At 44.9% G+C, this 230,686-nt stretch carries 205 protein-coding genes, 7 tRNA genes, 5 pseudogenes, 2 riboswitches and 1 other annotated feature (2 of these 220 running past the window's edge); of the genes and pseudogenes, 91 read left to right on the forward strand and 126 right to left on the reverse strand.

The annotated features are described in order from the left end of the window. The 5 genes in view from ACRRSY_RS12045 to ACRRSY_RS12065 are tightly spaced (at most 37 nt apart) and all read left to right on the forward strand, a layout consistent with a single transcriptional unit that may run on beyond the window. Positions 1–636, forward strand: the 3' portion of a protein-coding gene (locus ACRRSY_RS12045) for a YciK family oxidoreductase (protein WP_432453257.1). Its footprint begins 126 nt before the window's first position; 636 of the gene's 762 nt are visible here — the last part of the coding sequence; the start codon falls outside the window, past its left edge; its stop codon occupies positions 634–636. Between the two features lie 20 nt (positions 637–656). Beyond that, on the forward strand, positions 657–1,556 hold the full coding sequence (locus ACRRSY_RS12050; RefSeq protein ID WP_432453258.1) for a LysR family transcriptional regulator: 900 nt from the start codon (positions 657–659) through the stop codon (positions 1,554–1,556). A gap of 37 nt (positions 1,557–1,593) precedes the next feature. Further along, on the forward strand, positions 1,594–2,340 hold the full coding sequence (locus tag ACRRSY_RS12055; protein WP_432453259.1) for a 5-oxoprolinase subunit PxpA: 747 nt from the start codon (positions 1,594–1,596) through the stop codon (positions 2,338–2,340). Between the two features lie 3 nt (positions 2,341–2,343). Continuing rightward, positions 2,344–3,009 carry a 5-oxoprolinase subunit B family protein gene (locus ACRRSY_RS12060; RefSeq protein WP_432453260.1) on the forward strand — a complete coding sequence of 222 codons (666 nt, stop codon included), beginning with the start codon at positions 2,344–2,346 and terminating at the stop codon, positions 3,007–3,009. After that, positions 2,997–3,950 carry a biotin-dependent carboxyltransferase family protein gene (locus tag ACRRSY_RS12065; RefSeq protein WP_432453261.1) on the forward strand — a complete coding sequence of 318 codons (954 nt, stop codon included), beginning with the start codon at positions 2,997–2,999 and terminating at the stop codon, positions 3,948–3,950. Before ACRRSY_RS12060 ends, ACRRSY_RS12065 begins: the two co-directional genes overlap by 13 nt. Here the strand turns inward: ACRRSY_RS12065 and ACRRSY_RS12070 are convergent. Together ACRRSY_RS12070 and ACRRSY_RS12075 are read right to left on the reverse strand one after the other, a co-directional pair. Beyond that, positions 3,939–5,783, reverse strand: coding sequence for a glycerophosphodiester phosphodiesterase family protein (locus tag ACRRSY_RS12070; protein WP_432453262.1), 1,845 nt, complete (start codon positions 5,781–5,783; stop codon positions 3,939–3,941). The genes ACRRSY_RS12065 and ACRRSY_RS12070 overlap by 12 nt on opposite strands. 4 nt (positions 5,784–5,787) lie before the next feature. After that, positions 5,788–6,555 carry a copper homeostasis protein CutC gene (locus ACRRSY_RS12075; protein WP_432463273.1) on the reverse strand — a complete coding sequence of 256 codons (768 nt, stop codon included), beginning with the start codon at positions 6,553–6,555 and terminating at the stop codon, positions 5,788–5,790. Positions 6,556–7,006: 451 nt separating this feature from the next. On the opposite strand from ACRRSY_RS12075, the gene ACRRSY_RS12080 reads away from it, so the two are divergent. Further along, positions 7,007–7,969 (forward strand): TAXI family TRAP transporter solute-binding subunit, encoded by a 963-nt coding sequence (locus tag ACRRSY_RS12080; protein WP_432459325.1) that lies wholly within the window; start codon positions 7,007–7,009, stop codon positions 7,967–7,969. Between the two features lie 22 nt (positions 7,970–7,991). Here the strand turns inward: ACRRSY_RS12080 and ACRRSY_RS12085 are convergent, their stop codons facing one another. From ACRRSY_RS12085 to ACRRSY_RS12095, 3 genes are all read right to left on the reverse strand, one after another. Beyond that, positions 7,992–8,822, reverse strand: a complete 831-nt coding sequence (locus ACRRSY_RS12085) for a hypothetical protein (RefSeq protein WP_432459324.1) — start codon at positions 8,820–8,822, stop codon at positions 7,992–7,994. Between the two features lie 78 nt (positions 8,823–8,900). Next, on the reverse strand, positions 8,901–9,059 hold the full coding sequence (locus tag ACRRSY_RS12090; protein WP_432459323.1) for a hypothetical protein: 159 nt from the start codon (positions 9,057–9,059) through the stop codon (positions 8,901–8,903). Between the two features lie 357 nt (positions 9,060–9,416). After that, the gene (locus ACRRSY_RS12095) at positions 9,417–9,836 is read right to left on the reverse strand and encodes a CBS domain-containing protein (protein WP_432459322.1); all 420 of its coding nucleotides are present in this window, start codon (positions 9,834–9,836) and stop codon (positions 9,417–9,419) included. Positions 9,837–9,974: 138 nt separating this feature from the next. Here ACRRSY_RS12095 and ACRRSY_RS12100 point away from each other — a divergent pair, with 138 nt between their 5' ends. After that, positions 9,975–10,604, forward strand: a complete 630-nt coding sequence (locus ACRRSY_RS12100; RefSeq protein WP_432456183.1) for an MBL fold metallo-hydrolase — start codon at positions 9,975–9,977, stop codon at positions 10,602–10,604. 36 nt (positions 10,605–10,640) lie between these two features. Here the strand turns inward: ACRRSY_RS12100 and ACRRSY_RS12105 are convergent, their stop codons facing one another. Then, entirely contained in the window at positions 10,641–11,117 is a 477-nt protein-coding gene (locus ACRRSY_RS12105; protein WP_432453269.1) for a hypothetical protein, read from the reverse strand. Between the two features lie 247 nt (positions 11,118–11,364). Here ACRRSY_RS12105 and ACRRSY_RS12110 point away from each other — a divergent pair, with 247 nt between their 5' ends. Together ACRRSY_RS12110 and ACRRSY_RS12115 are read left to right on the forward strand one after the other, a co-directional pair. Continuing rightward, positions 11,365–12,243 carry a LysR substrate-binding domain-containing protein gene (locus ACRRSY_RS12110; protein WP_432464717.1) on the forward strand — a complete coding sequence of 293 codons (879 nt, stop codon included), beginning with the start codon at positions 11,365–11,367 and terminating at the stop codon, positions 12,241–12,243. 121 nt (positions 12,244–12,364) lie between these two features. Then, positions 12,365–13,465 (forward strand): alkene reductase, encoded by a 1,101-nt coding sequence (locus ACRRSY_RS12115; protein WP_432463275.1) that lies wholly within the window; start codon positions 12,365–12,367, stop codon positions 13,463–13,465. 254 nt (positions 13,466–13,719) lie between these two features. Here the strand turns inward: ACRRSY_RS12115 and ACRRSY_RS12120 are convergent, their stop codons facing one another. Further along, the gene (locus tag ACRRSY_RS12120) at positions 13,720–15,195 is read right to left on the reverse strand and encodes an ankyrin repeat domain-containing protein (protein WP_432463276.1); all 1,476 of its coding nucleotides are present in this window, start codon (positions 15,193–15,195) and stop codon (positions 13,720–13,722) included. An 11-nt stretch (positions 15,196–15,206) separates the two neighbouring features. Between ACRRSY_RS12120 and ACRRSY_RS12125 the strand changes: the two genes are divergently transcribed. After that, positions 15,207–15,416 carry a hypothetical protein gene (locus ACRRSY_RS12125; RefSeq protein WP_432463277.1) on the forward strand — a complete coding sequence of 70 codons (210 nt, stop codon included), beginning with the start codon at positions 15,207–15,209 and terminating at the stop codon, positions 15,414–15,416. A gap of 170 nt (positions 15,417–15,586) precedes the next feature. Here the strand turns inward: ACRRSY_RS12125 and preA are convergent, their stop codons facing one another. Together preA and ACRRSY_RS12135 are read right to left on the reverse strand one after the other, a co-directional pair. Further along, positions 15,587–16,861 carry an NAD-dependent dihydropyrimidine dehydrogenase subunit PreA gene (gene preA / locus ACRRSY_RS12130; protein ID WP_432463278.1) on the reverse strand — a complete coding sequence of 425 codons (1,275 nt, stop codon included), beginning with the start codon at positions 16,859–16,861 and terminating at the stop codon, positions 15,587–15,589. Between the two features lie 4 nt (positions 16,862–16,865). Continuing rightward, entirely contained in the window at positions 16,866–18,209 is a 1,344-nt protein-coding gene (locus ACRRSY_RS12135) for an NAD(P)-dependent oxidoreductase (protein WP_432453273.1), read from the reverse strand. Between the two features lie 304 nt (positions 18,210–18,513). On the opposite strand from ACRRSY_RS12135, the gene ACRRSY_RS12140 reads away from it, so the two are divergent. Then, the gene (locus ACRRSY_RS12140) at positions 18,514–19,164 is read left to right on the forward strand and encodes a TetR family transcriptional regulator C-terminal domain-containing protein (protein ID WP_432453274.1); all 651 of its coding nucleotides are present in this window, start codon (positions 18,514–18,516) and stop codon (positions 19,162–19,164) included. A gap of 176 nt (positions 19,165–19,340) precedes the next feature. Here ACRRSY_RS12140 and ACRRSY_RS12145 read toward each other — a convergent pair whose 3' ends face one another. Continuing rightward, positions 19,341–20,612, reverse strand: coding sequence for a Zn-dependent hydrolase (locus ACRRSY_RS12145; protein WP_432453275.1), 1,272 nt, complete (start codon positions 20,610–20,612; stop codon positions 19,341–19,343). A 437-nt stretch (positions 20,613–21,049) separates the two neighbouring features. Here ACRRSY_RS12145 and hydA point away from each other — a divergent pair, with 437 nt between their 5' ends. The 6 genes from hydA to ACRRSY_RS12175 all read left to right on the forward strand — a co-directional run bounded on the left by hydA (position 21,050) and on the right by ACRRSY_RS12175 (position 28,418). Then, positions 21,050–22,489 carry a dihydropyrimidinase gene (gene hydA, locus ACRRSY_RS12150; RefSeq protein ID WP_432453276.1) on the forward strand — a complete coding sequence of 480 codons (1,440 nt, stop codon included), beginning with the start codon at positions 21,050–21,052 and terminating at the stop codon, positions 22,487–22,489. A 54-nt stretch (positions 22,490–22,543) separates the two neighbouring features. Continuing rightward, positions 22,544–23,377 (forward strand): ABC transporter ATP-binding protein, encoded by an 834-nt coding sequence (locus tag ACRRSY_RS12155; protein WP_432453277.1) that lies wholly within the window; start codon positions 22,544–22,546, stop codon positions 23,375–23,377. A 19-nt stretch (positions 23,378–23,396) separates the two neighbouring features. Next, complete coding sequence (locus ACRRSY_RS12160) at positions 23,397–24,284, forward strand: ABC transporter permease (protein WP_432463279.1); 888 nt, start codon at positions 23,397–23,399, stop codon at positions 24,282–24,284. Further along, complete coding sequence (locus ACRRSY_RS12165; RefSeq protein ID WP_432459314.1) at positions 24,277–25,239, forward strand: ABC transporter permease; 963 nt, start codon at positions 24,277–24,279, stop codon at positions 25,237–25,239. Before ACRRSY_RS12160 ends, ACRRSY_RS12165 begins: the two co-directional genes overlap by 8 nt. A gap of 58 nt (positions 25,240–25,297) precedes the next feature. Further along, entirely contained in the window at positions 25,298–26,302 is a 1,005-nt protein-coding gene (locus ACRRSY_RS12170; RefSeq protein WP_432459313.1) for an ABC transporter substrate-binding protein, read from the forward strand. A gap of 148 nt (positions 26,303–26,450) precedes the next feature. Next, a complete protein-coding gene (locus ACRRSY_RS12175) occupies positions 26,451–28,418 on the forward strand; it encodes a methyl-accepting chemotaxis protein (RefSeq protein ID WP_432463280.1) in 1,968 nt (655 codons plus the stop codon). A 207-nt stretch (positions 28,419–28,625) separates the two neighbouring features. On the opposite strand, the gene ACRRSY_RS12180 is transcribed toward ACRRSY_RS12175, so the two are convergent. After that, positions 28,626–29,435 (reverse strand): transporter substrate-binding domain-containing protein, encoded by an 810-nt coding sequence (locus ACRRSY_RS12180; protein WP_432463281.1) that lies wholly within the window; start codon positions 29,433–29,435, stop codon positions 28,626–28,628. A gap of 40 nt (positions 29,436–29,475) precedes the next feature. Beyond that, a complete protein-coding gene (locus ACRRSY_RS12185; protein WP_432463282.1) occupies positions 29,476–30,699 on the reverse strand; it encodes a cystathionine gamma-synthase family protein in 1,224 nt (407 codons plus the stop codon). A gap of 453 nt (positions 30,700–31,152) precedes the next feature. Here ACRRSY_RS12185 and ushA point away from each other — a divergent pair, with 453 nt between their 5' ends. Beyond that, positions 31,153–32,868, forward strand: coding sequence for a bifunctional UDP-sugar hydrolase/5'-nucleotidase UshA (gene ushA / locus ACRRSY_RS12190; RefSeq protein WP_432453284.1), 1,716 nt, complete (start codon positions 31,153–31,155; stop codon positions 32,866–32,868). Positions 32,869–33,697: 829 nt separating this feature from the next. On the opposite strand, the gene ACRRSY_RS12195 is transcribed toward ushA, so the two are convergent. Further along, positions 33,698–34,285 carry a phospholipid scramblase-related protein gene (locus ACRRSY_RS12195; protein WP_432453285.1) on the reverse strand — a complete coding sequence of 196 codons (588 nt, stop codon included), beginning with the start codon at positions 34,283–34,285 and terminating at the stop codon, positions 33,698–33,700. 526 nt (positions 34,286–34,811) lie between these two features. Here ACRRSY_RS12195 and ACRRSY_RS12200 point away from each other — a divergent pair. After that, on the forward strand, positions 34,812–35,642 hold the full coding sequence (locus ACRRSY_RS12200) for an AraC family transcriptional regulator (RefSeq protein WP_432459310.1): 831 nt from the start codon (positions 34,812–34,814) through the stop codon (positions 35,640–35,642). Positions 35,643–35,661: 19 nt separating this feature from the next. Beyond that, positions 35,662–36,267, forward strand: coding sequence for a LysE family translocator (locus ACRRSY_RS12205; protein ID WP_432463283.1), 606 nt, complete (start codon positions 35,662–35,664; stop codon positions 36,265–36,267). A gap of 158 nt (positions 36,268–36,425) precedes the next feature. Here ACRRSY_RS12205 and proX read toward each other — a convergent pair whose 3' ends face one another. The 3 genes from proX to proV are packed head-to-tail and all read right to left on the reverse strand — an operon-like array spanning position 36,426 to position 39,763. Continuing rightward, a complete protein-coding gene (gene proX / locus ACRRSY_RS12210; RefSeq protein ID WP_432459308.1) occupies positions 36,426–37,436 on the reverse strand; it encodes a glycine betaine/L-proline ABC transporter substrate-binding protein ProX in 1,011 nt (336 codons plus the stop codon). A gap of 27 nt (positions 37,437–37,463) precedes the next feature. Then, the gene (gene proW, locus ACRRSY_RS12215) at positions 37,464–38,573 is read right to left on the reverse strand and encodes a glycine betaine/L-proline ABC transporter permease ProW (protein WP_432459307.1); all 1,110 of its coding nucleotides are present in this window, start codon (positions 38,571–38,573) and stop codon (positions 37,464–37,466) included. 2 nt (positions 38,574–38,575) lie between these two features. Continuing rightward, positions 38,576–39,763: a glycine betaine/L-proline ABC transporter ATP-binding protein ProV gene (gene proV, locus ACRRSY_RS12220; RefSeq protein ID WP_432453291.1), complete on the reverse strand. Its 1,188-nt coding sequence runs from the start codon at positions 39,761–39,763 to the stop codon at positions 38,576–38,578. A 674-nt stretch (positions 39,764–40,437) separates the two neighbouring features. Between proV and ACRRSY_RS12225 the strand changes: the two genes are divergently transcribed. Further along, the gene (locus ACRRSY_RS12225; protein ID WP_432463284.1) at positions 40,438–41,082 is read left to right on the forward strand and encodes a hypothetical protein; all 645 of its coding nucleotides are present in this window, start codon (positions 40,438–40,440) and stop codon (positions 41,080–41,082) included. A 260-nt stretch (positions 41,083–41,342) separates the two neighbouring features. On the opposite strand, the gene ACRRSY_RS12230 is transcribed toward ACRRSY_RS12225, so the two are convergent. From ACRRSY_RS12230 to ACRRSY_RS12275, 10 genes are all read right to left on the reverse strand, one after another. Next, complete coding sequence (locus ACRRSY_RS12230) at positions 41,343–41,774, reverse strand: hypothetical protein (RefSeq protein WP_432463285.1); 432 nt, start codon at positions 41,772–41,774, stop codon at positions 41,343–41,345. Next, complete coding sequence (locus ACRRSY_RS12235) at positions 41,762–42,451, reverse strand: NifB/NifX family molybdenum-iron cluster-binding protein (RefSeq protein WP_432459304.1); 690 nt, start codon at positions 42,449–42,451, stop codon at positions 41,762–41,764. Before ACRRSY_RS12235 ends, ACRRSY_RS12230 begins: the two co-directional genes overlap by 13 nt. 28 nt (positions 42,452–42,479) lie before the next feature. Continuing rightward, a complete protein-coding gene (gene nifT / locus ACRRSY_RS12240) occupies positions 42,480–42,692 on the reverse strand; it encodes a putative nitrogen fixation protein NifT (RefSeq protein WP_432453301.1) in 213 nt (70 codons plus the stop codon). Between the two features lie 63 nt (positions 42,693–42,755). Beyond that, on the reverse strand, positions 42,756–44,327 hold the full coding sequence (gene nifK, locus ACRRSY_RS12245; RefSeq protein ID WP_432463286.1) for a nitrogenase molybdenum-iron protein subunit beta: 1,572 nt from the start codon (positions 44,325–44,327) through the stop codon (positions 42,756–42,758). A gap of 104 nt (positions 44,328–44,431) precedes the next feature. After that, complete coding sequence (gene nifD, locus ACRRSY_RS12250) at positions 44,432–45,889, reverse strand: nitrogenase molybdenum-iron protein alpha chain (RefSeq protein WP_432453303.1); 1,458 nt, start codon at positions 45,887–45,889, stop codon at positions 44,432–44,434. A gap of 45 nt (positions 45,890–45,934) precedes the next feature. Beyond that, positions 45,935–46,813: a nitrogenase iron protein gene (gene nifH / locus ACRRSY_RS12255; RefSeq protein ID WP_432463287.1), complete on the reverse strand. Its 879-nt coding sequence runs from the start codon at positions 46,811–46,813 to the stop codon at positions 45,935–45,937. A gap of 1,172 nt (positions 46,814–47,985) precedes the next feature. After that, positions 47,986–49,071, reverse strand: coding sequence for an ABC transporter substrate-binding protein (locus ACRRSY_RS12260; RefSeq protein ID WP_432453305.1), 1,086 nt, complete (start codon positions 49,069–49,071; stop codon positions 47,986–47,988). Between the two features lie 798 nt (positions 49,072–49,869). Then, a complete protein-coding gene (locus tag ACRRSY_RS12265; RefSeq protein WP_432463289.1) occupies positions 49,870–50,382 on the reverse strand; it encodes a hypothetical protein in 513 nt (170 codons plus the stop codon). Next, on the reverse strand, positions 50,372–50,821 hold the full coding sequence (locus tag ACRRSY_RS12270; protein ID WP_432463290.1) for a hypothetical protein: 450 nt from the start codon (positions 50,819–50,821) through the stop codon (positions 50,372–50,374). Before ACRRSY_RS12270 ends, ACRRSY_RS12265 begins: the two co-directional genes overlap by 11 nt. 404 nt (positions 50,822–51,225) lie before the next feature. Next, positions 51,226–51,426 carry a hypothetical protein gene (locus tag ACRRSY_RS12275; protein ID WP_432463291.1) on the reverse strand — a complete coding sequence of 67 codons (201 nt, stop codon included), beginning with the start codon at positions 51,424–51,426 and terminating at the stop codon, positions 51,226–51,228. Positions 51,427–51,498: 72 nt separating this feature from the next. Here ACRRSY_RS12275 and ACRRSY_RS12280 point away from each other — a divergent pair. Then, positions 51,499–51,724 (forward strand): annotated as a pseudogene (locus ACRRSY_RS12280) (transposase); the annotation flags it as partial. A 158-nt stretch (positions 51,725–51,882) separates the two neighbouring features. On the opposite strand, the pseudogene ACRRSY_RS12285 reads toward ACRRSY_RS12280, so the two are convergent. Together ACRRSY_RS12285 and ACRRSY_RS12290 are read right to left on the reverse strand one after the other, a co-directional pair. Beyond that, positions 51,883–52,454, reverse strand: a pseudogene (locus tag ACRRSY_RS12285) (IS5 family transposase); the annotation flags it as partial. A 76-nt stretch (positions 52,455–52,530) separates the two neighbouring features. Further along, complete coding sequence (locus ACRRSY_RS12290; protein ID WP_432463293.1) at positions 52,531–52,857, reverse strand: winged helix-turn-helix transcriptional regulator; 327 nt, start codon at positions 52,855–52,857, stop codon at positions 52,531–52,533. Between the two features lie 154 nt (positions 52,858–53,011). Here ACRRSY_RS12290 and ACRRSY_RS12295 point away from each other — a divergent pair, with 154 nt between their 5' ends. Both ACRRSY_RS12295 and ACRRSY_RS12300 read left to right on the forward strand, forming a co-directional pair. Further along, complete coding sequence (locus ACRRSY_RS12295; protein ID WP_432463294.1) at positions 53,012–53,581, forward strand: NAD(P)H-dependent oxidoreductase; 570 nt, start codon at positions 53,012–53,014, stop codon at positions 53,579–53,581. A gap of 814 nt (positions 53,582–54,395) precedes the next feature. Further along, complete coding sequence (locus tag ACRRSY_RS12300) at positions 54,396–55,013, forward strand: GyrI-like domain-containing protein (RefSeq protein WP_432459300.1); 618 nt, start codon at positions 54,396–54,398, stop codon at positions 55,011–55,013. A 439-nt stretch (positions 55,014–55,452) separates the two neighbouring features. Here the strand turns inward: ACRRSY_RS12300 and ACRRSY_RS12305 are convergent, their stop codons facing one another. Continuing rightward, positions 55,453–56,295: an SDR family NAD(P)-dependent oxidoreductase gene (locus ACRRSY_RS12305; protein ID WP_432463295.1), complete on the reverse strand. Its 843-nt coding sequence runs from the start codon at positions 56,293–56,295 to the stop codon at positions 55,453–55,455. Positions 56,296–56,463: 168 nt separating this feature from the next. Between ACRRSY_RS12305 and ACRRSY_RS12310 the strand changes: the two genes are divergently transcribed. Then, a complete protein-coding gene (locus ACRRSY_RS12310) occupies positions 56,464–57,360 on the forward strand; it encodes an AraC family transcriptional regulator N-terminal domain-containing protein (RefSeq protein WP_432463296.1) in 897 nt (298 codons plus the stop codon). A gap of 241 nt (positions 57,361–57,601) precedes the next feature. Here the strand turns inward: ACRRSY_RS12310 and ACRRSY_RS12315 are convergent, their stop codons facing one another. Then, positions 57,602–58,294 (reverse strand): DUF4336 domain-containing protein, encoded by a 693-nt coding sequence (locus ACRRSY_RS12315; RefSeq protein WP_432463297.1) that lies wholly within the window; start codon positions 58,292–58,294, stop codon positions 57,602–57,604. A gap of 81 nt (positions 58,295–58,375) precedes the next feature. Further along, the gene (locus ACRRSY_RS12320; protein ID WP_432463298.1) at positions 58,376–58,687 is read right to left on the reverse strand and encodes a TfoX/Sxy family protein; all 312 of its coding nucleotides are present in this window, start codon (positions 58,685–58,687) and stop codon (positions 58,376–58,378) included. Positions 58,688–58,855: 168 nt separating this feature from the next. Here ACRRSY_RS12320 and katG point away from each other — a divergent pair, with 168 nt between their 5' ends. Next, positions 58,856–61,066 (forward strand): catalase/peroxidase HPI, encoded by a 2,211-nt coding sequence (gene katG / locus ACRRSY_RS12325; protein WP_432459295.1) that lies wholly within the window; start codon positions 58,856–58,858, stop codon positions 61,064–61,066. A 60-nt stretch (positions 61,067–61,126) separates the two neighbouring features. Here the strand turns inward: katG and ACRRSY_RS12330 are convergent, their stop codons facing one another. Then, positions 61,127–61,570: an Lrp/AsnC family transcriptional regulator gene (locus ACRRSY_RS12330; RefSeq protein WP_432453316.1), complete on the reverse strand. Its 444-nt coding sequence runs from the start codon at positions 61,568–61,570 to the stop codon at positions 61,127–61,129. A 110-nt stretch (positions 61,571–61,680) separates the two neighbouring features. On the opposite strand from ACRRSY_RS12330, the gene ACRRSY_RS12335 reads away from it, so the two are divergent. After that, on the forward strand, positions 61,681–62,268 hold the full coding sequence (locus ACRRSY_RS12335) for a LysE family translocator (protein ID WP_432453317.1): 588 nt from the start codon (positions 61,681–61,683) through the stop codon (positions 62,266–62,268). 96 nt (positions 62,269–62,364) lie between these two features. On the opposite strand, the gene ACRRSY_RS12340 is transcribed toward ACRRSY_RS12335, so the two are convergent. Then, positions 62,365–62,748, reverse strand: coding sequence for a VOC family protein (locus ACRRSY_RS12340; protein ID WP_432453318.1), 384 nt, complete (start codon positions 62,746–62,748; stop codon positions 62,365–62,367). A 313-nt stretch (positions 62,749–63,061) separates the two neighbouring features. Here ACRRSY_RS12340 and ACRRSY_RS12345 point away from each other — a divergent pair, with 313 nt between their 5' ends. Beyond that, positions 63,062–63,652: an AAA family ATPase gene (locus ACRRSY_RS12345; protein ID WP_432453319.1), complete on the forward strand. Its 591-nt coding sequence runs from the start codon at positions 63,062–63,064 to the stop codon at positions 63,650–63,652. A gap of 179 nt (positions 63,653–63,831) precedes the next feature. Here ACRRSY_RS12345 and ACRRSY_RS12350 read toward each other — a convergent pair whose 3' ends face one another. Further along, a complete protein-coding gene (locus ACRRSY_RS12350) occupies positions 63,832–65,145 on the reverse strand; it encodes a 6-phospho-beta-glucosidase (protein ID WP_432453320.1) in 1,314 nt (437 codons plus the stop codon). A gap of 116 nt (positions 65,146–65,261) precedes the next feature. Here ACRRSY_RS12350 and ACRRSY_RS12355 point away from each other — a divergent pair, with 116 nt between their 5' ends. Continuing rightward, positions 65,262–66,206: a LysR substrate-binding domain-containing protein gene (locus tag ACRRSY_RS12355; protein WP_432453321.1), complete on the forward strand. Its 945-nt coding sequence runs from the start codon at positions 65,262–65,264 to the stop codon at positions 66,204–66,206. A gap of 888 nt (positions 66,207–67,094) precedes the next feature. Here ACRRSY_RS12355 and ACRRSY_RS12360 read toward each other — a convergent pair. The 5 genes from ACRRSY_RS12360 to ACRRSY_RS12380 all read right to left on the reverse strand — a co-directional run bounded on the left by ACRRSY_RS12360 (position 67,095) and on the right by ACRRSY_RS12380 (position 69,453). Next, on the reverse strand, positions 67,095–67,388 hold the full coding sequence (locus ACRRSY_RS12360; RefSeq protein ID WP_432464718.1) for a transposase family protein: 294 nt from the start codon (positions 67,386–67,388) through the stop codon (positions 67,095–67,097). Between the two features lie 99 nt (positions 67,389–67,487). Next, the gene (locus tag ACRRSY_RS12365; RefSeq protein WP_432463299.1) at positions 67,488–67,958 is read right to left on the reverse strand and encodes an NUDIX domain-containing protein; all 471 of its coding nucleotides are present in this window, start codon (positions 67,956–67,958) and stop codon (positions 67,488–67,490) included. A 69-nt stretch (positions 67,959–68,027) separates the two neighbouring features. Beyond that, a complete protein-coding gene (locus ACRRSY_RS12370; protein WP_432453323.1) occupies positions 68,028–68,660 on the reverse strand; it encodes a LysE family translocator in 633 nt (210 codons plus the stop codon). Positions 68,661–68,849: 189 nt separating this feature from the next. Further along, positions 68,850–69,065: a helix-turn-helix domain-containing protein gene (locus ACRRSY_RS12375; protein ID WP_432453324.1), complete on the reverse strand. Its 216-nt coding sequence runs from the start codon at positions 69,063–69,065 to the stop codon at positions 68,850–68,852. Position 69,066: 1 nt separating this feature from the next. Next, positions 69,067–69,453: a DUF2975 domain-containing protein gene (locus tag ACRRSY_RS12380; RefSeq protein WP_432463300.1), complete on the reverse strand. Its 387-nt coding sequence runs from the start codon at positions 69,451–69,453 to the stop codon at positions 69,067–69,069. 75 nt (positions 69,454–69,528) lie between these two features. Between ACRRSY_RS12380 and ACRRSY_RS12385 the strand changes: the two genes are divergently transcribed. After that, a complete protein-coding gene (locus ACRRSY_RS12385; protein ID WP_432463301.1) occupies positions 69,529–70,521 on the forward strand; it encodes a transposase in 993 nt (330 codons plus the stop codon). A gap of 211 nt (positions 70,522–70,732) precedes the next feature. Here ACRRSY_RS12385 and ACRRSY_RS12390 read toward each other — a convergent pair. The 3 genes and pseudogenes from ACRRSY_RS12390 to ACRRSY_RS12400 all read right to left on the reverse strand — a co-directional run. Next, a pseudogene (locus ACRRSY_RS12390) lies at positions 70,733–71,061 on the reverse strand (transposase); the annotation flags it as partial. Between the two features lie 526 nt (positions 71,062–71,587). Next, on the reverse strand, positions 71,588–72,520 hold the full coding sequence (locus ACRRSY_RS12395) for a hypothetical protein (RefSeq protein WP_432463302.1): 933 nt from the start codon (positions 72,518–72,520) through the stop codon (positions 71,588–71,590). A gap of 198 nt (positions 72,521–72,718) precedes the next feature. After that, positions 72,719–73,937 (reverse strand): annotated as a pseudogene (locus tag ACRRSY_RS12400) (ISL3 family transposase). Between the two features lie 149 nt (positions 73,938–74,086). On the opposite strand from ACRRSY_RS12400, the gene ACRRSY_RS12405 reads away from it, so the two are divergent. Further along, positions 74,087–74,263 (forward strand): phage integrase N-terminal SAM-like domain-containing protein, encoded by a 177-nt coding sequence (locus ACRRSY_RS12405; protein ID WP_432464719.1) that lies wholly within the window; start codon positions 74,087–74,089, stop codon positions 74,261–74,263. Continuing rightward, positions 74,214–74,363 (forward strand): hypothetical protein, encoded by a 150-nt coding sequence (locus ACRRSY_RS12410; RefSeq protein ID WP_432464734.1) that lies wholly within the window; start codon positions 74,214–74,216, stop codon positions 74,361–74,363. The genes ACRRSY_RS12405 and ACRRSY_RS12410 overlap by 50 nt, the downstream gene beginning before the upstream one ends. Before the next feature lie 43 nt (positions 74,364–74,406). On the opposite strand, the gene ACRRSY_RS12415 is transcribed toward ACRRSY_RS12410, so the two are convergent. The 11 genes from ACRRSY_RS12415 to nifE form a co-directional block, all read right to left on the reverse strand. After that, positions 74,407–75,279 carry a peptidylprolyl isomerase gene (locus ACRRSY_RS12415; protein WP_432463303.1) on the reverse strand — a complete coding sequence of 291 codons (873 nt, stop codon included), beginning with the start codon at positions 75,277–75,279 and terminating at the stop codon, positions 74,407–74,409. Further along, a complete protein-coding gene (locus tag ACRRSY_RS12420; protein ID WP_432452905.1) occupies positions 75,269–75,727 on the reverse strand; it encodes a nitrogen fixation protein NifZ in 459 nt (152 codons plus the stop codon). Before ACRRSY_RS12420 ends, ACRRSY_RS12415 begins: the two co-directional genes overlap by 11 nt. A 19-nt stretch (positions 75,728–75,746) precedes the next feature. Further along, on the reverse strand, positions 75,747–76,037 hold the full coding sequence (locus tag ACRRSY_RS12425) for a nitrogenase-stabilizing/protective protein NifW (protein WP_432452904.1): 291 nt from the start codon (positions 76,035–76,037) through the stop codon (positions 75,747–75,749). Between the two features lie 17 nt (positions 76,038–76,054). Further along, positions 76,055–77,212, reverse strand: coding sequence for a homocitrate synthase (gene nifV, locus ACRRSY_RS12430; protein WP_432463304.1), 1,158 nt, complete (start codon positions 77,210–77,212; stop codon positions 76,055–76,057). 32 nt (positions 77,213–77,244) lie between these two features. Continuing rightward, positions 77,245–78,462 (reverse strand): cysteine desulfurase NifS, encoded by a 1,218-nt coding sequence (gene nifS, locus ACRRSY_RS12435; protein ID WP_432463305.1) that lies wholly within the window; start codon positions 78,460–78,462, stop codon positions 77,245–77,247. 12 nt (positions 78,463–78,474) lie between these two features. Beyond that, positions 78,475–79,335 carry a Fe-S cluster assembly protein NifU gene (gene nifU / locus ACRRSY_RS12440; RefSeq protein ID WP_432463306.1) on the reverse strand — a complete coding sequence of 287 codons (861 nt, stop codon included), beginning with the start codon at positions 79,333–79,335 and terminating at the stop codon, positions 78,475–78,477. Between the two features lie 278 nt (positions 79,336–79,613). Beyond that, positions 79,614–80,090, reverse strand: a complete 477-nt coding sequence (locus ACRRSY_RS12445; RefSeq protein ID WP_432463307.1) for a SoxR reducing system RseC family protein — start codon at positions 80,088–80,090, stop codon at positions 79,614–79,616. 16 nt (positions 80,091–80,106) lie between these two features. Continuing rightward, positions 80,107–80,412 (reverse strand): ferredoxin III, nif-specific, encoded by a 306-nt coding sequence (gene fdxB / locus ACRRSY_RS12450; protein ID WP_432452899.1) that lies wholly within the window; start codon positions 80,410–80,412, stop codon positions 80,107–80,109. A 38-nt stretch (positions 80,413–80,450) separates the two neighbouring features. Beyond that, positions 80,451–80,921, reverse strand: a complete 471-nt coding sequence (locus ACRRSY_RS12455) for a NifB/NifX family molybdenum-iron cluster-binding protein (protein ID WP_432463308.1) — start codon at positions 80,919–80,921, stop codon at positions 80,451–80,453. A gap of 7 nt (positions 80,922–80,928) precedes the next feature. Beyond that, positions 80,929–82,308, reverse strand: a complete 1,380-nt coding sequence (gene nifN, locus ACRRSY_RS12460) for a nitrogenase iron-molybdenum cofactor biosynthesis protein NifN (protein ID WP_432463309.1) — start codon at positions 82,306–82,308, stop codon at positions 80,929–80,931. Positions 82,309–82,318: 10 nt separating this feature from the next. Beyond that, positions 82,319–83,716 carry a nitrogenase iron-molybdenum cofactor biosynthesis protein NifE gene (gene nifE, locus ACRRSY_RS12465; protein ID WP_432463310.1) on the reverse strand — a complete coding sequence of 466 codons (1,398 nt, stop codon included), beginning with the start codon at positions 83,714–83,716 and terminating at the stop codon, positions 82,319–82,321. Between the two features lie 385 nt (positions 83,717–84,101). Between nifE and ACRRSY_RS12470 the strand changes: the two genes are divergently transcribed. Both ACRRSY_RS12470 and rarD read left to right on the forward strand, forming a co-directional pair. After that, positions 84,102–85,037: a LysR family transcriptional regulator gene (locus ACRRSY_RS12470; RefSeq protein WP_432459503.1), complete on the forward strand. Its 936-nt coding sequence runs from the start codon at positions 84,102–84,104 to the stop codon at positions 85,035–85,037. 47 nt (positions 85,038–85,084) lie between these two features. After that, positions 85,085–85,975, forward strand: coding sequence for an EamA family transporter RarD (gene rarD, locus ACRRSY_RS12475; protein WP_432463311.1), 891 nt, complete (start codon positions 85,085–85,087; stop codon positions 85,973–85,975). A 181-nt stretch (positions 85,976–86,156) separates the two neighbouring features. Here the strand turns inward: rarD and ACRRSY_RS12480 are convergent, their stop codons facing one another. Then, entirely contained in the window at positions 86,157–87,482 is a 1,326-nt protein-coding gene (locus ACRRSY_RS12480) for a D-serine ammonia-lyase (protein WP_432463312.1), read from the reverse strand. Positions 87,483–87,997: 515 nt separating this feature from the next. Here ACRRSY_RS12480 and ACRRSY_RS12485 point away from each other — a divergent pair. Together ACRRSY_RS12485 and ACRRSY_RS12490 are read left to right on the forward strand one after the other, a co-directional pair. After that, positions 87,998–88,960 carry a 2-hydroxyacid dehydrogenase gene (locus ACRRSY_RS12485; protein WP_432463313.1) on the forward strand — a complete coding sequence of 321 codons (963 nt, stop codon included), beginning with the start codon at positions 87,998–88,000 and terminating at the stop codon, positions 88,958–88,960. 486 nt (positions 88,961–89,446) lie between these two features. Further along, the gene (locus tag ACRRSY_RS12490) at positions 89,447–92,353 is read left to right on the forward strand and encodes a two-component regulator propeller domain-containing protein (RefSeq protein ID WP_432463315.1); all 2,907 of its coding nucleotides are present in this window, start codon (positions 89,447–89,449) and stop codon (positions 92,351–92,353) included. Between the two features lie 298 nt (positions 92,354–92,651). Here ACRRSY_RS12490 and amrA read toward each other — a convergent pair whose 3' ends face one another. Both amrA and amrB read right to left on the reverse strand, forming a co-directional pair. Then, positions 92,652–93,233, reverse strand: a complete 582-nt coding sequence (gene amrA / locus ACRRSY_RS12495; protein WP_432463316.1) for an AmmeMemoRadiSam system protein A — start codon at positions 93,231–93,233, stop codon at positions 92,652–92,654. Next, positions 93,205–93,990 carry an AmmeMemoRadiSam system protein B gene (gene amrB / locus ACRRSY_RS12500; protein ID WP_432463317.1) on the reverse strand — a complete coding sequence of 262 codons (786 nt, stop codon included), beginning with the start codon at positions 93,988–93,990 and terminating at the stop codon, positions 93,205–93,207. Before amrB ends, amrA begins: the two co-directional genes overlap by 29 nt. A gap of 63 nt (positions 93,991–94,053) precedes the next feature. On the opposite strand from amrB, the gene amrS reads away from it, so the two are divergent. After that, positions 94,054–95,145 (forward strand): AmmeMemoRadiSam system radical SAM enzyme, encoded by a 1,092-nt coding sequence (gene amrS / locus ACRRSY_RS12505; protein ID WP_432459509.1) that lies wholly within the window; start codon positions 94,054–94,056, stop codon positions 95,143–95,145. Between the two features lie 170 nt (positions 95,146–95,315). Here the strand turns inward: amrS and ACRRSY_RS12510 are convergent, their stop codons facing one another. The 3 genes from ACRRSY_RS12510 to nosP form a co-directional block, all read right to left on the reverse strand. Then, positions 95,316–96,965, reverse strand: a complete 1,650-nt coding sequence (locus ACRRSY_RS12510; protein WP_432463318.1) for a glycoside hydrolase family 32 protein — start codon at positions 96,963–96,965, stop codon at positions 95,316–95,318. A gap of 345 nt (positions 96,966–97,310) precedes the next feature. Next, a complete protein-coding gene (locus tag ACRRSY_RS12515; protein ID WP_432463319.1) occupies positions 97,311–98,471 on the reverse strand; it encodes a diguanylate cyclase in 1,161 nt (386 codons plus the stop codon). After that, positions 98,465–99,631: a nitric oxide-sensing protein NosP gene (gene nosP / locus ACRRSY_RS12520; protein ID WP_432459513.1), complete on the reverse strand. Its 1,167-nt coding sequence runs from the start codon at positions 99,629–99,631 to the stop codon at positions 98,465–98,467. The genes ACRRSY_RS12515 and nosP overlap by 7 nt, the downstream gene beginning before the upstream one ends. A gap of 357 nt (positions 99,632–99,988) precedes the next feature. On the opposite strand from nosP, the gene ACRRSY_RS12525 reads away from it, so the two are divergent. Beyond that, positions 99,989–100,609 (forward strand): LysE family translocator, encoded by a 621-nt coding sequence (locus tag ACRRSY_RS12525; protein ID WP_432459514.1) that lies wholly within the window; start codon positions 99,989–99,991, stop codon positions 100,607–100,609. A gap of 84 nt (positions 100,610–100,693) precedes the next feature. Here the strand turns inward: ACRRSY_RS12525 and atzF are convergent. The 21 genes and pseudogenes from atzF to ACRRSY_RS12630 form a co-directional block, all read right to left on the reverse strand. Beyond that, positions 100,694–102,505 (reverse strand): annotated as a pseudogene (gene atzF, locus ACRRSY_RS12530) (allophanate hydrolase). Further along, on the reverse strand, positions 102,505–106,149 hold the full coding sequence (gene uca, locus ACRRSY_RS12535) for an urea carboxylase (RefSeq protein ID WP_432463320.1): 3,645 nt from the start codon (positions 106,147–106,149) through the stop codon (positions 102,505–102,507). The pseudogene atzF and the gene uca overlap by 1 nt, the downstream one beginning before the upstream one ends. 116 nt (positions 106,150–106,265) lie before the next feature. Next, positions 106,266–106,910: an urea amidolyase associated protein UAAP2 gene (locus tag ACRRSY_RS12540; RefSeq protein ID WP_432463321.1), complete on the reverse strand. Its 645-nt coding sequence runs from the start codon at positions 106,908–106,910 to the stop codon at positions 106,266–106,268. A gap of 27 nt (positions 106,911–106,937) precedes the next feature. Next, positions 106,938–107,684 (reverse strand): urea amidolyase associated protein UAAP1, encoded by a 747-nt coding sequence (locus tag ACRRSY_RS12545; protein WP_432463322.1) that lies wholly within the window; start codon positions 107,682–107,684, stop codon positions 106,938–106,940. 9 nt (positions 107,685–107,693) lie between these two features. After that, a complete protein-coding gene (locus tag ACRRSY_RS12550; RefSeq protein ID WP_432463323.1) occupies positions 107,694–108,482 on the reverse strand; it encodes an ABC transporter ATP-binding protein in 789 nt (262 codons plus the stop codon). Then, entirely contained in the window at positions 108,479–109,306 is an 828-nt protein-coding gene (locus ACRRSY_RS12555) for an ABC transporter permease (RefSeq protein WP_432463325.1), read from the reverse strand. The genes ACRRSY_RS12550 and ACRRSY_RS12555 overlap by 4 nt, the downstream gene beginning before the upstream one ends. Before the next feature lie 9 nt (positions 109,307–109,315). Continuing rightward, positions 109,316–110,401, reverse strand: coding sequence for a putative urea ABC transporter substrate-binding protein (locus ACRRSY_RS12560; RefSeq protein WP_432463326.1), 1,086 nt, complete (start codon positions 110,399–110,401; stop codon positions 109,316–109,318). Between the two features lie 58 nt (positions 110,402–110,459). Beyond that, positions 110,460–110,555: riboswitch (guanidine-I (ykkC/yxkD leader) on the reverse strand. Between the two features lie 230 nt (positions 110,556–110,785). Then, a complete protein-coding gene (locus ACRRSY_RS12565) occupies positions 110,786–111,766 on the reverse strand; it encodes an alpha/beta hydrolase (RefSeq protein WP_432463327.1) in 981 nt (326 codons plus the stop codon). Positions 111,767–112,075: 309 nt separating this feature from the next. Continuing rightward, positions 112,076–112,162: transfer RNA gene (locus ACRRSY_RS12570), tRNA-Leu, on the reverse strand. A gap of 1,193 nt (positions 112,163–113,355) precedes the next feature. Then, positions 113,356–113,429 (reverse strand) — tRNA-Cys (locus ACRRSY_RS12575). A gap of 17 nt (positions 113,430–113,446) precedes the next feature. Then, a tRNA-Gly gene (locus tag ACRRSY_RS12580) sits at positions 113,447–113,522 on the reverse strand. Positions 113,523–113,878: 356 nt separating this feature from the next. Next, a tRNA-Leu gene (locus ACRRSY_RS12585) sits at positions 113,879–113,965 on the reverse strand. Between the two features lie 18 nt (positions 113,966–113,983). Further along, a tRNA-Cys gene (locus tag ACRRSY_RS12590) sits at positions 113,984–114,057 on the reverse strand. A 29-nt stretch (positions 114,058–114,086) separates the two neighbouring features. Beyond that, positions 114,087–114,162 (reverse strand) — tRNA-Gly (locus ACRRSY_RS12595). 462 nt (positions 114,163–114,624) lie between these two features. Beyond that, complete coding sequence (pgsA, locus tag ACRRSY_RS12600; protein WP_432456176.1) at positions 114,625–115,179, reverse strand: CDP-diacylglycerol--glycerol-3-phosphate 3-phosphatidyltransferase; 555 nt, start codon at positions 115,177–115,179, stop codon at positions 114,625–114,627. Between the two features lie 43 nt (positions 115,180–115,222). After that, positions 115,223–116,983, reverse strand: coding sequence for an excinuclease ABC subunit UvrC (uvrC, locus tag ACRRSY_RS12605; protein WP_439033357.1), 1,761 nt, complete (start codon positions 116,981–116,983; stop codon positions 115,223–115,225). Positions 116,984–117,055: 72 nt separating this feature from the next. Next, positions 117,056–117,700: a UvrY/SirA/GacA family response regulator transcription factor gene (uvrY, locus tag ACRRSY_RS12610; protein WP_432452874.1), complete on the reverse strand. Its 645-nt coding sequence runs from the start codon at positions 117,698–117,700 to the stop codon at positions 117,056–117,058. A gap of 614 nt (positions 117,701–118,314) precedes the next feature. Next, positions 118,315–118,405: transfer RNA gene (locus tag ACRRSY_RS12615), tRNA-Ser, on the reverse strand. Positions 118,406–118,562: 157 nt separating this feature from the next. Beyond that, complete coding sequence (locus tag ACRRSY_RS12620) at positions 118,563–120,053, reverse strand: glutamate synthase subunit beta (RefSeq protein WP_432463329.1); 1,491 nt, start codon at positions 120,051–120,053, stop codon at positions 118,563–118,565. A gap of 9 nt (positions 120,054–120,062) precedes the next feature. After that, entirely contained in the window at positions 120,063–124,712 is a 4,650-nt protein-coding gene (gene gltB, locus ACRRSY_RS12625; RefSeq protein WP_432463330.1) for a glutamate synthase large subunit, read from the reverse strand. 902 nt (positions 124,713–125,614) lie between these two features. Next, positions 125,615–126,532: a manganese-dependent inorganic pyrophosphatase gene (locus ACRRSY_RS12630; protein WP_432452871.1), complete on the reverse strand. Its 918-nt coding sequence runs from the start codon at positions 126,530–126,532 to the stop codon at positions 125,615–125,617. 290 nt (positions 126,533–126,822) lie between these two features. Between ACRRSY_RS12630 and ACRRSY_RS12635 the strand changes: the two genes are divergently transcribed. The 3 genes from ACRRSY_RS12635 to ACRRSY_RS12645 are packed head-to-tail and all read left to right on the forward strand — an operon-like array spanning position 126,823 to position 129,988. Beyond that, the gene (locus tag ACRRSY_RS12635) at positions 126,823–127,488 is read left to right on the forward strand and encodes a Bax inhibitor-1/YccA family protein (RefSeq protein ID WP_432452870.1); all 666 of its coding nucleotides are present in this window, start codon (positions 126,823–126,825) and stop codon (positions 127,486–127,488) included. Between the two features lie 52 nt (positions 127,489–127,540). Continuing rightward, positions 127,541–129,613 (forward strand): FUSC family membrane protein, encoded by a 2,073-nt coding sequence (locus tag ACRRSY_RS12640; protein WP_432452869.1) that lies wholly within the window; start codon positions 127,541–127,543, stop codon positions 129,611–129,613. A 45-nt stretch (positions 129,614–129,658) separates the two neighbouring features. Further along, complete coding sequence (locus tag ACRRSY_RS12645; RefSeq protein WP_432452868.1) at positions 129,659–129,988, forward strand: TusE/DsrC/DsvC family sulfur relay protein; 330 nt, start codon at positions 129,659–129,661, stop codon at positions 129,986–129,988. Between the two features lie 39 nt (positions 129,989–130,027). Here the strand turns inward: ACRRSY_RS12645 and serS are convergent, their stop codons facing one another. The 5 genes from serS to lrp form a co-directional block, all read right to left on the reverse strand. Beyond that, positions 130,028–131,317 carry a serine--tRNA ligase gene (serS, locus tag ACRRSY_RS12650; RefSeq protein WP_432452867.1) on the reverse strand — a complete coding sequence of 430 codons (1,290 nt, stop codon included), beginning with the start codon at positions 131,315–131,317 and terminating at the stop codon, positions 130,028–130,030. Positions 131,318–131,609: 292 nt separating this feature from the next. Beyond that, positions 131,610–132,926 carry a replication-associated recombination protein A gene (locus ACRRSY_RS12655; protein WP_432463331.1) on the reverse strand — a complete coding sequence of 439 codons (1,317 nt, stop codon included), beginning with the start codon at positions 132,924–132,926 and terminating at the stop codon, positions 131,610–131,612. Beyond that, positions 132,926–133,531: an outer membrane lipoprotein chaperone LolA gene (gene lolA / locus ACRRSY_RS12660; RefSeq protein WP_432452863.1), complete on the reverse strand. Its 606-nt coding sequence runs from the start codon at positions 133,529–133,531 to the stop codon at positions 132,926–132,928. Before lolA ends, ACRRSY_RS12655 begins: the two co-directional genes overlap by 1 nt. A gap of 12 nt (positions 133,532–133,543) precedes the next feature. Continuing rightward, complete coding sequence (locus ACRRSY_RS12665; RefSeq protein WP_432463332.1) at positions 133,544–136,045, reverse strand: DNA translocase FtsK; 2,502 nt, start codon at positions 136,043–136,045, stop codon at positions 133,544–133,546. 291 nt (positions 136,046–136,336) lie between these two features. After that, a complete protein-coding gene (gene lrp / locus ACRRSY_RS12670; protein ID WP_432452861.1) occupies positions 136,337–136,825 on the reverse strand; it encodes a leucine-responsive transcriptional regulator Lrp in 489 nt (162 codons plus the stop codon). Positions 136,826–137,243: 418 nt separating this feature from the next. Here lrp and trxB point away from each other — a divergent pair, with 418 nt between their 5' ends. The 4 genes from trxB to infA all read left to right on the forward strand — a co-directional run bounded on the left by trxB (position 137,244) and on the right by infA (position 139,999). Further along, complete coding sequence (trxB, locus tag ACRRSY_RS12675; protein ID WP_432459519.1) at positions 137,244–138,200, forward strand: thioredoxin-disulfide reductase; 957 nt, start codon at positions 137,244–137,246, stop codon at positions 138,198–138,200. Positions 138,201–138,324: 124 nt separating this feature from the next. Continuing rightward, positions 138,325–139,029 (forward strand): leucyl/phenylalanyl-tRNA--protein transferase, encoded by a 705-nt coding sequence (gene aat, locus ACRRSY_RS12680; protein WP_432463333.1) that lies wholly within the window; start codon positions 138,325–138,327, stop codon positions 139,027–139,029. Next, positions 139,014–139,697: an arginyltransferase gene (locus tag ACRRSY_RS12685; protein ID WP_432452858.1), complete on the forward strand. Its 684-nt coding sequence runs from the start codon at positions 139,014–139,016 to the stop codon at positions 139,695–139,697. Before aat ends, ACRRSY_RS12685 begins: the two co-directional genes overlap by 16 nt. 83 nt (positions 139,698–139,780) lie before the next feature. Beyond that, on the forward strand, positions 139,781–139,999 hold the full coding sequence (gene infA / locus ACRRSY_RS12690) for a translation initiation factor IF-1 (RefSeq protein ID WP_016401030.1): 219 nt from the start codon (positions 139,781–139,783) through the stop codon (positions 139,997–139,999). A 77-nt stretch (positions 140,000–140,076) separates the two neighbouring features. Here infA and clpA read toward each other — a convergent pair whose 3' ends face one another. Further along, entirely contained in the window at positions 140,077–142,326 is a 2,250-nt protein-coding gene (clpA, locus tag ACRRSY_RS12695) for an ATP-dependent Clp protease ATP-binding subunit ClpA (protein WP_432459521.1), read from the reverse strand. A 35-nt stretch (positions 142,327–142,361) separates the two neighbouring features. Beyond that, a complete protein-coding gene (gene clpS / locus ACRRSY_RS12700; RefSeq protein WP_432452856.1) occupies positions 142,362–142,679 on the reverse strand; it encodes an ATP-dependent Clp protease adapter ClpS in 318 nt (105 codons plus the stop codon). Between the two features lie 194 nt (positions 142,680–142,873). On the opposite strand from clpS, the gene cspD reads away from it, so the two are divergent. After that, positions 142,874–143,089: a cold shock domain-containing protein CspD gene (gene cspD / locus ACRRSY_RS12705; protein WP_432452855.1), complete on the forward strand. Its 216-nt coding sequence runs from the start codon at positions 142,874–142,876 to the stop codon at positions 143,087–143,089. A 145-nt stretch (positions 143,090–143,234) separates the two neighbouring features. Here cspD and ACRRSY_RS12710 read toward each other — a convergent pair whose 3' ends face one another. Then, positions 143,235–145,457, reverse strand: coding sequence for an NADP-dependent isocitrate dehydrogenase (locus ACRRSY_RS12710; RefSeq protein WP_432463334.1), 2,223 nt, complete (start codon positions 145,455–145,457; stop codon positions 143,235–143,237). A gap of 209 nt (positions 145,458–145,666) precedes the next feature. Here ACRRSY_RS12710 and ACRRSY_RS12715 point away from each other — a divergent pair, with 209 nt between their 5' ends. From ACRRSY_RS12715 to purB, 4 genes are all read left to right on the forward strand, one after another. After that, on the forward strand, positions 145,667–146,299 hold the full coding sequence (locus ACRRSY_RS12715; protein ID WP_432463335.1) for a pseudouridine synthase: 633 nt from the start codon (positions 145,667–145,669) through the stop codon (positions 146,297–146,299). Positions 146,300–146,374: 75 nt separating this feature from the next. Beyond that, positions 146,375–147,478, forward strand: a complete 1,104-nt coding sequence (gene mnmA, locus ACRRSY_RS12720) for a tRNA 2-thiouridine(34) synthase MnmA (protein WP_432463336.1) — start codon at positions 146,375–146,377, stop codon at positions 147,476–147,478. Positions 147,479–147,483: 5 nt separating this feature from the next. Beyond that, the gene (hflD, locus tag ACRRSY_RS12725) at positions 147,484–148,110 is read left to right on the forward strand and encodes a high frequency lysogenization protein HflD (RefSeq protein WP_432452848.1); all 627 of its coding nucleotides are present in this window, start codon (positions 147,484–147,486) and stop codon (positions 148,108–148,110) included. A gap of 18 nt (positions 148,111–148,128) precedes the next feature. Then, a complete protein-coding gene (gene purB / locus ACRRSY_RS12730; protein WP_432452846.1) occupies positions 148,129–149,496 on the forward strand; it encodes an adenylosuccinate lyase in 1,368 nt (455 codons plus the stop codon). Between the two features lie 111 nt (positions 149,497–149,607). Here the strand turns inward: purB and ACRRSY_RS12735 are convergent, their stop codons facing one another. Next, a complete protein-coding gene (locus tag ACRRSY_RS12735; protein WP_432452844.1) occupies positions 149,608–151,197 on the reverse strand; it encodes an ABC-F family ATPase in 1,590 nt (529 codons plus the stop codon). A gap of 257 nt (positions 151,198–151,454) precedes the next feature. Here ACRRSY_RS12735 and ACRRSY_RS12740 point away from each other — a divergent pair, with 257 nt between their 5' ends. After that, positions 151,455–151,835: a DUF2750 domain-containing protein gene (locus ACRRSY_RS12740; protein ID WP_432452843.1), complete on the forward strand. Its 381-nt coding sequence runs from the start codon at positions 151,455–151,457 to the stop codon at positions 151,833–151,835. A 26-nt stretch (positions 151,836–151,861) separates the two neighbouring features. Here the strand turns inward: ACRRSY_RS12740 and hemH are convergent, their stop codons facing one another. From hemH to ACRRSY_RS12760, 4 genes are all read right to left on the reverse strand, one after another. Then, positions 151,862–152,851: a ferrochelatase gene (gene hemH / locus ACRRSY_RS12745; RefSeq protein WP_432452842.1), complete on the reverse strand. Its 990-nt coding sequence runs from the start codon at positions 152,849–152,851 to the stop codon at positions 151,862–151,864. A 94-nt stretch (positions 152,852–152,945) separates the two neighbouring features. Further along, the gene (gene adk / locus ACRRSY_RS12750) at positions 152,946–153,590 is read right to left on the reverse strand and encodes an adenylate kinase (RefSeq protein WP_432452841.1); all 645 of its coding nucleotides are present in this window, start codon (positions 153,588–153,590) and stop codon (positions 152,946–152,948) included. Positions 153,591–153,681: 91 nt separating this feature from the next. Then, complete coding sequence (locus ACRRSY_RS12755) at positions 153,682–155,799, reverse strand: GGDEF domain-containing protein (RefSeq protein WP_432463337.1); 2,118 nt, start codon at positions 155,797–155,799, stop codon at positions 153,682–153,684. A 170-nt stretch (positions 155,800–155,969) separates the two neighbouring features. Then, positions 155,970–156,188, reverse strand: a complete 219-nt coding sequence (locus ACRRSY_RS12760) for a hypothetical protein (RefSeq protein WP_432463338.1) — start codon at positions 156,186–156,188, stop codon at positions 155,970–155,972. 116 nt (positions 156,189–156,304) lie between these two features. Between ACRRSY_RS12760 and ACRRSY_RS12765 the strand changes: the two genes are divergently transcribed. Further along, positions 156,305–157,389 (forward strand): IS3 family transposase gene (locus ACRRSY_RS12765; RefSeq protein WP_432463339.1). Its coding sequence is split into 2 segments (ribosomal slippage): positions 156,305–156,554 and positions 156,554–157,389, totalling 1,086 coding nucleotides; the frame shifts between segments, so codons are not numbered across the junction. A 118-nt stretch (positions 157,390–157,507) separates the two neighbouring features. Here ACRRSY_RS12765 and htpG read toward each other — a convergent pair. From htpG to eat, 4 genes are all read right to left on the reverse strand, one after another. Beyond that, positions 157,508–159,418, reverse strand: a complete 1,911-nt coding sequence (gene htpG, locus ACRRSY_RS12770) for a molecular chaperone HtpG (protein WP_432463340.1) — start codon at positions 159,416–159,418, stop codon at positions 157,508–157,510. 282 nt (positions 159,419–159,700) lie between these two features. Then, on the reverse strand, positions 159,701–160,543 hold the full coding sequence (gene eutC / locus ACRRSY_RS12775) for an ethanolamine ammonia-lyase subunit EutC (protein WP_432463341.1): 843 nt from the start codon (positions 160,541–160,543) through the stop codon (positions 159,701–159,703). Then, entirely contained in the window at positions 160,540–161,934 is a 1,395-nt protein-coding gene (locus ACRRSY_RS12780; protein WP_432463342.1) for an ethanolamine ammonia-lyase subunit EutB, read from the reverse strand. The genes eutC and ACRRSY_RS12780 overlap by 4 nt, the downstream gene beginning before the upstream one ends. Before the next feature lie 71 nt (positions 161,935–162,005). Next, positions 162,006–163,337: an ethanolamine permease gene (gene eat, locus ACRRSY_RS12785; RefSeq protein ID WP_432452836.1), complete on the reverse strand. Its 1,332-nt coding sequence runs from the start codon at positions 163,335–163,337 to the stop codon at positions 162,006–162,008. A gap of 536 nt (positions 163,338–163,873) precedes the next feature. Here eat and ACRRSY_RS12790 point away from each other — a divergent pair. After that, complete coding sequence (locus tag ACRRSY_RS12790; RefSeq protein ID WP_432452835.1) at positions 163,874–164,344, forward strand: CreA family protein; 471 nt, start codon at positions 163,874–163,876, stop codon at positions 164,342–164,344. Between the two features lie 64 nt (positions 164,345–164,408). On the opposite strand, the gene nagE is transcribed toward ACRRSY_RS12790, so the two are convergent. Beyond that, positions 164,409–165,851 (reverse strand): N-acetylglucosamine-specific PTS transporter subunit IIBC, encoded by a 1,443-nt coding sequence (gene nagE, locus ACRRSY_RS12795; RefSeq protein ID WP_432452834.1) that lies wholly within the window; start codon positions 165,849–165,851, stop codon positions 164,409–164,411. 284 nt (positions 165,852–166,135) lie between these two features. Between nagE and nagB the strand changes: the two genes are divergently transcribed. The 4 genes from nagB to ACRRSY_RS12815 all read left to right on the forward strand — a co-directional run bounded on the left by nagB (position 166,136) and on the right by ACRRSY_RS12815 (position 171,029). Continuing rightward, a complete protein-coding gene (gene nagB / locus ACRRSY_RS12800; protein WP_432452833.1) occupies positions 166,136–166,933 on the forward strand; it encodes a glucosamine-6-phosphate deaminase in 798 nt (265 codons plus the stop codon). 10 nt (positions 166,934–166,943) lie between these two features. Continuing rightward, positions 166,944–168,080, forward strand: a complete 1,137-nt coding sequence (nagA, locus tag ACRRSY_RS12805) for an N-acetylglucosamine-6-phosphate deacetylase (RefSeq protein WP_432463343.1) — start codon at positions 166,944–166,946, stop codon at positions 168,078–168,080. A 12-nt stretch (positions 168,081–168,092) separates the two neighbouring features. Then, complete coding sequence (locus ACRRSY_RS12810) at positions 168,093–169,316, forward strand: ROK family protein (RefSeq protein ID WP_432452829.1); 1,224 nt, start codon at positions 168,093–168,095, stop codon at positions 169,314–169,316. A 171-nt stretch (positions 169,317–169,487) separates the two neighbouring features. Further along, a complete protein-coding gene (locus ACRRSY_RS12815) occupies positions 169,488–171,029 on the forward strand; it encodes an EAL domain-containing protein (RefSeq protein WP_432463344.1) in 1,542 nt (513 codons plus the stop codon). A gap of 100 nt (positions 171,030–171,129) precedes the next feature. Here the strand turns inward: ACRRSY_RS12815 and ACRRSY_RS12820 are convergent, their stop codons facing one another. The 3 genes from ACRRSY_RS12820 to ACRRSY_RS12830 are packed head-to-tail and all read right to left on the reverse strand — an operon-like array spanning position 171,130 to position 173,835. Then, complete coding sequence (locus ACRRSY_RS12820; RefSeq protein ID WP_432452827.1) at positions 171,130–171,372, reverse strand: FeoC-like transcriptional regulator; 243 nt, start codon at positions 171,370–171,372, stop codon at positions 171,130–171,132. Beyond that, entirely contained in the window at positions 171,353–173,611 is a 2,259-nt protein-coding gene (gene feoB, locus ACRRSY_RS12825; RefSeq protein WP_432452826.1) for a Fe(2+) transporter permease subunit FeoB, read from the reverse strand. Before feoB ends, ACRRSY_RS12820 begins: the two co-directional genes overlap by 20 nt. After that, the gene (locus ACRRSY_RS12830; RefSeq protein ID WP_432452825.1) at positions 173,608–173,835 is read right to left on the reverse strand and encodes a FeoA family protein; all 228 of its coding nucleotides are present in this window, start codon (positions 173,833–173,835) and stop codon (positions 173,608–173,610) included. Before ACRRSY_RS12830 ends, feoB begins: the two co-directional genes overlap by 4 nt. 188 nt (positions 173,836–174,023) lie before the next feature. Between ACRRSY_RS12830 and ACRRSY_RS12835 the strand changes: the two genes are divergently transcribed. From ACRRSY_RS12835 to ACRRSY_RS12845, 3 genes are all read left to right on the forward strand, one after another. Next, positions 174,024–174,356, forward strand: a complete 333-nt coding sequence (locus ACRRSY_RS12835) for a translation initiation factor (protein ID WP_432459526.1) — start codon at positions 174,024–174,026, stop codon at positions 174,354–174,356. Between the two features lie 43 nt (positions 174,357–174,399). Then, positions 174,400–174,568: riboswitch (yybP-ykoY riboswitch) on the forward strand. A 14-nt stretch (positions 174,569–174,582) separates the two neighbouring features. Beyond that, on the forward strand, positions 174,583–175,140 hold the full coding sequence (locus ACRRSY_RS12840) for a TMEM165/GDT1 family protein (RefSeq protein ID WP_432452823.1): 558 nt from the start codon (positions 174,583–174,585) through the stop codon (positions 175,138–175,140). A gap of 64 nt (positions 175,141–175,204) precedes the next feature. Next, positions 175,205–175,564, forward strand: a complete 360-nt coding sequence (locus ACRRSY_RS12845; RefSeq protein ID WP_432452822.1) for a glutaredoxin family protein — start codon at positions 175,205–175,207, stop codon at positions 175,562–175,564. Positions 175,565–175,619: 55 nt separating this feature from the next. Here the strand turns inward: ACRRSY_RS12845 and fadR are convergent, their stop codons facing one another. Continuing rightward, positions 175,620–176,336, reverse strand: a complete 717-nt coding sequence (gene fadR, locus ACRRSY_RS12850) for a fatty acid metabolism transcriptional regulator FadR (protein WP_432459527.1) — start codon at positions 176,334–176,336, stop codon at positions 175,620–175,622. Between the two features lie 243 nt (positions 176,337–176,579). Here fadR and nhaB point away from each other — a divergent pair, with 243 nt between their 5' ends. Together nhaB and dsbB are read left to right on the forward strand one after the other, a co-directional pair. Further along, on the forward strand, positions 176,580–178,151 hold the full coding sequence (gene nhaB / locus ACRRSY_RS12855) for a sodium/proton antiporter NhaB (RefSeq protein ID WP_432452819.1): 1,572 nt from the start codon (positions 176,580–176,582) through the stop codon (positions 178,149–178,151). 53 nt (positions 178,152–178,204) lie between these two features. Further along, positions 178,205–178,714, forward strand: coding sequence for a disulfide bond formation protein DsbB (gene dsbB / locus ACRRSY_RS12860; RefSeq protein WP_432463345.1), 510 nt, complete (start codon positions 178,205–178,207; stop codon positions 178,712–178,714). A gap of 116 nt (positions 178,715–178,830) precedes the next feature. Here dsbB and ACRRSY_RS12865 read toward each other — a convergent pair whose 3' ends face one another. From ACRRSY_RS12865 to ACRRSY_RS12880, 4 genes are read right to left on the reverse strand one after another with little or no spacing between them, the layout of a single operon-like run. Next, positions 178,831–179,244 (reverse strand): YcgN family cysteine cluster protein, encoded by a 414-nt coding sequence (locus ACRRSY_RS12865; RefSeq protein WP_432469379.1) that lies wholly within the window; start codon positions 179,242–179,244, stop codon positions 178,831–178,833. A gap of 34 nt (positions 179,245–179,278) precedes the next feature. After that, positions 179,279–179,944, reverse strand: coding sequence for a fumarylacetoacetate hydrolase family protein (locus tag ACRRSY_RS12870; protein ID WP_432452816.1), 666 nt, complete (start codon positions 179,942–179,944; stop codon positions 179,279–179,281). Position 179,945: 1 nt separating this feature from the next. Then, positions 179,946–180,911: a lytic murein transglycosylase gene (locus tag ACRRSY_RS12875; protein ID WP_432452815.1), complete on the reverse strand. Its 966-nt coding sequence runs from the start codon at positions 180,909–180,911 to the stop codon at positions 179,946–179,948. After that, on the reverse strand, positions 180,908–181,207 hold the full coding sequence (locus tag ACRRSY_RS12880; protein WP_432459529.1) for a YcgL domain-containing protein: 300 nt from the start codon (positions 181,205–181,207) through the stop codon (positions 180,908–180,910). The genes ACRRSY_RS12875 and ACRRSY_RS12880 overlap by 4 nt, the downstream gene beginning before the upstream one ends. Positions 181,208–181,320: 113 nt before the next feature. Here ACRRSY_RS12880 and minC point away from each other — a divergent pair, with 113 nt between their 5' ends. Genes minC through minE form a run of 3 tightly spaced genes read left to right on the forward strand, consistent with a single transcriptional unit; the run spans position 181,321 to position 183,131 of the window. Beyond that, positions 181,321–182,022, forward strand: coding sequence for a septum site-determining protein MinC (minC, locus tag ACRRSY_RS12885; protein ID WP_432459530.1), 702 nt, complete (start codon positions 181,321–181,323; stop codon positions 182,020–182,022). Between the two features lie 30 nt (positions 182,023–182,052). Beyond that, entirely contained in the window at positions 182,053–182,865 is an 813-nt protein-coding gene (minD, locus tag ACRRSY_RS12890; RefSeq protein ID WP_432452810.1) for a septum site-determining protein MinD, read from the forward strand. 2 nt (positions 182,866–182,867) lie between these two features. Then, the gene (minE, locus tag ACRRSY_RS12895; protein ID WP_432452809.1) at positions 182,868–183,131 is read left to right on the forward strand and encodes a cell division topological specificity factor MinE; all 264 of its coding nucleotides are present in this window, start codon (positions 182,868–182,870) and stop codon (positions 183,129–183,131) included. Here minE and rnd read toward each other — a convergent pair. The 7 genes from rnd to ACRRSY_RS12930 form a co-directional block, all read right to left on the reverse strand. After that, on the reverse strand, positions 183,106–184,227 hold the full coding sequence (gene rnd, locus ACRRSY_RS12900; RefSeq protein ID WP_432459531.1) for a ribonuclease D: 1,122 nt from the start codon (positions 184,225–184,227) through the stop codon (positions 183,106–183,108). The genes minE and rnd overlap by 26 nt on opposite strands. Before the next feature lie 49 nt (positions 184,228–184,276). Further along, entirely contained in the window at positions 184,277–185,938 is a 1,662-nt protein-coding gene (gene fadD, locus ACRRSY_RS12905) for a long-chain-fatty-acid--CoA ligase FadD (RefSeq protein ID WP_432459532.1), read from the reverse strand. A 195-nt stretch (positions 185,939–186,133) separates the two neighbouring features. After that, the gene (locus ACRRSY_RS12910) at positions 186,134–186,967 is read right to left on the reverse strand and encodes an alpha/beta fold hydrolase (protein WP_432459533.1); all 834 of its coding nucleotides are present in this window, start codon (positions 186,965–186,967) and stop codon (positions 186,134–186,136) included. A 20-nt stretch (positions 186,968–186,987) separates the two neighbouring features. Beyond that, positions 186,988–187,251 (reverse strand): hypothetical protein, encoded by a 264-nt coding sequence (locus tag ACRRSY_RS12915; protein ID WP_432452805.1) that lies wholly within the window; start codon positions 187,249–187,251, stop codon positions 186,988–186,990. Positions 187,252–187,268: 17 nt separating this feature from the next. Then, complete coding sequence (tsaB, locus tag ACRRSY_RS12920) at positions 187,269–187,958, reverse strand: tRNA (adenosine(37)-N6)-threonylcarbamoyltransferase complex dimerization subunit type 1 TsaB (protein WP_432459534.1); 690 nt, start codon at positions 187,956–187,958, stop codon at positions 187,269–187,271. Further along, positions 187,955–189,871, reverse strand: coding sequence for an ATP-dependent DNA helicase (locus ACRRSY_RS12925; RefSeq protein ID WP_432459535.1), 1,917 nt, complete (start codon positions 189,869–189,871; stop codon positions 187,955–187,957). Before ACRRSY_RS12925 ends, tsaB begins: the two co-directional genes overlap by 4 nt. 242 nt (positions 189,872–190,113) lie before the next feature. Beyond that, positions 190,114–190,326 carry a hypothetical protein gene (locus tag ACRRSY_RS12930; protein ID WP_432452802.1) on the reverse strand — a complete coding sequence of 71 codons (213 nt, stop codon included), beginning with the start codon at positions 190,324–190,326 and terminating at the stop codon, positions 190,114–190,116. Between the two features lie 188 nt (positions 190,327–190,514). Then, positions 190,515–190,641, forward strand: a sequence feature (His leader region). Positions 190,642–190,662: 21 nt separating this feature from the next. On the opposite strand from ACRRSY_RS12930, the gene hisG reads away from it, so the two are divergent. The 8 genes from hisG to hisIE are packed head-to-tail and all read left to right on the forward strand — an operon-like array spanning position 190,663 to position 197,745. Beyond that, positions 190,663–191,562 carry an ATP phosphoribosyltransferase gene (gene hisG / locus ACRRSY_RS12935; RefSeq protein ID WP_432452801.1) on the forward strand — a complete coding sequence of 300 codons (900 nt, stop codon included), beginning with the start codon at positions 190,663–190,665 and terminating at the stop codon, positions 191,560–191,562. 5 nt (positions 191,563–191,567) lie between these two features. Next, on the forward strand, positions 191,568–192,854 hold the full coding sequence (gene hisD / locus ACRRSY_RS12940; RefSeq protein WP_432463346.1) for a histidinol dehydrogenase: 1,287 nt from the start codon (positions 191,568–191,570) through the stop codon (positions 192,852–192,854). Position 192,855: 1 nt separating this feature from the next. Continuing rightward, positions 192,856–193,914 carry a histidinol-phosphate transaminase gene (hisC, locus tag ACRRSY_RS12945; protein WP_432463347.1) on the forward strand — a complete coding sequence of 353 codons (1,059 nt, stop codon included), beginning with the start codon at positions 192,856–192,858 and terminating at the stop codon, positions 193,912–193,914. Positions 193,915–193,962: 48 nt separating this feature from the next. Continuing rightward, entirely contained in the window at positions 193,963–194,991 is a 1,029-nt protein-coding gene (gene hisB, locus ACRRSY_RS12950) for a bifunctional histidinol-phosphatase/imidazoleglycerol-phosphate dehydratase HisB (protein ID WP_432464720.1), read from the forward strand. A gap of 14 nt (positions 194,992–195,005) precedes the next feature. Continuing rightward, complete coding sequence (gene hisH / locus ACRRSY_RS12955; RefSeq protein ID WP_432459539.1) at positions 195,006–195,614, forward strand: imidazole glycerol phosphate synthase subunit HisH; 609 nt, start codon at positions 195,006–195,008, stop codon at positions 195,612–195,614. A gap of 1 nt (position 195,615) precedes the next feature. Further along, positions 195,616–196,368, forward strand: coding sequence for a 1-(5-phosphoribosyl)-5-[(5-phosphoribosylamino)methylideneamino]imidazole-4-carboxamide isomerase (gene hisA / locus ACRRSY_RS12960; protein WP_432452797.1), 753 nt, complete (start codon positions 195,616–195,618; stop codon positions 196,366–196,368). Next, positions 196,358–197,131 (forward strand): imidazole glycerol phosphate synthase subunit HisF, encoded by a 774-nt coding sequence (gene hisF / locus ACRRSY_RS12965; RefSeq protein WP_432452796.1) that lies wholly within the window; start codon positions 196,358–196,360, stop codon positions 197,129–197,131. The genes hisA and hisF overlap by 11 nt, the downstream gene beginning before the upstream one ends. Continuing rightward, positions 197,128–197,745, forward strand: coding sequence for a bifunctional phosphoribosyl-AMP cyclohydrolase/phosphoribosyl-ATP diphosphatase HisIE (hisIE, locus tag ACRRSY_RS12970; protein ID WP_432463348.1), 618 nt, complete (start codon positions 197,128–197,130; stop codon positions 197,743–197,745). The genes hisF and hisIE overlap by 4 nt, the downstream gene beginning before the upstream one ends. A gap of 517 nt (positions 197,746–198,262) precedes the next feature. Here the strand turns inward: hisIE and ACRRSY_RS12975 are convergent. Next, positions 198,263–198,487, reverse strand: a complete 225-nt coding sequence (locus ACRRSY_RS12975) for a hypothetical protein (protein ID WP_432463349.1) — start codon at positions 198,485–198,487, stop codon at positions 198,263–198,265. 201 nt (positions 198,488–198,688) lie between these two features. Between ACRRSY_RS12975 and ACRRSY_RS12980 the strand changes: the two genes are divergently transcribed. From ACRRSY_RS12980 to ACRRSY_RS12995, 4 genes are all read left to right on the forward strand, one after another. Further along, on the forward strand, positions 198,689–199,030 hold the full coding sequence (locus ACRRSY_RS12980) for a zinc ribbon domain-containing protein YjdM (RefSeq protein ID WP_432463350.1): 342 nt from the start codon (positions 198,689–198,691) through the stop codon (positions 199,028–199,030). 222 nt (positions 199,031–199,252) lie between these two features. Next, the gene (locus ACRRSY_RS12985) at positions 199,253–199,873 is read left to right on the forward strand and encodes a GDSL-type esterase/lipase family protein (protein WP_432463351.1); all 621 of its coding nucleotides are present in this window, start codon (positions 199,253–199,255) and stop codon (positions 199,871–199,873) included. 155 nt (positions 199,874–200,028) lie between these two features. Beyond that, positions 200,029–200,574: a phosphodiesterase gene (yfcE, locus tag ACRRSY_RS12990; protein ID WP_432463352.1), complete on the forward strand. Its 546-nt coding sequence runs from the start codon at positions 200,029–200,031 to the stop codon at positions 200,572–200,574. Positions 200,575–200,684: 110 nt separating this feature from the next. Continuing rightward, the gene (locus ACRRSY_RS12995) at positions 200,685–201,269 is read left to right on the forward strand and encodes a TetR/AcrR family transcriptional regulator (protein ID WP_432452791.1); all 585 of its coding nucleotides are present in this window, start codon (positions 200,685–200,687) and stop codon (positions 201,267–201,269) included. 62 nt (positions 201,270–201,331) lie between these two features. On the opposite strand, the gene ACRRSY_RS13000 is transcribed toward ACRRSY_RS12995, so the two are convergent. Together ACRRSY_RS13000 and ACRRSY_RS13005 are read right to left on the reverse strand one after the other, a co-directional pair. Continuing rightward, a complete protein-coding gene (locus ACRRSY_RS13000) occupies positions 201,332–203,332 on the reverse strand; it encodes an oxidoreductase (protein ID WP_432463353.1) in 2,001 nt (666 codons plus the stop codon). A 380-nt stretch (positions 203,333–203,712) separates the two neighbouring features. Continuing rightward, the gene (locus ACRRSY_RS13005; protein ID WP_432463354.1) at positions 203,713–204,192 is read right to left on the reverse strand and encodes a TonB-dependent receptor; all 480 of its coding nucleotides are present in this window, start codon (positions 204,190–204,192) and stop codon (positions 203,713–203,715) included. Between the two features lie 361 nt (positions 204,193–204,553). Here ACRRSY_RS13005 and ACRRSY_RS13010 point away from each other — a divergent pair, with 361 nt between their 5' ends. The 3 genes from ACRRSY_RS13010 to ACRRSY_RS13020 all read left to right on the forward strand — a co-directional run bounded on the left by ACRRSY_RS13010 (position 204,554) and on the right by ACRRSY_RS13020 (position 206,705). Beyond that, positions 204,554–205,543, forward strand: coding sequence for a DUF2333 family protein (locus ACRRSY_RS13010; RefSeq protein WP_432452788.1), 990 nt, complete (start codon positions 204,554–204,556; stop codon positions 205,541–205,543). A gap of 81 nt (positions 205,544–205,624) precedes the next feature. Then, positions 205,625–205,918 carry a DUF1244 domain-containing protein gene (locus ACRRSY_RS13015; RefSeq protein ID WP_432452787.1) on the forward strand — a complete coding sequence of 98 codons (294 nt, stop codon included), beginning with the start codon at positions 205,625–205,627 and terminating at the stop codon, positions 205,916–205,918. A gap of 97 nt (positions 205,919–206,015) precedes the next feature. After that, a complete protein-coding gene (locus ACRRSY_RS13020) occupies positions 206,016–206,705 on the forward strand; it encodes a DUF2982 domain-containing protein (protein ID WP_432452786.1) in 690 nt (229 codons plus the stop codon). Here ACRRSY_RS13020 and lpxM read toward each other — a convergent pair. The 3 genes from lpxM to ACRRSY_RS13035 form a co-directional block, all read right to left on the reverse strand. Further along, positions 206,702–207,649, reverse strand: coding sequence for a lauroyl-Kdo(2)-lipid IV(A) myristoyltransferase (gene lpxM / locus ACRRSY_RS13025; protein ID WP_432459548.1), 948 nt, complete (start codon positions 207,647–207,649; stop codon positions 206,702–206,704). The genes ACRRSY_RS13020 and lpxM overlap by 4 nt on opposite strands. A 90-nt stretch (positions 207,650–207,739) precedes the next feature. Continuing rightward, positions 207,740–208,069: an antibiotic biosynthesis monooxygenase family protein gene (locus ACRRSY_RS13030; RefSeq protein ID WP_432452784.1), complete on the reverse strand. Its 330-nt coding sequence runs from the start codon at positions 208,067–208,069 to the stop codon at positions 207,740–207,742. A gap of 81 nt (positions 208,070–208,150) precedes the next feature. Further along, positions 208,151–209,167, reverse strand: coding sequence for an adenosine deaminase (locus ACRRSY_RS13035; RefSeq protein WP_432452783.1), 1,017 nt, complete (start codon positions 209,165–209,167; stop codon positions 208,151–208,153). Positions 209,168–209,916: 749 nt separating this feature from the next. Here ACRRSY_RS13035 and ACRRSY_RS13040 point away from each other — a divergent pair. The 3 genes from ACRRSY_RS13040 to asnB all read left to right on the forward strand — a co-directional run bounded on the left by ACRRSY_RS13040 (position 209,917) and on the right by asnB (position 214,137). Then, complete coding sequence (locus ACRRSY_RS13040; RefSeq protein WP_432456174.1) at positions 209,917–210,666, forward strand: HAD-IIA family hydrolase; 750 nt, start codon at positions 209,917–209,919, stop codon at positions 210,664–210,666. 19 nt (positions 210,667–210,685) lie between these two features. Continuing rightward, entirely contained in the window at positions 210,686–212,296 is a 1,611-nt protein-coding gene (locus tag ACRRSY_RS13045; protein ID WP_432463355.1) for a cation:proton antiporter domain-containing protein, read from the forward strand. A gap of 176 nt (positions 212,297–212,472) precedes the next feature. After that, a complete protein-coding gene (gene asnB, locus ACRRSY_RS13050) occupies positions 212,473–214,137 on the forward strand; it encodes an asparagine synthase B (protein WP_432452781.1) in 1,665 nt (554 codons plus the stop codon). A gap of 84 nt (positions 214,138–214,221) precedes the next feature. Here the strand turns inward: asnB and ACRRSY_RS13055 are convergent, their stop codons facing one another. The 4 genes from ACRRSY_RS13055 to apt form a co-directional block, all read right to left on the reverse strand. Then, on the reverse strand, positions 214,222–214,647 hold the full coding sequence (locus ACRRSY_RS13055; protein ID WP_432463356.1) for a DUF3010 family protein: 426 nt from the start codon (positions 214,645–214,647) through the stop codon (positions 214,222–214,224). Between the two features lie 88 nt (positions 214,648–214,735). Continuing rightward, positions 214,736–215,062 (reverse strand): YbaB/EbfC family nucleoid-associated protein, encoded by a 327-nt coding sequence (locus ACRRSY_RS13060; RefSeq protein WP_432452779.1) that lies wholly within the window; start codon positions 215,060–215,062, stop codon positions 214,736–214,738. Positions 215,063–215,133: 71 nt separating this feature from the next. Further along, the gene (gene dnaX / locus ACRRSY_RS13065) at positions 215,134–217,419 is read right to left on the reverse strand and encodes a DNA polymerase III subunit gamma/tau (protein ID WP_432463357.1); all 2,286 of its coding nucleotides are present in this window, start codon (positions 217,417–217,419) and stop codon (positions 215,134–215,136) included. Between the two features lie 13 nt (positions 217,420–217,432). Continuing rightward, complete coding sequence (gene apt, locus ACRRSY_RS13070; protein WP_432452777.1) at positions 217,433–217,978, reverse strand: adenine phosphoribosyltransferase; 546 nt, start codon at positions 217,976–217,978, stop codon at positions 217,433–217,435. 421 nt (positions 217,979–218,399) lie between these two features. Here apt and ACRRSY_RS13075 point away from each other — a divergent pair, with 421 nt between their 5' ends. Both ACRRSY_RS13075 and ACRRSY_RS13080 read left to right on the forward strand, forming a co-directional pair. Beyond that, positions 218,400–219,341 carry a tRNA-dihydrouridine synthase gene (locus ACRRSY_RS13075; RefSeq protein ID WP_432463358.1) on the forward strand — a complete coding sequence of 314 codons (942 nt, stop codon included), beginning with the start codon at positions 218,400–218,402 and terminating at the stop codon, positions 219,339–219,341. Between the two features lie 172 nt (positions 219,342–219,513). After that, positions 219,514–219,888 carry a TraR/DksA family transcriptional regulator gene (locus tag ACRRSY_RS13080; RefSeq protein WP_432452775.1) on the forward strand — a complete coding sequence of 125 codons (375 nt, stop codon included), beginning with the start codon at positions 219,514–219,516 and terminating at the stop codon, positions 219,886–219,888. Positions 219,889–220,127: 239 nt separating this feature from the next. On the opposite strand, the gene ACRRSY_RS13085 is transcribed toward ACRRSY_RS13080, so the two are convergent. Together ACRRSY_RS13085 and ACRRSY_RS13090 are read right to left on the reverse strand one after the other, a co-directional pair. Continuing rightward, positions 220,128–221,153 (reverse strand): porin, encoded by a 1,026-nt coding sequence (locus ACRRSY_RS13085; protein WP_432463359.1) that lies wholly within the window; start codon positions 221,151–221,153, stop codon positions 220,128–220,130. Between the two features lie 796 nt (positions 221,154–221,949). Next, positions 221,950–222,960, reverse strand: a complete 1,011-nt coding sequence (locus ACRRSY_RS13090; RefSeq protein WP_432463360.1) for a porin — start codon at positions 222,958–222,960, stop codon at positions 221,950–221,952. Positions 222,961–223,310: 350 nt separating this feature from the next. On the opposite strand from ACRRSY_RS13090, the gene dinG reads away from it, so the two are divergent. The 6 genes from dinG to ACRRSY_RS13120 all read left to right on the forward strand — a co-directional run bounded on the left by dinG (position 223,311) and on the right by ACRRSY_RS13120 (position 228,907). After that, entirely contained in the window at positions 223,311–225,335 is a 2,025-nt protein-coding gene (gene dinG / locus ACRRSY_RS13095) for an ATP-dependent DNA helicase DinG (RefSeq protein ID WP_432463361.1), read from the forward strand. Next, the gene (locus tag ACRRSY_RS13100) at positions 225,335–226,114 is read left to right on the forward strand and encodes a TSUP family transporter (RefSeq protein WP_432452771.1); all 780 of its coding nucleotides are present in this window, start codon (positions 225,335–225,337) and stop codon (positions 226,112–226,114) included. The genes dinG and ACRRSY_RS13100 overlap by 1 nt, the downstream gene beginning before the upstream one ends. After that, positions 226,093–226,695, forward strand: coding sequence for a primosomal replication protein PriC (priC, locus tag ACRRSY_RS13105; protein ID WP_432463362.1), 603 nt, complete (start codon positions 226,093–226,095; stop codon positions 226,693–226,695). The genes ACRRSY_RS13100 and priC overlap by 22 nt, the downstream gene beginning before the upstream one ends. A 66-nt stretch (positions 226,696–226,761) precedes the next feature. Further along, a complete protein-coding gene (locus ACRRSY_RS13110) occupies positions 226,762–227,508 on the forward strand; it encodes a YccT family protein (RefSeq protein ID WP_432463363.1) in 747 nt (248 codons plus the stop codon). A gap of 77 nt (positions 227,509–227,585) precedes the next feature. Continuing rightward, positions 227,586–227,768, forward strand: coding sequence for a pleiotropic regulatory protein RsmS (gene rsmS / locus ACRRSY_RS13115; RefSeq protein ID WP_432452768.1), 183 nt, complete (start codon positions 227,586–227,588; stop codon positions 227,766–227,768). Positions 227,769–228,076: 308 nt separating this feature from the next. Continuing rightward, entirely contained in the window at positions 228,077–228,907 is an 831-nt protein-coding gene (locus ACRRSY_RS13120) for an outer membrane protein OmpK (RefSeq protein ID WP_432459557.1), read from the forward strand. A 79-nt stretch (positions 228,908–228,986) separates the two neighbouring features. Here the strand turns inward: ACRRSY_RS13120 and ACRRSY_RS13125 are convergent, their stop codons facing one another. Continuing rightward, on the reverse strand, positions 228,987–230,686 hold the 3' portion of the coding sequence (locus tag ACRRSY_RS13125; RefSeq protein WP_432463364.1) for an SbcC/MukB-like Walker B domain-containing protein. Its footprint extends 1,357 nt past the window's final position; only the last 1,700 of its 3,057 coding nucleotides appear in the window; the start codon falls outside the window, past its right edge; the stop codon is at positions 228,987–228,989.

Genomic DNA, 230,686 nt, shown 5'->3' on the forward strand with positions numbered 1-230,686 from the left:
GGCGCGACCGTAATTTTGCTCGGGCGAACAGTAAAAAAACTAGAAGCGGTTTATGACGAAATCGAAGCTTTAGGCGGTCCGCAGCCAGCGATTATTCCTTTAGATCTGAAAGGTGCAAGCCAACAGAATTACCTCGATATGGTTGCCACCATAGAATCACAATTTGGCCGTTTAGACGGTGCATTGCTTAACGCCGCCAATCTTGGGGTATTAAGCCAATATCTACAAATTGATGAAGATCTTTGGGATCAACTAATGCAAGTCAATCTAAAATCGCAATTTTTACTGAGTCAAGCGTTGATCCCATTGATGCTGAAAAGTCAAAATGCGTCCTTGGTATTTACATCATCCGGTGTTGGTAAAAAAGGCCGTGCTTACTGGGGGGCTTATAGTATCTCAAAGTTCGCCATTGAAGGGATGTCGCAAGTCATTGCCGATGAGTTCGAACAAAGCGCTTTGCGCTGCAACTGCATCAATCCAGGAGCCACTCGCACCCTGATGCGGGCCAGCGCTTATCCCGGAGAAGATCCAAAAAGCTTAAAAACGCCACTCGATATCATGCCGAGTTATTTATACTTATTAAGTGACGCCAGCATCGGTGTTACTGGCAAAAGTATCGATGCCCAAGCCAAGTAATTGATAGCAACGGATTGCCTATGACTCCTCCTTTTCGCGCAAAAAGCACCTTGGAACAATGGCGGATCTTCCAAGCTGTTGTTGACTATGGCGGTTATGCCCAAGCTGCGAGTCAATTGAATAAAAGTCAATCTTCGCTCAATCATGCGGTGAGTAAACTGCAAGGTTTATTAGGCGTACAGTTACTCGAAGTAAAAGGTCGCAAAGCCTACTTAACCCCTATTGGTGAAGTCATGCTGCGACGTAGTAAGTTGCTCAGCCAAAACATTCAAGAGCTGGAAGTTCTGGCGGCAAGCCTAGAGCAAGGCTGGGAACCTAAACTAAGTGTAAGCTGCGACGCCGTGCAATCTAAAGCACCAGTGATCAAAGCCCTGAAGGCATTTCTGCCTGACAGTCGAGGCACTCGTATCGAATTGCTGGATAACGTATTAGGTGGTTCGGACGAAGCCATTTATGATCATTCTGTCGACATGGTGATTACGCCGATCCTCCCGCAAGGAGTACTTGGCGAGAAATTTGGTACTGTCACGATGCTGCCAGTGGTACAACGTAATCATCCACTGGCAAAAATAGCGGCATCGGTATCCATTAACGAAGTAGTACAGCACCTGCAATTGGTGGTTAGAGATACAGGAAGTCATCCTCACCTCGATCGTGGTTGGTTACGCGCCGAACAACGCTGGACCTTTAGCGGATTTAGCCAAGTACTGGAAGTTCTCAACCAAGGCTTAGGTTTCGCTTGGTTACCCGATCATATCGTCGCGCCTTACTTGGAAGATGAAAGTTTAGTAGAACTTAATATCCTAGGAGGCGCTGCCAAAACCTTAGTGACCTATTTAGTGATATGTCGACCAGAGCAATTGGGCCCAGCTGGACAACACTTTGCGAAGATACTACTACAATGCAGCAAACAGCGTTAGAGATGAACCAGCTCTTAAACCTCAATATGGAGTCAAGATGCGATTAAACTGCGATATGGGTGAAAGCTATGGTGTATGGAAAATGGGCGCCGATGAGCTAGCCATGCCCTTTATCGACATGGCAAACATTGCTTGTGGCGGACATGCTTCAGACCCTCATGTCATGAGTCAAACCATTGCTTTAGCTAAACAGCATCAAGTACAAATTGGTGCGCATCCGAGTTATGCCGATATCGCTGGGTTTGGTCGTCGAACCATCGCCTACCAACCCGAGCAATTAAGCCAAATCATTCTCGCTCAAATAGGAGGTTTACAAGCGCTATGCCGTTACCAAGCAACTCAGATCCACTATGTGAAACCTCACGGCGCGCTGTATAACGACATGCATTGTTCAGCCCAGATATTTGAGGCGGTGCTCAAGGCTGTCGCTAGTTTAGAAGGCGAAATTAAACTCATGGTATCGGCCAGTTTAAGCACTGGTTTTGTCAGCCGTTTAGCGGAGCAATATCAAGTTGGCTTAATCAAAGAGGCTTTTTGTGACCGCCGCTATTTGGCCAATGGTCAGCTGCAGTCTCGAGAACTAGACGGTGCGGTGCTCAGCCAGCCCAATGACTTATTGGCTCAAGTGAACTTACTGCAGCAGCAACAACAAGTCATCTGTAGTGATGGCAGTCGCCTAAATATTAGCGCAGACACCCTCTGCGTACATGGCGACAACGCAGCGGCAGTTGCGCAAATAAAATTGATTAAACAAATCCTAGATCCACAAACAAAGAGCCTCTAAAACATGTTTTGTATCGATTGGGTGAATGAAGACAGTCTCTTACTCAGCTGTAAGTCCCCCCAATTTCAGGCCGCGTTACCGAGCCTCGCGGAGCAACTTAAGCAAAATATCAAGGGCGTAAACGATGTTATCGTTGCGTCTGACAGCCTACTCTGCATTTTCGATTATCAAACTGAGTTAAATGATCTGGAGTCGCTGTTAAGCCGTTTTCAGTTGACTCGTCACTCAAAACCCGTGAAAACGATACACGTTCCAGCTTGTTATGATCCGCGTTTAGGCCCCGACCAAGAGGCAACCGCCGCACATTTACAGCTCAATGTAAAACAATTAATCGAGTTGCATTTGGCTGGTCACTATCAAGTCAAGGCGATCGGCTTTATGCCCGGTTTCGCTTACTTATCAGGTTTAACTAAATCCCTACAACTCCCCAGAAAATCCACCCCTGCAAGCCATGTAGCAGCGGGCAGCATCGCGATTGCTGAAGACATGAGTGCTGTGTACCCGGCAGCGAGTCCCGGCGGTTGGCATGTCATCGGTCAAAGCCCAATGCGTTTTTTTGACCCCTCAAGTCAAGATATGTGTCCGGTAAAAGTCGGCGATCAGATCCGCTTTTACCAAATCAATTTTCAGCAATTTCAACAATTACAGGCGAAAGCATGTCTCCGGTAGGTCAATTAAGCGTATTAAGAAGTGGCCCACAAACCAGCGTAGTTGACCAGGGCCGTAGCGGTTATCAAGACATCGGGATCAGTCCAGGTGGCGCTGCGGATTTACATGCCTTTCTCTGGGCTAATCGACTACTCGGTAATGCACCAGGAGCTGCAGCCCTAGAAATTGCCATTGGAGGCGCAACTTTCCAATTTAACCAAACATGCCAAGTCGCGGTTTGCGGTGCAGATATGCCACTCAAGGTGAGCGGCGCAAGTCGCAATCCCCAACCCGCCCCTTGGCAGAGCTTTACGGTTTTGGCTGGCCAAAGCTTGAATCTTGGCACTGCACGCTCTGGATTACGATCATACCTCGCCATTAAAGGTGGTTTACAAGTGAAAAAACAGTTAGGGAGTGCTAGTAGCTCAATGCGACAAGGTTTAGGTCTTTTTATGGGCCGCTGGTTAAGTCAAGGGGATCAACTCAACTATCTAAGTTCTGCAATCGAGCCCAGAAAACAAACACCGAACCGTTTCATACCAGACTATAACCAAGCCTTATGTTTAAATTTGATCCCCGGCTATCAATTTCATCAGTTTTCAAGGCATGCTATCCAAACCCTATGTCACCAAACCTACCGAGTGAGTGCTCTGAGTGACCGAATGGGCATTCGTTTAGATGGAGTATCCCTCGATAGCGTCCCCGCCAGTGGCGAATCAGAACCTATCGCACTTGGCGCCGTGCAAGTGCCTCCCAGCGGACTCCCCATTGTATTATCGATCGACAAACAAACCATCGGTGGATATCCAAAGTTAGGTTGTATTTCTCGCTTAAGTCTTTATGCGCTCAACCAACGTCGAGCCAAACAAACCCTCAAGTTTCAGCTCAGCTCTTGGCAACAACAGCGTCAATACTGGTTGCAATTTCAGCATTTTTTTAATAATGAACAACTAAAAGTTTAGCCAATATCGAAAACCATTCAGCAAGTGCTCCACTTCGCTCAATTGCTCAAGCCGCTGAATAGTCTGCAGTGCCATGATCGGCTCATCGGTAATTACGCCATCAACCCCTAGATAGTACATTCGTTCAACCTCACTGACTCGGTTCACCGTCCAAACGTAGATTTTCTGCTCGCGCTGCTGAGCACTGAGTAAGCGCCAAGGACTAACCCACTGTTGATTCACCATTAACATATCTGCGTTCTGAAGCAAACTCGATTCACCAAAGCTGGCAGCCGCAATAAATGCAGTTTTGACTCTCGCCGCCAACGGGGTACCTTTAATCAATTGCTTAAGATAATTGAGTAACTCCGCATCTAAGCTACTGACGACCACCGGATATGGGTAACGCTTGAGTTGAGTCAGGAGTGCAGGTACTAAATCTAGAGAGTCGTCATAACGTTTTAATTCTAGGTTCAGCGTGATCTGAGCAGCACTTTTAGCTAACCATACAGATAAAGGCTGAGGAGACGGGAGCCCGGCAGCAACAAAAGCCTGCTGAACCTGAGCAAAATTACTCAGATGCACCACACTCGGATCGCCAGTTAAACGTCCTAGATCACGGTCATGAACGACCACTATTTGTCCATCGGCAGTGAGTTGAATATCAATTTCGGTCATGCTTAAACCCAGTTCAATAGACTTTTGCAAACCCGCTAAGCTATTTTCTTCAGCCAAATAACCACCAGCGCGATGGCCCATAACCGAGAATTGACTACTCTGAGCAAAACGTTGGGTAAAACTGTCCACTTCATCAGCGAACTCATTCGCCGCAAGTAATAGACTCGCCAGCAATAGCAATCTAAAACCTAAATGTAAGCGATGATTTTCTTTTAATACCGCTTGATGTTCATTGGCTAATTTTCCCCTTGTCTGCTTAACCAACACTTTAAACATATAAAACTGAATACAGGCATAGAGCCAAGTATCCAAGAAGCTTAAAACTGATCCCCCCGCCAACAATGCAAAACTAAATAGCACTAAAGCTAAGTTGGATAACTGCTGTGGATCCCACCAATCAATAGTCACATGCAACAACCAAATAAATGCAGCAACCAGCACCACAAATACCAAGGTTCTTAGCGCTAACCAAATTACTGTAATAAGTACAATCCACTTACGCTGGCCCTGAGCTAAATCGGTAGAATCTCGCAACTGGCCAAGCAGAGTTCGCCTTTGTAACATGCAAAATGGCAAAGTAAACCACCACTTCAGCCATTGATTCGCCAGCCAAAAAGTGACCGGCAAACCGCCTAAACATAATACACTGAGAAAGAACCACAGCTGACTTCGCTGCATGGTGAGATAGTAATTAATGTCCCAATCGGCCAGCATCAGTCCAAACAGCCAACGACCAACAAATAACAAGCTACAACAAATGCTAATCAGTAATACTGATTGCAAAAAAGCTAAACCCGCAATCGACCAAGCGCGACGTAGCAATAGATGAATCGCTTGAGAAATTGAACGCCGATTAACTTCATGCTGAGCCAACAATAAGGTGAGTACCCCCTGTTGCAAAAAGAAGTTAAACAAAGCCATCGCAACCAGCCAAATCGCAAACAAATAACCACTGGGGGAGAGGAAAAAACCGAGTAACTGCTGATTTGCAACGCCCTGTAGGCCATACAACGACATCAGTGATTCACTGACCACAATGGTGAGTGGTGCAAAGGCCGCGAGCCAACATGCTTGCACCAACAAATAGGCTGCAAACATTGCCAAACCGCGGTGTTTAAGAGTATTCGCTAGGTAGAAAAAAAAATGCTGACAGCGATGCCATAGAGCGAGCAACATTAACTTAGCGCCCTCGCTCCATCTGTTTCACCATCAACTGAACCAAAGACTGCGATACTGTTTGGCGGGTCAGTTCACTTGATACATCCTTCGCCGACGCCATTGCCTTGGCATATTGGGTGGCAAAAACGCTCGGTAGGTCTTCTGCCGCGGCACTATGTAGCTGCTGAATACCACGCTCAAGTAACTCACCAATATTATGAGCTCTCACGCCTCCCGCCGCTAGCCATTCTAGCTGGGGAAATTGTTGCTGTAATGCTAACACTAGCTCCACGCCCTGTTCTATCTTATCTTGCTGGCCAGAGCTCAATATTCGAGTTACGCCGATATCGGCTAAACATTTCGCCGAAAAACTCGGCTCGGCCACACAATCGAAGGCGCGATGAAACACAAAATCGATGCCTTGCGCTGCCTTAGCAAGCCGCTGACAGGCACTCACATCAACACTCGCGTCGGGATTGAGGGCGCCACTAACCACGCCATGAAAACCGAGTTCTTTAATCAGTAAAATATCGGATTCCATCTGCATCAGTTCCTGAGGCTGATAACAAAAATCCCCGCCTCTAGGTCTCACCATAACCACGATAGGGATCTGAGTGAGATAGTGCTGAACCTGCAGCAATGCGCCATAACTTGGCGTAGTCCCCCCATCACTTTGGCCGGCACAGAATTCAATACGATGGGCCCCGCCCGCAATTGCTTTTTCGATATCTGCAACGCTATAACAGCAAACTTCTAACAAAGGAAATGATACAACTGAGTTATTTAACAAAATACAATCAATATAGGGCTTTATTTACGCCTAGTATAAACCATTATCCTGCGAGGTCATCGTGGTTTAGTGATTCAGATTAAGACAAAGTAAGCGCATGAGATAAGCTGAACAGCTGCCAAACACTTCCAATCCTTGCACCGCTAAACAAGCTCACTTCTTAAAAATTCATATCTTTGGAGCATCAGGTAAGGATACTAAATGCATGGAAACCCCTATTGGCATAAGACATAAATACAAGTTAAGTCCCTTCATTGGCCACATATCGCAATTCGACTTTCAATTAAACTGGCATTAGGCACCTTCGCGGGATCCATCAATAAACACTTCATGACTAAAAAAGCTGTTGTTTTCCCTAACCAAACTTAGTCTCTCAAACAAGCGTTTTTTAGCATAAGAGTGTATATTAACCAACTTGCACTATGGATAAAGAGCAAACTTAGGTGAAAAAATGAAACGATTTTCCAATTTTTTATTGCTGATTATATTGAGTTTAAGCAGCAACTTCACCGGGGCGAACGAGTACTTATTTTTGGGTACTGGTAACGTAAGCGGGGTCTATTACCCGACTGGCAACGCCTTGTGTCGACAACTAGAACAAAATAGTGACCATAGAAAACTCAGTTGCACCGCAGAAAGTTCCGGGGGCTCCAGTGACAATATCCAAGCACTACGAAGTGGCGATATCGATTTAGCGATCGTTCAGTCGGATGTGCATTGGCAAGCCTACAAAGGCAGCGGTGAGTTTGCCAAACAAGGAGCCTATAAGGAGATGCGCTCTCTGTTAGCCCTTTATCCAGAGGCCTTTACTGTATTAGCGAAGGCCCAGCTAAAGATTAACCAAGTTGAACAATTGAAAGGACATTCGGTCAATGTTGGGCCACTTGGTTCTGGCCAATATTCGACGATGAAACTCATCATGCAACAGCTGCATTGGCAAGATGGCGATTTTACCCAGCTAGGTCATCTAAAACCAGACGAACAAAGCCGCGCGCTATGTGGCAATAAAACCGAGGCTATCGTTTATGTGGTTGGCCACCCCAATACCTCGATTACCCGCGCGACCACAATGTGTGAATCCAATTTGCTGAGTCTGTCAACCACGACAATCGCCGCCTTAGCCCAAAAATACCCATATTTTTCTCCGGTAAGCATTAAAGGGGGAACCTATCATGGTAACCCGAAAGATGTGCAATCGATTGGCGTCAGCGCAACCTTAGTTGCAGACAAACAACTATCGGAGCAAACGGCACATGATTTTGTCGCGGCAATTTTTGAAAACCTCGACACTTTACGCGCCTTACATCCGGCATTAGCCGATTTAAAAGTGCAGCAAATGATCCATACAAATCTCACGGCGCCACTGCACCCAGGTGCCCTACGATATTATCAAGAACAAGGGTGGATGAAATAATGCCGCAACAATCAACTTAAACTCAGGATAAGCCAGCATGCTGGCTTATTTGACTTAGGGGTAAATCCAAGTGCTCACATAAAGGATCCAACTCCCGACCAATCACCTGCTGCCAATCTTCACATTTTCCCTGCCAAGCTAAACTTTCGAGCCAGTGTTGACGAAAACTACGATTGATAAATAAATCATGTAAATAACTCCCCTGCACCACACCTAATTGCCAGCCGGTAACTTGTTCAACAAAGGGCTTTAGCGCTTCAACGCAAGGGCTTGCAGCGTGATGAATTTCGTAACAAGCTAAGTGCTGCTCTTGCCACTCAACGTCGCGTTGCGTGGTCACCTTAGCATCGGCATATTCGGTGATGATTGGTAGTAAAACCAAACCCTCAAAACCTTGCCCTTCAAGCCCCAAAGGATCTAGAGTTTGCTCGCCTAGTATTTGCAAGCCACCACAAATCCCAGTCACTCTCACCCCTTGTTTCGCCGCGTGAATAATCGCCTGATCTAAACCACTCTGCGCCAAATGCATTCGGCTAGCTGAAACATTTTTCGAACCGGATAAAATAATCGCATCGTAATAACTTGAATCTTGAGCATCGCGTAGTGGCACCAGATTAACACCTGCTTGATAAATTAATCGGTCAAATTCATCCAGATTGCTGGCAAAGGGATAAACCATTAAGGCAATGTTGGTGGTGCCCAGCTGCCATTGATTTCGATGAAAGAAATTATCTTCTTCCGACAGTTGGTGGGCTGTCCAAGGGAGCACCGCTACGATAGGAATTCCTGTTTGTTGCAAAACCCACTGATTAGCATCCGCGAATAGCGTCTGTTCACCGCGAAACTTGTTCAAGACAAAACCTTTAACACGAGCTTGCTCTACTTGGCTAAGGCACATCCATGTCCCAAGCAAATGGGCGTAAGCACCAGCTCAGTCGATATCCACAATCAAATAAACCGAAGCCTGCAACGCTAAGGCGAGTTCCATGTTAACGATAGCGCTTTTAGGTAGATTAACTTCCGCAGGACTGCCTGCTCCTTCAATCACGAGACATTGATGTTGCAGTGGTAAACGCTGAACACTTGCCAAAACCGCAAGCCAAAGAACGGCTTTACGCTGATGCCAGTCGATGGCATAGCTGATGGCTCACCTCACCATGAATCACTAGCGGTGCGCCGAGTTCGCTATGCGGTTTCAATCATACCGGATTCATATCAATACAAGGCCGTTGCCGAGCGGCTAAAGCCTGCAGGTATTAAGCACGACCAATTTCACCTCCCTGGTCGGTGACGGCCGCATTGTGACTCATGTTTTGTACCTTAAAAGGAACCACATCAAGCCCTTAAGTACTCAAGTAACGGCAAATCAGGGCGCACACAAAAGATTTACCCGCATCATTGGGGCAAGCCATAAACATGATTGGGGTCTTAATGCTCAATGAAGAACTCATGAATTATTATTACTAACCAACAAAAAGGCTAAGATGTCCTTCCAGGTCACAATACCCTGCAGATGCTGATGTTCATCAATCACTGGCAAGCAACTCAAACCTTGTTCAATCATTAAACGCCCCGCATCCGTCACACTGGTGATGGCAAAGCAGCACTGTGGATCGCGCGTCATCAATTGGTGAACCCGTTGGGTTAAGGTTTTAATATCTCGCTGATTCTCCGCAGCCTTACCAAGAAAAGGACTTAAAGCCGCCAGCACATCCGCTTCAGTTAATACGCCAACCACTTGATCATCGTCATCGAGTACCACCAAGTGATGAAAGCTCACGTTGTCAAAAATGTCTTTAATATCGAATAGCCGCTGATCCATATCAACACTGACTACTCTAGTCTGCATAATATCTTTGATTATCAAGGGAATCTCCTTCGATTGGGTGGGATATTAGTATTATAAACATAAGCACCCACAAGTCGCGTTTTAGTTGCACACAACTGTAGAAATATTCAGCCGCATCCGTACACTAAGTGGGAGACAATTCAGAGTATGAGTAAAATGGCCTATCAAATTATCCCTGTGACCCCTTTTCAACAAAACTGTAGCCTCATTTGGTGTGAGCAAACCTTAGAAGCGGCAATTGTCGATCCCGGAGGCGACCCGCAGCTCATTCAAGCCGCCGTCGACAAAGCGGGTGTGAAAGTGACTAAAATATTGTTAACCCACGGTCATCTTGACCACGTAGGAGCCAGCAGCTTAATCAAACAGCGCTATCAAGTTCCCATTGTAGGGCCTCATCAAGACGACGATTTTTGGCTTAGTAAAATGGCAATGCAGTGCCAAATGTTTGGTTTTCCAGAAGTTGCAAGTTTCAGCCCAGATCAATGGTTAGAGCATGGCGACATCATCGCTCTAGGAGAAATAGAACTTGAGGTCAGACATTGTCCCGGCCACACTCCAGGCCATGTGGTGTTTATCGATCACGCTGCCAAACTCGCTATCGTAGGTGATGTTTTATTTAATGGTTCGATTGGCCGAACCGATTTTCCTCAGGGCGATCACCCCACGCTGATCAATGCCATTAAAACTCAGCTCTATAGCCTAGATGATGATTACCAGTTCTTACCTGGACATGGGCCAATGTCGAGTATTGGTCACGAGAAGAAATTTAACGGCTATACTCGGTAAATCTAAAAAACAACAAAGGGCTCGCTCGGCGAGTCCTTATCGTTTATCAGCGCCGAGTCGATCTCTCTTCACTTTTGCGTAAAGTAAATAAACACTACTCAACCAAACACCCACGGCCATAAAAAACAGCGGATATTCACGTGGACAACCGTCGCTTAAACAGCTCAGATCAGTAAACGGAAATAAGCCCAAAGGCGTGAAAAGATGGAAAAATATCGCCCCAGACATCACCACGAACGCAAGCGCTGCCCCATAAAACCGAGTCGCTTTACGTAAAATGAGAATGCTGGCAACCAATTCCACCAAACCAATTAGCGTTTCACCATACTGAGCAAACAGCGAGCCAACCGACTCCAGCCCTAAACCACTGCTGAGCCAAGTTCCCACGGTTTGAAAAATATAAACTGTAATGTCAGCGGGATGGCCAAACCAACCTGCAAATTTAAAAAACAGCGATTGTAAGAATACAAAAGCGACGTAAATCGCCAAAATAAGCGGAATGTATTTATTCAAGGTACAGATCCCATATGCCAAAAAAATGAATCGTTCTAAGTAAGTTCCAAACAAGACCTTAGCAAGCGAACTTATATTTCACCGGAAACTGATATCGCTGATGAACCGACCCCAACAAAGGCCAGATACTGGGATAAAATAGTTAATAATATTTGTCAAAATAAGATAAGTTACACAAGAAATATTGTGAATGTAACAACCAATAGCATCATCAAATCATTCTCGCTCTGGAGCCCATATGTTAAATTTGAGAAACCGTTCAGACGATCTTGAAATATTAATTGCTGTCGTTGATTGCGGTGGCTTTTCTGCTGCTGCCGAGCAGCTCAATATTCAAGTCGCGCGAGTCTCGCGGGCAGTCTCGAAGATTGAACAACAGATCGGTGTGACACTGCTCAATCGAACCACTCGGCGGATCCACCAGACCGATGAGGGGCGTCGATTTATCGAAGCCGTTCGACTCGGCCTACTCCAACTACAACATGCAGAAGAAGAGCTGTTAGCAAACGATGCATTTCCCAAAGGCAAGCTACGCGTCGATGCCGCCAGTCCATTTGTGTTGCATCAACTGGTGCCGTTAATACATGACTTTAAGCAAGCCTATCCCAACATTGACTTAGAACTGAGTTCCAACGAAGGCTATGTTGATTTACTCGAGAAACGAGTTGATGTTGCGATCCGTATCGGTCGCCTAAGTGATTCAACTCTGCACGCTCGCCCTTTAGGTAAAAGCCCACTTTACGTGGTCGCCTCTCCCGACTATCTGGCACGCCGTGGTGTGCCGCTGCATATTACCGACTTGCAACAGCATGATTTATTAGGTTTCACCAGCAAAAACCTCAATTTATGGCCACTTAAGGGTTTTAGTTTAGAGGCTCCCTCACTGATTGCTAGTAACGGCGAAACCGTTCGCCAATTGGTATTAAGCGGTAACGGCATTGCCTGTTTGTCCGGTTATATGGTTAAACAAGATATCGCTCATGGAACGATGATCCGCTTATTTGGCTCAGAAGCCGTTTACGATACGGGCCGTGAACAAATACACGCGGTGTATTACAAGTCTTCCTCATTAGCACGGCGGATCTCTTCTTTTATCGACTTTATCCAACCACGACTCAGCCTATAAAATAAAGCTTCACTTAAAACTAATTATTGTGAAATTCACAAAAATAATTTGTCATCTACGGACTGATTGCAAGCGCACTCAACTGCTACACTGATGCTCTAATTTTTCGAGGATCTCACACATGACAGCCACACTCTTTCAAGCCATTCAACTAGGTAAACTAAGATTAAAACACCGCATCGTCATGCCGCCGATGACACGCTCGCGTGCTACTCAGCCTGGAGACACCGCCAATCAAATGATGGCCGAGTACTATATGCAGCGCTGTGAAGCAGGACTCATCATTGGTGAAGGGACTCAAATATCAGAACGGGCTAAAGGTTACGCTTGGACTCCCGGGATCTATTCTCAAGCACAAATTGACGGCTGGCGTTTAGTGACCGATGCGGTTCACCAGCAGGCAGGTGTGATATTTGCGCAACTATGGCATGTAGGACGAGTCACTCACCCGGATAATATTAACGGTGCTCAGCCTTGGTCCGCTTCGCCACTTAAAGCCGAAAACGTGAAAGTATTTGTGGATAACGGTAGTCAGCAACCGGGGTTTATAGATGTGGTCACGCCCAAACAAATGAGCCAAAAAGAAATTAATCTAGTGATTGAGCAGTTTCGCCAAGCGGCCCTCAATGCACAACAAGCTGGTTTTGATGGGGTAGAGTTACACGCCGCCAATGGGTACTTAATCAATCAATTTATCGACTCTGAATCTAATCAGCGAACCGATGCCTACGGCGGTAGCCTTAGCAATCGTTTACGTTTTCTTGATGAAGTACTTACAGCCTTAGTGGGTGCTATTGGTGCAGACAAAGTCGCCGTGCGACTAGCTCCGCTCACCACCTTAAATGGCACCGTAGACGCCTACCCCGAGCAAACCTACACTGCGGTGGCCGAGTTGCTCAATCAACATCAAGTAGTCTATATGCACATTGCCGAAGCCGATTGGGACGATGCCCCGCCAATGCCGCTTCATTTTAAACAGGCACTACGCAAAACCTACGCAGGGACCATTATCTACGCCGGAAAATACACGGCAGCAAGCGCCAACCAAGCCATAGAAGACGGCCTCGCCGATATGATAGCTTTTGGCCGCCCATTTATTGCGAATCCCGATTTACCCTCTCGAATTAAACACCATCAAGCCTGGGCGAGTCATGATCCCAACACCCTATTCGGAGGTAACCATCATGGTCTAACTGATTACCCTCGTTTTGAACACCAGTAAAATATAAGTTTAATCGACTAGCGGTAAAGTCTTGAACAACTTTACCGCCATCAAAGAATGGCAAAGCTTACCCATCAAACAACGAACCAGCTTGGCGCTCAAAAATCGTGATAGCTGATGAAGCAAATACATACCACACAATAAAGTTGCACGGTAAGTAAAAACCTACATAAAACGGACTTGTGCTTATCTGGCGACTTGTTGTGAATCAAGCGCGAACACCCTGTTGCAGCCGTGAGATTTGGCGCATATGATTAACGCTCTAACAAAGAAAACATAATCTCCTGAACACCTTGACCGCCCACACTACTCACTTGTTTAGTCATCTCGATGGCGCTTAAACCCTGATTATTGCGAAAGGTCAAATCGGGATCATGGCGAAGCAACTGCCTAAGCATCGAGAGTCGCCCAAATTTCACCGCGTACATCACCGGTGTCAATCCTTGATTATCAGCAAAATCGACATCTGCAGCATGGTCCAATAAGATCCGCGCAGTCCTAGGTTTATTAAACTTCACCGCGAGACATAAAGCAGTTTGTCCCTTTTGGTTCATGGCGTTTGGATCCATCCCTAAACGCAAAAGCGTATCAGTGATCAGCGAAGGACCGTAGTCTCCTCGACTCTCTAACCCTGCGACGCGACTGAGGATATCCGCTTTAAACAAAGCGAATGACAACGACAATTGAGTCGGCTGAAAAAACACATTAAAAACACGCTCTTCTCCGCTCAAGGCTGCGACATCAAGCGCAGTAAGTCCACGATGATCAATCAGCGACAGATCTGGATTAAATTTTAGCAAGCTGCGCATGCTTTCAATTTGCAAATTGGTGGAAGCAATATGCAAAGCGGTCTGCCCACGGGAATTCCGCAGATTAATATCCATATAAGGACCAATTAATTGCAACATTTTTGCTTGTTTAGTATCTAATTGTTCACCGTCGTAGCGATTCATCTGTACCTGTAACGGTAGCCACCCCGCTAACGCAGAACTTAAACGCTGCTGACCATCATTTGTCTCCGTTAAGCTCGCGATAAATGGCAGCTCTAAATGCTCAATCGCTCGCTTTATTTGCTCCTCACGACTGCCCTGAGCAGGTGACGTTCGGATGACAAAGGCTAATTTATTGAGTTGATTTTCAATCGCCCATTGATAGGCTGAGCGACCATCACTTGCAGTGCCAGCGCTATCTATACCCGCTGTTTTCAAAATCCGGACAATTTTTTCTGAATCGGCATATTGACGAGGCAAATACCTAGTCGCCAAGTAATGCAGTGTATTTCTGCCTTGCTGATCTTGGGCGTTGATATTAGCCCCGGCACCAAGCAGCGCATCAACCACTGCGATTTGTCCATAATAAGCAGCTAACATCAAGGGGCTTATCGCCTTTTCATCGGCCAGATTGACATTTGCCCCACGCTTTATCAGCTCTATCGCAATCTTTGAGTTATGCTGTCGAATCGCAGCCATTAAGGGGCTGACCCCTAGCCGATTTTGTTGATCAATATTGATACCATTTTCAATCAACAACACCGCTATTTTTTTCAGGTAAGGCTCGCCCCCAGCAATGGAATAGGATGAAACATGGTGCAAAGCATTTTGACCATTGTTATCTAGTTGATTGACATCAACTTTCTCAACTTCTAGCAGCTGCTTTACGGAGAAAACACTAGCAGTATTAGCGGCCTTCACCAACGCGCTGATATCGTCGCTTAAGCCCCCGTAAGTCATAAAACGATTATATGGAACGTTTACCTGACAGCAAACAACAGTCTGCTGAGATGCTGTCGGAGCCGACTATCGCTGACTACATGAAATTAATAGACCAGCCAACGCCACCCCAAGTACTACTCGTTGCAAATTCATTTAATCGCTTATCCTTGCTAGAACAGATCGCCATTGCAGCGCAGAGCCAACAAAAAGTCAAAAATACACAACAGAGTCATAATTAACTTTTGTGATTACATATAATTTGGGTTGAAGCATGAAATAAAGTGGACCCAGTAGTTTGGGACTTATTTGTTCTAGCTTTAAAAACAAATAAATAGAATGAAAACGGTGATCTTGTTGATGCAACGCTTGCTCCGCCAATGCAGCAGAGCAAGCACCTAAGATAAAGAGCCTAAGAAACGTCCCGGTAAGGGTTGCGCGGATCCTGAGTCCAGTTCATATAGGGTTTGTCAGCCTCTTTTTGCTCCATCTTGATACAGCTATCCACCGGACAGGTGATCTGGCACAGATTACAGCCAACACACTTATCTTCGATCACTTCGAAAGCGACGCTGCCATCGGGACGAGCGGTCTTGCTAATTGCCTGATGCGAGGTATCTTCGCAGGCGATGTAACAACGGCCACAGCCGATACATTTATCTTCATCAATATCGGCCACCACCTTATAGTTCATATTGAGGTATTTCCAATCGGTGGTATTAGGTACTGCGAGCCCCTGGAAATCGGAGATTTTCTCGTAGCCTTTACTGTCCATCCAATTCGACAGGCCTTGCTGCATTTCGCTGACAATTCTGAATCCGTAGATCATCGCAGCGGTACACACCTGCACGCAACCTGAGCCCAAGGAGATAAACTCCGCCGCATCGCGCCAGTTACCAATGCCACCGATCCCTGAAATAGGTAGGCCTGCAGTTTGCGGATCACGCGCGATTTCACTGACCATGTTTAGGGCAATCGGTTTCACCGCGGGGCCACAATAACCACCGTGGGTACTCTTGCCATCCACCAAGGGCCGCGCAGCCATCTGATCCAAATCGATCCCAGTAATTGAGTTAATGGTATTGATTAATGAAACCGCGTCAGCACCGCCATTTTGGGCAGCGCGCGCCGAGAAACGAATATCAGTGATGTTCGGGGTGAGTTTCACGATCACTGGCAACTTGCTATAGGTTTTACACCAACGAGTCACCATCTCCACATATTCTGGAACCTGGCCTACCGCCGCCCCCATCCCGCGCTCTGGCATCCCGTGCGGGCAGCCAAAGTTAAGTTCGAGGCCATCAGCGCCGGTTTGTTCCACTTGTTTCACGATAATTTTCCATGATTCTTCCTCACAAGGCACCATTAAGGAAACCACTAAGGCTCGGTCGGGCCAGCTTTTTTTCACCGCCTCGATTTCACGCAGGTTGATTTCCAAACTGCGATCGGTGATCAATTCGATATTGTTAAAGCCCGAAACTTCACCATTATGATCATAGATTGCTGAATAGCGAGAGGACACATTCACCGCCGCTGGATCTTCGCCCAAGGTTTTCCAAACCACTCCACCCCAGCCCGCTTCAAAAGCGCGTTCGACGTTATAGGCTTTATCCGTCGGTGGCGCAGAGGCCAACCAAAATGGATTGGGAGATTTGATCCCTGCAAATTCAATTGATAAATCGGCCATGGTATTAAGCCTCCACTGAGTTAAGTTGTTGATGAATGGCGATAGCTGCCAACTTGCCCTGTTGCACCGCTTCTACGGTGAGGTCTTGTCCTTCACTGGTACAGTCCCCACCGGCAAACACGCCGTCAATACTGGTGATTTGCTTACCAAAGGTGGCAATTTTTCCATTGCTTACGGTGGGGATCAGCTGCTCGGCGTTGGGGTAAGCAAACTTCTGGCCGACCGCTTTAAATATTGCCGAACAAGCAACATCAAAGGTTTGCTCAGTATCTTTAAGCTGGCCATCTTCACTATAGGTTTTACGGAAGGTCATACTGCGTAATACCCCATCTTGGTCCAGATTAATTTGCTCTGGTTTGGCCCAGGTTTTTATTCTGACCTGATGGTTTTTGGCAATTTGCTGTTCGTGCTCGGTGGCGCTCATTTGCGCTTCGCCGCGACGATAAACCAGCGTCACCTCTTCTGTACCCAAACGTTTGAGTTGGCAGGCCATGTCGATGGCGGTATTACCGGCACCAATCACCACCGCGCTGTCCAGCGGGACCGCCAAGTCCTCGAGATCTTTAGCCTGGCGTAGCTCTTTAATGTAATCCACGGCATTCAGTACTTGCGGATGGCTTTCGTTGAGCAACATCAAGGACTGAACGTCCTGTAAGCCAATGGCTAAAAACACCGCATCAAAGCGCTGCTTCAACTCGCTCAAGCTGACATCTTGGCCTAAGGCGGTATCGGTATGCAGGGTGATGCCACCGATCCCTAAGATGAAATCAACTTCTTTCTGAGCAAAATTGTCGGTAAGTTTGTACTTGGCAATGCCGTATTCATTCAAGCCACCCGCTTTTGCTGCCGCTTCGAAGATCTCCACCTCATTGCCCAGCATCGCCAAGCGGTGTGCACAACTTAAGCCAGCGGGGCCTGCGCCCACTACCGCGATAGTTTTACCGGTCGGCGCGGCTCGCTCGAAAGGATGTCCCTCAAACACCGCATTGTCGGTGGCATGCCGTTGTAATAAACCAATTTTAACCGGTGACTGTTCCTGCTCTTTATTGCGCACACAGGCTTGTTCACACAAAATTTCGGTTGGACACACCCGGGCGCAACTGCCACCCATGATGTTTTCCTGATAGATGGTTTTAGCCGCTCCAGTTAAATCGTCAGTATGAATACTGGCAATAAAACTCGGAATATTAATTTTTGAAGGACAGGCTGTAATACAAGGCGCGTCGTAACAATAGTAACAACGCGAACTTTCGATGCCAGCTTGGCGGGCACTTAAGGCTGGATTGATATCCTTGAACATCTGATCAAGGGCTAGCTGCTGTTGTGAATAGCCCTCAGGCTTTTCCATACTCATCACCATGGGATCTCCCTATTTTTTTTATAATGCCGAGATAAAACTCTCTGCTTGTACAAAAACAAAGCAAAGCCTATACCATGTTCTGACCAAACGGTCAGGAGATGTGATTTTTGGTTCGGGGCTAGTAATATAACCATCTGTTTAATAAGGCTAAAAATAAATAGTCATTGAATGAAAAAAACAGATAGTTAACAATAAGTCTTGATTAGAGTTATGCTGTCAGTCAGTGGGTAGAACTAAGCATGCCCAGTATCAAGGCAAATAGCTTCATATTAGTGCAGAGAGCAATCAGCCCATGAGCAAAACCACCACCACGAATACCAAACGCCGTAAGCTAGCAGATATTCGTAAAGACAATCTCGCGCAAATTCTATTAGTTGCCGAGCAGTTATTTGCCGAAAACGGTTACTCGGGAACCACCATTGCAGCCATTGCGGCAAAAGCTGAATTACCCAAAGCCAATGTCCTTTATTATTTCAAAACTAAAGAGGCTTTATATAAGGGGGTACTCAGCCAGCAACTCGTCATATGGATGAGCCACATGGATCAAATGACGCCCGAGCAACATCCCAGTGTGGCGCTACGCCATTACATTTTGCAGAAGATGCAGCAATCCAAACAACACCCCAACGCTTCACGGATTTTCGCTGCCGAGATCTTACACGGAGCCCCCTACCTGCGAGAACAGTTAGCCACCGAGTTAAAACAGCAATTTGATAAAACCTGCCAGGTATTTCGAGATTGGATCGCCAAGCAGTGGATGGAACCGATTAATCCAGAACATTTAATGTTCATGATTTGGGCCTCAACCCAAGCCTATGCCGACTACGCCATTCAAAGTAGCCTGATGTTAAACAAAGAAGCCCTGGATGATAGTGATTTTGAAGAAGGTATGGAATTAATTGCTCGCTTGGTGCTTAAAGGTTGCGGCATCAAGTTACTTTAGCGAAATAATGCTCGCAACGACCACGAATCGATGCTTCATTAAAATTGAGCAAATTGGTTTGAGCCAACAATGAACAGGGAATAGAGACGCATACTAGGCATAAAAACAAAGGATTAGAATAATTTCTAATCCTTCTTTGTTGCGGTGAAAGCTAGATTTCACCGCAGAATAAGCAGCTATTTACTCAGCGCAAGATCTTCAACCGTTGTAGCTTCTGTGACTTGTTCAGCCATACTAAGCATGGCATTTAACAGCACCGAGCAACCCGCTTCACATTCTTCCTGAGTGGTGCTTTCTATCTCGTTATGACTAATACCATTTAAGCAAGGCGTGAAAATCATGCTGGTTGGCGCAAAATCAGAGACATAACAGGCATCGTGACCTGCTCCAGCAATAATATCCATGTGACTATAACCTAAACTGACCGTAGCATTTCGCACTGCATCAACACAGGCCGAATCAAAATGGATAGGTTCGTAATACCAGAATGGATCGAGCGCAACTTCAACACCAGTTTGTTGCTCAAGCTCAGCCACAGCGGCTTTGAGTTCTTGATCCATGGCGCTGAGTTCTTCATCGATGGGGTGGCGTAAATCGATACTCATTTCAATTTTACCGGGGATGGTATTGCGCGAATTTGGCAACACCTGCACAAAACCCACCGTGCCACACCCCGGTGGATGTGCTTTAGCGATTTGCTCCACTTGTTGCATCAATTGCGCACTGGCCAGCAACGCATCTTTTCGCAGGTGCATCGGGGTCGTCCCAGCATGAGACTCTCGACCGGTAATCGTGGCATTAAACCAACGTTGCCCCTGCCCACCAGTAACCACGCCTATCTGTTTCTCTTCAGCTTCTAAATAAGGGCCCTGCTCGATATGAGTTTCGAAGAAAGCATGAAATTTTCGACCCGTCACTGGCGTTTCGCCAGCAAAGCCGATCCGCTCTAACTCATCGCCCAAACGCAAACCGTCTACATCCAAACTGTCTAAAATTTCTTGTAAACTAAAACGCCCAGAGACTACGCCAGAGCCCATCATCGCGGGGGCGAAGCGCGAGCCTTCTTCATTGGTCCAGACCGAAATCTCAATGGGATGTTTGGTTTTAATGCCACGATCATTGAGCGAACGGACCACTTCTAAACCCGATAATACGCCAAATACACCATCAAATTTCCCTCCCGAAGGCTGGGTATCTAAATGACTGCCCGTACCCACAGGCGGCAGGCTCATATCTTCACCGGGGCGAGTACACATAATGTTACCAATAGCATCAATTTTTACACTACAACCCGCCTCTTCAGCCCATTTAATGTAAAGCTCTCGACCTTGTTTATCTAAATCAGTTAATGCTAATCGTCGGCAACCGCCTTTTTCGGTGGCTCCGATTTTTGCCATTTGCATCAAACTGTCCCACAAACGATCACTATTAATTTTGTAGCTACTCATACTGGCCTCCACTCAACCAAACTGTTTCATTTTTGTGTTAAATCCGCCCTCGGCGTTGCACTCAACCATGCAAAGTATTGACCAAACGGACAAGAAGTTAGACGGTAAAATCTAAGTTATTGATAATTAAGGATTAAATAATGCATTATTTGTTCGGTTCTAATTTTCAGTAGCACGACCCGGTATTTTCGTTCAAATTTTATGCACTAAAAGTGGGATTATACGCCCTGCAATGGCGCGTAAGCGAGTCTATCCGACTCACTATGCAAACCAGTGGCTATCCGAATAAAACCAGTGTTCATGCGGCTTAGCATTAACAATAACCAACAAACTGTCCAATTGGTCAATCTATTGCATAACACCTAATTAAGGTAAGGGTTTTGCATCACAATAGACAACTTGATGCCCCTTTGAATCAATTAACGAGGTAGTTAGCAATGAGTGTACTAATTAAGGGTGGCAAAGTGGTCAACGCTGACCAAAGCATCTTTGCCGACGTTTACTGTGAAGGCGGTTTAATCAAAGCCATCGGCCAAGATCTAGATGTTCCCAGTGACGCTGAAGTGATTGATGCCAGCGGTAAGCTGGTAATGCCCGGCGGTATTGACCCCCATACCCACATGCAATTACCTTTTATGGGAACCGTCGCCAGCGAAGATTTCTATAGTGGCACCGCCGCAGGACTGGCCGGTGGTACCACCATGATTATCGATTTTGTGATCCCCAACCCCCAGCAACCACTGATGGAAGCCTACCAAACCTGGAAGGACTGGGCGGCTCGCTCAGTTTGCGATTATTCCTTTCATGTCGCCATCACCTGGTGGGACGACAGCGTTTATCAAGATATGGGCACACTCGTGAACCAAGAAGGGGTAAACAGTTTCAAGCATTTCATGGCCTATAAAAATGCCATCATGGCCGAAGATGAAACACTGGTAAATAGCTTCAATCGCTGTTTAGAATTAGGCGCAATGCCAACGGTACACGCCGAAAATGGCGAGTTGGTCGATCACCTACAAAAGAAATTACTCAAAGCCGGCTTAACCGGCCCCGAAGCGCATCCCCTATCGCGCCCAACCGAGGTGGAAGGCGAAGCCGCCAACCGCGCAATTCGGATTGCGCAATCGCTCGGTGTGCCACTCTATTTAGTGCATGTGTCTTGTAAAGAAGCTGTGGATGAAATCGCTCGGGCGCGCCATGAAGGCCAACGAGTTTACGGTGAATGTTTAGCTGGTCATCTTGAGTTGGACGACAGTGTCTATCGACAAAGCGACTGGGCCAGTGCCGCTGCGCATGTAATGAGCCCACCGTTCAGACCGAAAGGACATCAGGAAGTTCTATGGAAGGCGCTACAAGGCGGCACCCTGCAAACCACCGCCACTGATCACTGCTGCTTCTGCGCTGACCAAAAAGCGAATGGGAAAGACGATTTCACTAAAATCCCCAATGGCACTGCTGGCGTCGAAGATCGAATGATGGTGCTGTGGGATTCTGGAGTGAATAAAGGTCGTTTAAGCGAGAGCGAGTTTGTGGCAGTGACGTCCACCAACAGTGCCAAAATATTCAATCTTTACCCTCAGAAAGGCTGTATTGCTGTGGGTTCTGATGCCGATATCGTGATTTGGGATCCAACAAAAACACATACCCTTTCGGCCAAAACCCATCATCAAAAAATAGATTTTAATATTTTCGAAGGCCGAACAGTACAAGGTGCTCCGCACATCACCATCAGCCAAGGCAATGTCGTCTTTAAAAACGGGCAGTTAAACGTGGTTGAAGGTGCCGGACGTTACATTAAACGTCCAGCCTTTCCATCGATTTTCGAAGCGGTTCAAAAATATAACCAAAGCCATGCACCTGTTGGAATAGAACGATAACGCTGCCGCCTCAAATGAGCCGCCCAAAAACAATAAAAATATGAGAGAGAGACTATGTTAGCAGTAGCACAACAGACCACTGAACAAACCACTGCCGATAAAGCGCCGAGTCATCGTTCGATGATTGCCATTGAAGACTTGTCTTTGGTGTTTAATACCAACGATGGACCGGTCAATGCCTTGTCGAATATCCAGCTCAATATTAACGAAGGGGATTTTGTTTCATTTATCGGCCCCTCAGGTTGCGGTAAAACCACCTTGTTACGAGTGATCGCCGATTTAGAGCAGGCCACAGCAGGGAAAATAAAGGTTGATGGAACCTCACCCAGAGACGCTCGCTTAAATCGACTTTATGGCTATGTGTTTCAGGCCCCAGGTTTATTACCCTGGCGTACTATTCAACAAAACTGCGCACTGCCGATGGAAATCTCCGGACAAACTGGCACCCATCAACAAAAGCAAATCGATAAGTATTTGAAGATGGTAGGCCTGCAAGACTTCCATAATAAATTTCCCTGGCAGTTATCTGGCGGTATGCAACAGCGCGCCTCCATTGCTCGGGCGCTGTGCCTCAATCCCGACCTGTTGTTGATGGACGAGCCCTTTGGCGCTTTGGATGAAATTACCCGTGACCATATGAACATAGAACTATTGAGAATTTGGCAAGAGACTCAAAAAACCGTGGTCTTTGTGACGCACTCCATTGCCGAAGCAGTACTGTTGTCGACCCATATTGTGGTGATGTCACCGCGCCCTGGACGGATCGTGAAAGTCATCGAAAGCCCCTTACCTCGTTTGAAAACCTTAGCACTGCGAGATGAAGCGGCTTTTCATGAACTGGCCGCGGAAATTCGTACCGCACTGGCCACCGATCATGCCATTGACTAAGCACAGCAGAGAGTAAACTATGCAAAGCACTACGAAGGACCGTCAGTGGCTGTCTTTAGCCAGCTTAATCATCGCGCTACTCGCCATTTGGTATTTAGCCGCATTGATCATGAATGGCAACCAACTGATCCATAACCTTGAACGTAAGAAACAAGACTGGAGCTATAGCCAGGTCATCAGCCAAGCGTATCAAGTTAAAAGGCCGATGTTACCAGCCCCCCATCAGGTGGCTCTAGAACTTAAAAAATCGGTCTTTGATACCTCGGTAACTTCTAAGCGTTCCTTGGTATTTCACAGCATCATTACCCTTAACTCAACCCTTTTAGGCTTCGTTTTTGGCTCCTTATTAGGCATGCTAATTGCCATCGGTATTGTGCATAACAAAACCTTAGAAGCGAGCTTAATGCCCTGGGTGATCGCCTCACAAACCATTCCCATTTTGGCCATCGCGCCAATCATTGTGGTGGTACTCGGCGCACTCAATATTACGGGCGTGGTCCCCAAGGCGGTGATCTCGATGTATTTGTCGTTCTTCCCGGTGACCATCGGTATGGTTAAAGGTTTACGCGCCTCCGACACCATTCACGAAGAATTAATGTATACCTATAGTGCCAGCACCCTGCAAGTATTCTGGAAACTACGCTGGTACTCTGCCCAACCCTACCTGTTTGCCAGTTTAAAAGTTGCGATTGCCGCAGCCTTAGTTGGCGCCATTGTTGCCGAGCTGCCAACCGGGGCTCAAGGTGGCTTAGGTTCTCGCTTACTCAGTGGCTCCTATTATGGACAAACCCAGCAAATTTGGGCTGCATTAATCATGGCTGCACTGCTTGGCTCACTCTTAGTATGGCTTGTCGGTTTGGCTGAAAAGTCGCTATTAAAACGACGCGGGGGATTGAGCAATGCTTAACTATTTTTCTAATGCCTTATATCTTGGCTTGCTGCTACTGCAACTGGCTTTGACGATGAAAGTGGAAGCAGGCTTTTACCAACGAGCACCAAGCTTGATTATCCTTTTATTGTTAGCGACTTACGCCACTGCGGCGCTGTTAAGTCAGCTCACTCATTTGAGTACTTCACGCCCGGCATTTGCTCGCTATATTAAACCACTGATCCCTAGCTTATTTGCCTTTATGCTGATCCTTGCTTGGCAAAGCATCGTCACTGGTTACGCTATCTCTGCAGTGTTATTACCCGCCCCTTCTAAAATTTTCACAGCCTTAATCAATAATCTGCCGATGTTATGGGGAGACTTTAAGCAGACTTACTTAAAAGCAGTTCTCGCGGGTTATTTGCTAGGTTGCGCCTCGGGTTTTGTGGTCGCGCAATGGGCGGTAAAAAGTGCGTTTTTACGTAATGGTTTGGTGCCATTGGGTAATTTTATGTCGGCCATTCCGATTGTGGGGATCGCGCCGATTATGGTGATGTGGTTTGGCTTCGATTGGCAATCCAAGGCCGCAGTGATCGTGGTCATGACTTTCTTCCCCATGTTTATTAATACTCTAACCGGCCTACAGGCAACAGATGCGATCCACAGAGATTTGATGCATACCTATGCCGCCAGTAAAACCCAAATCTTCATCAAAAGTCAGCTGCCGCAAGCACTGCCTTTTATATTTAACGCCTTAAAACTCAACTCAACGTTGGCCTTAATTGGCGCTATTGTGGCCGAGTTTTTTGGTACCCCGATTGTTGGCATGGGATTTCGAATTTCAACCGAGGTTGGCCGAATGAACATGGACATGGTATGGGCCACGATTGTGGTAGCAGCAATTGCCGGCTCTTTAAGTTACGGGGCTTTAGCCTTGTTAGAAAAATCACTGCTATTTTGGCACCCCTCGTTTCGAGGTGGGAATAAACACTAGGGACATCAGACCCCTAGGCAATTACTTCAAACACTTGTAGCAATAAAGGGAATTAACTATGAATCGATCTCTGATTTCACTAGCATCTGGCGTCGCTTTAATGGCCGCTAGCCTCAGCGCAAGCGCAGCTGAAAAACTAACCTTACAACTAAAATGGGTCACTCAAGCCCAATTTGCCGGTTACTACGTCGCGCTCAATAAAGGTTTTTACAAAGACCAAGGGATCGATTTAACCATTAAGCCTGGTGGACCCGATATTGCGCCAGCCCAAGTACTGGCAGGCGGCGGTGCCGATGTAATTGTAGACTGGATGCCTTCTGCACTTGCTACCCGAGAAAAAGGCCTGCCACTGGTCAATATTGGTCAAATCTACGGTAAGTCAGGCATGATGCTCACTTGCCTTAAGTCGAGTGGCATTAGCAGCCCGGCAGATTTTAAAGGTAAAACCTTAGGGGTTTGGTTCTTCGGCAACGAATACCCTTTCCTAAGTTGGATGTCTAAACTCGGTTACGCCACCACCGGCGGCAAAGATGGCGTGACAGTATTGAAACAAGGCTTTAATGTTGATCCGATCTTCCAAGGTCAAGCTGATTGTGTCTCCACCATGACCTACAACGAATACGGTCAAGTGCTTGATGGCGGTTTAAGCAACGACGAACTAGTGCTATTCAAGTATGAAGATGAAGGCGTTGCAACGCTAGAGGATGGCCTGTACGTTCTAGAAGACAGTCTAAAAGACAGTAAAAAAGTCACTACCTATGCCAAATTCCTCAAAGCATCGATTGAAGGCTGGGAATGGGCAGCAGCACATCCCAAAGAAGCGGCTCTCATTGTATTAGACTACGATGATACTGGCGCGCAAACTGAAGCACATCAAATTCGCATGGCCACTGAGGTTGCAAAATTGTTAAGTAATAGCGATAAAGGCATTGGTTACCTCGAACCCGCAGCCTTTGACCGTACCGTTAAAATCTTACTCGATAGTGATTCAACACCGGTTATCACCAAAATGCCCGAAGGTGCCTACACCCATAAAGTATTTGACGAAGCCGCTAAACTGTAATTATTTAGTTATGATCATTTGATATAAAAAAGAGCTGCCAATGGTAGCTCTTTTTATTTGAACTGCGGTCAGCACCTCCCGATAAGTTCAACCAACAGAAAGCTCAACCAAATACAAGAATATTCTATTTTTCACAAGGGTATCCGCCATGTCCATTAAACATAAGTTTTATATCAGTAGCGCTATTTTGCTGATTGCATCATTACTTTTGTTATTTACTATCGTGCAAACCGTCGTTATACCAGTCATTAAGAACCAAGCCGTAACCACGGCGACATTCCAAGCCAAGGTCATCGGCAAAGCGATTGCCGAAGATCTCAGCGAAAACGCCGTTCTTACCCGAAACTTAGCCGCTCTAGCTGGGGGCCTTCCACTAGAGAAAGCGACATTTATTACCCACATTGAACCACTCATTAAGAGCGGTGAAGGCGTTGTGGGCGGTGGCATTTGGCCTGAACCCAATAAATTTAACCCAGATAGCCAAAAGGCTTCGTTATTTTGGGCCAAAACAGGGCCAAACCAGCTCTCCCTCCTAGATGACTATAATAAGCCAAATAGCAGTCCATACCAGCAGGAATCATGGTACACCAATGCCAAACAAGCCACACAAGGGCAATGTGTTTGGTCTGAAGTGTATGTTGATCCAGTATCCAATGAGTCAATGGTCACCTGTTCGGTCAAGATTCAACGTGATGGCCAATTTTGGGGGGTGGCTACCATCGATGTGGAATTAGCTAATATTGAACAAAGCTTAATCACTGAAAACAATGAAACCGGAACCTACAGTCTAATTGTCGATCAAACTGGGCAAATTGTTTCACTGCCCTTATTACGTAAACAAAATATTACGATGCTCAGCTTAAATGATTTAAGCCAGCAAGACGCTTCTCTAGCCCCTTTAGCGGCGGCTCTGCAAGCGAACAATAAGGATATGGTTGAGTTTAAACAAGGCGTGGTTCGTAATGACGCATCGATGCTAGTGCGCTTTACCCTACCCGATCAAGGCTGGACTGCGGCGGTAATCTTACCCGCTCAAGTGGCACTAAAAGATATGCGCTCATTAACCACCACCCTCTATCTTGCCTTTGCAGGCTTGATCCTTGTGTTTATTATTGCCTTACTGGTGTCAGCTAAGCGCTTAATTACCAACATTAATTTAACCACCAACCAAGTTCGCTCATTAATTCAAGGTCGGCTCGATACAAAACTCAAGATCAACGGCAAAGATGAGATGAGTGAGTTAGCGCAAGCGATTAATGACTACGGCGATCATTTACTCGGCATCCTCAAACGTGTGAAGCAAGAAGCCGAAAACGTAAAGAATAATGCAAGCTCAATGGATGGCCTGAGCGAGGCAAGCCAACAGCGAGCGCAACAACTAATGGATGAAAATAATACTCTTGCTACCGCGATTAATGAGATGTCTGCAACGGCCTCATCGGTATCACAGGATGTAGCGTCAGTGGCGGAGATCACCACCGACTCTTCCGACCGAGTGAATCAAGGCTTTACCGTAATCGAGCAAAACTCAGAATCCATTTCCTTACTATTTGATAAATTGGCGGAATCGGTCACTGTTATAGAGAAACTTTCACAAGACTCGCAGTCGGTCAGTAAGGTATTGGATGTCATCATGAGTATTTCTGAGCAAACCAATTTGCTAGCACTGAATGCCGCGATTGAGGCGGCTCGCGCTGGTGATTCTGGACGTGGTTTTGCCGTGGTTGCCGATGAAGTACGAACTCTCGCCCAAAAAACCCAGCAATCAGCAGGCGAAATAGAAACCATGATCAATCAACTGCAACAAGCCTCACAACAAGGCGTTACGGTGATAGAAGAATGTCGCGGGTACTCTGAAACGGTGAATCAACGCTCTACCACCACCCGTAGCCAATACGAGCAAATTGTCAGCGCCTTTAATGATATTAAAGAGCGCGCCAACAACATTGCCGTGGCCACCAACGAGCAATCGAAGGTCACTGATAACGTAGAGATGCTTGCAGAACGGATCCGCGAAATCTCAAATCAAAATGTTAGTGATGCCGACGAATTTAGACAGGTGAGTAGCGAAGCGACACGACAAGCACAACGTCTTTATGAACTGAGTCGCCAATAGCAAGACTCTGACCATTGCCTATGAGGTACCAGAGATAATGCTTGTGCGAACGAGAGTGACCGCGAGAATCAAACTCGCAGATACAAGCTAGTAGCCTTGAGTTGCGGTACCAATCAATACCGCGACACCAAGCTCGAGAGTCGTTACCTAAAAAAAGCCAGCGAAAACTGGCTCTTTTTTATCAAGAAGCATTCCCCCTAACGAAGGCTACTGAATGCTGCTAAGCCAAGCGTCCGACTTAAACCACTTGTCATAAATCCGCTGGTAAGAACCATCTTTTTTAATTTGAACAAGATAATTATTTAAGAAATTCAGAAAATGGTAGTCATGTTTACGAATTGCCCAACCCAAGGGTTCATAGGTGAAGGAACTATCTAAGTGATAAACCTTATCTTGGTGTTGCGAAGCGTATAGAGCGTTGTAAGGTAAGTCGTATACAAACGCATCCGCTTTGCCATTACTCACCTGCAACACGGCATCCGCCGAAGTTTCAAACAAATCAATATTGGCTTTTGGTAGGTACTTCTTCGCCGCAATCGCACCGGTAGTGCCGACTTGTGAAACCACTGTGTATTTCGAATCATTTAAATCACGGTAACTTTTCACGCTATCTTTCAACTTTGGTGATAACAAGACTGTTTGACCAATTTCAATGTAGGTATTGGAAAACATCACCTTGAGATTACGTTCAGGAGTGATAGCAATGCCGCCAATAATGATGTCACACTTGCCCGTTTGCAGCGCTGGAATAATACCATCCCATGCGGTATTTACGGGGACAAAATTTACTTTCATAGCACGCGCCATGAGCTTGGCAATATCAATATCAAAACCGATATAACGGCCATCTTTACTCTTCATCTCGAAGGGAATATAGCCAGCTTCAAAGCAGACCTTTAACTCGCCGTTGGACAGAATAGTTTCAATGGTAGGCTCCGCAGCAGAGGCTGTGGTATGCATCAGTGACAAACTTGCAAAGGCAATGCCCGCAAATGTGTTTTTAACAAAGGGATTCATGTATATCCTTGAACTAAATGGTGTTGTTTGCATTGATAAATTATTTATTTTCTAATTCGGTTGCTGTCGCAGCCAGTGCTTGTTTTAGATCAGCCAGCAGATCGTCGGTATCTTCAATCCCGACAGAAATGCGGACTAATCCTTCAGAAATACCCAGCGCTTGACGCTCCTCTAAAGTATTTTCTACATGACTTGTGGTACGTGCCGGCCCATAAATTGTCTCTACAGCGCCCAAATTTCCAGCGCAGTGGGCATACTTCAACTTTGGTAATAGTAGCTTCACGGCATCCATTCCACCTTTCAGCACAAAACTCACTATTGCCCCAAAACCCCGCATCTGTTGCTTGGCGATTAGGTGGTTTGGATGTTGCTCAAGACCAGGATAATTGACCGATTCAACCAAGGTTTGTGTCAGCAAAAAATCTGCCATGGCTTTAGCACTCGCCTGTTGCTGGCGAAAACGTAAGGCTAGTGTTTTGATCCCACGAATAATCAAATACGCAGCAAAGGGATCGAGCGCAGCACCATTAATCTCACGATAATGTCGCACTTGCTCCATCAAGACCTTAGAACCACAGGCAATTCCGCCCATCACATCACCATGACCACTCAAATATTTGGTCGCACTATGTACCACCACATCAACCCCCAGAGAGAGCGGATTTTGGTTGATGGGCGTCGCGAAGGTATTATCGGCCACCACTAAGGCACCAACTTTTTTAGCTGCGGCAACTAAACGTTTAATATCCAATATTTTTAAGCTTGGATTGGTGGGTGTTTCTAAATACAAGAGATCACAACCTTGAGCAATCTGAGCTTCAATTTGCTGATGATCCACAGTGTCACACAGGCACACATCAACGCCCATACGCGGCAAAAATTCTTCAAAAATTTTATTAGTCCCGCCATAACTGTCTTTAGTCGATACAACCCGCTTTCCATGACTCAAAAACGTATACAGCACACTGCTGATCACCCCCATGCCACTGCTAAATGCCACCGCCGCTTCGGCCTGCTCTAAAACACTAAGCTTCGCTTCCAAAACCGCAACCGTTGGATTACTCATACGACTGTAGATAAAACCCGGTTGTTGACCTAGCGCCACCTCATACCATTGATCAATATCAGAATAGGCATGCGCCGCACTGGCCACGATAGGCGTTTGCGTCGCGCCATAGGGGTGACCCGATTGCTCACCAGCCCATACACTTAGGGTTGCAGAGCCCACACCGATTAAGCTCTTATCTACTTTAGCTTGTTCCATTTATTCGCCTTCAATTAAACAATGACAATAGCGCATCGTCGGGATTATGACGCCAATTCAGGCAAAAGCGAAGTTGCATATACGCCGACAGCCGAGGAAAAGCGCCCTTTATTATTCAGGCAAGCCTAAATGAGCCTAGAGAGAAAGTCATCCCCTTCATTTGACAAATATTTTACAAAAATCACAATCACTCTAATAACATCATTGAAAGCACGGTTTAAGCCATCAAAACACATGCTTCGAGAGATAAAAAAGCACCCTGAACACCAGCAAAAAGCCCCGCATCAGTTTTGCGGCAGAAACCAAGGCCAGTATAAAGTTATGGACTGACATGTATTTGTAAACTAAGTGGATTAAGGTGTTTAAAACCGTTCGTAACTGCAGCGGTCGTGAGCTTTTGTCTAAAAATACAAGCACACCTAACAAACAACAATAGAGTAAGGATCCAACTTGATGTCAAACGCATTAACTAAAGGACTAGTGGCTAGCGCAATTTTAGCTTCACTAGCAGGATGTAATAATAGTGATAATGACGCCGCTATCGCAAAGGCAAACAGCTGCGCTGAAGCAGGCGATGCTTGTACCCGATTTACCATTTTGCATACCAATGACCATCACGGCCGTTTTTGGAAAAACAGTAAAAATGAATACGGAATGGCAGCACGTAAAACCTTGGTGGATCAGATCCGTGCCGAAGTAGAAGCAAATGGCGGAGAGACACTGTTGCTATCTGGAGGAGACATTAACACTGGCGTCCCCGAATCAGATTTACAAGATGCTGTACCTGATTTCATCGGGATGAATCAAATTGGCTATGACGCGATGGCAGTCGGTAACCACGAGTTCGATAATCCTTTGGAGATCCTCGATTCACAACGCTCCATCGCCAACTTTCCAATGCTCGCCGCTAACATCTATAAAGCCGATGGGACTCGTTATTTTGACCCCTACAAGATTTTCGATGTAAACGGTCTTAAAGTCGCAGTGATTGGATTAACCACTGAAGACACAGTAAAAATTGGCAATCCTGAGTTTATTTCAGAACTCACATTTACCGATCCTAAAGTAGAAGCTGCCAAGGTCATTAAAGAAATTCAAGCGGCAAAAACCGCTGATGTCATTTTGGCATCAACTCATATGGGCCACTACGCAAGAAGCCTTCACGGCAGCAACGCCCCGGGAGATGTAACGCTTGCTAACTATCTAGAAACCGGTGCGTTACAAGCCATTATTGGTGGTCACTCACAAAATCCGGTGTGTATGGAAGGCAGTGCTTACGCCGACTTCAAGCCCGGAGACGACTGTGTGCCCGATAAACAAAACGGCACCTACATCATGCAAGCCTATGAATGGGGCAAGTACGTCGGTCGCGCCGACTTTGAATACTTTAATCATGAACTGCATTTATCTAGCTACAAATTAATCCCAGTGAACCTATTGAAAAAAGAAACTGATGCACAAGGTAACGAAACCGGAGCCGAAGTACTTGCTGGAGAAAAAATCGAGCCCGATGCGGCCTTAGAGCAACTTCTGTCTTACTACCAAGAGCAAGGACAAGAAAAACTTGGGGAAGTGATAGCCACAAGTGATGGCTTACTCGATGGCGAACGCAGCAACGTGCGTTATAAACAAACTAACTTAGGCCGCCTAGTTGCCGAAGCTCAACGTAGTAAAGTTGTCGCAGATATTGGCGTAATGAATTCTGGTGGTGTTCGAGCCTCCATTGCGGCAGGTGAAATAAGTTATCGCGACGTGCTTACCGTGCAACCCTTCGGTAATACCGTAACGCTCAGTACCATGACCGGTCAACAAATCACTGACTACTTAGGCCCAGTCGCTAGCATCCAAATCGGCTCTGGTGGTTATGCTCAAATCACAGGCGTTAAAATGAGTGTTGATTGCACGGCTCAAACCGTAAACATTAATGAGATTAACGGTAAAACATTCAGTGCAAGCAATAACTACACCTTAACCGTGCCGAGTTTCAGCGCCGCTGGCGGTGATGGTTACCCAGTGATAGAACCACAGCAAACCGGTTATGTTGACGCCGATGTGTTATACGATTTCTTCAAAAAACAGGGCAGTATTGTCGCCTCAGACTACAATCCGGTGGGTGATATTGTTTATACCAATTCAGACAGTAGCGATGGTTGTTTAATTACCCCTTAGCTAAAACAAAGTCTGATTTTAAAAGGTAGCTATTCAAGCTACCTTTTTATTTGAATTTAAATCCTTTGACCACTGCAGCCTAAATAATCTTTAAAAGATACCCACCGGTAAATTTTTTAATTTCAATATATCTTGCATCTTTTATACGTCTACATGGAATGCCGACCTCTAAATCACCTATATTCTGATTAAAGCCACACTCGTTCTGTGGTTTTTTATGACATGTACAACATCCCCTGGACTAACCACATACAAAAACCAATATGAAAGAGAAAAGATAATAAAAAATGATAATGAAAAAAATGAAAATGAACTAAATACAACATTTACAAACGCATATATACTCGTTTCTTTTTGATAAAAATGATAAAAGGTTTTAAAATCAAAGAGCATATATGACCTAAACATAAAAGTTAGAAATATAAAAGCCCCTCCTGCTAAATATAAAGGTATGATTGAGTACACAAAAGAAAAAACCATATACAACGAAAAAAGCTAAATTTACTCATATCGATCTTCCTTTCCTCATATCAAACTACTAGCAATAATCGCATTATTATCAAAAATTTTGCTGACAGTTTTATATTTATAACCTAGCAATGTTGTCATAAGGCATAGAGCGCCAGACGCCGTATTAGTTCAGTTCAGATCCAAACCATTATTATTAAGATCACCTGCAATACGAACACTCACGCTCTCACCCTACCGCTAACCATTTATTGTGAAAACCTATCTCAAAAAAATAACGATCAGCGCACCAAGTACCGGAAGAAACATAGCGCTAGTGCGCAGGCAATCATCGCCCTTCTATCAGTTGATGGACGGTCGTCTACTCCTTCAAAACCATATCAATACACATCACCGCGGCTAAAATGAGTTTTCGAACATCATCGTTCTCTGGTACATCATTTGATATTTCAAGAATATAGTTATCCGCACTGGTAAATAGTTCTTTACCTAATCCGGCCCATTTCTTAGAGACGTGAGCAAACTCTTTCCCATCTTTTTTAAAGTAGAAATCCCACCCCGTCCATTTTCCTTCCAATTGACAGATCATTTGATCATGCTTATCAAGCACATCAAACTTCCCACCAATTGAAAAAAACTTCTGCGCAAAACCACCAATCGTTTGGTTATTTTGATCACTCACGGTAACTTTTGATAAAAACAGTGAAATCCCCCGCTGAAGGCGAACGATGCGCTGCCCATCAGGTGTGGTTATTTGAATGTCGAACGGTGTCATTCGTTTATAGTCAGTAAACCGCAGCATCTTGGTAAAAAAACCTAAAGAAGGTTCTCTGCACTGCATGATTACGTCCCCGGTAGAAGGGTCATAAATATCGAAGTTATTGGCAGCTTTGAATAAGCCGACATGCTCTTTTACTAAAAACAAATTACTATTGATGACATCGCTCATTCTCATTTTTTCTCCATTGGGGTAACAAGCAGTACACGCTTTATTAAAGATAAATTAGACTCTTTATCCTTCTCTTAAGCAACTGATAAATATTAATATTTAAAGGAGTAAAGATAAATCAGAACGGAATTATCATTCAACATGTCCCGCCATATGACCCCTTCACACATTTAAAGCTGATCATCACTCGTCTGATTCTATAAGCTCAACTTATCGCAATTCGAACCATCACCATTTGGTTATTTTCAGGCAAAACCAATCTTGCAAACTAATGGCGCCGAATAAATCTGCCGATAACCAAGCATAAAATGCGTTAACTAAAGGCTCAATGATAAGATTCACGACACAGTCAGCGCTGATTTAGGCCAACAAGAATGAGCAGATAATGAGTGACATTGGTATAAATACAAAGCTAATGCCGTAAATATTCAGCACTTAGTTTCGCAATTTTGTTCAATCTTTTCGCCGCAAATCTCCCTATACTGATATTCAAGATCAACGGAGAGTAATCGAGAAGGGCAAGCCAATGGCGCAAGAGAATCAATTCCAGTTCATCAATAGCAGCAGCTGGAAAAATATCACCGCGCTAAATGCCACCATGAGTGATTTTTCCTATTCTAAACATGCCCATGAAGAATATTCTTTGGGTGTGACTTTACAGGGCCGCCAAGATTTTTTCTGCCAAAATGCTTATCACAAGAGTCCTCAGGGTGGAGTGTTGCTGTTCAACCCTGAACAAGTTCATGACGGACATTCCGGAGGAGAGCAACATCTTAAGTATGTAATGCTTTATATTCATCCAAAGGAACTTCATCCCTTATTCCGAGCCCTCGGTTACCCACAACATTCGATCCCAAGGTTTGAGCAACCCTTGATCGAAAACCGGATGCTTCGCCACCAGATCCTCCAATTTTCATCCATCATCGACCAAGCCCACTATTCAAAAATCGAGTTTGAATCTTGCTTATTTCGAATTGCACAATCACTGGTATCAATGTCTGGGGTTTTAAGCATTGAGAAACCAAATAATAAACCAAGCGATAAATTGCTGCTTAGGGCAAAGGATTATATTTTGGCCAGCCTCGCGCAAGATTTATCAATTGACGATATAGCCATGGCCGCCAACATGTCTAAATTTCACTTTATTCGGCTATTTCGTCAGCAATTTGGGATTACACCTCACCAGTACGTATTGAGCTGCCGAGTCAATGTTGCGCGAAAAATTATCGAGTCAGGACAATCACTAAATGAAGCGGCTTTCATGGCTGGATTTGCCGATAGCAGTCATCTGATCCGCCATTTTAAACGTGTATATGGAATGACGCCAAAAACCTTCCAACGCCAACTTTCTGCATAAATTTATTCGAGGTTTCAATATGTTAAGCATTCTAATCTATGCTTTTAGTATTATGTACTCGCCTGGGCCAGTCAATCTACTAGGCATGCATAGCGGTATCAATAGAAACACTCGTGGTCACATCGGCTTCTTTGCTGGTGTGGCGTTCGCGATGTTACTACTTTTTATTAGCCTTGGCTTGCTTGGTGCGACCTTGGTAAACCCTGTCTTACTACCTTACCTCAGTTTATTGGGGTGCTGCTACATTTTATATGTCGCATGGAAGATCATGAAAACGAGTGTGGATATTAAGCCCTCGTCCAATGATAAAAAAACCTTGTCATTTTGGGATGGTTTTCTTATACAACTATTAAACCCCAAAGGATTAGTTGCAACGCTGCCTATCGCAACCATTCAGTTCCCGGCAGAAGATATTTATGGAATGAGTATGATTCTTTGGTCTGTGGGTTTATCGATGCTTGCTTTTGGCGCGCCGACTAGCTACTCGATCATCGGCATGCAACTTGGAAAAAAGCTAAATAATCCGGTTTACTTCAAAATATTTAATCGATCCATGTCAGGACTACTGGTATTAGTGGCGTTCAGCATCGCTCATGAATACGCATATCTAGAAATTATAAAATAGTAAACTCAGCAATAATTAACTTAGCTCGATATGGTACAAGTCACCTTTCTGTCCAATGCGAGTTTAGTTTCCAATAAAAAAGTTCTGAGTCTGTGACCTTTTTAAGCGTCAAATTCTCAGAACTTTTAGAGTTCATCTATAACTAAAACCAGCGTTGCTTATTTCACGAGAGCGGCTTTCGCTTCCGCTATCCAAGCATCAAATTGTTTTTGATGGGCTTTAATCCATCCATTTGCGTGGGCTTCAATATCCTTACTTTTGTTTTTCCCTTGACTCATCATCATGTTTTGAGCACTAACATCGTTAATGTTCAGTTTTATGATAGAAAATAGCTTCTCTGCGGCTGGGTTTTCTGCGGCAAACTTTTTATTCGCAACAATATTCATTGAGTTCATTTGGAAACCATAATTCTTACCGTTCGGTAAAGTGGTATCAACATCTGTTCGTTCGCCAGGGAGCGACGAGAACGGGACTTCCAACCAAACGACATCTTTACCTGGGACCAATACACCGCTCACCCAATAAGGGGTCCAGGTGTAATACAAGATCGAACCGCCATTTTTATAACGAGAAATAGTATCGGCGATGATCGCTGAGTAATTACCTTGGTTATGCGTAACTGTATTTTCTAAACCGAAAGCAGAAAGTTGATGTTCAATCACACCTTCACATCCCCAACCAGGGTTACAGCCCGTTAGGTCAGCTTTACCATCACCATTAGCATCAAATAACTTAGCGATTTTTGGATCCTTTAATTGAGCAATATTGGTAATACCGTATTTAGTCGCGGTCTTTTTGTCGATTAAGTAACCTTGAGCGGCACCAGAAATATATTCTCCCGAGCGAAAGAACTTTTCATCAGCGCCCGCTTTTGCATATTTATCGGCATGCAATGGAAACCAGCCAACGGTTAAATACGTTGCATCACCTTCAGCAATTGAAGTATAAGCAACATTATAGTCCACTTCTTTAGTTGGACTCACGGTGTAACCTAAAGCTTCCATCGCCTTATTTACAATCAGTGTCTGAAATGTCTCTTCTGCCACAGTTGACTGAACGGGTTGAACCGTAATACCTTCACCTGGAAGTTTTTCGGCTAAGACCGTAGTTGAAAGCGTCGCCGTAAGCATGGTCGTTGCAGTAAGCAAGCTTTTCCATGTTGTATTCATATTTCTCTCCTTGAGTTTCAAGTCTAATTAGGATTTAACTTTACGATAGATAGAGTGAATAAAAGCTGCTGGGCCACTGTGATACCAGCGTGATTTCTGATCACGTGATTCAACACCAATGGTTTGAGTCAGCCGATCGAGTAAAATAGCTAAAATAACGATACCGAGGCCGCCAACCGAGGCCATCCCCATATCTAAACGGCCGATACCGCGCAGTACCATTTGACCAAGGCCACCCACCGCGATCATCGACGCAATAACCACCATCGATAAAGACAGCATTAAGGTTTGATTGACTCCGGCCATAATCGTGGGCATTGCTAAAGGAAGTTGAATCCGATAAAGCATTTGCTTCGAACTTGCGCCAAAGGCATGTCCCGCTTCAATAAGCTCCTCTGGAACCTGCTGGATCCCTAAAATAGTGAGCCGAACAATTGGTGGTAAGGCAAAAATAATCGTCACCACCACACCGGGCACATTACCAATACCAAATAACATCACAATGGGGACTAAATAAACAAAAGCGGGGGTTGTTTGCATGGCATCTAGCATGGGTCGAATAATGCGTGCAGCCCGCTGACTTCGCGCCAGCCAAATCCCCATGGGGAGCCCAATTAATAAGCAGAAAAATACTGAGGTCAGCACCAATGCCAAGGTCACCATGGCTTCAGACCATGCGCCGATTAAACCAATAATGGTCAGTGACAGCAAAGATGCAATGCCCATTTTGCGCCCAGCTAACTGCCAAGAAATCAAAAATAAGATGAACAGCATTATCGGTGCTGGTGTAGACACTAGGGTCGTTTCAAAAGATTGTAGAATAATGTCAATTGGGACCCGAATGGCTTGAAATAACGGCCGACCATGAGCGACTAGCCAGTTTAAAGCGGTTTCGATCCAGTGATCGAAAGGAATGACAGCCTCCTTAAAAGGATGAAGCCAATCAAATGACTCCGGTGCAGCATTGGTCGTTAGCCAATCATTGGCTGCACTGGCGGTGTCTGCTGCACCACTAGACCAAGGATCAGCAGCAGATGTTGCTGGGGTGGCAGTTGCCCAAGGATCGGCAACCGGCGCTGAGGTTGCGGTCGCCCAAGGGTCTACTATCTCTGTCGCAGGCGTTGTTTCCGTTGTCATGTCTATTCTCTATCTAATACTTTTAACAGTCGTGATTTAGTAATCACGCCAAAATACTTACCATGTTGGTCGACAACTGGCACCGAATAAGGAACTTGAGCAACTGGGCCAATCAGCTCGCTAACGGATAGTTCTGGGTCAATAGTGATGGTGTCAGGAAGTAAAGCGCTGCTTAAAGATGCATTATCTTTCTTGGCAGCCTTTAGTGAATCTAAAGAGACAATACCCGAGAATTTGTTGGCCCGGTCAACGACGATGCCAAACTCTCGATCATTATCTACCAGCAATTGAATTGCGGTCGCCGGACCGTCATTATCATGCTTCTTAAATACTGCCGCAGGATTTTTAAGCGCGATATCTTTGGCTGTGAAAATAGTCGCCGTATTTACCCCACGGAAAAATGACCGCACATAATCGTTAGCTGGCTTTTGTAAGATCTCATCAGGAGTTCCCACTTGAACGACGATCCCATCTTGCATAATAGCAATTCGATCACCAATACGCATGGCTTCATCGAGGTCATGAGAGATAAATACAATCGTTCGTTTATCATCATTTTGTAAGCGGATTAACTCATCTTGCATTTCGGTGCGGATCAGCGGGTCGAGAGCGGAAAAAGCCTCGTCCATCAACAAAATATCTGGGTCGTTCGCCAGAGCCCTTGCAAGACCAACACGCTGCTTCATGCCACCAGAAAGTTCATCTGGATATGAGTCACAGTAGGCATCTAAGCCAACCCTATCCAAGGCTGCTTTCGCACTGGCATTGCGTTGATTGAGTTCAATACCTGCCAATTCCAAACCAAAGGCCGCGTTCTCAATCACTGACATATGTGGCATCAGCGCAAAATTTTGGAACACCATAGATACGTTTTGTCGACGAACTTCCCTTAATTCTGCTTCGGATATTTTAGCAATATCTCTTCCATTCAGTAATACGCTACCTCGGGTAGGCTCAATCAATCGATTTAGCAGACGCACAAGGGTGGACTTTCCGGAACCAGATAGGCCCATGATGACGAAAATTTCACCTTCTTGAATACTTAGTGAAACATCTTTCACACCGACGGTGAGTCCTGTTTTCTCGAATATTTGATCTTTATCGAGACCTTTGTCTATTAGAGGAAAAGCGAGTTCGGGTGTTTCACCGAACACTTTATACAAGCTTTTCACTTCTAGTATGCTTCGCATTAATTACATCCTTGATTTTGTATGAAACTAAATCATTCATATTTATTATGTACTCTAAACATTTTTGTGACGAACTTCAAGTATTCAGTTTGATAACGGCGTAATTGAAACCGAATAAAACACAATATTATCATAGCGTTATGCCCACATTCTTGTTTCTGTATAAAGTGTTCCCAAGCGGCACAATACTTCGTACTGAATGTATTTTCACCGATGATTACAAACAGATAAATAGATCTTATTCGCCATGACTGGTTTTAGGTCGGTGTTTGTGCCACGGAAAAACCTATTAATTTTGCCAAAAAACGGACGTAAACCAATTCAATACCGTTCAAAATGACTTCCTGCGAAAAGTTGAAACATCTTGAGCCAAATGTTTTATCACTCTCATACTGAGTGACTCGTATTGGCTTTTGCATGGCAACTGTAAAAACTATTTACTGTATCAGTCACAAAAACGTAACGATAAATACCGATTTAAGTTAAACCACAATTTGCCAAGTCATTCGAGACTCATATGCCTCTTTAAATTGGATATTTATTCTTGATTTTGAATAGCGACAGACGTTTAATGAGCAAACTATTATTTATTACTAAAATCGTGATCAGCTGGTGACTTTGTCGTCATAAGTAAACACAGAGTAATAACAGCTGAAGCAAAAACGGAGAAAGAAATGATATTTTTTGGCTCAAAGGGTAAATCCATATCAGGGCACGTCATAGAAGGACTCCAGTGCCCAAATTGTGAAAATGAACAATTTATTACTTTCGGTTTACTTCGATACTTTCACCTGTATTGGATCCCCACATTTATTACCTCCAAAAAGGTTGGTATCGAATGCACTCATTGTAAAAAAACACTCATCGGCAAAGAATTACCAAACGACTTAGCGAAGCAAATCAAGAACACGGTTTATAATCCAAAAAATACCCTACCGATGTTTTCCGGGCTGATTATCATTGCCTGTTTGGCCTTAACGCTAAGTTATTCTTTACAGCAAAATGGCCTTCAAGAAGTGGCTTATATCGAGCAACCCGTGATTAACGATTTATATATTGTTAATTTCACAAAAATATTTACCGAAGCAGATCCAAAATACAAATACGGGCTGATCCGAATAAAACAAATTTCAGTAAACAGAGTGACGTTTCAAGTGAGCCAGGTTGCCTACAATAAGGCCTCTGGTGTGCGTAAAGACATCGAAGAGAATAAGGCTTTAGCTGATTCTTACTATGATGATGAACCTTTATCCTTCGACATCAAACAACTCAAATTAATGAAAGATTCCGGCGCAATTTATTCCATAGAACGTCTCTAAGCGATGAAGTAGGAAACGGTTAGAATCCAAGCCACCTATTTGGTGGCTTGATGTCAATAAGCTAATATTTTTATAGTAAACAATAACTTCCGCTACATAGGTATAATTAAGTAAAAACAAGCGCACCACTTACTCAAGGCGGCTGTGAATCATTGTTGAATATCAACCACTGAGAATCGCGAATCGACAAATTTTCTCGAAATGCCGCATTGCTCAAATAGAAGCCACACCTTCGCAATAAAATTATCACATACTTGGGTCTACTCTTCGTGCATAGCAATAATTACACCGATGGCCAGTTCAATACTATCGGTAATACGGGCGCACCCCATACCGTTAGCCATTAAAAATATGTCAAAGTGTTCGCAGGCCATAAACGGTTCACGTTCTGCCATGTCGTCCTCACTACACACGATCACCCGAACGCCAGGATGATGCTTGGTAAAACAACTCAACTTTTGCTCAAAAGTGGCTGGGTCCGCGAGGCGCTGAACTAAATTACCGAGCATCGCCATATCCAGCGCTTCAAATTGGGTTTCGCCTTGACCTGAAGTACAACCACATTGATGTTCGGCTGTATGCTCTCCCCCTTCTTGCTGGCACTGACACTCATGCTGATGTTCGGGTTGATGGTCGTGCGCTTCACCCTTACAGCCGCATTGTTTCATGTCTTTGTTTGTTACAGTGTGCATAAACAGTCCTCTGTAGGTATTGCTTGTTGTTTATCGAGCAAGCGTTGTAACCATCGTGGAGGGGCCTGCATCACCTCTTGCAAACGCTCTAAAATAATCTGGCTGGGCTGCGGGGTTAATTGTTTCAGCGGCAAAATGTCGGCACGACTAACTCGTGCCGCCGCTGGCCCACCAATCGATAGGGTCGCGAGCAATTGGCAATCACCAATTAGTTCGATCAAATAGCTGGTCCGTTCGTCCCCAGTTTTATTTTCCACCACCGGGCGCACATCGACTAATTGATAGCCCTGTGAGTTCACCTGATAAATCAGAAATCGCAAGCACGAGCCAAAATGGCCGTCTATATCTTCCAAATTGTTCGAGCTCACGGCTAATTGCAGCACCGATCCAGATAGTTCGCGACTCACAGGCACTTCTGGTGGTTGCATAGCACTGATCTGAGTCGAACTAAAAATGGCATGTACTTGATTCACTTGACCGCGTTCAAGATGAGCGCTTGAAGACTGAAGTACTTCGCGTAAAGCCTTGGGACTTAAAGCACGAAGCTTTTTCTCGGTCAGCGGCTCACCACAGTGTTTCACCAAGATATCGACAAATTGTTTTAATTCGATATCAGGCATCGCTTTCGACGCCATGGCTAACCTTAAGGCTAACTGGTCACTCATTGAAACGCTCATAACTATCTCCTGATGATAAAACTAAACATTAGGCTCGACGGGCACGAAAGGTTTTAGGCAAGGTAGGCTCAGGATTAACGGGTTCAATGTAATATTTACTCCCATCACTGAGTTCGATTTCTCCGCCCCACTGGTCGCTTTGCTCAAACTGTAAATTTTGAATGGGCAGTTCCAGGTCTTTCTTGGCGATATAAGCCTGCAGCGCGCCGGAAGCTTCACGACTAATAATAAGATTTGGCATACTTAGATTCCTTAAGATGGCCGGAGCAGTGCACCGGCCATTGCTTCATACAGATAACGAGGTTTAACGAACCAGATCGAAACCGTAGTCTGTTTTACCCATCTCTGAAGTGTCTTCATCGAGTTTTGCCAACACTTCGTTAACCAGCGTGGTCAGCATATACATGCCGCCTTCGTAGCCTAAAGTGGTGTTACGATGCAAATGGTGGCGATCGAAAATGGGGAAACCCAGTCGAATCAGGGGTACTTCAAACTCTTCACCCTTGGCTTTGGTATCGCGTTGGATGAATTTGGCGTATGAGTTACCAATCATAAAGTCAGGTTTATTAGTGAACACCAATGAACGGAAATGCCATAGATCTTTACCGACGTGAATTTCAGCATTGGCCGTAGTTGGCGATTGCGCAATCAAGGCTTCCATCTTCTTACGCCAGCGTTTTGCGGCGTTATTACATAAGATGTGTTTAATTTCACAGCCCAATTCCATCAGGAATTTAGTTAAACCCATTAAGTAATCTGGGTCGCCATAGATAGAGAAGCTGACTCCATGTAGCCAAGTATGCGAGTCAGTCATCATGTCCACTAAACGGCCACGCTGGGTCGCCAGTGATTCAGGGATCGCTTTGCCAGTGAGTTCAGAAATCTTCATTAAGAATTCATCGGTCCAATCTAAGCCCATTGGAATATTGAGTGTAGGTACTTCATGCTTCCAAACGCCTTCCACAAACTTCTTGGTTTTCACCAATTGATCGGGTTGCAGCAAAATGGTGGTAATCGCGTTTGGTGCATCTTCTAGCTCAGCCAGCGGTGTACCGCCTGCGTACATACGATATTCGCCATCAGCTGGCGTATCGAGTACTTCCGAAGGATCACTCAATAGACTGTAATTAACATCCATCTGCTGCAGCATGCTATGGATGACACGGTAGTTTCCTAAGTAGGTTTCAAAGCCGGGAATAAGGTTGATTTTGCCATTACTAGCGACCACCTTATCGTCCATGTTTTTGCCCGTGAAATACTTGGCAAAGCCCTCAAACATGCCATCCCAACCGGTGACATGACTGCCCACAAAACTCGGTGTATGGGCAAATGGGGTTGGCAAGTCTTCTGGGATGTAACCCTCTTTCTTGGCATTACCAATGAAGGCATTCAAGTCATCACCAATAACTTCCGCCATACAGGTAGTAGAAACAGCAATCACCTCTGGCTTGTACAATGCCAAGGAGTTTTGAAGGCCATCGTACATATTTTTTTGACCGCCAAATACCGCTGCATCTTCGGTCATCGAATCTGACACACAAGCCACTGGCTCTTTAAAGTGACGGTTAAAGTAAGTGCGGAAATAAGCCACACATCCTTGCGAACCATGTACATAAGGGAGGGTTTTTTCGAAACCCAAGGCACATAATACCGAACCAAGTGGTTGGCAGGCCTTTGCGGGATCGATAGTTAAGGTTTTGCGTGAAAAGTTAAGCTCTTGGTACGCTTCAGTGGTGGTCCACTCAAAGACTTCTTTGATCTTCTCGTCACTCACGCCTTCTTCATGATCGGCACGTTTGCGCGCCATCATGTCTTGATATTCTGGCTGCTGAAACAGCGGGTAGCCAGCTTTGATATCGTCTACTGATTGACTCATTTTATATCTCCTTCCGCGCCACTCATCTGTGAACTAACGGATTGAGTTAAACACTCAAGTGCGGTTGCACTCATCCTGACCTTGCTAAGCAAACTAGACTGCGCTTAAGCAGCTGCTTGATTTTCTGTCTTATCCGCCTTCCATGGTGGCGTTAACTTATTCCAACAAGGGTTGTTCAGCGTCATGTCCATGTCGCGGGCGAAAATAGCAAACCCATCGAAGCCATGATAAGGACCGGAGTAATCCCAGCTGTGCATTTGACGGAACGGGATCCCCATTTTTTGGAAGATGTATTTTTCTTTCACACCAGCACCAATCAGATCGGGTTTCAGTTTGTCGGCAAATGCTTCTAACTCGTAACCTGTTACGTCATCGTAAATTAAGGTGGCATCTTTCACTTCAGGAACGGTTTTGCTGTAATCATCGTTATGACCAAATTCATAACCTGCACCAACAATTTCCATACCTAAATCTTCATAGGCACCAATCACGTGACGCGGACGTAATCCCCCCACATACAACATGACTTTTTTGCCTTCTAAGCGAGGACGGTACTTGTCGACAACGGCTTGCCATTGCGCTTTGTAACCAGCAATCACTTCTTCAGCCTTGGCCTGAATTTTCTCATCGAACTTGGCCGCAATAGCGCGTAAGGACTCTTCACACTTAGTGGGACCAAATAGGTTGTATTCCATCCATGGCACACCGTATTTTTCTTCCATGTGGCGACAGATGTAGTTCATCGAACGATAACAGTGAACTAGGTTAAGCTTCACCGAAGGGGTATTTTCAAGCTCTGGTAAGGTACCGTCACCCGACCACTGCGCCACGACCCGTAAACCAATTTCTTCCAATAAGATCCGTGAAGACCAGGCATCACCACCAATGTTGTAATCACCAATGATGGCCACATCGTAATCGGTGGTCGCGACTTCTTTACCTTCCGACTTATCCAAGACGTAATCTCGTAAAGTATCGTTGGCGATGTGGTGACCCAGCGACTGACTCACCCCACGGAAACCTTCACAACGCACTGGCACGATGGTTTTACCGATTTCTGCACCTTTGGTTTTAGCAACCGCTTCGATATCATCACCGATCAGCCCGACAGGACATTCTGATTGAATAGAAATCCCGCTCGCTAATGGAAACAACATTTCCACTTCGTCGATCATGGTGGCAAGTTTTTTATCGCCCCCAAACACAATGTCGCGCTCTTGGAAATCAGAGGTAAAGTTCATGGTGCCGAAGCTGTTTACCCCGGTATAACCGGTATAATAGTTACGACGGCCAGCGCGTGAGTATTGGCCACAACCCACAGGACCATGAGAGATATGCACCATATCTTTAATTGGTCCCCACACAACCCCTTTCGAACCCGCGTAAGCACAGCCCCGCGCAGTCATCACCCCTGGCAACGACTTACGGTTAGCGGTAATACAACTACCCGTTCCACTGTCGTTGGCATCGAGGTGCTTTTTACGATCCGCTTTGGCTTTTTCTGGATAAACTTCTAGCACTTCATCAATCAGCGCTTGAGTTTCTGCTTTATTGTTAGACATTGCTGCCTCCTATAGCATCAATAAGATCACTTGGTTGGTGAATGATTAGGCGGTCACTTCTTCAGCAACTTGACCAATGATCGACTCGTCTTCTGCGTCCATGATGCCGAATTCCATAAGCAACTCTTCTAACTCATCCATAGTCACAGGAGTCGGAACGACAAATAACTCGTTGTTGATAATTTTATTGGCGAGGGCGCGATATTCATCGGCTTGATTACATTTAGGGTTGTACTCAATCACGGTCATACGACGAATTTCAGCTTGTTGTACAACGTTGTCACGCGGTACGAAGTGGATCATTTGAGTACCAATTTTGGCCGCAAGCGCTTCAATCAGTTCATCTTCACGGTCACATTTACGTGAGTTACAAATCAGACCCGCTAAACGAACACTACCGGTGGCAGCATATTTACAAATCCCTTTAGAGATGTTGTTTGCGGCATACATCGCCATCATCTCACCCGATACCACGATGTAGATTTCTTGCGCTTTGTTTTCGCGAATAGGCATAGCGAAACCACCACAAACCACGTCACCCAATACGTCGTAGAATACGAAATCGAGATCTTCTTCATAGGCGCCTTCTTCTTCTAAGAAGTTAATCGCAGTAATCACACCACGACCCGCACAACCTACACCTGGCTCAGGACCGCCAGACTCAACACAACGAACACCGCCGTAACCGACTTTAAGTACATCTTCTAATTCGATATCTTCTACAGAACCCGCATCAGCAGCCATTTCCATAATGGTATTTTGCGCTTTTGCATGTAAAATAAGGCGGGTTGAATCCGCTTTAGGATCACAGCCGATAATCATTACTTTCTTGCCAGCTTCTGCTAAAGCACCTACTAAGTTTTGGGTAGTAGTTGATTTACCAATACCACCTTTTCCGTAAATTGCACATTGACGAATAGCCATAATATTTTCTTCCTTTAGCTTGATAAACGGTTCCCGCAGTAACTATTGCGAATACCGAGCCAACTGGAATAAAAACCATAAGTCATTGAATAAAAACAAGAATAAATCATCACTAAGAAGTTTTTGTCGCAAGTGCGTGCCACAAAGCCCTCATCAATGTCGCTTACACAACAATCATTGTAAGAATGATTGTGCTTGCAGAGCGCCCCCCAACAAATGAATAAATGACTTAGATACAATTAAATCACTCAATATTGAGAAAATGTTCAGGACAAGTAATATAAAATGCAGCTCGATCATGCCACTGGGCTAAATGTCATTATCGAACCTAACCAGCAGCTTCAGCTGCTTAAGTAAACACCACAACAGATTGTGCAATGCTTGCAGCAGTAAACTTAGAGCTGTGGTTCTCGGTTTATCGTGGTTATGGCTTAACTCAATGATATGCGCAGGCACATCCCACTAACGATAGGCGACAGCATTAACAGCAATATAAACCGCTAGCGCCTAATATAAGGGGTGGTATCCTCAACCAATAACGGATAGGCGCTCATACTCGATTTTGCCCACGTTCTGACAAATCACGACTAAATCCTATAAATGGCTTGCTGCATCATTGCTCACAATAGCGCAAGCATGTGTTTGGAGAGTTAGGATGACAGTCTAGTTATTTGTTACCATGATCAACCTTTTCTCATCACTAGCCAGTAAGCAATTCCATCTTTATCAATGAAGATAATACGGCTAAATTTGATATTAGATTGATTGTATGTGTATCAGTTTTTATAAAAGTAATGTGTCTGTAGAGCACTTACTTAAATAAGCGTTAGAGGGGAATACACTCTCTTAATTTGGCCTATAACATGGTGGCTGGTCAAGCATTGCTTGTCCTAGAATATGCGTCTCTCCCAACTTTTTGTTTAAGCATATTGAGTTATAGTTTTCATCGCGTTGCAATGTTGAATCGCCCCTCGATTCCTCAAAAACGTCTTCACACTCTGGGACTTGCAACCAAGAGTGTTCTTTGTGGTGCTGCGCTCACCAAGCTAGATCGTTTTCTCAATACAAGCTCTACGCTGGAAAAATAAGAAGACATTTTAAAACAGGAATCGCTGTCTAGCTATCTTGTTAGGGAGTCACTGACTCCCGTATTGTTACTTGTAAGTAATCAACTATAAATGAGTCATAAACGTGCCTTTCGGACGAACAGGTAGGTATTTTTTATAGAAATTTTGGTAATACTCAACTGGGTCTAAATCTTTAAAAACTTCCGGATACATTATCTTGGCGTAATATTGGATCATAGCACCATCCAAAATCGTCCGAACCGCACCGTGATATGCACCATAGATTCGATTGTTTTTCACAGCTGCTAACGTTGTCCAGTCATCGCGATTTTTATAGCCGAGAAGACGTTGCTTCGCTAACTCTTCATCAACTCCTTGTCCCATAACCATCGCTGTTTTATTTGCTCGACCAGATTCATAACCAGTGATAACCACAATGTCTGGGTTAGCGGCAATAATTTGTTCAGGATTGAGTTTTCCCCACCATTCGACATAAGGAGCTGCGATATTATCTGCGCCAGCCATTGTGGAAATAGCACCCCACATGTTTTTACCAAACGTATAACCAATTTCTTCCACACCGGCACCTCCGTATTCAGTATAAACCTTCGGTTTAGGCAGGTTGGCTTCTTTTAACCTAGCGTTGATCATCTCTACACTTTGCTGGTACTCACTCGAAATTTTGGCTGCGCGCTCTTCCTGGCCAGTAATAACACCTATTAGCTCAGTACTCTTAACATGACGCTCTACGGTTTGGGCATTGTAATCAACAACGATAATCGGGATCCCTACAGACTCGAAGCGTGATACTTCACTCCCCAGCGCTTTATATTGCCACTCGGCTAGCATCAATAGATCAGGGTTTAGTGCTATGACCTTTTCAACAGAGAAAGAGTTGGTATCCACTCGACCCATATCAGGAATATTTTTTAAAGAAGGACGGTGTTTTACATATAACTCCCAGTTTTCAGTGCGAGTTTCCCACATGTATTTTGCCATCCCAACAACATTATCAAATGCCGCTTCAGTACCTATTGCCATATAGTCTTCTGGATAAAAGCCAACAACTACACGTTGCGCTGGGGCATTAAAAGTGACTTCACGATCAATAACATCCGTGACAGTGGTGAGTTTTGCAAACGAAACCTGACTAAAAATAACTGCGATTAAGCCAAGTAATATTTTGTACATTTTATATGAGTCCTTATCTATTTTGCTAACCGATTAATACTGAACTGCCTTGAAGACTGCGTCACACTATCCATTTGCTAACGATAATGCAAATAAACATCATTTGCATTTGAAACAAAATAGGCAATACATTGACAAGAAATTAACATTAAGCAATTGAATATTAAGAAAAAATAAAAAGTACTGCTTCTGGACACTCTATACTTGATGCAACAAGGGGGCTGAAAGCGATCTTTAACTTTATTTGGCTTTCCATTTCTGGTGAAGATTCAGTTCAAATCATGCTTATTCACTTACGTTTACCGATGGCGATATTAACTGCAGTTATAGGTGGCGCGTTAGGAGCTAAGAGTTGGGAGTTGGGAGTTGGGAGTTGGGAGTTGGGAGTTGGTATAGCAGAGATGCGGACATGACTTCACAACAATATGGCGAGCCCTTATATATTCTAGCTAGGCATGGCAAGAAATAACAAGATTGTCATTCTAAAGCAGCTCGTTGGGATGACTGTCTGGTTAATTGCATCAAACTGAGTCACCTATTGTGAATTTAGCCGTTAATCGGCATGACAATAACCTGAGGACTAAATGATTTCAGTGGTGTTCACTTCACTAACGTTGTTACTGTCCCTGTAGTTTTTAACATGGATGTCTATGCTCTTCTTTTTGCTCAAATTGAGCACGGCGTAAAGGATAGAGAGTAAAAGCGCAGGCAATTTAATTGTGGCTTAGTAAGATGCTATTCAACCTATAACCACTTTATGCTTAAAAAATACTCATGCGCTCGCCCTGTTATGGTGCATTAATGAGGGAGGCCCCAAGCACCTTCAATAACGACAAACATATCAAAAGGATACTTTAAAAAATCAATTTTATTTAACTTAGACTGTAATCCTGGTGATAATTGTGAGTACTCTATATTTGGTTGAATAGAAGTTTTAGAAAAAACAAGCTTCCTAATTAAATGTACCTGCTCCTTAATAACAGAAGATTTTTCTAAAGTATTTTGTTCCTCAAGAATAAGTAATGAATTAGCTAAATTAAATATTTCAGGCTGAGTACATTGTAGAAGCGCGTCATCAAGTAACTTTGTTAAACCTTTTGAGGCCTCTTTAGGTAATTTTTTTAGGCGGGCTCTGTCAGTTGATGACAACGTAAAAGATCTCATTTTATTACGACATCGCTCACTTTTCTCACTATATTTAGTTAAGTTAACCTGGACCAAAAAAGAAGCATATTTAGCTTCCTCTGAAATTTCAGCCATAGAATAGAATGGAAGTGTCAGTAACAATGTGAAAATAATTTTATTTAGCATTATATTTACAACCTAAATATATAGCCTTCCAAAATTTATATTCTTTAGGCTTAGAGATATGAGCTTGACCTTGATTAAATGCAATAAATTCAATTCTTTCTTGTGCTATTTTATCAAAAGCATCAAAGGATTGGTAAAAATACTCCCAATTAGCCATATAAATATTATAGCTTGTTTGATTCGCCTCAGAAATAACAACTTTACCTGCACCATTTAGTACTTCCTTGGCTGTGCCATTAGGAATAGCATTCATAACAGTGGAAACACCTGAACTAGACGCTCCCCTTTTTACACTACCTCCAAAAATAGAATAAATATGGCCCATGAATAGAGCGTATCTACCAATCTTTTTCAAGTTGTATATTTGTTTTATTTCCTCAATAGCTTTTAGGCTTTTTTCATCTAATTTTAAATCAATAATGATTGGACACTCTTTCAATTTTAATCCTTTAATAATTGTAAAGTTTAATGTGAATAAATATACGTGATGCAACCCTTTACACCCCAGACATAATGATCCCCTGGTGAAAGTGTCGACCTCCTGCATTTATCGTGGATTCGTCAAACTAGAGCCACACTGTTAGATGGAAGTCATAACAGAACAGGAGATCAACACGTCTAAATCTAGCACGTTTTTCATTGGACTAGACGTTCACAAAGAAACCACAGATGTCGCTTATTGTATTGATAATTCGAGAGATGAGCCTATTTACCATGGCACCATCCCCACCAATATTTGCTCTATCAAAAAATTTATCGATAATTCTATCAAAAACATAAATACTTGGCTAGTCATCTTTGTGTAGTTTATGAAGCTGGGCCTTGTGGGTTTTGGCTTTATCGTCATTTAGTTAAGCACGGTATCGCGTCAGACAACGCGTCAGACAACGCGTCAGACAACGCGTCAGACAACGCGTCAAACAACGCGTCAAACAACGCGTCAAACAACGCGTCAAACAACGCGTCAAACAACGCGTCAAACAACGCGTCAAACAACGCGTCAAACAACGCGTCAAACAACGCGTCAAACAACGCGTCAAACAAGATACCCCAACTAACGAAACGCTTATTATAGTCTAAACTATCAACAGTGGTTTATTTGGGGGAGTTATCATTATGCCTCAGCCTAGAAAATCGCAAGTAAGCTTGGATGATACGCCTTATTACCACTGTGTTTCCCGCTGTGTGCGTCGGGCTTATTTATGTGGTGAGGATAAGCAAACAGGCAAGAGTTATGACCATCGCCGCCAATGGGTAGAAGACTATTTGCTAAAGCTAGCGGAGGTGTTCGCCATTGATGTGTGCGCCTATGCGGTCATGAGCAATCATACGCATATCGTAAATTATATTAAACACCAAATTATATTAGATACCCATGATTGTGGCGAAGTATTCGCCACCCATCAACGCTTAAGTAAAGTCTTCGCGTCGAGTGCTTGTTATGAGCCTTGTTGATCAAATCCAAACTCAAGGTGCAGTTATTCTAGGCTCTTACTTTATTTAGCCAGTTACCTGACGAACAGGCATACCTAGCCTAGTCATTTTGTTTAATGCACTGACACTTGCCATCATTTCACCCCACCCGCTTGGGCGTTGTAATTACGTAAGCTCAACTTATCACTCGTCAACTGCTTGTAGCGGTACATGGCCGTCTCTGACAGTGAACACTCGTGATAACCCGATTGGGTTTTCCATTCTTCTAGTTGGTCATTTTGCAGGGCTTCAACGGCTTGGTTGCGAGGATGGCCTTCCTCCCAGTAAGCGGCGTTTTGCCTCGGTGGGATCACCGGGGCTATTCTTTTTCGTTCCAATACCCCATAGCAGCGTTTAGTGTCATAATCCCCATCCGCCGAGACTTTTCGAATTTTGCGACGAAGTGGGTTTAGCTGTGTGGGTAAGGCTTCGCAATCATGCACTGAATCGAGTGATGCCACCATGCTCACTATTTCATGCGTATCAGTATCAACAGCAAGGTGGAGTTTACGCCATACTCGGCGCTTTTCTTTGCCGTGCTTACGCACCTTCCATTCTCCTTCACCAAACACCTTTAAACCCATTGAATCAATCACGATGTGCCTAAAAGTTATATAGGTTAAGTGCCGCGAAAAGGTGTTATTATTGGTTTTGTTTTTAGAATGGGTGTCTAGTTTATTTCTTCAAATGTTGAACGCCCCATGCATGTAGCGCTTCTATTATGGGGTTCAGGGATTTTCCGTAGGTCGTTATTGAGTATTCAACTTTTGGGGGAACTTCTGCGTATATCTTTCTCGAAATCAGATTGTCGGCTTCTAGTTCTCTTAGCTGTTTTGTTAGCATTCGTTGTGTAATTTCTGGCATTAAACGGCGTAATTCATTAAAACGGATCGTTTCTGAAAGTAGATGGTAAAGTACTATCCCTTTCCATTTTCCGCCAATAACTTCTAACGTGGCTTCAACTGGACAACCATTATTGCAGTCATAGTCGCTGTGACTCATGATAACTCTCCCTTAGTATACAAAATGACACTACATACCAAAAATGTGCGTACTTACTTTGAATTTCTACTTAGTTTACTCTTCTGGTGTCTGAGCAACAATATTGGTAGCAATGAGATGCTACGTATATGTTTAATAAATTAAGGGATAAGTTATGAAGGTTTTAATTGCACTTGCGCATCCGGATGTAAATGAACAATCAATCGCTAATAAAATTATTATAGAGAGGCTGGTTGATAGAGATAATATTGAAGTAAGAGATCTTTATAGAATGTATCCTGACTTTAACATTAACGTCGATGCGGAGCAAAAAGCACTGTTAGGAGCTGACATAGTTATTTTTCAATACCCATTTCATTGGTATAGCATGCCTGGAATGCTGAAAGAGTGGTTAGATAGAGTATTTTTGCATGGTTTTGCTCACGGAGATACTGGTGATAAATTAAAAGGAAAATCATTTATGATCTCGACGACAATTGGTGGTCCTGATCAGAGTTACTCAGAGGGGGGGCTCAATAGCTTTACTGTTGAAGAGTTTCTAAAGCCATTACAACAGATAGCTAAGCGTTGCGGAATGATATATCACCCACCAATTGTTTCCCACAACATGGTTTACATTCCAGATAGTTACGGTGATAAATTGGAAGTTGAACAACGTGCCGCTGCTCATGCTAACAAACTGGTGGAGTTTATAAATAGTTTAGATTTTCGCCAGTGTAACTAATCATATTTAGTTTTTGTAGTATTATATGTATGCAAAAACCGAATCGGGTAGCCGGTGGTATCTAGCCTCCGGCCCCCACTACACCCGGCATGCGGCTCCGCACAGGGCGTTTCCTGAAAATGTTTAAAATACAACGGTCGATTCGCGCCTTTGCATTCCAATGACGGCTTTTGATTTTGTGCCACTGTTTCTAAGTCCGATCGGATATAGAACGAGTGAGCAGCACAGGCTCCTCATTGATTTTCAGGTTCAGGTCTTCACTATGTCCCAACCACTACACAATAAAACGGTATTGGGACTCTTTATCTAAAAATACCGTCTGCTTAAATCGCCATGGAGTCAGTTAATCATTCACTATGCCACTACAGCTCCCCCACTCTTTATTTATAAGAAGTAGAACATGCACTTTCTCTTTTTTCTGCACTGCTGCATTATTTACGGTGACCGTTAGATCACTTAGCTACGTTGTCTTGTGCCAACTCGCCTCCAGCCTACGCCTCGTATAATGTTCTTGTTCATCAGCTCGCCCTCTCTTTAAATAAAAAGTCGTCCGGCTTGCTTCAAACATTCCCTCACGGTAATGCCCTTGCCATTCGCGAGTCCTTAGCGTTTAATAACGAAAGAGTTACTAAACGGTGACCTTCCTACAGAGGACTTTCACATCATTCGTTCATGCCCCTGCCGGGCGTACACAAATTACTCAAGTCGACAGCGAACGCTCGGCATTTTAGGTTTAGTCTATGGTTAAGGTGGCTTTGCTTGAGTTCTATAGCGGTTAGCTGCAACTTAGTAAGGCCTTAGCCAAGGATAAATAATGAAGAAAATTGACTATAAGAAAGAGTTGAAACACCTATACAAACCTTCCCCGAAGAGCGTTGAGATTGTTGATGTCCCAGAAATGAATTTCCTGATGATTGATGGCCAGGGTGATCCGAATACAGCGAAAGACTACAGTGACGCAATCGAGGCTCTCTACGCCTTGTCGTATGCTCTCAAATTCATGGTCAAGAAAGGCGAATTAGAAATTGACTACGGCGTCATGCCATTGGAAGGGCTTTGGTGGGTTGATGACATGTCTCTATTTGACATCAACGACAAGAGCAAATGGAAATGGACGTCTATGATTATGCAACCGAAACATGTGACACAAGATCTGTTCTTAGAAGCCTACAAGCAGGTAAAGGAAAAAAAGAATTTAGAGGCATTGCCAAAGGTTCGTTTTGAGTTATTTTGTGAAGGTATATCAGCACAGACTATGCACATTGGACTTTTTTCAGAAGAGGGACCAACGGTTGAGCGTGTCCATGAATTTATCCATGCCAACGAATACACGCAAGCCGGTAAGCACCATGAGATTTACTTGAGTGATATTCGTAAAGCTGCCCCTGAAAATTGGAAAACAGTAATACGGCAACCCATAGAAAATGGCTAATCGGGTAGCCGCAGGTATCTAGCCTCCACAACACCCTGCATGCGGCACCGCACAGGGCGTTTCCTGAAAATGTTTAAAATACAACGGCCGATTCGCACCTTTGCATTCCAATGACGGCTTCTGATTTTGCGCCACTGTTTCTATGTCCGATCGGATATAGAACGAATGAGCTGCACAGGCTCCTCATTGATTTTCAGGTTTGGGCCTTCACCGTGTCCCAACCATTACAAAATAAAGCGGCATTGGGAGTCTTTATCTAAAAAACGTCCGCTTGCTTCAGACATTCCCTCACGGTAATGCCCTTGCCATTCGCGAGTCCTTAGCGTTTATTCATCATCGTGTGATTAAACGCTGATCTTCCTACAGAAGATCTGCGCGTACATAAGGCCAAGCAGCATTGCCGCTATGGAGCTAGTTTATTTTCAAGTCCCAACTAGAATTACTCCTCCTGATGATCTGTTGTTACTGTAATATCGGCCCATAGTTCTAGTTCTTTCATACGATTATTTAGGATGTCCCGAGACATAGAAAGAGCATCGCTACCTGCGACTAGTCGAAGTGGTGCCGGGCTTATACCCGCAGTATTCACAATGAGTTGGGCAAGCCTTTTAGGGTCACCGAGTTGCGCATGGCTATATTCATCGTATTGTGATTTTTGAGTATTTGCGACATCCGTATAGTCTTGTAATTCAATTTGGCCATAACGTACAGAAGAGTCATCCAAAAAGTCTGTTCGAAAAAAGCCTGGTTCAACAATAGTGACATCGATGCCAAAGCGGGCCACTTCCAACGCGAGGCTTTCTGAGAATCCTTCTACAGCAAATTTTGCAGCACAATAGATGGCAGCGCCGTCAAAGCCCAGAGCACCACCAATAGATGACAAATTCAGAATGTGCCCGCGTTGCTGCCTGCGCATAGCTGGCAATACTGCACGGGTCACGTGCATCAGACCAAAAACATTAGTAGAGAATTGTTGCTCTATAGCACGCTGCTCAACGGTTTCAAAGTGACCGAGCTGACCGAAACCAGCATTGTTCACCAAAACTTCAATACTACCAAATCGCTCAATTGACCAGCTGACCGCCTCTTTCGCCTGAATATAATTATTCACGTCTAGCTCAATACATTCTAGCTGTGGTTGGATTTCTGAGCCCAATTGCTCCCGAAGCCTTCTTACGTTACGTGCTGTTGCGACGACATTGTCACCAGAGACCAGTGCCGCTTGTGCAATTTCGAAGCCGATACCGCGAGATGCGCCCGTAATGAACCATGTTTTCTTCATAAGTAACCTTTGTGCTAATTTTCAAATTTGAGCCTCAAGGCTCACTGGTAGTTATCGTGGATGAAAAGCACAAGTAGTCGGTATGACTCTTTCCCATAATTCTTGTATCATCCTCCATATTCTAATTAGTGTTCTGAATTAAGTAATACAGGAATGGAGTGCTGATATATGCGTACGATATGCGATCTGGCAAAGCTATTACTCGATTTCTCGAACGATGATGGTATTTTTCAGACACCAATTCCACGGGTTTCGATTATGAGATCCTCCATACCCACCACGCCTGAGCTGGTTCTTTACGAACCAGCAATATGTGTGGTTGCACAAGGGAGGAAAGAGGCTAGACTCAACAATCAGATTTACCATTACGACTCCGCGCACTACCTGTTAGGCTCTGTACAGCTACCCGTTTTTGGCGCAGTCACAGAAGCTACAAAAAGTAGTCCGTATCTTTGCCTGCGACTGGATCTGGATTCTGCACTCATCGCAGAATTGACCGAGCTATGTACCAAAACAAGCGATAGTGAAGGCACGACTTCCGGATTAAATCTGGGATCAATGGATGATCAATTGGTCGATACTGTAGTAAGGCTGACCGAGACGCTGCAATGCCCACAAAATATCGCGGTGTTGTCACCATTAATTGAAAGAGAGCTGATTTGGAGGCTACTTCAGAACCCGCAATCTCATACGGTCCTTGTTCAGATGGCGACAGCAAACAGCCGACTGCGTCGTATAAAAAAAGCGATAACATGGTTAGAAACCCATTTCACCGAATCGATATCCATCAATAAACTGGCCAGCATCGCAAATATGGGACAGTCAGGTTTTTATAAACATTTTAAAGACGTCACTGGGACAAGTCCGATTCGGTTCAGAAGTCATTTGCGATTGATGGCAGCAAGACGGCTTATGTTGGTGGAGGGATATGCAGCCGCAGAAGCGGGGTTTGAAGTCGGCTACAAAGAACCCTCACAATTCAGTCGTGAGTATTCGAAACAATTTGGGTTACCGCCCAAACATGACTCTATACGCCTCAAAGGTAATTTTCAGTCGGTGCTTTGATAACAAGTTGGACCTTTGTTGTAATTCTAATAAGTAAAATATCTCAGAACATGCTCTGGTAGGTTTGTTATTTAACTTGCCAGAGAAACTTAATCGGGTAGCTGAAGGTATCTCGCTCTCATCTCTCCAGGGCTTGTATTTCAGCTAAAACTTAACCAGTAGAACCCACAACAAATAAAGCGATACCCTGTGCGCCAAATGTTCATCTTGACCTCTCCCTGCGAACAGAGCCCCTAAGCCGCTAAGTCAATCCGAGCCAAGCAAACGAGCGACGTAAAAACTTGTCAACTTCATGGTTAACGATCAGGCCGTGGGCCATGATCAGAACTTTCGGCTGCCAGCTCAAGATCTGCTGTAGGTGTTGCCTGGCCTCACTTTTACCAAAGATAAAACTAAGGCGCCAATCGATGGGCATTTTGCCATGGGGCGCAAGGATCCCGGTGGCTTTTGCGACATGGCGCTGAATTGGCGTAAAAACCTCGGGTGAAAAATTCTCGACCAGATCGGTCACAATCAACACCTGAGAGGGCTTATGAAAAAACACACATTCTTCCATCGCGACAGAACCAGTAAATAACAATTGCGCGATATCAGCTTGCCAAGGGCCGGGGATATTTGGCGTAAATAATCCGTCAAAACGAATATCTTTGCGCTTCGTTTGTAAAGCTTTAGTAGCAAAAACCTGAGCCTGAGGGTGCTGCTGTTGCCACTCACTAATAAACAAATGATGTAATTTATTTGGCGCCACTAAATACTTAACCGGACCAAGTTGATCCAATTGTTGTTGCAACTGACTTGTCCAACGAATCGGGCTGTGTAGCCACAATGAACCGCACGATAAACGGATCACAGTCATGCGGGTACTATAAGGCAAGCCAAAAAATGGCACCGTTTCGCCCTCACCGACCCAAACACTATTGGAAATTTGAATCATGGCTACTTCCTTGTTCACTCACAATAATGGCTCCATAAATACTCAACAGCTTGGCAACACCAGTAAAATGCAGACCAGACCCTATGATGATATTAGGCTTAAAGGCTTGCCCTGCTCTGTAAATAATTGTTCCAGCTCTTGGTAGCCTTCTAAAACCATAATCAGCTCTGCTTTTTGTTGTTTGGCGATGCTTAACCAATGTTTTCCCTCTAAGGCTCCTACCAAAACATACAATAGATTTAAACTAGGCTGAGTTGCACCGAACTGCTTCACCTTGATAAAAGCTCGGATTGCGCCTAACTCACGTAGGTCTTCTAGCGAAATAATTCCCGCTTGCTCAAGCATTTGAGCTGATTTTGGCCCCAATCCCGGTAAATCTGTTAGGCTTTTCATCTGAGTATGTACTCCTTCATGAATACCAATTCAAACCATAGATAAAAACTATCACAGCAATAAAAACAAACGGTTACACCAATTACGATATATTAAACTATGATGTTTACGAACAGTAAGGGTCACCCCTACAACCAAGCAATACCATAAACCAAAGTGGAGAGAATAATGGATAAAAATAATGCGGTAAGCGCCGGCAAATGCCCAGTGATGCACGGCTCTCGAACTAAAGTTGCTGATAAGGGCACCGCCAATCAAGATTGGTGGCCGAATCAACTCAACCTCAATATTCTTCACCAACACAGTAAAGAATCAAACCCGCTCGGTGAAAACTTTGACTATGCGCAAGCATTTAAAAGCCTCGACTTCGCAGCACTTAAACATGATCTTCAAGCCTTAATGACCGATTCACAAGATTGGTGGCCAGCCGATTACGGCCATTATGGACCGTTTTTTATTCGCATGGCATGGCACAGTGCAGGCACCTATCGCACCGGTGATGGCCGTGGCGGTGCTGGCAGCGGTAGTCAACGTTTTGCTCCCCTTAATAGTTGGCCTGACAACGTGAACTTAGACAAGGCTCGCCGCTTACTCTGGCCAATTAAACAGAAATACGGAAACAAAATTTCTTGGGCAGACTTGATGATCTTAACCGGTAATGTCGCATTAGAATCGATGGGCCTAAAAACCTTTGGTTTTGCTGGCGGGCGCGTCGATATATGGCAACCCGAAGAAGACATCTATTGGGGAACAGAGCGAGAATGGTTAGATGACAAACGTTACAACGGAGAACGAGATCTAGAAAATCCTTTAGCCGCAGTACAAATGGGCTTAATTTACGTGAATCCAGAAGGGCCCAATGGCGACCCCGATCCCCTCGCCTCAGCCAAGGATATTCGTGAAACCTTTGCCCGCATGGCCATGGATGACTATGAAACGGTGGCGCTGATCGCTGGCGGTCATACCTTTGGTAAAACACACGGCGCAGGTGATGCCGCGCAGGTCGGTGCCGAACCAGAAGCCGCGTCCATCGAGCAACAAGGTTTAGGTTGGCACAATAGTATGGGCTCAGGCAAGGGTGTGGACACTATTTCTAGCGGTTTAGAAGGCGCTTGGACTGCCACGCCAACGCAATGGGATAACAGCTTCTTTGAAACCCTATTTGGTAACGAGTGGCAACTCACCAAAAGCCCAGCCGGTGCCCAACAGTGGACACCAACAGGCAATAGCGCCAAAAATAGCGTCCCCGATGCTCACGATCCGTCGAGAAGCCATGCGCCAATGATGGCAACCTCAGACATTGCACTTCGCGAAGATCCCGCCTATCGCAAAATATCTCAGCATTTTCATCAAAATCCTGAAGAATTTGCCGACGCCTTCGCTCGCGCATGGTTCAAACTAACTCACCGCGACATGGGACCTGTTCAACGCTACCTCGGCCCAGAAGTCCCTGCCGAAGAATTAATTTGGCAAGATCCTATTCCAGCGGTAGAACATGCAATCATCGACGACGCCGATATTAAGGCGCTCAAAGTAAAATTGTTAAATTCTGGACTATCGGTATCTGAGCTAGTTGCAACGGCTTGGGCTTCGGCCTCGACCTTCCGCGGTTCGGATCTACGCGGTGGCGCCAATGGGGCTCGGATCCGCCTTGCACCACAAAAAGACTGGCAGGCCAATCAACCCGCTCAGTTAGCCAAGGTATTAGCGGTACTAGAAGCCATTCAAAGCGAGTTTAATCAAGCCCAGAGCAATAACAAACAGGTCTCGCTCGCTGATCTAATCGTACTGGGCGGTAACGCTGCCATTGAACAAGCAGCGCTAGCAGCCGGACAAAAGCTTGAAGTTCCGTTTAGTGCCGGGCGCAATGATGCCTCGCAGCAACAAACTGACGTCACAGCGTTCGAACCCTTAGAGCCTATCGCAGACGGATTCCGCAATTATCTAAAAGCGAGCTACAGCGTGTCGTCGGAAGAACTATTGCTTGATAAGGCACAACTACTTGGTTTAAGTGCTCCCGAAATGACGGTACTGATTGGCGGCATGCGAGTCCTCAATGCCAACTATCAGCAAACGCAACATGGGGTATTGACCCAGCGACCAGAGCAGTTGAGTAATGACTTCTTTGTGAATCTGCTAGATATGGCAACCGAGTGGAAACCAAGTGCCACAGAAAAAGGCGTATTTGAAGGACGTGAGCGAACTAATGGCGCATTAAAATGGACCGCCACCCGAGTTGATTTGGTATTTGGTTCCAACTCGCAGTTGCGGGCACTTGCCGAAGTGTATGCCCAAAGTGATGCACAAACCAAGTTCTTACACGACTTTGTAGCCGCGTGGAATAAGGTGATGAACGCCGATCGCTTCGATCTCGCTTAAATAACCAGTGCTAAAAATGATACCAACCATCGGAGCCAATCCGATGGTTTTTTTTGCGCTTTAGCTTCGTTGGTCTTTCGGCGTTTCCATCACCACCAGAGTTGAAATCGAATTAACTTGAGGGATCTCACCCAGCACGTCAGAATGAAAACGTTTATAGGCGGCAAGATCGGCAGTCTCGATCCGTAACAGGTACTCATTCGCCCCAGTGATGTTATGACATTCGGTGACTTGTTTGGCATCCATAATGTGCGCTTCAAAATCGAGCTGCGATTGTTTGCTATGATTCGACAGCCCAATCGTGACATAGGCGATGAATCCTATCCCTAATTTGATTGGGTTAAGCACCGCTCGATAACCTTGAATCACTTGGCTGCGCTCCAGCTCTTGCACTCGACGTAAAGTCGCCGAAGGTGACAAACCGATGCGTTCTGCCAACTCCACATTAGTTAAGCGACCGTTCAATTTTAGCTCTCGCAATATTCTTTCGTCGAATCTATCCATAACCACCAATAGTTGTGCATTAATGCTGATCTAAACAAATATAGGCACAAAATTTACGGCATATCTAATTAATATACAAGTACCCAATACAATTGAAATAAGAAACAGACATGGAATATCAACAACTTATAGCACTGGTTAGCTTTGCTTTTGTTTCAACGGTCACACCCGGTCCAAACAATATTATGATAATGAGCTCGGGAGCGAGTGTCGGTTTCATTCGCACCATCCCCCACATGTTAGGCGTGGTATTTGGTTTCAGCTTGATGGTGATCTTGTTAGGTTTCGGTTTAACGGGGCTGTTTACGCGTTACCCCTTTATTCATCAGCTATTACAGATTGCCTGCATACTTTATCTGCTCTTTCTAGCGTTTAAAATTGCTCGCAGTAAGCCAGTGAACGCGACACATCAGCAATATCAAGCAATGAGCTTTTTATCTGCAGCTGCGTTTCAATGGGTCAACCCCAAAGCTTGGTCTATGGCACTCAGCGCCATTAGTGTGTATGCACCAAGCAGCGAACTAAATAGTGTGCTCCTTGTTTCATTGATCTTTAGCTTAATTAACCTCCCTTCGGTCGGCATTTGGGCCGCTGCGGGGAAACAATTACAAACTTTTTTAACTGCACCTAATAAGATAAGAGCTTTTAATTACTGCATGGCAGGTTTGTTAGTCATATCAGTGATTCCAATGGTTTAATACCCGCTTAATTGGTGACGAGGGTAAATTTGCTCATTCTTCAAGCAAATTGCCGCTCAGAATTGAGCTAATCAAGAGAGATATTGCTAAAAATTATCAAGCAATATCTCTCACTGATTGATTCTGAGCGATTCGCCACAACACTCCACTTGGATCCGTCAGACAAAACTCCAACATGCCCCAAGGTTGGCTCACTAATTCAGACAAGCTCACGCTAAATGCTGAGCTTACCTCCGATTTAATTATATGTTCACGCCAACTCGCAGCATCTTCTACTAACAAATGCATCATAAAATTTTGGCAATGAGCACTCTCATAAAAATCTTGAAGCAAAAAAGAGCATGCGCCTTTTCTAAAATAAGCAATCCCATCGAAATCCGAAGCGAGCTCAAATCCTATGGCCTGATAAAAACGTTTAGAATCCTCGAAATTTTTAGCTGGCACAAAAGACTTTATTTCAATTATGTCTAGGTTTTGCATTGCGACTCCTTCGGCGAATGAGTTTCGATTTAACCGAATCATTGACAAATTATCAACGACAAATTAAAACTATATTAACTTTAAGAACATGAGCCGAAAACTAGCCTTATGATAGCAGCCAAGACGAGAAACAAACGTCCTGAGCCAAGCATACCAAACCAGTATTAAGCTAGCTTAGCAACAAAGCTGTAAGGAAGCCTCCTTCTCAAAAACCAACGATTTAAGTTGATCGCGACAATATTTATTTCAACTTAATTAGCCACCAGTAAATGCGAGCATTTTTTATCATTGCTTTGTCAAATATGGAACAATCATGAAACGACTGATCTTAGTTACATCGCCACCGGCCAGTGGTAAAACCTATATTTCAAAACAATTAGCCAAAGCGCTCAAACATGTGGTGTATTTAGACAAAGACACCTTGATTGTACTATCTCATCAAATTTTCAAGCTAGCGAACCAAGAAATAAATCGAAGTTCAGATTTCTTTGAAGAGCATATTCGCAACTACGAATATGAAGCAACTTTAGCACTGGCCATGGAGGCATTGGACTACGACGATATTGTGTTAATCAATGCCCCATTTACCCGTGAAATAAGAGATACCGCATATATCGATAACTTAAAGAATAAGCTCATTGAAAAAAAAGCGCGGCTCACGGTGGTTTGGGTTGAAACGGATATTGAGGTGGTTAAACAACGGATGATTCAAAGAAACTCGTCTAGAGATACTTGGAAATTAAATAATTGGGATGAGTATCTTCAAGGCCTTGATTTTTCAATTCCCCGTAGCATCGACAACCCAGAGATCATTGACGATTTATTGCTATTTCGTAACTCAAATGAAGAGCAGTACCGCCAGTCGATGCAAGAAGTACTGGCTATTTTAGAAGCCAAGCCGTAAAACCAGATTGAAAAATATGATTTCGAAAGGCTTATTTAAAGAGCAAAACCTCCACCATCAAAAAAGTGTATATAAATTTTGTCGAATCGTGGCGATAACTTCCCGATAAAAATCTGGAACAACCACATCAAAACCGTTTGCGACTCGGCATCCTTGGTTCGCCAAGCAGGTGTCGAAACTTAACGAAATTGCGGCATAAAGTCTAAATTTTGCTGAATCGTCTCTTGCAGCGCTTGCTCTAAAACCGAGCCTGTATTCACCAGCGGGTTGAGGATCAAGGCTCGATGTGCAGCGTTACGATTACCAGTAACCGCCGCTTCGACAGTCAACGATTCAAATTCTTTCATCAACTGGATTAAACGTAAAGTATCACTTGGAAAAGGCGCGACGTTGAGCGGTAATGGTCCAGACTTGGTTATCACACTACTGACTTCTACAACGCAATCATTGGCAAGCCCTGCTATAGCACCATGATTACGCGTATTCACATGCATAATAGTCCGTTTATCGTTGTAAATTGCACTCATCAGCTCACAAGCAGCTTGTGAATAGTATTGCCCACCCCGTTTTTCAAGTTCTTTAGGCTTCTCGCTTAACGCTGGGTTGCGGTAAATGTCAAACAGGCGCTTCTCCATCGCTTTGACCACTTCGCCCCGCGTCCCTTCAGAATTTGCCTCTGTAAGTTCCTGCGCCATAATATCTTGGCTGCTGTAGTAGTAGCGTAAGTAGGCGCAAGGGATCATGCCCATATGACGCAGTAGCTCTGCAGGCCAAGCGAATGGCGGAATGTTTTTTGGCACCAAGGGATCATTGCCAGCCAAAATGTGTTCCACCACTTCCGCTAACTTATCTTGCCCCTGATAAAGAATTTGCCGCGCCCAAATCAGGTGGTTCAGCCCAGCTAATTGTAAAACAATATCTTTTTCGTCGGCACCCAGTAATTGTGCCACACCCTTTTGCATGATCACCGGCACATTACATAAACCCACAGCTTTCACTCGAGAGTATTTAAGAATCGCTTCGGTGACCATACCAGAGGGATTAGTAAAATTTAGCAGCCATGCATCAGGACAATATTGCTCCATTTCATGGCAGATTGCCAAAGCAATCGGAATCGTACGACAAGCATTGGCAAAACCACCTAAGCCATTAGTTTCCTGACCAATCATGCCATACTTCAAGGCGATACGTTCATCACGGATCCGCCCTTCTAAGCAGCCAGCCCTAAATTGAGAACAAACAAAATCAGCCCCCTGCAAAGCCGCAATGCGATCCAAGGTGACATGCACCGCAATGTGGTCCATACCATTCTTAGCTAACATACGCCGAGTTAAATCACCAATGATGGCGACTTTCTCTCTGCCAGCTTCGATATCTACCAGCCATAACTCAGCAATCGCTAGCTCATCTTTAAGCTTGATGAGACCTTCCATCAACTCGGGCGTGTAACTTGAACCCGCTCCAATAATGCATATCTTAAGAGCCGATTTCATCTTTTTGTCCCCCTATAGGCAAGTTAAATTAATTAAAGCATTGGTTTTCAAGTGAAACAAACCAGATATAATCCATCATGTATTAGAATCACTAATGTGTAGTGGAGATCGCATCGATGGATCGCAAACAATTATTACTCACCAATATGTATACATTTAGTATTGCCGCTAAATTTTTAAGCTTTACCAAGGCTGCAGAAGAGCTATTTATTACTCAAGGAGCCGTGAGTCAACGGATCAAGTCACTAGAACAACAATTAGGATTTAGCCTATTTGTACGACTGACCCGCCGCCTAGAACTCACCGAAGAAGGCGGTCGTTTGTTACACGCTCTCAGCCAATCCTTTGATGTCATATTTTCAGAAATTGAAGACATTAAATTTAATGAGTTAAGAGGTGAACTATATATTGGCGTTGCGCCTACCTTTGCTCAAAGCTGGTTACTCCCGCGTCTCGCGAAGTTTCAAAACCTGTATCCCAATCTCAATGTCAAAATTAGAGTGAAAGCCAGTCGTTTAGATTTTCAACATGAACCCGTCGATCTAGCGATCTATTACGGTGAAAAAAGCTACCCTGAATTTTATAGCTGCCGACTATTTGAAGAAATGCTCACACCGGTATGCAGCCCTACATACTACCGAAAACTATTTGGCGAACACGGACATCAAAGCTCAGCGATCGCCTCTCAGTTGACCAAAGCCACGTTCATACATTGTTCTGAATCTTTAGAAGCAGATGAACCGAATCGTGAATGGCGATTATGGCTCAAAGCGCAACCTGAAAACTCACTGCAAACCCTAAAGGTATTAGAGCGAACTTATATTTTTAATCACTCGGAGATGGCAATGACTGCCGCCAAGAATGAAATGGGAATTGCCATGGCTCGGGAATCATTGGTCACTAAGAGCCTGCAAACGGGTGAATTAATTGCACCATTTCAACGAGTCCATGCTGGTCGAGGCTACGATTTAATTTGCCTTAACGGGCAAGAGCATCGCCCACGAATCGCCGCCTTTATTGACTGGCTCAAACAACAGAGTCGCGCAGACACCGTGCTTTGATATAGCAGATAATTGCTATCACTCAAGTCAATCCGATGCGATCAAATCAATGGAACAAACAGTAAACCGCCTTCGACGAGAGTCCGGCGGTAATATTTCCATTTTGAACAACACAGAAAGAAGCTAATCTTGTGTTTGTTAGATCATGCTACGGGGTAAGCATAGTTTCAAACAAGCTTAAGCCGCCAGTAATAAAACGCTTATGAAACGCTTAAAAATCACCATACTATTATCTAATGCGAACCTGAGATATCAGAGATTTATCGATTCGAGATGGGTAGATAAAGCTTCAACATTCTAGGTGAAACGCCCTGTGCGGAACCACAGGTAAGATATTGTGCGAAACTGGAAGCTCAATACCTCCAACGAACCCATTATTTAGGTTTAACAGCAACCACTGAGTAGTTTTCGACCATCACAATGCTGGTCAAACCGAACCGCTCCAAGTGGAAAAATCCCCCTCTAACTCACTCGCATTCAATACATGGCAAGAACATGCTTCAACACGGCTTTTCTGTTTCTCGATTTGACAAGTGGTTATGTCAATCGGGGCTCGGCGGTACGAGGCGAAGACGGTCTGTACAGCGGTTGCTAACTTACCCTGCTTACCTTTGAACTGCTAATACCTAATCTTTGCCCTTGCTGGTGATTGGCATGGCAATTTTGGACAGCCATCAATCGTCACTATGGCACCTCGCAAATCGAGCATCTGGATCGGTGCTGGTAACGCGGTGAATTCATAACTCTTACGGTCGGTTTTGAGTTGACCCAATACCAGTTGGTTGGCGCTGGCCTACTCACTTACCATATCGGTGGTGCTTTGTCCGTCGTCCCAGCCATAAGAGCCGCGCAAGGACTGACCATCAATGGCAACCACTTAACCAGAGGTCAACTTGTGTCCCCTTTAATCCAAGCCAGAAAACAGTCGCGAAACTCAGCAGGCTTGATACTCGCAATCAGTCGAGCGAAGCTATCATCAACTGGCGCACCGTTTTCAAACAGACCCTGTTTAAAGAACCACTCATGATGACAGAGCGCATATTCACGAATGTCGATCCAGCTTTGACCCTCGGCTATCTCGGCGCAGACTGAGCCAAACAAAATATCAAACAGTGGATAGTCTACTTTTGCGCTTTGTCGGCAGTCATGAATAATACTGAAATGCTTGGATGCTATCGATATTCATGGCCACTTCTCAAATGAGGAGCATAAGATCACAATCAGCTCGGCAGGTTAATTTTAACCTAAAATAGGGCTAAAACGTTCATACTCTTGCCCTGATTATAAAGGTTCTGCATGAACTCCAAGGTATTTTACAGAAGGATTTGATATTGAGATATCTTGCCAAAGCTCATCTTTTAGTTCCTCCGGCCATACAGTTACATTATCAAAGTCATCTTGAGCAAACCATTTTAATTCTTTGATCAGAAACTCGTCTCCGCCCAAGCCTTTAAGGTTATCAATTGTCTCCTTTCCAAAATATTCTGTGACTAAATAGAAAACCTCCAAATGGTGAATACTGGTGCTTGTCTCTGAATACTCCCTTACATATATTAATGGGCCCACTTGAACCGTTAAACCAGTCTCTTCGAACACTTCTCTTTTCACAGTATCTATAGTTGAATAATCTTGATCATCAAACCCTCCACCAGGTGGAACCCACCATTCTCCTGTATGATCCACATGTCGAACCAACAATATTTCATTATTTTTATTTAAAATAACTCCACCTGCTCTTATTCTATGTTTCATTGCAATAACCTTTAAATAAAGGGCTGCCGCTATTTGGCAGTCCGAGCATGTTTGCCTTGTTAGGCGCTTCTAAGCATTATTTGTAACTGTGGCTAATTTTAAAGCCAATGCTGCGAATACAGTGCCTGCGATACGGTTTAAATACACTTGAGCTTTCGGTGACTTTTGTAGCCAACCGCCTAAATGTCCTGCTGCTATGGCTATTGCACAAAAAATTACCAGTGCCACACACATGAACACGCCTCCGAGAAAGAAGATTTGAGGTGCAAGAGCACCTTCTTCTAGAGATGCAAACTGAGGTAAAAACGCCAAGAAAAATATCGTAACTTTTGGGTTAGTGATATTCATGATGATGCCCCGACGATAAAGGGCACCAATCGACTGCAAATTGGAGCCAGGTACTTGAAGTGCGCTAGTAGATGCACGGAATGCCTGCCATGCTAGGAATGCCAAGTAAATGGCACCTAATATTTTCAGAACCGTAAATGCAACGGCAGAGGTTTGAAAAATTGCAGCTACACCAAATGCCACAGCCGTTGTATGAACGATAAGCCCTGTACATAGGCCAAACGTAACGAGCACACCAGACTTTTTTCCGTACAGTGCTGATTGCATAAGCACAAATATATTGTCAGGCCCAGGGACTATGCTCAGCAATGCTGATGCAATCACAAAAACTGCTAATGATTCTATTGGTATCATTTCTTCGTCACCTCTTTCTGTACCTAAGGTTTTAAATAACAGTCAGCTACTTTTTGACTTTCCATTTTTATTACACCCGAATTCAACTCCGAACTGCGACATTCTTAATTCTCAAGCCGCCTCCATTATTTTTTTGAAAAGTATGTCATCAACAATTTCAATCTATTTTATTAAAGGTTCACCCTTGTTTCATTTATCCTCTTCGGATTGGTATTCCAGCAAGTCACCAGGTTGACAGTTGAGTGCTGTGCAAATAGCGTCCAGTGTTGATAAACGAATTGCCTTTGCTTTACCTGTTTTTAGTATAGAAAGGTTTTGTTCAGAAATTCCGATGTGTTTAGCCAGCTCGTTTGATTTCATCTTACGTTTGGCCAACATTACATCTACGTTAATAATAATCGCCATGTTAAACGGTATATTCTTGTTCGTATTTCATTTCGACAGCTTCTTTCAGTACCCAAGAAATCAGTAATACCACAGAGCCAATAATTAAGTTAATCATATCAGAAGAGCCAAATCCTATGGTCACTAATCGCTCCCCAACAGGGTTTTGAAAGGTGAGAACTAAACCGAGTAAGGTATTCGATACTATGCCTACTGCAGTCCAAGCTAGTAAAGCAAATCCCATTCGTTTAAAACAGGTGACATTCTCATAGGAGAAGATGATGCCATGCTGGTAGAGGGTAAACAGTTTTCTTAAATGGATAACACCATATAACAGCACACTGATGGGCAATAAACAGACTAAAAACGCCAGCAAGCGAGTGGTTAAATCAATGCTAACAGAAAACAAGACACCCACTCCAACTAACGAAACGCCTTTAATACTCTAAACTATCAATAGTGATTTATTTGGAGAGTTATCATCATGCCTCGGTCAAGACGCTCGCAAGTGAGCTTATCGGATACACCCTACTATCATTGTGTTTCCCGTTGTGTTCGACGGGCGTTTCTGTGTGGCGAAGACAAGGTAAGTGGTAAAAGCTATGAGCACCGCCGCCAGTGGGTCGAGGATTATTTACTCAAATTAGCGTCAGTGTTCGCCATTGATGTTTGTGCTTATGCTGTCATGAGTAATCATACCCACCTCGTGCTACATGTTAATCAGCCGCAAGCAGAAGTCTGGTCAATGGATGAAGTGTTAGAACGCTGGCATCGTTTGCATCAGGGCACCTTACTGACTCAGATGTATCTCAACCTTGAGTTACGTTCGCAGTTAAGTGAGGTGCAACTACAAGCCATTCGCGCCACCGCCGAAGTATATCGGACTCGACTGTATGACTTAAGCTGGTTTATGCGCCATTTAAACGAACATATTGCGCGAGCCGCCAATCAAGAAGACCAATGTACCGGTCGATTTTGGGAAGGGCGCTTTAAATCCCAAGCGCTTTTAGATGAAGCCGCACTCATGGCGTGTATGGCTTACGTAGACCTAAACCCCATCAGAGCCAAGATGGCGAGCACACCAGAGGGCTCCGCTCATACCAGCGTACAGCGACGAGCAAAAGCCGCTCAGCTAAAACAAGCCCAGGCAACAAACCTGTTTCCCTTTGTGGGGAACCCAAGAGAGGCTATGCCCCAAGGCTTACCCTTTGAGCTGAAAGACTACCTTGAGTTGGTCGATATGACCGGACGCATGATAAGAGAGGATAAACGAGGTGACATCGACAGTGGCGAAAGTTCCATCATCCAACGCTTAGGGATAAATGAAGCGCAGTGGCTGACTTTAAGCGGTGAGTTTGAACGGCACTTTTCTGGGGCTGTTGGTCAAGAGCGCTTGCTTAGGCAATACCATCAGCATATGGGGTATCAACGAACGGCCGGTTTAAGTTGCAGCAAACGTTTGCTAAATCGCGCTTAAGCGTGAGCTTACTTTCGAACAATATCTTAATCATCAGCTTTGCTGAGGCGTGAATTGCCTCAGAAATCATCAAGATGAGTGATTAATGATGAATTCAGCCACCAATCAGCATGACAACAGCCTCAGAACTAAATAATTACAGTCGAATTACTTTCACAAACGGTGTTGCTGTCTCCATGGTTCTTATGATGGATGTCCATGCTCTTTTTCTTTTAATGCTGATGTGATAGTTCGCCACCGAACGCTGAGCCATCAATCGACGCTCACAGGGCTTCACCACTTTTTTGCCATCGCCTCTGAGATCACCTCTGCTTTAAGGCGTTCTTCCGCATACATCTTTTTAAGCCGTCGATTTTCATCTTCGAGTTCTTTCATCCGCGCCATAAGGGATGCGTCCATACCGCCGTATTTCGAACGCCACTTGTAAAAGGTTGCGTTGCTCATTCCATGCTCACGACAGAGCTCAGGAACAGGTGTACCAGCCTCAGCCTGCTTGAGAATAGATAAGATCTGACTGTCCGTGTAACGTGACTTTTTCATGTTGAATCTCCTGTATTTACTATACGAGAAAATTCTACTTTTGCATGGGATTAATTTTCGGGGGGATTACCCAGAGACAGTACATGTTCTTATCTGGGGAGATCTGCTTAACAGGCGATCGTTAAACTCACTAGCTTGGCCGCTAGCTCAAACAGGCCTGGCACTTAAGTCTCATCAACTTAAGTGAGCAAATACGATGAACAACGATAGCGCTATTTGGGGTAACTCAAACGGTGATTAAGCAGAAGTCAGCAGACGGCATAGTAGCCCAACGCCCATCGTAATGGTTGGGACATGGTGAAGGCCTGAACCTGAAAATCAATGAGGAGCCTGTGCAGCTCATTGTCTCCGTATCCGACCGGACTGAGGAGTCATGGCGCAAAAAACAGAAGCCATCATTGGAATGCAAAGGAGCTAATCGGCCGTTGTATTTTAACCGTTTTCAGGAAACGCCCTGTGCGGAGCCGCATGCAGGGTGTTGTGGGGGCTGGAGGTTAGACACCTCCGGCTACCCGATTATAAGCGCCTAACACTCTATAAAATGATCTTTATTTTCAATGTACATTTCAATATTTTCAAAAATCCAACGTGTACCAGAGTTTTCATTTCTTCCGTTTCGCTCTCTTGTCCTAGCTTTCCATTGACCAAAAAAGATATATTCTTTCTCTGGATCAATGTCTTTAATTAAGGATTCTTTTTTCAATATTATTTGAGGTATCGGTTTCCTGATAATTCCATTTTCATCAGCTGACACATAAGGTGAATTTAACTCAACAACGGTAAATGGAAATTTTGGGTTAGTAGATTTTCGTATTTCATGTATATGGCCAGAAATGGCTAAAGGAAATGTATACTTATCAGTACCATAATGTTTTACAAACTTAGTCAAATTCTCATGGTCAAAGTAAAAGCGATCCCAGTTAACTTTATTACCTTTGTAGTTGAGAGTTACTAATGACTTTAATTCTTTATTGTCTTCGCACAAAGTACGCAACTCTAGGATTTGTTTCAATGTTCTTAGATAGTTTGTTAACTTACCGCTATTTGCAAAGTTTTTATTCTTATTTCCGCTAGCTCCCCAATTTTTACCTTTTGATTCTACTTGAGACTGCGTCATTTCCCAAAGTGCTTTTAGGAGTACATGTAACCTAAATTCAAATTTCGATTTTTCAATCGCACTAAAAACTTCTGATTCTGAGTTTTTTGCGATGATATCTAGCTGTCCACCGATATTATACTTGCACTGTAAACTGTGTTCCTCATACCTTTTCAATCTAAAACAAGGTGCTATCTCAACCGTTTTAGATTGATATTTACGATCATGCCTTTTTACAAAAGAAAGCTGAGCATTACAACTAGAAGATAAGCAAAATAAATTACCAAATGGTTTTGCTTCGTAAGAAATTGCAGATATTTTATTACCCGAGGACAGCTTAGCTTCAGGTATTTTGCTTCCCATACTGGACTCCATTTGGCTTATAACAGTATATTAATATGCAAATTCCCATCTTTCACGCATGCGAAGTTACCACCTATCACGCAGCACAGAAATTCACATACCCTTTAACATTCAATTTTATCAACAGCATACCAGTCAATCGCCACATTGACCATGCGTGAAAGATGGGAACCCACTAAACTGTATATAATCGGCTCTTCACCGTTCTTGGTGGAAAGTCATATCAAGCCCTCCAAAGTGAAATAAAATAGCTCGCTTAAAGCGTTCTTTATTTCTAAAACCCATCGAACGTATTTTTAGGCGCTGAATGTTTCCATTTATCGCTTCCGCTAAGCCATTTGATACCTTATAACGCATCGCATTGATGATGCCCTTTAAGTGCGTTTTCACGGTTTCTGCTGCTGTCATCATCGGTCTGATTTGACTGACCTTTATGAGTGCTAACCAATCATTCCAAGCCGCTTTGGCGTTAGCTGCATGGCCATACCAAATGGCTCTTGCTTGCTCTTTTAATATCCAGCTCAAGCCTGTGTTTTGCATCATCTTGGCCAGCGCACTCACTCTTTCTCTCAATGTCCCATGTAGGTGGCTGTTTCGTTTTAACCATCCATACCGTGTTTGGTGGCACTCTCTTTTTAAATGCTGGGGCAACGCCATGAGTTCGCTTTTTCTCACTTCATTCACCGCTTTAGTGAGCACCTTTGCGATATGAAAATGGTCTATGGCTATCATTTGCTTAGCCCGCTCACCGAAGTAGTCATATGCTGCGTTTATATATGCTCTGCTCATGTCCATCGATATGGAACGTGTAACCATTGTTGACTCAGGGGGCAATGCCTTAAAGCAAGCAGATAAGCTCATGCCTGTTCGACCGTCTTCAACCGATATCACCTGACCATCACGATTGGATAATACCGTGACATAGTCATGGCCTTTCTTAAATGCCGTTTCATCGACCAACAGGTCTTGGTAGTTGATGGTGGTTCTGGCTGCAAGACCACGTTGAACGGCCCGAGTCATCATCCGGTCGATGGCTCCCCAGCTAAGCCGATAGGTTTTACTCACCGCGTATAGGGAACTGACTTTAAGCATGTTTATAACGCGAGCCTCAAACAACTCTGTGTAGCGACTGTTACTTGTCGCCCAAGGCACTTTAAGTGTTTGTACCCCATGCTCTGGGCAATCAGCCCTAGGTACTTCAGCCTCAATGCGTGTTTCAAACTGACAGGTATCTAAATGTCGCCAAACCCGCCGCCGAGTATCGTGTCGACGAACAGCCTTACCGCAAGAGGGGCAAACCTCGGTCATAGTCAACGCGTACGGTGATGGTTTGGGTTGACTCATTGAGTTCAACAGATGAAACAGCCCAAGGATGAGTTAATCCAAGAATGGATTGATAAAGCGTCGTGTCTTGCATAGTCGCGAGGTATTCATGAACGTTTACTTATTATCTCGCTTATTAATGTTTGTTGAAAGTGTTTCCACTACATTCGGTGAAGAGCCATATAATCACAGTGCAAGGGTCGACATATGAGCCCACCATATCTCGCGTTTATCGAGGAACAAATGCGCTTAAAGCGCTTTAGAGAAACAACAATTCGAAGGGACTTAGCATGGATAAAGCGCTTTATTTTGTTCAACCCAAAACGCCATCCCAAAGACATGCACAACCGAGAAGTTGAGCGCTTTTTAAGTGAGCGAAACAAAGGGATCTCGCACCATTCAAACGCAACTGGGGCGTAGCGATATCCAAACCACCCAAATCTATACTCATGTATTGAATATGGGGGCCGATGGCGTCGCCAGCCCCTTAGAACTGTCGTGGTGCAAAAATTATATCTAAGTTAGATAGACCTATTTACAAATGATATTGCGCCCCTCACCTGCTAATTCAACTGTCCGCCCTGACAAAGCCGAGTTAACCACTGCCGCTGGCGCAACTTATGCGCCTGATTGAGCAAACCATCTTGGATTTTTTGCTTGGCTTGTGCAAAAGGCACCTGATGCTCGGCAACATGCTGCTTACACCAAACTAGGTGATAACCCATGTCCGACAAAATAGCAGGACTGAAGCTTTCTGCTGCCATATTAAACAGCACCATGTCTAACTCAGGTAGCAGCTGCCCCTGCTCGACCAAGCCTAAATAGCCACCGTTTACCGCTGTTGGGCATTCTGAATGTCGCTCTGCCAGCTGCTCAAAGTTGTCCGCATTGACTTGCTTAACCAGTTGAGAAATCCGCGCCTTCGCCTGAGCCGGAGTATTTTCTTTAAATTGGGGATTAATGGTGATCAGTAGATGATGAGCTTCACGCCGCTGCACCTGAGTAAACTTGGCAATGTTGTGTTGGTAGTAGTCTAAGGCTTGCTGCTCACTCACCGGTAAAATATCACGGCACACATAGGCTAATACCGCATCACTGGTCAGCTCCTGAGCCACCGCACTGCGTAAGCTTTGCTCACTGAGCTGATTGGCACTCAGGGCTTTGGCAAATTCAGCTGGCGAATCAAAGCTGTGTTCAACCAGCTCAATCGCCTTGTCCAATTGCTCTGGAGTGATATATACCTGGCTGGCCTCGGCAGAGCCAAGCACCTTTTGCTGAATGGTTTGGGTTTTGCTCACCACTCTAGCTAATTCTTTAGTTTGCGCAGCATCCAATTGATCCGGATTTAACTCAAACAGCGCTAAGCTAGTTTTCATCACGAGGTAAGCCTGAGTTTCTTCCGAGGCTGGCGCTAATAAACCTAATTCATCCAACATAGGCCAATTCCTCTAAAGGCATTAAGGCTCGCTCCGGTACTTCCACATCAATTTCGCCATACTGAATTCGGTAATGTGGCTGCATCTGCGGTTTTCGCCTTACCGCCAGTACATCAACAATACTACCTTTACTCGCAACCACTTCCCCCTGCTGCGACAAGGATAGTGTTAAAGCGGCCTTGTCCCCATATTCAAATTGATTAGGCTGCCATACCAGTTCAGCATCCATCAACTCAACTTCTTTACAGCCAATGGTTAAACCGCGGCTAAGAAATTGAACTTGATAAACAATTTGATTCTGTAAATGATATCCCGATTGACGAACGTAGCCAGTGGCACCACGTCGAACCAGCAGCGCACCTTTCTTACACCCTGGAAAACTACCGTCATTACGGATGTTCTCAATCACCCGAACCTTACATCCATAACCAAATTTTGCTGTATACATCGGCTTTACCTCTATAACTTCAACATCCTTTACAGGTACTACATGCTGGGGCGGCATGCGCCACCACCACACCTTTTTCCAACAAACAGTAGGCCTTGGCGACCGCTGCTTGATACTCTTGATAAGTCGTGGCTGGTTTTTTTTCCAACAACTGCCCTAATAAACGTAAATACACCACCCGCTTGGCTTGCAATAAAGCGGGTTGATAGCTCACCTCAAAACACTGTAAAAACGCTTCGGCGCCGTCTAAGGAGGCCACCAATTGTTCAATATCTTGCGTCTGGGCCGCTTGCTGCTTTGCTAATGCCACACTGTAACTCCACTCTGTTAGGCGCTAAGTTCCAAACTTAAGGGACTGAAGCTTTTAAGACTGTATTGATAAAAATCGACTAATTCTTGATTAGAAGGACTCCGCTTGTAGGTTTCCGCCCAATCACTCAAGATGGCTTTGAGCAAACCACACTGCTTCAAATCTACAGCGATCCCCAGCTCACGGTACACTGAGCGGATCGCCTTTGTGCCAGAGTGCTTACCCAATACCAAGTGATGTTTGCGCCCCAATAATTCGGGTGCAAAGCCCTGATAGTTATTCGGGTCTTTGAGTAGACCATCAACGTGGATCCCCGATTCATGGGTAAACACCTGTTGGCCAATAATGCTTTTATTCACTCCAATTGCGCGACCCGATGCCCGCTCCACCATGGCGCAAATCGCGGGCAAACTTGCTAATTGAATATCTGGAAGCTGGCACTTATCCACCAATTGAGTCACATTTAATGCCATAACCACTTCTTCTAAGGCCGCATTACCGGCACGTTCGCCTAAGCCAATCACTGTTGTATTAACCGAGTCAGCGCCCGCCCGAATTGCTGCCAAGCTATTGGCCGTGGCCATGCCCAAGTCATCATGGGCGTGCATTTCGATCTGCAAATCACAATGGCTTTTCAGCCCAGCGATCAAGGTTTCGGTAGTAAATGGATCTAACACTCCCAAAGTATCTGCAAAACGCAAACGCAAAGCTCCGCCCCGTTGCGCGGCATCAGCAATTCTATAGAGTTCATCGAGCGGCGTGCGCGAAGCATCTTCCATCCCAACACAAACCTGCAAACCCAGATCCTGTGCTTGCGCGATATGCCATTGCAAACGGTGTAGTAAGCTTGCCTGACTTATCGCCATTTTAGATTGGCGTTGCTGGGTCGACGCTGGCACCGAGATATCCAAATAATCCAGACCTAAATTGGCGGCGGCGGCAATGTCATCGCTATGTAAACGGCTCCAGCCCATCGTTTTAGTCTGGCTTAACTGGCCGGTAATGGTTTGAATCACTTCACGCTCGGCAGCGCCCATTGCGGGCACCCCCACTTCCAACTCACTCACTCCTGCTGCCTGTAACGCTTGCGCAATTTGTAGCTTCTCACTGGCACTAAAGGCAACGCCTGCCGTTTGTTCACCATCACGTAGCGTTGTATCGTTAATGATCAGCATGCTTACCTCCGTTATTCCACAATAAGCCTAAGTTAGCCATAAACTGGACTAAAACTTTCCTGCGCAGGTTGATCCGCTGCGGCATCCCAATAAGGAGAAAGCATCCGCAACTTGGCAATAATTCCCGGCAATACCGCTAATACCTGATCAATCATGGTATCGGTGGTAAAGCGCGATAATGAGAAGCGGATAGCCCCGTGTGCTGCCGTATAAGGAATGTCCATCGCTCGCATCACATGCGAAGGCTCTAGCGACCCCGAGGTACAGGCTGAACCTGAAGAGGCGGCGATACCATGTTGGTCTAGCATCAACAAAATCGACTCCCCCTCCACAAACTCAAAGGCGATATTGCTGGTATTGGGTACACGATGACGGGGATCTCCGGTCACAAAGCAATTTGGCACTTTCGCCAACAAACCTTGCTCGAGTCGGTCTCGTAACATACTAATTCGAGGTGAGTCTTGTTCAATCGAGAGCTGCGCTAACTCGCAAGCCTTACCCAGAGCAACAATACCACTGCTATTTTCGGTGCCAGCACGACGACCACGTTCTTGATGGCCTCCTCGCAACAAGGGTCTAAATTTTGCGCCGCGACGCAAATACAAAGCACCAACACCTTTAGGTGCATGAAACTTATGACCCGATAAAGACAATAAATCGATACCGCTATCGGCAACTTGGATCGGAAGTTTTCCGGCAACTTGAACCGCATCCGTATGAAACAATACATCGTGCTGCTTGGCTAATTCGGCCATCCCGCGGATTGGAAATAAACTACCCGTTTCATTGTTTGCCCACATAAAGCTCGCGATCGCGACATTGGGGCTTAGCGCCTTTTTATAGGCCTCCATATCTAAACGTCCCCGGGAATCAACTTCGATCCAATGAATTTTATAACCCTTACGTGCTAGGGTTTGGCACAGATCTAAAGTGGCGGGATGCTCGATCACCGAGGTGATAACTTCTTTACGCTGAGGAAAGGCTTCCAGTGCCGACATGATGGCGGTGGTGGTCGCCTCCGTGGCACAGGAAGTAAAAATAATTTCGCTGCTGTGACTGGCACCGATCATTGTCTGAACCTGAGTACGCGCCAATTCCAAGGCTTTGCCTACTTGCTCACCAAACTGATGGATCGACGATGGGTTCCCATAGTGTTCACTTAAGTAAGGCAGCATGGTTTCCAATACTTTAGGGTCAACTTGGGTGGTCGCATTATTATCTAGATAAGCTAATGGCTTTAATTCGCTCATATCTGTTCTCCCTTACACTAAGCTAGGCGCACCTGTTGGGTACACAGTAATGGTTTCACCTAGGGCTTCACTGATTTTTTGCTCAATCATGGCCAAGGTTGCCGCCGACAATCCACAGCCAGAACAAGCACCGCTGAGTGACAAAAACACCATATCGTCTTCCACATCCGAAAGCTGCACATTGCCACCATCGGCTTGCAACTGTGGACGAATTTCGTCTAGAGTCTGCTCAATGATGCGGATCCTTGCCACAATGGTACTGGCGGCAACAACTGGCTTCACCACCTTGCTAGTTTCTTGCAAGGGCTCACCCAAACATTCTTCCAGTACCCATTCAATTTTTTCATGACAAGCAGCACAGGCCCCACCCGCCTTGGTGTAATTGATCACCTCTTCCAAGCTTGATAATTGGTTTTGTGCAACAACTCGCTTAATCATTGCGTCGTCAATGGCGAAACACTTACAAATCAGCTCACCTTCTTCATGTTCTTCGGCGATCTCTTCACCACGATACTGCGCTACTGCAGCATGTAGGGCTTCCATGCCCATCACCGAACAATGCATCTTTTCTGGCGGTAAACCATCTAAGTAATCGGCAATATCTTTATTAGAAATCTGCAGCGCTTGGTCGATGGTGCGACCAATGATCATTTCAGTTAATGCCGAAGATGATGCGATAGCACTGCCGCAGCCAAAGGTTTGAAAACCGGCATCTTCGATCACGTCAGTATCTGGATCCACTTTCAAACTCAGGCGCAAAGCATCACCGCAAGAGATTGAGCCGACATCACCAATCGCATTGGCTTGTTCTACGGCTTTGGCGTTTTTAGGTGTAAAGAAGTGTTCCTTTACCTTTTCTGAATAGTTCCACATACGCTACCCCACGATGATTATTGTTGAATAAAGGCAATGACCAAACGGTAAAACAATCATGACGCCTTCACTCAGTGTCGATAAGCCATTGGGAACCTAAAACACAGCATTTCTTGCTGAAAGGGTCAAGGTCTTACACGAGTTGGTCATTGCCTACAGAGATTGTTGCAAGCAAGATACCCAAACGGACACAATAACTAACCTATTGTTTTTTATGAATTTGTTATTTGAACAGCAACTTTTCACCCTGTGAGCTACATCACATTAAGTCACTAATGTTAGTTTTGCGACATCGAATTGTCGGCTTTAACTGAAGTACTATGGGTAGGATAAATGGATAAGCGTTGACGTAATTGTGAAACCACATTGTGTGCTAAGAAACGACTAATCAACAGGCCCAAGCCAAACCCCAATAGGCTGGCGAGCCCTGTGCCAATGTTTTGCAGATCGCTGGTAGCATCACTTAAGTACAGTTGCACAGTAATGGCTAACAATAACATCCCGATTAAAGGGGGGATGAACAGCACGATAATCGCCTTCAATAAAAAGCCATCGTCACAATTCACCGCCACTTGTTGGCCAACTTCTAAAGGTTCGGTCAGCTTAAATTCTGCACGATGCATCACGCCTGAATCAGATTCGAAGCTAACACAAGTTTGTTGTTTGGCGCAGGCGCTGCAGGCACTTTGGCGTTGCCCCTGCAACTGTACAGAATTCTGATGAATACTCACCACTTGCATCTTCAACTGCGCCATTGCTCGCTCCTATTACTTAAGCCAAACTACTCGCCGAGGTATGGGTATGACAATTTTTGGGACAAACCTTGGCACAGGATCCACAGCCAATGCAGTCACCTTGATTATCCAATGCCATCACCATCACCACATCATCGTCATAATCATCGTAGGCGTCATCGTCTTCATCGATTTCCCGCTCCACTAAGTCAAACACATCCCGAGGACATACTTTGTAACAACGACCACAACCAATACAGACGGCTTGATCAAGATCGGTCACAAACTGTGGCTCCCAGGGCGTTCCCTCGCGGGTGAGTCCCATATGTTTACTTTCACTCATTGCTATTTCCTTTGTTAACTTAAAACACAAATGTTGGCTTACCAGGGTTCATCGAGTAGCTCGTTGAGACGTTGCTGCTGTTGCTCTGCGCAGTCATCCGTGGCACGCATCCACGGTAGTGGATGCTCAACAAACTGTTGATGCAATTCTTCCAGCAGAGCACTCAGGGGCTCGCCAGCATCCGCCATAATCCCCAAGATCCCGGCCTGCTTCAGTTGCTGCATCGCCCCTCTCCCACAGGCAGTACTAAACACTGCAGCACAGCCCTTTAAGGCGTTTACTCGTTGTTGCAGCCGTTTACTGTCGTGCCCCGGCAGGCTTGGTTCAAACTGCAAAGCCTCGATCAGTTGAATATGTTGTTCACCAAAGCCATACACCAAGAAGGTATGAGCGCTGCCAAAATGCTGGTCTAAGTTCTGTTTACTGTCGCTGGCGAAGGCGACCTTAAAGCAGTGTTCACGCTGCTGAGCATCTTCGATCACCCGCAGTTTGCGTTGTATTTGTGGCATATCGGCCTCACTGTGATTTGGTCTGTGTTTGCTCGGGGCCAAAACGGTAAGCACTCACATGGACCGGTACTTCATCTTGATGGTGACTTTTGAATAAGTTCGCCATCGCAAACAACCTTGCCCTTGCCCCTTCGTAACCCAGCTGCAATACATCACTATTGCCAAATTGATCATGACAGGGATAGCCAGCGCGCAATACCGGCACCTGCGGCTCACATAAATTGGCACAATGGGTATTGCCCACCACCATCTCAAACACGGCTAAATCGGGTTCAAGATCAGATAAGTCGCCAACCACAATACGCTCAGCCTTGAGTCGTTTCAGAGCTGGGCTATTCATCGTGGTAACCACCAGTTTTAGTTCCGCGCCCACTTCAGACAATAAATTAGCGTAACCCTCGGCCGCATCTGGCTCCAACGCCAACGCCATCGGGCTGGCCGATAACAAAAAGTGAGTATCGAGCATTGCATCTTGCAGTCGTTGACGCTGGCGAGCGATCCAGCCGGGAACGGCTTGCTTAGAAAGCTGTGATAAAATCAGCACCAGTTGGTCGGTCGCCGCCAAACCCATCGCCATGCCTAAAGGGTAACTGGGGATCTGACATTGCTTCTCTAATAAGCCTGCGGCAGCGTTCATCGATGTGCCAAACACAAGGCTGGCAACACTAGACTGCATCCGAGTTAATTGCTCAATAGTGGTGCCGCCGGTGGAGGTCACCGAAAAATCGTCCGCTGCTAAATGGCCGTCGAGGGAATGCGCGATATTGGGTAAAATGATCGGCTCAAAACCAAAGGCATGGCAATAACGCTCTAGCAGTTCCAGGTCGGCGCTAGTTAGTGCCACCGAACAAAATACATTCAATTGCTTACTTTGCGTTACTGGTAACTCGGACTTGTTGCTCGCCGCAGCCAGTACCTGCTCGACGCAGGACTCAAGCGCTGCGGCAAAACCGCTCTGCATCGAACCGACAAAGTCGGGGGTACTCACGGGCACAATGTAAATATGCTGATATTGAGGATATGTGGCTCGAAATTCCCGGATCACCCGTGTCACATCGCAGCCCTGCATCTCGGTTAGCCCAGTGGTCATAATCATCAGCAAGCGTGGTTGATGTTGTTCGCATAGCAACAACAGTGCTTGTGCCAGGTTATCATCCCCACCCATCACCGCTGCGATATGGTCAATGGCGGTATTTTGTAGCGGAATAGGCTCTCTAAAATGTTGAATTAAATATACTTTGGCAAAGGCACCGCAGCCCTGCGAACCATGCATCAAGGGAATGCTGTCGGCCAGCCCCATACAGGCCAAAGTCGCCCCCGTTGCAGCACTGGTTTTCAGTGGCTGCTCCACTAAAGGACTTCGATTTTGTTCGATCACTCTGCTCATATTAGCTCTCCTACTGGCAATCGTGATGGGATTGATTTGCCCAAGGTGGTGCATCATTGACTAACTGCCATATCGGGCTCTCCAGGGTACGGCAAAGCTCTTTGGCAAAGGTCAACATCCCTTGATAACCGGCATAGGCATGTTCGCGTTCTTGGTTGATATCTAAAAACGGAAGTCGCGCCTTTAACGCGGTATACATGTTACGGCCACCAGCAATCATCAAATCGGCTTGCTGTTGCTGTGCCACATCGAGCAGCTTACGCGCGCCGCCCTCGTCAAGCATTAAGGCTTGCTCCCCCATAATGTCGACAATTCGCGCCTTATCTTCGGCTGTGGATTTTTTAGTCCCAGTCGCCACCACCTCAACGCCAAGCTCTTGCAGCGCCGAAACAATCGACCACGATTTTACCCCGCCGGTATACAGCAGCGCCTTCTTGCCCTTTAAGCGTTGCTGATAAGGGGCCAGTTGTTGGCGGATCCTCGATTCTTGCTCGGCAATTAAAGCTTCCGTTTCCGCCAGTAAGCGAGGTTCATTAATGAGTTGGGCAAATTGACGCAACGCCGCCGAGGTATCTTCTACCCCATAAAAGCTTCCCTCAAACCACGGGATATTCCATTGCTCTTGCAACAAGCGGGCGACATTAATTTGCGCCCGCGAACACACCACCATCGCGGCCTCGGCGCGGTGCATGGTTTGTATTTCGTGGTAACGCGTATCTCCCGACATACAGCTAAGCACGCGATAACCCAAACGCTCTAACAATGGAGATACATGCCAAAATTCACCAGCAATGTTGTATTCGCCAATCAGCACAATATCATTCACTAGACGACTCGGGTCGTGCTGCATCATCGGTTTGGCTGGCGGCTCGGCGCTGCCAACGACCTGTTTCACCATCACCTCGCCGGCAATTCGATTGCCTAAGTTTTTACTGCCATAAAAACCTGCAGCATCCACCGCCACCACCGGGATCTGCCAGCGTTGTTGCGCCAAACTGCAAATTGCGCCCACATCGTTACCTTCCAAGGCTGGCACACAAGTCACATATACAAACACTGCGGGAGGCTGATGTTTTTCCACCACGGTTTTAATCGCGTGCAATAGCCGCTTTTCGGCCCGCCCCATGATCACGTCTTGTTCATTCAGATCGGTGGTAAAGCCCAAACGAAACAAGTTACGACCCGAGGCGCGGGTACCGCGATTATTCCAACTATTTCCGGCACACGCGATGGGACCGTGCACAATATGGGCGACATCGGCGATGGGCAGCAAACTAATTTGTGCTCCATCAAAACTACAACCACCCGCAGTGGCGCCTGGGGTAGGTCGAGCACAGCCACTTTTCTCACCGCTATTATGTTCGCAAGCGGGCTCGTCTAATAATTCAGCTATATCACTACGCTTCATGGCGACCTCTCATTACATTGGTTTTACTTCTGTCAGACGATACTCAGAGTGACTAAAACATCTCACATCAAGCACAATGCAACTTACAAACCAAAGTTAAAACATTGATAAATAAGTGTTTTAGATTGTAGTAAAACCGACAAAACAGCGAAGGAAGAGACAATGTGATGATGAACAAACGAATCATTTGGCTACGCAATGAGCCCCCACAAACATCAAGATAAAGCCTTAGGCAGAGGTATCGGCATCAACGCAGGGCATTATTCGTCGAAGCATGCTTGCATTATTTGCAGCAATGAACTGCAACTAACCGGTATTGTCATGCATTATTTGCAGTGCAATACTGTTATTCCTTGCTTAAACAGATGATTTGGAGATAAGACCGATGGTGACAACAAAAATTGGGACATCGACTTCATTCACGTCACAACATGCAGATGAAATAGCGGCACTGATTAGCCTGGCTCACCATCATTCATTTGCCCAGGCAGGAAAAGCCTTACGACGTCATCCCAGCATTATTTCCAAACGAATTGCAGCCATGGAGACTCGTTTAGGGATCCGCCTGGTGGAACGCTCAACTCGCCAGCTACGGTTAAGCCAAGCTGCATTAGAACTGGTTGAACAACTCAAATCTGCGCTTGATATCATTAGCACCGCCGAACAAAGAGCGCTGTGCGGTGCCGCTGAGGTTGCAGGCCGATTACGCTTAGCACTCCCCGCAGAAATGGGGCGACGTTGTATCGCGCCACTATTGCCTGAATTTATCAAGATGTACCCGAAGATCAGCCTCACGGCAGATTACAGCAATCGTTTTGTCGATATTATAAGCGAGGGTTATGATGCTGCTATCCGGGTTGGCGAACTTAAGGACAGCCGACTGGTCGCCAATAAACTCGCACCCCACCGTCGCATTCTCTGCGCCAGTCCAGACTACCTCCAGCAATTTGGAGAGCCACAGCATCCGCGAGAGCTTACTCAGCACAACTGTCTGCAATTTAGTGGCTTTAAAAGTTATCCCGAATGGCGACTGTTTCAGGGTAAACAATCAGAAAAAATAGTGGTTTCTGGAAATTTAATATCTAACGATAACGACACCCTTCTGGCAGCAGCCAAATCTGATCTCGGGATACTCTGCGCCGGAGAATGGTTGTTCCAACAAGCGATTGCTGAAGGCCAACTCATCCATATTCTTAAAGATTGGATATTGGATGGCGAAGGCGGCGTTTATTTTGTCAGAACCTCAGCTAAGTATACTCCAGCATCAGTCCAGGTCTTCAAACAATGGATTAGCGCCAAGGCAAGCTCGGGGCTGCTATAAGCGTTTCAAACACCGTCCTGCTTATTTAAAATATTGAGGATCTAACTATGTTTCATGGCATTTTACTGTCCATCGCTTCGTCGTGCTTGTTTGCCGCTATTTATTACTATTCGACACTGCTCACGCCGCTTAATGGCGTAGAGGTGTTTGGCTGGAGAATGGCGCTTACCCTCCCCTTTGTTTCGTTATTCATGTTGATGAGTAAAGATTTGCCACTAATCAAATCTGTATTTACGGCACTATTACAAAGACCAAGCCTGATCTTTGGGCTCATACTCAGCAGTTTTCTAATTGGTATTCAGCAATGGCTATTTATGTGGGCACCTTTAAACGGCCAGGCTTTAGAAGTTTCCATTGGATACTTTTTACTCCCGCTTAGCATGCTGTTGGTTGACCGATTTATTTATCATGAACGCCTTTCTTGCTTACAGTGGCTGGCTGCGCTATGTGCGCTGTTAGGAGTCTCTCACGAAATCTATTTATTCGGGGGATTTCCCTGGGAAGCGGCATTAGTCGCCTTGGGTTTTCCTTGCTATTTTATTTTGAGACGCAAGCTAGGCACTAATCACCTCGGTGGATTTTGGCTTGATTTACTACTGATGTTACCAGTGGCTGGGTTTATTATTACTCACCACTGTGCAACCATTACGCTTCCAAGTCATACGGTGCTTTATCTGCTGTTAATTGGGCTGGCAATTTTGAGTGCAACGTCATTTATGTTCTACATTATTGCCAGTCGTTTGTTACCTTTGAGTTTATTTGGTTTATTAGGCTACGTAGAGCCAGTATTACTGGTTGCGATATCACTGTATCTCGGTGAGCAGATCCGCCAAGAGCAATGGTTAACATATATCCCAATATGGCTGGCGGTAGGATTGCTTACCTGCAACGGCATCCTCAAAATTTATCATGGGAAGCAACAGAGATGTTTAAACTAAACGCCAGCCCAGTATTCAGCTTTCAAGCAAGACTGCGAGAAAGCTAAGGTCACTTAGTCTGCGCAGAGAGCCTCTCGACAAGCGCTAAGTATTTGCTGGTAAAACACTGCAACAATGAATCTCCCAACAAAGATATGCGCAACGAAGCAAGCGATACTTTAAAAGAACCACGGTGTTTTACTTAAGCGCCTAATAAAACAAGCCCCTGCTGATAATCGTTTTTGTGCTCATCATGTGGAACTTTCTGACCACCTGTCGCCCAAATAATATGCGTCGCCTGAGACAGTTTGTCTGTCAGTTGTTCCGCCTCAAGATAAGCTTTGCCCTCGGTAAGCAAACGAGTCACACCGGCAATGCCCGCTGTCGCAGAAGGTTCCAGCGAGATATGTTCGCTATCCTCAAACATCGTCAAATAACGATATAAGTTTTCATCGGAGACGGTCACAATACCACTAAGCAAATGCATCATCATCGAGCCAACAAATGCCGATGGCCGGCCCACGGCTAAACCGTCGGCACAGGTTTGGTTATTTAAGCCAATATCCTGCACCGCGATCTTATTCTGCAAACCCGTTGCCATACCTAATAACATGCACGGTGAATGGGTCGGCTCGACAAAAAAACAATGTACATAATCACCAAAAACCTGCTTCAGCCCAAAGGTAATGCCGCCAGGTGCACCGCCTACGCCACAGGGCAAATAAACCAAGAGCGGATGCGCTGCGTCGACAGTAATATCCTGCTCGGCAAGCTGCGCCTTCAAACGCAATGCTGCCACGCTGTAGCCTAGAAATAGCGATCGTGAATCTTCATCATCAATAAAATAGGCCTGCGCATCAGCCATCGCTTGTTCACGCCCTTGCGCCACCGCAATACTGTAGTCGCTCTGATGTTCAACAACCTGAACACCTTTACTTTTCAATAAATTTTTCTTCCACTCGCGTGCATCGGCAGACATATGCACGATGACCTGAAAACCCAGCTGCGCGCCCATCATGCCGATGCTTAAACCGAGGTTCCCAGTGGAGCCCACCACTATTTTATGTTTGGCAAATAGCTGTTTAAATGGAGCGTCGTTAAAAACTCGATAATTATCCCCCGTCCTTAACAAGCCATTGGCTAGCGCCAACGTTTCAGCGTGCAGTAATACTTCATAAAAACCACCACGCGCCTTAATTGAGCCAGCCACTGGCAGTTGGTGGTCACATTTCAACCATAAACGCCCAGGGATCTCGAAGCCATGCCATTGTTCAAGCGCTGCTTGCATCTTAGGAATGGCTTTCAACTGGGATTCAATAATCCCTTTGGTTACCGTTGTTTCTGCAAAGACCTTCGCCAGATAAGGCGCAAAACAAGACAAGCGCTGCGACGCATCAAGTAAATCGCTCCAGTTTAAGGCGAGCTCTGCTTGGCTCTGCTGAAACAAAACTTTGTTGGAATTTAGCCAGATAATCTCTTGCTTTGACTGGAGTATGGGCACCACAGCATTCGATAGATAATCCGCCATAAAATTTAACTCCACACGAGTGCCCCGCTATTTTTTAACTCAAGCTCTTGCTCATCACAAAACAAACAAGTATTCGAATAATTACGCCATGAAAAGATTCAAAAAGATAGCCAAAACAGCAGAATATAGAAACATACTTACACTCTGCGCAAACAAAAGTGGTTTGCTAAAAGCAACTGCTCCACTTTGTTTTGGTTTTTAGCAAAAAAACTGAGTCTTCTAGACGAAGTCAACTAGCAAGTGTATACGATGCATATTTAGCCGCTAACTTCGAGTGCATCTCCGACGAGCTTGTGGAATTAATGACCATAAAGTAAGCAAGGTTACGTTCTGTTGACGCAATAACAGCCATTCCCCATGATGACCGCGAGTGCTTTCACTCTGCCGCTTTCGATACCAAATTATTGTCATATCAATGGCATGAATCAGCTGAAAGCGGCAAGAATTGGAGTTAAACTCGGTGATTTATCCAATCGCACTAAAAAATTTATCCATTTGGACAAGGGATTTCTGTCATGAACACTATCGCTTTTATTCACAACATCGCTGCCGAAGAAGAAAAACAGTGGCTACTTAAATTCGAAACGCTGTTACCCAATGAAAGCATTGTATTAGCCACAGATTTAAGCGATGAACAAGCCCAGCTTGTCGAAATAGCCATCGTTGCCAACCCAAATGTCGATCAACTAAAGCGCTTTCCTCACTTAATCTGGGTGCAAAGTTTGTGGGCAGGTGTTGAAGCGCTAGTTAGCGGCTTTCGAAGCTTCAATCACGAAAAAGAAACACATCAAACTCAATTGGTAAGGCTCATCGACCCGTTTCTTGCCGACACCATGGCCGAAGCCGTATTAACTTGGAGTTTGTATTTATATCGCAATATTCCAGACTACATAGCTCAACAAAGACAAGGGATTTGGCGCCCAATCCCCAGCCCTTCAGTGAATACCGTACAAGTATCCATCTTAGGAGCGGGTAAACTTGCAAGCGCTTCGATGAAATCCCTGGTTCATCAAGGTTTTACGGTAAATAGTTGGAGCCGAAGTCACAAACAGATTGCCCATGTAACCCACTATTCGGGAGATGACGGTTTAGCTGCTATTCTTCAAAAAACCCAGATATTGGTCTGCCTCCTCCCTCTCACCGATCAAACCCATCATTTACTCAACCAACAAACCTTAAGCCTTTTGCCGAAAGGCGCCAAACTGATAAACTTCGCAAGGGGTGGCATTATTAACCACCAAGATTTATTAGCAATGTTAGATTCCGGTCACTTATCACACGCCGTCTTAGATGTGTTTGAACAAGAACCTCTAGAAGTAAACAGTCCTTTTTGGTATCACCCCAAAATATCGGTATTACCGCATATATCCGCCACAACCAATATAGACACCGCCTCTCAAATTGTCGCGAACAATATCCACACCTATAGAAAAGACGGCCTTATTCCAGAATCAGTTGATTTGATAAGAGGATACTAGCTGTCGTTGATTTTGCTCAAATACAGCAAATATTATCAAAGATACGGCATTTCCAATGGCCTCTTATCGCTGTTAGGGCAAGTAACTAGTTAAAAGTTTCGTCGGTGAATCTTGGCCAACAATTCAGAAATTGAAAAATTTTAAAGTACTACAATTAAGCTTTTATTCATTATTATTACGTAATATTATTTCAGATTTTTTAGTATTGGCCGATATGAAGAACTTATAATATCTGACCGCTAAGTCAAAAATGTAAGGCCGCTTTACGTGCTGTTTTAGGTCAAAATGATTTCAACACAAATCTTTACTCGAGACGATGAACTCTCACGGAGTGGCTCTCGTGAGTCTATCTATTTGAATGAATATGGAAATAATAATGTTTGTGGCATGCTGTGTTATCCCTCGTTCCTTCATCTCCAAGTGGCCCGATGTCTACTCTCGTGTTGTCCTCACCAACATATCGATTGGTGAAGGATAATTTTATTTATGTTAGATATTCGTATAGCTTGGCTTATTTGTTTTGCCATTCTCTCTACCTTTAGTTTCACCAGTCATGCTACGGCACTCAAGTTGGCTGATTATTATACCGATGTATGGACCTCGGTTGATGGACTGCCGCATAACAGTATTAATGCGATTACTCAAACCGACGATGGCTATTTGTGGTTTGCCACTTGGGAGGGTGTGGCTCGTTACGATGGCTTACATTTTACCTTATTTGGTAGAGGTGAAACGACAGGCATGAAAGATTCCGGCACGCGCACCCTGGTCGCGGATAGCAACAATAGTCTTTGGCTTGCGGGTGCCAGAGGCAGCATGGCGCTGCGCAAAGGTTACCAATGGTCAAATCAAGCCAATGCCGCCAGCTTAGTGAATCATGCACTGGTGGATCAGCATAAGAATCTATGGATAGCGGTTGAAGGTCTGGGGGTTTATTATCGAGCGCGAGGCAAAGATGGAAACTACTTACCGGATGTTCATATACTCTCTGGATTTAGTGCCTATCACTTGGCCCAGTCTAGTTCTGGCGACATTTTTGCGGCTACCGATAATGGACTCTATCGAGTCACACCAAAAAGCTACCATAAACTCGAGTTGCCCTTATTAGGCGATCGAACTCGGGTTTATTCTCTCGCTTTCGATCATCAAGACCGGCTGCTGTTGGCTTCGAATCATGGACCTTGGCGCTATGATGGCCAACAATTTACTCGACTGAATAACACCTTAGATCATGTAATTACCACCGCAATTATCGAAGACCGTGAGGGTAATATTTGGTTTGGAACCTCCACTCAAGGCGTAGGGCGGATTGCAAATCATCAGCTTGAATTTAAAAATGCCAACAGCGGCTTACCACATAATCGAGTGATCTCGCTATTTGAAGATCAAGAAGGCAGTATTTGGGTTGGCACCAATGGCGGCCTGATACGATTTAGGAATGCGGCATTTCAATCATTCACGGAACAAGATGGGCTGATCGGCAATTACGTTCGAACGGTATTGCCAATTAATTCAAAGCAAGTGCTAGTTGGAACCAGTCAGGGCTTAAGCCTACTCGAAGATGGTCAGGCCATGGCGGCCACGCAAGACCCCGTTTCTCGGCAAGGCATATTAAGCCTTGCTAAGAATCATCAGGGGGGAGCTTATGTTGGTACCTACAGAAATGGAGTTTATCAATGGCAAAACCATCAGCTACAGCAGCTTTGGAATGAGGATTCAGGACTGCCACATAATGAAGTCCGCGCCTTACTCAAAGATAGCCATAACAACCTATGGATTGGCACCCCCAATGGCTTAGTCAAAGTAAAACCGCAAGGCGAAATGCAGTATTTCACCAAGCAAAATTCTAATTTACCCGATAATTATATTCTAGCCATCGCTGAAGATGAATTTGGCAAAATTTGGGTTGGTACTGGAGTTGGCTTAGCATTTATTCGAGACGATAAGGTAACAAATGTTCCAATTCACAACTTGGAGCAAGCGCAATATGCTTTCGGCTTTTACCTTGAGCCTGGTTATGTATGGATAGCAAGCGACCGCGGGATCATTCGCTACCAGCAACACACCCAACAAATGGGTCTGGTTGGCCGCCCAGCAGGGCTTCCCATTGATAAGTTTTTTCAAATCGTGAACGACCAACAGGGCAGCCTGTGGCTTTCGAGTAATCGAGGGCTATGGAAAATCAGCTATCAGCAGGCTCATCTAGTCGCGAGCGGTCAGCAAAAACAAATTAATTTTGAGCTATACAGTGAAATAGACGGCATGGAGAGTAGCCAAGCCAATGGTGGTTCCAATCCTGCGGCGGCAATCACTGAACAAGGCCAGCTACTCTTCGCCTCGGCCAAGGGTTTAATAAGTATCCAACCGCAAGATTTAGCGATATTCTCTGCTCACCCGCTACCGGTGACGATAGATTCGGTTCAATTTGACAGTCAATCCATCTCCCCCGATACCCAATCAATAGCCCCCGCCGGGACCAACTTAGTTCGTTTTAATTATTCGGGTTTAGGCTACGTCATGCCCAAGCGTTTGCAGTTCAGAACCAAACTGGAAGGATTTGACCATGATTGGTCATACCGTGGCACCCAACGGGTGGCAGAATTCACCAATCTTCCGCCAGGAAGCTATCGCTTTCTGGTCAGCGCTCGTTACCCCTATGGGGAATGGAGTAACAGCAGCTTCATCTATCAATTTGAAATTGAACCTTTCTTTTGGCAACGCAGAGCAGTTCAGGTCTTATTTGCCCTGCTACTGCTGTTGGTGACTGGTGGTATTGTCTATTTCCGGATTTATTTACTCAAACGCCGCGAGGAACGCTTGACTGAGCAAGTGGAAATGCAGGTCAAGACATTGCGACAACAATCCGCACAATTCGAGCGTTTATCGAACGAAGATGCATTAACCCAACTCCCTAACCGACGTGCCTTCGATGCCAATTTAAGCGCCCAATTCAACCTGCGTCGCCAGCAACAACAGCCCATTAGCCTGGTGGTACTCGACATCGATCATTTTAAATCGATTAACGACAACTACTCCCACTTGGTGGGCGATAAAGTAATTCAAGCATTAGCCACCATCTTAGTCGATTATGTAGGTGATAAAGACAAAGTCGCGCGCTGGGGCGGTGAAGAATTTACCCTTCTTTATTTGGGCGACCAGCAACAGGCAAGAGATTATTTTCAAGCGCTATTACTGCAGATTCAGGCGATGACCTTAGATGCGCTGAAAGGTAAACGCAATATTACCGTGAGCATGGGAATTTGTGATAGTAATCATTGTGATGATTACAGCTCGCTGCTGAAACTAGCGGATCACGCTTTGTATCAAGCCAAACACAAGGGGCGTAACCGTATCGAAATTTATAATAACAACCACAGTGAAAATTCTTATTGAATCAGTCACAGATAGTTTGCAAACCGCCGCCATGTATAAATCAGCGAATTCACATTAACCTTGAATGCCTCTGAATTACCGGGTGATGACTGAAACCCGTCAGCTTGGTTTGGTTATCAAATGTTCAGCAGTACCTGCTTAATATCAATCTAATTGATTATATGATCAATTTATTGCGCAGAATTAATCGACCGATAACCAGGCATGAAGCGCAGTCACTGGTGGCTCTCATGACAAGATACATCATGCAGTGAGCGGTGATCTAGGCCTGTAAGTGACCAGCTGTGTTCTCAGGCTGTTACTCACCAAACTCTAGAACCTGAAACTTGAAGCAGCGCATCTTCTCAATCGGACTATTGGACGGCCATCCACCTTTGTGTTTTAACTGTTGAATGAAGTCCTTGGGCTTTGGCTGCTGTTGCCACACTTGCGGTAAAAACACCGCTCGTTTGTTGCCTTGCGCCAAAATAAGGCCATCCTGATTGGGGCGAAGTCGCGCGATTAATGCGGCTTCATTCAACTGAGAGGGAAGCGCTTGGCTTGGGCTTAAAATAGAGATACTAATATGAATGAGTGGCAACTCTTGTGGGTTCAGAGCTGCAAACCTGCGATCTTCAAAAGCGGCCTGATAAGCGTGTAAGGCAACATCCTGAACCAGCGCTTGATAAGCTTCTAATGTACCAATGCAACCTCGGAGTTGCGCATTTTTGTGCAAAGTCACAAAGCTTGCCGCCGGCGCCTGAAGGATTGTGGGATATTGCTCAGGCTCGGCTTGCCAGCGCTGCTGCTCACTCAGATAGTGCTCAATCGCATATCGGGCAACTTTCAGTAGCGCTTGTTGATGCTCGCGCTTAATGCTCGAAAAACGCAATACTGGCATAACCCACCACCCTTTGATGATCCTTCGTTACATCCCCTGAATTGCCTTTCGCCACTAATTTTGCTTGCAGCTGATGCTGCCTGGCCGCTGCTAGAAATCCATTAATAACCTGGTAACCACAGGCTTGTTCCCCCTGCAAACCGCCCTGCCCTGAGATGATATTTTTAAGAGTAGCCTCATCGCTCAAACGGGCATCTCGGTAAGATAAAAAGTGGCTTAAATCGCTGCTGATCACCAGCAAGGTTTGTGGATCTGAACAAAACACCTCAAATAGGGCCGCCAGTTGCGCCGGTGCGACATTCCCCACCACTAATGGCACAATGGCAAACTGCGCTAAACAAAGTTGCAAAAAAGGCAGCTGTACTTCAATCGCATGTTCCAGACGATGCGCTTCATCAAAGTAGTGAACAAAATCGAACTGAGTTAATTCAGATAAGCACTGTTGCTCAACTGGCAAGCTTCCCAAGGGTGTTTCAAACTGTTCCGCCGACGAAATGGCCACCCCAGCCAATGGAACCCGATGATTCGGGCCGGCGATAAGCACTCGGCGAAACGCTGGTTGGTGATTGACTAAATATCGGTAAGCGGCGGCGGCAATTTGTCCCGAATATTGGTAACCAGCGTGGGGAACCAACAACGCCTTCAGCCGAGCCGACTCTGAATGTGTCGCTAACAACCAGGGGCTAAGCTGTTGTTTGATATGCTCAGCACCAGCGGGATAAAACTGTCCAGCCACGGCTGCGGGTCGACTTTTCATCGCTCAATTCCGTTTATTTCAACTAAAGTTAAGTATAGTTCAGTCCGTTACGGTGAAGCGCTTATGGCAAGTCAATATAGTCCTCCTGAGTACTTTCCCACTCAGCATTGGCAGCAATTAGACGACGGCCGAATACAATGCGATATTTGCCCCCGCCATTGCCAACTGCGCCAAGGAAAACGTGGCGTCTGCTACATTCGAATGAATCATCAGCAGCAAATTGTGCTGACCTCTTATGGTCGCTCCAGTGGCTTTTGTATCGATCCGATTGAGAAGAAACCCTTAAATCACTTTTATCCCGGCTCTGCGGTGCTATCTTTTGGCACCGCTGGCTGTAACTTGGGCTGCAAGTTTTGTCAAAATTGGGATATCAGTAAATCACGCCAAATGGATACCCTCGCCGACTCCGCCATGCCAGACGCTCTGGCCCAGCTGGCACAAAAATATGGCTGTAGCGGCATTGCTTTCACCTACAACGATCCGGTGATTTTTCTAGAATATGCCGTAGATGTGGCGCAGGCCGCAAAAGCCCTTGGTTTGCAATCCATCGCGGTTTCCGCTGGTTATATTTGTGCTGAGCCAAGAGCTGAATTGTTTACTCACATGGATGCTGCAAACATCGATTTAAAAGCTTTTCGCGAACCCTTTTACCGAAAAGTATGCAGTGGCCACCTGACGGATGTATTGGATACGCTGCTGTACCTTAAACATGAAAGCCATGTGTGGTTTGAGCTAAGCACCTTACTGATCCCCGGAGAGAATGACTCCAATCAAGAGCTACAACAAATGTGCGCCTGGATAGCTGAGCACTTGGGCGCTGATGTCCCGATCCATTTCACCGCCTTTCATCCTGACTTTAAGATGCGAAATAAAACCCAAACCCCCATCGCCACCCTGTTAAGAGCGAGAGAAATAGCCCTTAACCATGGACTTCACTACGCCTATGTGGGAAATGTCTACGACCCGTCCCACGAAAGCACCTATTGTCCCGGCTGCGGCAACCTATTATTGGAAAGAAATTGCTATCAACTGGGAAAATACCGGCTCAACTCGCAAGGCCTCTGCCCCGATTGTGGCACAACTATCGCGGGGGTCTGGACGGAGCACTGTGGCAGCTTTGGCCGCCGTCGGATCCCGCTGCGGCTGGGAAACTAGACGGAATACCATTTAACAAAGGTGCCTAACCTCCTGTTTCCCACCTGGCTTGCCCAAGCCTGAGCGAAAGCGCCGAGATAGTTTAAAGGCTCAATTCGGCACGCATAAACCTGAGCGCCTTTTATCTCAGCATGCAATAACATTCAAGTATCAGTGCTATTGCTGCAGCCTTATCGGCCCATCCCTGGTTTGGCTAAGGTCCAGTAGTGGATGGGCTGCCATGGCATCGGCTGAGTTGCGCTCAGTTTTAAGCGACTATCTCCAGGCTCAGTAAACACCACCGCGGTCATCACAAACTCCCCATCATTAATAAAAATTTCAATGGAAGACTGATCGACCAATATTTGCAGTTTTACATCCTGTTGGTTGACCATGTCCAGCTCGCGAATTTTTTCGCCGTCGGTAGGCAGAGCCCCGCTCCTATCCAGTACAATTTTCTGCCGCAGGCCATCTAAGCTAAAACGACAGTAGCTCTGCTCGTCGCTCATAAAGTGCAAATCAACAGCGCCCTCCATCAGCCAGCTCAAATTCATTTGCAGTTCATAACTTCGGCCTTTGGGGAGTGTTATCTGCTGTTCAGCGGCCACGCTTAACTCAAAATCTTGATAAGCGCTGCGTAAGGCCTGTAATTCGCGGGCAGGACGTTGATAAAGTTTACCATCTTCAAAACTCAGTTCCCGAATACAAGTCAGTTGATGTAACCAGCCCTGCGCCTTTGTCGGGTGTTGATTCTCATCGGGAAGCCCCATCCATGCCACTAATAAGGCGCGACCATCGGGGCTTTTTCCCGTTTGCATCGCATAAAAATCGAAACCATAATCAAGTCTTGAGAAGCCATCTAAATGCAGTTCATCTTGCGGATCCAGACTGGCCTTCAGATAACCATTATGATGGTCGATTTGATAGTGGGGACTGTTAGAGACGATGCCTTGTGGGCAAATAATCGCTATCAGCTGCCCGTCAACTTCAATCAAGTCAGGGCATTCCCACATATAACCAAAATCACCGAGCTCGTCACCAAATATCCCGGCAAACTCCCAATGATGCAGATCGGCTGAACGATAGCTCGCTAGACGCCCTAAACCAGAGGTCAACTGAGCCCCAACAAACATCAACCAATGATCGCCATTACGTACAATTTTAGGATCACGACAATGAGCGGTTACCTGAGGCGGTAAGTCTTCAATAACTGGCCCCTGTTTGCGAAAGTTGAAACCATCTGTTGAAGTCGCTAGGCATTGATAAGTCATTCGTTGTCGCTGCTCACCAATCCGCACATTACCAGTATAAAAAAGCATCAATTGTTCGTCATGCACAATGCAATGACCTGAATATACGCCATGGCTATCAAACCAATCACTGGGCATCAGAGCAATCGGATGCTCTATCCAATTCACTAAATCGGTACTAGTTACATGTGCCCAAGCAATGCGCTTATCCTCACAATCAGGGCTGAGCACATAAAACAAGTGGTAAGCCCCTTGAAAATAAACAAAAGCATTCGGATCACCGAGAAAGCCTTGCTCGGCAGAAATATGCCAAGTTGGCCGATACGGTGAAGAAACAGACGCCGCTTTTTCTTGAAGCTGTTTTCGCAAATTTGTATCCACTATACTACCGAGTATTTGCCATTGCTGAGTTGATAAGGGAGGCGCGGGTTGCCAAACGATTTGTTCTTGTGGTGCATTAAAAGTAAGTGGGAGCGAAGAAACCATCCTTAACTCTGGATCAACTAACTCCGCAATTAACAAGTTATGAACTTTTTGGATCCGTTGTAGATTATCTTTGCCACCACAAGCAACGATCAGAGGCTCAAGCATGTCCATCTCACAACCTTATTATAAAAACATATTATTAAGCTTAACTTTATAACAAATCAGGGAAGCCTGTCTGTAACTGTATATTTATTTATCGCAATATTGATACACCCGCGACACTTAAGCTTAAGTGTTAATTTTACCGACCTTGCCTAGTGATGATTCAAATAGGTCACGCAATGTTGGCGGATAGCTCTAAAGCCGTCAGTCACTTGAGAGCAAGCATCGTGGTATTCAACAAGACCGGGCAAAAACCAACTTTACTTGCTGACAGAAGTCACTCGCAGTCTGAGGCTCTCTGATAAGCTTGGCTTGGTTGTTTTCAATTCATCTGACAAATTCAATATTTTAGCTCGACTCATTTCGAGAACAAAACACCACAGCATTACGCCCCTTCGCCTTTGCCTGATACATCGCAACGTCGGCACATTTAAGAATATCCTGTTCAGCCACTTCTAGGCCAACAAACAACGCAACACCAATACTTGAGCTGCAGTGATGTTCAATCGTAGACGCTTGTTTGCCAGCGTTTCGCCGCTGAATGAAGTAAGGTTTAGCCAACGCTTCGCGAATTTTTTCGGCGACCAGTGCAGCCTGATTGACCGCACATTGACGATTACAATGTAATTCATTCAACATCACCACAAATTCATCTCCCCCCACCCGTGCAACCGTATCCATTGCCCGGACACTTGCACTAATACGTCGACCCACTTCAATTAACAATTCATCACCCACTTCATGGCCAAAATGGTCATTGAGTGGTTTGAAATGATCCAGATCTAAAAACAGTAAAGCCGTATAAAGACGACTGCGCTCGCTAGCAAGCATCGTCTGAATCAAGCGCTGATGTAATAATCGACGGTTTGGCAATTGGGTTAATGTATCTTTAAATGCCAGCTCCCGGATCTCTTCTTCGGCCTTTTTCTGCTCGGTAACATCTTCCGTGATCCCCATAATTCTGAGCACATCTCCAAAATTGTTTTTGATCGGAACAAAACAAGACTTCAAGGTGTCGAGATAAGCCGCAATGGGGTGAAATTCAAAGTGAACAATTTCCCCCTGATAAGCTCTTTTCAACAAGTCTGCCACTCGCGCTCTATCAGCAAAACTTATAAAGTTTAAAAAGGAACAACCTATCACTTGCTGTTCCTGCTGCACATGAAGCATCCGCAACCCGGCTTTACTCATCGATGTAACTTTGCCACCCATATCGATTTCATGAATACATACCGGGGAGTTATCCAGAAACAAACGGTGATTACGTTCATTTTCGCGTAACACTCGATTAATTTTTTCGTTCTCTTTTAGCGCGGCTTCTAATTGGCGGGTACGCTGACGCACTTGTTGCTCTAACGCGGCGGCGGTCTGAAATAAATAAAATCCCGAATTTCGTTCTACAGCGCTGGCGTCACACTCTGCGCGATCCATTAAAGACTCGACCATTTTGTTTAAACGGATCACCTCCGCCTGTAAGTCCGCATATGAAGGAGATAAGAGTTTCACCATGACTGACTGTTTTCCGCGTTCTGAGAGGTCGAACCAATCGCAATACCAGTTAAAGTCTGGTTCATATGGACACCGTAATATTGTTCGCCGTAGCTGTTAAAGCCGATAGCATGGTGTGCATCGAGTTGTTCGGCGATCAAAAGATTAATGCCTTTCTCAACAGCTTCCAATCTGCGTAGAATACAATCACACACGATCACCAGCTGAATAGAACCAAGCTTTTCGGTCACGCACTCCAAGCTGTGCCTTACATTCTCAAGCATGTGTCCGCTCTCCCCAATTCTAAAGACAACGCCCTCTTCGATGGCACCAAAGAACGACAAACTGCCATCGGAGTTAACCTTCTGAATGGAACGGACATACTCGCAAGTACCAATTAAGACCACCATAGGGGAAGCAGCAAACACCGCACTATTCAACTGGTGTTCCGCCACTCCAACCAATCTTGCGTACTCAGAAGCGGCTGGTAATCCATTAATCTCAATAACTCTGCGGCTTTGGGTGTCGGCTTTAGTGACCACCAAACGTTCGGTATTACCAACAAAGTGATGGGTGGTAAATACAAGGAAAGGCAAACGAGTGTGAACCACCATCAGCACTGCGCTATTAACATGAAACTGCCCTTGGAAAAACACATAAGTATTGCTGTACCGTTGGTCATCAGCCGCAGAGCCACCCAGCGAGACAATATCTCCCAAGGCATCTTGCAGGGCATGCGCCACCATTTCTTCCTGTTTGGACAAACCATCAATCAACATGAATGCAAAACTATTCGCCACATCAAATTTCGGCTCTTTACTTTTGAGTTGCTGCAATAAGCTTTGCACACACTGATGCCCCTGATTGCGCTCAAAGTTTTGCAAATCATTGAGCAAGCCGCACGCGACGGTAAAATGATCTGCGGCAAAGCTGACGCCAACTAAACTATGTTGCAAAAGACCAACAGGGCCTATTTCACCAGCGGTGGTACACCCCACCACCTGAACGCCTCGAAACCAGCGGTTCATCTCCTGGCTCAAGCGCTCAAGGTCATATTGACTAGAACAAAAAAATAGCACGAAAGACATATCAGGCTGCTTCACAGCTTGATAAAATTCGGCAACGGCTACAGTCGCGTCGACGGCTTGCGATTGTCCTAAATTAACATTTTTTATCTTCATGTAGCACACCTATATGACTCGCGCTTGTCAAACAAGCTTTGGACCGCAGCAGAACCGCCGACTACAGGTCATTTTTAATTAAGTATATACAGCCATTAGTATTTTAGTTAATTTTCAGACAATAGATAAGTCGACTCTTAGCTCATTTTTTAGTCTCACCTCTCCCAAATATGAATCTTGCGTAGCACCAGCACGAGTGACAACTTAATCGGTTTTTACGAAATTTAGTATTGGTACTGTCGCCTTAAAATGACTATTCACTCAATGCAGCAACAATGTAGTTAGCAACAAATAGCGCTTTTGTCGTAAAACAGAGCTGTGTAAACTGGGGACTTTGCGCCAATTTACGGAATCAATATGGATTTATCCATTTTATTAATATTTATCCCTACTTTCTTTTTTGTTTCGATAACCCCGGGCATGTGTATGACGCTCGCCATGACCTTAGGTATGACCATTGGCCTGCGTCGTACCTTATGGATGATGCTTGGGGAAATGCTAGGGGTTGGCATTGTCGCTATCTTGGCGGTGTTAGGGGTGGCCGCAATCATGTTGCGCTACCCTGAGGTATTTATGATATTGAAATGGATTGGCGGCGCTTATCTCGGCTACTTAGGGATTCAAATGTGGCGTTCCAGGGGCAAGATGGCCATCCCGGATACCATCGCTGAGCCTCAGCAAGTGCAACGCTCACAACTGGTGATCCAAGGCTTTGTGACAGCTATTGCCAATCCCAAAGGTTGGGCTTTTATGATTTCGCTACTCCCCCCCTTCATCCAACCCAACTATTCGCTGAGCCTGCAATTGGGTCTATTAGTGGGAATTATTCTAGTTTCAGAATTTGTTTGTATGAGTCTCTACGCCACCGGCGGTAAAACCCTGCGAGTGTTTTTAAATCAAAGTGGTAATGTTCGTTTGCTTAACCGAATTTCAGGCAGTTTAATGATTTGCGTAGGGATTTGGTTAATATCCAGCTAATCTCGCACTTGCTCTAAGCGCATCAGCCAAGGTACTCACAACAAAAAACCGGCTTGAGCCGGTTTTTTGTTGATACGCCATGCGTTATAAACTCGCCAGATAGTTGCGCCACCCACCATAAGCGGTGATCTCTTGAGCATTAGCAATCGCATAACCTTCACAGATAAAACTGTTCACCCATTGACCATCAGCCAGCTCCACCTTGCCCAAGCCAAGTGGCTGAGCAATGCCCTGTAAAAAACGGCCCAACTGTTCACTGGGCATACGCCATACTTCGAGTTCAATCGCCTGCCCCTAGGCTTCATCGCGAATTAAACCAGGTCGAGCAGGCGGCCCCCCTGCTAAAGCATACAAACGATAGCAACTTGCGCTGGTGGTTTGTTTCAGCAGACTCGCACCGCGTTCCAATAACTGGTGGTTTAAGGCCAAACCAGATAAATGTGCGCCACAGACTGCCAGCTCAATTGTCTCGCTTGAGGACGCAAGTGTTGAGAGCTCAGCTAAGGGCGGCAAAGGCTGTCCGGTGGCACCGAGGGGATAGCCATCGTGTTGCTGCAACAAGGCCGCAATGCTCAGCAACTTACGGTCATGATGAGCTTGGCTAAACAGGGTGATCCCAAAGGGTAGACCGGAACTTTGAAAGCCCGCGGACAGCGAAATAGCACTGTAATCCAATAGGTTCATAAAGTTAGTGTAATAACCCATGTTGGAATTCAGCTGGATCGGATCGGCGGCCAACTGCGCGATAGTATAACTACTGCCTGCTGTGGGGGTCACGATGGCATCAACCGCCTCGACGATGGGATCACATTGCTTTTTAAAGGCTTGCAGCTTGTAAAAGGCTTTAAACGCGTCAACAGCGCTAATCTCTTTGGCACCGCCAATAATGGTTTGAATCACCGGCAAACAACGCGAGGCATCTTGCTGCATAAACGATTCGATAGCCGCATAACGCTCCGCTACCCACGGCCCTTCGTATAATAACTTAGCCGCTATCAGGAACGGTTCAAAATCAATTTCAACCAATTCGGCACCCAAGTCTTGCAGCTGCGTCAAACTCTCAGCAAACAACTGTTGGTTCTCTTGATTGCCAAAAAACGCCAGTTGTCCGGCTTGCGGCACCGCGATTCTATAGCCAGTGAGTTTCTGAACTGGCTGATAGTGACTGGACGTGTTGCTGGCAACATTGGCTCGAGCGTAGCAGTCCTGGCTATCGTATTGTCCGGCGACGTCTAATAAAACATTAAGATCATCGGTGCTATGGGCAAAAATAGTGACACAATCTAAACTCTTACATGCCGGAACCACGCCACGACAGCTGAGCAGGCCTTTGGTGGCCTTTAGTCCCAGAATATTATTCAGCGCCGCTGGAACTCGTCCCGAACCCGCCGTGTCGGTGCCAAGCGAAAAACACACTTGAGCCGTCGCCACGCTGACGGCACTCCCGGAGCTGGATCCCCCCGAAATGTATTCAGGGTCGAAGCTATTGGTCACCGCTCCCCAAGGACTGCGCGTACCCACCAAACCGGTGGCAAATTGATCGAGGTTGGTCTTCCCCAAAGGCACTGCGCCCGCCTTAATCAAGGCATCCACCACAAAGGCGTTGCTTGTCGGTGAATACGCGTACTCTTTACAGCCGGCGGTAGTGGTTAAACCAGCGACATCGATATTATCTTTAACTGCAAAAGGCACCCCATAAAGCGGTAAGTCTTCAATGTTTTGTGCTTCCAGCGCCCGCACATAGATTGCCAGTTGAGAGTCGTCGATCAGCGAGATCCAACAATTGTGACTATCGTTTCTTGCCGCCTCAAGCTGTTGCTGTAAATAAGCAGCAGGGCTGGTTTGTTGATTTAAATACGCCGTGCGCAATTGAGTTAGTGTTGCAAATATTTCCATTATAAAGTCTCCAATACCATCAAGCGTTGCCCGGCTTGTACTTGCGAGCCCTGGTTTAAATTTAATTGCGTAATTGTGCCACTCTGCGGTGCCAGCACTTCCAGTTCCATTTTCATTGCTTCTAATACAGCGACAACCTGGCCAGCTTTCACTTGTTGACCGGGTGCCACCATCAGCTGCCACAGGTTGCCAGCCACATGGCTATCAATTCCCAATTCGCTTGCCTTTAAGACACTCTCTTGCATGGGCGTTTGTTCCAGCAATTCGCTGGAAAAATGGGCTTGGCCAGTTTCTTCCCAGCGTTGCCGCTCGGCCTCAAAAGCCTGTTGTTGAGTTTTTTTAAACTGCTGAATACTGTCTTGCTGTTGTTCAAGCAAGTTCTGATAGTCGGCTAATCCAAATTCTGTGGTTTCAATCTTTAAGGGATAATCACCCCGAGGAAAATCGCTGCGGATCTGCTTTAACTCTGCTGCACTCACCGGATAAAACTTAATTTGATCGAAGAAGCGCAATAACCAAGGTTGAGTAAACTCTGCCGTGGTGCGATAACGATTCCACATTTGTAAGGTTCGACCCACAAACTGGTAACCACCGGGACCTTCCATGCCATACACACACAAATAGGCCCCCCCAATGCCCACCGCATTTTCCGGCGTCCAGGTGCGGGCTGGATTATATTTGGTGGTGACTAAGCGATGCCGCGGATCAATAGGAGTTGCTACCGGCGCACCTAAATACACGTCGCCCAAGCCCATCACCAAGTAATTGGCATTAAATACTATTTGTTTGACTTGCTCGGCAGACGCCAAACCATTAATCCGGCGGATAAACTCAATGTTATCGGGGCACCAGGGCGCATTCTTACGCACCACCTCATTGTATTTTTGAATGGCTAAACGAGTTGCTTCGTCATCCCAGGACAGTGGCAAATGCACCACGCGGGCGGGAACCCTGAGCTGGTCAATATTCCCCAGTTGCGCCTCGGCAAGCTCAAGCTGTTTCAGTAACTCAGCCAACGGCAGCTGTAGGTTGTTATAGTGAATTTGTAAGGAGCGGATCCCCGGCGTTAGCTCTTCAACCCCCACAATGGCCATGTTCTGTAAGCGCAACATTAAAGCATGCACTCGAAAACGCAGCGCAATGTCCAGCCGCTGCGGCCCATACTCCACCAACAAATAGTCCTCGCCCGCCGGGCGATAAACCACTTTCTCACCATATTGTTGGCTACCAAGCGTTTTAACCACCGGACTGCTTAAAGGGGCAGCTTTTAGTTGTAAGCGACTCACTCGGCCCAGAGCGAGCAAACGCAGCTGCTCACGTTCAGCTTGCTCAGCTTGGGCAATACTCACCGGTACAAAACGGATACGATCACCGGCCTTAAGTTGCCCCATTTTCCAAAGATCGGCCTTGATGATGGTTGCTGGACATACAAAACCGCCCAGACTTGGGCCATCGGGGCCCAAGATCACCGGCATATCTCCGGTAAAATCGATACTCCCCACCGCATAGGCGTTATCGTGGATATTGGAAGGATGCAAGCCTGCTTCGCCACCATCGGTACGCGCCCATTCCGGCTTCGGACCAATTAACCGCACCCCGGTCCGGCTGGAATTAAAGTGCACCTGCCAACTGGCCGAAAAAAACTGGGCAATGTCATCGTCGGTGAAGAAGTCGGGCGCGCCATGCGGCCCGTAAATCACGTGAATGGTCCATGCGTCACTGATCGGCGGTTTCTCACTGAGCTCGCGACTTACGATGAATTCATCGGTTTCACTATAGGCGCTGTGAGGATCAAGCTGCAATACATCGCCAGTGCGCAAGGCTCGACCCGCATGACCACCAAACTGGCCTAAGGTGAATGTGGATTGACTACCTAAGTAGTCCGGGCATTGGATCCCCCCGCTCACCGCCAAATAAGCCCGAGCACCACTGCCAGTCACCTGACCGAGTCGCAGCGTCTGCCCTGCTTCAACTTTGAGCACCCGCCACATGGCGGTAACTTGCTCATCAATAAAAACTTCAATGTCTGCGCCAGCCACCGCAACTAAACAAGCCTGATTAAACCGCAGCGTAGGTCCCTGAAGGGTAATTTCTAATGCCGCAGCACCGGCGTGATTATTCACCAACTGATTCGCTAATTGAAAACTCAAGGCGTCCATTGGCCCCGAAGGCGGCACCCCAATATCCCAATAGCCGGTTCGAGCCGGATAGTCCTGAATGGTGGTTTGAGTGCCCGGCGCCAACACATCGATAGTCGCCGGGTGATAAGCAAATTGATTCAGACTACTGGTGAGTAACTTCCCGCTTTGAACTATCGGCTGAAGTAACAATTGCTTCAGGTAGGCGAGATTATGTTCGATCCCGTAAATTTCAGTGGCCTCTAGTGTTGCCAGTAAGCCCTTCAGCGCAGCTTCTCGATCTTCGGCTAAAAACTGCACTTTGGCCAGCATCGGATCAAAAAATGGCGATACTTCGAGACCACTCTCTATCCAGTGATCAATGCGTAGTTGTTGCTGCGAATTTTGCGTAACCTGCGCCTCATCCGGCCAGGCAACATGACTAAGCAGCCCGGCATTGGGCTGGAAATCTTTATTGGGATCTTCGGCATATAGCCGTGCCTGGATAGCGTGTCCCTTAGCGGTAATTGACTTCGCACGAGCGGCTAAATTGAAGCTTTGCTGATTTTTTTGGGCATCCCCCAACTCCAGCATCCACTGTACTAAATCCACGCCGTACACCAATTCGGTAACGCCATGCTCAACCTGCAAACGAGTGTTCACTTCCAAAAAATAAAAGGCCTGGGCTTGCTGATCGAATACAAATTCGACCGTACCGGCACTGCGATAGTGAATACTGCTGGTTAACTGTCGCGCGGTCTGCTGCAATTGCTGACGAAGCTGCGGACTCAAGTTAGGCGCCGGGGTTTCTTCAATCACCTTTTGGTTACGCCGCTGCGCCGAACAGTCACGCTCACCCAGCGTAAGCACCTCCCCCTCGCCATTACCAAAAACTTGTACTTCGATATGGCGAGCCTGAGTAATAAATTTCTCTAAAAACAAACCGGCATTACTAAAATTGTTCTCGCTCAGTCGTTTCACGCTATCAAAGGCCTGAGCCAGTTGTTCACGGTTGTCACAACGCTGCATGCCAATACCGCCACCGCCGGCAGTACTTTTAAGCATCACCGGATACCCCAAACGTTCAGCTTCAAGTAGCGCCTGCTCTGCAGTATCGAGCAGCTCACTGCCCGGCAATAAGGGAACCTTGGCTTGCTCAGCCAGCTGGCGCGCACGATGTTTGAGACCAAAAGCATTCATTTGCTCGGCGCTGGGTCCCAAAAACACCAAGCCACGTTGTTCACATTGCTGAACAAATTGCTGGTTTTCACTTAAGAAGCCGTAGCCGGGATGGATTGCCTGAGCGCCGCTGCGCCTGGCAATCTCAAAAATCTTGTCACTCGCCAGATAAGTTTGGCTAGCCCCACCCTCTCCGAGACTATAGGCTTCAGTCGCCTGACTCACATGCAGACTATCGGCATCCGCTTCACTATAAATAGCAACGCTGGCAATGCCCATTTTATTGAGGGTTCGAATAATCCGACAAGCAATGGCACCGCGGTTGGCTATCAATACTTTTTCGAACATAAATACACCTAAAAACTGCGGGTCGTCCCGGCTAGATGACAAGGCTGTTTGAGGGTCGTCCCTCGCCTAGGATTTGTAAGCACCGAAACGGGTGTTTATAGTTAAATCAATAACAGTTAAGCCGCATCCCATACCAAGACTTCAACCGGGCTTGGATGATAGGCGTTGCAGGGGTTATTCAGTTGCGGACAATTGGACAGCAACACAATGACATCCATTTCGGCAACCAGCTCCACATATTTGCCCGCACCACTGATCCCATCTTCAAAACTTAAACCACCCGCGTCGGTGACTGGCACATTCATGAAAAAGTTAATGTTGTGAGTAATATCGCGCTTAGTTAAACCAAACTGCGGGTTCTCGGCTACGGCTAACAACCAGCTATCGCGGCAGGCATGCATGCACTTTTTCTCAAGCGCGTAACGCACGGTATTGCTTTCGGTGGCGCAGGCACCGCCCAAGGTGTCATGACGACCACAGGTATCGGCGCTGATACGTAACATCGGCTGGCCAAGGTTCGATAACAAGCTGCTGCCAGCGCTCAGATAAACATTAGCCTGCTCGCGAATCGTGTCGATGGCGCTATAACGTTCACTGGGATCATTGGCGTTATAAAATAAAGTATCCGCCGCCTGGTTGCCTTCCAGATCCAGGATCCGCAAGCTCTGACCCGCTTTGATAACTTGCATATAGTAATCACCCGCCGGAACCACATCACGTCGACTGGCAAGAGCGGGATTTTGAGGGCTTTCTACAATCATGATCAATCCTTACAATCTTCAAAACTTTTAGTGGCAGCCGCTCGTTTCGGCTGACAACGAGACAACGCAACGATAACGCTCGGTATTTTCAAATCCCCGAGCATTTTCCGGTCTAAAGTTACGACAATAGTCGTCATCTGCCACAGGCTCCGCTTCAAGCATCGCTATCTCGACTGAAAATCGGGGATAAGTTGGTGAAGGGTCCATCGGATGAGGGCAGCTACTCATCAGTATCAGGGTGTCCATTTCAAAGCGTAATTCGATCACATCTCCTGCTTGACTAAAGCCCTCGGCAAAACTCAGGTTCCCCTGTTGATCCGCAGCAACCTTACTAAACAGATTCAGATTTGCGCTTAGGTCACGCTGACCAAGGCCGTATTTGGCTAACTCCACCAACATGCTGTCGTAACCATTTTGTAGCCATTGATTACGGTCGTTTTGATAGCTGCGCGAGCCCCACTTCTGGCTGACTTTTTGTTTGTTTGCCAAGCCACCAACGGTATCGATCCAGCCACTGTCATCCCGCACTACCGAGCAAAAAATACGCCCCATATCGGAGTATAAACAGTTGCCCTTGCTTAACTTGAAGGTATGCTGACATTTGAGGGTATCGGGTGCATTGTATCGTTCAAGCAAATTTTTCGGGTTATAAAACAACAGACTAAGATTGGCCCCTCCGTCAGTGTTCGTAAAACGTAAGGTTTTGCCCGCAGGCACCACAACTGACCAATGACTGGCCGCTGGAATAGTTTCTTGATAAATTATTTGTTGCATAATGTCATCCTATTTTGCGAAGCAAGTCTGGGCTGCCATGGGCAAATTATTGCCTAGCGCCTCGCTATAATTATCTTTAGAAATGGGGATATCAAAGGTCACCTGCGCACCATAGCGCTCTGGATGCTGTGCATCATGGCGATGTTTATCGAATACCCACAAACGATTGCCTAAACGAAACCCCTCGGAAAGGTCATGAGTAATCATAAAAATGGTGAGTTTGCGCTCTTGCCACAACTGATCAATCAGCTGGTGCATATCTTTGCGGATCCCCGGGTCGAGGGCACCAAAGGGTTCATCTAACAATAAGATCCGTGGCTGTTTCATCAACGCTTGAGCAATCGCCAAACGCTGTTGCATCCCCCCAGATAACTCTGCCGGGTAGCGCTGGGCAGCCTGAGCTAAGCCCACCTTAGCCAACATCGCCTGCGCCCTTTGTTCAGCCTGTTGTTTCGCTCGACCAAATAAACGCACCAGGATCCCCGAATGTTCAAACACCTCCGCTAACATCACATTTTGCAAAGCAGTGAGATGCGGAAATACTGAATACTTCTGGAATACGATACCCCGCTCAGAACTTGGCTCTTGCGGCAGCGGCTGACCATCTAGCAACAGCTCTCCTCGCGTGACTCGCTCATTGCCCAATAACAAATTGAGAAAGGTCGACTTACCACAACCCGAAGCACCAACAATGCTGACAAAGTCACCTTCCATAACTTGTAGATTTAGCCGCTCGAGTACCACATTGTCGCCATACTCTTTCCATAAATTGTTCGCTTGAATAATTGCGCTACTCATTCGCCTTCTCCTTGGGTTTGGTGATACCAGCAAAAAGCATAAGCCGAGAATTTGCGGAGCAGCCAATCCATGGCGAAAGCCAGCAAGCTGATCCAAAGCACGTATGGAAGGATCACATCCATAGCCAAATAGCGGCGGATCAAGAAGATCCGGTAGCCCAAACCTTCGGTTGCCGCGATAGCTTCTGCCGCTATTAAAAACAACCAGGCACTGCCCAAAGTTAAGCGCACACTTTCGATCAGCTTCGGTAAAATTTGTGGTAATACCACGCCCACGATGGTTTGCCAGCTGGAAGCACCCAGAGTTTGCGCCTTAACAATTTGCTCTTGAGGCAAGGCATCGGTGCGCAACTGCAAATCCCGGATCATGATGGGACAGATCCCAATAATGATTAACATCACCTTGGACAGCTCACCCAAGCCAAAAATGATGAACAAGATTGGCAATATCGCCATTGGCGGTATCAGCGACAACGCTGTCACCAACGGCGACATCGGGGCTCGAACATAGGGCACCATACCATTAGCAACACCAATCACTAAGGCGATAAAGGCACTGATACTGACTCCCATCAGCAAGCGACTCAAACTAGCAAGGGTATCCGCTAGCATTAAAAATTCGCCGCTACGTTTACTCGGTTCAAAAGCCATCCTCTGGACCGCATCCACAAAACTGGACATCGCTGGCAATAACTTATCGTTGGGGTTATCAACCAGTCGAGCCTGTGATGCCAGCATATAAATAATGATCAACAGCACAAAAGGAAGTAAGCCTAAAATCAGCCGCGCTAAGCGGCTGGGTTTACGATTGATGATTCGGGTCATGAGCTGGCCTTATAGTTTGCCTTGCGCTGCCATTTCCATATACGAAGGATTAAATCTGAGTTTAATGTTGTTGCTATCGCCGTAGACACCCGCTGGCGTTTCAATGCCAATAAACCCAGCATCGGGCGCACCATCCCCCAGTAATCCGTGTTGATAGGAAAATTCGGCAACCTTAGCCATCGTTGCCTTTAAAGTAAGACTGTTGGTAAAATCGACCGCATCGTTGGGGGTGTAGAACATCTTGGTCGAGGCTAACTGTGCTTCGTAGCCAGCCAAATCGGTACCTGAAGCGTCTGCCATAAAGGTTTTCGCCTTGATTGCTGCAGCGTCATTACCCGACATAGTGGTCATGATTTCGAACCAGGCCCCAGTCAAGGCCTTACCTAGAGCAGGATTCTGCTCAAGGGTGTCGCTATTGACGACCAATAAATCGATGATCTCGCCGGGAATTTTCGAAGAATCGAACACCAGTTTGGTATCTGGCATCGCGACTATTTCGCTCAGTAGAGGATTCCAGGTGGTTACAGCCGTGACATCATCGGTGGTAAAGGCTGCGACTAAGTCGGCGTCGGAGGTATTCACCACGCTGAGATCACGTTCCGCTAAATTCACAGACTCTAAACCACGCGCGAGTAGATAATGGGAAACACTTAACTCAACTAGATTGACTTTTTGGCCTTTGAGATCCGCTAAAGACTTGTCACCTTTCAGCACCACCCCATCATTACCATTAGAGAAATCGCCGACGATTAAGGCAGTGGAATCAACGCCACTTGCCGCTGGAATGGTCAGTGCATCCATATTGGTCATTACCGTGGCATCAAAAGCCCCAGCAGTGTATTGGTTAATTGACTCGATATAGTCGTTTACTTGCACCACATCGATATTGATATTGTATTTGTCAGCCCATTTTTTAACGATGCCTGTCGCAGCACCATAATCCCATGGCATCCAACCAACATAGATGGTCCATGCTAATCGATAACTAGGTTTGTCTGCAGCATGCGCAATTTGTGTGGTGCTGGCAACAGTGGCACTGATCAAGGTAGCCGCTAGGGCAAGTTTACGGAGTGGCTTTTTAGCGAGTTTAAACATGTTCACCTCATTGTGGTTATACACTTAAAATAAAAACATGAGAGACGTAAGTACTGTCGTCTCCCGGGCTTTTATCCCTCCGTGTAACCCCATATGAGGTTGACAACTCTCGGTCCAGTCACTGCAAGCAGTCGGAACCCTAGATGTCTATTGCAAATTATGGTGGCGGCTTTAGATGTTGCCTGAACTTACATCTCTCATGTCGCAATTTTACCAAAGCAATGGCTGTGCAAAAAATGCCTGTTTGCACCATCACATCGCGACACTCAAGCCGCTCAAGAGGCCTATGACTCCCTTCATTTACGGATGTTATTAAGGAGACGATATACGGTATATCTAGACAGCCAAGATACCGCTCAAAAGATCGCAACACCACCAACTCGCTCAGACATGGTCGCTAAACTGCTCCGAAATCCATTTGCCGACCACTTGCATTGCCGCGGAATTACTTACAAGATCCAAATGTCCAACATCTTCGATGATACTTACATCGCCATCACTGTTGGCGCGGATCAATGCTTGGTATTGCTCAGCCATGAATGCCTCATCTAGGCGACCCACAACCAACAACAGCGGCACCTTAATCGCTTGTAACTCCCGTTGATAATGTTTAGGAGCATAGGATTTATTCAAACGATAACTATAACTATCGGTTTCGCTGCCATCACGAAATGCGCTGGGGAGATTAAAGCTAATCACTTTAAGATGATTAAGTGCTTTAAAACCGAATCGATTCACCAACTCTAAGCCAATAATTCGGCGAATAAAGGGGCGAGCCCATCCCCCCGAGTTGTGCCTCATGGTAGGGGCTTGATAGTGAAGATAAGGCGCCAACAATAAATAACCGTCGATGGCTCGTTCTGGCGCACTGCCCGCAAAGCGCAAGGCTAAACCGCCACCAGAAGAGTGTCCTGCCAGCAGGATTTTTGTCTGAGGCGAAGCTTCGTGAATCAAATCAATGAAATCAGTCAAGTCATCATTATATTGACCAATATAATCCACATCACCACGACGACATGGATTCATCCCATGCCCCCGTAAATCCGGCGTATAAACCTTCGCGATACCTTGGCGAGCAAGATGAGAGGCTAAAGGCTCCAGATAGCCACTGTGCCATCCAGAGCCATGTAACAAGATCAAAACAATGTCACTATCCGCTGGATAATACCGATAATCTAGGGAAGTCCCATCTCTTGCAATATAACGCGAGCACTTGGCTAAGCATTTTACCTGAGTCAGTCGTTTATAATCGAGTCCTGAATGGTTCTCGACTCGGCTTGGAACCTGCGGGATCAGAATCAAACACAATACGCTCAAGCCAACAATCATTACGATGACTAAGCTGGTCACAAATAAGTTTATCATGCTACTTTCCATTGCTCGTCCTCCTCACCCCTTCGATACTTGCTACTTTAGTCCGCACAGGCCAATAACAACAAACGCCGTTGCCATTTAAATTAGTTAAATTCTGACTAACTGGGATAAATGCATCATAAAGCGACTCGTGGTGAGTCTAAGAGATAATGTAAGAATTGAAGTAGCATGTTGTACACATGGCAGCATTTTTTAAGCCAATTAGCGCTAGCTTAAATACTCGACGACTGGCACCACAAATGAACACTTGAGCGAAAGATGTAAAAAAGCCAGTAGCAAATGCTACTGGCTTTTTTGAATTGGTGCCCGGGGCCGGACTTGAACCGGCACGTCCTTTCAGACGAGGGATTTTAAATCCCTTGTGTCTACCAATTTCACCACCCGGGCAAAAAGTTTAAATCTTCGTCTCAGCACGATTGCCTGAGAACGAGGCGTACTTTAACGTATTCAAAAAATGAGTCAACCATAAATTAAAGATTTTTGTTCAAGTGCTCAAAAAGCGATCTGCATGGCTAATTCTGCTTCTCGGCACCGCCAATTGAACAGATGTAAATCAGGCCTCACTATATAGCGTCATCACGGAAAATGTTTAATACTGCTGCAGTGATAGATCAATAAAGCGAGATTATTGATGCTGAACTCTGCGTTTAACTTCGCTAGTTTATACCAAGCTAAGTAAAAACATGACCTAATTAAGGCTTGGTAAGACTTCAGGAAAACCAAAAACCAGAAGGCTACCGTTTTTAACTTCTGAGCAAAGAGAGCAATATGCACAAAGTGGACGACTGACAGATGCCAATATCCACGCTTATGCCATGAAAATTTTGGCAAGCATGACCACCCAGACTCCATCTATTATCTGCTCGACTATATGCGCTTTCATGGATAACTTCCCGCTCTAAATACCTTAAGCAATTTCAAGAAACACAGGACTATTTTAAAAAATTTAAACTCGAAACGACCCTTAAGATCCTAGGGCATAAGGCTCTAGAGTGGGTTGATGAGTGGTTTCAGGATGAAACCAGATTTGAGCAACAAAAAGCAATTTATGGGCTGAAAGAGGAAAGCGTCCAAGAACGGTGAAACAACAGTTTGAAGTTTGAGTATGCCCATCTGTTTGGTTCAATCTGGTGAGGCCATCGTCGTCTCTTGGGTCAATAAAGACATATGATAGAACATTTAAAGCAAATATCATTAGTCACAGAAAAGGGACGTCAGTCCTTGTTGTGAATGGCGCAGGGTGACATACGGAAGATATTGCCAATCAATTTAATAACATCACGATCATCAAACTATCACCATATTCCCCAGAGTTAAACCCTATAGAACAGGTATAGAGTTGGTTAAGCCAACACTGCCTAGCCAATTAAAGCTGCAGTGATTATGATGAATTTGTTGACCCGTTTATGCAGCATGGAATAGGTTCTTGCAATGCACGCAGCAGGTCGAAAAGATATATTCTAGGAAATGGATTGACCTGACCAGCTAATCTTCAGATTGCTATCAGCCTTAGAGCGAAGAGGAATGATGGAATAGCAGACACAAAAAAACCAGCTTCAATGCTGGTTACTACTGCAATATGGAGGCGGGTCCCGGAGTCGAACCGAGGTCCACGGATTTGCAATCCGCTGCATAGCCACTCTGCCAACCCGCCACGCAGTTTTAGAAATTTGGAGCGGCACATCGGGTTCGAACCGATGACCTCAACCTTGGCAAGGTTGCGCTCTACCAACTGAGCTAGTGCCGCTTAACTTACAATCACTATTTAGAATGAATCAGAGTTCAACCAAGGTTGCGCTACTCTTTATACCCACACTGAGCTAGTGCCGCTTAACTTACAATCACTATTTAGTATGAATCAGAGTTCAACCAAAGTTGCGCTACTCTTTATACCCACACTGAGCCAGTGCCGCTTAACTTACAATCACTATTTAGTATGAATCAGAGTTCAACCAAGGTTGCGCTACTCTTTATACCCACACTGAGCTAGTGCCACTTAACTTACAATCACTATTTAGTATGAATCAGAGTTCAACCAAGGTTGCGCTACTCTTTATACCCACACTGAGCTAGTGCCGCTTAATCTCAACTCAAAGAAGGAGTTGGTGCCCGGGGCCGGACTTGAACCGGCACGTCCTTTCAGACGAGGGATTTTAAATCCCTTGTGTCTACCAATTTCACCACCCGGGCGACACAATTTTATAGTAATGGAGGCGGGTCCCGGAGTCGAACCGAGGTCCACGGATTTGCAATCCGCTGCATAGCCACTCTGCCAACCCGCCATACTATGGTTTTTCTATTACTGTAAATTTGGAGCGGCACATCGGGTTCGAACCGATGACCTCAACCTTGGCAAGGTTGCGCTCTACCAACTGAGCTAGTGCCGCTTAACTTACAATCACTATTTAGCGTGAATCAGAGTTCAACCAAGGTTGCGCTACTCTCTATACCCACACTGAGCCAGTGCCGCTTAACTTACAATCACTATTTAGCGTGAATCAGAGTTCAACCAAGGTTGCGCTACTCTCTATACCCACACTGAGCTAGTGCCGCTTATCTTACAATCACTATTTAGCGTGAATCAGAGTTCAACCAAGGTTGCGCTACTCTCTATACCCACACCGAGCTAGTGCCGCTTAACTTATTTTACTGTTTAGTAAACTGAACCTTCAACCGAAGTTGCTCCGTACTTAAAACACTAAACAATTCCCTAAGTCGTTTCGCTAAATCCACCAGAGAACTGCGTTCCCGCTGAATGTGCTGTGCATTTTAGCGAGCTAAATCTTTACGTCAACAGTCTTTTTCCAACTTTCTAACTGTTCGCCTGATTTTTAGTCGAAAGCCGCTATTTATTGGCCACTTTGTCGTAAATCTGGCCATGCTAAAACCAAATAACTGATCATTGACCACAAGGTAAGTACAGTGGCGGCAAAAAAGAGCCCAAAACTAAGTTGATCGATCAAAGGATTAAGCTGAGCGGTTAATCCAGTTATCGCAGCCATTTGCGCCGCGGTTTTATATTTACCGATCCAAGAAACCGCTACACTAGAGCGTTTACCAAGTTCAGCCATCCATTCGCGTAACGCAGAAATTATAATTTCTCGAGATATCATGATTAAAGCGGGAATAGTTATCCACATCGACTGATAATGTTCAACCAATACCACCAATGCAGCGACCACCATCGCCTTATCCGCCACAGGATCCAAAAAGGCACCAAAGGGTGTGGTTTGGCCGAGCCTGCGTGCTAAATAGCCATCTAAGTAATCAGTTGCTGCCGCTAAACCAAAAATAAATGCTGCAGCTAACATTCCCCACTCTACCGGAAGGTAAAAGGCGACCAAAAAAAACGGAATCAACACAACTCTAAACGCGGTTAGTATATTTGGTATATTTATCATTATTTTTCATTTATAAAACTACTGGCGCTATGTTGCCTAATCTTGCTTAGTGATGCAACGTATCATGGATTTTTTGCGCCAATGCAGGGCTAATTCCCGGTACTTTTTTCAATTCATCAACACTTGCACTCTTCATTTGCTGCATTCCACCTAAATGAGTCAACAAGGCTTGACGACGTTTCGCACCGATCCCGGGGATCTCTTCTAAGATACTGGTCTTGCGAGCCTTGTCGCGACGGTTACGGTGTCCTGTAATGGCAAAGCGATGACTTTCATCTCGAATATGTTGAATTAAGTGCAGCGCAGCTGAATCACTGGGTAAATGTAACTCGGTCATTGCCTTACCGATAAGCAATGTTTCCAAACCGGGTTTACGAGTCGTCCCCTTCGCGACCCCCACCAACAAAGGCATCGGTACCAAGTTCAACGGCTCAATACTAGCAAAAGCCGCCGATAACTGACCTTTTCCGCCATCGATAAACAAAATGTCGGGCATTTTTTCAGCTAATTGGGCTTTTTGATAACGACGTTTCAGTGCTTGTGCCATTGCAGCGTAGTCATCCCCCCCAGTAATACCTTCAATATTAAATCGTCGATATTCAGATTTATTCGGTCCTTGGCGATCAAACACCACACAAGAAGCTACCGTACGTTCGCCTTGCGTATGACTAATATCGAAACATTCCATCCGTTTAATTGGCATATCTCGTTTAAGCAAACTCTCAAGCTCAGTCACCCGATGATGAATAGTCGCTTCCTGATTGAGCTTGGTTAATAATGCATTTTCAGCATTAGTATTTGCTAAAGCAACAAATCTAAACTTTTCGCCACGTTTTGGGATACTCAGTTTAACTTTCACACCCAATTCGATTTCTATCGCATTTTCAATCTCTGGCCAGTCTCCTTCGACATCAGGTAACAACACTTCATTCGGCTGGTTGCCCTTTCGCTGCTCAGAGAGATAGTACTGAATAACAAAACTACGCAATACCTCGGGGAGTTCAGTTTGTTTGGGGACCTTTGGATAATACGAACGACTACCTAACACTTGACCGTCACGGATCAACAGTAGATGCACCACCGCAATGCCATTTCTAAACGCGAAACCCAGCACATCACTTTGGGCTGTATTACCGCTCACAAATTGTTGTTCCTGCACTTTACGTAAGGCTTGAATTTGATCGCGAAAAGTCGCAGCGGCTTCAAACTGAAGTTGTTCACTCGCCTGTGACATCTTATCTGCCAACTGATTAATCACCTGCTGGCTTTTACCTTTTAAGAAGAGGCTAGCCAGCTCGACCTGCTGGCAATAGTCTTGCTCGCTCACTAAGTTGACGCAAGGTGCAGAACAGCGTTTTAACTGGTATTGCAGACAGGGGCGCTGACGATTGGCGTATTCACTATCACTGCACTGGCGGATCGGAAATAATTTCTGCATCAAGTGCAAACTTTCACGCACTGCGCTGCCGTTAGGGTAAGGTCCAAAATAGTGTCCTTTGGCCCGTTTAGCACCGCGATGCATCGAGATCCGTGGATGTTTATGCTGACTAATTAAAATATAAGGGTAAGACTTATCATCTCGCAATAATACATTATATTTAGGCAGATATTTCTTAATTAAATTGTGCTCCAAAATCAAAGCTTCGGTCTCGGTATGAGTGACCGTAACTTCAATTCGGGCAATGTTAGTGACTAAGGCGCGGGTTTTCTTGCTATCGACCGTTTTTCGAAAATAACTGGTTAAACGTTTTTTTAAAGACTTCGCTTTACCAACATAAATCACCTCGTCTGCGGCGTTATACATCATGTATATGCCGCTAGACTCAGAAACTTGACTTAAAAAGGTTTTACTATCAAAAATAGAGTCAGTCAAAACAACTTACAACTTGTCAGTATCAATCATACCGTGACGAATAGCTAAATGAGTTAACTCCACGTCGCCGTTAATATCGAGTTTACTAAATAAACGGTAACGGTAAGAATTCACAGTTTTAGGGCTAAGATTAAGCTGCTCAGAAATATCGGTAACTTTTTCACCTTTGGTTATCATCAACATGATTTGTAATTCACGCTCTGATAAATGTTGAAAAGGATTGTCTTCCGCAGGACTAAACTGACTTAAGGCCATTTGTTGCGCAATTTCTGGAGACAAGTAACGTTGGCCAGAATTAACCGCTCGAATTGCTTTTAGCATTTCGTCCGGCGCGGCACTCTTGGTTAAATAACCACATGCCCCTGCCTGCATCACTTTGGTTGGGAATGGGTTTTCGCTATGTATAGTTAATACAATAATTTTGGCATCTGGATCATAGCGTAGTATTTTACGCGTAGCTTCTAGGCCCCCAATACCAGGCATGTTCATATCCATTAGGATAACATTGGCTTGGTTATTTCGACACCATTGAACGGCTTTCTCACCGCTCTCGACTTCACCAACGACTTTAAATCCTCTAACGTCTTCTAAAATGCGACGGATCCCTGTACGCACTAGCTCATGATCGTCAACCAGAAATACGTTTATCAAGCGTTCTCTCCGCTGTAACTAAAACATCAATCAACTAATTGGGCGGGTTGGCAGGCTTCAATTTACCTACGCAGCAGACGTTATATCCCATCAAGATGAGAATTTAAAGCGTTAAACTTTATAAGTTATGCGTAGATCTTTGCTTATTCACTTTTTAGTTGATTGAAACGAAGTTGTCGTACAATAAATCAGCAACAAAATAACCTTAGCCAACTCGGTCACTTATCATACATAAGGTACTGTTAAGACTGGTGAACACCTATAACGAAGCACTCTAATGACAACTGCAGTTTTAGCGGTGTTCTACAAACCGATAGTTGAAGCAGGCATAACTCAAGGACTGATACCAATCTAACTCATTATCTGTTCATTCTTGCGGGCTTAAATCACCGCTAACTGCGTGGTGTGTTTTGTCATTAGAGCCACTAGTTACTGCACATCAAGTCAGGTTATCGGCAGATTTATTCGGCGCAATAAGTTGATCATATAATGAATCCGATTGATATTATTTTGAAAGGCTGGAAAGAAATTTATTCGAGTGCAGTTTAATGGGAGAGCTAAAATCGGATGGCGCTATAAACAAAAAAACCATGCAAATGCATGGTTTTTCAAAATGGCGGAGGAGGAGAGATTTGAACTCTCGAAGGGCTATTAACCCTTGCCGGTTTTCAAGACCGGTGCATTCGACCACTCTGCCACCCCTCCGCAGCAACGGGGCGCATATTACCTAGCAAATTTGCGCTTGTAAACTGTCTTTTATGGTTTTTTTGAAAATCAACTGCTTTGTCGCGAAACCAAGTCATCGTTGGTCACAAATAACCCAGCCGAAGCTGGGTTATTTGATGGCCTTGAATGCCGTCGCTTACGAAGGTAAGTAACTCTTACCCATTAAGAAGGTATCAATTGCTTTCGCTGCACCACGACCTTCATTAATCGCCCATACAATGAGGCTCTGGCCACGACGCGCATCACCCGCAGCAAATACACCGCTTACATTGGTCGCGTATTGGCCATAAACGGCTTTTGCGTTGGAACGTTCGTCTTTCTCTACGCCTAAGCTATCAATAATCCCTGCTTCTGGACCCATAAAGCCCATCGCCAGTAATACTAAGTCAGCCTTAAGCACTTCTTCACTGCCCGTAATTGGCTCTGGGATCATTTGCCCATTTGGATTTTTAACCCAATTAATCTTGGTGGTATGAATAGCGCTGACATCGCCCTGTTCATTGCCGACCATTTTTTGCGTCATAACCAAGTAGCGACGAGGATCTTCACCTTGGATGGCAATCGCTTCATCCTGACCATAGTCACGTTTCAAGGTACGCTTAAACTCTGGCCATGGATTATCTTGCCCACGTTCCAACGGTGGTTGAGGCATAATTTCTAATTGAATCACACTCTTACAACCATGACGTAATGAGGTACCGACACAGTCAGTCCCTGTATCACCCCCACCAATTACCACCACATGCTTATCTTTAGCGCTGATGAATTGACCATCTTGGAGTTGGCTGTCTAATAAACTCTTGGTATTTTTCGCTAAGAACTCCATCGCGAAATGAACCCCATTTAACTCACGACCAGGGACAGGCAGATCCCGAGGTACTGTTGCGCCGGTAGCAATGAGTAGCGCGTCGAAGTCTTCATCTAGGCGGTTAATTGAAATATCTTTGCCAACTTCAACCGAAGTTTTAAAAGTAATCCCTTCTTCTCGCATGATATCGATACGGCGCTCGACAATTTCTTTTTGCAGCTTCATATTTGGAATGCCATACATCAGCAATCCACCAATACGATCGGCTCGTTCAAATACCGTGACCTGATGACCAGCAGAATTAAGCTGAGCTGCTGCCGCTAAACCAGCGGGTCCTGAGCCGATTACAGCCACTGTTTTACCACTGCGGCACTTGGGAATATTTGGTTTAACCCAACCTTCCTTAAATGCGCGCTCAATAATATTTACTTCCTGACTTTTAATGGTTACTGGTGGCGCATTAATCCCAAGCACACAGGAGTCTTCACAAGGTGCCGGACACACTCGCCCTGTAAACTCAGGAAAGTTATTGGTTTTGTGTAAACGGTCGATAGCATCCTTCCAACGACCACGATAAACCAAATCATTCCACTCGGGGATCAAGTTATTAATCGGACAACCAGCCACGCGCGGAGCGTAAGCTGAGTCACCAGAATGACAAAACGGGATCCCACAATCCATACAACGAGAAGCTTGGTCTTTGACAGCTTGTTCGCTCATGGGCGATTTCACTTCTAACCAATCTATCAAACGTTCTGCTGGATCGCGGTCTGCCGATAGCTTCCTATCTATTTCCATAAATCCTGTTGGATTTGCCATGTCTCTCTCCTAAACCGCTTCAGCTTTTTGTTTGGCTTGTTCAGCCTTGGCTTTTTTTGCTTGGGCAACACTGTCTAAGTGCATATCGAATGCTGCAACCGCGACATCATAATCGGTTTCATAGTCACCCGTGGCTTTCGCCTGCTTCATGTAGTCTTGCATCCGTTCATAGTCCGTTGGCATGACGCGAACAAACATAGCCAGAGCCTTTTCCCAATCGGCTAGCAATTCTTTGGCAACGTCTGAGCCCGTATAAGCGAGATGTTTTTCAAGCAAATCTTTCAGCTCGGCAGCTTCTGCGGCATCTTCAATGCCACCAAGTCGGACCATTTCCATGTTACAACGCGAAGCAAACTGCTGACTACGGTCGAGCACATAGGCGACCCCACCAGACATCCCTGCTGCAAAGTTACGACCAGTTTCGCCAAGAATAATCGCCTTACCGCCAGTCATATATTCACAACCATGATCACCAACACCTTCGACAATGGCAGTGACCCCAGAGTTACGGACACAAAAACGCTCTCCTGCAATCCCATGAATATAGGCTTCGCCTGAGGTACCGCCAAAGAAGGCCACGTTACCAACAATAATGTTGTTACGTGCTTCAAATGGAGCTTTGCGATCAGGATAAACAATTAGCTTCGCGCCGGATAAACCTTTGCCGAAGTAATCGTTAGCATCGCCTTCTAACTCAAACTTAATACCTTTCGCTGCAAAGGTCCCAAAACTTTGGCCTGCGCTACCGTTAAATTTAACCTTAATAGTATCTTCCGGTAGCCCTTCTGAGCCATAACGTTTCGAGATTTCGTTCGACAACATCGTACCCACACTTCGGTTGGTATTAATAATTGGAGAACTAAGCGCTACCGCTTTACCACTTTCTAAGGCTTCGCTGGCTTGTTTAATTAACTCACGATCAACAATATCGTGAATCAAATGCTTCTGCTCTTGGCTACGATAAAGTGTCTCGTCACCATCCACTTCTGCTTTATACAAGATTGGCGATAGGTCAACCGCTTTGTACTTCCAGTGATCAATGTCATCACGCTGAGTCAAACATTGGCTTTGCCCAACCATCTCATTGATGCTGCGAAAACCAAGTTCAGCCATAATTTCTCGTAAACCTTCCGCCATCATCTTGAAGAAGTTGACCACATGATCAACTTGACCAGCATAACGTTCACGTAAACGGCGATCTTGAGTGGCAATCCCAACTGGGCAAGTATTTAAATGACACTTACGCATCATCGTACAGCCTTCAACAACAAGTGCTGCGGTAGCCACCCCCCACTCTTCGGCACCTAGCAAAGTGGCGACCGCCAAATCACGAGGTGTTTTTAGTTGACCATCGGCCTGTACCGTAATACGACTGCGTAATTTATTCTGAATCAAGGTTTGATGCGTTTCAGCTAAACCTAATTCCCATGGTAACCCAGCATGTTTAATAGAGCTCAGAGGAGATGCACCCGTACCACCATCGTAGCCAGCGATCAATACCACATCGGCGTAGCCTTTACACACACCCGAAGCAATCGTACCAACACCCGCTTCAGACACTAACTTAACGTTAATCCGAGCATCACGGTTAGCATTTTTCAAATCGTAAATAAGCTGAGCTAAATCTTCGATTGAATAAATATCGTGGTGTGGTGGGGGTGAAATGAGACCCACACCTGGCGTTGAACCACGGGTTTTACCAATCCATGCATCCACCTTATCACCAGGAAGTTGACCACCTTCACCAGGCTTAGCGCCCTGCGCCATCTTGATCTGTAATTCTTCGGCATTCGCCAAATAATGACTAGTTACCCCAAAACGACCCGATGCAACCTGTTTGATCTTAGAGATCATTGAGTCGCCATTCTCCATCGGTTCGAAACGAATCGGATCTTCACCGCCCTCACCAGAATTACTCTTGCCACCAATGCGATTCATGGCAATGGCTAAGGTGGTATGCGCTTCCCAAGAAATTGAACCAAAACTCATCGCACCAGTAGCGAAACGTTTTAGGATCGTTTCAGCTGAATCCACTTCATGTAATGGAACACTAGGGCGATCGGACTTAAATTTAAGTAAGCCACGCAAGGTGAATGCTTCTTTCGCCTGATGATCAACTTCTGCCGCATATTCTTTAAATACTTGATAGTTATTGGTCGAAGATGCATTTTGCAATAAACGGATCGTGGTTGGATTAAATAAATGACGCTCGCCATCTTTTCGCCAGGCATAATCGCCGCCAGTGCTTAAGATCAAGTCCCTAAATGGATTATCATCCGTCGGAAAACCTTCGCGATGTCGATTTAAGGCTTCCGTAGCAATCGAATCTAAATCCATGCCTTCAATACGGGTCACGGTACCAGTGAAATACTTGCTCACAACCTCAGAGTTAATACCGAGCGCTTCAAAGATTTGTGCACCTTGATAGGATTGCAACGTAGATATTCCCATTTTAGAGAAGATCTTCAACAAACCACTATTAATTGCATAGGTATAACGCGAGATCACCGCGTCATTAGATAAACTACTATCGATGATTGCCTGGTCTCGCATATCGAGCAAGGTTTCTATCGCCAAATATGGGTTAACCGCTGCCGCACCATAACCTAATACCGTGGCAAAATGATGAGTTTCACGAATATCGCCCGATTCAACGACTAAATCGGCATGAGCGCGAATACCTTCTCGAATTAAGTAATGGTGAACCGCCGCTGTCGCGAGTACTGAAGGTACAGCCGCGTGGTCGCTATCAACTTTACGGTCACTCAAAATTAATATCGAGAAACCATCATCCACGGCATCTTTTGCATGTCGACAAATCCGCTCTAACGCCTTTTCTAGTTCACCCTCTTCGCCAGAGGCATGGAAAGTGGTGTGAATCGTCGCCGCTTGGAAGTGGTTATGGTCAATACTTCGTAACTTGGCCAATTGATCATTGGTTAACACCGGTTGCTTAATTTCAACTTTACGGCAGTGTAACGGTGTCTCTTCCAATAAATTTAAATCCGCACCCACATAGGTACGTAACGACATCACCATCTCTTCACGAATAGGATCGATAGGCGGATTGGTGACCTGAGCAAACAACTGTTTGAAATAATGGGATAAATGTGGGTTTTTATCCGATAACACCGCCAATGGTGTATCCGTTCCCATCGCGCCAAGCGGCTCTTTAGTGGTACCGACCATTGGCTTCAAAACCGCATTAACGTCTTCTTGACTATAACCAAATGCTTTTTGACGCTTGGCTAAACTATGCAAAGTGGCAAAACGATCGTTATATCCATCAGGAAGAGGCAGGTCGTCGATAACAATTTTATTTTCTTCAACCCATTTTCCATAGGGTTGCTTCGAGCAAACCGTGTGTTTTACTTCATCATCGGCGATGATGCGACCTTGCTCTAAATCAGCAATGAAAATTTTACCGGGCTGTAAACGGCCTTTTTGGACCACTTTAGACTGATCAACCACTAAAGCACCGGTTTCTGAGCCCATAACAACTAGGCCATCGTCGGTCACTAAATAACGTGATGGACGCAAACCGTTTCGATCCAGTGTTGCACCAATCACTTTACCATTGGTAAAAGAAATAGAAGCTGGGCCGTCCCAAGGTTCCATGATACAAGAGTAATACTCGTAAAATGCACGTTTCACTGGGTCCATGTTTTCTTGAGTTTGCCAAGCTTCCGGAACCACCATCATCATCACTTGCTCAAGCGGACGACCACTCAATACCAGCAACTCAACACACATGTCTAAGTTAGCTGAATCTGAACGCGTGATATCACACACTGGATGAATCATATCCAGCTCTTCTTTGCTAAAATTAACACTTGCAAGCAAAGATTCACGTGCTCGCATCCAGTTCACGTTGCCCTTCACCGTGTTAATTTCACCATTATGAGCGATGTAACGGAACGGTTGCGCTAAACGCCACGCGGGGAAAGTATTGGTTGAGAAACGAGAATGGAACATGGCAATGGCCGATACCACACGCGGATCCTGTAAATCCAAATAGTACTTGCGTACTTGCGCCGTGGTTAACTGACCTTTATAAACGATGGTTCGCGATGACATCGAGGCCATATAAAAGCTTTCATCGACACCAGTAACTGTGGCGTCAGCCAAGTGTAGCGAGTATTTACGTAACACAAACAGTTTACGTTCGAATACTTGTTGGTCAATATTCGCAGGACGAGCCACAAAAACTTGTTCAATTTTAGGTTCATTGTCAAGTGATGCTTGACCCAAACTAGAATTGTCCTTAGGCACCACACGGTAGCCTAGTAGACTTAGACCAAGTTTATTAATATTTCGATTTAAAATTTCTCGACATTCACGACGAATGGCTTCATCAGCAGGAAAGTAAACCATGCCCACGCCATACTCACCGGGATTCGGTAAAGCGAAACCCAGTTGAGTTGCTTCTTCTTTGAAAAACTCGTGAGGAAGCTGAATGAGAATACCAGCGCCGTCTCCACTATCGACGTCACACCCAGTGCCGCCACGATGCTCCATGCAAGTTAGCATAGTCAATGCGTTTTCGATCACATCATGACTTTTTCGCCCTTTTAAATGGGCAACAAATCCGATACCACAGCTATCGTGTTCGAATTCAGGCCGATAAAGGCTCTTATTGTGTTGAGTTATGTTTGTCATCCAGTAATTCCTATTTACTGCTATATTGAAGTTATTCAGACCGTGAGACTGCTCACTTCAATAGTATTTTCATTTAAAGAGGAGCCACGCCATCTATCGATGATGTGTGAACAATCGCCTTTGTTAGATGATTATCCTTTAAACCTCCAAAACAACAGCATTCAATAACGCAGGAGTTAATCCATTCGTCACGAAAGTAAAGGAAATGCTACCACAGATATAAAGCGAATTTCAGACTTGATTTGAAATAAAACGCATTTTTTTTTCAAAATAGTCCATAACAAACTAAAAAAACGAGTTTTTTTTCACATTTTGTGCAGAAAAATTCACTATCAATAGTTAACAAAGGTCAAATAAATCACAAAGGTAATAAAATAACGTAATTTGCCAACAGCGCAGACTATGATCTGGCAGAAAGCCCTTTCGTGATAGATTTTGTACTAAATACAAACCAAAGGACTCACCTTATATCAATCTAAGTCATGATCTGTTCATTCTTGCTAGCCTAAATCACCACAACAGCGTTATGTATCTTGTGATTAGAGCCACGAATTACTGCGCTTCATGGTTCGTTATCAGCAGATTTATTTGCTCAATAAGCTGGTCATGTAATTAATCAGATTGGTATTAGTTTTTTTGCCTGCCCATCAATTCATCATACAAATTGGAGTCTGTCAATACAGTTCACCATTAAAAAGTAAATCATCGCGGCGGACACGACTTATTTAAACGCATCCAAGAATGATAAAAGTCTGCGGGTATATTCATCTAAAGAGTGTTAAAAATACTTGCCCGTATAATAGAAAGAAGCCTTTCAAGCTTTCTCTATCGACTCTCCCATATTTTAAACATAAAAAAACCAGCGACTCTGCGCTGGCTTTTAAAAGTACAAGATATGCAGACTAGACGTCAAATTGGCGCTGTAGAGGCGGCATGACCTGCTTCTTACGGCTTACCACGCCAGGTAAATCAATCACACTCCCCTCAAGTTTGCCACCTAGAGTACTGGCAACAAGCTCTGCTTCATCACTACAAATTAAACCCGTTGAATTCAAAGTTGTAATATCTGTTAGCAACACTAAAGCGGTGTGATAACCATTGGCTTGCTTTAGCGCAACGAGAGCTGTTTCCAACTCATCTAAACGCGCAAGCACTGGTTTTACCGACGTAAGTTCCAACTGAGCGATAGCAAACTGTTTACCATTAATTTCGTAAACCTTCTGATCGCGTAACACCAATTCTTCAGCGGCTACAGAAGCCACGTCTGATTTAGCTGCAAACTGTTCGTCAGCAAAAGCATTGATATCGCTAACCCCAGCAAGTTCAGCCAAAGCCTCGGCGGCTTGACGGTCTACAGGGGTGTAAGTAGGGGAGTTAAACTTAACGGTATCACTTAAAATAGCACCTAACATTAAAGTTGCGGCTTCTTTACTTGGCGTAATATTAGCTGCTTGGTACATGCTATAAACAATCGTACAGCTACAACCCACGGGACGGATCCAACATTCTAGTGGTTCCGCCGTCGTAATATCACCCAGTTTATGGTGATCAACAATACCGCGAATAGACGCTTTTTTAGCATCTTTAGGAGCTTGCCCCCAATCAGAGTAATCAATTAACCAGACTTCTTCACCAGCAATTTCGCTGCGGATCTCAGGCGCGTCAAAGCCAATTTTATCAAGTAAAAATTGCGCTTCAGGGTTCGGTGCGCCTTGAGCTATAGCAGTTGCTGGTGTGCCTTGCTTCGTTAATAACTCTGCTAAAGATATTGCGCCAGCAATACTGTCACAGTCTGGATTAGTGTGTCCTAAAACTAACATTGGTTATCCGTCTCACTTTGAACGATTAAGGATTAAGGCAAAGCGCCCTGTTAGCGGTGATCATAGGGCTATGCGCCATGGAGTGCAACTGTGCCTTCGTATTATCTAGTCGCAAAACGCTCTCAAGAATCAACAACAAGCAGCTATCTATATGTTTTTGTGACATTCTAATCAACCAGCGGTACGGTTTTAGATCTTAGATTTGATTCTCTTTAGCAAAAATATCGTTATACTAGAAATTCATTCTATCAAAACTTACCATTAACTCAGTCATAATACGGAGTGAAATAATGAATCAGCCCAGCACGATAAACTATAGCGCTGCATCGACACTGGAAACCAATAAGGTTTTGCGTAATACCTACGCCTTACTATCGATGACCTTGTTTACCAGTGCTCTTGCAGCATTTTTTGCGGTCATTGCCGGTATCGGCTCTATGGCATCAATGGTAATGATGCTTGGTGCGATGGGAATTGTGTGGTTTGTCCTCCCCCGTAGCATCAACTCTTCGATGGGACTTGTGTGGACTTTTGTATTCACCACCCTTATGGGGGGCTCATTAGGTCCGCTACTGACCCATTACCTACAGTTTCCGCAAGGTACTGCGATTGTGATGCAAGCCTTGGGAATGACCGGTTTGGTCTTCTTTGGCTTATCCGGTTATGTGCTGACCACCAAGAAAGATTTTTCATTCATGGGCGGCTTCTTATTCGCCGGTTTGATCGTTCTTGTGGTTGCTAGCCTACTGAACATATTTTTGCATGTACCAATGCTAAGTCTCACTATCAGCGGTGCGTGTGTGTTGCTATTCTCTGGTTATATTTTGTATGACACCAGCGATATTATCAGCGGTCGCGAAACAAATTACATCAGCGCAACCATTCGTTTGTACTTAGATGTGTTTAATATCTTTATATCACTACTCCACATTTTAGGCTTTTTAAACGACGACTAAGTCGACTAGGTAAGGATACCCACGCCCTGTTTTATACGGGGCGTTTTCATTTATGGCTTTAGTTAAATATAAAATCGATCCCTCCAGCTTAAATTGGGCTGTGGCATTAAAGGCCGCGAGTCTTGCGATCTTAATGCTAAGCCTAAGTCTAGTGTTTGACTTGGAACTGGCAATATCCCTAACCCTTGGGGTCGTTGCCGCAGGATTAGCTGATAGTCCCGACTTTTACCAGCAGCGCCTACAAAGTACCCTGCTAATGATGGGGTGCTTTACCCTCGCCTGCATTTCCGTGACCTTGCTTTACCCCTGGCCTTGGCTGTTTGCTATTGGCTTATTCAGTTCCACCTACTTGTTTATGCGAATGCCTGTTTTAGGACAAAAGTATGGCTCCATTGCCATGTGTTCGTTGATAATTGGTATTTATACCATGCTGGGATATAGCACTTACAGCAACCCATGGATGCAACCTCTGTGGTTGGTATTAGGTGCGCTCTGTTATGCGCTACTCTCCTTAGTTGCTAATGCTGTCGCCCCTAATCGCTGGTTAGATGCGCAACTGGCTCAAGTATTTCGGCAAATTAGTCTTTATCAACTGACCAAAACTCGTTTATTTCGACGGGGGGCTAATATCAGCGACATCCAGGTCCGCTTAACTCGCCAAAGTGCAGACATTGCAGAGCAACTCGGGGTGATTCGTCACGGCCTTTACGTTTATCAGCAACGGAATAAGCAGCTGGTGGGCTCTAGCCAGATGGACCGATTTTTTAAAGCGCAGCTACTCCACGAAAGGCTCAACTCATCTCACCTCGACTATGAGCGGCTACAAAACGTTCTTCCTCGGCAATTGTTAACTGACACCCGAGCCATCATGGTCCGTATCGCACGAGCCATTGGTGCCAGTCAACTTGACAAAGATGTAGAATTACAACTCAATCAAGCCATCGATACCTTAGAAGAACAACGAGCACAACTTCCCCTGTTGCCTCCTCGTTTTGAATATTTATTAAAAAACTTAAAAAAAGTCACTGCATTGTGCTTTAACGAACAAGCTTTTCCCGAACCAGAAAATCGGTTTTCTCCTTTTAAGACCCTATCGATAAAACAATATTTACAACAAGCTTTTGATCTAAAGCTACAGGTCAATCGTCACGCCTTGCGAATGGCCTGCACCATGGTGATTGCCTATGGTTTAATCTTGATCATGAATGACGAGCACGCATTTTGGTTGATGCTAAGTTGTCTATTAGTCATTAAGCCCAACTACCATGAGACTAAAAAGCGAGTTGGGAAACGGGTATTCGGAACCATCGCAGGAGTATTTGTCGCCGCAGGTTTAAGTTATTTAAACCTTCCCGATTCAGTGAGTATCGGTTTGCTGCCGATATTAGTGTTGATGTTTTTTTTATTTTTTCATTTCAACTATGCAATTTCAGTGGCTTTTATCACCATTTTTGTTGCAATGTCTCTGGATTTACAAGGTTATCCCGCCAATGAAGCTCTAACCATTAGAACCATTGTCACCTTGATTGGCGCGTTAATGGCTTTAGCATCAATGCGTTATTTCTGGCCTGACTGGCAACATAAGATCAGCCGTAAAATTGTGAGTCAACTATTTGCCAATATAGCAGCTTATCAAGGTGCCATTTTCCAGCAATATTTCAGTACGTCTCCGGCAGAAAGCACCGAATTTCGCTTAAATCGTTACCACGCTTATCAAAGCGAGGCCGAATTGGTTCGTCATTGGCAATACATGCTAGCCGAGCCTAGTGACAAACGTCGACTTTCTCCTGATCTCTACCACTTAGTTGGTATGAGCCACAATTTACTATCTCACTTGTCAGCCTTATCAACCCATCGAAGCCAATTACAATCTGGATATGCGGCGAATCAATTGGCTAAATTAGGCGAGCAAATAAATGGCGAGTTGGAGCTAATGCACGATTACCTACTATTATTTTCTGACCAGCGACCCAGTTTAAAACCACAACATGAGCGACTACTTACCGAAATCAATAAATTATTGCCAAAACTAGTCGGTGACGAATTGCTAATTGCTTACCAGTTACAACTAATATGCAAAGACTTACAGCAAATTCGCCAATTATTATTAAATGGTCGATGGTAAACTTAGCGGCAACTTATAGTGATTCAAAAGGTTTATTAAGACACAATGATTGAGTTTAATGGGCAGCGTTATCAAACTGACAAGAATGGCTACTTACTCGACTTAGAGGCATGGTCAAAAGAGCTCGCAGCACATATTGCCCAACGAGAAGGTATCGAGATGGGTGAAGCCCACTGGGAAGTCGTCATATTTGTAAGAAATTTCTACCTAGAGTTTAATACCTCCCCTGCAATGCGTGCCTTAGTCAAAGCAATGGCCAAAAAGTTTGGCCCCGACAAAGGCAATAGCCGCTACTTATATAAATTATTTCCCGATGGGCCCGCCAAGCAGGCCACAAAAATTGCGGGCTTACCCAAACCAGTCAAATGCATATAAAAAAAGCGCCTCGGGCGCTTTTTTTATAATTCTATGAAACTATACACTAATTCGTTCTAGCCCGCCCATATAGGGAACTAATGCTTCTGGAATAGTAATGCTACCATCTGCGTTTTGATAATTTTCTAAAATTGCTACTAGGGTGCGACCCACCGCCAAACCAGAACCATTTAATGAATGTAATAACTCTGGCTTTTTAGCGCCATTAGGACGGAACCGAGCCTGCATTCGACGAGTTTGAAAATCTTCACAGTTAGACACCGATGAGATTTCACGGTAAGTATTTTGCGCAGGAACCCACACTTCTAAATCGTAAGTTTTCGCTGCACCAAAGCCCATATCACCAGTACACAAAGTCACCACACGGTAAGGTAAGTTCAGTTTTTGTAGAATATTTTCTGCATGTTGACGCATTTCTTCTAAGGCTGCGTAAGATTTTTCGGGATGAACCAATTGAACCATTTCAACTTTATCAAATTGGTGTTGGCGGATCAGACCGCGTGTATCTCGCCCATAAGAACCCGCTTCGCTTCTAAAACAAGGCGTATGAGCGGTCATACGGATCGGCAACTCGGCTTCTTCCACAATACTATCGCGCAACATATTAGTTAAGGGCACTTCGGCAGTTGGGATCAGACTCATGCCGATCCCTTCTTCTGTTGCAGGCTGGGTATGGAACAGATCTTTACCAAACTTAGGCAACTGACCAGTACCGTAGAGTGAATCAGCATTAACCAAGTAAGGTACGTACATCTCTTGATATGCATGCTCTTCGGTATGCGTATCAAGCATCAATTGAGCAATAGCGCGATGCAGCTTAGCAATTTTACCCTTCATGACAATAAAACGAGAGCCACTAATTTTGACCGCATTCGCAAAATCTAAACCTTGTAAATCGGAGCCAACATCCACATGATCTTTCAGCTCAAAGTCAAAGCTCGGCAACTCGCCCCAGGTATGCAGCTCTACATTTTCCAACTCATCTTTACCAAGCGGTACGCTCGGATGCGGTAGATTAGGCACCGCTAGAGAATAATCTTTAATTTCATCTAATAGCGCATTTAATTCGGCTTTAGCAGCATCGAGCTTTTCACCTAATTGGCCAACTTCGGCTAACAAGGGGGCAATGTCTTCGCCGCGCCCTTTCGCTTGCCCGATGGATTTGGAACGAGTGTTACGCTCATTTTGCAGTTCTTGGGTAAGAACTTGTAATTCTTTACGGCGACTCTCTAAAGTCGTCAAACGAGCTACATCTAGTTCAAATCCTCGAGTTTTTAAGCGCTGAGCAGTGCTCTCTATATCGCTTCGCAACAAATTAGCGTCTAACATTCAATAACCTACTTCCAATTCAATGAGTAAAAAACAGTGGATGCGGCTTGCAATTGCTAGTTAGCCACATTTACGCTGCTTCAATAAAATTTATAAGTCGCCATTATAAAGCAACTCATAGCAGACACAATCGGGCTTTCTACTTGTTTTAACAAAAAAATGCCGTAAATAAGCTGAACTAGGAATAATCAGCCTTGCTAGCCAGACGACAAATAAACTAAAGCCTGAAAGCCACGATTCAGCGATCCTGAGGCCCCCGTTTAAACGACATCATCACCGCTAAACTCTCAGCCTATTCTGCTTGCTGATCGAGCTGTTTTAGATAAGCCAATTTCTCTGCAATCTTTTGCTCTAACCCACGACTTTGTGGGTGGTAAAATTGCATCCCCGTAAGCGCGTCAGGTAAATATTGTTGTCCGGCGGCATAAGCATTGGGCTCATCATGTGCATAACGATATTCCGCACCATAGCCTAACTCAGCCATTAGCTGGGTCGGAGCATTTCGCAGGTGCACAGGCACCTCGGTATCACCGTACTCTTTCGCCGCCGCTCTTGCGGCTTTAAATGCCGTGTATACGGCATTACTTTTAGCGGCACATGCCAAATAAACAACGGCTTGAGCAATCGCCCGCTCGCCTTCAGCGGCCCCAACCCGAGTATAACAATCCCAAGCACTCACTGCGATTTGCATGGCCCTAGGATCCGCATTACCAATGTCTTCAGAGGCAATCGCCAAACAGCGTCTCGCCACCGCTAAAGGATCCCCACTGGCTTCTAAAATTCGACAATACCAAAATAAGGCTGCATCGGGAGATGAGCCCCGAATAGATTTATGCAAGGCAGACAATAAATCGTAATATTTGTCTCCTCCCTTATCGATATGGCTATAACGTTCGCCAGCCACCTGCTTTAACAAATCAAAACAAAGCTGTTTACCGCTACTACTAACTTCCGCTAATTCAGCCATCATTTCCAGCAAGTTTAAAGCTCGACGAGCATCACCACTGACTAACTCTGCTAGCGCTTCTAACACCCCTGATTCAAACTGCAAATTCTGCTGTTTTAAAATTTCATCATCACGAATCGCGCGTTCCAGTAGCTGCAAAATCGCCGAACTATCTAAAGACCGTAGCACGTAGGTTTTAGCCCGAGACAACAAGGCATTGTTCAGTTCAAAGGAAGGATTTTCGGTAGTCGCACCAATAAAAATTACCGTCCCATTTTCTACATAAGGTAAAAACGCATCTTGTTGACTTTTGTTAAAGCGATGCACTTCATCAACAAATAAGATCGTCCGTCGGCTCACTTGCTGATTTTGCTGCGCGCGCTCTATAGCCGCTCTCACCTCTTTGATACCGCCAGTTACAGCCGAGATTTTTTCAACTTCTGCATCCGCATAATATGCGGCCAACTCAGCGATAGTGGTTTTTCCTGTGCCAGGTGGCCCCCACAAGATCATCGAGTGTAGCTGACCTGAAGCTATCGCTTTATACAGCGGCTGCTCTTTAGCCAAAATATGCTTTTGACCCACATAATGAGCCAGCTCAGTAGGGCGCATCCGCGCCGCCAAAGGTCTAAAATCGGCGTCGAAGTTTAACTCAAAACTCATTAACGTTGGTCATCAATCATAGTATTGCTGGGAATGTCGAAGTGAAACAAACGGTCACTCAACTTAGGGTTCGCCTTAAAGGCTTGCAGGCTAAACTCACTTCGCTGGCCAGTACTTTCAATAAGATCAAAGCGAGCAATACTATTATCAGCATTGAGCTTCACCCAAAATGCTGCTTGTAGAGGATCGCGTTTAGATTTTACCAAGTAACCCTGATCAACCTTTTCAACTTGGTATTGCTGCCAACTCTCGTTACGGTCATCGGCCAACAAAATGAATGGTGACTGACGGATCGCTTCACCAGCACTCATAATTGTCACTTGCTCAACGAATGGACTGTAATACCAAATGGTCGTACCATCAGAAACAATCATGTCTTGTTCTGGGGCAACCTGTTGCCAATTTAATTTGGCAGGACGCGCTAAACTAAGCTTGCCTTCGGCTTGATGAATTTGACTACCATCAGCATCCAGCACCGTTTGCTTAAACTCGGCTTGGAAACTACTTAACGTCGACAAATGTTGCTTCAATTCGGTTGCCGCATCATTCGCCAATGCAACAGAGGATAAACACAACGCCACAATCACTGTACCCAGTTTTTTCATAAATAATTCTTCTTAATCAATTCTTACCGGTGGGGGCGCAAGTACTTCACGATTACCATTGTGTCCAGGCGCACTGACAATACCCTGCACTTCCATTTGTTCAACGATCCGCGCTGCACGGTTATAACCTATCTTAAATTTACGTTGTACGCCCGACACCGAGCCTCTGCGCGTTTCTGTCACATGCATCACCGCTTGATCAAACAAGGTATCAAGCTCTTCATCTGAATCAGCGACTTCCCCGGGGAGCATTGCATCCGGTCCAGCTTCACCATTCAAAATTTCATCGATGTAGTTTGGTTCACCACGCGCCTTCCAAGCGGAAACCACCGCATGTACTTCATGGTCATCGACAAACGCACCATGCACACGCGTAGGGACTCCAGTACCTGCTGGTAGATAGAGCATATCGCCCATCCCGAGTAACGTTTCTGCTCCCTGTTGGTCAAGAATGGTTCGAGAATCAATACGACTCGAAACTTGAAAAGCCATTCGTGTTGGGATATTCGCTTTAATTAGACCAGTAATCACATCCACCGAAGGACGTTGAGTCGCTAATATTAAATGGATACCCGCCGCCCGCGCTTTTTGGGCAATTCGAGCAATCAGTTCTTCTACTTTTTTACCAACAATCATCATCATGTCGGCAAATTCATCAATCACGACCACGATATGCGGCAGCTTTTCTAATAAGGGCGCCGTTTCGTCCATACTATCACCAGGTTTCCACAACGGATCAATGATCGGGTTTCCTGAATTGATGGCATCAACAACTTTCTGGTTGAAACCCTTAAGATTACGTACGCCCATAGCCGACATCAGCTTATAACGGCGTTCCATTTCTCCAACACACCAACGCAGTGCATTGGCCGCTTCTTTCATATCTGTCACAACTTCTGAGAGCAGATGCGGGATCCCTTCATAGACCGACAACTCCAGCATTTTAGGATCGATCATAATCAAACGAACATCGTCTGGTGTCGACTTATACAACAAGCTAACGATCATCACGTTAACCCCAACCGATTTACCAGAACCAGTGGTTCCCGCAACTAACAGGTGCGGCATCTTAGCCAAATCAACCACCACTGGTTGGCCCGCAATATCCTTGCCTAGTACCATCGTTAACGGAGATTTAGATTGATGGAATACGCTGCTATCAACCACTTCACTCAAATAAACAATTTCTCGATAACGATTGGGGAGCTCCAAACCAATCACCGACTTGCCGGGAATCACCTCCACGACTCGTACGCTAATGGCCGACAAGGCTCGGGCTAAGTCTTTAGACAAGTTGGTGATTTTACTCACCTTAACCCCCGGCGCCAAATCCAACTCGAAACGGGTAATCACCGGTCCTGGATGCACAGCCACAACGCTTGCTTGAATATTGAAATCCAGCAGTTTAGCTTCCACCAGCCGCGATACTTGATCTAATTCTTCTGCGGAAATTGGATTCTGTTTCTTGTCGGGCCTATCTAACAAGTTCATATCAGGCAATGGGCTTAAACGAGGCTGAGCGGGTTTAGACTTAACCACCTCAGCAGCCGTGGAAGGTTGATAGGTCATTGGCTGACTTGATTCAGTAAAAGGAATTTCTGGCATCGGCTCTGGGGGGCTCTGATCCAGGATAACACTCGGAGGGTCAACGGCTTCAGCTTCATAAGCAAACTCCACTTCTGCTTTAGCTTGGCTCAATTGCTCCTCGAAATCATCATCAAGATTAAAATGTGGCTCAACAGCGTGTAAAGATCCCTCGGCGACGGTGTCCAATGGCTCTTCAAAGCTCTCTTGCTGGGCAGTTTCACTGTCATCGAGAGGGTTAATAGCAGCTTCTTCTAGCTCTGGTTTACGCAAAGGCGCTTGATAAGTCTCATTGGTCGATTCATCCGCGGCAAGCCGTGATTGTTTGCGACCACTAATTCGTTTCGGTAAATCAATCAGATTGGTAAACACTGAGCCTAAGCCCTCACCCAACAACTCAACAAACTGAACCCATGAAACACCTGTAAACAAGGTAATACCACCCGCAAATACGGCCAATAAAATAATGCTAGTACCCAATAAACCGAAGGTCGGGATCATTAACTGAGTGAAAATATCTCCCACTAAGCCTCCTGATGAAAAATAATAAAAATCGTCAATATGAATGCTCGCTAAGGTCGTTAAGCTGGCGAAAGTGAAAATGAAACCAATAAGACGTAAGCCTAAAGTAAAAAAATCAACTTGGGCTATCGGACAGGGCCGCCAGAATAGCGCCCATGCTAAAAAGCCACAAACCAAAGGTACGCTATAGGCAATGAATCCAAAACTAAACAACAGTAAGTCAGCAAACCATGCGCCGGAGCTTCCCGCGGCATTGGCAATGCTTTGTTGAATAGCCGTTTGCGACCAACTTGGATCACTTGGGTCAAAGCTTAACAAGGCGACCATTAGGTATACTCCTAGCGCCCCCATAGCAATTGCGCCTACTTCGGCAATTCGGGCAAAACCAGACAATCTATTGTCTGTCATATCTGTCACAAGCGTTCCCTTGAGCTAATACCAACTTAAATAATACTCGAATCATTTTAACGGTTAAAAATCGATAATCACGGCTTTAAACATCGGACAATTGAACTCTCCGCTCACTTCCATCTCAGCCTTATCCTTATTGGTTTCGCGAACCATTTTGTTGACCATCGGCTTATCCTGAAGGATATAAATAAATCCAATTAAAATTTATCTTTGACTAAAAAACAAAACAAGCGGCTAAGCCGCTTGTTTTACTTTACCAAAAATGAATTGGAGGGGGAAACCGCTCGCTTAGTTTTTAATGACTAATCGATTGCTTTGCTTCACTTCTTCCATCACAACATAGGTACGGGTGTCGTTAACACCAGGTAAACGCAATAAGGTTTCACCTAACAACTTACGATAAGCGGACATGTCAGCTACACGTGTTTTCAATAGATAATCGAAATCGCCTGAGACCAAATGACACTCTTGGATTTCTTCAAGTTGTTGTACCGCATGGTTAAACTGTTCAAACACATCCGGAGCGCCACGATTCAAGGTGATTTCAACAAACACTAGCAGCGAGGCGTCTAAGTATTGTGGATTCAGAATTGCTGTATAACCGCAAATATAACCTTGACGCTCTAAACGTCGAACTCTTTCTAAACAAGGCGTAGGGCTTAATCCTACACGTTTCGACAATTCCACATTTGATATGCGGCCATCTTTTTGCAACTCATTAAGTATGTTGCGATCAATACGATCCAGTTCCTTCATTGGTCGACCTTTTGCTTCCATTAGTGGTAATACGTTTATTGTCCCTAAATATCTAAGTTATACCTGACTGTTTATGCATTAAAACTGGCAGTCATTGCATATGTTATGTGTTTATCCATTCCCACATAAATAAGTCATTACAACCAAGATACGGAGCTAAAACCCAAGTGAACAGACTTTTTTAAACTTTTGTTTTACGCCCGAGCATTATTTATTCCACAAAATTCACCGACTATCAAGTAAAAAGCCGAATTAATAGCTAGATAAATACGCATATCCATATAAAGTTTTATTATTTGCTGGGATTATATAAGCCGATTATGCTGCATCCATGAAAATATAGCTTTGCGTCCAACAGCATATTTTACGCAATTAGCGCTTGATATTGAGATATACACCCTCATATTTTAAGCAAGAACTATAAGGAATGATAACCACCATGAGTAATGCGAATCACCACCAACTAATTATTCTTGGCTCCGGCCCAGCCGGATACACCGCTGCCGTATATGCAGCGAGAGCCAACCTCAACCCGGTGCTTATTACTGGGATCCAACAAGGTGGTCAACTGACAACCACCACCGAAGTTGAAAACTGGCCTGGAGATGCAGAAGGTTTGACCGGACCAGTGTTGATGGAACGGATGCAAGCGCATGCAGAAAAATTTGATACGGAAATTATTTTTGACCATATCAATCAAGTGGATTTTCAAACAAAGCCTTATAAATTGAAGGGCGACAATCAACAATACACTTGTGATTCGCTCATCATCGCCACAGGGGCTTCTGCCAAATACCTTGGCCTTCCCTCCGAAGAAGCCTTTAAAGGTAAAGGCGTGTCTGCTTGTGCCACTTGTGATGGCTTTTTCTATCGTAATCAAAAGGTCGCTGTAGTGGGGGGGGGAAACACGGCTGTTGAAGAGGCACTCTATCTAGCGAATATTGCCTCTGAAGTGCATCTTATTCATCGCCGTGAAGAATTTCGTAGTGAAAAAATCCTCACCAAGCGTTTAATGGATAAAGTAAACAATGGCAACATTGTGTTACACCTCAATCAAACCCTAGATGAAGTATTGGGTGACGAGATGGGCGTGACTCATGTTCGTACCAAGCAAGTTCAAGATGGCAGTACCCAAGACATCGAAGTCATGGGCGCCTTCATCGCCATTGGCCATCAACCCAATACAGGCATTTTTGAGGGTCAATTGGCAATGAAAGACGGTTATCTCAAAATTCAGTCTGGCACCGAAGGAAATGCCACTCAAACCAGCATTCCGGGAATTTTTGCGGCTGGTGATGTCGCTGACCACGTCTATCGTCAAGCGATTACCTCTGCAGGCGCAGGCTGTATGGCGGCCTTAGATGCTGAGCGTTACTTAGATAGCTTAAACGACTAAGCACTAGTTTATTCTCGCGACACCTTAAATTTAAAGCCGATAATCTTATCGGCTTTTTCATTTTGCCTTTTAAATCAAGTTTCTTGATAATCAACCACAAATCACTTCAGATAAAAAGAAACTTGTGCAGGCCATATTACTTGACACCGATAGCCCCTTTCCCGCAGTTAACCTTGCTTTAGATGATCCCAATGGCTTGTTAGCTATCGGTGCGGATCTAAACCCAACACGATTAATTTCGGCCTATCACCATGGTATTTTCCCTTGGTTTAATGAGGACCAACCCGTGTTATGGTGGAGTCCAGACCCGCGAATTGGCCTAAATTTATCAATGCATACCATCAATAAAAGTATGCGAAAATTCATCCGTAAAACCCCCTTACGAGTCACAATCAACACCAGTTTTGAAGCGGTGATTCGCAACTGTGCAGCGCTACGCGCCAATGAAACATGGATAAACCCCAACATGATAGAGGCTTATCTTAAACTTCATCAATTAGGACATGCTCACTCGGTTGAAGTGTGGCATCAACAACATTTGGTGGGTGGTTTATATGGCATCGCTGTCGGCAGTATGTTTTGCGGCGAATCAATGTTTCATCTAGAGAGTAACGCCTCCAAGCTGGCCTTTCATTTATTTTGCTACCATTTTAAATATTGGGGCGGCAGTTATATTGATGGACAGGTTGAAAATTCCCATTTACTTAGCCTCGGAATGCAAAACCTACCGCGGGCACAATTTATAACCAAGCTCAACCTAGCAAAATTGGACCAAATCAGTTCACAGTGCTGGTACCCGCAGGAACTAAAGCAATGCAATTACCCTTAGGCCTAAGCCAAGTAACGCCCTGCCCCTATTTAGCCGAACAACAAGAACAGCTATGTTTTGCGCTTTGTTCTAAACCAGAAAAGCAAGCCTATTACCCACAGCTCATTGAATTAGGTTTTAGGCGTAGCGGGCAAGAGCTGTATCGACCCCATTGCAGCGGCTGCCAGGCCTGTCAGTCCCTAAGGGTCGATGTGAATGCCTTTATACCATCACGCTCCCAAAAACGCGTCCTGAGCAAAACCAAAGATCTTCAGCTGGTATGGAGTAAACATTTAAGTAATCTTGATTACTGCTTATTTGAGCGTTACATCGAAGCGCGCCATCGTGACGGTAGCATGTACCCCACCAGCGAAGCCGCATTCCATCAATTTTTAAGCTGTGATTGGGCAGACACCCAATACTTACGTCTATATCAAGGCGACAGATTGCTTGCATTATGTGTAACCGATGTTTTCACTGATGGTTTGAGTGCCGTTTACACGTTTTTCGAACCCGAGCTGGCGAGCTTATCGCTCGGCTCTTTGGCTGTATTAAAACAAATTGAGCAAGCAAAACAACAAAAACGCAGATGGCTTTACCTTGGATACCAAGTGGATGATTGCAGAAAAATGAGCTACAAACAAAATTATACCCCGCATCAACGCTTTATTAATGATAAATGGCAATAGTTTTGGAGGATAAACTTTACACAAGGCGCTAAATCTGGCATTCTCCCAGCGTTTTTATAAGTGCGTGTCAAACAGAGGACTCAATGGCGAAAGAAGACAATATTGAAATGCAAGGCACAGTGTTAGACACCTTGCCTAACACAATGTTCCGTGTAGAACTAGAAAACGGACATGTTGTTACTGCCCATATTTCTGGCAAAATGCGTAAGAACTACATCCGCATTCTTACCGGGGATAAAGTTACGGTTCAATTAACACCGTACGACTTGTCAAAAGGGCGCATTGTTTTCCGCGCGCGCTAAACCGCTAATTACTCAGAGCAAGTAATTATTAAAAAAGCCAGCATTTAGCTGGCTTTTTTGCCTTCAACTCATTCAGACTATACCTCTGCAACCACATCTTCATATTGAAAATCTAATTGGCCATCTTTCATGGCAATATCAACATGCCCTCCATGATTAAGACGTCCAAATAAGATCTCATTCGCCAAGGGTTTGCGTAGCTGTTCGCGAATCACTCTTGCCATTGGTCGAGCACCCATTGATTTATCGTAGCCCTGCTCCGCCAACCACAAACGAGCTTCTGTATTCACCTCCATTGAGACACCATTCGCGTCTAACTGCGCTTGTAGTTCAACAATAAACTTATCGACAACCTGTTCAATAATTTGTTCATCCAAGTGATTAAACCAAATGATATTGTCTAAGCGGTTTCTAAACTCAGGCGCAAATATCCGATTAATTTCGGCCATGGCATCGAAGCTAAGATCTTGTTCTTTAAAACCAATACTTGAGCGATGGGTTTCTTTAACACCTGCGTTACTGGTCATAACCAAGATAACATTGCGGAAATCAGCATGACGCCCGTTATTGTCGGTTAAAGTACCGTGATCCATGACTTGCAATAGCAAATTAAACACATCTTCATGCGCCTTTTCGATTTCATCCAACAAGATCACACAGTGAGGATGTTTAAATACTGCGTCAGTTAATAAACCACCTTGATCAAAGCCGACATAACCAGGAGGCGCACCAATCAATCGGGATACCGCATGCCGCTCCATATATTCGGACATATCAAAACGAATTAATTCAACCCCAAGAGCCTTTGCTAACTGCTGAGTAACTTCGGTTTTACCAACCCCTGTCGGCCCGGCAAATAAGAATGAGCCAACTGGTTTTTGCTCTGCCCCTAAACCGGAGCGATTAAGACGAATTGCATCGACCAATACATCAATCGCAGGGTTTTGACCAAATACCACCATCTTCAAGGTTTCGTTTAAATTTCGGAGTACTTCTCGATCGGATGAAGAAACTTTCGCCTCAGGGATCCGAGCGATTTTGGCCACAATGGCCTCAATATCACCGGCACCAATGGTTTTTTTACGTTTACTCACCGGCAACATACGCATACTCGCGCCAGCCTCGTCGATAACATCAATTGCTTTATCGGGTAAGTGACGCTCATTAATGTACTTAGCCGCTAATTCTGCCGCGCTACGCATCGCTTGCTTGGTATAACGAACCTCATGATGCGCTTCATAACGACTTTTCAAGCCCATCAAGATTTTGGTTGTATCCTCAACGGTAGGTTCAACCACATCTATTTTCTGGAAACGTCGCGCTAAGGCGCGATCTTTTTCAAAAATCTGATTATATTCTTGGTACGTTGTAGAACCCACACAACGTAACAAACCATTACTAAGCAATGGCTTAATCAGATTAGCTGCGTCCAACTGCCCACCAGATGCCGCTCCAGCGCCAATAATGGTATGAATTTCATCAATGAACAAAATCGCATTCTCGGCGTTCTCGAGTTGCTTCAATAAGGACTTAAAGCGTTTTTCGAAATCCCCCCGATATTTAGTTCCTGCCAATAAAGAACCGATATCTAAAGAATAAATGGTGGCATCTTTAATAACATCAGGCACATCTTCATGTACAATTCGATAAGCCAAGCCTTCGGCGATTGCTGTTTTACCCACGCCAGCTTCCCCCACTAACAGCGGGTTATTTTTACGACGACGACATAACACTTGAATAGTTCGAGATAACTCCTGATCACGACCAATCAGTGGATCAATTTTACCTTTTAGCACCAACTGATTGAGGTTGCTGGCAAAATTTTCTAGCTGTTTGCTTTCCTCTGATTGAAGGTCACTCTCAACAGCTCCCTGCTCTGCATCAGATTCATCTTCTTTACGGATCCCATGAGAGATATAATTAACCACGTCAAGTCGGCTAATATCAGCTTTTTTCAGAAAATAAACCGCCTGACTCTCTTGCTCACTAAAAATAGCGACCAAAACATTAGCACCACTAACTTCACTATTCCCAGAAGATTGCACATGAAAAACAGCACGCTGTAAAACACGTTGAAATCCTAAAGTAGGCTGAGTTTCACGCTCACTATCATCTTCTGAAATAACAGGCGTTGTTTGTTCAATAAAGCTACTCAATTCTTGAGTCAATTGGTTAAGATTAGCGCCACAAGCCACTAAAGCTTCTTTTGCTGAGGCATTTTCTAATAAACCCAACAACAGATGTTCAACGGTCATAAATTCATGTTGTTGTTGTCTTGCTTCTTTAAATGCTTGATTTAAAGTTTGTTCCAACTCTTTGTTTAGCATGCATAGGCCCCCTACAGACAATCAATACTACTTAGCTATGCTTTCTCCATGGAACACATCAGAGGATGGTCATTTTGCTTTGCATAACGATTTACTTGGGCAGCTTTGGTTTCAGCTACTTCTGCCGTAAAAATCCCACAAACTCCTTTTCCTTTATAATGAATGGTTAACATCACTTGAGTTGCTTGGTCTAAATCCATATTAAAATACAACTGCAACACTTCGATAACAAACTCCATTGGAGTATAGTCATCATTATTCAAAACCACCTTATACATTGGTGGTGGTTCGGTAACACTTTTGGCTTCTTTGGTTATTTCTTCAACATCCAGCCAGTCAGATAATTTGGTCATATGAAACTATAGTCTTAAAAATGCGTCTCTGTTTTCAACATAACTGCTTTGAGTTAACAACGCTAGTAGAAAAACTCATTGAAAACTTGACTGTAGTAAATATTTTACTAGATTGTTACACAGCTGACTTGAAAAAGTGTCGCAATTGACCAATCAAGTGAGTCTGGTAGGTAAATTTTATAGGGAAATGTCGTATGCCAAGCGGAACAGTTAAATGGTTTAACAACGCAAAAGGATTTGGTTTTATTTGCCCGGATACAGGCGGTGAAGATATCTTTGCCCACTATTCGACAATTCAAATGGAAGGTTACCGCACGCTAAAAGCTGGTCAACCCGTTCAATTTGAAACACAACAGGGACCAAAGGGTAGTCACGCGGTAAGCATCGTATTCGATGAGAGTCAAAACTAAAACCGCGCCAAGCCAAGAAAAAAACAAATGCCAGTCATCTAGACTGGCATTTTATTTTGCGCTAACAAATATATGATTATTTGCTCATCTCACAAAAAAGGCCAACAACCGATGCAGGCCTTTATATACTGTGTTAAATCAGCGTTTAGCGAAGATCATCGATGATCGCATTGAAGCTAAGACTTGGACGCATCGCGGCAGATGCTTTGTTAGTATCTGGTAAGTAATAACCATCAAGGTCTACACTTGATCCTTGTACTGAGTTTAACTGTCCAATAATCACAGATTCATTGATAGTCAACTTATCGGCAAGTTCTGAGAACGTAGCCTTTAGCGAAGGATCGGCATCTTGTTCAGCTAAACATTGAGCCCAATATAAACTCAGATAGAAATGACTGCCTCGGTTATCTAACTCTTTCACCTTACGTGATGGTGATTTATTTTTATCCAAGAAGATACCGGTGGCCTTGTCTAAGGTACTCGCCAATACGCTCGCCTTAGCATTGTCACTCACTAGGCCTAAATGCTCCAGTGACGCCGACAGAGCAAGAAACTCACCCAGAGAATCCCAACGTAGGTGATTTTCTTTGGTAAACTGTTGCACATGCTTCGGTGCCGAACCACCAGCCCCCGTTTCAAATAATCCGCCACCATTCATTAAGGGCACGATTGACAACATTTTGGCAGAAGTACCTAATTCAAGGATCGGGAACAAATCCGTTAAGTAATCACGCAACACATTACCGGTCACCGAAATAGTATCTAAGCCCTGCTTCACTCGTTCTAATGAATACAAGGTTGCTTCATCAGGAGACATGATTTGAATATCCAAACCACTCACATCATGCTCTGTTAGGTAGGTTTCAACCTTGGCAATCAGTTGAGCATCGTGAGCACGAGCACTATCTAACCAGAAAATTGCCGGTGTATTGGTTAAACGAGCACGATTAACCGCCAGTTTCACCCAATCACGAATGGGCGCATCTTTCACCTGACACATTCTGAAGATATCACCTTGATTGACCACTTGGCTCAGCAAGACTGTCCCATCATCGCTGACCACCTCAACCTTACCGCTAGCAGGAACCACGAAAGTCTTATCGTGCGAGCCATATTCTTCAGCTTTTTGTGCCATCAAGCCCACGTTAGCAACCGAGCCCATGGTGGTCGGATTGAATGCACCATGTTGCTTACAAAAATCGATAGTTTGCTGATAAATACCGGCATAACAACGATCAGGAATAACTGCTTTAGTATCTTGCTGCTGACCTTCGCTATTCCACATTTGACCAGAAGCGCGGATCATGGCTGGCATCGACGCATCAATAATCACATCACTTGGTACATGAAGGTTGGTAATCCCCTTATCCGAGTCAACCATCGCTAAGCTAGGACGCTGTGCGTACACCGCAGCGATAGCCGCTTCTATCTCGGCCTGTTGAGTACTATCTAAGTTTTGGATTTTTGCGTAAACGTCGCCTAAACCATTACTAACATCAACGCCCAATTCGTCAAATAATTCACCATATTTAGCAAATACGTCTTTAAAGAATACTTTCACCACGTGACCAAAAATAATTGGATCAGAAACCTTCATCATGGTGGCTTTCATATGCAATGAAAACAGTACGCCTTTCGCTTTAGCATCTTCAATTTCAGCTTCAATGAAAGAAGCCAGCTCGGCAACATTGAGCGCGGCGGCATCAATCACTTCACCCTCGAGTACCGGAAAAGCATCTTTCAAAACAAGCGCTTCACCCGCATCTGTTTTCAATTGAATAGACACCGAACCGGCTTGCTTAATGGTGGTAGACACTTCGCTACCATAGAAATCCCCTTGGCTCATGCTCGCCACATGGCTTAAGGAGTCTTTTGCCCACGCGCCCATCGAATGCGGGTTGTTACGTGCATATTGTTTCACCGAGCCCGGGGCTCTGCGGTCAGAGTTCCCTTCACGTAATACCGGATTAACCGCACTGCCTTTCACTTTGTCGTATTTAGCTTTAGCAGTTAGTTGCTGCTCATTGCTTGGCTCTTCAGGGTAATCGGGCAAATCGTAACCTTGCGCCTGAAGCTCTTTTATCGCCGCTTTTAACTGCGGGAGCGAAGCACTAATATTGGGTAATTTAATGATATTGGCTTCTGGTTGGTTCGCCAACTCGCCTAATTCAGCCAAGGCATCAGAAGTCTGTTGTTGTTCAGTTAAGCACTCTGGGAAGCTAGCAATAATACGAGCAGCTAAAGAAATATCACGAGTTTCAACGAGCACACCAGCGGCGTTGGTAAACGCTTGTACTATAGGTAATAGTGAGTAAGTGGCTAAGGCTGGCGCTTCGTCCGTTAAGGTATAAATAATCTTTGACGTCATGTCGATCCCTAAAGTTGTGGTTGCTTTCACCGCGGCTATCACTGGTTAATCGCTCTAGTCCGCGCGCTAGTTAACAGTGACCAACAACATACGATAATCTCGCAGCTGTGGGCTAACCGGCCGATAATTCGGAAAAAATAATAAACCATTTACAAACGCATTAACATTGTTTTGCTAGTGGTCGTTCCAATAGCTGTTACAATTGCCCTATGAAAAATACCAATCCCGCGTCTAAGCCACGCCGTTTCAAACGAAAGGTTGACTCAAAATCAACAAAAACCTTAAACGGGCCGCGCCGTTTAGTGCTATTTAACAAACCCTTTGATGTATTAAGCCAATTTACCGATGGGCAAGGCCGACCCACTTTAAAAGACTATATTGACATCCCCGATATTTACGCTGCGGGTCGCTTAGATAGAGACAGTGAAGGCTTATTGCTACTCACCAACGATGGCAAATTGCAGCACCAGTTGGCAGATCCCAAAAATAAAACCAATAAAACCTATTGGGTACAGGTAGAAGGCTCCCCCTCTGAGAAGGACTTAGATAGACTAAGGAAAGGTATCCATCTAAAAGATGGGGCCTGTCGACCGGCCAAGGTCAAGCTCATTAACGAGCCAGATTTATGGCCACGTAATCCACCGGTAAGAAAACGCTTAACGATTCCGACGACATGGTTAAGCATTACGATTCAAGAAGGCCGTAATCGGCAGGTTCGGAGAATGACCGCAGCAATCGGTTTTCCAACTTTACGCTTGATTCGCTATCAAATTGGTCGCTATACCTTGGCAGGAATAAATAACGGCGAATACCAGCAGCTAATTGATGAGCAAATAGCTTAGCTAGACTGGCGAAATGCTGTTTTCATCACAGAATTTCTGGTAGAATTTGCCGCAAATTTTTCCCAAAGATTTAACATGAATTCAAACAACACTAAAAAAGTGATTGTCGGTATGTCCGGCGGTGTCGACTCTTCCGTTTCAGCCTACTTGCTGCTTGAACAAGGCTACCAAGTTGAAGGCTTGTTTATGAAAAATTGGGAAGAAGACGACAACAGTGAGTATTGCGCGGCGGCAGAAGATTTAGCCGACGCTCAAGCAGTCTGCGACAGATTAGGCATTAAACTTCACACGATTAATTTTGCCGCGGAATATTGGGACAATGTATTTGAACATTTTCTCGAAGAGTACAAGGCTGGTCGAACCCCCAATCCTGATATCATGTGTAACAAGGAAATTAAGTTTAAAGCCTTTCTGGAATTTGCCGCCGAAGAATTGGCCGCCGATTACATCGCCACCGGCCATTATGTACAGCGACGCTTTCAAGATGGACATTGGCAAATGTTAAGAGGCTTCGACAGCAATAAAGATCAAAGCTATTTTTTGTATACCCTAGAAGAAAAGCACATTGCCCAAACACTATTTCCGGTTGGTGAGATAGAAAAACCTGAAGTACGACGCATTGCCGAACAACAAGGTTTAATCACAGCCAGCAAAAAAGATTCAACCGGGATCTGCTTTATCGGTGAACGTAAATTTACTGATTTTCTATCGCAATACTTGCCCGCTCAACCGGGAGACATTGAAACCTGTGAAGGTAAAGTCATTGGCACCCATCAGGGCTTAATGTATCACACCTTAGGCCAACGAAAAGGCTTAGGCATTGGTGGCACTAAAGATGGTGATGAGAATCCTTGGTACACCGTTGATAAAGACATTGAACGTAATGTCTTGATCGTTGGACAAGGTCATGACCACCCACGCCTTAAATCCAAAGCCTTAATTGCCGGACAAATACACTGGGTCGATCGTCTGCCTCTCACCGAAGAGCTTCGCTGCAGCGTTAAAATTCGCTATCGACAAATAGATGTGCCCTGCACCCTCAAACCGATCAGTGACGATGAAATAGAAGTGTGGTTTGATGAACCGCAAATTGCAGTGACGCCCGGACAATCGGCGGTCTTCTATCTCGATGAGGTCTGTTTAGGCGGAGCGATTATTGAACATAAAATTGGCCTATAACAACCATGAGTAGTCAACTATCTAACCGAGTGATTGCCTTTGCTGGAATTTGCCAAGCCGCCAAGTTAGTTCAAGATGTGGCGCGCACCAGTAGCTGCGAAGAAGCCGACTTAAGTACCAGTTTAAAAAGCATTTTGGTGACCGATCCTCAACAAACAATTGAAGTCTTCGGCGACCTAAGCCAAATTAAGCTGGGCTTAAGCGTGATGAATGCCCAATTGAATAGCTCACAACAACAACGTAACTCTGAGATCACTCGCTATCTCGTGAGTATGCTCGCTCTAGAACGACGTCTGCAAAAGCGTCCTGACCTAATGCATATGATGGGAGAGCGGATCAGTCAACTTGATCGCCAACTACAACATTTTAGCTTGCTTGAGCAACAGGTATTGGGCGGCATTGCTGATATTTATAGCGATATTATTAGCCCCTTAGGTCCGCGGATCCAAGTCGCAGGGAACGTTAGTTACCTGCAACAGCCAGTTGTACAACACAAAGTTCGCGCTTTATTACTGGCAGGCATTCGCGCTTGTGTATTATGGCGTCAACTGGGCGGTCAACGTCGCCAACTTATATTTTCACGAAAAAAATATTTACAGCAAACCACACAACTTTTAAACACCATTGATTAGTTAATTTAGGAGATCACCATGGAACTGTCTACCTTGACAGCCATTTCCCCGATAGATGGACGCTACGGGGACAAAACTCTTGAACTGCGCAGTATTTTCAGCGAATTTGGCTTAGTAAAATACCGAGTACGAGTAGAAATTCGCTGGCTACAAAAGCTAGCGGCGCAGCAGAATATTGCTGAAGTACCTGCTTTTTCTCAACAAGCTATCGCGTTTTTAGAGCAAATAAACGACAATTTTAGTGAAGCTGATGCTGCTCGCGTAAAAGAAATCGAACGCACCACTAATCATGATGTGAAAGCCGTTGAGTACTTTTTAAAAGAAAAAGTGGCAGCGAATACGGAGCTAAATGCGGTTTCTGAATTCATTCACTTTGCTTGTACTTCAGAAGACATTAATAACTTATCTCACGCGCTGATGCTCAGTGAAGCGCGCCGCGAGGTCCTCGTCCCCTATTTACAACAGCTAATTGATGCCATTACTTCCCTAGCCAAGGAACTACGCGATACGCCTTTACTATCACGCACTCACGGCCAACCCGCGTCGCCTTCCACCATGGGTAAAGAAATGGCTAACGTGGTAGCGCGTTTACGTCGCCAGTTAAAGCAGATCGAAGCTGTCGAGATTTTGGGGAAAATCAACGGCGCGGTGGGTAACTACAACGCGCACGTATCGGCCTACCCAGAAGTCGACTGGCATCAATTTTCGGAAGAGTTTGTCACCAGTTTGGGGATCCAGTGGAACCCCTACACCACTCAAATTGAACCTCATGATTACATCGCCGAACTTTATGATGCAATTGCCCGTTTCAACACCATCTTGTTAGATTTCGACCGCGATATCTGGGGTTACATTTGTCTTGGCCATTTCAAGCAAAAAACCATTGCCGGTGAAATTGGCTCGTCTACCATGCCACACAAGGTGAATCCGATAGATTTTGAAAACTCAGAAGGTAACCTAGGCATTGCGAACGCTTTATTTGGTCATTTAGCGGCCAAACTACCAGTTTCACGCTGGCAGCGTGACCTCACCGACTCAACGGTTTTACGTAACCTTGGAGTAGCAATGGCTTACTCGTTAATTGCTTACCAAGCGACCCTTAAAGGCGTGAGTAAGTTGCAAATTAACGAAGCTAACCTACTCAGTGATCTAGACCATAACTGGGAAGTATTAGCCGAACCAGTACAAACGGTAATGCGTCGCTACGGCATTGAAAAACCTTACGAGAAGCTCAAAGAATTGACCCGCGGTAAGCGAGTTGACGCAGAAGCGATGCGCGTGTTCATCGATGGTTTAGAGATGCCAGAAGCCGCTAAAGATGAATTGAAAAAGCTCACCCCTGCCAACTACATTGGCGAAGCAGTAAAATTAGTCGACCAATTATAAGTCGCACAACCAGCGTTGGCGAAAAACAACAATAAGGTTCAGTTTTTCGCCAGCTCTCATACAGATACAAAAAAGCAGCCTAGGCTGCTTTTTTTCACTTAGCTATTGGACTTAAACATTTAAACCTTGGCTGTTTAAGTACTCTTCATAAGTACCGTGGAAGTCAACAATCCCCTCGGGTTTCATTTCAATCACGCGAGTCGCAAGGCTTGAGACAAACTCTCGGTCATGACTTACAAAAATCAACGTCCCCGGATAATTTTCCAAGGCCAAGTTTAATGACTCAATGGATTCCATATCCAAGTGGTTAGTCGGCTCGTCCATCACCAAGATATTTGGTTTTTGTAAAATCATTTTACCAAATAACATTCGGCCTTGTTCCCCACCGGAAATCACCTTCACCGATTTATGAATATCATTTTGCGAAAATAATAAGCGTCCTAAAGTACCACGGATCACTTGCTCATCATCCCCTTCTTTACCCCATTGCCACATCCAATCAAGTAAAGTTTTATCGTTTTCAAAATCAGCAGAATGATCCTGAGCATAATAACCAAGCTGGGCATTTTCAGACCACTTTATATCACCGTCAAAGTCAGTATCACCCACTAAACACTTAAGCAAAGTCGTTTTACCAATACCATTCTGGCCAATAACGGCTATGCGTTCACCAACCTCAACCATCAGATTTAAATCTTTAAACAAATTTTGCTCGTAAGATTTCTCTAAACCTTCAACCTGTAAAGCCAAGCGATGCAACTTTTTCTCTTCTTCAAAGCGAATATATGGGTTTTGACGGCTAGACGGTTTCACTTCAGCTAACTGAATTTTATCTATCTGCTTAGCACGAGAAGTCGCTTGCTTAGATTTGGACGCATTGGCAGAGAAACGGCTCACAAACGTTTTAAGCTCGGCAATTTGCGCTTTCTTCTTGGCATTATCAGATAACATTTGATCGCGAGCCTGAGTGGCTGCAGTCATGTATTCATCGTACGAGCCAGGGAAAGTCCGTAACTCGCCGTAGTCTAAATCGGCCATATGAGTACAGACACTATTCAAAAAGTGGCGGTCGTGCGAGATGATAATCATGGTACAGTTACGCTCGTTGAGCACACCTTCCAACCAACGAATCGTATTAATATCCAAGTTGTTGGTTGGTTCGTCGAGTAGCATGATATCCGGGTCGCCAAATAGAACTTGAGCCAGCAATACCCGCAATTTCCATCCGGGAGCTACCTCACTCATTGGCCCGTAGTGCTGTTCGATTGGGATACCAACACCGAGCAACAATTCTCCAGCGCGAGCCTCGGCGGTATAACCGTCCATTTCAGCAAATTCGGCTTCTAATTCGGCGGCTCGTATACCATCTTCTTCAGTCATATCAGGATTGGCATAAATCGCATCACGCTCCGATTTCACCGACCATAGCTCTTCATAGCCCATAATCACAGTGTCGATCACTGCGCATTCTTCATAGGCAAACTGATCTTGTTTCAGTTTTCCGATCCGCTCATTGGGATCTTTAGAGACATTTCCCGAACTCGGCTCTAAATCTCCCCCCAAGATCTTCATAAAGGTAGATTTACCGCAGCCATTGGCGCCGATAAGACCGTAGCGATTGCCTTCGCCAAATTTAACTGAAACATTTTCAAACAAAGGCTTAGCGCCAAATTGCATGGTGACATTAGAAGAAGTAAGCAATGTAAAAAATTCCGCTTAGTTAGGTTACGCCGAGCCAATTACACTGCGTAACAAGAGTGCTAAAAGTTTGGTCGCGTATTATGCCACAATTTGTTCAAACACTGCACATATAACGACACGGCTCACAAAAACTTCCGTTGTGAGCGGGATAATTGCTGTTGTTTTAAGCGAACAAATGACTAAAACTCGGCTTTATATGACGGCTTAAGCAATTTCCATTATGCTAAGTTATTACTCGAACATTTAGGACAACCACCATGTCTGCAACTATCGACTCATCTCAACTTGCCACGATTCAACAATATGACAGCGAGCGCCGTTATCAATATTTACTGAAACAAGTGAAAAACCATAATCAACTGTGGATCTTAATCGACCAAGATGGTTGTGTGATGCTGAACTCAGATGAGGAAGACTGCGTTCCGGTATGGCCGAACAAAGAATTTGCCGAGGCCTGGGCCACAGGCGAATGGGAGCATTGTACTGCCGAGGCCATTTCTTTAAATAAATGGCGAAGCCGCTGGACCGAAGGCCTCAGCAGCGACGAATTGTATATCGCGATATTTCCCAACGATCTCGAAGAAGGCCTTATCCTATCGCCCGATGAGTTTGACCAGGCCTTACACAATGCCCGCTAATTGTTAGCTGCAGCCCTTGAATCAATTCACGGCCAGCCTTGTGTGTGTTTCTTGATTAATTCACAAAACATCGCTACATGCTCAGGGCTATCATTTAAAGCTGGAATATATTGATACTGCTTGCCACCAGCATCGAGAAACTCATCTCGCAACTCGCAGGATACTTCTTCAATGGTTTCTAAACAGTCAGCGGCAAACGCCGGAGAAATCACATCCACCGAGGTTACTCCCTGCGCTGCCAATTGACGCAGTAACTGGTCTGTATAGGGTTGGATCCAAGGATCTTTACCAAAACGCGATTGGTAACATAAACGCCACTGGTGCTGTTTTAAACCGAGCGCAGCGGCAACCTTAGCCGCAGTGTCTTCACATTGTTTAGGATATGGGTCACCATTACGCGCGTATCGTTCTGGGATCCCGTGAAATGAAAATAACAATACCTCCGCTCTCTCGCTAACCTCCCAATGCTGCAGAATAGAGTTTGCTAACGCTTGAATATAGGCAGGTTCAGCATAATAGTCTTTAACGGTTCGAAGCTCCGGCAGATTATAGCTATTGGCTAAGGCACGATGATAGGCATCATTGACAGACGCGGTAGTGGATACTGAATATTGTGGATACATCGGTAATAACAATACCTTTTGGTGACCAGATGCGACAACATCGTGTACCACTTGTTCAATGTAAGGTTCGCTATAACTCATTGCCAAGTACACCTCATACTCTGCATTCAGTTTAGCCGCTACTTTTTGTTGAATTTGCTCACTAATCACCTGTAAAGGTGAACCATTTTTCAGCCAGATTTGTTGGTATAACTTAGCGACTCGTCGTGAGCGAAGCGGTAAAATAACGCCATAAAGTAAGGGTAACCATAATAATTTGGGTAAGTTAACGACTCGTTTATCGGCTAAAAAGCGCGCCAGAAATTTTCGCACTGCTCGCGCTGTTGGCTGCTCTGGAGTCCCCAAATTCACCAAAATAACCGCACATTTTAATTCTTTATCTATTTGCGCCATTAAGCTCTTCCTCTAGTCATCAGCACTCAGTGTATGGTATTTATGACCATAAAAAAAAGCGGCAAAAGCCGCTTTCTCATCAAGTGTTCGAAATTCAATCAAGTAATTCGACTAATTGCTTGCTAATCGCTTCAACCGACTGGGTGCCGTCCAATTTGAAGTACTTACTGTTACCTTGTTCAGCTTCTTTCCCATAGTAGCTAACCAAAGGTTTAGTTTGCTGATGGTAAATCGCTAAGCGGTCACGAACGATACTTTCTTCGTCATCGGGACGGATCACTAAATCTTCACCGCTGACATCATCTTTACCTTCCACTTTCGGTGGATTATAAACAATATGATACACCCGTCCGCTACCTGGATGAACGCGACGACCACTCATGCGTTTTACGATTTCTTCGTCTGCCACATCAAACTCAAGTACTGCATCAATACTAATCGCAGCTTCTTTCATTGCATCAGCTTGCGGAATGGTGCGAGGAAAACCATCCAAAAGAAAACCTTTTTTGCAGTCGTCTTCCAAAATACGTTCTTTTACTAGGCCGATAATCAGCTCATCAGAGACCAGTTGTCCAGCGTCCATGACTTCTTTGGCTTTAATGCCTAAGGGGGTGCCTGCTTTTACCGCTGCCCGCAGCATGTCACCAGTAGAAATTTGGGGGATGCCGTAACGCTCCATAATAAACTGTGCTTGGGTACCTTTGCCCGCACCAGGTGCGCCTAAAAGAATGATACGCATAATCTGCTATTCCTTGGTCTAGTTTTATCGTGCTTATTTTTAAGAAAAGTGAATTTACACTGCTGAGACAAATACTACAAGTGACTCTCGACTAAAGTTCAGTTTGACGAAGCCTCAAGTAATAGCTTTGTTTATCATGGTACATATTTTGGTCAGCCAATCGATATAATCCGCTAAATTGGACCACTTCAGTTGTTGCATAACCAACCGAAAAGCTCACCAATGGCTCTCCTCCAAAACTATCTAAGTCAATAAATACCCGGTTATTTTGCTGAGAACGCAAGCGTTTCAATAAAACTTCAGCCATCGTCAATTGAACTCCAGACAGCACCACCGCAAATTCATCGCCACCGATACGAAAATAATTATCGGTGATACCATCACAACATTCGCGCAACACCCTAGCCACCGAGATAATCAGCTGATCGCCTTTTTCATGCCCTTTTTCGTCGTTCATTTTTTTTAAGCCATTCACGTCGATCACAAACAAACCCACCTCGGCATCAAGTTGAGTTTCAAGGGTGAATTGCAATTCATCGAAGGCTTTACGATTGCTAATTCCAGTAAGTGAATCAGTTCGTGCAATCGTATCTAATTCCTCATGTAAACTGCGATTTTCTAAGAAACTACTTAATTCCGTAATAACCAGTAAGAGTCGGTTATAAACTTGTTCACTTAAGCTCGAGTGATTCACTAATAACCACCCCTCTTTTTTAGAGCCACAGCTAATTGCGAATAAATTCACCCATTGCTGTTCAAACTCGATGACGGTTCGCTCCACATTTGGCTTTAAGGCTTCAGATGCTTGCAGCTTTATATCTTCAAAACTCGCCACAGAAACAGATAAACTATCCGTCACTTGGCTATGTTTACCAGATGCTGGGAGGTGTAGTACTATTTCGATATCAGGAAAGCAAGCAGCTAAGGCCAGCAAAGCATCATGCACAATTTGTTTGTTACCCGAGCTGGCTTCTAAAGACCGACGAAATTGAACCAATTGTTGAAAAAAGAAGTGACTTTGGGCCAAATCTGCCATCGATAACTCTAGGTCACGAGTGCGCTCCTCCACTTTAAATTCTAATTGACTATTTAAAGTTTGGACTTCTTCCAAATAGCCCGCACGAAGTTGGTCAATTCTTGCGAGTTCCTTGTTTTTATGATTCACCGTTCTGAGCTGTTCACCAATGGTTCGTTTCATTTCAACCAACAGATGTGAGACATCAGTAAACTCCCGAATGCTGAATTTACTACAATTAAACCAATAAGCCTCTTTATCCGTTTCAAAGTCTTTAATAAGCGTGTAAAGCTGACCGAAAGACTTCGCCACAAAGTGAGCAAACAACACCACAATAACCAAAATAATCGCAATCACAATGGTGCTATTCGCCACCCCAGGAGCTATAAAATTTTGTACTCGTGAACTCAAACTTTGTAAACTTTCACCGACCCTAATTTTAAGCCAAACTGCGTTTTGATAACCGCCCCCCGTTAGCACTAAAGCGGCAACATGAAATAACTCGTCCTGTTCAACGGCCACCGAATCATCATCCAAGAGTTCTTGACGGAAGAATATAGCCAAATTTTCATGCGGTTCTAAGCGCTTCTTCGCTGTTTCGATGAATCGATACATGGGGACTATGGCAATCAAGTAGCCTTTTATGCCTATATTTTTTCCGGTATGAATAGGAATTATATGGACGATGCTATGTTGCTTACCGCTACGTTTAACCAAAGCATACTCATCAGCCAAATTCAGCGTCGCCTTCCGTTGACTTGGCTGCTTCTCATGAGCAGGTGGATGAGGCAAGTAATCGAACAGATTATCAGCAGCGGACAGCGCAAGACCATTACCAGCATAGGAAACAACAATTTGACCGTTATTTCTCACCAAATACAAGGATTCAATCAAGGGCGCATCAAGCACAAAATGTTCTAAAAATGAACTTAACTCTTTAGCTGGTATGTTGTTATCTAAGCTCTTTAAAATGCGGGGTTGTTCAGACAATAGCCAAAGCTCATTGGTGAGAATTTGGTGACTATGAGATAATTCTGCAGTAATTTGTTTCAGTGAGGCAGCTAAACGACTATCAACAGATTTATAGGCGAAGTTGTACATCTGCTGGTAAAGCGTAAATGCCAGCACAGCTACCGGTATGATGGCAACTAAGATGAGTAAAATAAAAGTTATAGACCGAAGTCTTATGGTCATTCTTCATGTCCGATTTTACGAGCGTACTGCCGACGAAGCAGGCAACTAATTCAGCACCTAATCCGTCTCAACAAGACAACAACATTTAACAGCTCTACAGTATCACTAGATGGTAGCGAAGTGATCAGTATTTTAGTATCTCAATGACTCGCTCTAAAGCAAATGGTCATTCACACTAACAGATTATAATGGGTTACCGACCATTCCCGATTAACCCTGGTTTGTGTTTCTTGAACACAGATAAAGTTTTCACGGTGTGCCATCAACAAAGTTAAATGAATATCAAATACGTTCAAAGCCATAATCACGATCAATGCTTGGCGACCATTGCATAGACCAGCAAGCCCATTGGCGACCAACAAAGAGAGATGATAACAGGCGATACTCATCCTAGCTCTTTGTTATTACAGTGAGTGAACTCACTTTGAACAAGCGGTAATCCCCCCGAAAATTAATCCCATGCAAAAGTAGAATTTTCTCGTATAGTAAATACAGGAGATTCAACATGAAAAAGTCACGTTACACGGACAGTCAGATCTTATCTATTCTCAAGCAGGCTGAGGCTGGTTCACCTGTTCCTGAGCTCTGTCGTGAGCATGGAATGAGCAACGCAACCTTTTACAAGTGGCGTTCGAAATACGGTGGTATGGACGCATCCCTTATGGCGCGGATGAAAGAACTCGAAGATGAAAATCGACGGCTTAAAAAGATGTATGCGGAAGAACGCCTTAAAGCAGAGGTGATCTCAGAGGCGATGGCAAAAAAGTGGTGAAGCCCTGTGAGCGTCGATTGATGGCTCAGCGTTCGGTGGCGAACTATCACATCAGCATTAAAAGTGCATGCTATTGGTTTGGGATCAGCGAGACCTGCTATCGCTATAAATCGAAGCTTCAACCTGAGAATGAGTTGATAGCTCAAGAGTTAGTAACGCTGTGCAACAGTGAAGACTGCTCTGACTGGGGCTTTGGCCTGTGTTTTCACCATTTGCGGAACGTTAAAGGGTATACATGGAACCATAAGCGGGTTTATCGGATCTACTGCGAATTGGCTCTAAACTTACGTATTAGGCCAAAACGACGCCTGAATCGCCATACGCCAGAGCCTCTTAAAGAGCCGATTAAAACAAACCAAGTTTGGTCCGTGGACTTTATGCATGATCAGCTATCTGATGGCCGGAAGTACCGTTTATTCAATGTGATAGATGATTACAAACGTGAAGGTCTGGCGTCAGAACCTGATTTTTCAATGCCCACAGTACGAGTCACTCGGATCTTAGAGCAGCTCATCGAACAACGAACCAAACCTGTTGCGATCCGCTGCGACAATGGTCCTGAGTTCATTAGCCATGCGTTTATTAAATGGGCCAACAACCACGACATTCGAATCGATTATATTCAGCCAGGGAACCCACAACAAAACGCGTATATAGAAAGGTTCAACCGTACTATGAGGTTTGGCTTAGTGAGTAAGTATTTGTTTGACACACTTGAAGAGGTTCAAGAGCGGGCGACCCAATGGTTATGGTTCTACAATCATCAACGACCACACCTTGCAAATGGAGGGTTCCCACCACTAAAAACGGCAGCATGAATTCTACGAATAAATGCGGTTAATAATGGGAGGATTACCAAGCGAATATTTATATGTTCTTAAAGCCTTAAAAACAAAAACGCTCGCCATTTAGCGAGCGTTTTTATCCTGCTATCAACTAGCTCAACAGTTGGTTCACACGTTTAATGAACTCTGATGGATTATCTAAACTGCCACGTTCGGCTAAAGTTGCTTGATCCAACAACAAGTTCACCCACTCGACAAACTTCTGTTCATCTTGTTCATCGGCAACACGTTTAACTAAGCTGTGCTGAGGGTTTAATTCAAAAATGTATTTTTGCTCGGGTACATCTTGCCCAACAGCTTGCATCAGTTTTTGCATTTGAGTGCTCATATCGTCATCGTCAACCACAATACAAGAAGGTGTATCGGTTAAACGGTAAGTCAAACGAACATCTTTCACCTTGTCGCCAATATTTTCTTTCACTCGAGTCACGAAGCTGGCGTATTCAGTCTCATCTTGCTCTTTCTGCTTCTTGGTTTCTTCATCATCTAGGTCACCAAGATCAAGGTCGCCTTTTGTCACAGAGACCAGCGCTTTACCCTCAGCTTCAGATAAATGACTAATCAACCACTCATCCACACGATCATGCATCAATAAGACTTCAATACCTTTACGTTTAAAGATTTCGAGGTGCGGACTATTCGCTGCTGCAGCGTAACTATCGGCAGTGACGTAATAGATCTTATCTTGCCCTTCCTTCATTCGCTCAATGTATTGAGCAAAGGAAACATCTTGCGTTGCGCTATCAGCGTGGGTAGAAGCAAAGCGTAATAACTTAGCAATTTGTTCTTTATTAGCAAAGTCTTCCGCTGGACCTTCTTTCAATACTTGACCAAATTCCGCCCAGAAACTTTGGTATTTCTCGGCATCGTTTTTCGCCATACGCTCAAGCATGGTGAGTACGCGTTTAGTACATGCGCTACGTAAGTTAGCCGTTGTCTTAGTATCCTGAAGAATTTCACGCGAAACGTTCAATGGTAAATCGTTAGAATCAAGAACCCCCTTCACAAAGCGCAGGTAACTCGGCATAAATTCATCGGCATCATCCATAATGAAGACCCGTTGAACATATAGTTTCAAACCGTGTTGACGCTCGCGATTCCACATATCGAACGGTGCTTTGCTTGGAATATACAGCAAGCTGGTGTAATCCTGCTTTCCTTCAACTTTATTATGAGCCCAGCTAAGTGGGTCGCTAAAGTCATGAGAGATGTGCTTGTAAAACTCGTTGTACTCTTCTGCTGAAATATCGTTTTTAGAACGGGTCCAAAGTGCAGTTGCTTTGTTAATTGCTTCCCACACACCAGGAACCGCCGCGATTTTCTCGCCATCAGGTCCATCACTTTCTGGTTGCTCGTCCTTCCACATTTGTACTGGAATAGAAATATGGTCCGAGTATTTGGTAATAATAGAGCGAACTTTCCAACTATCTAGAAACTCTTGTTCGTCTTCACGTAGATGCAAAATAATGTCGGTACCACGGTTTTGTTTGGTGATATTAGCAACGGTGTAATCACCTTCTCCGCCGCTTTCCCAGCGCACGCCGCTGTCTATATCAGCACCTGCAGCACGGGTTTCAACGGTCACTTTATCTGCCACAATGAAAGCAGAATAAAAACCAACACCAAACTGACCAATGAGTTGAGAATCTTTAGCGCTATCGCCACTCAACTGACCGAAGAACTCTTTAGTGCCTGATTTAGCAATAGTACCAAGATGTTCTATCACTTCATCTCGAGTCATACCGATACCATTATCTGACAAAGTAATTGTCTTGGCATCTTGATCAAAGCTAACACGAACGCATAGCTCGCCGTCATTTTCGTAAAGTGCGTTATTTTCTAGTGCTTTGAAGCGCAGTTTATCTGCGGCATCGGCGGCGTTAGACACTAATTCGCGGAGAAAAATCTCTTTGTTTGAATAGAGGGAGTGGATCATCAATTGAAGTAATTGTTTTACTTCAGTTTGAAAGCCATGAGTTTCTGCATGTGCTGCATCAGTCATCGTTATATTTCCTTGCTTTAAAACATACTACGTCAGTTGATAGACGATATGGGGATAACAAAAATTATTTCAAGCAATCACAGCAAAAAAGTCCGAAGCAAACGGTTTATCCCCGCGATTTGATAACGCCAATCACAAAGTAAAGATAAATAAGTGAATTTGTAGCGGCTATACTTCAACATCACATGAAAGAGGCAGAAACATCGCACCGCAGTCACCAACCACTAGGGTGCGGGTTAAACCAGCACAATGAGCGAGCAAAGGTGCTGGCTACAAGTTTTATCAATCAGCTTTTGGTAAGAGAAAGTTTCTACCGACAGTCGCGTGACTCAATTGAGTTTCATCTTTCAGAGCAACCCCAGAGTAACCCCGTTGATTGGCTTGGCTAATCAAATATTCCAAGCGATGTGAGGCATCTTTGACCGACATCCCTGCATCGCGAATATTCGACAGACAGTTGCGTTTCGATTCTTCAATGCCACGATAGGCTTGATAGGTGAAATAAATTCCCAAACTGTCTGGAGAACTTAAACCGGGTCGCTCGCCCACCAATATCGCCACCATTTTTGCACCCAATGACTGAGCAACATCATCACCTGCCCCGACTCGCCCCTGCTCAACCAGCGCGATAGGAGCAACAGACAGACCTAAACCGGTAATTTTAGGGAGTAACTCAGTTAACATCTTCTGAACATTTTCGGTAATAGCTTTTGAAGACAAACCCTCCGTAACCACCAATACAATATCGTAGCCATGTTGATGGTCAACTAAGTGCTGACGTGATGTTTCATCAAGCAAACGACCTAAATCAGGGCGTTGTAAATAACAAGATCGGGAATCTGCTTGCGATTTTAAGTGAAACACACCGAGCTCAAAGTGCTCAAGTTGATTTGCTAAGGCCCGATAGTCCAAGGGCATTAATACCGCATCGCGTGCGGCAGCATGAGCCAACTGAAACTGCAAATGCGCTTGGGTTGGCAAACTGGTTCCAGCACGCCCTAGCGCAATCCTTGCATCGGTATAACTTTTCAGCGATTGCCAAGGATTTTGGTTTACTAGCGGATCACCATCCGCGGTTACCGCATACCCGAGGCCCGCCATCGGCTGCATATTGTGGTCACTCATGCGCCTAACTCCTTGCTAATTGAGTTAAAAGACTTCGGCAATTGTTGTTTCACACTCAAGCGCCCATTGCGATCCATAATCCCTTGCTGTTGCAACCACGCTTCAAATTCTGGCGCGGGCTTTTTACCCGAAATCTGCCGAGCAAAAAGCGCATCATGAAAAGAGGTAGTTTGATAATTCAACATAATATCGTCAGATCCCGGGATCCCCATAATAAAGTTCACTCCGGCACTCACCAACTGTACCAACAGCATATCCATATCATCTTGATCGGCATCGGCGTGATTGGTATAACAAATATCACAGCCCATCGGCAAACCCATCAGCTTGCCACAAAAATGGTCTTCTAAGCCGGCCCGAATAATTTGTTTCCCGTTATAAAGATATTCCGGTCCAATAAAACCAACCACCGTATTCACCAGTAACGGCTGATAACGACGCGCGACGGCATAAGCCCTCACCTCACAAGTTTGTTGGTCGACCCCGTGATGACCATTTGAGCTTAATGCACTGCCCTGACCGGTCTCAAAATACATCACATTTTGGCCTTTCACGCCACGCTTCAACGACAAGGCCGCACTATAGGCTTCATCTAATAAAGCTAAATTAATGCCAAAGCCCTGATTTGCTTGCTCGGTACCCGCTATCGATTGAAATACTAAATCAACAGGAGCCCCGCGAGAAATAGCCTCTAAATGCGTGGTTACGTGGGTTAAAACACAACTTTGAGTCGGAATTTGGTAGTGCTCAATAACATCATCCAACATCTTCATCAGTGTCATCACTGCCTGCAAATTATCAGTTGCAGGGTTAATCCCAATCACCGCATCTCCATTGGCATACAGCAATCCATCTAAAATACTGGCCGCGACACCAGCTGGGTCGTCAGTCGGATGATTTGGCTGAAGCCGAGTCGACATTCTGCCTTTAAGCCCTAAAGTATTGCGAAAAGCGGTCACTACCTCACACTTACTCGCCACTAAGATAAGATCTTGAATGCGCATTAACTTACTCACCGCAGCCAGCATCTCTGGCGTAAAACCGGGAGCCAGAGCCTGCAGTTCAAGCGATGTGACCGTTTCACTCAATAAATAATTACGGAGATCTCCCACCGTCATATGCGCGATACTGATAAATGCTTGCGCATCATGACCATCGATGATTAACCGAGTCACTTCATCTTGCTCGTAGGGGATGAGTGCTTCATTTAAGAAGTGTTTTAGCGGCAGTTCGGCTAAAGCCATCTGCGCAGCCACCCGCTGCTGGTCGGTAACAGCTGCAAGCCCGGCTAACTGATCACCACTGCGTAATGGCGAAGCTTTTGCCATTAGGTCTTTTAGGTCGGCAAAGCAAAAGCGCTCTCCACCAGCGTTCATTACAAATTCAGCCATCATTTGTCCTAAAAAAAACAGCGCCCATCACAGGCGCTTGATTAGACATCTTAATCGTTAAACGGTCGCGATTAAGCGGGGTCTGCGCTCAAAGCGGAAGATTTTCGACCAAAGGCGATAAACAAAGCATATGAACCCAGCATGATAGCAAAGAAAATAGCGGCAATGCTTAAGTTATAAACAGTCATAGCTATTAACGCTACCACCGCGATGACTAAGGCAATATAGGCTGGCACGACCCCACCTTTCACCCGATAAGGGCGTTCCAATTCTGGCTCTTGCTTACGCAGTTGAATAAACGACACCATCGACAAGGCATACAGCACAATTGCGCCAAAACAAGCCATGGTAATAATTTCGCCAGTTTTACCCGTGAGCAGCGCTAAAATCCCGACCAAGCTATTCGCAACGAGCGCGACTACCGGCGTTTTCAGTTTTGGATGAATATATTTAAAGGCTTTTGGAAAATAACCCACTCGACCAAATTCAAAAGTAGCCCGTCCACCAGCTAATAAAATCCCGTGGAACGAAGCCACTAGACCAAAAATACCGATGCCAACTAACAGATGAACAAAAGGAGAACCGTCACCCAATACCGACGACAATACCAATACTAGCGGTGTATCTTGAGCCTCAGTGCTTCCAGCTGAATAAACCGCGGTTTCCCAACCACTCACCCCAACTGAGGAGATAAAAACTAACAAACATAGTGCAACTAAAGTGGCAAGCGCGGCACCAAAACCGATGGCAATGTTACGCTGTGGATTTACCGTTTCTTCGGCGACATTAGCAACACCTTCAATGGCTAAAAAGAACCAAATTGCAAAGGGTATCGCAGCCAATATGCCCGAAGCGCCATTAGGTAAAGCATTCAAGCTCAAATTAGATAACTCTACATGAGGTAATGTTAAACCGCAGAATAATAGGAGTTCGCCAACCGCAATCACGGTAATCACCAATTCAAAGGTTGCCGCAAACCGCACCCCAATAATATTCACGAGGGTAAATATCATATAAGTAATGATTGCAATGGTGAGGGTATGGTCGCCGGGAATAAAGTGATTAAGATAGGCGGCAATCGCAAAAGCAATCGCTGGTGGTGCAAATACAAACTCAATATTTTGCGCCATACCTGCTAAAAATCCCCAACGTTTGCCTAAGGCGCGATCAGCGTAATCAAATGCGCCACCCGCCTTGGGAATGGCACAAGCCATTTCGGTATAACAAAAAGTAAAACACACATACATGGTAATAATAAACAAGGTGGCAATGCCAAGGCCCAGAGTACCGCCTTCGGCGAGACCTAAATTCCACCCAAAATACATACCGGAGATAACATATCCGACGCCCAAACCCCAAAGCATGATTGGCCCCAAAGTTTTTTTCAACTGATGCTGACTCATAAAATCCATCCACTAATTTATAATCCTAATAAGCCAACAGCATAAGCTATGCCATTTTAATAAAATCCACTCAACAGGCCTACTGAAAGGCCTGAAGGAACATGATTGAAACGCTGATTTAGAGTATTTGCACCAAAATAGAGTTGCGCTGTACTAAACTGGCGCAGTCAAATTTGTTTTAATAAAATTAAAATCTAATAATTAACAACAAAGCCAATAGATAATCTAGATTCTAGTTTTTGGCAGTGAACTAAACTAAAAAACAGACATAATTTAGAGTGTTGAATCAAATCGAGGCAAGCCCCAGGGGCACCGATTAACTCCATTCACGAAAATATCGATAAGTTTAAGGATAAGCAGTTGTTTCTTTTAACCCTCGACCAAACACAATTATTGATTGCCATAAGCTTAAGCAAACAGTAGCGTTGAATAGATGATGTAAGCTAAATTAAAGAGTCGCGAGCCTCTAATAAAGTTAAGCCTGTCATTAGGCTGGGATTCAGCTCAAAATTCATCCATAGGAAGTCATACAGAAAATGAAAAACTCTCTTATTATATTCGTCACTGGATGCCTATTATTCGGCTGTGATAACAACGAAGTTGGCGATGTCTCCTTAGGTTTACTCACCACCAAGGACATCAAAATATCGAATATGGATGACGATAAAATTTCTGGTGTAACTTGTCATATTGCATCAATTGAAGCCAATTTAAGCTTGTCTGATCCAAGTGATAGCTCTATCTCCTGTCGTCAGACCGGCGAAATCACCCCCGAGATGATCGCAACCATCGACAAAAGTAAGTCAGGTGAGGTTGTGTTTAAACAGTCTAAAAGTATTTTCTTTAAAACAATGAAAGTTAGACGGATCTACGATGCAGAAAATCAAACGCTTCTTTATTTGTCGTACACCACTAAAGAGACCGAGGGAAGTTTCAAGCACAGCCTGTCTACAGTGCCATTATGGGGAACCAAAGCTTATCAAACACCACTAGCTGCAACTCAATAAGCTCTCTAAACAAAAAAAGCCCTCTACATAGAGAGGGCTTATCTAACACCAACAAAACAACGCGTTATTTAGCGGCTAAAATCTTAAGTTCGTTAGCAACAAACTCAACATGTGGTCCAATCACTACCTGTACCGCAGTTTTACTTGGAATAATCACCCCAGGGACATGTTTCTTCAATTCTGAAGCTTGTACCTTAGAACTGTCTTTCACCTCTAAACGAAGTCGAGTCGCGCAGTTGTCAACAAGAACCAAGTTCTCTTGTCCTCCTAACATACGAAGCACTAGACCTGCAGTATCACGATGTGAGCCTCCAACACTAACACTCGCTTCACCTTCTGATGCGTCTTCACGTCCGGGTGTATTCAGATCCATCTTCACAATCATCGTTTTGAAGATAAAGTAGTAGATTGCAAAGAACGCCAAACCTTGTACGATCAGCATGTACCAGCCAGTCGCCAAGGGATTACGTGACGATAACACCATATCGACTAAACCAGCACTAAAGCCAAATCCAGCCATCCAATGCATTGATGAAGCAATAAACACCGAAAGGCCAGTTAACAGCGCATGCACAACATACAGTGCAGGAGCCACAAACATAAAGGCAAACTCTAAAGGTTCGGTGACACCCGTAAAGAATGAGGCCGTAGCAGCAGCGATCATTAATGATGCAACTTTCTGCTTATTCTCGGGTTTCGCCGTGTGGTAAATCGCCAATGCAGCACCGGGCAGACCAAACATCATGATAGGGAAGAAACCAGCCATATAACGACCTGTTTCTCCAGGGATCGCATCTGGCGATACGCTAAGGAATTTCCCAAGATCATTAATGCCTGCCATATCAAACCAGAACACCGCATTCAGAGCATGGTGCAGACCCACGGGGATCAATAGGCGGTTAAAGAAACCATAGATGCCCGCACCTACCGAACCCAAACCAGTGATGCTTTCACCAAAGCTCACCAAGCCACCAAAAATTAACGGCCATAGATACATAAGGACGAAGGCTGCCACAATACCTGCGATAGAAGTCAGGATCGGAACTAATCGCTTACCACTAAAGAAAGATAAAGCCTTATGTAACTCCACTTGATAAAAACGATTGTATAACTCGGCAGCAATAATACCGCTAATAATACCGACGAATTGGTTGTTAATTTTGGAAAAAGCTAAAGTACTTGACTCGTTTAAGGTCACGAGCCCAATCTGCTCTACGGCACCTGGCGACAACAAAGTGGTGATGACCATGTACCCCACAAAACCAGCAAGGGCGGCTGCGCCGTCTTTATCGCGTGACATACCATAGGCGACACCAATCGCAAATAATACCGACATATTATCGATAATTGCCGCACCAGATTTAATTAAAAACGCCGCTAATGCGTTGTTTCCACCCCATCCATTGGGGTCAATCCAGTAACCAATACCCATTAATATGGCAGCAGCAGGTAATACTGCAACAGGCACCATCAGCGCCCGACCAATCTTTTGTAAATAGCTAAACATAGCATCCCTCTTCATAGCTGTAATTAAGCAAACTTCGTTAAACTGGCGATTCCGCCAAATCTCCTTTGCGAAGAAAAACAACTTATCATTTGTTTCTATATTCGCCAAGAACTTATTTCGCAGTGTAAATAAATAAAAGTGCAGCAACAAACAAAGCGCTTCTAAAACGTGATCTACACCCGCATAATTAGACGGTAATCCAAATTCTCTCACAGTTTTTATAAAACTTATTTTTCAGCGAGAATAAAACTGCTAAGCTAAGTTAAAAATATCGGAGAGAAACAATGAGATTAATACCATTACTAAACAAAGAGCAGGTTGGGCGCTGGTCTGCTCTTTATATCGCAGAGAAAATTAAGTCTTATAATCCTAGTCAAGAGAGGCCCTTTGTTCTGGGTTGTCCAACTGGTGGTACACCGTTATATACTTATCAGCACTTAATCGAGCTGCATCGCCAAAACCAAGTTAGCTTTGAGCACGTGGTGACCTTTAACATGGACGAGTATGTGGGGATCCCTGCCGAACATCCTGAAAGCTACCGTAGCTTTATGCACAATAACTTCTTTGAACACATTGATATTAAGCCAGAAAATATTAATCTGCTGGACGGTAATGCACCCGATCTGCAAATAGAATGTGAACGTTACGAACAAAAGATCAAACACTACGGCAAAATCAATTTGTTTATGGGTGGTGTTGGTGTGGATGGACATATTGCCTTTAATGAACCAGCTTCCTCTCTTGCCTCTCGGACCAGAATTAAAACCCTGACTGAAGATACCCGAATCGCAAACTCTCGTTTCTTCAATCATCTTGATGAAGTGCCTAAACTTGCACTCACCGTTGGGGTCGGTACCTTACTCGATGCGGAAGAAATCTTAATATTGGTGACCGGACACAATAAGGCACAAGCCCTGCAGGCTGCTGTAGAAGGTAGCGTTAATCATCTATGGACGATTTCTGCTTTACAATTACATCCTCGATCGATGATTGTCTGCGACCAACCCTCCACCATGGAGCTAAAAGTAAAAACCGTGCGTTACTTCCATGAACTTGAAGCAAATAACATAAAAAATATTTAGGATAAGTCGAATGATGTATGCCCTTACTAATGCCTCAGTTTTTGACGGCAACGAATTACTAAATAACTACGCGGTTATCATCGATAAAGAGCGTATTGCGGCCGTATGCCCCGAGCAAGACGTTTCACCTCAGATAAACCAAATCAATTTAAATGGAGCCACGCTGTGCCCTGGCTTTATCGATTTGCAACTCAACGGTTGTGGCGGGGTGATGCTAAACGGTGACTTTTCCAACACAAATCTGGAACTGATGCATCGCACCAATTTAAAAAGTGGAACCACTCATTTTCTACCGACTTTAATTACCACCGACGATCAAGAGATGGAACAAGCCATAGCTGTCTCTCGTAGCAATCAACAGAATCATGGTTCAGGTAACTTAGGCCTACATTTAGAAGGCCCCTATTTAAGTAAAATCAAAAAAGGGATCCATAGTGAACAACATATTCGTCAACTTAATCAACAACGCCTGCAGTTTTTATTAGACAATCATGACGCGATTAAAAAGATCACCTTGGCCCCTGAGCATGTAACCGCCCATGATGTTCAAGCATTAACCGAAGCCGGCATACTCGTTTCACTTGGTCATACTAACGCAAGTTACCAGCAAGCCAGCGACGCAATCAAGGCCGGCGCAAGCTTCGCCACACATTTATTTAACGCCATGAGTTCAATCACCGGTCGAGAGCCCGGCGTCGTAGGCGCAGTATTCGACCACCAACTTTATGCAGGTATTATTGTGGATGGCCACCACGTTGCCGCAGCCAACATTCGCCTCGCGAAGCGCCTACTCGAGCATAAGTTATATTTAGTCACGGATGCGACCGCAGCAGCAGGCGCGAACATTAGCCACTTCGATTTTGTTGGCCGAGAGATCCAAGTACAGAATGGCGTTTGTATAGGTGATGATGGTACACTCGGCGGCTCAGCTTTAACGATGATAGAAGCGATAGAAAACTGCGTACAAACGGTTGGCTTATCTCTCACTGAATCTTTAAGAATGGCCTCTCTCTACCCAGCATCAGCACTTTCAATAGATGATATGTTAGGGCGAATTAAACCTGGTTACAGTGCAAACCTAAGCGCCTTTAATAAAGACTTCAAGCTAACTTTAACGGTTAGCGATGGCAAACTGACTCAGTTTTAAGCAATGAATGGTATGAATGACAAACAAATCGTAAATGTAGACCAAGTAAAACGGATCAACATGGCCGCGGTATATCGAATGATCGACCAACAAGGTCCAATCTCCCGAGTCAAAGTTGCCGAACAAAGTCAATTAGCCCCCGCGAGCGTCACCAAAATCACTCGCCAACTTCTCACAACCGGCCTGATTAAAGAAGTGGCACAACAAGCTTCTACCGGGGGGCGCAGAGCTATTTCGCTCATGACCGAGCAAAGTCATTACTACTTTATTTCAGTGCGCTTAGGCCGCGGTGAAATGGATATATCGTTGTTTGATTTAAGTGGCATTCAACATGCACATAGCAAATTGTATTTAAGTGAAGTGGAGCAAACCCCTCTGGTTGCTCGGTTATTAGGTAATATAGAACAATTTATTGAACAACGGCTTAATCCAAACCAGCAATTAATTGCTATCGCGGTTACGTTGTCGGGCTTGGTCAATCCTGGCGAAGGTATTGTGGTTTACACACCACATTACCAGTTGCGTGAATGTCCACTCGCAAACTTAATTGAGCAGCGCTTTAAACTACCAGCCTACATCGGCAACGATACCCGGGCCATGGCGCTCGCTGAACACTATTTTGGAGCTACCCGCGATTGTCTCGATTCAATCCTGATCAGCGCTCATAGTGGTACCAGCGCAGGCATTATTGTCGATGGAAAGGTTTTTATGAGCCAACATCGTGACGTTGGGGAAATCGGCCATATTCAAATGGATCCCCTTGGTGATAAGTGCCAATGCGGCAACGTTGGTTGTTTAGAAACCATCGTCTCAAATACGGCCATCGTTCAGCGAGTCAAAACCTTAATCGACCAAGGCTGCCCGTCGATCTTAGAAAACAATTTTGGCATAGAAGATATCTGCTTAGCAGCCAATCAAGGCGATATGTTATGCCATCAAGTACTACGAAGAGTAGGTAAAATGCTGGGTAATAGTATTGCTTTGACCATCAACCTGTTTCATCCTGAGAAGATAATATTGGCTGGCGAAATCATGATCGCCAAAGACATTTTACTGTCGACCATTAACCAGTGTATTCAACATCAAGCGCTGAAATCTTTTGCCAAAGACCTGCCGATTGAAATGGCTCATTTTCAAAACAATCCTACGATGGGAGGTTTAGCCTTAATTAAGCGTGCCCTACTCGACGGCAGCTTGCTGATCCGGCTGATAAATGAGAAAGCCCAACTCAGCTGAGCAATAATTTGGTTCACATCAGACTGATATTGCTGACAGCGCGCAACTCAACGCGCTCAGGTCACTATCAAGTAATTCGCCTTACAAAAACACAGTAAACACTTTTAGCCTTAGGTTTTACCACTAATTTCATGTTTTAATATCCGCAACCATCCGCAGAGATTGAAATTAGTGCAAGAAATAAAGCAACGAGTTGTCGTCACCGCCAGTGGGATCCTCATGGGAACGCTGGCCATGTTCATTTCCCTTTTTTTACTCTCGAAAGACATTAGCAAAAGCCAGCAATATTACGCCAACGAATCACTCGGACTGGCTCAGGCGGTGATCTACGAATCACTGCAAACTCTAGAGACGCTCAATAGCTTAGAACACCATGATTGCGGAAAAGACCTGCTGATAAAAATCAGGCAAATAGTTTTCCTCAGTAATTTCATTAAAGATATTGGAGTACTTCAAGAAGATAAATTGCTCTGCACTAGTATTGGGGGGCCCTTAACAGAGCCTATTGTTGTCGTTCCACCAGACTTCACCAGTAAACAAGGGCTGGATGTTTGGTTAAATCAAAAACTCATTGCCTTAAATAGGCTCAACTCTGGCTTGATCATGAAGAAGGATCAATTCAATGTCGTTATTGCCAATACAACTTTTGCTAACCTTGATTATGGTGATAATTACTGGGAAATGGTCAGTGGTTTTAAAGGACAATACCGACATATAAGTGGTACACCAGAGCTATTTCGTCAGGTGGGGAGAGACAACGACAGTGAAGTTACCCTCAGTTACCATTATTTTCATCAATGTAACAGCACTTATCAATTTTGTATCGCGTTAAAGCTTTATAATTCTTCGTTGGTGAAAAACAGACTAACTTTCTTACTATTAAGCTTGTTGCTGAGTGTCACTGTTGGCGTCATCAGCAGCATGCTGGCAGTAACACTAATAAAACGCCACCTTAGTGTGAATGCCCGACTCCGTAGGGGGCTTAAGAAAGGCTATTTTTACTATCAAATCCAACCCTTGGTTGATTTGAAAACACAACAAATCATTGGTGGTGAGGTATTAGCCAGATTTACCGATCCCCATGGAAGCCTTACTCCCGAAGAATTTATTCCATTGTTGCCTAAACTACGTATGACTTGGCCTTTTACTCTACACATCATCAAAGGCGCACTAACAGAACTACAAGCAAGCCAGGCGATGCAAGCGTCAACTAAAATCAGTTTTAATATCTTTCCCTTGGATGTTGAAACCAACAGAATTGCAGAATTACGCCAACAACCAGAGATTGAACAATTTTCAGGCAATATCACCCTTGAAATCACCGAAGACCTGCAACTCGACGGATTAAATGCACGACGTAATATCAATCTGATTATTCAACAAGGTTTCGAAGTAGCTATTGATGACTTTGGCACTGGATACTCTAACCTCAAGCAACTGAAGCATTTTCGCTGCCACTACCTCAAAATAGATAAAAGCTTTGTATGTGAGTTAGCCAATGGAACGGTGCGTTCTAGCCTCATTCCGCATATTGTAGATATTGCGCGTCAATCCAAACTCAAAATCGTGGCTGAAGGGATAGAGAATGAAATGCAAGCCGAAGCTCTACGAGATCTAAAGGTTGAGTACGGCCAAGGACAAATGTTTGGTGAAGCAATGGCGATAAGCGATTTTGTTGCGTTATATCTAGCATCACAGCAACAGACAAAATAATCGAAACCGGAAAACAAAAGGATTGTGCAAGCACAATCCTTTTGATGCGTAGTGATGCTTACTCTAAAATGAGCTCTGCAAACGTGCAGCCCCCCTCAAATTAGCAAGTAATGCCTATCTGTTGCTCACTCTGCCAATACAATTGCCACTGCGCTTCATTGGCACCACAACCACAGCCCCTTGAACACGCCGCCAGTTTTACCAATTTTATGCGATGTCGTTTAACCCAGGGTTGCAACATCGCCAACGTTGCATCTTCACTCAGTGAGAAATGTTTCGCCAACTGACTTAACATTAAGCCAGGATTTTGCTGAATGTACTCTTTAAGCTTGTGTAATATCAAAATGCTCAACCTTCTGACGTTTTAAAAATACCACCCAGAGTGCTAACATCATCACCATTGCTAACAATAATATGCTGGCAGATATCGGTGCTTGTTGCCATGTAGCCAACTGGTAGTAAATAGTCGAAATGCTATAAGCCAACAAGGTGGACCATACCGCTATCAAGCGAGCCCATTTTGACCCAAGCTCCTTCACTAAAGCGCCCATCGCCGCAGCACAGGGCATGTACAATAAAATAAACAACATGAAGGCGACGGCAGACTCCGCGGTAAAGTTCTTTTCTAACTGCGACATGGTGGTCAAGTTCACCCCATTCATTTCAGCGGCACCAGCTAAATCGTCCGCCTGATCGATAGCAATCCCCAGAGGGTCGCTATAGTTCAAACCATTAAAATTATCGATAATAGTTTGTCCCGCATCCTGAAAACGACCTAAGTAAGTCCACTCTTCTTCCGCTTCACCTTCTTGAGAATATAGGCTATTGAGACTACCAATAACGGCTTCCTTAGCGAATAAACCCGTCACAATACCAACGGTTGCTGGCCAGTTGTCTTTTTCAATCCCCATGGGGGTAAAAACAGGTGTCACAAACTGACTAGCACGACTTAATAACGAGTTTTCTTTGCCTTCAGCATCTAACTCACCGCCAGTACCAATATGGTTAAGCACACTTAATATCGCGACCACCAACACAATCGTTTTACCTGCACCAACAATAAAACCTCTGACTTTTTGCCAAGTCAATAACATCACACCAAAAGCGGTTGGCAACTGATAATCGGGTAGCTCAAGAACAGATTCTTGGGCGCTGCCTGGCAATAAGGTATGCTTGAGCAATAGACCCGTCGCAATTGCGGCAAGGATCCCTACCATATACAGTGCGAACACCATATTCTGACCTTGCTCTGGAAAGAAAGCTGCCACAAATAAGGCATAAACCGGTAAGCGAGCACCGCAAGACATGAAAGGACTCATTGCTGAAGTTAATACCCGTTCACGATGCTTCTCTAAAACACGAGTAGCCATGATTGCCGGAACAGTACAACCAAAACCCATCAACATCGGCACAAACGCCTTGCCTGGTAAGCCAATGGTTTGCATAGCGCGATCCACCACAAATGCAGCGCGAGCCAGATAACCGGAACTTTCCAATAAGGCTAAGAATAAGTACAAACAGGCAATCACCGGAATAAATGTAGCGACCGTTTGGATCCCCACACCAACACCATTTGCTAGCACCACGGTAAGCCACTGCGGAGCTCCCAGACTCGCAAGTAATTCACTCACCCCGTCAACAAAAATAGTCCCAGCGGTAATATCAAAGAAATCGATGAAGACTGCACCGCCGTTGATGGCAAACATAAACATGCAATACATCACCACTAAAAACGCAGGAATACCGATCCAGCGATTAAGCAACACCCGATCAATATACATCGAATAATCTCGTCTCAACTCCCCTTTCTTGGTAATTGATGACTGAGTTAACTCATAAATAAGGTTATAGCGGCTACCAGCCAAGGCCAAATCGATATCAACATCGGCTAAGCTTGCGATAGCCAGTTGTACTTGCTGTTGCTGCTCAGCGTCAAGCGGCTCAAGCTGCAAGGGATCTTGTTCTAACAGCCGAATTGCTTGACCACGGGAAAGGCCCAATTTACCTTGCCAATCACTCACAAATTGTTCAAGCTCTTCAGAATAAACCAACTGTAAAGCCTCAGTTTGCTGAGCTTCACGCATTAGAGCTGGTAGCTCTTGCTTAAATTTTGCGACTTGTTTGTTATTGGTTGCGGCTAAACAAACTAACGGAACCTGAAAACGCTCGCTAAACTGCTGCACTTTAATCTTTAAAAGTTTCGCTTTTGCGGTGTCCATTTTATTCAGCACTAATACCACTGGTAAACCCAGTTCTTTTAATTGAATACTCAAGTACAAACTACGTTCTACGGCACTTGCATCGACGACATTAATAACTAAATCAAGCGCTTCAGTTTGTAAATATTCACAAGCAATTTTTTCATCTAGCGAGCTATTATCGAGTTGCGGGTCGATGTTGTAGACCCCTGGTAAATCAACGACTTCAGCTTGCCAGCCGTCTTGTGATATAAAACCAGACTTTTTGTCGACGGTAATACCACTGAAATTCCCGACCCTTTGTTTGCTGCCGGTTAAAGCATTAAACAAAGTACTCTTACCACTATTTGGATTACCGACCGTTGCGATTAGATGCCCACTCATAATGATTGTACCTCTATCGATTTTGCTTGCTGAGCACTTAAAGCCAGATTAATCCCTGGTGCAGTCACCTGAATGGGGTCACCTAAGGGTGCTCGACGAACAACCGTTAATATGGTGTTAGGCATGATTCCCAAAGACATAAATTTTTTTCGGTTAATCCTGTTTAAGCTTTGCAAACTCAATATCAGAGCTTGCTGGCCAGTTACAATTTCATCCAATGACATAGTTGCTCCGAAAATAATTCTAAATAACAATGATTAGCATTTAATTGATTGTGCGCCACTATGTAACTCGCAACATTGATCCATGTCAAATGTTGTTTTATGTCACGATGAAATTTTTAGATTATTTTTTTGAAAGCTCTTAGCGAAATAGGCTACCATTTTGCTATTCATTCTAATGGTAGCTAAAAATGTCGTTTAAAGATCAATTATCACAACTGGTTTATTCTACAGATCAAGGCCGCATTGAGCCTGAGACTGAAGTCGAACAGATCCCTCCAAGCGATGGTTTTATAAAACTACGACGCGAAACGAAAGGCCGTAAAGGCAAAGGCGTGACTTGTCTAAGCGACTTTGGTCTCGAGCAATCGGCATTAAAAGCACTTTGTAAAGACATGAAGAAACATTGTGGAGTTGGTGGTAGCGTAAAGGACTACATCATTGAAATCCAAGGTGATCAACGGGACAAGTTAGAAGCTTGGTTAAAGCAACGAGACTATAAAACCAAGCGAATTGGCGGTTAAGGCCTTGTATACCAACGTCTATTTCGCTATATTCTCGGAACTTTTGGGGAGTAGCCGCTTATAGCTGTTTAGCAATAAGGCATTTATCAACATACTTAGTGCAAAATCACTATGGTAAATGCAGCCATTAATGGCCTGGCAAGACCAACTGCACAACAGCACATTCTAAGAGGTGGGCGCTACTGTTGTGCATTGGTTTATTTACCCACCTCTTAACGAGAATTAAATGGAAGCCCTGTTCACCTCCATCACCGCGGTCGCAATCGCTGAAATTGGTGATAAAACCCAACTTTTAGCCCTACTGTTAGCCTGCAAATTTCGTAAACCTTTGCCGATTATCGCCGGAATTATCATTGCAACGGTGTTTAATCATGCGCTCGCAGCTTGGTTGGGCTCAGCCCTCCAACAATGGTTACAGCCTGAAGTGTTACGCTGGCTTGTCGGGCTATCATTTATTGCGATGGCTTTATGGGTGCTGATCCCTGACAAAATCGAAGATCAAGAGAGTGTTTTGCTCAAGTATGGCCCTTTCCTCGCCTCACTCGTGTTATTTTTCATCGCAGAAATTGGTGATAAGACTCAAGTAGCGACCGTGATTTTGGCCGCCAAATACGATTCATTAAGCTTAGTGATCCTAGGGACCACTATTGGTATGTGCATTGCCAATATTCCGGTGGTATTAATCGGTAAGCTTGGTGTAGAAAAATTACCATTGAAACTAATTCACCGCCTCACTTCGCTACTATTTTTGAGTTTGGGATTACTCACCATTTTCTATCAGTAGCAAGCATTCAAGCCAATCCATTTTATGTTACACTCTGCCGCAAATTGTTATAGAGAGTAATTAAATGAAAGCGATTCGTTGGCTATTAGGGCGGGTGATCTTGTTATTAAATGCGATTTTTTCACCAAAATCGGTAGAACGCGATGCTGCAACGCAGGCCCTTATCGACCAAAAACTAAAGGGTTTACAGCTATATCAACTGCCGGCTTGCCCTTTTTGTGTCAAAGTGAGAAGAGCCATGAAACGAAATGGTATTTATATCGATTTACGAGACATTAAAGCACAACCTGAATACTTGGAAGAGCTGGTCAGCCAAGGTGGCTCAAGAAAAGTGCCTTGTTTACGCATTGCACAAGGAGAACAAGTTAAATGGCTATATGAATCGAATGACATTATCGACTATTTAGAAAGAAAAATAGCTTAAAAAGCTAGGCTCCGACCGCATTGCGGAGCCTAATTTTATCCCAAGCATACTAACGCTAATCAACTTCCATGATATTGCTCGGCATACCATCACGTAGCCGTTTCCAAACTTCGCTACTCGCAAGCCCGTAATTACGAACTACCTGCAAGGCCTTATCATGCTCCCCTGATTCAGCCAAGCCAATTAAGTCTTGATAAAATGTGTCCACTAAAACTCGTGATTCTGGATCATCAAAGTAGTATTTTCCAACACTCTGATACATCCCTCTAAAACCGTTAAGGATCAGCGCATACAGAGGATTTCCGGAAGCAAAGGCCAAACCATGTAACACTTGATAATCAAATTCAGCATAAGCTTCGCCGCTTTGGGCTAAAGTCTGGTACTGCTCGATCAACTGTTTACTTTTTTGAGGATTATTCTTCAGCGCACCGCGGATAAAAATAACGCTAATATTGGTTCGAGCGGACAACAGTTGTTCAAAGAGCTCAGGAACCCCTTCATGATCTAAACGCGCTAATGTTTCGAGTATACTTAATCCGGCTGTCTCCCAAAAATTATTAACCTTAGTTGGTTTACCATGCTGAATCGTTAACCAACCATCTCGGGCCAAACGTTGTAATACTTCCCGCAAGGTGGTACGGGTAACGCCAATTAGCTCCGATAATTCTCTTTCAGCAGGCAAGATTGTGCCAGGCGCAAAACGGTTATTCCAGATAGATTCAATAATATATTGTTCAGCGAATCCCGCTGGACTTTTTGCTTTAATTACCATCAATTACTCAGTCTATTTTCATTTTATTATGCTGATAATAACAAACCATTAACCAAAGCAAAAGCAAGTGGTTTGAGCTCCAACCTCTTTGCCTAGAGTCAAGCTATTTTATTACTAAATTATTCAATAAATTCAAGGTTTAGTTTACTAATGCCTACCAAAAATTGAGTAATTCACATACAATCCCTACGGGTTTCTTCACTAGAATCCCACCTGCCGTTTGATCAACAAAGAGAATTCAGGATGAACATTAGTCTTTCAGAAGCATTTGCTAAGAACTTTCTTGGTAATGCTCCTATATGGTATAAAAAAGCCATCGTTTTATTTCTTATTATCAATCCCATCGTCTTCTATATAAATCCCTTTATCGCTGGTTGGCTGTTAGTCACAGAATTCATTTTCACCTTAGCCATGGCCTTAAAATGCTACCCACTGCAACCGGGTGGTTTACTCGCAATCGAAGCGGTTGCCATTGGAATGACTTCAGCAGAAACAGTGAAGCATGAGCTAGTGGGGAATTTTGAAGTGGTTCTGCTACTTATATTTATGGTCGCAGGCATTTTCTTCATGAAGCAATTATTGCTATTCGTGTTTACCAAGCTACTCATAAAGATTAAAGATAAAGCCATTTTGTCTTTAGCCTTCTGTATTGCAGGTGCGTTTCTTTCCGCCTTTTTAGATGCGCTCACGGTGATAGCCGTAGTAATTAGCGTAGCGATTGGCTTTTACAGCATTTATCACAAAGTTGCCTCTGGAAAAGATTTTAACCAAAATCACGACCACACCAGCGATGATCTAAGTGGTGATGACTTAGAAGGGTTTCGCGCATTCTTACGTAGCTTAATGATGCATGCCGGTGTTGGGACCGCTCTTGGTGGCGTATGCACCATGGTTGGTGAACCACAAAACTTGATTATTGCCGATCAATCCAGCTGGCAATTCCTCGAGTTTTTCTTACGTATGGCCCCGGTTTCGATGCCTGTATTGGCCTTTGGCTTACTAACCTGCTTTTTATTAGAAAAAACCCACAAATTTGGTTACGGCCATACTTTGCCAGACAACGTACGACACATCCTTGAAGACTATGATCAATATGAAGACGAGCGACGCAATAACCGTGATCGAGCTAAATTAATCATTCAAGCTGTGATTGCGGTATGGTTAATCCTTGGTTTAGCGCTACATTTGGCCGCCGTTGGTTTAATCGGTTTGTCAGTAATTATTCTCGCCACTGCATTCAGCGGTATCATTGAAGAACATCAATTGGGTAAGGCCTTTGAAGAAGCCCTCCCCTTTACTGCATTACTCGCGGTATTCTTTTCGATTGTTGCTGTCATCATCGACTTAGATCTATTTAAACCCATCATTCATTGGGTGCTTTCCATTGAGAATGAGGGACAACTGGTTGCGTTCTACATTGCAAATGGCTTGTTGTCGATGGTCAGTGACAACGTATTTGTAGGCACCGTTTATATCAACGAAGTAAAATCTGCTTGGCTAGCGGGTGAAATAACTCGCGACCAATTTGATATGTTAGCGGTCGCCATTAATACCGGCACCAATCTCCCTTCTGTTGCGACCCCGAACGGTCAGGCTGCCTTTTTATTCTTACTCACCTCGTCGTTAGCGCCTTTACTGCGTTTGTCTTATGGGCGTATGGTATGGATGGCCCTGCCCTACACGATTGTTTTAGCTGGCATCGGTTTGTTATCGGTTGAGTTTGCACTTGTTCCCATGACTCAATATTTCTATGAACTAGGCTGGATTAGCCATCATGTTGCAAGCGCGGTATCGGCTGTTACTACTGGACATTAAACTGAAAAACGGCGATGCTTGCGTCGCCTTTTTGTAACTGGAGCTAATTGTTTATGTTCAGCTTTCTAAACCAAATGCCCTATCAACGCGGGCCTTGGTTATTGCTTTTTATTGGCGGCTTATCACTAGAGTTTTGCGCCCTCTATTTTCAACACGTTATGAAGTTAGATCCCTGCGTAATGTGTGTTTATGAGCGAGTAGCAATGCTTGGTTTAACTCTAGCAGGCTTATTTACCTGTATCGCTCCCAATTATTTATTGTTCCGCCTGACCGGATTTGCACTTTGGATCGCCAGTGCCGCTTGGGGCTTACAATTGGCACTCACTCACACTGATTACCAAATGAATCCGAGTCCATTTGCCACCTGTGACTTTTTTGCCAATTTCCCTGATTGGTTTAAATTAGATCAGTGGTTCCCTTGGATGTTTAATCCAACCGGATACTGTGATGAGATCGCTTGGATGTTTTTAGGCTGGTCGATGCCCCAGTGGCTAATTGCTATCTTTGCTGGTTTCCTCGCCTTGGGTATTGTGTTTTTTGTCCTACAATGGCGGAAAAAATAACCATCAGAAAACCAACTAAACCCGCATAGACGGGCTCCAAACGATGTCACTATTAGTTCAATTCAAAAAAGCCGATAACTTAAGCAATCGGCTTTTTTCACAATAAAAACCAATCATTATTCACATTCGTCAATTGGCCAACGAACAATATAGTTTTGTGAAGGGCCGTTTAATTGGGTCTCACATACCACCTTGCCACGTACCGAAGCACCGCGTTTATGCATTTCAGAATGCTTACCTGCATGAAGAAGAGGATGCCAAGCAGGCAAACTCTTACCTTCGATCAAACGTTTGTAAGCGCAGCTAGGGGGCAACCAGTGAAACACCTCGATATCATCGAGAGTGATTTTCACACAATCAGGAACCTTGGCAAAACGATGCTGATAATCGCTACATTGGCAACTTTTACTATTTAATAAGACACAAGCAATATTAGTAAAATATAACTCATCGGTGTCTTCATCAATTAATTTAGATAAACAACATTTACCACAGCCATCACACAAAGACTCCCACTCTTGGGCAGACATCTGCGCCAACGTTTTTGTTTCCCAAAACCGAACATCACTCACTTAAAACAACCTCTGTTGTGGCAGAAATTCCCGCCACCTTTATCACTAAATTATCAGCCTGATTTAATGGCCCAACACCAGCAGGCGTGCCGGTTAACAAAACGTCACCTGGTTGTAAGGTAAAACAACTAGAGGCTTCGCAAAGTAAACTAGACATGTCACGGATCATTTGTCCGGTTGAACCTTGCTGCTTAACCTGACCATTCTGCTCAAAGCTCAAAGCCACGTCTGCTAACTCATTTAAACCATTTATTGGCTTAAAGTAGCTAAGTACACAACTGCCATCAAACGCTTTTGCCCGCTCCCACGGATGCCCTTGCTTTTTCAACTCGGCCTGCTGGTCACGCAAGGTTAGATCTAACGCTGCAGCATAACCCCAAACCGCGGCATCAAGCTGCTCTGGTTTAGCATTCTTTAATGGTTTACTAATTAACAATGCCAGCTCTAGCTCATAGTGCACAGCACCACTTAGGCCAGCAATGACTAAGTGCTCGGTTAAGTTGACAAAGGCACTATTTGGCTTAATAAAAAACAGCGCTTGTTTCACCGGCTGGCCACCCATTTCTCGCATGTGAGCCAAGTAGTTTTGCCCGACACAAACGGCTTTATTCGCCGCCAGGGGCAAAACTCGTCCTTGTTCATCTATATGTTGATACATATTAAAACACCGGAGGATAAGAAATACGATCGGCTAAAGTACCGACAGCCGCCACGAAATAGTGTGAGCGATTCCACTTCATCAGTACTTCATAATTAGCGTAAGCCAAATAAGCTCGGCCGTGGGCATCATCTGGCTGAACAATTGACGCTTGGATGTCTCGTATCGGTAGATCGGCGCCATCATAACGGCGTACCCCTAAAGCCTGCCATTCACTCAAACTCTTTTTGGTCGCGAGGCCACTATATTTAGAATCAAAGCCTTTCGGTAACTGTACCTGACGTCCCCAAGTTAAATCATGATGCCAACCACTTTGAGCTAAATAATTTGCTGCGGAAGCTAAGGCATCGGCAGTATTATTCCAAATATCCTTATGACCATCGCCATCGAAGTCTTGCGCATAGTGTACAAATGAACTCGGCATAAATTGCACCTGGCCCATTGCTCCTGCCCAAGAACCTTTCATCTTCGCAGCGCTGATGTGCCCTTGCTGCAAAATGTCCAAAGCATGCATCAATTCTTTTTTAAAGAAAGCTTCACGGCGACCTTCATAGGACATAGTGGCTAAAGCCGAAACCACATTATAGTTACCAGTAAACTTACCAAAATTAGACTCTACCCCCCACAAAGCCACTATAAAGCGCGGCTGAACCGCATACTTTTTTTCCAACTGTTTGAGCAAAGGGTAATGCTTTTTGTAGAGGGCTCTCGCTTGTTGTACCTTCCAACTCGGTATTGCTCTAGGCAAATAAGTGTCTAAGGTTAACTTAAACTCGGGTTGTTGCTTATCGGCCTTCACTGCACGCGGGTAAAACTTAACGCCATCAAACGCCGCCTCAATGGTTGCTTGAGAGATCCCCCTTTCAGCCGCATCTATTTTCAATTGTTCAACATAAGCGTCGAAGCCAGGGTCAGCCTGAGCAGAAAAGGCCACAGAGAATAACAAACTTGCTAAAAATTTTTTCACTCACTTTCCTTCTTGGATAACTTGGCCTTGGCTTGTGCAGCTAAGTGCTGCTTAAGATAATTCTCAGGAGGCGGGGGAAGTTGTAAATAGTAACCCGGTTCTTTAAAAGCCAGCTCTAGCGACTCAATACTCACGCAGGAAAAGTCCTTAGTGGGTCGTTTGGGAACCAACATGACTAACTCTTTAGCCCCCATTAAAGCCACCAATGAATCGGGAACTTTAGAAAAATCGTCCTTCTTCTCAATATAAAGATAAGTTTGCTGTTTTTTGAGACTTTTATAGACTGCACAGAACATGAAAATGTTAGTATCCTAGGGGTTGATCGGGTTATGCTAAAACCCTGACTATATCAGAATATTTAGTGTGGCGTCATCGCTACAATACAAATGTAAAAAGGAATCTGCTGTTCATGTCCGGACAGGAAATAGAATTTAAAGGGACAAACTTCACCCTTTCTGTTGTTTACCTCGGAAAAAATGATTTAGAGTCGTTAAATAATAAGCTGATGGAGAAGGTCGCACAGGCCCCTCAGTTTTTTAATTGTGCGCCTATCGTTGTCAATGTGAGTGAAGTCGAAACAAATTTTGACTTCTTACAGTTGAAAGAAGTTGTTGAAACTCAAGATTTTGTCTTAGTTGGCGTCACTGGCTGTAGTCATAACGAGCAAAAAATTGCAGCTCGAGCCGCAGGTTTAGCTGTGATGACTAGCGGTGGACAGCAAGTTGCGGCGAAACCAGAGCCGAAGCAGGAACCACCTGCTGAAATCGTCACCCAAGCTCCAACGCCCCCTTGCAAAGTCGTCCGAGGTCAAATCCGCTCAGGGCAACAAATTTACGCACAAAACACAGATTTAGTTATTATTGGCTCAGTGGGTAATGGCGCAGAAGTAATTGCCGATGGCAACATTCATATTTATGGCGCTCTCCGTGGAAGAGCCATCGCTGGCGCCAGTGGTCGAAAAGATAGCAAAATATTCTGTCAAAATTTACAAGCTGAACTAATTTCTATTGCAGGCACTTATATGCTGCATGAACAAATTGGAGAGCACGCGAACTTGCCCCAGTGCATTCAAATAGAAAATCAGCAAATCGTATTTAATAATTTGGCTTAGCTGAATTAAGCAATTTATAAAGGAAAGATAATGGCTAAAATTATCGTCGTGACCTCCGGGAAGGGTGGCGTTGGGAAAACAACTTCCAGCGCCGCAATTGGAACAGGTCTCGCCATCAAAGGTTTTAAAACTGTAATCATCGATTTCGACATCGGTTTACGTAATCTTGATCTTATTATGGGATGTGAACGACGAGTCGTATACGACTTCGTGAACGTGATCAAAGGCGAAGCGAACCTCAGTCAATCATTGATTAAAGATAAACGCACCGAAAATCTATTTATTTTACCAGCATCGCAGACTCGTGATAAAGACGCGCTCACTAAAGAAGGCGTTCAGAAGGTATTAGAAGATTTAGCCACCCAAGATTTTGATTACATAGTCTGTGATTCCCCTGCAGGGATCGAAACTGGGGCGATTATGGCTCTGTACTTTGCTGATGAAGCGATTGTCACCACCAATCCAGAAGTTTCATCGGTACGCGATTCCGATCGGATCCTTGGCATGCTTGCTAGTAAATCACAACGTGCAGAACAAGGTAAAGAGCCAGTGAAAGAACATTTGCTACTCACCCGCTACCATCCAGAACGCGTGAATCGAGGTGACATGCTTAGTGTTGAAGATGTGCAAGACATATTGGCGATCCCCTTATTGGGAGTCATACCCGAATCGCCTGCGGTTCTCAAGGCATCAAACTCTGGTGAGCCAGTGATCCTTGATACCCAAAGTGACGCAGGTCTCGCCTACTCAGATGCAGTGGCCAGACTAATTGGCGAAACTGTCGACTTTCGTTTCCTAGAAGAACAGAAGAAAGGCTTATTTAGCCGTTTATTTGGAGGATAACAATGTCTCTTTTAGACTACTTTCGAACCTCAAAACAGTCTAAAACGGCGCAAACCGCCAAAGAACGACTGCAAATCATTGTCGCCCATGAACGTGGCCAACGCAGTGGCCCCGATTACTTGCCAGCGATGAAACAAGATATCATCGAAGTGATAAAAAAATACGTGGCCATCGAGTCCGATCAGGTCCAAGTCAGTCTTGATAATAAGAGCGATGACATCAGCGTATTAGAGCTTAACATCACGCTTCCTGAGCAACGTGACTAGCAAATAGCGGTTGGCGCCATCCCGTCAGCAACAAAGGTAACTTTGTTGCTGACGGTTGCATCTTCCATAACCAAGCTAGATACTGATTTAATACTTTTTTGCTGGCCAATACATCCTCAGGCAAACCTGACTCCTCTGCCACTTTGGTCACAACCAATTTCAGTGCTTGGATCTTTTGCTTGTAATCTGGATAGTCAACAATACGCTTGATCGCTTGAGGATAATCACTGGCCGTAAGCTGCTTTGCTTGATGCACTAACTTCAATAAACGATGTCCATGGATCCGCAACTCTTGTGCAGGTAAATTAAGTTGTTGTAATTGTTCCATATTGCTTGGCTGATAACGGGCTAAAGCCCATAAATTATCGCCATGCACCACGTTATTAATGGCTAAATCGCGACTCATCGCTTGTTTCATTCTCCAATCACTCAAAACTTTAAGTACTGCAAGTTGTTGAGGATTCAACTTCCAAGCATTCTTGATCTCTTTATAAGCATCTTCCGATTTATTCGCTTGTTGTTTTTGGGCAGCTAAGCGAGCACTTTCCTCTAAAGCCGCGTCATAACGATCCAGTTGTTCCAGCTGTTGCTTAATCTTAAGGTACGCTGGCAATAAATAAATAACGTCTAAAGCCGCATAATCTAATTGAGAGGCTCGCAACGGCCGCGCAAGCCAATCGGTGCGCGACTCTCCTTTATCCAATTGAATGCCTAACTCGGTATCAATAAACCGCTGATAGCCTAAGCTGATCCCATGACCGAGGAACGCCGCCCCCACCTGAGTATCAAACACCGACAGTCCAAACTGGCCACTAAGCCGCTGAATGATCTCTAAATCTTCACTAAAGGCATGCAAAACCCAATGATGCTTGGCTAGCGCCTGCCATAAGGGCTGCATATCTAAACTAAGCGGGTCGATGAGATAACAAGTCACACCATCATAAATCTGTAGTAAACCCAAATGTGCGTAGTAGGTCCTAGTTCGAACAAATTCAGTATCGAGGGCCAGTGTCAGAGGGGGCTGTTGATTTAAATAAGCTAACAGAGGCGCAAGTTGCGCCTCTGTATCGATCATTTCAAAGTTTGCGTCTGCCAAAATTGCGGCGTCCTAAGGGAAAACATCTAATTAGCCTTCATTTTACGGTTTATGCCTCGGCACGCAAGGCTCGACGTAAGATCTTACCGACATTTGTTTTCGGTAATTCGTCACGAAACTCAATTAACTTAGGAACTTTGTAGCCCGTTAACAACTCTCGACAATGAGACAACACTTGTTTTTCGGTTAGTGAATCATCTTTCTTAACAATGAAAACCTTCACGACTTCGCCACACACCTCGTTTGGTACGCCCACCGCAGCCACTTCGAGAACTTTCTGATTGCCAGCAATCACTGCTTCAATTTCGTTCGGGAAAACATTAAATCCTGAAACTAAAATCATATCTTTTTTCCGATCCACAATATGTAAAAAACCCTGTTGATCGATGGTCGCAATATCGCCGGTGGCAAACCAGCCTCCGGGCATGGCCTCTGCGGTCGCCTCTGGGCGCTGCCAATAGCCTCCCATTACCTGCGGGCCCTTCACTAAAATCTCCCCAGACTCTCCTTCGGCAACTTCTTCTCCCGCATCATTCACCAACTTAATATCGGTAGATGGCGCAGGTAAACCAATACTGCCGTTATAAGCCTCTAAATCGTAAGGACAAACCGTCACCAACGGCGCACACTCTGTTAATCCATAACCTTCTATAAGACGAGAACCAGTGACATTTTGCCAACGTTCAGCCACTGCACGCTGTACCGACATCCCACCGCCTAAAGATAATCTGAGCCGAGAAAAATCCAACTGAGCAAAGTTGGGATCATTCAATAAAGCATTGAATAAAGTATTCACTCCTGTAATTGCGGTGAACGGCACTTTTGCCAGTTCCTTCACAAAGGTAGGGATATCTCGTGGATTAGTAATCAAAAGATTTTGACAACCCAGCGCGAAAAAAACCATACAGTTAGCGGTTAACGCAAAGATATGGTATAGCGGCAAAGCTGTTACCACCACTTCCTTTCCTTCTCGCAGACAAGGGCCAACAATAGCCAAAGCCTGCAACAAGTTTGAGACCATATTGCAATGCGAAAGCATTGCCCCTTTGGCGACTCCTGTTGTGCCCCCTGTATATTGTAAGAAGGCTAAATCATCAGCAGAAAGCTCCGGTCGAACATACTGCAGATGCTCACCTTTCGCTAATACATAGCGCAAAGATTGCGCATGCGGCAAATGATACTTGGGTACCATTTTTTTAACGTACTTAATCACAAAATTAACTAACGTTCGTTTCGTTGCCGAAAGCTGGTCACCTAAACGACTCAGAATAACGTGTTCAACGCCAGTTTCATCGACAATTTCTTCGAGGATGTGGGCAAAATTAGACACAATCACAATCGCTTTTGCACCACTATCATTGAGCTGATGTTTCAGCTCACGCGGCGTATACAGGGGGTTGACATTCACCACCACCAAACCCGCACGTAACGCTCCGAATAAACAAATGGGATACTGCAACAAATTCGGCATCATCAGGGCCACCCGATCACCCTGTTTAAGTTGTAACTCTTGTTGCAAATAGGCGGCGAAAGCACGAGATTGCTGCTCTAGCTTGCGATAGGTAAGCACCTGCCCCATATTAATAAACGCAACTCTATCGGCATGCCTAGTGACACCCTCTTCAAATGCATCGAGCAGCGTTTGATAACGCGAAGAGTCTATTTCTGCAGGCACATCCTTGGGGTATCGATTTAACCAAACCTTATCCACGCAGCTCTCCTAAACATTTATATTCCATTAATTATAATTTACCAATTTGGCTTATTGTGAATTTAATAATGCACTGACTCAACGAGCCAATTAGAGTCGACGCGCCAAATTTCAAACGATTGTTTCACGGCAACCTTGGAATAACAATATTTTAACAATATGGAAATGAATTTAGATCGAAAACAGTGAAGCAGTTCAAACAATCGTTTGAATATAGTTGGTCATCAATGCTGCGCAAGCCGCAGAGTTTTGCATATGTAAATGATGGCCGCCGACCAATTCAACTATAGATAATTGGCTAAACCAAGTTTGTCGCTGACGGATAAATTCGGCGCTCAGCAAAGGATGTTCTTGTGCCGCAATCAACAAACAGGGTCGTTGAATTGACTGACAAATTTGTTTTGCTTGCGACTCACTAAAGCGCAGGGGAGAGCTCAATTTCAGCTTGGGATCATGTCGCCAATACCATAAACCCTGGCTCTGCTTGGTGGCTCTGGTAACTAACAGCCGACTATTTTCCCGACTCAAACCATTGCTTCTTGCCCGCAATCTAATCGCCTGATTTAAGTCCGTAAACCCCCTGACCGACATCGATCGATGGCGTTGACGAATAGCGTCTGCCAGATGAGTCGTCGTATTTGAGATCGGCAAACTCAAAGGCCCCAACCCGTCTATCGCAATCAGTGCCAGTAAACCTTCCCCAAAAGCGGCAGCATAAGTACTCGCCACCAAAGCACCTAAAGAATGGCCCACCAAGATAATAGGCTTGTTTAAATTCAATTCGCTTAAAGCGCTAAATAGATCATCCACATAGTCAACAAAATGATAGTGACCTTGGCGATGTGGTGAGTGACCATGGCCGGGGAAATCAAGAGCAATACAATGATAATCAGGGAGCGACTGGAGCAGAGGAATAAAACTGGCGGCATTGTCCATCCAGCCATGAAGCATCACCAAGCAAAATGGGCTATCTGCGGTTTGCTCAAGGTAACAAAGTTGGCTTATTGGTAACTGTGATTCAATCAACATGCTGACGAGTATGTACTAGGCTAAGCGAACAAATCGATGCCAAACATCTCATTCACTTGCTGACGTTTGAGTTGATTCGCGACATCCTGATAATGAGACACAGCGTGATCAGCACTGCCTTGAGCATGCTCATAACGTAGTTTTTCAACGCTTTGTTCATCCATTCCCGCCCAAGGTACCACGCCTTTAGTGGCTTTCGTTGCCACACTGAGTTCGGTGCCCGCGACTCGTTGCTGAGTTTTCGATTGCTGCGGTATGGGCTGGCCAAGGCCCTGTATTTTCACGCTCATCGTCCTTTTGTTTAAACTCTACCGGGAAGCTTCTGCCAAGTGACTTTATCGCGAAGATAAACCGGTTCGGCTTTCTCTGCACTCACAAGGCAGCGATTGGCAAATGCCCACTGCGCATATACAAGCATATCTCGTGCCGAAGGGTAAAGTATTGAATCGAGTCGCTCCGCGCCAGAAAATTGACCCGATAATAAAGTTTGATAAGTTTGCCAGCCAGTTCCGACAGCGGCTCCCGGTGTATCGCTCGACGTCATCAACTCAGGCTTAATCACCTGCTCTTCTCCTGCTAACACCATTAAACCATCGCTGAGTTGGTATTGGCCCCAATAAATTTCCCCCATACGCGCATCAATAGCAGCATAACAAGTTTGAGACAGATGTTGCTGATAAGCGGCTTGCGCCATCGCCTGTAAAGTGGAGACCGCGATCATCGGCTTATCGGCACCAAAGGCTAAGCCCTGCGCCGTAGCGACACCAATTCGTACTCCCGTAAAACTGCCTGGACCACGACCAAAGGCAATAGCATCAAGCTGTTTCAGGCTCGCGCCAGCCGCTGCTAATATTTGCTCGACAAAAGGCAAAATCTTTTGTGTGTGATCTCGAGGGCTGTATTCTTGCTGACTATAAATTTGTCCCTGCCATTGCAAGGCGACGGAACAATTTTCAGTCGATGTATCTAAAGCGAGTATATTTGCTGTCATGTTTCCTCAGCGTTATTTTTTACAAATTCTAAAACTTTTGACAGTTCTCTGGTTCGGGGCATAGCCGGTAGGCTGCTAATAAACAAGGCACCATAATCACGGTTTACCAAGCGATTATCGCAGATAATCACCACGCCATGATCCGCTTGGGTACGTATCAATCGCCCCACGCCTTGCTTAAGGCTTATCACGGCTTGCGGCAAATATACCTGACGAAAAGGATCTCCGCCACGTAAACGACAATCCTCACTTTTCGCTTTCAATAGGGGATCATCGGGAGCTGCAAACGGTAGTTTATCGATAATGACACAAGACAGTGCCTTCCCTGGAACGTCAACCCCTTCCCAGAAAGTGCTAGTGGCAACCAACACCGCGTGGCCATCGGTGACAAATTGGCTAAGCAACTCTTGTTTACCAGCCTCGCCCTGCACCAATACCAATAATTCGGTACGCTGACGTAGCTCCGTCGCAACCTTTTGGATCATCCGATGACTGGTACACAAGAAGAAACATCGACCTTGATTAGCTTCTATCACTGGGGCTAATTGATCTAACATGAGCTGTTCTGAATTATGTTGTTTGGTTTCGGGAAGATAACGAGGCACACATAATAAGGCCTGCTTCTGATAATCAAAGGGGCTATCCAATAACATACTCTCTGCATCGCTCAAGCCCATTTGAGTTTGAAAATGCTCAAAGTTACCATCAACTGCAAGCGTTGCAGAGGTAAAGATCCAGGCCGCTTCGCGTTGTTTAACTTCATTCATAAAACGTTCAGCAATATTGAGCGGGGTAATGTTTAAGGTAAAATGTAAGCGAGACGTTTCGTACCAATAGCTATAGCCCGTTTTATCGACGTCCATCACCTTCTCAAATAACAAACGCATTCTCGCTAAACGCTCAAAGCAACTATCCGCAAGCTCACAACGAGACAGCGCTAACTTTAACACTTGATAAACAAAATCCATGTCTTCATGCAAATGACGCATCATTTCAGCAAAGCGGCTTTGTTTAGCCAATGGACGCCACTCGCCTCTATCACGCAAGCCTTCGAAGGCTAGTCGGCACTCTCGAATGCGTTGTTCCAACTTCTTAGCCGCTTTGGACAACTGCGCCATGTCACGCAATTCGGTTTTATAGCTCAGCTCGATGTCTTTGCATAAATCTAAGATCTGCCGACTGGAAAAATGCTGACCAAAATAGCTGGCTGCAATATCAGGCAGCTGATGTGCTTCATCGAAGATAAAGGCATCGGCTTCAGGGATCAATTCACCAAATCCGGTTTCTTTTACCACCATATCGGCAAAAAACAAATGATGATTCACCACCACTAAATCTGCTTCTAGCGCTCGGTTTCGTGCCTTCACTAAATAACAGTCTTTATAAGATGGGCAATCACGGCCAAGACAATTATCATTGCTGCTGGTAATCAGAGGAAATACATCGGAGCGCTCAGCAACCGGACCTAAATCACCAATATCTCCAGATTCACTGCCCTGCGCCCAGCGCTTAATTTTCACTAACTCGGCCAAGGTTTGGCGATCTTGACCGCTACTGTAGTGCGAAAAGCTATTTAGCCGTTCAATGCACAAGTAATTGGAACGTCCTTTTAATAAAGCCACCGATTTAGCGTAAGCCAAAGCCTTTTGCATTTTTGGTAAGTCTTTATTAAACAGCTGGTCTTGTAAGGCTTTGCTTCCGGTGCTGATGACTATTTTTTTGCCGCTGTCCATCGCCGGAACTAAATAAGCGTAGGTTTTACCAGTGCCGGTCCCCGCTTCAACCAACAGACTGGTGCGTTGCTTAATCGTTGCAGAAACAGATTCAGCCATTTGCTGCTGTTGGGGACGAGGTGAAAACCCTGGGATGGCTTGAGAGAGCAGTCCGTCGTTGGTAAAGTAGTGCTGTTTCAATCTAAATTCCGGTAGGCAATAGTCGCCGCAACTATACCAGCCCACAAACCCTAGACCAAACCTTGAGACAAAAATGTTAGTCAAGGAGACAGCTTCGGACTCATTTTACTGCCCAAATCCCTTAACGTTTACACCGCGATAACAGAGCATGGCCGCAAGCAATATCCAATAAAACCGTATACGCTAGGTCGCCGTAAGTCGAATTGAGCTGAATAAAAATCACACTCGTAGCTAAGCCGTCTCTAAACAAACAGATCAATATCATGCTGTTCATCCTCGTCAGGTTTTTTCTTATGCTGACTTGGCACGGCTTGGGATTTAGGCCGAACTTGGATGTCGTTATGGGCCGATAACTTGCTTTTCTTTTCCACCTTCGTGGTACGCAATGGTGGCTTTTGGCCATCAGGCTTCGCCAGCGGCCTTGGCAAAATGGGTAAAATCGCATCTTGGCTCACGATCGTTCTCCTATAGACGCTCTCCACCTAATTATCGGCTATTTTTTGCACAACTTGAACTGTTTAGCAAAAACTGCGGAAAAAAGGTTGCAATTTAGCGCTAGCTTGGTAACTTTATGGGCAGAATTTGCCACAAAGGCAAACTAACGTTGACAGGAACGTAACATGATTTTTAACCAAATGAAGCATCACCACCACCATCATCCAGAGTAAGCTTCAGGCGGTTATCTGCTGGGAGCTTATGAATAGCTTCCGGTGGTAGAATATAAAATATTGTAAACCCCCGGAAGGTAATCCTCCCGGGGGTTTTTTAGTTTTATAATTAGGGACATAAACATGACAGAGCAAAAACGACTACGCATCGCCATCCAAAAATCCGGACGCTTAAGCGATGATTCTCAGGCACTATTAAGAAGCTGCGGGATGAAGATCAACCTTCGTCAACAACGCCTGATTGCCCACTCTGAAAACATGCCCGTCGACTTGTTACGGGTTCGTGATGACGATATTCCGGGCTTAGTCATGGATGGCGTGGTCGATTTTGGCATCGTGGGGGAAAACGTACTTGAAGAAGAAACCATGCTACGTAGTGCTAAAGATGAGCCTACCGACTGCGAAGTATTAAAACGTTTAGACTTTGGCGATTGCCGTTTCTCCATCGCAGTGGCTGAAGAATTTGACTACACTGGCCCACAATGCCTGGCCAATAAACGCATCGCTACCAGCTACCCTGGGATCTTAAAACGCTACTTAGACCAACAAGGCGTCCCCTTCTCAACTTGTATGTTAGCCGGCTCTGTTGAAGTAGCCACTCGTGCAGGACTCGCCGATGCCATCTGTGACTTAGTCTCAACTGGTGCCACTCTTGAAGCCAATGGCTTAAAAGAAGTCGAAGTGATTTACCGTTCTCAAGCCGTACTAATTAAGTCTAAAAACAAACTCAGTGACGAACACCAAACACTATTAGACAAGCTATTACTGCGCATGCAAGGCACCATGGAAGCCAAAGAAAGCAAATACATCATGTTGCATGCACCGAAGACCCATCTCGAGCAAATCGTTGACCTACTGCCAGGCAGCGAGCATCCCACCGTATTAGCCTTAGCCGGCGATGAAGAGAAGGTGGCACTCCATGTGGTCAGTACCGAGAATTTATTCTGGGAAACCATGGAGAAGTTAAAAGCCTTAGGAGCGAGCTCTATTTTAGTCATGCCAATCGAGAAAATGTTGAGATAAAAGCCATGCAAACGGTCATTTGGAATCGCTTAACTACCGAACAACAGCAACAAGTCTTATCGCGGCCAGCGGTCAATAGCTCGCAAGATACTGCCGCGATTGTCAGCGACGTGATCAATACTGTGCGTCGCCAAGGTGACCAAGCGTTAATTGCGCTTGCCGCTAAGTTTGACAAGACCACGCTGTCGCAAGTTCGTGTGAGCCAGCAGCAAATCGATGCTGCTGGAGATAATTTAAGTACAGAGTTTAAAAGCGCCGTCGCCCAAGCGAAGGCCAATATCGAAGTATTTCACCAAGCACAAAAGCCGCAAGGCTTTAGTCTGGAAACCCAAGCAGGGGTGCGCTGCGAAATGCACTACGCCGCCATTGCTCAAGTCGGTTTGTATGTTCCGGGCGGCACCGCGCCACTGCCCTCTACGGTATTAATGTTGGCCATTCCAGCCCAAATAGCTGGTTGTAAAAAGGTAGTGCTCTGCTCACCGCCGCCGATTGCACCAGAAATTCTATACACCGCCAAACTGTGTGGTGTTGACGAAATCTATTCAGCTGGCGGCGCACAAGCGATTGCCGCGATGGCCTATGGCACCGAGAGCGTGGCTAAGGTCGACAAAATTTTTGGCCCCGGCAATGCCTTTGTGACTCAAGCCAAGCAACAAGTAAATACCGACCACGCCGGCGCCGCCATCGACATGCCCGCTGGCCCCTCGGAAGTGTTGGTGATTGCTGACGAACAAGCGAACCCCGCTTTTGTTGCCGCCGACTTACTGTCACAAGCAGAGCACGGGCCCGATTCGCAAGTGATTTTGGTGACCACCTCTGAGGCGCAAGCCGCAGCAGTGAATCAAGAGTTAACACGTCAACTTAGCTTGCTCAGTCGAACTAATATTGCCGATCAAGCCTTATCGCACAGCACTGCGATTGTGGTCGACGATTTACAACAAGCGGTTCAAGTGAATAATCTTTATGGCCCCGAGCACCTGATTGTACAGACCGAGCAAGCTCGCCAGCTATTACCCCAGTTAGAAAATGCCGGCAGCATCTTCTTGGGTGAGTGGACGCCAGAATCGGTGGGTGACTATGCCAGTGGCACCAATCACACCTTGCCAACCTACGGTTATACCCGGACTTATTCAAGCTTAGGTACCTTAGATTTTATGAAGCGCTTCACTGTTCAAGAATTAACTCAACAAGGCTTAAAAGACTTAAGCGCCGCTGTCGTACCGATTGCCGACGCTGAGGGGCTCGATGCCCACCGCCGCGCCGTAACTATCCGTTTAGGTGAGGAGCAATAATATGTCAGTCTCATTATTAGCCCGTAAGAAAATCCAAGCGCTGGTTCCCTATCAAAGTGCACGTCGCATTGGTGGCAGCGGTGAAGTCTGGCTCAACGCCAACGAAAGCCCAGAGGTAAGTGATTTTAACTACGACGGTGACCAGCTCAATCGTTACCCAGAGTTTCAACCAGCAGCGCTGATTAACGGCTATGCCGCTTATGCCGGGGTTTCGCCATCACAAGTGTTGGCCAGTCGCGGTGCCGATGAAGCCATTGAAGTGCTGATCCGGGCCTTTTGTGAGCCAAACCAAGACAGCGTAGTCATTTGTAGCCCAACCTATGGCATGTATTCAGTGAGTGCCGAAACCATCGGGGTTGAAGTAAAAACCGTCGAATTAGATAGTGATTTTAACCCTGACTATAGCGCTTTGGCAGCAATAGACAGCAAAATCATCTTTCTATGTGCCCCCAATAATCCGACCGGTTCTATGTTAGACCACGCCAAACTCAGTAAGGTGTTAGAGGCACAACGCGATAAAGCACTGGTGGTGGTTGATGAAGCCTACATTGAGTTTTGCACAGAACAAAGTGTGCAGGGTTTACTGACCGACTTCGACAACTTAGTGATTACCCGTACCTTGTCAAAAGCCTTTGCCTTGGCTGGTCTGCGTTGTGGATTTACCCTCGCCAATGCAGAAGTGATTGAAGTGATGAGTAAGGTGATTGCACCCTATCCTATTGCCCGCCCAGTGGCCGAAATTGCAGCCAAAGCCCTGACTACCGATGGGCTAAAAATCATGCGCGAGCGAGTAGCATCCTTGAACACGATCCGCAGTCAAGCCGTGGATGAATTAAGCAGACTGAAGATTGTAAAACAAATTTTCCCTGCCACTGGCAACTACATTTTGATCCGTTTTGACGACTCTGCCCGCATCTTTAAAGCACTGGGCGAGCAAGGCATTGTACTGCGAGACTTTGCCAACAAACCGCGTTTAGACAATTGTATTCGAATGAGTATTGGTAACCAGCAAGAAGTGTCAATTACACTGAAAGCGATTCAAGGATTGGAGCGAAGCTAAGTGAGCCAGGTAAAACAAAAAATCTTATTCATCGACCGCGATGGCACCATGATCGACGAACCCATCACCGACAAGCAGGTTGATAGCGTAGAGAAAGTAAAACTGGAGCCTCAAGTGATCCCGGTATTACTCAAGTTACAAGCCAACGGCTATCGCTTGGTCATGGTGACCAATCAGGATGGCCTAGGCACCGACAGCTTTCCAGAAGCTGATTTTCACCTCGCGCAAAACTACATGATGGACATTTTCGAGTCGCAGGGGATCCAATTTGATGCAGTACTGGTTTGTCCGCACTTTGACGCCGATAACTGTAGCTGTCGCAAACCCAAACTCGGCTTGGTCAAAGACTACCTGAAAAGCGGCGTGATTGATTTTGCCAACTCCTACGTGATTGGCGACCGCCATACCGATATGCAGCTGGCCGAAAATATGGGACTGGAAGGTCTGCAATATCAACGGGACGGCTTAAACTGGCCCACCATTGAAAAGCAGCTCACCCAACGGGGCCGTAAAGCCAGCGTTGAGCGCAATACCAAAGAAACCCAAATTAGCATTGCCGTCGACTTAGACAATGCCGGTGGCAGCCAAATTGATACCGGCCTTGGTTTCTTCGACCACATGCTCGATCAAATCGCCACCCACGCCGGCTTCCAGCTCAATTGTAAGGTCATCGGCGATTATCACATCGATGATCATCACAGCGTAGAAGACACCGCAATCGCACTGGGCCAGGCTTTAAAAGTCGCCTTAGGCGACAAGCGGGGGATTGGCCGTTTTGGTTTTGTGTTGCCCATGGATGAGTGTTTAGCCCAATGCGCCTTAGATTTAAGTGGACGAGCGCATTTGGAATTTAAAGCCGATTTTCCACGTGCCGCGATTGGTGACTTTGCTACCGAGATGGTGCCGCATTTTTTCCGCTCACTGAGTGATGCGATGGCCTGTACTCTGCATCTGGAAACCACCGGGAAAAATACCCATCACATGGTTGAAGCGCTGTTTAAAGTATTTGGGCGGGCGCTAGGCCAGGCCATTGTTAAATCTGGCGATGCATTGCCAAGTAGCAAAGGCACCTTATAGGTTAAGGAACAACAATGAATGTAATTATTGATACCGGATGTGCCAACCTTTCATCGGTAAAGTTTGCCGTAGAACGCCTGGGATTTCCGGTCACGGTCAGCCGTGACCCTCAGGTGATTCTTGCCGCAGACAAGCTGTTTCTACCCGGTGTAGGTACCGCCACCGAAGCCATGAAAAACTTAGCCGATCGAGAGCTGATTGACTTAGTCAAACAAGTGAAAAAGCCACTTCTAGGGATTTGTTTAGGTATGCAAATGCTGGCCGAATTCTCCATTGAAGGCGGTGCGAAAGAAGCGCTGGAACCCGTTCCCTGTTTAGGCCTGGTACCCGGCACCGTAAGCTTAATGAAGCCTAACGCAGGCCAACGCTTGCCACACATGGGGTGGAACCAAATTCAGCCTAAAGCTGGTCATCCGCTGTTTAAAGACATTGAAGCCGGCAGTTACTTCTACTTTGTACACAGCTACGCCTTGCCCGTTAACGATGCCACCATTGCCCAGTGCGATTATGGTAACGCCTTTACTGCTGCAGTAAACAAAGACAACTTTTACGGTGTGCAGTTTCACCCAGAGCGCAGCGGTCAGGCTGGTGCGCAATTAATTAAAAACTTCTTGGAGATGTAACATGATCATTCCTGCTTTAGATCTCATCGACGGAAAGATTGTGCGTTTGTTCCAAGGAGATTACGCGCAAAAAACCATTTATGGGGATGACCCGCAAGCCCAGTTTTCGGACTACCACAGCCAAGGCGCTGATTGGTTACACCTAGTCGACTTAGATGGTGCTAAAGATACCAGCGCTCGCCAACTCGACGTAATCGCTCAGCTGCTTAAAAATACCCCCGCTAAAATTCAAATTGGTGGCGGTGTACGCAGTGAGCAAGACGTAAAAGACTTACTCGATGCGGGCGCAGAACGAGTGGTGATCGGCTCCACTGCCGTTAAACAGCCACAAGTTGTGGCGCAGTGGATGGAAAAATACGGCGCCGAGCACATTGTGCTAGCACTAGACATTAACATCGACGCGCAGGGCAACAAAGTGGTCGCGGTATCGGGCTGGCAAGAAGATAGCGGCGTGACCATTGAAGAGTTAGTGGCAATTTACGCCCCGGTGGGCCTGAAACACGTCTTATGTACCGACATTTCTAAAGACGGCACTCTCGAGGGTTCAAACGTCAGTTTATACCGCGAGTTATGTGCTCAGTATCCAGATATTCAGTGGCAAAGTTCTGGTGGCATTGGCAACTTAGATGACATAGCAGCCTTAACCGACACTGGTGTCGCTGGGGTGATTGTTGGCCGAGCGCTGTTAGAAGGCAAGTTTACCGTAAAACAAGCCATCGCTTGTTGGCAGCAAGGAGGCAATAATGCTCGCTAAACGAATAATTCCCTGCCTAGACGTCAAAGACGGCATGGTGGTTAAAGGCGTGAAATTTCGAAACCACGAAATTATTGGCGACATCGTGCCACTGGCGAAACGTTACGCTGAAGAAGGCGCCGACGAACTGGTGTTTTACGATATTACCGCCAGTTCTGATCAGCGAGTGGTGGATAAAAGCTGGGTCAGCCGTGTTGCCGAAGTGATCGACATTCCCTTTTGTGTCGCCGGCGGTATTAAAACCATCGAAGACGCTAACCGCACCTTGCAAAACGGTGCCGACAAGATCTCGATTAACTCCCCTGCTTTAGCCGATCCAAGTTTAATTACTAAACTGGCCGACAAATTTGGCGTGCAGTGCATCGTGGTCGGTATCGATTCTTACTACTGCGAAGAAACCCAACAATACCAAGTGAAACAATTTACTGGCGATGAAAAACGCACCGTGACCACCACCTGGAACACCTTTGATTGGGTGAAAGAAGTGCAAGCTCGTGGCGCTGGCGAAATTGTACTCAATGTCATGAACCAGGATGGGGTGCGCCAAGGTTACGATTTAGAACAACTCAGCCGAGTGCGTGAGATTTGTCATGTGCCCTTAATCGCCTCTGGCGGAGCCGGCGAAATGCAGCATTTTAAAGACGCCTTTAAAATTTCCGACGTCGATGGCGCACTCGCCGCCAGCGTATTTCATAAAAGCATTATTGATATTGGCGAACTCAAGCAATATCTCAAACAACAACAGGTGGCAATTCGACTATGAGCCAATTTGAACAGTTAAACCAACAAATCGATTGGGACAAAGTTGAAGGCTTGATCCCTGCCGTGGTACAAAACGACCACAGTGGTCAAGTTTTGATGCTCGGCTATATGAATTCAGATGCGCTAGCAAAAACCCTTGAAAGCAAACAGGTCACCTTCTATAGTCGCACCAAACAGCGACTGTGGACCAAGGGGGAAACCTCGGGTAATGTGCTTCAGCTAAAAAGCATCAGCCTAGACTGTGATCAAGACACCCTACTGGTGGCAGTAGAGCCGATTGGCCCCACCTGTCACAAAGGAACCCAAAGCTGTTTTGACGGCCACAGCGAGCCGAAGCTTACCTTTATTGCCCAACTGCAAGCGGTATTGGCCGAACGGAAGTTAGCCGACCCAGAACAAAGCTACACCGCGAGCCTATTTGCTCGCGGCACCAAACGGATTTGCCAAAAAGTCGGTGAAGAAGGCGTAGAAGTGGCGCTAGCGGCCATGGCCAACGACCGCGAAGAACTGATCAACGAAAGCTCTGATTTACTCTATCACTTGCTGGTATTGCTAGAAAAACAAGAAGTCGGTTTTGATGAAGTCGTGGCTTGTTTGCAGGCTAGGCATAAGTAACTTTTTTATGGCTTAACCTTAAAAAGCCTCTATTAAAGAGGCTTTTTTGTTTCACTTGATTGCTCATCAAATCAGACTTTACGAGTTAAATACTCAATATTTAATCTTCTAAAAAATAGCGATAACAATTACTTAGTAGGCTATATCCAGAACCACAATTGATTAATAACGATGAAATAATAAATTGCCGCTGAAAGATACAAAACCAGAGATGAAAAATTGTAATACCATGTTAATTTTATATCTTTGCTGCGCGCATGGCGCTTAAGCGCTCATCAACTAAGGGGTGCTTTTAGCTCTTTATTTACAATCACTATAGCGTAAGTGATAATGCGAGCACCGTAAGCTTTATCCCGTGTTGCTGGTCCGCAGCCTTGCTGCACGAGCTTATGGTCCAAATAGCGAACACTCATTTTTCTAAAGACTCTCGTCGCTATCTCCCAGTTTAAAAATAAAGAACATTGCTATCGAGGCGAGAGAATTTAAATTAATCATGATTGTTTATTCTATGAGGTGATTAAGCTAATACCAAGTCATACGCTTCCGTTGCTAGTGACCGTCCTATCACATCTCCGGTAACTGCTGCAAAGTAACCCACGGTTAAGCCAATACCAATAGCCACTACCCAGCCAACAGGTGTAGCGAACATCGCAATCTCCAATAATGATGATGTTACAGTTAAGCCTGCTGCTATGGTAATAATCCCATTTTTAACCGCAACAAAATTAGACAACTTAGCCATTGTAATTGGAATACTCAAAGGGATATGACAGATCAGACATTAACGACTACACCTTGGTTGGCCTGTTTAACTAGCTGACTGACGCAATTTTCCCTATAATAGCCCCACAAAATACGGCTACTAGTCGCCTAAAGCCAACTTTGGCTTAGGTATAACTGTTTCAAAAAGCCACCCTAAATTGAAGACTAAAGAGAACTTACCATGAGCGATATCCCTCCTTGCCCTAAATGTGAATCAGCCTATGTTTACCAAGATGGTTCACTACTTATTTGCCCAGAGTGCGCGCATGAGTGGAACCCAAACGAAGTAACAGTGGACCCTGATGCCATTGTATTAAAAGACGCGGTAGGTAACCTATTGGCTGAAGACGACAAAGTGACCTTGATTAAAGATCTAAAAGTGAAAGGCTCTTCTTTAGTATTAAAAGTAGGCACCAAAGCGGTGATTAAGCGCTTTGTGGATGCAGACCACGACATCGACTGTAAAGTAGATGGCCACGGCAGCATGATGCTGAAGTCAAAGTTCGTGCGAAAACAAAGCTAAGAAATTGAATCACCAACGTTAAAAAAACCTGCATAAGCAGGTTTTTTTATCTCTGAACTATCCGGCATAATGCCAAAAAGTCGATTTAGATCAATATGCTAGCAAGCTCATATGGCTAGAGTAATCACCAAGTTTCCGCCGATGAGACCTTGTCTAGCCGATGCAGCAACCACGCAAGATGGTTTATACATCACGGTAAAAAATTAGCTTGGTAAAATTATAATGATTAAAGTCCTTTGCTTCGGCGACTCCAATACTTGGGGCTACTCACCTAAGAATGGTCAACGCCTTCCCCTTCACGCACGCTGGCCGGGTGTATTAGGCAACTTACTCGGTGACCATTTCCAGGTAATTGAGGAAGGTCAGCCCGGCCGCACCAGCTACCGAAATGCCACTGAATTTGGCTTACAGCGCGGGATTGAAGCGCTGTTAGAAAAAGTCTCTCAGCAACAACCACAGTGGCTGGTGGTGATGCTAGGCACCAATGACCTATACCCAGCCTTTGAGCTAAGTGCTGAGCAAGTTGCCGCAAATCTGCAGCGTATGATTGTTGAATTACGAACGCATTGCCTAAGCCTGCAGATTGCTGCTCCACATGTATTCGTGCTAGCGCCGCCCACGGTCAATAACAACGGTAATTTTGCGAAGTACTTTCGGGGAGCGAGTGAAAAGTCCAAGCAGCTAGCAAAGCATTATCAAGTCGTAGCAAAATCACTTGAGTGTGGATTCTTAGATGTAGGAAAACTGGTAATGGTTGATCCTCAAGATGGGGTTCACCTGAACGGCGCTGAGCATCGAGTGCTGGCAAGTGCTGTGGCCGCCAAACTGCGGCAATTGATATAGTAGCTGCCTCATACCACTTTGCAGAACAGCATAAGTCAATGGCTGCCGAACAGACTCATTTGCGCTAAAATCATAGACGTTTTATGGCCAAGCAAGGCCTTTATTTTGTTTTCCTAAACACGATATTATTGGGGTTTAGGTTGAAAGGAAGATTTATGCTATTTGTATGTTCCGATATTCATGGCGACCATCAAGCTTTACAGCTCACCCTAGCCGCTTTTGAGCGCAGTGGCGCTTCGCATTTTATCTGTTTGGGGGATGTACTCAATCACGGACCGCGTAATCCGCTCCCCGAACACTATGCGCCTTTGGCGGTAGCAGCAGATTTAAACAAAATTGCGGAACGTATTATTGCAGTACGAGGTAATTGTGACAGCGAGGTCGACCAAGCCTTGTGTGATTTCCCCTTGTTAGCCGACTATAACCAGTTAGTACTCGGTAAGCGTAAGGTATTTCTTTGCCATGGCCACCAGTACGGGCCAAACAAGCTGCCGCCTTTGGCTGAAGGCGACCTACTCGTAAGCGGCCATAGCCATATTCCACAAGCGAGCCAAGAAGGCTCTCATTTTGTGCTTAACCCAGGTTCTGTTTCCATGCCACGGCAAGATTGGCAGGCCAGTTATGCACTAATCACCGAGCAGCTATTGCGAGTTTGCAGCTTAATTGATAACAAGCCCCTACTCACTTGCAGCTTGAGCTAGGGCAATTTGGCGTAGAATAAAAAATACCACTTGTATCCATAAGGGCTCGTATTACACTGAGCGACACATATCAATGGCTTGATAACTGGTTCAAATAGATTGGGAAGTAGATGGATAAAAAATTGACCTCAAGACAGCAAAAAAGCCTTATCACCAAGAAAAAACTCTATAACAGTGCCTTAGCTTTAATGAATGACTCGAATATCGAAGACATTACCATCAGTCATATTTGTTCGAGTGCAGGGGTCTCGGTAGGCTCCTTTTATAAGCATTTCGCCACCAAGACCGATATTTTTGTCGAAATGTATGATCAAGCGGATGATTTTTTCGAAGAAAAGTATACCGTTCAGAAGACGACTAGCACCACCAAAGAGGCTATTCTTGAGTACTTTGAAACCTACGCTCAATACCATCTGAAAGTCGGTTTACAGACCGTAAAACAACTCTATACCTGCAATAATAAGCTCTTCATTATGAAAGGCCGCAATATGCAAAAGTTTCTGACCTTGATCATCCAACAAGGACAAAAAAACCATCAGATTGACGAAACGACAAGCGCTGAAAGATTAACAGAGTATCTTTTCATTTCGGCACGCGGACTCATTTACAACTGGTGCCTTCATGATGGTCATCTGGACTTATCAGCTGAAATGAACATTTATATGCAGCGCTTATTAAAGTCGATTGCTGCTTAAAATGCGACAAATTGGCCACCTTTATTTTGCTTATAAAGGTGGCTCAAAAAGTAACATAGCCGCTATATATTCCTTGCTACTTCATAAGCATCCCAGATCGCATACATAATATTTTGTACCTGCTTTGCATCCCCCAGCAAGTAGCTTTGCGGCAGCTCATTTCGCAAGGACTCGTAAAGATTACGTTGAGAATTATAACCAACCGCCAAAATCGCCGAATCCGCAGCCAGAACAGTTTCTTCACCATCGGAATTCTTCAATACAAAGCCTTGCTCAGTAGCCCCCGAAACCACGCAATTGGTCAGTAACTCGATATTCTTATAAGCCACTAAGTCCCGTAACATGTCTTCATTCGCATGACATAATGGCCCTCCAATGGTGAGTATATCGCCTTGCATTTCCACCAATGAAACCTGCTTCCCTTGATCGGCCAACCATAAAGCCGTCTCACAACCAACTAGACCGCCGCCAATAATCAGCGTCGATTGCCCCGGATCTTGATGACCAAGTAATACATCTTCAGCCGAATACACATTGGTTGCAGCATCAATTGCAAATGTTCTAGGTGTTGAACCGGTTGCAAAAATCACAACATCCGCATTTTGTTCAATAATCATCGCCTTACTTAATGGACTATTTAAATGCACATCTACTTTGAGATCTTGCAGCTCAGCTTGATACCAGTTTGCCAAATCATGATCATCTTCTTTAAAATCTGGTACTCCGCCCGGAATTAAGTTTCCGCCCAAACGCGATGCTTTTTCGTAAAGCTTAACCCGATGGCCGCGAAGAGCTGAAACCCGGGCCGCTTCGCAGCCCGCAGGGCCGCCGCCAACCACCAACACACTTTTTTGCTGATCGCTGTTCGTGATCGCATAGTCTAACTCTCGGCCACAGGCCGGATTTACCGCGCAGGAGATAACCGCATAGCTGGCCAATCGACCCATACATCCTTCTTGGCAAGAAAGACAAGGGCGCACCTTATTGAATTTATCGGCTCTAATTTTGTTGGGTATCTCTGAATCGGCTAGCAAAGGACGCCCTAAGGCAATAAAATCAGTTTGCCGTTCACGAATGGCTTGGCTTGCCAAATCAGGGTTTTCCATTCGCCCTGCCGTAATCACCGGCACCTGAAGTACTTCTTTCAAAACTTGATTATAAGGCAGGTATAAACCCTTCTCTTGGTACATTGGTGGATGTGCCCAATACCAAGAATCATAAGAGCCAACATCTCCGTTAAAGGCATCATAACCAGCGGCTTCTAAAATTTTAGCCGCTTCGATCCCTTCTTGAATATCTCGACCTTTTTCAACAAATTCTTCATTGGGTAAGCCGCCCTTACACCAATCCTTAATAAAACTTTTGATGCTATAACGCAGTGACACCGGATAATCAGCCCCACACTCCGCCTTAATCGCTTGAACAATTTCAATCGCAAAACGAAGTCGGTTCTGCAAACTACCACCGTATTGATCAGTCCTTTGGTTAAAAAATGATATCGCGAACTGATCGAGTAGATAACCTTCATGGACCGCGTGAATTTCAATACCATCGAATCCGGCTTTTTTGGCTATTGCCGCCGACTCAGCAAATTTACCAACATAGCGATGAATTTCTTCTATGCTTAACTCCCGACACGTTACCTCGGGCAACCAACGATGTGGAATGGGTGATGGCCCTACCGCCGTATTTCCAACGATCGATGGAATACTCACACGACCGAAACCCGCCGATAACTGTAGAAATATTTTCGACCCATAAGCATGGATCCGCTCAGTCATCATCTTCGCGGTTTTGACAAAATTAAGCGGGTTTAAGGTGGGACAAGGCATGGAAGGTAAAGCGCATTTTTCTATTTCATTTTCAACCATGGTTACACCGGTAATAAGCAAGCCAGTACCGCCACGAGCCCGTTCTACGTAATATTCAACGCCTCTCTCATTAAACGAACCATCTGCGCTACATAAGCCTCCCGGCCCCATCGGCGCCATAACAAATCGATTTTTTATTTCTAAATTACCAATTTTAAAGGGTTCAAACAGGATCTTGTGATGTTCTTTCATGAGAAAGTTCCTCGAGTTAAAAAACAAAAGTGAACGCATTCACCGAATAAGTTCACTATATATGTGTTCTTTGTTTTTTAATCATTATTTTTTGATTAACTGCAATAAGTTTGGAATAGATCAATAAACCATCACCGGCCTAAAAGCGTTTACAAAAAATTAGAGAAGAAAAGCGACACTGATCGCTGGTTTTGAGCAAGGGCAGCTTAGAACGAAGCCATGCCCTCGCATTGAAAATCTACATCCATTGCTGATTAGGCAAACAAAAAATACAATTTTAACTTTAAAAAACGCTCTCAAACGGTCGCATAAGAGTCGCAGTGAGCCTCTTTCAACACATCGCTAGCGCGCTTAAACCCATGGACACATTGCTCGACTTACTATCCTCGATAACCGATGCCAAATACGCCGCCTTCACTTATTGCGTTGTAGCCAAGGCTAAAAATCAAATGACGGCTTGGCGCGTAGCGCAAGCCTAACTCTGCGCCCCATTTTTTTTCGATATCAGTTTGCCAAGTCGGCTGACAATCGCGACACATCGGCGTAATACCACTGGTATAGTGAATACTTCTTTCCAGCATGGCTCCACCGCCATAGATACTAAAATCGTGGCTTAGACTATAACTCAAGCCCAGCCTCAGCATTGTTGAGTCTTGCTGCGCCTCTGCTGGTTCACTCACAAGCAATGATTGTTGTTTCGACTTAGCATACCCAAAGTAGTAGCCCCAATTGGGATAAGCTCGGTCATAATGATTCAATGACAGCGTCACCCCCAACATCGGTTCGGAAACCTGCAAGTAATCGAGATAAACCGCCGACCAGGGCTGGTTTATGACTTCAATCGCTTGAGACTGAGCCATCGCTGGAATCGTATTAGGCAGCACAACAAGCAATACCAGACCCCTTGTAACCAGTTTATTTAAAATACTGCTCTGAGAAGAAAACGCCAATATTTACACCTTTCATCAACAACATCCGTGTAAATGTAAATGTCGATATATAAACCGATAATCGGTGAGTCGGTCAAATCAAAAAGTCATCAAAAATGGCACAAGCCTATACCTAGTCGCTAAATACATTTACAGTAGGCTAGTTACGGACAGGCTAGCCATTGATGCTGCATGAGTCGCGCTAATGCAGACCATAGTTTTATTTTAAGCTATTGATTAAATTCACGACTTGACTATGCTGAGAACATTAAATCAGCTTGAGGATGTCTCTATGTTTCAACTCACTGGCCGCAAGGTTATCGGTATTTTTCTGGTGATAGTCATCATCAATTATGTTTTTGCGGTAATTTGGAGTAGTGAGCCCGACCGTATCGACCTAAATAGCTACATGAAAGAGCAAGCACTGGCAAACAATGAACAAGTTGTGACGGGCTATGCGACATCAACCGCTTTGATATTTGTCGCTGAAACCTTATTAAATAAGTCGGGTGGCTACCTTAGCAACGACAAGATGCCACCGAGTGTTTTCATGGATAATATGCCCAGTTGGGAACTTGGCGCTTTAAACCAGATCCGCGATTTGTCACTGATCATGCGTAAAGATTTTAGCCGCTCTCAGGCTCAGTCAGAAGAACACCCTCAACTAAAAATCGCCCAACCAAAGTTTAATATCGATCATACTAGCTGGCAGTTCCCCAGTGCCGAAGGTGAGTACCAAGGTGCGATTAATGCCTTGCTCAAATATCGTAGCCAACTCGCAGACCCAAAAGATCCAAACGCTCAATTCTATGCAAGAGCAGATAATCTGGTGAATTGGTTGAACGAAGTGCAGTCTCGTTTAGGCGGCATGTCACAAAAACTCTCAGCGTCAGTGGGTAGAGAGCGGATCAATACCAGCCTCGCTGGCGACGAAGGTGCCACTCAGTCTACGTTTGCGCCCTCAGAGTCTCGAGTCAAAACTTCTTGGTGGAAAATTGACGATGTATTTTACGAGGCGCGCGGTGAAGCTTGGGCCTTACTACATTTTTTCCAAGCGGTAGAAATCGATTTTAAAGGTGTATTGGAGAAGAAAAATGCCACCGTTGCGGTTCGCCAAATCGTTCGCGAGTTAGAAGCAACACAAGAGTCAGTATGGAGCCCAATGGTGCTAAACGGTACCGGTTTTGGTTTAGTGGCAAACCATTCGCTGGTCATGGCAAATTATGTGTCTCGTGCTAATGCCGCGATTATTAACCTAAATAACCTTCTCACGAAAGGCTAAGCCCTCTTCTAAGTAGAGCAGCGTTGCTTCACTGCTCTACTGCGTTTACACTTTGTTAACTTTTATTTTTTGGATAACATCATGGATAAACAACAAGCTATTGAAGCAGCCACCTTTCGTCAGCTACTGACTCATCTCGATCAGCATAAAGAAGTTCAAAATATTGAGTTAATGAATCTTGCCGATTTCTGTCGCAACTGCTTAGCCAAGTGGATGGTTGCGGCGGCCGAGGAACAAGGCGTGACTCTCGATTATTCCAGCGCTCAAGAAAAAGTCTACGGCATGCCTTATGCTCAATGGAAAGAGCATCATCAACAACCGGCTACCGAGGAACAACTGGCAATTTTTAACGCGAAACAAGCCGCAAAATCTTAGCCTCAACTGGAGCCCTATTAAAGAAGCCTATTGCAATGAACCGCGCTTAAGTTCGGTCCGTATATAAACAAACACAATTGTTCATTTGGTGACTTGAATGCCTAAATCGATCTTAATAAAAAGTAAGTTAGGCCATAATGCTAAGGCGCTAATTTTATTGGGTTCGTTATTGGTATTTGCGGCAATAGGCACTCTTTATGTACCAGCCGTGCTGGTTTCCTTAATCGCATCTATGTTGTTTTTTCTTGCCTATTTGGGCATTCGAGTGGGTCTCGCGAAGCTATTTCAACCCGTGTATTCAGTGGTACTATGTTATGACCACCTACAATTTCACCATCGTTACGGGGGATGGAGCCTTCCCTGGGGAAAGTTACAACGGATCGATATCCCTCGACTGCACGATGGGCTCAATTGGCAAGAGATGAATTATGTGGGATTGCGACTAACCGACCCTGACTATCTACTGGACACCTTATCGCCTCGCCTCGCCGCCCACCTACTCACCGAACAACGTAGCGCGCTACTTGCGTCTTTACGACGCAGCTGCGCCCATTGCCAAGACAGCCAGGTAAGTGAGCATCTAATTGAAGATGACTACTACAAGTCGGCAAGTGGTAAGATTTACACTGGATTAACTGGCATGTTTGCCAATCGCATGAAAAAACTCAGAGAATTAACCGGCTACGATCTATTAGTCGACCAAAGTATTTTAGACCGTGAGGCGCAAGACTTTGTAGTACTGGTAAGACGTTATAAAAGCCAAGCCCTACAAAGTCGCGACGGTTAATACCTGGGTTGATCACTACCTTCCACAGTACGAAGTAACTTTAAGCTCCACATATATTGTTCTGGCGAGCGTTGAATGAGTTTCTCGACTTCTTGATTCATCCTTAAAGTATCATCGGCCACGTCAGCGCTGGGATAATCTTGCATGGGTGGGTGAATATAAAGTTTCACCTTATGTCGTTCACTATCATAACCAGCATAAATCGGTATCACTTTAGCACCACTTAACTTAGCCATTTTACCAAGTACAGGTAGCGTAGCTTTTTGGGTCGCAAATAATGGCGTCATCAGACTGGCGTCTGGACCAAAGTCTTCATCGGGGAGGTAAATACAGCCGTAACCAGCACGTACCGCTTTAATTAAGGTCTTAATTCCGGCATCACGTTCAAAAATTACGCCGCCAAAACGAGTCCGTTGTTTGGTCATCACCCAGTCAACAATGGGATCACCCGTTTTTTTAAACATGGTGCACATCTGATGACCGCGGGTACAAAAATAGGTCCCTAAAAAATCTACCGGGTAAGTATGCGGTAACAAAACAATGAAGCGCTCATTATTCGCCAACAAGGCTTGAATATGTTCTTCGCCATCGACCTCGATACGATTTTGCAAATATGCCTTTGAGCGAACGCTCATTTCACCAAAACCTAAAATCAATTGCGCAAAAATCTGCACATTTTTTTCCATCAATTGTTCGCGCGCTGGCGCGTCCATATCAGGAAAACAAAGCGCTAAATTGGTGTCAGCGATGGCACGACGTTTTTTCAGGGCTTTTAAATTAAAAATGCGTTTAGCGATGGCAATCGCGCAACGGTCTCGTAACTTAACGGGAACGAAGGCAAACAATAAAATAAGTCCGCCGAGCAGCCAAGTGCCCCAATATTTTGGGGCTAACCAAGACCAAGAAAAAGAAATGAAAAACGCTTGTGAATCAAACTTTGCCATATAACTATTCGCGCAACCTTGAAGCTAATCGATACTGCGCGTCAGTTTACTTTGCTTCGCAACGAAAGCAAGTCAGCAAATTTGATCTGCCTAAAATTTGGCATGATTTGTTTCAATACCCATCGCAACAAAATGGTCTAATTGTGGAGACATCAGCAAAGGCTCATCCTGCCACAAGATAGCTTCACGCATCTTGTCTCGAGCCTTAACAACATAGGATTCTGATTCTTTGGAACGCAACCAATGCTCCTTACTTGGCCACTGCGAATACGAGATCCAAGTCCCATCAGAGGCCTTATGTAAGCGCGAGCCCAAGGCACCACATTTATCGACATTAAAATGAATAATTTCCGACCAACCCTCTTTGAAAGATTGAATATGTTGTTCATCTAGTTTCCAACGAAACAATACAACAAACATTGGCACCCTCCTCTGTCACTTATTTATTCAATCAGCACATTCTCATACTATGGTGAAGACTAGTCAGAAAACTCAAGTGGGCTAAGCAAACTCTGCAACGCAGTTATCAATTAATTGCATTAATTCTAGTTTACGGCTTGGGGAAGCATAGCTCGCTTGCACCGCCGTTTTTGCAAGGTGGGTAATTTGAGCTTGCTTCCAATCAAAGGTTTCAGCGCAAGCTTGCATATTTTCCAACAAATAGCCGCCAAAATAAGCAGGGTCGTCGGAATTAATGGTAACCGCTAAACCGAGTTCAAGCATTTCAGGCAGAGGATGGTCGGCCAGCGCTTCAACAACTTTTAATTTAACGTTGCTAAATGGGCAAACCGTTAATGGCATCTTCGCCTCAACCAATTGTTGAACCAATTCAGCATCTTCTAAACAGCGAACCCCGTGGTCGATGCGCGACACATCCAGCAGCTGCCAAGCATCCTGAACATTACTCGCGGGGCCTTCTTCTCCCGCATGCGCTACCCGCTTTAGGCCCAATTGCTTCGCTTGCGCAAATACTCCTTTAAATTTTTCTGGAGGATGGCCTTGCTCACTAGAGTCCAGCCCGACACCAATAATATGTTGAAGATATGGTTTCGCCGCCTCTAGCGTCGCAATGGCTGATTCTTCAGATAAATGACGTAGAAAACACAATATATACTCACAGCTAATACCAAACTGCTGCTCCGCCGCTAGCTTCGCTGCCACCAAACCGTTAATCACAGTTCCAATATCAACGCCCCTATCAGTATGAGTTTGTGGATCGAAAAACACCTCGCAATGCGCCACGTTATCTCGCTGACATGTTTCGAAATAAGCCCAAGCCAAATCAAAAAAATCTTGCTCCGTTTGCAATACATCAGCACCTTGGTAATACAGATCGAGAAATTCTTGAAGATTATTAAAGTTATATGCCTGCTTTAAGGCATCAACCGACGCATAGGGCAAGCGCATATTATTTCGTTCGGCTAAGGCAAACATCAGCTCTGGTTCTAAACTGCCTTCAATATGCAGGTGTAACTCTACTTTCGGGATTTTTTTAATCAACTCAGAACGATTCAACATCTAATGACTCCTTTTTGCCTAGCTTAACAAATCTTTCCAAGCAGTGAACTAACAAACCGTTTCACATCTGTCGGCTAAGCACCTAAATAACTATCAGGCAGTTAAATGAAAACTGGTTTTATTTGATTGATTTTATTGAAAATATAAATGCAGCATGGGGCTCTCACCAAAAACCAATTGAGAAATAACTTGTTTACCGCAATTAATCTTACAAACCAAAACCCGGCTTCTCTAGCGAAGGCCCGACTAGAGAGTCAACTTCCAACCAATCGTTCAAGCAATGGCTTAGAGGATAGTTCTCAAGCAAATTGTCTTTCTTCATCTCTTTTGATCGAGTGGAAGTTGGAGTAGCTAAAGTTTGGTATGTATTGTTTAAACAGACGTCAGTAGCGCAACAGACATCGTTATATCTAAGTGATTTAAGATCGGCCCCACCGCCAGCGCTTAAGCAACATCAACATCGATTCGCCTCCCAAATTAAAAATGTCAGACCTTGTTCAATCCACGTAAGCTTAAATAAACGTTGCGGCGGAGCCACTTTTGTTAAGCCACAGAAGATTAGTTTCCTAGACGCTCTGCAAAATAAGAGCCCTGATGGGTTGCTTGAATTTATCGCATCTCACTTATCCCGGCAAACACTGGCCCAATATAAGCTCACAAATATTTAACATTAGTGATTTTTAGCTAGCCCTAAGCTAGCCCCCTAAGTTACTCTGAATCATAGATAATATTGCTAATGAGAGATGATGATGAGCAAAGCAGTTATTTGCGACATTGATGGTGTACTACTGCACGATAACCAACTAATCGAAGGTGCGAAAGCCTTTATCGAACGTCTACTCGCACAAAAAACTAAACTAGTTATTTTAACTAACTATCCAGCGCAAACTCCGCAAGACTTACAGAACCGTTTCCAAACCGCAGGGGTCGAAATACCCGAGAACTGTTTTTACACCTCTGCGATGGCAACCGCAGACTTTTTGAAAAGACAAGAAGGTAACAAAGCCTATGTGGTTGGTGAAGGGGCCTTAATTCATGAACTGTATAGTGCAGGTTTTACCATTACCGATATCAATCCGGATTTCGTAGTGGTCGGTGAAACCAAAAATTACAATTGGAATATGATTCAACATGCCGCCAAATTTGTCGCCGACGGCGCGCAGTTTATCGCCACCAATCCAGATACCCATGGACCCAATTTAACACCCGCCTGTGGCGCGCTGTGTGCTCCCATTGAACGCATGACCGGACGCCAGCCTTTTGTTGTGGGTAAACCCAGTGCCTGGATTATTCGAGCAGCCTTAAATAAAATGGGCGCTCATGCTGAAGAAACTATGATTATCGGTGATAATTTACGTACCGATATTTTGGCTGGGTTTCAAGCTGGCCTCGAAACGATTTTGGTCTTATCGGGCGTGAGCACTGAGCAAGATATTGATGTGGTGCCCTTTAGACCGAATTATATTTTCCCAAACGTTGCCGCCATCGACATCCTATAAAACGATAATTAAGGTATAAATGGATATTTCTTTACTTATCACGATTACTTTTTTGGCGGGCTTTATCGCCCACCTAGCACATTTACCACCACTAATTGGTTTTTTGGCGGCTGGTTTTATATTGCATAATATGGGTTTTGAACAAAATGAACTCATTTCGACCTGTGCTGATTTAGGGGTTACTCTGCTACTCTTTACAGTCGGTCTCAAACTCGATATTAAAACTCTCTTCAGACGTGAAGTTTGGGGCACCGCAAGCGCTCACATGCTAAGTAATATCGCGATATTTGTTGGCTTATTATCGGCTATAAAATGGCTCGGGATCACGAGTATTAGTGAACTCTCAAATACTGGTATTTTGGTATTAGCTTTCGCGCTGTGTTTTTCCAGTACCGTGTTTGCGGTGAAAGTACTGGAAGCCAAAAGTGAAATGAACGCACTCTACGGCCGTGTTGCGATTGGTATTCTGATTATGCAGGATATCTTTGCGGTGATTTTTTTGGCAGCTACCACCGGTAAAGTCCCAACCTTGTATGCACCGCTATTACTATTACTGCTACCACTACGGCCGGTGTTATACAAACTTCTCAATCGCGTCGGTCATGGTGAGCTGCAGCTGGTTCTTGGTTTCTTTCTAACCTTTGTATTAGGTGCTAAATTATTTGATCTCGTCGGATTAAAAGCTGATTTAGGCGCTCTTATTATTGGCATGTTACTGGCTGGCCATCCAGCCGCCAGCGGTATGGCGAAAGCACTATTTAGCTTTAAAGAGCTGTTTCTGGTTGCGTTTTTCTTATCAATTGGACTATCCAGTGAGCTTAGTTTTGAATCCCTCTATATCGCATTATTTATCGTGCTAATGCTGGTATTAAAATCGGCGTTTTATTTACTATATTTACTACTATTTCGATTACGCTCGCGAACCTCGTTTCTCGGTGCAATGAGTTTGGCAAACTATAGCGAGTTTGGCCTGATTGTGATCGCCGTGGCGGTCCACAAGCAATGGTTAGATAGTTCATGGATGGCAACCCTCGCCTTGGCCGTCAGCATGAGCTTCTTAATCGCGGCCCCAATTTATAAAAATGCTGATATTATCTATCAGCTATTTCGACCTTGTCTGAAACGACTACAACGCACAAAATTGCACTTAGAAGACCAACCGATTGAGCTTGGTCAAATGCAAGTGGTCATCTTGGGCATGGGCCGGATTGGTGAAGGTGCCTACGATATGTTGCAACAACACTACCCTGATTTAGTATTAGGTATCGATACCGACTTGGAAAAAATTGAACATCAAATCGAAAGTGGTCGCGCGGTAATACAAGGGGACGCCACCGATTCAGACTTTTGGGAAAAATTAGCCCCCTCCCAAGACTTAAAGTTAGTTCTTCTTGCAATGCCTCATCACCACGGGAATCAGTACGCATTAAAACAACTTAAAAAGGGCTCTTTTACCGGTAAAATTGCCGCAATTGCCCAGTTTGCAGACGATGCTGAAAAACTAAAGCATCTCGGCGCCGATGAAGTATTCAACTTATATAACGAAGCTGGCGCGGGCTTTGCAGAGCACGTTCAATCACAACTCATTAATGATGATAAATCAGTAGAGCAAGACCCAAAAAGTAGCTAGAGATATGTAAAAACGGACAGTTTGTTACAATTTCGTTGTTTTCAGGCTTTTTTTAGCAAAAAAACTGATTCAGGGCTTGCAATAATTTCTGATATTGGCAAATTGAGAGCAATATTTGAGTAAATGGCGAAGCACCATTCACTCGAGGGTAAACACAAAGTAGTTAAGGGAAGAGTATGTGTTCCATATTTGGAGTTCTAGATATAAAATCTGATCTCAGTGTATTGCGTAAGCAAGCACTTGAGATGTCAAAACGTTTACGCCACCGTGGCCCCGACTGGTCAGGTATTTACACATCAAAAAATGCCATCTTAGTGCATGAGCGTTTATCTATTGTTGACGTAAATACTGGCGCACAACCTCTCTACAATCCCGAGAAAACTCACGCGCTTGCCGTTAATGGCGAGATCTACAATCACAAAGATCTTAAAACTCAACTCAATGTCGATTTTGAATTTCAGACCGAGTCCGATTGTGAAATCATTTTGGCCTTATACAAAGAAAAAGGGGTTGAGTTTTTAGATGACTTAAACGGTATCTTTGGTTTTTGTTTGTACGATGCAGAACAAGACGCTTACCTAATTGGTCGCGATCATATTGGGATTATCCCCCTATATACGGGCTACGACGAGCACGGTAACTTTTACGTAGCCTCAGAAATGAAAGCACTGACACCGATTTGTAAAACCGTCAGCGAATTCCCTCCTGGCCATTACTTATATAGCAAAAACGGCGAGCCCGTTAAATACTATAAACGCGACTGGATGGACTACAGCAATGTAGAAAACAACGATGCCAGTGTAGAAGATCTAAAAGTAGCCTTAGAAGCAGCGGTTAAGCGCCAGTTAATGTGTGACGTTCCATATGGCGTATTACTTTCTGGCGGTCTAGATTCTTCGGTAATCTCTGCGATTACCAAAATGTACGCTGATAAGCGTATTGAAGATAACGATAACTCTGAAGCTTGGTGGCCACAACTACACTCCTTCGCGGTTGGCCTTGTCGGTTCTCCAGATCTTATCGCCGCACAAAAAGTAGCCACCCATTTAGGCACCGTTCACCATGAAATTCATTTCACGGTTCAAGAAGGTATAGATGCGCTACAAGACGTTATCTACCATCTAGAAACTTATGATGTCACCACTATTCGCGCATCAACTCCAATGTACTTAATGGCACGTAAGATTAAAGCCATGGGTATTAAAATGGTATTGTCTGGCGAAGGTGCCGACGAGATCTTCGGTGGCTATCTGTATTTCCATAAAGCGCCCAATGACCAAGAGTTCCACGAGGAAACGCTGCGTAAACTTGAAAAGTTACATATGTTCGATTGTAACCGAGCCAACAAGTCTCTTGCCGCTTGGGGCATTGAAGGCCGTGTTCCCTTTCTAGACAAAGAGTTTATGGATGTGGCAATGCGCATTAATCCAAAAGCCAAGATGTGTGCTGGTGACAAGATTGAGAAGCATATTCTACGTGAAGCTTTTGAAGGTTATTTACCCGCAGAAGTCGCTTGGCGTCAAAAAGAACAGTTCTCTGATGGTGTTGGTTACTCTTGGATTGACAGTTTAAAAGAGCTGGTTGAGTTAGAAGTGTCGGATAAAGAGTTAGAGAATGCGGCCTTCCGTTTTCCAATTAATACACCCGATACCAAAGAAGCCTACTTCTACCGTTGCATCTTTGAAGAACACTTCCCACAGGACTCTGCAGCAGAATGTGTGCCCCATGGTAAGTCTGTAGCCTGTTCAACGGCTGAAGCGATTGCTTGGGATGCAAGCTTCGCGAATAATGCCGATCCTTCAGGTCGTGCGGTACTCTCGGTACACAACGAAGCTTACTAAGCTGTTTTAGACTTTAATTGCTTCAAGGCAAACAAAAACCGATGCGCTTGCATCGGTTTTTTTATCGTGAAAAATTACTCATTTTTATTCAGCCATACAAGCAACATAAGCCGTTGTAAAAGCAATTTCTTGGAAGACTTTAAGACCCGTAGTGGAGAAATCTACAGGCATTGGGTTATCTTTAAGAACCTGTTTTGATTGTGTCGCCGAAATCAACACCACTTTAAGCTCACTAATCAACTCAATCGCAGCTTCTAGTTTAAAACCAACTGCGCCGCCAGCAAACTTACCTTTCATTGGCCGTTGCTTAATTGCAACAACTTCCACTTGATAGTCACTCATTAGCTTTGCAAAGGCAAATTGAAACTCTCGAAGATCTTGGGTGCTATTAATGTTAGTCAGTGTTAATCGTCGCGCACGGCAATCAGGGATTAGAAACAAGCCATCATCGAGGCTCAATAGGCTAACAATTACTTCATTACTTTTTATTTCTACGCCACATACTTTCATATTCATACCCGTTAAAAATAGACCGTGCAATCAGTTTATTGCACAAAAAAGGCCGCTAAGCGACCTTTTATCGGTTCGCTGTGCAAGATTAAAATGGCATTTTCATACCAGGTGGCATTTGCATGCCACCGGTCACTTCAGCCATTTTGTCTTTGCTGGTTTCTTCTACTCGGCGCACCGCATCGTTGACAGCTGCTGCAAGCAAGTCTTCGATCATATCTTTGTCATCGTCCATCAAGCTGTCATCAATCTCCACTCGACGCACATTATGGTTACCTAACATAACTACTTTCACTAGGCCCGCGCCAGCTTCACCGGTCACTTCCATTTTGGCGATTTCTTCCTGAGCGCGCTGCATGCGATCTTGCATTTGCTGCGCTTGCTTCATAAGGTTGCCCATTCCGCCTTTAAACATAACTGTTCTCTTCTCTTCGGTTAGTTATAACTTCGACATTACATCTAGATTAATGTCGAAAATCAAGTTGTTCAGTGGTATTTAACGCTTTCGCCGACTAATTGTGCGCCAAAACGTTGTTGTAAAATTTGAATGTTAGGATCCGCGAGTAAACGCTGGGTAGCCGCTTCGATATTTTGGGCGTGTAATTGCTGTTGCAATTCAAGAGGGGTCTGTTGCTGACCATCCTCTCCAATATTAATCACCAACTCTATCGGTGCTTGCAAACTGGTACTCAGCTGCTGCTTAAGTTCTGCAACAGAATTTGGTTTCAGCAAATTTTTAAACTCGGGCTTGAGCAATAGTTGCACAGCATTTTCGTTTCGTGAATAAAGAGTATTTATGGCGATTTGACGCGCAATGGGCCCTAAGTTCATCTGGCTGACCATATTGGCCCAAGTTTCATCGTTGCTGCCAATAAACACCGGAACTTGAGCTGCAAGCGCTACCGTTTGTTCTAGGACTTGCGCGGTAGCGTCTTGCACAGTTTCAGACGCTTGAAGGGGTTGAGGCACTGGCGAGCTGGCTGCTACAGACTGAGAGGCGCTCGCCTCTTCAGACTTTTTTTCAGTTTTGCCTCGTCCGCGCAATTGACTGCGTAACTGTAGTAGCGAGGCGGTGTCTTCCGCACCAACCGGAGTCGATGATGATGAATTTACTGGATTGCTTTGCCTAGCATCAGAAAGAGGCTGAGCATATTCGGCAGCATAATTCAGATCAGGCTCGGCTGGTTGCTGATCCATTTCAGCTAACTGCGCATAATAGCTATCATCCACTGGCGGTTGCTGCTCGGTCAGCGGTACCTCTGGCTGGCTTGGCTCTGCTGCTAAAACCGTCGGCTTATTCACAACAGCACTTGTTGATTCTGACAGTGAATTATTGGTAGCTGGTGCTGAATGCTGCGATTGTTTGTCAGTCGCTGGGCTGACACTTGAACTTGATTCAGAAACCGAGTCGACCTGCGTTGCCTGCTGCGTTATTGGGGGGCTTGAACTCGGTGCATCACTAGACAGTTGTGCCTTTAATTTCGCAATACTTTGTTCGCGTTGTTGTACTCGAGGTTGACCAGTGATCGGTGTTGCAAGCTCACTCACCGCCGAGCTTTGAGTCGCCGGAGTCTGTAATTGATAACCTTGTTGTTCAGCCTGCGCCAAAATCTCCTGTTGCTCTTTAACTAAACTGCTATCGGCAAGCGCTGAATTATCGGGGCCTTGTGCGACAGGCTCTCGCGACGCTGCAATCCCCTGCTCCGCAGGTTGAAAAGCCAACATCCGTAACACACTCATTTCAAAACCAGTTCGAGGATTAGGAGCGTAGGCTAAATCCCGTTTACCAGTAATCACTATTTGATACAAAAGCTGTAACAATTGCGCATCAACCTGTTCGGCCAACATTTGAATCGTTTCATCCTGTTGACTCGCAGGCAATACCTGCGCCATAGCTACATGATGAATTAATTCAGCAAGTTGTTGATGTAAGTGCTCATAGTCGGGAGACATGCTGGCCAACTCAGCAATTTTATTGAAAGCCGATTCACTTTGGCCCGCGACTACATGGCATAATAACTGCCGTAATTGATGGGGATCGAGTACCCCAAGCATATCTAGAACTTTCTGATATTCAAGCGTTTGCTCACAAAGCGCCAGCGCCTGATCAGTCAAACTTAAAGCATCTCGCATACTACCATCGGCGGCATGTGCAAGTGCATTCAGTGCTGGTAGCTGATAACCACGTTGTTCCGCATCCAAGATATATGCTAATTGACCCGCGATCTGCGGTTCACTCAAAGCTTTTAGGTGAAACTGTAAGCAACGAGATAACACGGTCACCGGCAACTTCTGAGGATCGGTGGTTGCTAATAAAAATTTAACGTGTTCCGGAGGCTCTTCCAGCGTTTTCAACAAAGCATTAAAGCTATGTCGAGATAACATGTGCACTTCATCAATCAAGTACACCTTATAACGACCTTTCGCCGGGCTATATTGCACGTTGTCCAACAGTTCGCGAGTATCTTCAACTTTGGTTCGAGATGCCGCATCAATTTCTAACAAGTCGACAAAGTTACCTTGGTCAACTTCGATGCAATTACTGCATTGTCCACAAGGCTGAGATGAAACGCCCAGTTCACAGTTAAGACTCTTGGCAAACAAACGTGCAATGGTCGTTTTACCCACACCACGAGTACCACTAAATAAATAGGCATGGTGAAGACGCTGCTGATCTAAAGAGTTAATCAAGCCCGCGAGAACATGCTGTTGAGCAACCACCTGTTGAAAGGTTTTCGGCCGCCATTTTCTTGCCAGTGCTTGATACTTCATGAATGATACTTTCCTATTCGCCTTCAAACTCAACTAAGCAAGTTGATTCTACCCCAAGGGTGGTTAACTTTTGCGATCCCGGTAAGTCTATCAAATTAATCACAAAAGCCGCATAGTTAATCTCTCCCCCTAAGCGCCGAATCAATTTTACTGCGGCTTCAGCAGTTCCACCAGTCGCTATCAGATCATCGACTAATAAAACCTTATCACCGGGTTCAATTGCATCGGTATGGATCTCTAGCGTGTCCATGCCGTATTCAAGCTCATAACTTTCACCAATCACTGCTCGGGGCAACTTTCCAGGTTTACGTACCGGAATAAAACCAACACCAAGAGCTAAGGCGAGAGGTGCGCCAAAAATAAAACCACGTGCTTCAGTACCAACCACCTTGGTGATACCCAGATCTTTAAAAGCTTGATGCCATAATTCAATGACCAGAGCAAAAGCTTTAGGATCTTCAATTAAACTCGTAACATCCCGAAATAAGATCCCCTCTTTTGGGTAATCAGGTATGGTAATAATTGCATCTTTAATATAGTCGAGGTTAATGCTGCTCATGTTATATTCCATTTATCAAAAAAAAACGCCCAAACAATGGTGGGCGCTATTTATAATTTTTAATTATCTCAATTTGACAGGATAAAGCAACGAACAGAAACCGCAAAAATTGCTGCAGTATTAGCCAAACATTTTAATTAAAGACAAACTCAATGGTAGTGTCGGTAACAACAAAGCTACCACAAAACCCAGTAAATAGAATACGTTATAACTTTCTTTAAATTGATGATCCATCAACACTTTTCCCAAAAATTAAACTCAAGCAACTTTGATCTAGATCAATTATACTCGAATCACACGCCGTTAAACACCCAAAAAAATTATGGAAATAGCTATCATCGACTCATTTACCCTTCATTAATATCTGTAGCCGTAAGGCCTATGAAACGCTAGACTGTGCGCTTTTGACTGAAGGTAAAATATGCGTGTAGTTCTCGCCCCAATGGAAGGTGTCGCTGATGCGTCAATGCGACAACTATTATCCAGTTGTGGTGGCTACGATTGGTGTGTGACCGAATTTATTCGCGTTACAAATATGCTGTTACCTGACAAAGTCTTTTATAAGTATTGTCCTGAGCTCTATGACAATGGTTACATTGACCAGCAAACGCCAGTAAGAGTTCAACTGTTAGGTCAACACCCCACTCCGATGGCAGATAATGCCTGCCGGGCGATCGAGTTAGGCTCACACGGTTTAGACCTAAACTTTGGCTGCCCCAGTAAAACGGTTACGGGAAGTTGCGGTGGTGCATCGATGTTAAAAACCCCCCAGTCAATCTATGACGTGGTACGAGCGGTCCGCCAGGCAGTGCCCACTCTACACACCATTTCGGCTAAAATTCGACTCGGTTGGGAAGATAGAAGTGACTGTTTCGACATCGTGCAAGCGGTACAAGAAGCTGGAGCCGATGAACTCACCATCCATGCTCGCAGTAAACTTGACGGTTACAAAGCGCCCGCGCACTGGCACTATATAAAACAACTCAAACAACGTTATCAAATCCCGATTATCGCCAATGGCGAAGTTTGGGACCGCGAAAGTTACTTGCAATGCCAACACCACAGTGGCTGCGATGATGTGATGATTGGGCGTGGGGCCCTCACTATTCCAAACTTAGCCAAGGTAGTACGTGGAGAAGAATCTCCCTTAAGCTGGCAGGGTGTAATCGCCTTATTGCTCCGATATTCTGAGCACCAAATCAATCACGAGAAATCTAAATACTATCAAAGCCGGGTAAAACAATGGCTGCGCTACTTAGCCGGATTTTATCCACAAGCCGATCAACTATTTAGAGATATTCGTAGCCTAAAAGAGACCCCCTCAATCATTCAAGCCATTGAAGCCCAACACAAGTATCTGTAGCACAACCAAGCCACCCAATACTGATAGAATTAATATTTATTTGTATTAGATCAACAAATAGTGAATAAATGGGGGCTTATAAGTTTATAGGCTTTAGTTTTGATTCACATCATATCTCGAGAGTCAGCCCACTGTTTATACTGCTAACTCACTTTATTATTTGGGGTTAACCGTGGAAACTAGAGATTATCAGCTGCAATTATTACAGCAACTTGAGCAGTTAAAGTCTGAAATAATCTCATTTTTAACTGCCTCAGAAAAATCCAGCATGAAATTAACTGCAGACAAGTTGCAAGCAATGAGTAATGAGCAGTTGATCGATCAGGCCTTAAAGCTTCAATACACCGAACTAAATAATCAATTGAAGCAATTAAAAAGAGTAGATGCTGCTTTGTGCCAAATTGACCTAGGCCTTTATGGTTTATGCAGTGATTGTGAAGAAGTCATCGAGCAAGAACGTTTGGATAACGACCCAAGTACCCAGCGTTGTCAATGTTGCAGTGATAAACACCGACTATCAAGAAGACACCAATGCTTAGCGCTATAAGTACGAAAAGTGTCGCTTACTGAGCGTCAGCACCACTTAAACAAACAATCCGAAATATTGATTATTATTTCGGATTGTTTATGTCCTAATTTATAGTCCGCACTCCAGAAAGCCCTCATTTCAAAACAACCTATTTATCATTTCGTTTATCTTCATCCAACAACAAAAATGCCGCTCAACACTGTGAACGGCAGGGTTTAGTCCCGAGAAACTAAAGCGCTCGCGGATTGCTTAGAAATTTAAAAATTGTAACGAACACCCGCAGCTAAGCGGTTGTCATCAGTCACTGCACCAGACACTGATTTAGAGCTACTGTCCTGATACTCGGTGTACAACAAGATGTCGTTCCAATCATACATGGCACCCACTAAACCAGTTTTTAATTCAGCAGCTGAATGTTTATCTTCCTGGTAGTTCCAGCCAGTGTATAGCTGTAAGCCCATGTCGAGAGTGTACATGAATACACCTTCATGGCCGTTTGCTTTATCCGATACACCATCAGCTGCGGTAAATTCAATATTGTTTTTAAATTCACCGTAAGTCACCGCCGCATAGATAGGACCTTGATTGTAACTAGCCGCAAATACCGCAAGTTTGATGTCACCGTCGTTGTTTACCGCAACTTTCTCAGCATCGGTGCGGTTCATTTGGTGATAAGTTGCCGCTAAATTCAAACCAAAATCAAAGTCATAAGATAGTGCAGCAGAATAGCTGTCTTTACGGCCTTCTGTTTCATCAGCAAATTGGTATTGAGCGCTAAGGTTTATGTTGTTGAAGCTGCCATTGTATTGCAAAGCATCGTTGGCACGACCAGTACCCGTTTCACCAGATTCACCATCGTATAAACTCATGGCTGAGCCACCGTAGACCCAAAATACATCAGTTGCGGCCGCCACCGTCGAATAAGTCGACCATTGCTTACCATAAGAAACTGAACCGTAGTCCTGATGATCAAAGGCGATAAAACCTAAGCGATTGTAAAATGGTGCATCACTATCGCCATTTGGTGTATTCATACCATATTCTAGAGTCGCTCGTGCAGCAAAGCCATGGCTTAATTGACGAGAGAAGTTAAGGTTTATCCGTGAAGAATTATCTTCTGAACGCAGATCACGCTCACCGTCTTTATTGGCTGACTCAAGCATCAAGTTGATTCGACCACCAACCGAGAATGCATTCTCACCGTCGTTGTAAAGCTCTTGTGCGGTCGTTGTACCCGCGGTGAATAAAGCTGGAATAGCGATAGCTAAAATTGTTTTTTTCATTGTTCCACTGCCTATTAAAGATGAATTATTAGCCTCTTCCATGACCCATTCTTACATCCTACGAATGGTATCCCTGAGCAGTGAAGTCCATCTCACGAGCGATATATTCACCTATAAACAGAATAAATTCAATATATTTACAATATAAATTGAACTTTTTAAAAATTAAAAACCAATAAATAAAATAAATATGATATTTAAATCTAAAGCATTGTGAATACCTAAAAACCATATAAATAACAACATTCATCCATCGGTTGAAGGCTTACAAAAATCAATCCATCGATGGCCTCATCATCCGGTGATGAAAAACGCCAAGCCCAAGCTATCTTCAAACCTTGGAGCCCATTAGCGCTTTGTGTTCAATTTTTATTTAACATGAAATATTATCCATCACAGCTGGAGATATGCGCTGAGTGAAACCCGCGAACCACAATCAAACAATGATTAAGTACTGTACTAAAGGAGAAAAACGATTAAATCCAGCGACTTCGACTGTGTTTTTTAGTTCTCTAGTGAGGCTTGCTTCGGCTTGAAAGCGTGAGTCGAGCACTGATTCACCGAACAACCACAACGGGCAACAGCAACGGGCAACAGCCTAACAAGCTCAGCATTATAGAAATAGCGAGAAGATAAAAGATAAAAGATAGAAGGTAGAAGGTAGAAGGTAGAAGGTAGAAGGTAGAAGGTAGAAATAGTCCAGCAACAGGACAAGAGAAACAAATACAAAAAAGCCCGCCGAAGCGAGCTTTTCATCAGGACTAAACACTCAAGGTGTTTAAGACACTAACACAACTTAGAAGTTGTATTGAACAGCAATAGTCCAAAGATCTTCTTTGCCGTCAATTGAATCAGCTTTGTATTCTGCCCAAGTTTTCATGTTGCTGTTAAATGAGTATTGAACACCTAAAGTGAACTCATCAACAGTATCGCCTTGAGCGCTGATGCTGCCTTTAGCTTCTTGCGCAGTGTAACCACCAAACAATTTAACTGCATCGATGTCGTAAGTTGCAACTAAATCATAACCTTGAAGTTTAGCACCTTCTAGATCAGTCGCTGCGTATACAGCACCCAAGTAAAGGTCATTCAAAGTGTAAGCAGCAGATAATGCGTAGTTTTCTTTGTCAGCATTAGCAAACTTCTCTTTATGGTAACCACCATAAACAGCTAGACCAAGATCGGCAAAGTTGTAACCAATAGTAGTTGCGTAAGATGAATCAAGCTTAGCGGCAGTAGTCACTTCATTTGAGTTATTTGGAGTACCTAGATCAACAGTAAATGCGTCATCTTTAAATTGGTAAGAAGCACCAACGTAAAAACCACCAAATTCGCCGTTATAAATGATTTGACCTTCTTGACGGCCGTCTTCAACATAGTTAAATGCACTGTAACCGTATGAGTTCCATACGTCAGTTGCTTCTACTGATTTGTAGAAAGCGGTATCGGTTTGACCAAATACAACAGTACCTGCATCATCAAAATCAAAACCAGCGTAAAGGTGGCGAGCTTTGAATTTAGAATCATCAGAATTTTCAGCAGCAATTTGCCATTCGCCTTTCGCTACACCAGCAATACCAGGAGCAATTTCAGAACGAGCATTAAAGCCCATACGAGCGGAACCTACACCATTGGTATCTGTGCCATCAAGCAAATTGTCATTTGCGTCTTTATTTTGCTCGTCTCTAATATCGAACTGCATGCGACCATATACGTCAGCAGATACGCCGTCTGCATCATATACGTTTGCAGCTTGTGCTGAAGCTGCAAATAAAGCTGGTATTGCTACAGCTAGAATAGTTTTTTTCATTTTCCTGTGCCTTCTTTAATTAATTAAACACTTATTCCTTAAATTCCCTGTGCGGCAGTGGTTTAGCACTGCACGAGCAATACATTAGCAAGCTGAAATTTTTTTGCAATAAAAAATTGAACTTTTATAAAATCGTGTAAATCGCTGTATCTACAACGATTTAAAGTGGTTAAACTGAATTATGGCGCGATATTCACCAATAAAATTGATAAAAGTGTGATCTATGCAACTTAGTGCTAAGATTGAATTTTTACCCCATTTGCAGCATTTTATGCCATACAGGGGATAAACTTGCGAACAAGCCTAGACAAAGCACTCCAATTTAAGTGGTTCACAACATTGAGATCTTCATGTTATCGGAAAAAAACAAACAAAAAATCCGCCTTTGGTATCGCACGCTTCAGGAGCAAAATTCAAATTTTGTGCCTAGAGCTGCACAAACTGCTTTGATTGCACAAATTTCCAAAACAATTGCTGGAGATATCAATCGCCACTCGCGGATCCTATTAGCAGAGGCGGGAACCGGAACCGGTAAATCGTTGGCTTATCTATTAGCGGCAATCCCTCTGGCCAAGGCCCTCAATAAAAAAATTGTAATCTCCACCGCAACGGTGGCCCTACAACAACAACTCCTCGACAGCGATTTACCTTTAGTGCACCGCGCTGCCCACGGTGAGTTTCAATTCTGTTTAGCCAAGGGACGGCAACGTTATTGCTGTGCACATAAACTGGTTGCCGCCCTCGCCCCAGAACAAGGCTTAAGTGCTAAACACATAGAACTTTGCAAACAACTGGCAGTGGCCCTGCAACAAGGTAAATGGGATGGCGACCGCGATACTTGGCCAAAGCCAATACCGTGGCAATTATGGCAACATGTGGTGGTCGATGGCTTAAGTTGCTCGGTACAATCGGCTCGCCACCGGAGTTGCCCCTTTCATAAGGCCCGTAAAGGCCTTAAAAAGGCCGATGTGATTATCAGCAATCACAGCTTATTACTCGCCGATTTACATGCCGGCAGCGGTCATATTTTGCCACCCGCAGAAGATTGCATCTATATATTAGATGAAGCTCATCAATTTCCAGAGATAGCCAGAGAATCCAGTGCCAACCATATTGCTTTAACGCAAGCCCTCAAGGAGTTAGCGGCCATTCAGCTGTTAGATAAAGAATTGTCGGCGCAACTAGACGCTTCTGCAATTGCCGCGACCAGCCTACAAGTCAGAGAAGCCTGCGCCGAGTTACAGCGCTGCTTCAATCAATTCAAAGACTTTGCAACCAGCAATCGAAGTCTATTCGACCCCAGCGGTCATTGGCGTTTCCCACTAGAGCAAACCCCCAGTGCGGTAAGTAATTTGGCAAAGAACTATCATCGCCAAGCCACCAAGCTCAATAACAATCTGCAATCCTATGCAGGGGTGATCCAGGAAAGCGTCGACAATAATCAACTCAAGTCTTCACTGGCCGAGGCTTTATTAAGCCGACTCAGCGTATTTCAGTACCTGACTGAATCTTGGGTTGATACCTTATATAGCTATGCCAATGACAACCAGCAAAAAAATTATGCATTCTGGTTCAGCCTTCAAGACAAGGAAAGCTATGTTTGCTGCTCGCCAATCGAAGTCGGGGGCTTACTGCAACAACTGCTGTGGCAAGATGCATTCTCGGTTATCGCGGTCTCTGCAACCTTAAGTGCCCTAGGCAAGTTTTCTTATTTCTTACAGCAAGTAGGGCTACAAAAACTCAAGGCCGAACAACTGATCAAACTCCCCTCTCCCTTTAATTACCAACAAGTCTCATTGTCGGTTCCCAATGACGTGAGCGATCCTGACTCACCCAGTTTTGCCGCAGACGTTGCCCGTTACATCATCCGGGCCCAACAGCATCAAGGCGGCATTTTGGTGCTATGTAACTCTTATCGACTAGTTTCATTGGTCGCAGAACAACTCGAGTCGGCAAAGATTGAGCACTTGTGGACCCAAGGAGAGTTGAGCAATCACCAATTGTTAGCCAAGCATCGCGCTTGTCGCAATAAACAACAAACCAGTACCATACTCGCGACCATCGGCTTTAGTGAAGGGATCGATTTACCCGGAGAGTTACTCACCGATTTAATTATTGCCCGCTTGCCCTTTGCCGTCCCCACTGATCCGGTAATGGCTAGCCATGCAGAATTATTAGAAAGTCGCAATCAAAATCCCTTTATGCAGCTCACCTTACCCAGTGCCAGTCGAAAGCTGATACAAAGCTGTGGAAGATTAATGAGAAAAGAAAGTGATTCAGGTAGAATCACGCTGCTTGATAGTCGGCTCAGTGCTCGCCGCTATGGTAGCCAATTGCTGGCTGCTTTACCTCCATATAATAGAAGTGATAGTTAATGTTAGAATTGGGACTCGACTCCTCTGTTTTAATCCTCATCGTTGGTATCGGTTTAACTGCCGGATTCATCGACGCAATTGCTGGCGGTGGTGGCCTACTCACCATTCCGGCACTGCTCAGTATCGGCTTACCACCACATATTGCACTGGGGACCAATAAACTTGCCGCCAGCTTTGGCTCCAGTACCGCAGCATGGACCTTTTATCGAAAACAACTCTTTAATCCGCTATTTTGGTTTTATAGCTTTGTCGCCACCGCGCTTGGTGCCTTCGCGGGTACCATGGTAGTCGATTTCATTAGTACCGATTGGCTCGAGAAATTATTACCCTTGGTGATCATGGCCACCGCCGTTTATACCGTGTTGAATCGTCAACAAGCGGATGGCCAAGCGGTGTTGCCGCCGATGAATAAGAAGTTGAAACAGCAAATGAGTGTTCAAGGCCTGAGTCTTGGTTTTTATGATGGCGTTGCAGGACCTGGCACAGGCGCATTTTGGACGGTCTCTTCAATGGCCTTATATAAAATGAACATCTTGCTGTCTTCTGGTTTGGCTAAAGCGATGAACTTCACCAGTAATTTTGTATCCTTTTTAACTTTTGTTTATCTGGGGCATGTCAACTGGCTGATAGGTCTGGCGATGGGTTTCAGTATTATGCTCGGCGCGGTCGCAGGGGCTCATTCGGCAATTCATTTCGGTGCCAAGTTCATACGTCCAGTATTTGTCACGGTGGTGATGGTGATCGCAGGAAAACTCGCATGGCAAGCATGGTTCAGCTAGAGCTGCAACGCTTAGCTGACAAATTAAGACAACTCAAACAACAAGCGGAGCATCGTGATTTACAAGGCGATCGCAGCGCTTATGCAAAAATGGCAGTTCTAGATGAACGCTTTAGTTGTCGCAGTGACTTATTTTTTGACTACGTGTTGGAGTTGGAAAACGACTTGTCACGTATCGCACGTCTGAGCGACATCAGTCAAGATGTAGAACTCATCAAACTATACTGCGATCGCTTTATTGGTAAATTTGCGATGTTGCAGAGTCAAATGAACAAGGCTTTAGCGCTGCAACAACGCCAACGAGCACCACAGCAACAAAAAGTTCTTTCCTGGCAAAATAAGCTGGATAAAATAATTCGTTCTGGTGATCGCTCGCAACTTCAAGAAAAATTGCTGCAACAAAAACAATTCGAGCAACAATTGGAGTATAAAATTGCCGAAAAAAGCCAACGACTTAATCGTAGCAATCCACAGACAGATACTGCTAGACTAAGCGCCGAGATCCTCAACCTAAAGAGTCGCTTAGGTGAGTGTCAGAAAACAACTTGGAAACTAGAACAAAAGATTAATCAAATTAAGTAAGCTGAACTAATCATAAGCAATATTGCTTACTCAGCTTAAATAGAATCACACTTTAAGGAGTAATTCATGCGATTCTTAGTAAAGGCGGTAACATTAACATGTGCTTGTTTGGCAAGTTGGAGTGCGTTGGCTGCCAGTTTTTCTACGCCAAATCATTTTGAACTAATGTATGTCGATAAAAAGCCGGTTCGCGCCTTGAGTTTAAACAAAAGCAACGTCGAACTGCCGACAGGCCAACATCAAGTTGTGGTTCGTTATAGCGACAATATAGGCTCTAACAATAATTCAGAACTCGTTAAGTCTAGCCCTATCGTCATCAATATTGAGCTTAAAAATGGTCAAGAGATCTTCTTAGAGTCGAAGCAACCCAATACCCTAAGTCGCGCCAAAAGCTTCGCTAAAAAACCGCAATTCACTTTAAAAGATCAACATGGCGGCACCGTCAACGCAAGCCATTACATTTTACCTAAAAAATCAGGGCTACAGCTTTCACGTAACTATTTAAATGAAATTGCCGCTATCGAGGCCGAGCAAGCGAAGGCAAATCCAGTCGCGGCAAGTACTATTGCAGTAGCGGAGACCACAACCCGTGCAGCAACGCCAGCGCCAGCTGCCAAACCAGTCGTGATGAATAGTGCAACCGGCACTGCAGTAACAGTGGCAACAACAAGCGCAGCAACAGCAGCAGTCACTATACCAAGTAACACAGACGCAACCGATAACACCGAATTACAAATGCTACAGTTCTGGTATCAGCGTGCAGATGCTACCACCCGTAAACAATTTCAAATTTGGGTTATCCAACAACAATAATTTGTGCATGGGTTTGGATGGATAATGCTGTTCATCCATCCAAACCTTGTTACAACGCCTTGGAATCTGGAATCGCAATGTCTCTAAATCAGGCCCCCAAACATATCCAACTCGCAGTCGATCTAATTCAACTGCTCGAACAACATAACCTTGAAGCGCAAACTGTCCTAGATGCCTTGGAAATTGTTAACCAAGATTACCAACGCAAGCTAAAACAAACTGCAGCTCAGTTCAGCAATTCGATAGATATCGAAGCTTAAAAACGCAGTACCACCCTGCTAACTCACCTCTATCTGTTAAATTAAATTTGGCCACAAACCACCAAGCAAACTAAAACGCCTCTAAATAGATATCATATTGATGACAAGACTGTGATCAGTCGATGAAAATCGATGGATCCTCATACAAATATAAACATTTTTAGTTAATAACTAACGAGCTGTACAAAAATAATTAAAAAAAACCGTGAACCATACTGAACTTTTTCAAGTTTCAGGGATAAGATTGGCGTGAGAGCGATATAAGCCACATTCGGTAATTCACATACAGTGAACAAGGAACTACCTCAATGAAAAAATTTGGATTAATAGCTGCAACATTGCTTGCAGCAGCATCCTTCTCAGCCAACGCTGCAGAAGTTCAAGATGATGTACACGCTAACGACTATAATTGGATGCAGTTCAACTTGATGCATACTCTAGATCAAAGACCTTATAGTGGTTCAGACTACCAAGATACCTACCTAGAAATGGAGTTTGGTGGACGTTCTGGCTTATGGGATGTTTATGGCTATGTCGATGTCTTCGATATTCTCGACAGTGGCAGCAGTAATAAACACTTAAACGCTTCTGGACATAAACAAGGTGGCATGTTCATGAAGTTTGCCCCTCGCCTATCTTTAGATGCACTTACCGGTAAAGATCTATCCTTCGGTCCAGTTCAAGAACTCTACATCGCCACGCTAAATAACTTTGGTGACCAACAGCAAGAACACTTCATCGGCCTTGGCTCTGACGTGAACGTGCCTTGGTTGGGTAAAACTGGCATGAACTTGTATGCTCGTTACAGTGCGAAAAACTTTGGCAATGACGATGAAGGTTCATTCAACGGTTACCAATTCTCGATGAACTGGTTCAAACCTTTGTACTTCTTCGACAATAAGAGCTTTATCTCTTACCAAGGTTACTGGGACCACCTATTTGGCGCCAGTGACTACTCAGACCAATTTGGCCGTACCAGCTCTGGTGGTAACCTGTTCCAAGGTATCTACTGGCACTCAGACCGCTTTGCAGTGGGTTACGGTCTAAAATACTTCTATGATGTGTATGGATTTGAAGATGGTGGATTTATGGATTCAACCGGCTTCGGTCACTACTTCTCAGTGACTTACAAAATCTAAACTGAGTCTCTCACGTACTTTCAAAGCCTGGCCTCGCCAGGCTTTTTTATTCCAACACTGATAAACTAACCACAGCCGGTTACGGTAATACCAATTGCGTGTGGCTGCCACTGGCAGTTTTTAAGACATCAATCCGAGTCGCGATCTGTTCTTTCATTTCAGCTACATGGGAAATCACCCCCACCATGCGACCAGCACTCTGTAAATCCACCAAGGTGCGAATGGCCAGATCTAAGGATTCTTGATCGAGGCTACCAAAACCCTCGTCGATAAATAAGGTATCCAGCTTAATGCCTCCAGCGTAGGCCTGCACCACATCCGACAAACCAAGCGCCATCGCCAATGCAGCCATAAAACTCTCCCCACCACTCAAGGTCGCAACCGATCGCAGCTTTGAGCTATAACTATCTTCCACTTCCAGCTCTAAACCCGAGGCTTTGTTCCCTTTGGCGCGCTGCGCTTTGCGGATCAACTGATAGCGCCCCTTACTCATCAGTTGCAAACGCTGGCTCGCTTGCAGCAATACATCATCGAGCAATACGCTCAAAACAAAGCGCTGTAAACTGATTTTATTACCGGTATTGCCATTGGCCACGTCAGCCAAGGTGCCAATCACCTGATATTGTTGCTGCAATTCTTCGGCTTTTCTATCGGCGTCCAGTAATTTGTGTTGTACCGCCAATAATTCCTGTTGACGGCTATTCAGTCGGTTCCATAGCGCGTCCCGTTCGCTACGCTGCTCCGCTAAAGTGTTCAGCTGTTGTTGCAACAGCGTCAAGTCTTCGGTTTTTTTCCCTTTGAGCTTACTCTTTAGCTGCTCAAACTTAGCCTGTTCACTGGTGAAGTGAGTGCTAAAATGCTCTACAACTTGTTTTAAGTTGGCAATTTCACCATCACTGATCAAAGCCTGATTATAAGCATTCTCATTGGTAAAACAGGACTCAGCTAAACGCTGACTAAATAGCTGCTGCGCCTCCAATAAGCCTTGCTGAGCAAGTTTCAGCGCTTGCTGGGCGGCTTCCGCTGCCGACTGTTTTGCCGAGTAATCCTCACGGGCCTGAGCATGACGCTGAGTAAGCTGTTTGATATTTTGCTGTAGCTTACTGACTTTATCGCCCTGTAATTGCAGCGCCTGCTCTAATAACTGCGCCTCACAATATTGCTTAGGCAGCGCTTGTTGCGCCTGCTCACATTGACCACTCAAGATGTCCTGCTGACTTTTCTGCTGTTGGTAAGACTCGCGTGCCAGTTCAATCTGTTGCTGTAATTGTTGTTCCTCGAGTTGTAATTGATCCAACTGAGTTTGTAAGGCTTGCACCTGCTGTTGCGCTTGTTCAGCCAAGCTTAAGTCCTGCTGGGTTTGCTGGAGCAAAACTTGCGCCTGCTCCAGCGTCATCTTGGCCGCGTCCCCTAAACCCTGTTCTAAAGAAGCTTGCTGAGTCCGCCATTCATTGAGCTGTACCGTCAACGTCTTGTGCTGATGGCGGGCTTCTTGTAAACGTTGATTAGCCTGTTGTTCAGCTTCTCTCGCCAACTCTAAGTCACGCTCTGTTGGCAGCATTTCGCTACTGCGAGCCAAATGAGGGTGCTCGATACTGCCACACACTGGACAAGCTTGTCCCTGCTGTAAGCTTTGAGCAATAATCGCTGCCTGCCCCTGATGCCAGCTCAGCTGAATTTGCTGAGCCTGCTGCAACGCAGCCTGATGAGCATCCGCAAGTTTTTTACCACGAAGTAAGGAAGCCTCCAGTTGCTGCTGAGTTTCTATCAACTTACCGT

Origin of the sequence: Agarivorans sp. QJM3NY_33, from assembly GCF_050870865.2 — a bacterium.
Taxonomy (GTDB): Bacteria; Pseudomonadota; Gammaproteobacteria; order Enterobacterales; family Celerinatantimonadaceae; genus Agarivorans.

Coding starts and splice junctions, on each gene's coding strand:
- ACRRSY_RS12050 (WP_432453258.1), top strand. CDS start 657: ATGACTCCTCCTTTTCGCGCAAAAAGCACCTTGGAACAATGGCGGATC.
- ACRRSY_RS12055 (WP_432453259.1), top strand. CDS start 1,594: ATGCGATTAAACTGCGATATGGGTGAAAGCTATGGTGTATGGAAAATG.
- ACRRSY_RS12060 (WP_432453260.1), top strand. CDS start 2,344: ATGTTTTGTATCGATTGGGTGAATGAAGACAGTCTCTTACTCAGCTGT.
- ACRRSY_RS12065 (WP_432453261.1), top strand. CDS start 2,997: ATGTCTCCGGTAGGTCAATTAAGCGTATTAAGAAGTGGCCCACAAACC.
- ACRRSY_RS12070 (WP_432453262.1), bottom strand. CDS start 5,783: ATGTTGCTCGCTCTATGGCATCGCTGTCAGCATTTTTTTTTCTACCTA.
- ACRRSY_RS12080 (WP_432459325.1), top strand. CDS start 7,007: ATGAAACGATTTTCCAATTTTTTATTGCTGATTATATTGAGTTTAAGC.
- ACRRSY_RS12100 (WP_432456183.1), top strand. CDS start 9,975: ATGGCCTATCAAATTATCCCTGTGACCCCTTTTCAACAAAACTGTAGC.
- ACRRSY_RS12115 (WP_432463275.1), top strand. CDS start 12,365: ATGACAGCCACACTCTTTCAAGCCATTCAACTAGGTAAACTAAGATTA.
- ACRRSY_RS12120 (WP_432463276.1), bottom strand. CDS start 15,195: ATGACTTACGGGGGCTTAAGCGACGATATCAGCGCGTTGGTGAAGGCC.
- ACRRSY_RS12125 (WP_432463277.1), top strand. CDS start 15,207: ATGGAACGTTTACCTGACAGCAAACAACAGTCTGCTGAGATGCTGTCG.
- preA (WP_432463278.1), bottom strand. CDS start 16,861: ATGGCCGATTTATCAATTGAATTTGCAGGGATCAAATCTCCCAATCCA.
- ACRRSY_RS12135 (WP_432453273.1), bottom strand. CDS start 18,209: ATGGAAAAGCCTGAGGGCTATTCACAACAGCAGCTAGCCCTTGATCAG.
- ACRRSY_RS12140 (WP_432453274.1), top strand. CDS start 18,514: ATGAGCAAAACCACCACCACGAATACCAAACGCCGTAAGCTAGCAGAT.
- ACRRSY_RS12145 (WP_432453275.1), bottom strand. CDS start 20,612: ATGAGTAGCTACAAAATTAATAGTGATCGTTTGTGGGACAGTTTGATG.
- hydA (WP_432453276.1), top strand. CDS start 21,050: ATGAGTGTACTAATTAAGGGTGGCAAAGTGGTCAACGCTGACCAAAGC.
- ACRRSY_RS12155 (WP_432453277.1), top strand. CDS start 22,544: ATGTTAGCAGTAGCACAACAGACCACTGAACAAACCACTGCCGATAAA.
- ACRRSY_RS12160 (WP_432463279.1), top strand. CDS start 23,397: ATGCAAAGCACTACGAAGGACCGTCAGTGGCTGTCTTTAGCCAGCTTA.
- ACRRSY_RS12165 (WP_432459314.1), top strand. CDS start 24,277: ATGCTTAACTATTTTTCTAATGCCTTATATCTTGGCTTGCTGCTACTG.
- ACRRSY_RS12170 (WP_432459313.1), top strand. CDS start 25,298: ATGAATCGATCTCTGATTTCACTAGCATCTGGCGTCGCTTTAATGGCC.
- ACRRSY_RS12175 (WP_432463280.1), top strand. CDS start 26,451: ATGTCCATTAAACATAAGTTTTATATCAGTAGCGCTATTTTGCTGATT.
- ACRRSY_RS12180 (WP_432463281.1), bottom strand. CDS start 29,435: ATGAATCCCTTTGTTAAAAACACATTTGCGGGCATTGCCTTTGCAAGT.
- ACRRSY_RS12185 (WP_432463282.1), bottom strand. CDS start 30,699: ATGGAACAAGCTAAAGTAGATAAGAGCTTAATCGGTGTGGGCTCTGCA.
- ushA (WP_432453284.1), top strand. CDS start 31,153: ATGTCAAACGCATTAACTAAAGGACTAGTGGCTAGCGCAATTTTAGCT.
- ACRRSY_RS12195 (WP_432453285.1), bottom strand. CDS start 34,285: ATGAGCGATGTCATCAATAGTAATTTGTTTTTAGTAAAAGAGCATGTC.
- ACRRSY_RS12200 (WP_432459310.1), top strand. CDS start 34,812: ATGGCGCAAGAGAATCAATTCCAGTTCATCAATAGCAGCAGCTGGAAA.
- ACRRSY_RS12205 (WP_432463283.1), top strand. CDS start 35,662: ATGTTAAGCATTCTAATCTATGCTTTTAGTATTATGTACTCGCCTGGG.
- proX (WP_432459308.1), bottom strand. CDS start 37,436: ATGAATACAACATGGAAAAGCTTGCTTACTGCAACGACCATGCTTACG.
- proW (WP_432459307.1), bottom strand. CDS start 38,573: ATGACAACGGAAACAACGCCTGCGACAGAGATAGTAGACCCTTGGGCG.
- proV (WP_432453291.1), bottom strand. CDS start 39,763: ATGCGAAGCATACTAGAAGTGAAAAGCTTGTATAAAGTGTTCGGTGAA.
- ACRRSY_RS12225 (WP_432463284.1), top strand. CDS start 40,438: ATGATATTTTTTGGCTCAAAGGGTAAATCCATATCAGGGCACGTCATA.
- ACRRSY_RS12230 (WP_432463285.1), bottom strand. CDS start 41,774: ATGCACACTGTAACAAACAAAGACATGAAACAATGCGGCTGTAAGGGT.
- ACRRSY_RS12235 (WP_432459304.1), bottom strand. CDS start 42,451: ATGAGCGTTTCAATGAGTGACCAGTTAGCCTTAAGGTTAGCCATGGCG.
- nifT (WP_432453301.1), bottom strand. CDS start 42,692: ATGCCAAATCTTATTATTAGTCGTGAAGCTTCCGGCGCGCTGCAGGCT.
- nifK (WP_432463286.1), bottom strand. CDS start 44,327: ATGAGTCAATCAGTAGACGATATCAAAGCTGGCTACCCGCTGTTTCAG.
- nifD (WP_432453303.1), bottom strand. CDS start 45,889: ATGTCTAACAATAAAGCAGAAACTCAAGCGCTGATTGATGAAGTGCTA.
- nifH (WP_432463287.1), bottom strand. CDS start 46,813: ATGGCTATTCGTCAATGTGCAATTTACGGAAAAGGTGGTATTGGTAAA.
- ACRRSY_RS12260 (WP_432453305.1), bottom strand. CDS start 49,071: ATGTACAAAATATTACTTGGCTTAATCGCAGTTATTTTTAGTCAGGTT.
- ACRRSY_RS12265 (WP_432463289.1), bottom strand. CDS start 50,382: ATGCTAAATAAAATTATTTTCACATTGTTACTGACACTTCCATTCTAT.
- ACRRSY_RS12290 (WP_432463293.1), bottom strand. CDS start 52,857: ATGAGTCACAGCGACTATGACTGCAATAATGGTTGTCCAGTTGAAGCC.
- ACRRSY_RS12295 (WP_432463294.1), top strand. CDS start 53,012: ATGAAGGTTTTAATTGCACTTGCGCATCCGGATGTAAATGAACAATCA.
- ACRRSY_RS12300 (WP_432459300.1), top strand. CDS start 54,396: ATGAAGAAAATTGACTATAAGAAAGAGTTGAAACACCTATACAAACCT.
- ACRRSY_RS12305 (WP_432463295.1), bottom strand. CDS start 56,295: ATGAAGAAAACATGGTTCATTACGGGCGCATCTCGCGGTATCGGCTTC.
- ACRRSY_RS12310 (WP_432463296.1), top strand. CDS start 56,464: ATGCGTACGATATGCGATCTGGCAAAGCTATTACTCGATTTCTCGAAC.
- ACRRSY_RS12315 (WP_432463297.1), bottom strand. CDS start 58,294: ATGATTCAAATTTCCAATAGTGTTTGGGTCGGTGAGGGCGAAACGGTG.
- ACRRSY_RS12320 (WP_432463298.1), bottom strand. CDS start 58,687: ATGAAAAGCCTAACAGATTTACCGGGATTGGGGCCAAAATCAGCTCAA.
- katG (WP_432459295.1), top strand. CDS start 58,856: ATGGATAAAAATAATGCGGTAAGCGCCGGCAAATGCCCAGTGATGCAC.
- ACRRSY_RS12330 (WP_432453316.1), bottom strand. CDS start 61,570: ATGGATAGATTCGACGAAAGAATATTGCGAGAGCTAAAATTGAACGGT.
- ACRRSY_RS12335 (WP_432453317.1), top strand. CDS start 61,681: ATGGAATATCAACAACTTATAGCACTGGTTAGCTTTGCTTTTGTTTCA.
- ACRRSY_RS12340 (WP_432453318.1), bottom strand. CDS start 62,748: ATGCAAAACCTAGACATAATTGAAATAAAGTCTTTTGTGCCAGCTAAA.
- ACRRSY_RS12345 (WP_432453319.1), top strand. CDS start 63,062: ATGAAACGACTGATCTTAGTTACATCGCCACCGGCCAGTGGTAAAACC.
- ACRRSY_RS12350 (WP_432453320.1), bottom strand. CDS start 65,145: ATGAAATCGGCTCTTAAGATATGCATTATTGGAGCGGGTTCAAGTTAC.
- ACRRSY_RS12355 (WP_432453321.1), top strand. CDS start 65,262: ATGGATCGCAAACAATTATTACTCACCAATATGTATACATTTAGTATT.
- ACRRSY_RS12365 (WP_432463299.1), bottom strand. CDS start 67,958: ATGAAACATAGAATAAGAGCAGGTGGAGTTATTTTAAATAAAAATAAT.
- ACRRSY_RS12370 (WP_432453323.1), bottom strand. CDS start 68,660: ATGATACCAATAGAATCATTAGCAGTTTTTGTGATTGCATCAGCATTG.
- ACRRSY_RS12375 (WP_432453324.1), bottom strand. CDS start 69,065: ATGGCGATTATTATTAACGTAGATGTAATGTTGGCCAAACGTAAGATG.
- ACRRSY_RS12385 (WP_432463301.1), top strand. CDS start 69,529: ATGCCTCGGTCAAGACGCTCGCAAGTGAGCTTATCGGATACACCCTAC.
- ACRRSY_RS12395 (WP_432463302.1), bottom strand. CDS start 72,520: ATGGGAAGCAAAATACCTGAAGCTAAGCTGTCCTCGGGTAATAAAATA.
- ACRRSY_RS12405 (WP_432464719.1), top strand. CDS start 74,087: ATGCGCTTAAAGCGCTTTAGAGAAACAACAATTCGAAGGGACTTAGCA.
- ACRRSY_RS12415 (WP_432463303.1), bottom strand. CDS start 75,279: ATGTTGGATGAATTAGGTTTATTAGCGCCAGCCTCGGAAGAAACTCAG.
- ACRRSY_RS12420 (WP_432452905.1), bottom strand. CDS start 75,727: ATGTATACAGCAAAATTTGGTTATGGATGTAAGGTTCGGGTGATTGAG.
- nifV (WP_432463304.1), bottom strand. CDS start 77,212: ATGCTGATCATTAACGATACAACGCTACGTGATGGTGAACAAACGGCA.
- nifS (WP_432463305.1), bottom strand. CDS start 78,462: ATGAGCGAATTAAAGCCATTAGCTTATCTAGATAATAATGCGACCACC.
- nifU (WP_432463306.1), bottom strand. CDS start 79,335: ATGTGGAACTATTCAGAAAAGGTAAAGGAACACTTCTTTACACCTAAA.
- ACRRSY_RS12445 (WP_432463307.1), bottom strand. CDS start 80,090: ATGGCGCAGTTGAAGATGCAAGTGGTGAGTATTCATCAGAATTCTGTA.
- fdxB (WP_432452899.1), bottom strand. CDS start 80,412: ATGAGTGAAAGTAAACATATGGGACTCACCCGCGAGGGAACGCCCTGG.
- ACRRSY_RS12455 (WP_432463308.1), bottom strand. CDS start 80,921: ATGCCACAAATACAACGCAAACTGCGGGTGATCGAAGATGCTCAGCAG.
- nifN (WP_432463309.1), bottom strand. CDS start 82,308: ATGAGCAGAGTGATCGAACAAAATCGAAGTCCTTTAGTGGAGCAGCCA.
- nifE (WP_432463310.1), bottom strand. CDS start 83,716: ATGAAGCGTAGTGATATAGCTGAATTATTAGACGAGCCCGCTTGCGAA.
- ACRRSY_RS12470 (WP_432459503.1), top strand. CDS start 84,102: ATGGTGACAACAAAAATTGGGACATCGACTTCATTCACGTCACAACAT.
- rarD (WP_432463311.1), top strand. CDS start 85,085: ATGTTTCATGGCATTTTACTGTCCATCGCTTCGTCGTGCTTGTTTGCC.
- ACRRSY_RS12480 (WP_432463312.1), bottom strand. CDS start 87,482: ATGGCGGATTATCTATCGAATGCTGTGGTGCCCATACTCCAGTCAAAG.
- ACRRSY_RS12485 (WP_432463313.1), top strand. CDS start 87,998: ATGAACACTATCGCTTTTATTCACAACATCGCTGCCGAAGAAGAAAAA.
- ACRRSY_RS12490 (WP_432463315.1), top strand. CDS start 89,447: ATGTTAGATATTCGTATAGCTTGGCTTATTTGTTTTGCCATTCTCTCT.
- amrA (WP_432463316.1), bottom strand. CDS start 93,233: ATGCCAGTATTGCGTTTTTCGAGCATTAAGCGCGAGCATCAACAAGCG.
- amrB (WP_432463317.1), bottom strand. CDS start 93,990: ATGAAAAGTCGACCCGCAGCCGTGGCTGGACAGTTTTATCCCGCTGGT.
- amrS (WP_432459509.1), top strand. CDS start 94,054: ATGGCAAGTCAATATAGTCCTCCTGAGTACTTTCCCACTCAGCATTGG.
- ACRRSY_RS12510 (WP_432463318.1), bottom strand. CDS start 96,965: ATGCTTGAGCCTCTGATCGTTGCTTGTGGTGGCAAAGATAATCTACAA.
- ACRRSY_RS12515 (WP_432463319.1), bottom strand. CDS start 98,471: ATGGTGAAACTCTTATCTCCTTCATATGCGGACTTACAGGCGGAGGTG.
- nosP (WP_432459513.1), bottom strand. CDS start 99,631: ATGAAGATAAAAAATGTTAATTTAGGACAATCGCAAGCCGTCGACGCG.
- ACRRSY_RS12525 (WP_432459514.1), top strand. CDS start 99,989: ATGGATTTATCCATTTTATTAATATTTATCCCTACTTTCTTTTTTGTT.
- uca (WP_432463320.1), bottom strand. CDS start 106,149: ATGTTCGAAAAAGTATTGATAGCCAACCGCGGTGCCATTGCTTGTCGG.
- ACRRSY_RS12540 (WP_432463321.1), bottom strand. CDS start 106,910: ATGATTGTAGAAAGCCCTCAAAATCCCGCTCTTGCCAGTCGACGTGAT.
- ACRRSY_RS12545 (WP_432463322.1), bottom strand. CDS start 107,684: ATGCAACAAATAATTTATCAAGAAACTATTCCAGCGGCCAGTCATTGG.
- ACRRSY_RS12550 (WP_432463323.1), bottom strand. CDS start 108,482: ATGAGTAGCGCAATTATTCAAGCGAACAATTTATGGAAAGAGTATGGC.
- ACRRSY_RS12555 (WP_432463325.1), bottom strand. CDS start 109,306: ATGACCCGAATCATCAATCGTAAACCCAGCCGCTTAGCGCGGCTGATT.
- ACRRSY_RS12560 (WP_432463326.1), bottom strand. CDS start 110,401: ATGTTTAAACTCGCTAAAAAGCCACTCCGTAAACTTGCCCTAGCGGCT.
- ACRRSY_RS12565 (WP_432463327.1), bottom strand. CDS start 111,766: ATGATAAACTTATTTGTGACCAGCTTAGTCATCGTAATGATTGTTGGC.
- uvrC (WP_439033357.1), bottom strand. CDS start 116,983: ATGATGTATAACGCCGCAGACGAGGTGATTTATGTTGGTAAAGCGAAG.
- ACRRSY_RS12620 (WP_432463329.1), bottom strand. CDS start 120,053: ATGGCAAATCCAACAGGATTTATGGAAATAGATAGGAAGCTATCGGCA.
- gltB (WP_432463330.1), bottom strand. CDS start 124,712: ATGACAAACATAACTCAACACAATAAGAGCCTTTATCGGCCTGAATTC.
- ACRRSY_RS12630 (WP_432452871.1), bottom strand. CDS start 126,532: ATGTTAGTTTTAGGACACACTAATCCAGACTGTGACAGTATTGCTGGC.
- ACRRSY_RS12635 (WP_432452870.1), top strand. CDS start 126,823: ATGAATCAGCCCAGCACGATAAACTATAGCGCTGCATCGACACTGGAA.
- ACRRSY_RS12640 (WP_432452869.1), top strand. CDS start 127,541: ATGGCTTTAGTTAAATATAAAATCGATCCCTCCAGCTTAAATTGGGCT.
- ACRRSY_RS12645 (WP_432452868.1), top strand. CDS start 129,659: ATGATTGAGTTTAATGGGCAGCGTTATCAAACTGACAAGAATGGCTAC.
- serS (WP_432452867.1), bottom strand. CDS start 131,317: ATGTTAGACGCTAATTTGTTGCGAAGCGATATAGAGAGCACTGCTCAG.
- ACRRSY_RS12655 (WP_432463331.1), bottom strand. CDS start 132,926: ATGAGTTTTGAGTTAAACTTCGACGCCGATTTTAGACCTTTGGCGGCG.
- lolA (WP_432452863.1), bottom strand. CDS start 133,531: ATGAAAAAACTGGGTACAGTGATTGTGGCGTTGTGTTTATCCTCTGTT.
- ACRRSY_RS12665 (WP_432463332.1), bottom strand. CDS start 136,045: ATGACAGACAATAGATTGTCTGGTTTTGCCCGAATTGCCGAAGTAGGC.
- lrp (WP_432452861.1), bottom strand. CDS start 136,825: ATGGAAGCAAAAGGTCGACCAATGAAGGAACTGGATCGTATTGATCGC.
- trxB (WP_432459519.1), top strand. CDS start 137,244: ATGAGTAATGCGAATCACCACCAACTAATTATTCTTGGCTCCGGCCCA.
- ACRRSY_RS12685 (WP_432452858.1), top strand. CDS start 139,014: ATGCAATTACCCTTAGGCCTAAGCCAAGTAACGCCCTGCCCCTATTTA.
- infA (WP_016401030.1), top strand. CDS start 139,781: ATGGCGAAAGAAGACAATATTGAAATGCAAGGCACAGTGTTAGACACC.
- clpA (WP_432459521.1), bottom strand. CDS start 142,326: ATGCTAAACAAAGAGTTGGAACAAACTTTAAATCAAGCATTTAAAGAA.
- clpS (WP_432452856.1), bottom strand. CDS start 142,679: ATGACCAAATTATCTGACTGGCTGGATGTTGAAGAAATAACCAAAGAA.
- cspD (WP_432452855.1), top strand. CDS start 142,874: ATGCCAAGCGGAACAGTTAAATGGTTTAACAACGCAAAAGGATTTGGT.
- ACRRSY_RS12710 (WP_432463334.1), bottom strand. CDS start 145,457: ATGACGTCAAAGATTATTTATACCTTAACGGACGAAGCGCCAGCCTTA.
- ACRRSY_RS12715 (WP_432463335.1), top strand. CDS start 145,667: ATGAAAAATACCAATCCCGCGTCTAAGCCACGCCGTTTCAAACGAAAG.
- mnmA (WP_432463336.1), top strand. CDS start 146,375: ATGAATTCAAACAACACTAAAAAAGTGATTGTCGGTATGTCCGGCGGT.
- hflD (WP_432452848.1), top strand. CDS start 147,484: ATGAGTAGTCAACTATCTAACCGAGTGATTGCCTTTGCTGGAATTTGC.
- purB (WP_432452846.1), top strand. CDS start 148,129: ATGGAACTGTCTACCTTGACAGCCATTTCCCCGATAGATGGACGCTAC.
- ACRRSY_RS12740 (WP_432452843.1), top strand. CDS start 151,455: ATGTCTGCAACTATCGACTCATCTCAACTTGCCACGATTCAACAATAT.
- hemH (WP_432452842.1), bottom strand. CDS start 152,851: ATGGCGCAAATAGATAAAGAATTAAAATGTGCGGTTATTTTGGTGAAT.
- adk (WP_432452841.1), bottom strand. CDS start 153,590: ATGCGTATCATTCTTTTAGGCGCACCTGGTGCGGGCAAAGGTACCCAA.
- ACRRSY_RS12755 (WP_432463337.1), bottom strand. CDS start 155,799: ATGACCATAAGACTTCGGTCTATAACTTTTATTTTACTCATCTTAGTT.
- ACRRSY_RS12760 (WP_432463338.1), bottom strand. CDS start 156,188: ATGAGTATCGCCTGTTATCATCTCTCTTTGTTGGTCGCCAATGGGCTT.
- htpG (WP_432463340.1), bottom strand. CDS start 159,418: ATGACTGATGCAGCACATGCAGAAACTCATGGCTTTCAAACTGAAGTA.
- eutC (WP_432463341.1), bottom strand. CDS start 160,543: ATGAGTGACCACAATATGCAGCCGATGGCGGGCCTCGGGTATGCGGTA.
- ACRRSY_RS12780 (WP_432463342.1), bottom strand. CDS start 161,934: ATGGCTGAATTTGTAATGAACGCTGGTGGAGAGCGCTTTTGCTTTGCC.
- eat (WP_432452836.1), bottom strand. CDS start 163,337: ATGAGTCAGCATCAGTTGAAAAAAACTTTGGGGCCAATCATGCTTTGG.
- ACRRSY_RS12790 (WP_432452835.1), top strand. CDS start 163,874: ATGAAAAACTCTCTTATTATATTCGTCACTGGATGCCTATTATTCGGC.
- nagE (WP_432452834.1), bottom strand. CDS start 165,851: ATGTTTAGCTATTTACAAAAGATTGGTCGGGCGCTGATGGTGCCTGTT.
- nagB (WP_432452833.1), top strand. CDS start 166,136: ATGAGATTAATACCATTACTAAACAAAGAGCAGGTTGGGCGCTGGTCT.
- nagA (WP_432463343.1), top strand. CDS start 166,944: ATGATGTATGCCCTTACTAATGCCTCAGTTTTTGACGGCAACGAATTA.
- ACRRSY_RS12810 (WP_432452829.1), top strand. CDS start 168,093: ATGAATGACAAACAAATCGTAAATGTAGACCAAGTAAAACGGATCAAC.
- feoB (WP_432452826.1), bottom strand. CDS start 173,611: ATGAGTGGGCATCTAATCGCAACGGTCGGTAATCCAAATAGTGGTAAG.
- ACRRSY_RS12830 (WP_432452825.1), bottom strand. CDS start 173,835: ATGTCATTGGATGAAATTGTAACTGGCCAGCAAGCTCTGATATTGAGT.
- ACRRSY_RS12835 (WP_432459526.1), top strand. CDS start 174,024: ATGTCGTTTAAAGATCAATTATCACAACTGGTTTATTCTACAGATCAA.
- ACRRSY_RS12840 (WP_432452823.1), top strand. CDS start 174,583: ATGGAAGCCCTGTTCACCTCCATCACCGCGGTCGCAATCGCTGAAATT.
- ACRRSY_RS12845 (WP_432452822.1), top strand. CDS start 175,205: ATGAAAGCGATTCGTTGGCTATTAGGGCGGGTGATCTTGTTATTAAAT.
- fadR (WP_432459527.1), bottom strand. CDS start 176,336: ATGGTAATTAAAGCAAAAAGTCCAGCGGGATTCGCTGAACAATATATT.
- nhaB (WP_432452819.1), top strand. CDS start 176,580: ATGAACATTAGTCTTTCAGAAGCATTTGCTAAGAACTTTCTTGGTAAT.
- dsbB (WP_432463345.1), top strand. CDS start 178,205: ATGTTCAGCTTTCTAAACCAAATGCCCTATCAACGCGGGCCTTGGTTA.
- ACRRSY_RS12865 (WP_432469379.1), bottom strand. CDS start 179,244: ATGTCTGCCCAAGAGTGGGAGTCTTTGTGTGATGGCTGTGGTAAATGT.
- ACRRSY_RS12870 (WP_432452816.1), bottom strand. CDS start 179,944: ATGTATCAACATATAGATGAACAAGGACGAGTTTTGCCCCTGGCGGCG.
- ACRRSY_RS12880 (WP_432459529.1), bottom strand. CDS start 181,207: ATGTTCTGTGCAGTCTATAAAAGTCTCAAAAAACAGCAAACTTATCTT.
- minC (WP_432459530.1), top strand. CDS start 181,321: ATGTCCGGACAGGAAATAGAATTTAAAGGGACAAACTTCACCCTTTCT.
- minD (WP_432452810.1), top strand. CDS start 182,053: ATGGCTAAAATTATCGTCGTGACCTCCGGGAAGGGTGGCGTTGGGAAA.
- minE (WP_432452809.1), top strand. CDS start 182,868: ATGTCTCTTTTAGACTACTTTCGAACCTCAAAACAGTCTAAAACGGCG.
- ACRRSY_RS12910 (WP_432459533.1), bottom strand. CDS start 186,967: ATGTTGATTGAATCACAGTTACCAATAAGCCAACTTTGTTACCTTGAG.
- tsaB (WP_432459534.1), bottom strand. CDS start 187,958: ATGACAGCAAATATACTCGCTTTAGATACATCGACTGAAAATTGTTCC.
- hisG (WP_432452801.1), top strand. CDS start 190,663: ATGACAGAGCAAAAACGACTACGCATCGCCATCCAAAAATCCGGACGC.
- hisD (WP_432463346.1), top strand. CDS start 191,568: ATGCAAACGGTCATTTGGAATCGCTTAACTACCGAACAACAGCAACAA.
- hisC (WP_432463347.1), top strand. CDS start 192,856: ATGTCAGTCTCATTATTAGCCCGTAAGAAAATCCAAGCGCTGGTTCCC.
- hisB (WP_432464720.1), top strand. CDS start 193,963: ATGATCGACGAACCCATCACCGACAAGCAGGTTGATAGCGTAGAGAAA.
- hisH (WP_432459539.1), top strand. CDS start 195,006: ATGAATGTAATTATTGATACCGGATGTGCCAACCTTTCATCGGTAAAG.
- hisA (WP_432452797.1), top strand. CDS start 195,616: ATGATCATTCCTGCTTTAGATCTCATCGACGGAAAGATTGTGCGTTTG.
- hisF (WP_432452796.1), top strand. CDS start 196,358: ATGCTCGCTAAACGAATAATTCCCTGCCTAGACGTCAAAGACGGCATG.
- hisIE (WP_432463348.1), top strand. CDS start 197,128: ATGAGCCAATTTGAACAGTTAAACCAACAAATCGATTGGGACAAAGTT.
- ACRRSY_RS12975 (WP_432463349.1), bottom strand. CDS start 198,487: ATGGCTAAGTTGTCTAATTTTGTTGCGGTTAAAAATGGGATTATTACC.
- ACRRSY_RS12980 (WP_432463350.1), top strand. CDS start 198,689: ATGAGCGATATCCCTCCTTGCCCTAAATGTGAATCAGCCTATGTTTAC.
- ACRRSY_RS12985 (WP_432463351.1), top strand. CDS start 199,253: ATGATTAAAGTCCTTTGCTTCGGCGACTCCAATACTTGGGGCTACTCA.
- yfcE (WP_432463352.1), top strand. CDS start 200,029: ATGCTATTTGTATGTTCCGATATTCATGGCGACCATCAAGCTTTACAG.
- ACRRSY_RS12995 (WP_432452791.1), top strand. CDS start 200,685: ATGGATAAAAAATTGACCTCAAGACAGCAAAAAAGCCTTATCACCAAG.
- ACRRSY_RS13000 (WP_432463353.1), bottom strand. CDS start 203,332: ATGAAAGAACATCACAAGATCCTGTTTGAACCCTTTAAAATTGGTAAT.
- ACRRSY_RS13005 (WP_432463354.1), bottom strand. CDS start 204,192: ATGGCTCAGTCTCAAGCGATTGAAGTCATAAACCAGCCCTGGTCGGCG.
- ACRRSY_RS13010 (WP_432452788.1), top strand. CDS start 204,554: ATGTTTCAACTCACTGGCCGCAAGGTTATCGGTATTTTTCTGGTGATA.
- ACRRSY_RS13015 (WP_432452787.1), top strand. CDS start 205,625: ATGGATAAACAACAAGCTATTGAAGCAGCCACCTTTCGTCAGCTACTG.
- ACRRSY_RS13020 (WP_432452786.1), top strand. CDS start 206,016: ATGCCTAAATCGATCTTAATAAAAAGTAAGTTAGGCCATAATGCTAAG.
- lpxM (WP_432459548.1), bottom strand. CDS start 207,649: ATGGCAAAGTTTGATTCACAAGCGTTTTTCATTTCTTTTTCTTGGTCT.
- ACRRSY_RS13030 (WP_432452784.1), bottom strand. CDS start 208,069: ATGTTTGTTGTATTGTTTCGTTGGAAACTAGATGAACAACATATTCAA.
- ACRRSY_RS13035 (WP_432452783.1), bottom strand. CDS start 209,167: ATGTTGAATCGTTCTGAGTTGATTAAAAAAATCCCGAAAGTAGAGTTA.
- ACRRSY_RS13040 (WP_432456174.1), top strand. CDS start 209,917: ATGAGCAAAGCAGTTATTTGCGACATTGATGGTGTACTACTGCACGAT.
- ACRRSY_RS13045 (WP_432463355.1), top strand. CDS start 210,686: ATGGATATTTCTTTACTTATCACGATTACTTTTTTGGCGGGCTTTATC.
- asnB (WP_432452781.1), top strand. CDS start 212,473: ATGTGTTCCATATTTGGAGTTCTAGATATAAAATCTGATCTCAGTGTA.
- ACRRSY_RS13055 (WP_432463356.1), bottom strand. CDS start 214,647: ATGAAAGTATGTGGCGTAGAAATAAAAAGTAATGAAGTAATTGTTAGC.
- ACRRSY_RS13060 (WP_432452779.1), bottom strand. CDS start 215,062: ATGTTTAAAGGCGGAATGGGCAACCTTATGAAGCAAGCGCAGCAAATG.
- dnaX (WP_432463357.1), bottom strand. CDS start 217,419: ATGAAGTATCAAGCACTGGCAAGAAAATGGCGGCCGAAAACCTTTCAA.
- apt (WP_432452777.1), bottom strand. CDS start 217,978: ATGAGCAGCATTAACCTCGACTATATTAAAGATGCAATTATTACCATA.
- ACRRSY_RS13075 (WP_432463358.1), top strand. CDS start 218,400: ATGCGTGTAGTTCTCGCCCCAATGGAAGGTGTCGCTGATGCGTCAATG.
- ACRRSY_RS13085 (WP_432463359.1), bottom strand. CDS start 221,153: ATGAAAAAAACAATTTTAGCTATCGCTATTCCAGCTTTATTCACCGCG.
- ACRRSY_RS13090 (WP_432463360.1), bottom strand. CDS start 222,960: ATGAAAAAAACTATTCTAGCTGTAGCAATACCAGCTTTATTTGCAGCT.
- dinG (WP_432463361.1), top strand. CDS start 223,311: ATGTTATCGGAAAAAAACAAACAAAAAATCCGCCTTTGGTATCGCACG.
- ACRRSY_RS13100 (WP_432452771.1), top strand. CDS start 225,335: ATGTTAGAATTGGGACTCGACTCCTCTGTTTTAATCCTCATCGTTGGT.
- priC (WP_432463362.1), top strand. CDS start 226,093: ATGGCAAGCATGGTTCAGCTAGAGCTGCAACGCTTAGCTGACAAATTA.
- ACRRSY_RS13110 (WP_432463363.1), top strand. CDS start 226,762: ATGCGATTCTTAGTAAAGGCGGTAACATTAACATGTGCTTGTTTGGCA.
- rsmS (WP_432452768.1), top strand. CDS start 227,586: ATGTCTCTAAATCAGGCCCCCAAACATATCCAACTCGCAGTCGATCTA.
- ACRRSY_RS13120 (WP_432459557.1), top strand. CDS start 228,077: ATGAAAAAATTTGGATTAATAGCTGCAACATTGCTTGCAGCAGCATCC.